Source organism: Staphylococcus sp. aM, from assembly GCF_052975125.1.
In genome coordinates, this window is sequence record NZ_CP121447.1 from 2,304,283 (window position 1) to 2,472,653 (window position 168,371).

Below are 168,371 nucleotides of genomic sequence, written 5' to 3' on the forward strand. Positions count from 1 at the left end.
GTCACTTTGTCCCCCGAAGGGGAAGACTCTATCTCTAGAGCGGTCAAAGGATGTCAAGATTTGGTAAGGTTCTTCGCGTTGCTTCGAATTAAACCACATGCTCCACCGCTTGTGCGGGTCCCCGTCAATTCCTTTGAGTTTCAACCTTGCGGTCGTACTCCCCAGGCGGAGTGCTTAATGCGTTAGCTGCAGCACTAAGGGGCGGAAACCCCCTAACACTTAGCACTCATCGTTTACGGCGTGGACTACCAGGGTATCTAATCCTGTTTGATCCCCACGCTTTCGCACATCAGCGTCAGTTACAGACCAGAAAGTCGCCTTCGCCACTGGTGTTCCTCCATATCTCTGCGCATTTCACCGCTACACATGGAATTCCACTTTCCTCTTCTGCACTCAAGTTTTCCAGTTTCCAATGACCCTCCACGGTTGAGCCGTGGGCTTTCACATCAGACTTAAAAAACCGCCTACGCGCGCTTTACGCCCAATAATTCCGGATAACGCTTGCCACCTACGTATTACCGCGGCTGCTGGCACGTAGTTAGCCGTGGCTTTCTGATCAGGTACCGTCAAGATGTGCACAGTTACTTACACATTTGTTCTTCCCTGATAACAGAGTTTTACGATCCGAAGACCTTCATCACTCACGCGGCGTTGCTCCGTCAGGCTTTCGCCCATTGCGGAAGATTCCCTACTGCTGCCTCCCGTAGGAGTCTGGACCGTGTCTCAGTTCCAGTGTGGCCGATCACCCTCTCAGGTCGGCTACGTATCGTTGCCTTGGTAAGCCGTTACCTTACCAACTAGCTAATACGGCGCGGATCCATCTATAAGTGACAGCAAAGCCGCCTTTCACTATTGAACCATGCGGTTCAATATGTTATCCGGTATTAGCTCCGGTTTCCCGAAGTTATCCCAGTCTTATAGGTAGGTTATCCACGTGTTACTCACCCGTCCGCCGCTAACGTCAAAGGAGCAAGCTCCTTATCTGTTCGCTCGACTTGCATGTATTAGGCACGCCGCCAGCGTTCATCCTGAGCCAGGATCAAACTCTCCATAAAAAATTATGATGTTTGATTAGCTCATAAAACTAAATTAATTGTTGTAACTTTCGTTACATTATTGGAATTAACGTTGACATATTGTCATTCAGTTTTCAATGTTCATTTCTTTTACCGTCAAGAATTAATTATACGCCTTATCAACTCGAAAGTCAATAACTTTTTATAAATAATTTTTGAAGTGATTTGTGTTGTTTTCGCTTTGTTTCGCTCAACAAATATATACTATACAGACATTCAAAACTTTTAACAACAGTAAAATTTACACTTTCTTAACTACCTAAATCTCTTGGTATCACTAATTTCGTATAATGTGATAAAGACTGTTATAAAAGTTCGGTTTTGAAATAAAAACTCCTTGGTTCTCATCGCAATATACTTCTTCACCCCGCCTATAACCAAACTTTAACTTTTTAATGATTTATTAAAGAAAATTAAAAAACACTGACACATTATGTATCAGTGCTAATTGCTACATTTCGGTTCTACCTGCAATCGCTTTGGATAACGTTACTTCATCTGCATATTCTAAATCTCCACCAACAGATAATCCTTGTGCTAAACGAGTGACTTTAATGCCTATTGGTTTGACGAGACGAGAAATATACATTGCTGTTGATTCACCTTCAAGATTTGGGTTCATTGCGAGTATTAACTCTTTAACTTCATCATTTTTCAAGCGTTCAACCAATGCTGGTATATTAATGTCCTCAGGGCCTATACCATCCATAGGTGATATCGAGCCATGTAAAACATGGTATAAACCTTTAAACTCTCTCATTTTTTCCATTGCAATAACATCTTTATCATCTTCAACGACGCAAATGACCGAGCGATCTCTTTGTTTATCTTCGCAAATATAACAAGGGTCTTTTTCAGTTATATGTCCGCACACACTACAATAGGTAAGTTCACGCTTTACATCTACGAGTGCTTTCGCAAATTGAACGACGTCATCTTCTTTCATATCTAATGTGTGAAATGCCAGACGTTGAGCGGTCTTAGGACCAATGCCTGGCAATTTCATAAAACTATCTATAAGTTTGGATATAGGTTCTGGATAATGCATGTTATCACATTCCAGGGATATTTAAGCCTTGAGTATGTTTACCTAAGCGTTCTTGTGTTAACTTGTCAGCTTTGTTCATCGCTTCATTAGTAGCTGCTAATACTAAGTCTTGTAACATTTCAACGTCATCTGGATCTACTGCATCTTCTTTGATTTGTACATCTATGACTTCTTTATGTCCAGTAACAGTTACAGTAACCATACCGCCACCAGCTGTACCTTCTACACGTTCTTCTTTTAATTTTTCCTGTTCTTGTTCCATTTTCTTTTGCATTTTTTGCATTTGTTTCATCATTTGTTGCATATTTCCGCCACCGCGCATAATCTATTTCCTCCTTGTAATTCCTAGAATTCTTTAAATACTAACTTTGTTTATATTATACATACGAATATTAGCCTTGTCATGTGTAGCTAATCATCTATCATATGTACTGTTTCTTCTCCGAATAAATCTTTTGCCTTTTGTGCCACATCTTCTTGTTCTGGCTCAGTTTCTATTTTTTCCGCTTCATTATGTTGATCATGCTTTCTGTTTTGAAGATATTCTGCTCTTACACGTAACCATTGATCTGAAGGAACACCTACTACTTTGACTGTTTTATTAACGATATTGCAAACTACACTTTCTATATTATTACGCTTTTCATCGTCTTTATTAACGATTTCGCAGTGTATCTCTTCTTCAAATTTCACTAACACATGATCTTCGCTTGCCGCTACTGGTTCTGAATTTTGAAGTAAACTTACTAAAGACTTTTTATCATTGTTTTTAGCATGATCAATGACCTCTTGCCAATGATCTTTGAGTAGTTTGATATCATCTTTATTGGCTTTATCTAGCACTTTAGCAATTTGTTGCATAGAAAATGCATTTTTTGAGCGTTGTTGACTTCTAATTGGTTTTTTCGGTGATTGCGTTTGTCCTGATGTAGCTATACCTTGAGATTTTAATACTTTCAATTCCTGCTCTAATTGTTCCATACGTTGTAATAAAACATCATTGTTAGGTTCTGTAGCAACTTGGGTCGTAGCAACATTTTGCACTGTTTCTGGTTTAGCTTTAATCATTTCAGCTAATTTTACCAACAACACTTCGAAATGAACACTTTGATTCACACTAAAACGTATAGATACTAAAGTATCATTGATAATATCGATCATGCGATATAAGGTGTCCAAGTCAAAATGAAGAAGTGCGTCATATTCAACGTCTTGATTAGACGTTTTATTCATAATTGTATCTCTGACGAAATAAATCATATCATTTATTAAACGATTGACTTCTTTCCCTTCAGTAACAAATTGATGATATCTCGTAAATGATGCCTTGACATCACCTTTAACTACATCTTTAAATAATTCATTTAAAGATGCTTCATCTACGCTACCCGTAACATTTAACGCATCTTGCAATGTTAAATGTTCATCTCCAAAAGCAATAGCTTGGTCCATAATACTTAGCGCATCTCGCATACCACCTTCTGAGGCCTTAGCAATAAATTCTAGTGCCTCATCATCGTAAGGTAATGACTGTGAATCAGCTACGTATTTCAAACGTTCGACAATTTGTTCTAAACTGATAGCTTTAAAATCAAATCTTTGCGCTCTTGAAATAATAGTTGGTGGAATTTTGTGCGGTTCAGTCGTAGCTAATATAAAAATTGCGTGTGCAGGTGGTTCTTCTAATGTTTTTAATAACGCGTTAAAAGCACCTGTCGTTAACATGTGCACTTCATCAATAATATAAACCTTGTATTCAGATTCACTTGGTGCGTATTTAACTTTATCTCTAATATTTCTGATCTCGTCAACACCATTGTTACTCGCAGCATCTATTTCAATCACATCAGAATTAGTACCTTGAGTGATACCTTTACAAATCGCACACTCGTTACATGGTTCTCCATCTGTACTATTTGTACAATTAATAGCTTTAGCAAACACCTTAGCAATACTTGTTTTTCCTGTTCCTCTAGGGCCACTAAATATATAGGCATGGGATTGTTTCCCTTTAGATATCGCATTTCGCAAAGTTTTAGTTACATGTTCTTGTCCAACGACATCATCAAAACTTTGAGGACGATACATACGATATAACGCTTGATAATTCACCTTAGCACCTCCGTTTGCAATTACTCTCTATTATATCATTTGTGCTAGCATGTTCATCAATAAAAATTCTTTAACGCATAATACTTGGATATTTTACTTGTCCAATTGGTTGGTCTGTTAAATTATCCCATAGAAACTTCACTAATAAAGGCTGTGTGACATCTTCATCTTCAGAATATAAATCATATTCATTTGCTAATTGATATCCTAATTGAGTAAAGTACGATGTTTCTCGATCAACTACAATTGTAGTATACCCTTCTGATTTCGCACGTTCTTCAACAGCTTGAACTAGTGCTTTACCTAATCCTTGATTTCTTAATTCCTTTTTTACTGATAATGAAGCAACTGTCAAAGCGGTATATGTTTTCTCTTCTGAAATGACACTGACTTCGACAAGCATGATATGTCCAATCACTTCATTTTGTTCGTTCTTCGCTATAACCTCTAGCTCATAATTATAGTCATCTGACTTTCTAAGTGTTTTAACAAGCGCTTTTTCCTGCCAACTTGCTTCCGGTTGTTCATCATAATTTGCTTCAATACTATTTAATGATTCTTCATAGTCCACTTCTGTTAAGGTACTCAAATAGATTTGCATCTTTACACCACCATATACGTCATTAGCTATTTCGTTTGTTTTTTCGTTATAACTTTATCAAATTATGTCACATTTATCTATTTATATAAAAAAGAGAGCGACTCATCTCATAAGTCGCTCAAATCTATATTCGATATTATTTATCAATTTAAAAACCGTGCACCTTTGTATCGAACGTATATCACAAACGTTACCGAAGTCGTTAGCTAAATCTCGGCTACCCTACGGCACATATGAGAGTCCACTTAATGCTGCTTCCGTCAGGACCTGACATGATTCATGGGTTCATATTGCATAGGACCGAAATCTTCAAACACTACGTGCTTCGGGCAGACTTCACAAAAATACGCCCTCAACAAAGGAATTAAGTCTCGCATAAAGCGGATTTCGAGTACAGGGAACCGCTACCTCCCCACCTAGCACGGTAAGATTTATAATACTATAATTCCTATTATGTTTGCAAGCTTAAAATCTTACAACTATAAATATCTATCATAAATTCGTTCCACTTCAACTTTATTGTAATAAATTTTCGAGACGTCTTGAAAACTCCTTAAATTTAAATTCAGTCGCAAGATGTTTAGATATATTATACTGAAACTGTGTCGTATCCTTTAAATATACTGTACTTCGCACTGTCGCTGTATAAGGAGGGTTTATATCACCAAACATCTCATAGTCTAATTTTGAAAATGGTTCAAAGGTAATAGATTTACTTGAATAACTAATATCTAATGCTAAATCATTTTCTAAATAGTCATATATAGACTTCTTGGCAACGCTAGCAGTAATAGATTTAACCACAGATTTCAAGAAAAAATCTTCATCTAAGATTTTCACCTTGCCTTTAATAGAACGCGTACGAATAACATGAATCAATCTTTCTTCAGCTTTTAATCCTAATGCTAACCTCACTCTTTCATAATCGCCCGCTCTAACTTCTTCATTAACAATAAGTTCGGTTTGGTGTTTCAAACCTAATTGATTTTGTACCTCTTTGAAACTAATCAACTCTGAAAACGGAAATTCAGTGATACCTTGGTATATAACAACAGACCCTTTTCCTCTAATCTTTTGAATCATGCCATCATTCGCTAACAACTCAAGTGCTTTACGAACCGTTTCTCTAGATGTTCCATAAGTAGATACCAATTCATTCTCTGACGGTATTTGATCACCATATTGGTATTGTTCTGATAAAATTTGATTTTTTAACTGTTCATAAATGGAAATGAATTTCTTTTGAGCCATGTTGATATCCTCTTTTTACTTAAAATTACTTCGCCGTTTCAACCACCATTGCACCAAACCCTGATATTTGACGTTGTTCTAACGTACCATTTTGAATAATCACATCACCTGAGACATTTAAATCTTCAGGTAGCATTACAGGTTCTTTAGAAAAATTAGCTATAATCAGCCAAGTTTGGTTGTGATAATGACGACGATATACAAATAATTGTTCGTGTTCCATATACATTGGTTCAATATTACCATAAGTTATTATATCGTGATGATGTCTTAACGAAATCAATGTTTTATATGTGTGTAAAATAGACTCAGAATCTTTCATTGCTTCTTCCACATTAATATGTTGATAGTTTTGAGGAATATTAATCCAAGGTTCACCAGTTGTAAAACCTGCATGATTCGATGCATTCCATTGCATTGGTGTACGGGAATTATCACGTGATTTTTGATCTAATATTTCTAAAATTTCTTGTTCTTTATATCCTTGATTTTTCAAATAATCATAAGCATTTAATGATTCTACATCTCTATATGCGTCTATTGAATTGAAATGAGGGTTAGTCATACCAATTTCTTCCCCTTGATAGATATATGGCGTTCCTTGTAACATGTGTAGCGCAATGGCTAATGTTTTAGAACTTGCTTGACGTAAAGATTCAGTACTATCATCCCCGAATCGTGAAACTACACGTGGTTGATCGTGATTACACCAGAATATCGCATTCCAGCCACCACCTTCATATATACCTAATTGCCAATCCATCAATATTTTTTTTAGCTGTTGGAAATCCATACTACCTTTAGCCCATTTTTCACCGTTAGGATAATCTACCTTTAAGTGATGGAAATTAAATACGCTGCTCAATTCGTTTCTTTCTGGATTAGAATATTTAATACAGTGATCAATGGTAGTAGATGACATTTCACCGACAGTCATCATATGCTTATCACCAAACGTATGTTGGTTCAATTCATGTAGATACTCATGCACTTTTGGTCCATCCGTATAAAACTCTTTTCCGATTTTATCAGAATCCCTAAATTCACCTTTGGAAATAAGATTAATTACATCAAAACGGAAACCGTCCACACCGAAATCAATCCAATAATTGACAATCTGATATAAGGCTTGTCTAACGTCTGGATTATCCCAATTCAAATCTGCTTGAGTAACATCAAATAAGTGCAAATAATATTCATCACTTTTTTCATCATATTGCCATGCATTTCCTCCGAATTTGGATTCCCAATTTGTGGGTGGCCCATCTTCAGAATGTCTAAAGAAATAATAATCTCGGTAAGGACTATCTTTAGATTGAATGGCTTCCTTAAACCATTGATGTTCTGTTGATGTATGGTTAATCACAATATCCATCATTACTTTAATATCTCGTTGGTGTGCTTCTTTCACTAAAATTTTAAAATCTTCTAAAGTACCAAATCGTTCATTAATAGTTAGATAATCACTAATGTCATAACCATTATCGTTCATAGGTGATTCATAAATAGGCGTTAACCATATATAATCTACACCTAAAAATTGCAAATAATCTAATTTCTCAATAATACCTCTTAAATCGCCCTCACCATTACCCGTCGTATCATTAAATGATTTGGGATATATTTGATAAACAACTGATTTTCTCCAGTCTTGTTCACTCATTGTTAAACCACCTTTATGTATTGTATGAAAATAAAAAGCGCTCAGAGGTTTATCAACTTGAACGCTTTACTTTTTTTATGAATTAGATGTGTCGACCATCTTTTTAGCTTTTTGATTACTAAATCTTGAAAATACTATTGTTAATACAGCTGGGACAACTGTCGCTATTAATGTAGCTGGAAGATAAATCCACCAAAATTCACTTTTGATTGAGATAAATGCAGGCCAACCACCTACACCAACACTACCTAATACTTTGTGAGCACCGATGAAAGCACCTAGTACACTTGAAGTCAGAATAGCTGCAACAAATGGATATTTCAATGGCAAGTTCACACCGAATAAAGCTGGTTCAGTTACACCTAACACACCTGAAATACCTGAAGTAAATGCTAGGCCTTCTTCTTTAACCATTTTCTTACGTTTATAGACAATCCATGCACCAAATGCCGCTGAACCTTGACAAATATTTGAAATCGCTAGAATTGGCCATAAATATGTGCCGCCTAAACTACTACCCATTAATTGGAAATCAACAGCTAAGAACATATGATGTAAACCTGTAATTACCAGTGGTGCATATAATAAGCCATATAACGCCCCACCTAACCATCCTGCATGTTCAAATACATAAGTCACACCATTTGTAATGCCTGTACCTAATATTAAAGCAATAGGTCCTATAACTATAAACGCTAGGAAACCAGTAATCAATAATGCTACTGGACCAACGACGAGCATCTTAATAGAATCATGTACAACTTTGTTTAGTGCTTTCTCTAATTGCGCTAATACATATGTTGCTAATAGGACTGGTAAAACTTGTCCTTGATAATTAAGTTGCTTAATTTCTAAGCCGAATATATTCCAAGTTGGTATATGGCCTTTACCTATATCATATTGTGAGACAAGTTGCGGATGCATCAAGATAAGCCCTAAAACCAATCCTAAAATTGGACTTCCTCCAAATACACGCATACTACTCCAACCAATTAATGCAGGTAAGAAAATGAAAGCGGTACTTGCGATGACATTAATAATATTTGAAATATCCGCAATTTGTGGGTACATTTCTATTAATTTTTTAGGTCCAAATAGACCTTCCATGGTTAAAATGTTATTAATCCCCATTAATAACCCAGCTGTTACAATTGCTGGTAAGATTGGTATAAATATATCCCCCAATAATTTAATCAATCTTTGAATTGGATTACCTTTTTTAGCTGCAGCTTGTTTAGCGTCGTCTTTAGAAGCTTCTTCTGCTCCTGTCTCTGCTACAAATTGTTTATAAACTTCATCTACCGTTCCCGGACCAATAACAATTTGATACTGATGATCTGCTTTAAATTGTCCTTTTACTAATGGATTATCGCTTAGCGCATCTTTGTCTACTTTATTATCATCTTTTAATACTAACCGTAGTCTTGTTACACAGTGTGTTGCCGTATCAAGGTTCTCTTTTCCTCCAATTGCATCTACAATGGCTTTTACATCTTGTTTTTTTACAGCCATAGCCTTCACTCCTTTGTTTTCTTACTCAGAGTATAACTTGTCTAGACAAGTTATGTAAAGGCTTTCAAGTAAATTGATATAATATTTCAGTTAAAAGACACAAATGAGTCACTTTTCAGTTTGGAACTATCACTTCATTAAGCTTATAGAACTATCAATATTACAGTATTCAACTCCGTCTTAAGGTAGTTATATAAAGAAAGGGATTTTCAAAAGCAAATAAAAAAGGCAAATACTCATTATACAATGAATACTTGCCTTTTATATCTATTAGTCTTGGATTTAAAATTCTAATGGCGGAGGAAGAGGGATTCGAACCCCCGCGGCCCGTTAAGGCCCTGTCGGTTTTCAAGACCGATCCCTTCAGCCGGACTTGGGTATTCCTCCATTGAACACAATAATTATCATATAATAGTGTTCATTAAAAGTCAATTCTTTTTTTACACTAGAATTTCTTGGTTTAAATACGTTTCAACTGCGTCAGCTACGGCTCTTCCTTCTTTAATAGCCCATACAACAAGACTAGGTCCTCTGCGTGCATCTCCAGCAGCAAAAATCTTCGAATGACTCGTTCTAAAGTCTTTGTCATTTGCCACAATTTTATTTCGTTCGGTTTTAATACCAAATGATTGTGGAATGGTGATTTCAGTTCCTACAAAGCCAATGGAAAGTATAACTAAATCCGCTGGCCAAAATCGCTCTGGTCCATCTTCCATCACCGTACCGTCTTCAGTCTCTCTTAATATTTGTGTATACAGGCCCCTCACTTTTCCAGAATCGTCCACATCATATCTCATTGTTTGAACACCGTATGCACGTGGCTCTTTGCCAAATTTCACTTCACATTCTTTATGTGCATAGTCCATTTTGAATACTGGTAAGGCAAGTGGCCATGACGTATTGGTTTCAAAAGTGATTTCTTCAGGAAGTTTCGTAAATTTATTGAACTGCACAATGGATTTACAATTTTCACGCAATGCTGTTGCTACGCAATCTGCACCAGTATCACCTGCACCAATAATAATGACATTCTTATCTTTAGCTGTGATTGTTACTTCGTCAATTTCACCAGTTAGAAACCGTGTTTGCTCTGTTAAATAATCCATTGCAAAATGAATGCCATAACCCATACGTCCCTCTAATGGTAAGTCTCTAGCATTTTGTGAACCGGTACATAAAATAATAGCATCATATGTTGCTTCTAAGTCTTCACGACTGATATCGACGCCAATTTCAATGCCAGTTTTAAACTGAACACCAGCTTCTTTCATTAATTTAATACGACGTCTTACCACATCTTTATCTAATTTCATGTTAGGAATACCATACATCAATAATCCACCAGGTTCTTTAGCTCGTTCATATACTGTGACTTTATAGCCTCTATGATTAAGTTCATCAGCTGCTGTCAACCCAGCTGGACCACTTCCTACGATGGCAACGCTTTTCCCTTTATCCGCTTCAGGATATTTTGGCTTAACCCATCCATTTTCATATGCTTCATCAATAATTGTACGCTCAATACCTTTAATAGCTACAGAATTTCGATTAATTTTCATTACACATGATTGCTCACATGGTGCTGGACATACACGTCCCGTAAATTCCGGAAAATTGTTTGTTTCACTCAGTCTCTCGTAGGCTGCTTTAAAATCACCTCGATAAACTAAATCGTTCCATTCCGGAATATAGTTACCTATGGGGCATCCTATCGTTTCAAAACCATAGGATAATCCACTTTGACAAAAAGGTGTACCACAGTCCATACATCTCGCCCCTTGAGTAGATGCATCTTCCTTAGTAAAACGTTGTTGAAATGCGTGATGATTTGAAAGACGATCAATCAAAGACAATTCTGATAATGCTTGCTTTTCATATTTCATAAACCCTTTAAATTCGCCCATGATAATCCCTCTTTCTTAATAAACCACTGCTGGTTTTAATGTCTCATCAACACTTGAACTATTATCATAAAATGCCGCTAACATAGCGTCGTCTTTTTTATTGTGTTGACGTAATTGAATATCAATTTTTTGCATCATTAATTTATAATCTTTTGGTATCACTTTGACAACTAGATTTTCAATTTCATCAAAATGTTGCAATATATTTTGTGCTTTTGAGCTATGTGTATATTTCACATGACTTTCAAGCATCTTTTTAATAAATTGCTTTTCTTCGTCATACATAACTTCACTAAATTCCAAAGTATTAAGTGCATGCTGTGTCTTAAATTGATTGATATCACTTGGGAATACATAACTTACGCCACCACTCATGCCTTGACCGAAGTTCTTTCCTACGTCGCCAAGTATTAAAACATGACCACCTGTCATATATTCAAGTCCATGATCACCAATACCTTCAACTACCACATCTGCACCACTATTTCTAATACAGAAACGTTCTCCAGCTTTACCATTAATAAAAGCTTTACCTTTTGATGCACCATAGAAGCATACGTTTCCTGCTATGATTTCATTTTCACGTGTTGTATTAGGCGACTGCACAATGACTGTACCACCTGACAAACCTTTACCTACATAGTCATTCGCATCACCATTATGATGTATCGTTAATCCTTTTGGCGCAAAAGCAGCCAAACTTTGACCAGCATGTCCATCGGTATGAACATAAATGGTATCTTCTGGTAAACCTTTTTCCCCATATCGTTTAGCAATCGCACTACCAGTAATCACACCAACATCACGTTGAACGTTCTTAATGGTATAACTTCCTGAAAATACATGACCTGCCTCTATACTTTGCTTGGCATCAGGATATAGATAATTCAAATCAAAACCTTCATCTAAATGATGATTTTGTTCTATTTCTTTAGTATTAGGACCATCCGCTTTGTTGATTAATCGTTCGATGTCAACAGAGGCTGCTTTTGTTCCTGGCTTAATATGAGAGGAACGTTGTAATAAGTCTGTTCGTCCTACTAATTCTTCAACTGTTCGCAATCCTAATGAGGCAAGTATTTCACGTAATTCTTCTGCAATAAAATACATAAAATGTACAACATGTTGTGCTTTTCCTTTAAATAAAGCACGTAAATCTTTGTTTTGAGTTGCAACACCTACTGGACATGTATCATTATGACAAACTCGCATCATGACACATCCCAACACCACTAATGGTGCTGTTGCAAATCCAAACTCTTCCGCTCCAAGCGCACATGCGTACGCTACATCTTTACCAGTGAGCAATTTACCATCTGTTTCTAACTTTACTCGACTTCGTAAATCATTTAATTTCAACGTTTGATGTGTTTCTGCCAAACCTATTTCCCAAGGCACACCCGCATGTTGAATACTAGTTTTAGGTGATGCACCTGTTCCACCGTCATAGCCACTGATGACGATTTTATCTGCAAACGCTTTTGCTACCCCTGATGCAATGGTTCCCACACCTGTTTTTGACACTAATTTAACAGCAATATCTGCTTCTTTATTCGCATTTTTCAAATCATGAATCAATTGTGCTAAGTCTTCGATAGAATATATATCATGATGCGGTGGTGGTGAAATGAGACCGATACCTGGTGTAGATCCTCTTGTTTCGGCAATCCACGGATATACTTTAGAACCCGGCAATTGACCACCCTCACCAGGTTTAGCACCTTGCGCTACTTTAATCTGTATTTCTTTTGCATGTTGTAAATAGTCACTCGTTACACCAAATCTTCCAGAGGCTACTTGTTTAATTGCACTAATTTTATTACTACCATCTTTCTGAGGTTGATAGCGCAAAGGATCTTCTCCTCCTTCACCGCTATTACTTTTACCTCCTAGACTGTTCATTGCTTGCGCCAATGTTTCATGTGCTTCAGCTGATATAGATCCATAACTCATTGCACCTGTGTTAAAACGTTTAACGATTTCAGAAGCAGGCTCAACTTTTGATATATCAATAGGTTTACAAGTCTTAAATTCTAATAAATGACGAATAAAATCTTGTCGCTGTTGGTTAACCGTATCGGAATATTGTTTGAATAATTCATAGTCATTATCGCGACAAGCATGTTGTAATAAGAAAATAGTCTTAGGATTATAAGCATGATGTTGTCCTTGTTGTCTCCATTGGAAAGTACTACCAGACGCTAAATAATCTGAATGGGATCCTTGTTTCGCTTTATTTTCCTCATCAATTTGTTGAATGCTAATACCAGAAATTTTAGATTGCGTTCCTGAAAAATACTGATCAATAACAGTTTGTGATATCCCAACAGCTTCAAATATTTGTGCACCTTGATAACTTTGAACTGTTGAAATTCCCATTTTAGCCATTACTTTAATAACACCTTCTGATAACACGTTTGTATATGTTTCGACATTAGATGTTACTGTGCCATGTAGTTTGCCATTATTTGTGAGTTGTTCAACCGTTCGTTGAGCTAAATATGGCACGATAGCATTTGCCCCATAACCTAATAAACATGCTACGTGATGTACTTCACGTGTTTCGCCAGATTTTGCTACTAAACTTGTTTCCATACGCAAACCTTCGCGTATCAAACATTGATGAACATGACTCATTGCCAATAGCATTGGCATGGCAAATCCTGATTCAGACGCTAATAAGCTATCGTCTAATACAATAATTTCAGAACCATTTTTGACATGCTGTATTACTTTATCAGATAAACGATTCAAGCTAGCTTCTAAATCATCATGATATATAGTTGAAACATAAGTCGTTTTAAAGATCTCTGTATCAATAGCTTCTAATTGGGCTTCTGTTAATACAGGTTTTTTAAGTTGAACACGATGAAGTACTGTTTTATCAGGTTTCAAAAGATTACCTTCGCCACCTAAATAAGACATTTCACTTGTGACAATTTTTTCTCTGTAAGCATCAATAGGTGGATTAGTAACTTGTGCAAATAACTGCTTAAAATAATTAAATAAGCTTTCAGGTCTATCATTTAAAACTGCAATAGGCGCGTCGTAGCCCATAGCACCAATAGGATCCTTCTTCTGCAATACTAAGTCAACAATATACTTATTCATTTCTTCTTTTGTATACGCAAATTGACGTTGTAGTTTAAATAGAGTCTTAGCATCATATTCATTTGGGCAGTATGTCACATTATCAATATTAGCTTCATATTTTTCTGTTTTTAGCCACTCTGCATATGGATGTTCACTAGCAATTTCATATTTCAATTCATTATTTTCAACGACTTTATTTTTATTAAAATCGACTAATAATAATTTTCCAGGATTTAATTGCCCTTTAAACGCAACCTCTGATTCATCAACATCTATTACGCCAACTTCAGAAGAGAAGACGATAAAATTATCTTTCGTAATAGTATATCTACCTGGACGTAAACCATTACGGTCTGTTAATGCACCAATCTTATCCCCGTTACAAAATGAAATCATTGTAGGCCCATCCCAAGGTTCCATTAAGTAACTATAGAATTCATAAAACGAACGTACATCTTTATTATTCGATTTGTTATAAAGCCATGGCTCTGGTATTAATAGCATTGCAGCTTTCTCCGGTTCCATTGCCAAAGATAAAAACTCTAACGCATTATCAACGATAGATGAATCACTACCATCTTCATCGACAATACGATGTATTTTATGTTGATCTTCACCAAAAAGTGTATGAACTAATTTATTTTGACGTGCACGCATCCAATTAACATTACCTTTAATTGTATTAATCTCGCCATTATGCATAAGTAGGCGATTAGGATGTGCACGTTTCCAACTTGGAAATGTATTAGTACTAAATCTTGAATGTACTAGACCAAGTTTCGATTGATAGGCTTCGTGTGTTAAATCTAAATATAACCCTTTAATTTGATCAGACCGTAGCCATCCTTTATAGACAATCGTTTTGTGAGATAAACTTGTAAAATATAATTCTATCCCTTTTCGTTCAGCGTAATACTCTATTTGTTTTCTAGCTAAATAAAGTTGTTTATTTATATTTTCAGCTTGACGAATATCGATAAACACTTGTTGAATAAAGGGCATAGTATTAGCTACATGTTGTGCTACTGCTTCTTTATTGACAGGTACATCACGATAACCTATGACACCAAGGCCTTCACTTTCAAAATATTGATTCAACACCGCTTCATGTTTACTTCCAATCACACGTTCTTTAGAGAAAAATAGTCCTACTGCATATTCACCTTCATTAGGTAGTGGTAAATCATGCAATTGTTCAAAGAATTTAAAGGGAATTTCAGTCATGATACCTGCACCATCACCAGTCATTCCATCAGCACCGATACCACCTCTATGATCTAATCTACATAACATTTCTAATGATTTTTCAATGACGTCGTGCGATCTAATGTTATCCATATTAGCGTAAAAACCAATACCACAAGCATCATGTTCCTCACGATAATCGTATAATCCCTTTTTTAGCTTCTCATTATACATGATGCACACTCCCTTTTAGAATTTTCTGACAATTAATATATAGTAATCATTAATATAATGTAATTGTTTCATCTGTTCAATATATAAATTAGATGATATTTATCTAAAAATTAGAACAATTGACGAATAAACTGTTATAATAAGTGTTAAAAGTAATGTTAGATAGACATAGAGTAAGCTAAAAGTGAGGATTGAAATGATGGAGATTAAACAACTTAAATATTTTGTAGAAGTAGCAAAACGAGAGCATATTTCTGAAGCTGCATTAGAATTAAATATCGCCCAATCCGCCATAAGTCGTCAAATGACTCAATTAGAAAAGGAATTAAATGTGACCTTGTTTAAAAGGCAAGGTCGGAATATCTTATTAACATCTGAAGGCAAACAACTATTAACTGAAGCCACTAAAATATTGGATCAATTAGACCAAACGGTACAATTATTTCAACATCAACAGACATTAAGTAATCAGAATATCTTTTTATCCTATAGTGATAGTGAAGCCTCTCATAAATTAGGCCGCCTCATTCAAATTTTTGAAGAACAATCAGAGAGTCAAGTTGTCCCTAATTTGAGTCAAGACAATGAAATATTAGATGATGTAATTAAAGGAGAAATAGATATAGGTATCATTGAACTGACTGATGAAATTAAACAACACTCTGAATTAAATATGACAACCTTATTCGAGGAACATTATCATTTATATACGAACAAGAGAGACCCTATCGCCTTAACACTGCAACCCCATTTATCTCAACTGCATTTGCAAAATGTCTTTTGTCTAACAGTGTTACCAAACTCAATTAAAGAAAAATTGCCTACCGACATACGTACGATATCAGATAAACAATTGGCTCAATATCTTTTAAAAAAGGAAAGAGGTGTTTTGATTACACCTCAAAATGTTTCGTTAGATAGTCATTCACATGAGTGGATTAAAATACCTCTTAGCCATACTGATATAAAACGTACAATTTGTGTAATTTCTAAAAAGGAAAATCATAAACCTGATTTACCTGTTGCTTTACATACAATACAAGTATTGTTTAATAAAACATCTACGTACCATTAAATATAAATTCAGTGGTAAACAATTAGGTCAATGATATGAATAACGGTAATTAAAAGGACCGCTTCTGTTTATTTTTGAAATCTAAATTAAATAAGCGTATAATCATTCTATTATTTCACAGAAGAATTGAGGTTTATTGAATGCAATTCAATACTTTTTTCAAAAATAAATTTTATTGGATCCTTATGGCATTTGTCTTCATATTTTTAGGTTTATTTATATTCACTTTTTTTAATGAAAAATGTTATCAAATGCCTATCGGTAAAATAACAGATGTTCAAAGATTGAGCACACAACATGTAACTGACGATCAACATAATAAGGATATCAAATACAAAGACCAACTTACCGTGAAGATTTTAAACGGTAAATTTGAAGGTAAATCAACAACAATTACTAACGAATTTGTTAAATCACAAGCTGATTCAGAACGTTTTACTAAAAACGATAAAGTTCTATTACATATTTCTAAAAAGCCAAGCGACGCTGATATCATTGAGAAAAAACGCGATGTTTTAATCGTTCTTATTACAGGCGTTTTCTTCATCACGATATTAATTGTTGGTAGACAAGTAGGCTTACAATCTATACTTTCACTCGTCTTGAATTCAATCGCAGTTTTAGGCGCTATTTATATTCATAATCAAATGACAAATACGAGTTTATTTGCATTGATGGTGATGGCAATGATTGTTTCAACGACATTGACTCTATTACTTGTTACAGGTTGGCGAATAAGAACATTGATTACCATTGTATCTACACTTGTTGGTACGTTCCTTTGTATAGGTATCGCTGAGTTAGTTATACGCTTCACTCATGGCAATGGTATTAAATATGAAACAATGAGTTTTTTAACCCTACCCCCAAAAGATGTGTTTTTAGCTTCGGTATTAATTGGGTCACTTGGTGCTGTTATGGATGTAGCCATCACTATCGCAAGTGGGATGAACGAAATATTGCAACGAACACCTCAAATTAGCATGAGAAGATGGGCATTAGCAGGTAGACATATCGGCCAAGATATTATGGGGACGATGACAAACATCTTATTATTCTCATATTTATCTGGTAGCTTACCTATGTTTCTCATATATTTAAAAAATGCCAACACCATCACTTATACCATTTCCATGAATTGGTCATTAGAAGTTGCTCGAGCATTGATAGGTGGTATCGGAATTGTTTTAACTATCCCTATCACTATCGTTTTAATGGAATTATGGCTTAAAATGCGAGGTGAAAATCGATGAGTGCAATAACAATATTAGGCATGATATTACTAGTGCTAATGATTATTTTTGGAGGTAAAAAAGGGCTCGTGTCATTTGCGACATTATTTTTAAACTTCATCATTTTAGTCATTAGTATTTTAATGATTATTTTTGGTGTACCGATATATATTACAACTATTATATTCTGTATCGTTGTCGCAGCTTGTAATCTTTTCGTATTAAATGGTTATGATGTTAAAACGCAAGCCGCATTTATAGGAACAGTTATAACAACACTTATATTAATTCTAGCTATATATATTTCGGTGAACGGAGGTCATTTACAAGGCTTCGCGACAGAACAACAAGATGAAACATATGTATACTCAATGAATATCGGTATCGATATGGTTCAATTCATGATATTTACTATTGTTCTTGCTGTTATCGCTGCCGTCATTGATTTAGCTATCACCATCAGTTCACCAATGTATGAATTAAATGATACCAACCCAAATTTAAGTCAACATCAATTATTTCAATCAGGTATGCGTGTAGGTAGAGAAATTCTTGCAACATCTGCAAACAATATATATTTGGCTTATTTCGGTGGTCAATTGACATTATTCTTTTGGTTCTTCAAATTAAATTATTCTTTTGGCCATATTATCAATTCGAAAATCTTTGCCCAAGAATTTATTTCAATTCTATTTGGAGGTATTGCTGTCGCTATTAGCATCCCAATCACAGCTTGGGTCACTGCGTTTTTAATCAAAAGAAAATCAACTGTTCTCAAATAAAATGAAGCAGCATATAGGAAGCATACTACCAACTTCCTACGTGCTGCTTTTTATAATGGATATGACATTACATATACAGGCTTCCCTATCATCGTAGACTTACCTATATGGAGGTATCCAGCTTGTTCATACAAATGGATAGCTCTTGGATTATCGATGTTAACAGTCAATAGAATTTCATTAATATGTGGATATGTATCCTTTATATAAGTACTCAGTTGATGGATGACACGTTTCCCTACACCTTTGCCCCTGTATCGTGCATCAACAGTAAATGATCTAAAGAAAATCGCTTTTGGATTAGTAGAATATGGTGCTGGTCCATCTCCTTCATGTAAAGTGAAGAACGCGACACACTTTCCCCCTTCCATAACAAATGTTGGATGTCTATTTTCATTCGCTTTTGCGGATTCCAAGTTTTCCAACGGTGTTTTTGTATAGCGCGCATCTTCTTCAGATAGTTGTATTGATTGAATAGCTTCCAAAAATTGTGGGTGATATATTTTAATTTCCATATTATCTCCTTTGATTAACCTGATATTTCTTTTATCCAAGTTAAGACAGCCGGTGCAATATATACTGAATCATTTTTATCAAACCATTTAATATCAGTAATTTCATTATCCGTATGTATATTATCCCAATAAATTGGTACGGTTGCTCGATAGCCATTTAACTCTGTTAACATATTTTCTTGAGGATATGCTTTTCCAACGACTGTCCCTATATAAGACAATTCTTCATCTGAAAGTTCTAGCTTTAATTCTTCTTTTAGCTCTCTTTTTAAAGCTTGTAATTGTGTTTCTCCTTCATCAATTTTACCACCCGGGAAATAATACTTTTCACGATGACGTACTTGTACAAGTAATATTTGGTCCTCTGTTTCTTCTACTAAGCAAACACATTTAATCATAACCTAACTCCTTTCGGCAGATACTTCTATAATCAAAATATATTTAGTTTTATGTTATCATAATTTCGCAAAATCTTTATCTACATTATTTTATCTATTTTAGTGTATAATCAATAAAATATGGGTAATCAATATTAATAACTACGTTTGAATTGGGATAAAAATAATACCCAAACGCATTGGAGGTAAAATCATGGCAAAAAAATCAAGCGCAACACGCTTATCAAATTTATTCGGAATCGCAGGATTTATTGTTGATGGCTATAATGGTATTAAATATGATGCTAAAAATAAGCAACTCGTATACCTATCATTGGGCCTAAGTACATTAGGTACATTATTAGATTTTTATGTATCTATTAAATCTCCTTATAAATTCCGTAAATTAGGTGCATTAGTATCATTCGCTATTAATGGAGCACGTTTATTTACAAGCTTTAGAAAAGTTAAAAATGAATACTAAAAATATGATATATAGATAAGATAGTTTTAGTCTGAGTTCTCATGTGAGGATTCAGACTTTTGTTTTTTACTTTTATCCTTAACTTACGATGCTAAAAATCACTGATTATTTCATATAATGTTTTTATTTTAAAAAATGAACTCTTCCGTTCTTCAAAATTTTAAATATCAAAATATTTGTAATTCTTATTCATAGACATTAACATGACAATAATTCAAAGTTATTATGTTTCATATTTCACAAAGTATAAATTAACGAATCGATGCGGTATTACTGAAAGGAGTTTACCAAATGATTTACACGATTACATCTACCTTACCTCCCTCACATGGCGGTAGAACCCAAGCTTTATTAAGAAGAATTAAATTGATAGATGAAGAATTTAATATACCCACTAAAATTTTGACGACAAATTATAATAGAAACTACCCAAATATTTATCAAACATTTTTAGAAGATCATAAAGTCACTAAAAACATAGAATTCGAAAACATTTATGAATGGTTAACAAATTATAAAATTTATGACGTTCCCAAAACAAAAGTCTTTAATAAACCAAAATACAATAAAATACCAAAACGTATTTCTGGGCTTAAAGCTAAAAAGAATACTCAAAATCACGAGATACATTATTATCAAGATAATCAATTAGTGCGTTATAGAAAATATTTCAATAATAATTCAATCGTACATTACGAAGATATCATTTCTCCTGAAACTGGTTTGAAGACAAAACGAAGTGAATATAATTCATATGGCTATTTGCATAGAATTATTTATTATTTTGAAAATTCTACAAAGAAAAGCCAAGAAATGATGTATTATCCAAATGGTGAAATGTACTGCGAACGTCATTTTAAAGACAATAAAAAAAATAGCGTCAATTTAGTTAAACTTTTAAAAGATGGCAATGTATATCAAACTTTCTCCAATGATAAAGCATTCGCACAATACTATTTCGAACATAAATTCAAAGATGGAGACATTGTTTTCAGTGATGCAAGACTCTTAGACGATCCATTACTGGCACAATCACATCAAACTCGCAATATACTAGTATTGCATAGTTCTCATTTATCTGGTACTCAAATAAAAAAATCTTTCAAATATGCATTTGAACATAAAGAACATGTTGAAAAGTTTATAGTCTTAACTCAACAACAAAAAGTGGATATTCAAGACATGTATCCTATACCAGATAAGCAATTTGCAGTTATTCCTCACTTTATTGAAACCAACAAATCTGTTGATAATGAAAATGTTGAAGATCGTTTTGTATTTATAGGTAGATTCAGCAAAGAAAAACAATTAGATCATCTATTAAAAGCGTATATAGAATTTTTAAAAAGTGGTCATCAGACAAAATTGGCATTATATGGCAGAGATGAAGATAACCAAAAAGCTATGATGCAAGACATTATCGACGCAAATCATTTAAATAATCAAGTTAGCATTCATAAATATACTTCTAGTCCATTAGCCGAATTTAAAAAATCAAAAGCATCATTATTAACAAGTAGCTATGAAGGATTTGGACTCACAATTATGGAAAGTATTTCTATGGGATGTCCTGTTATTTCATATGACGTTAGGTATGGCCCTAATGAAATTATCGATCATGCTAAAAACGGTTACTTAGTTGAAGCAAATAATATTAATCAATTAGCCAACTATATGACTCAAATCATCGAACAACCTCTCACTAATGTTGAAAATAATGAAAAACTATATTACTCAACAGCTGTTAAACATTATAAGCAATTACTCGAAGAGTTAAAGGCAATTTAAAAATATCCTCCTTACTTTGTTATTAAGACAAAGTAAGGAGGATATTTTATGATTGATATTCTAAATAAGATTGGATTCCTTTTTCAACAGAATATTGAGGGCTAAATCCTAAACTTTGAATTGGTGAAATATCTGCATATGAATGTTTAATATCTCCAACTCTTTCCTCATCATAAACGTATGGAATACTATAATTAAAATGCTGTTCAAATATGTTGACCATCTGCTTTAAAGTCGTTTGTTTCCCAGTTCCTAAATTATAAACATTGCCATTAACGTTGTCATTGTGCAATACTAACCAACATGCTTCAACTAAATCATCAATATAAATAAAATCGCGCGTTTGCAAACCATCTCCATAAAACGTGAATGTTTCTTTATGATTAAATTTGTGATTAAGAATTGAAATGACCCCTGAATAATCAGAATATGGATTTTGTCTTGGACCATATACATTGAAAAACCTTAGTGAAACGGTAGGTAAATGGTACAATTGATGATAAATTTTAGCGTAACTTTCTCCAGCATATTTTTGTACTGCATATGGAGACCTTGGATCAATACGTGAATGAATTGCTTTAGGCAATCCTTCTAATTGTCCGTAAACGGCTGCAGATGATGCAAACAAGAATTTTTTTATATTAGAATGCTGTAACCTGAGTGTTTCTAAAATATTCAACGTAGCATCGATATTCACTTGGTTAGATCGTCCCGGTTGTTGAACTGTTTCCACGACGCTCACCATAGCTGCTAAATGAATGACATAATCAAATCTTTCTTTTTTAATTAAGTCCGAGACAAATTTCAAATTATTGATATCTTCTTGATAGAAATACTCTTTTTTAACAAATGGTATATTTTCTATACGACCAGTTGATAAATTATCAATTACATGTACTTCAATATTATTTTGAATACATTTTTGTGCTATGTGTGAACCGATAAAACCCGCCCCACCCGTAATTAGTGCTTTCATGTTGTTGTCCTCCTAGGTGCCTGCACGGTATAAACCATGTAATTACTGTGTGATTATCTTCTAAAATATAATAATGATTGCTTGATCAATAAAAAAACTACCGAAAAAGTAATTAAACTTAATCAGTAGTTCTGTGTTCATATAAGATGATATTAATGAATATATCTATATGTATTCACTTGATATGAAGGAATTGTTCTATATGTCACAATACCTGGTGACGCTGCCCAGTTCATTTCTGAAACTAAAATACTACCATCACTATTAACTCGCTCTACAAAAGCGACATGGCCATAGTATCCTGAATCACTTTGCGCGATTGAACCTACTGTTGGTTTACCATCAATTGTGTAACCATCAGCTGCTGCTGCGTTATCCCAATTGTTTGCATTCCACCAATATGTGCTAATGCCTTTTCCAATTTGAGCACGACGGTTGAATACATGATATGTACATTGTCCCCATGTATATAAGTTTTGGTGATTAAATACTGGTGTATTGTAACCATTATTACTTGAGTTAGCTGTATTTGAACTACTGTTTGATGTAGAAGCAGTACCTGACACCTTTAATTTTTGCCCTGGATAAATAAAGAAATTAGATAATCCATTTAGGCTCATAATTTTTTGATAAGTTGTACCATATTTAGCAGCTATTGATGATAAAGAATCTCCCGCTTGTACAGTATATGTTGATGAGCTTCCTGTAGTTGATGCCGAACTACTTGGTTTACTAGTACTAACTGTACCTGATACTTTTAATTTTTGGCCTGGATGAATTAAAAAGCTATTTAAACCATTTAATTTCATTAATTTTTGATAACTCATGCCATATTTAGCAGCTATTGATGATACTGAGTCCCCTGCTTTTACTGTATATGTAGATGAACTCGTTCCTGTAGATGATGAACTAGTTGGTTTACTAGTACTAGTTGAACCTGATACCTTTAATACTTGGTTTGGAAATATTATATTAGAAGATAAATTATTCAAAGATTTTAATTTCGAAATAGATATTCCATATTTACTAGATATAGACCAAAGAGATTCGCCACTTTTTACTGTGTGTGTCGTTGCTGCGTCTGCTTGTGTTGCTGCAATAGCACTCACTGCACTTGTCCCAACGATTGCAGCAATAATTTTTTTATTCAATTACTTATTCCTCCTCAAATACTCTATTTATTTCTCGGATTTTTTATACAATATGTATTATACTCCCTTAATATGTATATGGTGTTTGTATTTCATGACATTATGATTACAAATATAATATTTTTATCGAATTGATTCATACATATAAACCATCTCTACTATATATATGTGATATTTTCTTTTCATTTTTAATATTTGCAAAAAACATCAATTTATAAATAATTTTAGCTTCTATTTTTATTTAGAAGTACTAATCTTGATATCTCTCAACCCTAATTTTGAATCATCAACATATTATTCCGGAGTATTCCTAGAACCTTCATTAAACCAATAATAATTGCAATCTAATTTATAAAATGAATGTTTAAAGTGTGATTAGCAATCATATAGACTATTCCAAATCTTTTAGCACCTATGTTTTATCAAGTTAATACTACTAAAACCAAAATTTATTTTATGCTAATATTGAATGGCTAAAACTTTATAATACTCTGTCATAACAGTCTTTATAGCTATTTTTAAATATTGTATTATATAAATAATTACTTAATCATAATTATTCTTCCTTTACTTATTGTGTTTTAGGGTGTATAGTTAATCTAACGTAATAAAAGGTCGTGAATTTGATTGAAGTTTATTTGTTTAGAATATACTCTTTTGATTTAATGAAATTTGTTACAAATATTTAGTGCAAAAGCACGCGGAGGTATTCTATATGAATAACGGTACAGTTAAATGGTTTAATTCAGAAAAAGGTTTTGGTTTCATCGAAAGAGAAGATGGAAGCGACGTATTCGTACATTTCTCAGCAATCGCTGAAGAAGGATACAAATCATTAGAAGAAGGACAAAAAGTTGAATTCGACATCGTTGAAGGCGATCGTGGAGAACAAGCAGCTAATGTCGTAAAAATGTAATAACATTTTCAAAGCAACCGTCATGGTTGCTTTTTTTATGCCTAAAATTACTTTTTTTATCTAATTATATTGTATTGTAATGAATATGTATTTACATTACTATTTGATTATAAATATAAAGAAAAAGGAATGATTTAAATTGAGTATACTCACTTCTATTTTAATAATACTTGTGGCAATAGAATTCTTATTAATCATGGTGTTACAAACATTACTAACCACATCTAACAAAACGAGTCAAACTTTTAAAATGAGCACTTCTGCATTAAAAGATAAAAATCTAAATACTTTAATGAAGAATCAAGGGCTTTACAATGGTTTACTTGGTATCTTCATTCTCTATGCCTATTTTTTGAGTAATCATCCTAAAGAAATGACTACATGTCTTCTTATATATATGATTATTGTTGCTATATATGGTGCGCTAACAAGTCAAAAAGCCATCATCATTAAACAAGGGCTTTTACCAATACTTGCACTTTTATCATTATTATTTTAATCCATTCCGTTAAGTCGATATTCGATTTAACGGTTTTTTTTATAAAAAATGACCCATTCCAGTATATTGGAATGGGCCTTTATTATATATATTTGTTCTTTTGACTTACTCTTTATTTTTCCTCTTCCTCTTCATCTTCTCTACGACGTTTGAAGAATAAGAATAACGCTCCTAATCCAGCTAATAATGTACCGAATAATGTTCCCTTATTTACACCATCTTGTCCAGTTTCAGGTAATTCACTTTGATCTTTTTCATGATTGTTACCTTTATTTGTTGATGCTGTCTCATGGTTACTTTGTTGTACAGTACCATTTGAAGTTACATTATTTCCAGATACATGACCTTGTGTTGGTTGTTCTGTTGGTTGACCTGGTTCTGTTACTTCACCTGGATTTGTTGGCTCTGTCGGTTGACTTGGATCCGTTGGTTCACCTGGATTTGTTGGCTCTGTCGGTTGACTTGGATCCGTTGGTTCACCTGGATTTGTTGGGTCTGTTGGGTGACTTGGATCCGTTGGTTTACCTGGGTCTGTTGGGTCTGTTGGGTGACTTGGATCCGTTGGTTTACCTGGGTCTGTTGGGTCTGTCGGTTGACTTGGATCTACAGGTTTACCATCATCAATCACTGTTCCATCAGTAGATGGAGACGTATTTCCATTAGCATCTGTTGCTGTAACGCCAATATGATCTCCACCTTTTAAATTTTCTCCAGCTGGGATGTCAATCACATAGTTACCGTTTTCATCTGTTTTACCTGTTGCTGTTGTACCATCTGGGAATGTTATTGTCACTGTTGAGCCTGGTTCCGCTTTACCTGTGATTGTTTTATCTCCCTTATGAACTGGATTAACAGTTGGCGCTTCTGGTGCTGTTGTGTCTGTTACTACTGTTGTTGCTGGTTCTGACGTATTGCCATCTTTGTCAGTCGCTGTGACTGGTAATGTTTCTCCGCCTTTTAGATCTTCGTTAGATGGAATATCGATCACATAGTTACCGTTTTCATCTGTTTTACCTGTTGCCGTTGTGCCATCTGGGAATGTTACTGTCACTGTTGAGCCTGGCTCTGCTTTACCTGTAATTTGTGTATCTTCACTTGTTACCGGATTGATTGTAGGTACAGATGGTGCTGTTGTGTCTGTCACTACTGTTTTTGCTGGCTCTGATTGATTACCATCTTTATCAGTAGACGTTACTGGTAATGTTTCTCCACCTTTTAAGTCTTCGTTAGATGGAATGTCAATCACATAATTACCATCTTGATCAGCTGTACCAGTAGCTGTTGTGCCATCTGGGAATGTTACCGTTACTGTTGAGCCTGGTTCTGCTTTACCTGTGATTTGTGTATCATCACTTGTTACCGGATTAACAGTTGGTACAGATGGTGCTGTTGTGTCTGTTACTACTGTTGATGCTGGTTCTGACGTATTACCATCTTTATCAGTAGACGTTACTGGTAATGTTTCTCCACCTTTTAAGTCTTCATTAGTTGGAATATTGATGACATAATTACCATTATTATCTGTTGTGCCAGTTGCCGTTGTACCATCTGGGAACGTCACTGTTACTGTTGAGCCTGGTTCCGCTTTACCTGTGATTGTTTTATCTTCACTTGTTACCGGATTGATTGTCGGTACAGTTGGCGCTGTTGTGTCTGTCACTACTGTTGTTGCTGGTTCTGACGTATTGCCATCTTTGTCAGTCGCTGTGACTGGTAATGTTTCGCCACCTTTTAGGTCTTCATTAGATGGAATATCGATCACATAGTTACCGTTTTCATCTGTTTTACCAGTCGCTGTTGTGCCATCTGGGAATGTTACCGTCACTGTTGAGTTTGGCTCTGCTTTACCTGTGATTTGTGTATCATCACTTGTTACTGGGTTGATTGTCGGTACAGACGGTGCTGTTGTGTCCGTTACTACTGTTGTTGTTGGTTGTGATTCATTACCGTCTTTATCTGTTGCAGTTACTGGTAATGTTTCGCCACCTTTTAGATCTTCGTTGGCAGGAATATCGATGACATAATTGCCGTTTTCATCTGTTTTACCTGTTGCCGTTGTGCCATCTGGGAACGTCACTGTTACTGTTGAACCTGGTTCCGCTTTACCTGTAATTGTTTTGTCTTCACTTGTTACCGGATTGATTGTCGGTACAGTTGGTGCTGTTGTGTCTGTTACTACTGTTGTTGTCTTATCTGATGTATTACCATCTTTATCTGTTGCAGTTACTGGTAATGTTTCGCCACCTTTTAGGTCTTCATTAGCTGGGATATCAATCACGTAATTGCCATCTGCATCAGTTGTACCACTAGCTGTTGTGCCATCTGGGAATGTTACTGTCACTGTTGAGTTTGGCTCTGCTTTACCTGTGATTTGTGTATCATCACTTGTTACTGGGTTAACTGTTGGCGCTTCTGGTGCTGTTGTATCTGTCACTACTGTTGTTGCTGGTTCTGACGTATTACCATCTTTATCAGTAGACGTTACTGGTAATGTTTCTCCGCCTTTTAGATCTTCGTTAGCTGGAATATCAATCACATAGTTGCCATCTTGATCAGCTTTGCCAGTAGAAGTACTTCCATCTGGGAACGTCACTGTTACTGTTGAGCCTGGTTCTGCTTTACCTGTAATCGTCTTATCATTGCTTGTTACTGGATTAACAGTCGGTACAGATGGTGCTGTTGTATCTGTCACTACTGTTGATGCTGGTTCTGATTGATTGCCATCTTTATCTGTAGACGTCACTGGTAATGTCTCTCCACCTTTTAAGTCTTCATTAGCTGGGATATCAATCACGTAATTGCCATCTGCATCAGTTGTACCAGTTGCTTTTGTGCCATCTGGGAACGTTACTGTTACCGTTGAACCTGGTTCCGCTTTACCTGTAATTTGTGTATCATCACTTGTCACTGGGTTCACTGTTGGTACAGATGGTGCTGTTGTGTCTGTCACTACTGTTGTTGACGGTTGTGATTCATTACCGTCTTTATCTGTAGCTGTTACTGGTAATGTTTCTCCGCCTTTTAGATCTTCGTTTGCAGGAATATTAATCACATAATTGCCATCTGCATCTGTTTTACCAGTTGCTTTTGTGCCATCTGGGAATGTCACTGTTACTGTTGAGCCTGGCTCTGCTTTACCTGTGATTTGTGTATCATCACTTGTTACTGGATTGATTGTCGGTACAGATGGTGCTGTTGTATCTGTCACTACTGTTGTTGCTGGTTCTGATTCGTTACCATCTTTATCTGTTGCAGTAACTGGTAATGTTTCGCCACCTTTTAGATCTTCGTTAGCAGGAATATTAATCACATAGTTACCGTCCGCATCTGTTGTGCCACTAGCTTTCGTGCCATCTGGGAACGTCACTGTTACCGTTGAACCTGGTTCCGCTTTACCTGTAACCGTTGTATCATCACTTGTTACCGGGTTAATCACTGGCGCATCTGGTGCTGTTGCATCTGTTACTGTTACTGTTGGTGAAACCGCACTTGTTTTACCATTTTTAGTTGCAGTTGATGTTAATTGAGTTCCAGCAGCTAAAGGTTTTGATAATGTTAACGTACCAGTTGTACTGTTTGCACCTAATGTAACTGTACCAATGACATTGTTATTACTATCTTTTACTGTCACTGTTGAACCAGCAGTACCATGTACGCCAATAGTCGTGTCGTTATCATCGACAGGATCCACTAATGGTGCTGGAACAATAGTATTATCTACAATATTAAATGTATTTGTTTCATCATTATCATAATTTGGTGCATCAATAGCAATTGTGTATTGACCAGCAACTGATTTTGGAATCGTTACAGTAAATGTACCATCACTATTAACAGTAGACGTACCAATAACTTGACCTGTTGAATTAATAACTTTGGCAGTTTGTGTACCTGCATTTGGTTTTAACGTTACTGAACCACTAACTTTAGTGTCATTAATCGTAATATCTGCAGCATTCGGCTGACCTACTAATGGTGACGTATGATATGTTTTCACTTCGTCTCCATCATTTTTAGTATCGCCATCTGTATCTGCATTATTTGGATCAGTTAATGATACTTCTCTTTCATATCGATCTAATAAGCCATCTTTATCATAGTCTTGTAATTCTAATGAAGATGTACCTAATGTATTATTAATTAATTTACCAGCATTATCAGTAAGGTATCCAGCAAATGTAAAGTCTTCAACTTGGTCAGTTGTAGAACTAATTAAATTACCTTTGGCATCATATTGTGCATCTTTAGTTAAAATATTATTTGGACTTTGATTTAATTTAATAACGATTCTCATACCTACTGTTTCAGGTAAACCATTATTAAATTCGATTAATTTATTTAAATCACTTGCTGTAATCGTACCATTACCGTTGGCATCGATAGATAAATCTGCCACTTTGTTAGCAGCATTATAAGTTTTATCAAAACCTTTTAATCCATCATAATCATATTTATCTAATTCAACACTTTGAATAAATGGAATTAAATCTTTATCAATTTGGTAATTATAACTCCATTGTTTATTTTGAGCGCCACCATATCCGAAGATACCATCTTTGATAACTTGTTGGTCAACGATAATTGCGCCATTATTGCCTACTTTAGTGTCTAAACTAGCTGTACCACTACTTGCTTTAAAATCATTTGCGTTTGCTGTTGATTTATTGTTGTTTAAAGAAACTAAATCTTTATCAGCATCTGTAAGGAAGTAACCACTACTTTCAGACGTACGAATAATTGTATTATTAGAAGAATCTCGAACATAAATTTGATAATTTAATTTATTATTAGATAAATCTCCAGCATTATTTAAAATATTTCCTACAGTATCATCTAATTCAATTTTACCGCCTGATGCAGTTTTAGATGCTAAAATTTCTGCACCACCAAATAATCCACCGCTAGCTCTAATATAATTGACTTCCCAAATATTAGAAGGTGTACCGTCATCGTTTTTTAATCTTGTAAATTGAACCGGCGTATTACTTCCAGCTGGGTTAACTGATATTTTCGTTACATGATCAGCAATTTTAGAGTCTAAGTTTAAGTCGATTTTATATCTTGTTCCTAAGTTAGCACCCGACATATAAGCATCAATATTAAATGGAATTGATGTACTATTTTTAACAGCATCTGAATCTAAAGCCTCCGGGTCAAAAACTAATGACGCAAATGTATAGTTATCTGATGTTGCTAAAGATTTTTGAACATTTTGATCTGTATTCGTAACAGCTGCTGCCAACATTCTAGGTGTAGCCATTGCACGCATAAACGTTCTAGTTCTAGGTGGTGTAGCTAATGTTTCTGTACTCTTCTGTTTGTTTGCCATTTCAGTTAAGGCTGCTTGTAAAACGGCTTGATTAATTTCTTCATCAGTTGCTTTATTGAAATCAACATCTGTATTATTTAAAATTTCTTTCGCTTCTGTTTTAGACACTTGATCATTTAAGAATGATTGAACAGCTTGTTCTTTATTTTTAGATTGAGCTAATTTTTTAGATAGTTCTGTTGTTTCAGCTTTAGTTGATTTCTTAGTTGTTGCTTTTGGTTGAGCCGTCGTCTTTTTGTTAGAAATCGCTTTCTTATTAGCCGATGGTTTATCTGTTGATTTTGTTGTCGCTTTGTCTGTCGATGTTTTGTCAGTTGCTTTTTGAGTAGTCTCTTTATCTGATTTTTTGTCAGTTACTTTTTTCGTAGTAGTTTTGTCAGTTGTTGGTGTTGTTTTGTTAGAAGTTGCTTTTACTGGAGTTTTATCTGTAGAAGTTTTATCTGAAGTTTGTTTATCTTGAGAAACTGAATTAGTTTGATTCTCTTTAGTATTGACTGTCTTATTATTAGTTGGTTGTTTATCTTAAGTCGTTGCTGTCTTATCAGTTGTTGATGGTTTATCATTTGTTTTATTAATTGTGTCTTGTTCTATATTAGAGGAGTCTTTTGTTGTTTGATTTGAAGAAGCTTTTTCTGTGTTTGCTTGTTCGGTACTTTGTGTCTCTTCCGCATTAGATTTTTCTGTTTGACTAGTATCTTGAGTCGTTGCTGTCGTTTGATCAGCATTACTAGCTTCTTCTGACGCATTTGTAGTTGCTTTGTCAGTTGCTTGATCCTCTGTACTAGCTGTTTCGTTAGTATTAGTCAGTTCGGTTATATCGACAGGTTCACTTTTATCTTTGTTTCCGTCGTTATTTTGTGACGATGCATTATCTAATTCATCTGCTCTCGCTACATTTCCTACGCCAAATACTAATGTCGCACCTATTAATAACGATGCAGTACCTACCGTAAATTTTCTGATTGCATATTTGTTTAATTTGTTTGGTAAAAAGCCTTGTTTATTCTTCATTCATGAATCACCTCATATATTTTGCACAACTTTAACATTGTATATACATATAATACTTAATTGATTGAAATTTTACAAATGTTGCAAAACCATATATAACCTTACTTTATATTCAAAGACGAATAGAATTATTTTCTCTTAAAAACGAAAAAATATTTATTATTCATCTTAAATAAAATTGTAAATTCCATCAAATTGATGCGAATAAAATATCTACCGATAAATTCTTTGGAGCTCAACTCAATTCGATCATTCATTTAATAAACGATACATATTTTAAAATATTTAATTTTATTATGTTACATGTATAAAATAATAAAGTTGCGCTTTCGTATATTTATATTAACCGAATTCATTAATGATAAACCCGAATATTCATATTTATTTTTTAATATCATTATTCGTTAATATAATATTCCATGATTTTTTTGTTTGTACACTTTACCGATCAACTCACAATTAAAAAACCCAGGACATTAATCCTGGGTTTCTGTATTAATATTTTCAGTCATTTTATTTTCTAATATCTTGAATATGTGACATTTGTTTCAATCGAGTTTCTGCAAAATGTTGTGACGCTTCTAATGGGGTTTTATGTTGTTCTTTGGCGATATCAAAGATATGTTTCACAATTTTATCTATATCTTCAATACTTTCCTTAGCACGCGTTTCATTATATCCATTCAACTCATCCGCAGTGTTGATTACGCCACCGCTATTCACAATATAATCTGGTGCATATAATATACCTTTTTCTTCTAGCATTTGACTATGTCTGTTTTCATCTTTTAATTGGTTGTTTGCTGAACCACAAATCGCTTTGACTTTTAATTGAGGAATTGTATCGTCATTTAATATACCACCGAGTGCACATGGCGCGAAAATATCCGCTTCTACTGAAAAGATGTCATCTGGTTCGACAAATGTCGCGTTAAACTCATCTACTGCACGTTGTGCATTATCTTTATTAATATCCGTAACAATCAACTTAACACCATCTTCATGTAATAGTCGACAAAGTTCATATGATACATGCCCCACACCTTGAACTGCTACGGTCTTACCTTCAAGAGATTCACCATTAAATTGTTCTAAAGCCGTACGCTTCATAGCAATATATATACCATAGGCTGTCATAGGACTTGGATTACCTGCTGAACCAAATGACTTACTTGTACCACAAACATAAGGCGTTTCTTTGTGGATAAGGTTCATTTCATGTTCTGATGTACCTACATCTTCAGCTGTATAATAACGTCCATTTAATGTATGAACATAACGTCCTAATGCTCTATAGAATGCTTCTTCATCTTCTTTATTAGGTGAGCCCAGCACTACTGTCTTACCTCCACCAAGGTCTAAGCCAGCTGCAGCATTTTTATATGTCATTCCACGTGCTAAATTCATCGCATCCTCAATTGCTTCTTCTTCTGATGCATAATCATTTCGCACACGACAACCACCTAATGCTGGTCCAAGCGTTGTATCATGAATACAAATAATTGCCTTTAAACCTGTTGATTGATCTTGGCAAAATACCATTTGTTCATAATCTTCTTGTTCCATAGTTTCAAAAATCATTAACATAACTCCTCTCTTAAAATTCATCTACATAATTCGCATACCCTGACAATATAGGAATAATCTCGATTTGAAACACGCACAATATTAGCTAAATTATGAATTATAAGAAAATTTTCCGTCTATATTTTTACATAAAAAAACTGAGACAATTCACCATGTCTCAGTTACTATCTATATTTTATATCTTCAAAATGCCAATATTTTACATTCTATTTATTGTAGTCTTCGAAATATGAGTGTACATATGTTTCTGTCTTTTCTTGTACTTCACAATAAACTTCTACTGTAAAATTACCTGGTGCCTTAAAGTAAAAAGTATATGTTGCATGTGCCATTTCAGGATCCCATACTTCATACCCGTCATTTTTTAAAATTTGGTGTATACGATCCACTTCTTCTTTACTTTCTTGCGGGAAACCAATATGGAATGTATCTGGGTAGTTAATATTTTCCCCTTCTATTAAATTGAATAGAAATCCATCTTCGTCATTCATAGCTGCAAACATATTGCCAGCGCTACCAATACAAACTAAATCAAAATACTTTTCAAAAAATGCTCGCGTTGTTTTTACGTCATTGACCGTTATATTAATATGATTAATTTTCATAATAAGACCTTCTTTTTCTTTATTTCTTACTTTCAATTTCATTATCTAAAATAGCTGTTGTTGCTTTTAGAAACGACTGAATGGTTTCCATTTGTTCTGCCGTATATTGATTTGTCATTTCAATCATATGTTGATTCAATGTTTCATAAGCATGTTGTACTTCTGATTTATCTTCATATTGTGGAACAATCATAATACTTCGACGATCTTTAGGATGACGCTCACGTTTAACATAGCCTGCACTTTCTAATCGATCGACCAGTGCTGTAACACTTCCCGTTGTAAGTCCAACTCTTCTACCTAATTCACCAGCAGTGATTGGCCCCGTCTCACTTAACATATCAATCGTAGTCCAATCATGGTTATACACATCTAATTGTTCGGCAATTTTATGTTGGTATAAAACAACTCGCCGTCCTAAATCTCTAAATGAAGTTACAATGTCCTCATGGCTAACATCATTTTGAATGTTATCATCATTCATTTTAAAACCACCTCAATTTATCTTGATAATCAAGATATTTGATTGTCTAACTACTTTAACACAATTCACATCCTAATGAAAGATAATTATCTTTATCAATGTAGTTGTTCATAAAAAAGGTCTAGGGACAACTCCCTAGACCTTAAAAAATAGTGATAGCATTAGTTTAATGTATCAAGTGCTTGTTTTAAATCATTGACTAAATCATCTGTATCTTCAATACCAATTGATAAACGGATTAATCCATCTGTGATACCTTCTTTAGCGCGTACATCTGCTGGAATAGATGCATGTGTCATTAATGCAGGAACTGAGATTAAACTTTCTACTGCCCCTAAACTTTCAGCTAGCGTAAAGTATTGCGTAGCATGAATCACTTGTTTAGCAGCCTCTGTGTCTTTCACTTCAAATGCAATAACGCCTGTATGTCCATCTGCTTGTGCAGCATGAATATCATAGTTTAAGTGACTTTTAATACTTGGATGGAATACTTTTTGTACGCTATCGTGAGACTGTAACATATCAATCACTGCTTCTACATTTCGATTAATTTGTTCCATACGTAAGCCTAACGTCTTGATGCCTCTTACTAATAAATAGCTATCTTGTGGTCCAAGCACACCACCTGTAGAATTAGAGATAAAGCCTATACGTTCTCCTAATTCATCATCTGCAGTCACTACTAATCCCGCAACTACATCACTATGTCCACCAATATATTTAGTAGCAGAATGTAAAACTATATCAATACCAAAATCTAATGGATTTTGATAATAAGGTGTCATAAATGTATTATCTACTACAGAAATAAGGTTATGCTTTTTAGCAATCGCTACAGCACCTTTAATATCTGTCACACGTAATAATGGATTAGAAGGCGTTTCGATATATAACATTTTTGTTTCTGGTTTAATATATTTCTCAACATTTTCAATATTAGTTGTATCTACAAAATCTACGTCTAATCCGAAGCGTGTAAATACTTTTGTTAAAGCGCGGTACGTACCACCATATACATCTGAATTTAAAATAAGGTGGTCTCCTTTATCTAATAACATAATCACTGCACTAATAGCTGCCATGCCTGAACCAAATGCGAAACCATGTTTACCATGTTCTAAGTCTGCAATAACACCTTCTAAAGATGCACGTGTTGGATTTGCAGTACGTGAATACTCATATCCTTGGCGTAAATCTCCGATATCGTCTTGTAAATAAGTACTTGTTTGGTAAATTGGAGTGGTTACAGCACCTGTATAATCATCTGTTGTATGTCCACCATGTATCATTTGTGTTTTTTTATTCATTATTCTCATTCTCCTTATAATTAAATATTTGTTTTGACATGTATCGGTCGCTACCATCTGGGAATATCGTCACGATAATACCCTTATTTATTTGGTTTTTTAATTCAAGTGCACCTTGTAGTGCAGCACCGGATGAGCTACCTACTAATAACCCCTCTTGTTTCGCGATGGCTTTTACATTGTCAAAGGCATGTTGATCACTAATTGTAAAAATGCCTTCTACTAATGATTTCTCTAGAAAATCTGGCCATTTTTCAGAACCAATACCTTCTGTGGCATGCGCATGACTTGGACCACCATTTAATATCGATCCCTCCGGTTCGACGATATAATTTTTAACACCCAATGGCTGTAAGTGTCTCGCAACGCCTGTAAATGTACCACCTGAACCAGCACCAGCAACAAAGTAATCAATATGATTCAATTCATCTGTTAACTCTTTACCTAATGTATTAGTATAGGCATCTGGATTATGTGCTGTTTCAAATTGATTCATATAAATTGATTGTGTGTCTTTAGCATATTGTCGAGCAACTTGTTGTGCACCTATCATACCTTCAGCTTTTACAGTTCTTTTAACATCAGCACCTAACGCACGCATAATTGATATTTTTTCTTCGGAAAAGCCTTCTGGTGCAAATATCACGCAATTAAGTTGGTAACGATTGGCAGCTATTGCGAAACCAATCCCTGTATTACCAGCTGTAGCTTCTACAATAGTATCACCACGATGTAGACGCCCCTCTTCAATTGCTTGTTCAACTAAATACTTGCCAAGTCGATCTTTGACACTTCCACCTGGATTGAATTGTTCGAGTTTAGCATAAATTTTTACATTTTCATCACTAAAGCTTTCTAACAACACGAGAGGTGTCTCTCCTATTAAGTCATATGCAATCATATTTTATATATTCAATTATCCTTAATTCATTCGATAATTGAACATTCCCTTCTTTCTCAAATGTAGTCATTAATTCTTATTTAACAGGTATGAATTATAAAGGATTGTGCTCAAATTTGCAATTTCATAGTTTATAAATATTTATATTTTTTACATCACTATTTTCAAATTCAATCAAATGTTCCATCGACTTTATTCTGTTATGATAATGGTAATACCGTTCATACATTTTCATGGATAATACAAGTAAAGGAGTTCGCAATAAGATGTCAAACAAAGACTTATCATTATCTGTATTTACTAAAGAAAACTATAAAAACTTAAACCATACAGCAACTAATTTTAGAAATTCTATGTACGATGAATTAGAAGTTAATAAAGGTCGTTTTAAAAATTGTAATTTTGATGAAGGTATTTTCAAAAATATTAATGCTATTTCTAATAGTAAAGTGGTTAATAGCAGTATGAATGATTGTATTTTTGAACAAGTGAATTTTTATAAAAACCTCTTCAAAAAAATTTCTTTTGAAAATACAACTTTTGATGAAACGACGATCAATAATACGACATTCCAAGATGTTGTATTCGATGGAAATACTTTTAGTGAAGTTAAAATCACAGACACTGTATTTAAAAATGTTGTTTTTAAAAAGACAGAAATTAGCAATTCAACATTTGAAAATATCAAATTAAAACATTGTGTCTTTGATCATGTAACATTTAAAAATTGTAGCCTGCCTAAAAACATTGAAGAAGAATTAAAAAAACAAAATGTTGTTTTCGAAAATATTCAATAAATCATTATAACTGTGTACTTTGACTCAACTATGATGTCTAAGTACACTTTTTTATTGATGATTCAGTATGATTAATGCGTTATTGAATGTTTAAGAAGCTATTTTCATGGATATAAGCATACAAACTTAGGAAAGAAGGAATATAAATGACTCAAGATTCTAGTCAATTAAGTAAAGCACCAACCCCTGACAAAGCGGAGGATAATGCATTTTTCCCTTCCCCATATTCATTAAGTCAATATACTGCGCCTAAAACAGACTTTAATGGTGTTAATCATAAAAATGCTTATACTGGTGGCAAATGGAAAGTATTAATGATTGCCGCTGAAGAACGTTATGTATTATTAGAGAACGGTAAAATGTTCTCAACAGGAAATCATCCAGTTGAAATGCTATTACCGTTACATCATTTAATGGAAGCAGGCTTCGATGTAGATGTTGCTACATTAACTGGTTACCCTGTCAAACTAGAGCACTGGGCAATGCCTACGGAAGATGAAGCTGTACAAGAAACATATAACAAGCTAAAAGAAAAGTTAAAACAACCTAAAGTATTATCTGAAGTTATCAAAAATGAACTTGGTCCTGATTCTGATTATATTTCACTCTTCATCCCTGGTGGACATGCTGCTGTTGTTGGTATTTCTGAAAGTGAAGATGTTCAACAAGCTTTAGATTGGGCATTAGATTATGATAAATTTGTTATCACATTATGTCACGGCCCTGCAGCATTATTATCTGCTGGATTAAATAGAGATAAATCTCCATTTGAAGGGTATTCTGTATGTGTCTTCCCAGATGCATTAGATGAAGGTGCAAATATCGATATCGGTTATTTACCTGGCAAACTCAAATGGTTAGTCGCTGACTTATTGACTAAACAAGGACTTAATGTTGTAAATAAAGAAATGAGTGGCCAAACTCACCAAGATCGTAAATTATTAACTGGTGATAGCCCACTTGCTTCTAATAAACTTGGACTTCTTGCAGCGGATGCATTACTAGAAGCCGTCCAACAATCATAAGTAATTAATTTATTTTCATGCCCTAGATACATTCGTAATGATGTACCTAGGGCTTTTTTATGACTAAACCATTCAATGTTGAAATTTATATATTGTTTTTGTATAATATTTTTAAATATTCTGACATTTGTTCTTTTACATAACTTCAAGTCAAAAGTGAGAGAGGTATTTTTTATGCAACCGATCATTCACGGTTTCTTATTAGCACTAGGTCTGATTCTACCTTTAGGTGCTCAAAATGTATTTGTATTTAACCAAGGTGCAAATCAAAAGAAATTAACTAAAGCATTACCAGTGATTGTCACAGCTGGCTTATGTGATACTACTTTAATTGTGTTAGCTATTTTAGGCGTGTCCTTAATCTTAATGTCTCTACCTATTTTACAGTTAGTCATTTATATCATTGGTCTCGCCTTTCTATTATATATGGCATGGTCATTATGGAATGAAAAACCTAGTCATTTAGAACATATGGAACCCATGAGCCCCAAAAAACAAATCGGCTTCGCGTTATCCGTATCATTACTTAATCCTCATGCGATAATGGATACAATTGGTGTCATTGGAACAAGTGCTTCTATGTATCATGGCACAGAAAAGATATTATTTGCTGGCGCTACTATTTTAGTCTCTTGGATTTGGTTTATCTTATTAGCGATTCTCGGTAAAATGTTAGGTTCAGTCGATAAAACAGGTAAATATATTATTATTCTAAATAAAGTTTCAAGTGTTATCGTACTCATCGTAAGTTGTATTATTATCAAAAATATCTGGCACATTTTGGCCAATTAATATAAACAGGGCTTATCGAAATTTAAATTTCAATAAGCCCTGCTTCATTTAATTACATTAGAATCATTGTAAATGATTAAAATAATTGAACAATAAACACTAAAATAATCACTACTGGCATTACAAATTTAATTAAATAATACCATGGTAAAAATAATTTGAATTTGTCTCTTCCAAAGTTTTCTTGTAGTAACTTTTTATCTAATAATTGCCCTACAACTAATGTTGTGCCAAGTGCACCTAGAGGCATTAATATATTCGAAACAACAAAATCCATATTATCGAATATTGTTCCTGCGCCAAATTTAACGCCACTCAAACTTCCAAATGATAGTGTAGCTGGAATGCTAATTAAAAAGACAAGTATACTTGCAATCAATGCGACTGGTTGACGTTTTGTATTATCATTTTTTGTAAAATTAGAAACGTTTAATTCCAACAATGAAATGGATGATGTCAACGCTGCAAACAAGAATAAAATTAAAAAGATTAGATAAAAGGCAATACCAAAGTGCATTTTATCAAATACAAGCGGTAGTACTTTGAATAATAGTCCTGGACCTTCTTGTGGTTGATAACCAAATGTTTTCAATGCAGGAAAAATAGCTAATCCCGCTAAAACTGAAACTAAAATATTCATCAATACAATGGAAATCGCTGATGATTTAATGGTCATTGTCTTTGGTGCATAACTTGCGTAAGTAATCATTCCAGTTGTTCCTAGAGATAATGTAAAGAATGATTGTCCTAACGCAAACAAGATACCTTCCATAGAAATATCTTCCACTCTAGGTTGTAACAGGTATCGTACACCTTCTATCGAACCGTCTAAAGTTAATGATTTCACCACTACAATAATTAAAAAGATAAATAACAGTGGCATCATGATTTTGGATGCTTTTTCCAAACCCTTTTCTACACCTAACATAACAATGATCATCGTTAAGAAAATAAAAATACCCTGTCCTAAAACAGTAAGCCATGGATTACTTATCATTGCTTCAAAATTGAGTTGTGTCAGATGAGAAGTATTCAAACTTAATATTTGCCAAATGACATTCCCCATGTAAATAATAATCCATCCGCCAATGACACTATAGAAACCAAATAATATAAAAACTGCTAAATTCCCGTTCCACCCAATCACATTGAGCCATTTTTTACCTGTGAGTTTACTATAAATTTGAGTTGTATACGTTCTCCCCATTTTCCCTACTGTAAATTCCATAATTAATAATGGTAGTCCTACAAAAATAGTAAAAATTAAAAACATTAATAAAAAGGCGCCACCACCATATATACCAGCCATATAAGGAAATTTCCACATTGCCCCTAATCCAATTGCGGAACCGGCACTTGCTAATATAAACCCAGTAGAGGTTTTCCATTCTGATTGCTTACTCATATTCACTCACTTCCTTTAATGCGTTAAAGCGTTTATGTACTTAAGTAACACTTTATCACTAGTTAGTGATAAGTGCAATATTCATGCAAATTGTCAGAATAATAAAAAAAGAATAGTTCATAACGTTGCCTTTCATTTAATACATTGATTAGCATCAGTTATGACTATTCTTTATATTTTAATCTTCGCTACTATAAGTAATCGTTTGGCCATCATTTACTTCTTCAATTTCTAAACTTTCAATATGATCGACATTAATATAATGTATTGAATCACCTTTTTCTAGATAAAGATAAGGTAATTCATCAAACTCATCTATAATTCTTCTAACACATTTGTCCTTATCGATGCCCTTATCAAAAGTCTTAAATTCTGTATATCTGTGGCCCGAAATCGTAATATAGGTTAATAAAAATGTTCTCGTCACAGTTGAACACCACCTTATTGCTAGTATTTATTTTTGAGTGAAAAACTCAACGATATCTTGTTCTAATGCATCTCTTCCTTCACCGTGGGTCATTAAATGTTGATTTAGTGGAAAATCTTGAATTGATTTATTATCGCTACTAATTTGATTAAAAATATAGTGCGCACTTTCCTCATAAGCCGCTTCATCTTGTCCACCATACAAAATTCTAGCAGTCGATTTAATATCATGTAAATTTGACATAATATCATTAATAACACCTTGAAATACTTTAATTTCATCTTGATATTGATTGATTTGGGCTAATGATTCAACACTCTCATCCTCAGACAGTCTCATTATCTGATTCATGCGTTTGCCATATTTTTCTAAGCGCCAAGCAATACCAGCTTCTGTTTTCTCGCTAGGTGCAGACATCACTACGATACGATTTAATTCAACATTTTCAGCTAATCGTAATGTAAATAATCCACCTAACGATACACCGGCTGCATTAATGACTTCGTACCCTTCTTCCTTTAAAAACTGATACGCTTCTTGCACACATGCCCACCAATCGTTAACATCATACTTAATAAACTGTGTAACCGGTAATCCATGACCAGGATAGTTAGGTACATAACACGTGAATCCTTGTTCATGCAGCGTTGTAGCAAGGTGCTTCACGTCTTTAACAGTACCTGTGAATGAATGTAATAATAGTATAGCTTGTTGACTTGTCCCTTTTAAATAAAGTGGACTTGGTGATTTAATATTCATCATAAAATAACTCCCCTAGTTTTAATTATCGTATAGACAACGAAACGTGCCTTTATATCAATTCTCATTTTAAAATTATCAATGTATCGCATCTTTGTTCTTTTTAAACTTGATTCGCTCAAACAGTGGGTAAACCATTAACCATAAAGCTATCCAAGTTAAACCTAATGTCACGCCGCCAACCACATCTGACAGATAATGCGCATGGAAATATAATCGACAAATCAAAACGCTTATCCATAATATTAATGCAAGACCGCTCAAAATAGCTTTCAAACCCGCTCTTTTGATTAAAGGTATCACCACAATCAATAAAGTCACAAAAAATAATGTACTCGCATTAGAGTGGCCACTTGGAAATGAAAACCCTGAATCAATAGGTAAATGATTATACGGTCTCATTCGTTCGATTGTCATTTTAATCAAAATATTAATCAATGTTCCACTTAATATTGTGCAAATGAACCATATAGCTAAACGTGGATATTTAAATAATAATACTATTGTAATGATTACTGACATCACAATAACACCACTAACATCTCCGATTGTGGCACAAAATGTCATATAGTAGTTCAACATGTCTCCTTCAAATTGTCGTTGTGGCGTACCAAATGTAGTAGTAAACCAATCTAATGAATGGCTATCTACAAATTTTAAAAATGGTACATCTTGTATAACGCCGACAGTCATTAAAATAAATATCATAATACTTATGATAAATAAAGGAATAGTAAACATACCTGTTGTTGTCCGTCTATTTTTCATACTTTCTCCTTTATCTCTTTCTCTAGTTCAAATTATTCTTCTCTTCTATTTTATAGAAAATAAAAGGAAATTCGCTCAGTCTCGTGCCCTATTTATATCTTGTAATCGAATACGTTGTTGACCGTCTTCATCAAAATTATTCGGACTTAACCACTGTTCGAAACGTTCGTTTAATACCGGCCACTCCTTATCAATCATTGAGTACCATGTTGTATCCCTATTACGTCCCTTATATATTACCGCCTGTCTAAACATACCTTCATACATAAATCCTAACCTCAATGCTGCCTTTCTAGAAGGTTCGTTTAAACTGTCACATTTCCATTCATATCTACGGTACCCTAATTGTTCAAACACATATTTAGCTAATAAATATTGAACTTCAGTGGCGACTTTCGTCTTTTTTAATTGATTTGAATAATGTACATTTCCAACCTCTATCTTGCCATTAATCGAATCGATATTCATTAGTGATAAGTAACCTAATGCTTTTTGACAGTTATGATCAATAATTGCAAAGTAATACGAGTTTACATTAGACATTAAACCTTTAATATAATCTGCAAAAACATCGTAATCATGGATGGGTTCGCTAAACAAATAAGTCCAATTTGCATCATTATCTTCATTGCATAATACGTTAAACAAATCATTAATGTGTGATTCACTTAATTTAACTAATGAACTATACCGTCCGTCTAATTGTTTAATATCTGGGAAATTTAGCGGTTCAAAATCTGTTACTGACTCACCTATTGGTTGATGATGTATATTCTTTTTCATAAACAACCATCCCTTCATTTTTGAAATCTTAAAATGTATTATAACTGATTCCGTTCTATTACGTGCTTTATAATAATCGATTATATAATATGAAATGAAATACTATAGTATTGTTTATTTCTAATACCTTTTGCATATAAAATATTGTATAATTGAAATAATTATAAATTTCAAATATATGACTATCACACATTAAACCTTGTACTACATACAATAATTCTATGTGCTTGATAGTAGGGAAGGCATTCGTTATGAGCAAAATAATTATGATTTATCTCGCATTATTAATTACATTATTTCGCTTTTTCTTACCTATCCATCCGTCATTCGAAACATTATTATATTGGCTATTTATTCTTTATATGATACCAATCATTTTATGCATCATTGGTTTCAAAGGTGACAAATTAATTGCCACTATGATTATGATTCCAAACTTATTAGGTATTATTTATCGACTGTATGTCTACGTTATGTACTTGATATATTTGAAATAAAAAAACAGTATGACCTCTTTCATTCTCGTAAGATCATACTGCTCTATATAATTTAACCTTGGTTAATCAGCTTCTCAAAATTATCTTCTAATTTAAATACAATTACTCTCTCTCCAGTAACTGTACTCAAATCACTATGAAAGCTACTTACTTTGACACCAGTAATTTCAAATATAAGATCATTGAGATCATCTTGCCCTGACTCCACTAATTCAGATCTTGTTCGTTTGATATTCAACAATCCTTCATTGGTTTCACACACACGATATTCTGCAGGTGTTAATATACCTTGTAAATTGATAATGACCATATCTCTTAATATATCTGTCTTAACCGATAATGAACCTCTACCTAAAAAATCTTTTTCCCATTGCGTGATGGCTTTACTGATTTCAGCTTCATATACACCTTTAGATTTTTTCATATAGACGACTCCTAAACATTGATTAATTATAGTTTAACATCTTATCTTTGATTCGGAAATAACATGATTATCTCTATAATCAACAATTACTTTTTTACATACCGCCTATATTTTACCAATCTTTCCAACTATTATGTTCATCTATACTTGCTAGTCTCACCCATCCATGGTCTACTTTTTGTGCAAATTTCTGATTTTCAGTAAGTAATCTTTGAATATGTGTGTCTGGTGCTTGAATAACCACTAATAAGCGTACTGGGGAATGATAAATCTCATTATCTTGTGCCATCACTGATTGCCATGGTAAACCATACATTAAATCACTAGAGTTACCTTGCATGACACCAAGTCCAGATGTTACAGATTGTGTTCTTTTATTACCACTGCCATAAAAATGAGGTGCCACAGTAGACGCGTAATATTGTAAGTTAATCCATTGTGCAACAAGCGCTGGTCCTGAAATAATTGTATTTAGAATATGGCCATCTTCATCTTGTGTCCAATCATAATTATGCAAGAATGCACGTGCTTCTAAATTACTGTTTTCAGTAATCGAACGTTTCCCAATAATGAATTCTGCGTTTTTAGCTAAGCCCCATTCAGGTCTGATTTCACTCCAGTCACTTGCATATTGATAGGCTTCAGCAACTGGATCTTTATGCACTTTATCTAAGTTAGGTAAATGTGCTAAACGCTCTAAATTAGACTTATAACTCACTTGAGGCATAACCGATTCTAATAAATCAAATGCCTGTTGTGCACTTTGCGTTAATTCTGGTACATAAATCCACTCTAATTCATCTACAGAGGTTTTATGTTCGGCTGCTACAAATACAGTTTCATCTGGTATGATGATACCGTCTTCTTTAAGTGCTGTTTTGACTGATGTTTGATTACATAATATCGCTAATAATTTAGCATTGAATCCGCTAGACGCGCCACCACAAGCACCACATTCTAGAGAAGAATGATATGGATTATTATGCGATTCACTACCGTGTCCACCTAAAACAACAAGCGGTGCAAAATCTTTAGTTAAATCCATTAATTGTAATGCTTGCTTACTAAATTGAATTTGTTCTTCTTCTGTTAATCCAATTGGTAATTCCGAATAAACATGATGTTCACGAGCAATTGATAATTTTGTCTCAGGTTTTTGAAGCCATTTCTTTTTAAATCGATGGACAAACTGCCTAGCTTGAGTAGGTATGAGTGTATTAGCAATCGTATTTATACTTAAGAACGGACCGCTTAATTCTGGTAATAATAAACTAGGCAATACATTATGTTTCATTAATTTAAATGTATAAAACATTGAAGTGATCGTATGTTGTTGTTGCTGATAACGTTCTAGTTGATGTCGTTCTGCATATTCTTGAATTTTATATGCTGGCGGCACCATCACTGGTAATGATTCATGCTCAAATTGTGCGTCAATCACTTCTTTTTTTATAGGTAAACCAAAGAATCCTGCAATACCAATCGTTTCAAATGGTCCTTCACCTTCAAGATGACGACGAAATGGTTCAGAACGGACATCGATACAAAATGCTAACTGTGCTTGTATCTTTTGAGACTCATTTTCAGATTGCGATTCATAAATTGTATTGACTAAGTCACGTTCATGCGTTTCTTCCCAAGCGTTAAGCCATAAATTTTGAAAATATTGGCGCTGAAATTGACGCGCAAAATTTAAATATCTCAACTTTAATTCATCTGACAAATCAATCCATTCTTCTAACGATAATTCCGCATAAAACATAAACGCACTCACTAATTCAATTTCTTTATGATGATGTAGCTCTGATAATTGAAATTGGTCTTTGGTAGTGGTTAATAATATCCATTCAGTAGCTAATCTGATTGCTACATAATCTGTTAACAATTGACGTTCTGATTCATTTTCTTCTGCTCTGTAATACATCATCCCTGCCCATCCAGGCAAAGCCAGTAACTGACCTTCTATATAAGATTGCCAATGATTTTTAGAAATATCTAACTTTGATAATACATGCTTAATTAATTCATGTGACTTTGATGGCAAATGACGAATCAATTGTCTAGCTGCTTTAGTTAAAGCAGGATCATGTTGTGCTAAATGTAACCATGCTGTATAAAAGCCTTCTTCTCGTTTAGGCATCGTCCAACTTGATTGAAATTGATCTAAGTACAATTTAGACCACTTGATGATATGTACATCTACCTCATCAATTAACATTTCATTTTGATGATTTACACGGTCCGCACTCTTAGGTCTATGTAAATTTGTTGGCTTATTCTTTTTAATTTGATTAGGTAATGAATTCAAAATATCATGGCGTATTTGATTTCCTAAAAAGCGATCTGGCACACGCTTAATATATTGGATGTTTTTGATATAGCGTTTTTCAAGGTCTGTTTCAATGTTGATTTCCGACGTTTGAAGCGCATCATTTAATAAAGATTCAAAAATATCTATATCTATTTCCCCATGTGCTTTAGCATCTTCGATAGCATTGTAATTAGGATACATATCAACATCTCTAATATCCTTCAACCATGTTGCCACTTCATTAAAAGTTTGATTTTCTAAACCTTCCCAAGGATTTCTTGCGGCGAAAATTGAAATCGGAGATAACGGTGTAATGACACGTTTCGCTTCTGAGACAATCATTTCTATATCATTCTGTTGTTGTGAATTAACCATAGTTTTCACCCTTTTATAAATACTTTTTCAAATAGTTCGGATGGCTTTCAATGGAAGCAGATTTTGCTTCACCCAATTTAACTAGCCATAAATACAACACAGCAAAGGTATGTGAATTCCGATGACGTGCTACCCAAATACTTAGAATGCTTCCAAATACAATGATACCAATGCTTAATATACTACTTAGTAATGGTGGATGTGTCACACTTATATGCACTGTGTTTAATAAATAATTAAAGAAATGATGTGTCACGATATAAACTAAAGCAACAATAACAATCATGCCGATACCAATCAGTTTGCCCATTGCAGATTTACTAAACGCAATGAGTTGATTCCATGACACCATTAATGACCATGCTAAAATTAATGCACTAATCAATTCATATGCGCTGTGATCGCTATTAAACCAAAAGACAAATGCAATCACTATCGCTAACAATCTGCCAAGTACAATCCAACTATATGATTGCTTAGCTGTAAGTGGTGTAGGAATATTAAACCTACCTACAACTGAACCAGATTGTAAAAATAATGTAGCCTTAAATACACCGTGCAACACTAGATGTATAATAGCTGCTGAATAAGCACCTAATGCACATTGTACTAACATAAAGCCCATTTGACTCATCGTCGATCCAACAAGTTGTCGTTTATAGTCAACATGAACTAGACTTATCCCTGAGCCTAACAATACAGACACACTCGCAATTAATAACAACACTGTAATAGCAATTGGGTTATCAAATACCGGGGAGAATCGAGTTAATATAATGCCACCAGCATTTACTATGCCTGCATGCATAATTGCTGATACAGGTGTAGGTGCCGCAACAGATTCTATCAACCAACTTTGGAAAGGAAACTGAGCTGCTGGGATAATCACTGCAAGCACAATAAATAAATCAATAATCAATTTCATACCAAAAGACAGGTGACTATAATCAACAGCTACTGCGTCGATATACCAATGACCTGTTGAAACAAATAACAATAGTACGGCAATTACTAATGATAACCATCCAACGACAAACAATTTAGCTGAAATTTTCGCTGCCTCATGTGGCACTTTCCAGAATCGATTGACTCTAATTAATAAAGTCAGACACAACAACGTTGCGCCCCAACTTAAAACCATTAGTCTTAGATCCCCACTTAACCAAGCTACAGACGCAAATACAGTAATGAGTGTAAACAGTGGAAAATATTGTCGATAGTTTTTATCACCAAGTAAATAACGCACACAAAACTTTTGAATAATAAAACCTAATATTAAAATAAAACTCCCCATTAACCACGCTAATTTATCCAACGTAAAAGGTCCAATGATCACTGAATTATTTACAGTAAATAATCCAATAAGACCTACTATGATTGGTAAAACAATAATATACATATGTATCTTGATATATTGCGTAGGAACTGAATCAGATAAAAATATTAAGCCACTTAACATCGCTAGCAACAGTGTAATAAGAAACAAAATTAAGAGTACACTCATACTTACTCTAGATACCTCCTTTATAAAGATTCGATCATTTGAATTTATGCATAATAAAAAGCCTACAATAGTCACTTCCCCAACTTTTACAAATGGGAAACTTGCTACTGTAGGCTTCATTTCAACTTGAAATATGATCATTAAGGTTTCAACATTAAACAAATATTAAGGCACACTTTCTAGCTAAAAAGTATGCGTATTAACGTACTGTCTATACATGTTAAACTCTTTCATTTATTAGATTGATTATATTTCCATTTAAAAAGCTACCTGTTTATCAACATATCCGTTCAAACGTCAATTACTCCTTTTCTTTCGATATACACTTAAAAATCATTAGCATATATCGCTAGCTAAGGCTTAATTCTACTTTTGAGCATAACAATATAAATATAGTTGATTATATTTATTATGTCAAACCTCATACAAATTAAATCTCTTTCCCCTAAAAACCCATTATATTACAACTATAAAACAGCTTTGTAAAGCTTGTGTAAACGATTCCAAAACAGTGCACACTTAGGCATGAGAGACTGTACTGTTTTCATATAAATGGGCCACTTATGACCTCTAACATACGAGTTAGGAAATTTCATCATATCTACTGAATATCCTCGTTACAATGTAATTAACAAATCAATCGAGGGAGGTAATTATCATGGGAATCATTTCAGGTATTATTTCTTTAGTTAAAACAATCATCGACCTTGTTAAAGGCAACAAATAATTCGTATTATTACTTGCTATACGAACTTAGATATCACTAAAAATTGAAATTGGAGGGATATAATCATGGGAATCATTTCAGGTATCATTTCTTTAGTTAAAACAATCATCGACCTTGTTAAAGGCAACAAATAATAAGATGACTTAAAAACTTGTACAAACCCAAAATAAACTACAATTGATAGAAATGGAGGACTAAATTATGGAAATCGTAACAAGCATCATTTCAATTATCAAAACAATCCTTGGCTTCTTCAAATAATAAATAATGATACATAAAAGAGGTGGGACCTATCGTCCTACCTCTTTTAGTTTGGCCATTAACATCTATTTCATAGTTAAAATATAAAATCAAACAATGTCTTTATCGTATCGTTTTCGATAATGATAAATATACCTAACCCTATATAAACAACTGCCATAATCCAACGATTAAATTTTTCAACGATTTCTCCAATATCCTTAATATCAGCTAACCGTTGTGCTGTATAAATAAGTACAAAAATAAGAATAACGAATACAATTAGCGTCACAATAAGCTGACTGAAATTTAAAGATACAAAGTAAGGTACAAACAGACCTATATTATCTGCACCACAACTTGCTATCGTTACCAGAGCAACAATTCCCACTAATTTTGACAAACCCTTATCATTTAAAGCGTCTTTTGCTCTTTTTTCTCCTTCACAATCATCAAAAATTGCAACTTTAATGCCTAAATAAATGGGTATTAAACCTAATAATCCTAGCATCCATTTTTCAGGAACATAGTGTAATACAAATGCGAAAAATAAACTAATGATAATTAACGTCATCGATCCTAAAAATTGTCCTATATAAATGTCTCTATATTCCTTTTTAGTATGAGCTCTAGCGAAATATATCAATAAAATGACTAATAAATCAATCGCCGTTGCTGTGTATAAAACTATTGCTGTAAATATAATTGAAAGCACTAATATCACACTCCATCTATACATAGCTATTGTACATCATCTAATTTCATTTCTTAACATCGGTCATAGATAACATAAAAAAAGAGATTAGAACATCATTAAGCTCCCCCACTTTAAAAGCAAAGTGTGACACCTCGATATCAGGAACTCTCAGATTAGGTTACAATACGTCAAAAATTAAGAAGCATCTGGTTTAAATGTAATATTTAACGCATCGATTAGATCCTAAAGAACTTTGTTCTAACCTCTTATTGGATAAAATGATTTTTCTTTATAATAAAAATTATCATATCTATATAAGAAAAGATATAGATATTTCGTGAAATTATTTGGTAATGCCATATTTTTGATATATAAACATGTTGCTGGTAACTATAGATGAAAGGATTAATATTTGAACCTTTATCCTAAAATTAACAAATGATCATTTTGTTAGTATCATTAAATAATTATAAAAAGATTTAAGTTTTCTATTGTAATGCAACTTATTTCGCATATAATTGGGGGTAACAAAGGTTAAAAAATGATAAACACACATTTCAAATGATTTTATACTAAACAAACACAAAGGGGATTTATATTTTGTCATATTTCAAACCAATTAAAACATTGATTTGTAGCACATTAATCGCTTCACTTGCAATGTCTGCAACAGCCACAATGTCACATCAAGCACATGCAGATACCGATTATTATTATCGTGATGGATTAAATTATCCTTCCGATCAACAAGCATATCAAAAAGCTAAAAAAATTAGTAAGCGTTCGATTAGCATTCAACATTACACGAAAGCGAATCAAAATAATTTAAAAGCCATTGGTCGAGTATCGAACATGAACGGTCACAAAGGGAAAGGGAAAGATTCGATGGGGACAGGCACTGTTATTGGTAATCATACTCTAATTACAAATGCACATGTCATTGATGATAAAAATGGAAAAGCCGCTTCCGCTAAATATATTACTTTCGCAATGAATCGTGATGGCAAACATATCCCATATAAGTTCCATGCATCTGATGTAAAAAAATTACCGCATTATGACATTGCTATTGTACACACTAAAGAAAAAATGTCTAAATATGCTAAGCCTATTCGTATCGCATCAGATAAAGAAATTAATAGTTTGAAATTTAATACACCACTATATTCATTAGGCTACCCTTGGCAAAATGGTGATAATACGAAAGCCTATTACAGTCAATTAAGATTTACACAATTTTCAGCCAATGGTACTGAAATTATGACTAAAGATATCTTTAGAGCAGGTGCCTCAGGTTCTCCAATGTTAGATAGCAAATATTCTAAGATTTATGGTCTGCGTACTTACGGTTATAATCTATGGAATAATTCTACTGACAAATACGCCAAACAAGAAATGGCAGGCGGTGAATCATTTAAAGGTAAAGCTGGTCAATTTGTAAAAGATAATATTAAATAATATCAAAAGGTACGCAAATCACTACAATTATCATCTAAAGTAGTGTCATTGCGTACCTTTATTTTTATATGTTTTTTTCACGTGAAACTTTTTTATTCATCAATTGTAATTATTGTTGTGTGATAGTCCAATGATATGGGTCTGAAAATTGTGACCAGTCTGCATCAATTTCACGACTATCTAATAAACACTGATCGAGTGATTTAACTATCTCTTCTTTCTCTATATCTGTTCCAATAATTACAAATTGTGTATGTCTATCTCCATATTCAATATCCCATTCTTTTGCAACATCTGGACGTTCTTCCAAAATACTTTCCTGTTGTGTTCTAGACATACTAGCTACCCAATACGTCACTGGATGAATGGAGCATGATGACCCTGCTTGTGATAACAGGCAAGCAACTTGATTATATTGTGCTAACCAGACAATACCTTTAGCCCTTACAATGTTATCTGGCATTTGTTCTAACCATGCATTAAATCTTTCAGCATGAAATGGAAGTCGACGGCGATACACAAATGAAGAAATCCCATACTCTTCTGTTTCAGGTGTATGTTCAGCATGACCACCTTCTGTTAATTCTTTAATCCATCCTGCAGACTCACTCGCCTTTTCAAAATCAAAACGTTGTGTATTCAACACTTCTTTTAAATCTACTTCTGAATTAACTGTTTTAATGATCTTAGCATCTGGTTGCAATGTAGTTAAGATTTGTTCTAAACGTCCTAATTCTTTTTCGGAAACTAAATCCGTTTTATTGATAATCATTACATCACAAAATTCTACTTGGTCAATCAATAAATCAGCAATTGTTCTTTCATCTTCATCACTTACACTTTGATCACGATCTATTAATAAATCCTCTGAATTAATATCATTAATAAATCGATTTGCATCAACAACTGTAACCATCGTATCTAATCTACAAATCGCTGTTAAATCAATACCTAATTCTTCATCTATATATGAAAATGTCTGAGCGACGGGTACAGGTTCAGAAATACCAGTAGATTCTATGACAATTTGATCGATGCCACCTTTTTTCACAATACGTTCAACTTCTTTGAGTAAGTCATCTCTTAATGTACAACAGATGCATCCATTAGATAGCTCTACTAATTTTTCATCCGTACGTGACAAGCCCCCGCCTTCTGCCACTAAGTCTTTATCAATATTAACTTCACTCATATCATTTACAATAACTGCGATACGTCGTCCTTCTCTGTTTTGTAAAATATGGTTTAATAATGTCGTCTTACCAGAACCTAAATACCCACTTAAGACAGTTACTGGAATTTTAGCCATAATATACGCCCTCTCTTATTTGTAAATAGTAATTATTACGTTTTACATTCTATAGGATTAATTCCGATTTATCAATAACGATTTTTAACTTAATAGGGCCATTCATCATATTATTTTTACAAATATAAAAAGGCATAGTCTTAAGCATCTAGGATTTTTACCTTCCCTAAATACTTTTAACTATACCTTTCAATACAAAGAATAATATATTAAATCAATTCATCTATGCGTTTAAAAAAGATTTTAATTGTTCATAATCTGTAGCACCTTGTTTAACGGCTGCTTGTGCTATTTCTTCTCTCATATCTGCATTCACAGTATTATATTGATATGCTTGTAAAATTGACACCACTTCGTCACTAGGTTTTACAACATAAACATCTTTCCCGTCAGCTTTCATTTGTTCTACGAGTTGATCAAGCGCATATGGTGTTTCAATTGGTAAGTTAGTAGTTAACACAATCACTTTAACTGCATCATCAACGACATCAGGATTTTCCATTGAATAAGACCCACCATCATAATAGTGGTATCCATTAATTGGAATCGGTTGCCATACACCTTGTAAGGCAGAACTCGCTGCTAGTGCATCTATTAATGCTACACCAGATTGTGCATTAAATACTTTACGTTCAGATGTCTCTAATTCTGTTGCGACAATATTTAGTTTGTCATTCCATTCTAACGGCACACTACCTAATCGATTTCTAATCATATCACGACGTGCGTCTAGTGATACATTGGGTTGAGTATTTTTAGAGATTTCTCCCATACCATCAACCCAAGCCTTAGTTGATTTACTTTCTTTCGCTAATTGATCAAATGCTTGGAATAATTCTCCCATTTCTTTATCAGAAATAGGTGTTGTTTCATTAACCTTTTCAATAATTTGCTCCTGCCAAATTGTATCCCAATCAATCATTGACGATATCGTTGTACTTACTTGAGACCCTGCAGATGTACCAATGATATAATCTACAGTTCTTAAATCGATCCCTTTATCAAACAATCCTTTTAAATATCCAATGTGAAATGCGATGCCATAATGACCGCCACCACTTAGTGCTAATGCTACTTTTGAATTCATATGAATTAACCTCTTTATCTTTTATATTCGTTTACAATTGTAACTGGTAATTACATGTAGGTAAATTTTTAAGCATTGTAGTATAAAAAAGTCCTCTAACCTATACGGTTGAGGACTATATCATAGTATCTTATTCCCATTCTATTGTGCTAGGTGGCTTAGAGGTAATGTCATAGACAACGCGGTTAACATGATCCACTTCATTAACGATTCGACTTGAAATCTTCTGTAAGACTTCCCAATCGATACGCGCAAAGTCACTTGTCATACCATCAATTGATGTTACAGCACGGATACCGACAGTGTGATCATATGTACGGTAGTCTCCCATAACACCTACAGATTGAATGCCTGGTAATACAGTGAAATATTGCCAAATGTCTCTTTCAAGACCTTCTTCTCGCACTACTTCTCTTAAAATCGCATCTGATTCTCGTACGATTTCTAATTTATCTTCCGTAATTTCACCAAGCACTCGGATACCTAAACCAGGGCCTGGGAATGGTTGTCTCCATACTAAATGCTCAGGAATACCTAATTCGATACCTAATGCACGTACTTCATCTTTGAATAACGTATTAATCGGTTCGATAAGTTCAAATTCCATATCTTCTGGTAAACCACCCACATTATGGTGAGATTTAATTGTTTGAGCTGTTTTTGTACCTGATTCAATCACATCTGTATAAAGCGTACCTTGGGCTAAGAAGTCTACACCCTTTAACTTAGATGCTTCGTCATCAAATACATAAACGAATTCATTACCAATAATTTTACGTTTCTGTTCTGGATCTGATACACCAGCTAATTTTTTCATGAAACGATCTTGTGCATTTACACGAATAATATTCATGTTAAAACCTTCACCGAATTGTTCCATAACCATGTCGCCTTCACCTTTACGAAGTAATCCATGGTCAACAAAGATACAAGTCAGTTGATCACCAATTGCTTTGTGTAGTAATACCGCTACTACAGATGAGTCAACGCCACCACTCATCGCACATAATACTTTACGATCTCCTACACGTTCACGAATTTTTTCGATTTCAATTTCGATAAAGTTTTCCATTGTCCATTCGCCTGTACAATTACAGACACGACGTACAAAGTTTCTTAAAAGGTCATTACCGTATTCCGTATGGCGTACTTCTGGATGGAATTGTACGCCATAGATACGACGTGATTTATCTTCAATTGCAGCATAGTTTGTGCTTGGACTATCTGCAATCACTTCAAAGCCTTCAGGAATTTCAATGACTTTATCTGAGTGACTCATCCATACAGTTTGTTCAGATGGTAAACCGAAGAATAACTCGTCAGATTTTGCATTAATAATTGCTTTACCATACTCACGCTCATTAGCACGTTCCACTTTTCCGCCTAATAATTTAGTCGTAAGTTGCATTCCGTAACAAATACCTAATACAGGGATGCCTAAATTATAAATTTCTGGATCAATAGTGAATGAACCTTCTTCATAAACTGAATTAGGCCCCCCAGATAATATAATACCTTTAGGGTTCATTCGTTTAATTTCTTCAATAGAAATTTCATGGTCGTGCAATTCGCTATATACACCCATTTCACGTATACGTCTTGTGATTAATTGGTTGTATTGGCTACCAAAGTCTAGGACAAGAATTAACTCTTGCTCTTTCGCCATTTCCATAATTGTCGTTCTCCTTTAAATCTATAGTTAGAATGAATAGTTTGGTGATTCTTTAGTAATTTGAACATTATGTGGGTGACTTTCTGCTAAACCAGCAGGTCCCATGCGTGTAAATTGCGCTTCTTCACGTAACGTTTCTAAATCTTTAGAACCAGTGTAACCCATACCTGATCTTACACCGCCCATAAGCTGATAAATTGTATCTTGTAAAGGACCTTTGTAAGCTGTACGTCCTTCAATACCTTCTGGTACAAATTTCTTAGGTGTTTTATCTTCTTGGAAGTAACGGTCATTTGAACCTCTTTCCATTGCACCTAATGAGCCCATGCCACGGTATACTTTGTATTGTCTACCTTGGAATACTTCAGTTGCGCCTGGGCTTTCTTCCGTACCTGCTAATAGACTACCTAACATAACAGCATGTCCACCAGCCGCTAATGCTTTAATAATGTCACCTGAGAATTTAATACCACCATCAGCAATAATTGCTTTACCATGTTTACGTGCTTCAGTTGCACAATCGTAAACAGCTGTAATCTGAGGTACACCTACACCTGCAACGACACGTGTTGTACAAATTGAACCTGGACCGATACCAACTTTAACAACATCTGCACCCGCTTCAAATAAATCTTTTGTCGCTTCTGCAGTGGCAACATTACCAGCTACTAAAGTAATTTCAGGGAATTTATTTTTAATATGTTTAACTTGTTCAATAACACCTTTTGAGTGACCATGTGCTGTATCGATAACAAGTGCGTCCACACCTGCTTCAACTAATTTTTCTGCTCTAATGTCAGTATCTTTAGAAATACCGATTGCTGCCGCTGCTAATAATCGGCCATTAGCATCTTTTGCTGCATATGGGAATTCAAGCACTTTTTCAATATCTTTAATAGTAATTAATCCTTCTAAACGACCATTTTCAACTAAAGGAAGTTTTTCAATTTTATGTTCTTGCAAAATTGCTTCTGCTTCGTCTAGAGTCGTACCTACTGGAGCTGTGATTAAATCTTCTTTTGTCATAACATCTGAGATTTTAATAGAAAAATCTTCAATAAAACGTAAGTCACGGTTAGTTAAAATACCTACTAACTCTCTGTCATCTAAATTATTTACGATTGGTACACCTGAAATACGATATTTACCCATTAAAGCTTCTGCTTCATATACACTTTCGTCAGGTGTTAAATAAAATGGATTACTAATAACACCATTCTCTGAACGTTTTACTTTTTGTACTTCGTCAGCTTGTTCTTCGATACCCATATTTTTATGGATAACGCCTAGTCCACCTTGTCTTGCCATCGCAATAGCCATTTTAGATTCTGTAACTGTATCCATACCCGCAGAAATGACTGGGATGTTTAATTTAATTTTATCTGATAAGCGAACACTCAAATCAACATCGCTTGGTAGTACGTCTGATTGAGCTGGAATTAATAATACATCATCGAATGTTAATGACTCTTTAGCAAACTTATTTTCCCACATTTAAAAACAGCCTCCAATATTATATAGTTTGTTCTATTATTTCACATTTTCTTCACTTTGTTTATAGTTTATACCATTAAAAAAGAAATTTAAGATAATTGCAGAGATGGCACCTAACACGATACCATTTTGTGTTAACCAAGCAAATTGTTCCCCTAACCCTTTAAACGCTTGAGGTACAGCACTAATACCGGTACCTAAACCTACAGACACTGCAATAATTAATAAGTTATTTTGGTTAGCAAAATTAATATTACCTAAAATACTAACACCGTATGCCATTACCATACCAAACATCGCTATCATCGCACCACCTAAAACTGGTAATGGAATAATATTAGCTAAGGCACCTAGCTTAGGAATGCAACCACATATAAGTAATAAAATAACCATGCCATAGATAACTTTATTTTTCTTAGCACCTGATAAAGATACTAAACCAACATTCTGTGAATATGCTGTATAAGGGAACGCATTAAATAATGACCCAATCACAATTGCAAGACCTTCCGCAGTGTAACCCTTACGAAAATCTTTTCGTTCTAATTTCTTCCCAGTAATCTCACTTAATGCGTGATAGACACCAGTAGATTCGATTAAACTCACCATAGCGACAATAAAGAACACTAAAGTTGCACCTAAATCAAAGCCAAAGCCTGAAAAACGAAATGGCATAGGAATACCTACCCAATGCGCTTCACCTACTTGCTTAACATCTACAAGACCAAAGATTGCTGCTAACACTGTTCCAATGATTAATCCAATTAAAATTGCAATTGATTTTAAAAATCCTGTCGTAAATCGTTGCAAAATCAGTATCACAATGAGTGTAACCCCACCTAATACTAAATTCTTTGGATCACCATAGTTTTTAGCACCTTCTCCACCAGCTAAATAATTCATTGCCACTGGCATTAAATTGATACCAATAATCGTCACAACACTTCCTGTCACGACAGGTGGGAAGAACTTAACTAAATGAGAGAAGAATGGTGCAATGATAATCACTAAAATACCTGATAAAAATAATGAACCATATAATACGCCTAGTCCTTTTGTCTGTCCAATTAAAATCATGGGTGCTACTGCTGTAAATGTACACCCTAATACAATTGGTAATCCTGTACCTGTGACTTTGTTCACTTGTAAGAATGTCGCTACACCACACATAAAAATATCGACTGTCACTAAATAAGCAATCTCTTCTGGTGTGAATTTCAAACTTGTTCCTACAATAATAGGAACTAAAATCGCGCCGGCATACATCGCTAATAAATGTTGAATACTAAGAATGAAATTTTTCATTAATTTTCACCCAATAACGTCACTTTATTACCTTTTAATGATGCTACTTTACATAAAGATGATACGTTTAGACCTTCTGCTTCAAGTCTTTGTCGTCCATTTTGGAAACTTTTCTCAACAACGATACCAACACCTGCTGTTTTAGCGTTAGCTTGTTTAACAATATCGTTTAATCCAAGAGAAGCATCACCATTTGCTAAGAAATCATCAATAATTAAAACAGTATCGTTTTCCCCAAGGAATTCTTCAGAAACAATAACCGTGCTTGTTTTATTCTTAGTAAAAGAATGAATATCTGTTTGATAAAATCCATCCTTCAAAGTACTTGGTTTAGCTTTTTTAGCAAATAAGCAAGGTACATCAAAATGGAATGCTGCCATTATTGCTGGCGCAATACCTGATGCTTCAATAGTTAATATTTTTGTAATTCCTTCATTCTTGAATTGTTCAAAGAATGTTTGCCCTACTTCATTCATTAACTTTGCATCAATTTGATGATTTAAAAAACCATCTACCTTAAGTATCTTTTCATCGATGACTACACCATCTTCTTTTACTTTACGTCCTAACGACTCCACCCAGAAAACCTCCTCAAAATTATGTAATCCATAGACTTGTTGATACAAAAAAATCCCCAAACTTTCAATAAGTTTCAGGATCTATGAGGGAACGTGCAATACATTGCGTATAATTGCAAATAAAGAAGTAGATACGCCAAATTAATCGATAATTAAAAATGTATACAATAAGATACAGAGGTTCCTTTGTATGCTATTTAAAGAAACTTATATCAACGACACATTACACTAGTCCTTCGTGTTGTTTGAACGATTTAAACTGCTCCTAAGTATTGAATTGTTACCCATAGTCATGTCGTTCAAGGCGACATGGTAGAAACTTCTAAAGCCATATTCTTCAGATTATATGAGTCATATAAATTATTTAATGATGATAGCAAATTTTAGCTACTTTTTCAATATCTATTAAATTACGATCATCGTTGAATTAACAGTATTTTTACTGAAAGCGTTTGATATATAATTCAAAATTAAATTTGGTAGATAAAGTAGTAAAATTATATATTTATATAAACAAAAGTTTTATAATTGAATGGTAAGGGTATAGATTTTGAAAGTAGAGAAAATATAAGGGGCGATAATCATGGCAGAAATTACAGTAGTAAAAGACAAATCAGAATTATACAACGTGATTAACCAAAAGAAATCTGAAGGCTATTTAGAAAGTGAATTAGCGGTTATTAGTCGTTCAAAATTACATTTAGATGATTTACACGACTCTCAAATTAGTTTAATTGCTACAAGCGGCTCATTCAGTGATCGCATGTCTAGATTACTTATCGGTGAAGATGGTGAACAAGCTGTTCTTACAAGATACGATTTAACTGATGAAGAAATCGAAAATCATAAACAAGATATTCTAGACAACAAAATTTTAGTTGTTGCAAGACGCGACCGTTCTTCTCATAACGAAGTAGAAGAAAATAATGCAGCTTACGAAGAACTTGATATCACACATTATGCTGCTGAATCTAAAGGCCCAAAAGCTTAAGACAATCTCGTGAAAATGAAATGGATATAAAAAGGACACCATAACTTGTACGCTAAGCCGTTTAAGTTGTGGTGTTTTACTTTATAAATTTATCCATTAACAGAAATAAACATATGCTATAATTTAAAAAATATATTTTTGGGGGTGCCATGATGGAATTTAAAACGATAACGTCTGTTAAAGATCCATATTTCAAAGAAGCATTACAAATTTACGACGCAAAGTTAGATATTAGCCTCACCGAAGACAGCCATATTTTTAAACAATCATTAGAAAACAATAAAACCGAAAAGGATTATGCCTTTATCGTTGGCATTGAAAATAATGAAGTAATAAGCATGGCAACAGCACATTATGAAGCGACTACTAATTCCGCCTTTCTTATATACCTTATTACCAAAAATAAAGACAATCATGATGAGGTAATGTCTATGACCTTGGATAAAATCGAGGAGCAACTCAATGTCTACGCTAATGAAATTCATGATCGAAACATTAATTTTATTATGATGGAAGTACCTAAAGAACCACTAACAACTGATGAAGAAACAAACAAAGTGCTTGAGCGTCGTCGACAGTTTCTCTATGAACATCAATTTGAAAAACAAAGTGAAATTGATTATATTCATCCCAATTATACAACCGACGAAAATCCGAAAGACATCGACTTATTTATCAAAGCCAATATTGTCTTATCCAAAGATATTTACGGTACAAGTGTGAAGTCTAATTATATTTTGAAATATGTCTTTGCTAATGGCATTTCAAGAGAGATTATATACCCTCTATTAGAAGAGATGAATTTAAGAAGCCCACTTTAACATTACTTGAAATCAACTATAATTAACGGTAAACTATCATATGAGGTAAGACTGACGTTTCACTAACCGAAGACAAACGTCAGTATACATAAACCATATATGAAAGGACTTTATTAATGTTAACTAAAGAATTCGCACAACGCGTCAAGCTAAGTGAAAAACAAGTCCGTAAAATCGTCCAACATTTAGAAGAACGTGGCTATCAACTTAGTAAGACAGAGTACCGTGGACGTGAAGCTACTGATTTTAAAGAAGAAGATATCGAATTATTTAAAGATATCGCAGATAAAGTAAAACAAACGAATAGCTATGACTTAGCATTTGAAGAACTTGAAAAAGAAAAAGACTTCCTTCAAGTATTAGTAAAAGAAGATAATAGTCAATTACCTACTGATCAGAATATTTCACAACTAGTTGAAGACTTACGTAGTGAAATACAAAAAATGCGTGAAGAACGTCAAATGTTAGGTCAAATGATTAGTCAAGTGCACCATCAACAACAGGAACTTAAAGAGTTACAAAATCAAATCACATCTAAAATTGATGCAAATACTGAATCATTAAAAGCTATTCAAACAACTCAAGATGCAATCCAGTCAACACAGCAATCTCACACTAAAAAATTAGATGAACAACAAGCTATTGCTTCTGAATCAAGTGCAAGTCATCAGTCAAGCCAAAGTCATCAACCTAAACAATCTACGTCACTTACATCAAGTGAAAGCAATTCAGTAGCAGCAACTTCCACTTCAACATCTCAACATTCAAATAGTTTGAGCAAAGCTAACGAAGTGACAAAAAGTGAGAGTACTTCATTAAGTACATCTGAGCAATCAACAGCTCAATCAGAATCAACATCATACACTACTTCAGAGTCTCAAGTTTCAAATACAAATAATCATACCGAGTCACAATCATCTCCTCTAGGCCACCCAGAACCTAAAGAAGAGAAAAAAGGCTTTTTCGCAAGATTATTTAACTTATAGTAAATATAAGGTGAAGATAAGTTAAGACAAAAGTGTGTCACTTTATGTCTCAACCAATGCTTCACCTCTTTTTTATGTCAATATCTTACTTATATTCTTATATTGATGTTATAATATATAATACTAAATATATATAAATAATGTTTTACGCTATATCACAACAAAGGACTGACACACTATGAGAAAAGCGACACAATCATTAATCAAAAATCAGTTTAAAAGAAAAACCTCCTTTTTAACTAAACCAATTAAAACATTTAATAAATCCCCATACTTCAAAAAAGTGATGACCTATGCACATTACTATGAAAAGAATAACGTTAATCCTTCCCACATACTTTATCAAGTGACCGATGGCAAAAGCATGACTGATAGTCCATACGCCATTTTTTTATATTTAACGCGTCACAAGGCCTACCAGCACTTACACCATACTTGGGTTGTAGATTCTGAAAGTACAGCTCAACATTACCGTAATCAATTTCAACATTTATCACATGTATCGTTTGTTATTAAAGAATCAAAATCATATTTAAAAGCATTAACCACTTGCAAATATCTTATTAATAACGCTACATTTCCAGCCTATTTTACAAAAAAAGAAAACCAAGTCTATATCAACACGTGGCACGGCACACCATTAAAGCATATGGGATTAGATATTCCTCATTCTTTAATCAAAACGCAAAATACAATGCGTAATTTTTTAATTTCTGATTACATCATATCGCCAAACAAACACACAACTACTATATTAGATCATGCTTTCAAGTTGTCACCAATTTATCAGGGTAATTTTTTAGAAATAGGTTATCCACGTCTTGATTTAACAATCAATTCAACAGAAGCAGATATTAGAAAAGTCTTAAGCTCATTTGTACATTTAAATCAGGAAAAAATAATATTATATTGTCCTACATGGCAAGGTACAGATGTAAATAAACCTATCATTGAAGAAGACAATATCTATAATGAAATTAAAGCATTAGAATCTATAACAGGTTATCAGGTGTTATTAAAAGTACATCCATTTGTATATAAAAAAATAGCTCATTCAGATAATTTAAAACCGTATCTTATACCTAATACTTTTGATACTAATCAATTATTATCAGTCGTTGATTTAATGATTACAGATTACTCTAGTATTTTCTTCGACTTTTTAGTCACTGATAAACCTATTATTTTTTATACAACAAATCATGATGAATACGCACGCACTCGTGGATTATATATTGATACAGAGCAACTTCCTGGTCCAATTTATACAAATATTAATGATGTCATTCAAGGTATTCAAAACGAAACCTATAAGCAATACGATAAAAATTATCAACAATTTAAAGCTCAATTCTGTTCATATGATGACGGTAACGCCTGTCAAAGATTAATTAAAGCAATCTTTAGTACAACATTAAAAACAACACCTTCACATGCAAATAGTGAAAAGCAAAAGACGAAGTTACTATTTTATCCTGGCGGTTTAAAGAACAACGGTATTACTACTTCGATGTTGAACTTACTTGAAAATATTGATTATGAAAAATACGACGTCACATTAATGGTGACAAATAGCAAAAACATTGAATTTAAAAATAATCTCAATCAAATAAACGGTAATGTCAGAGTATTATTTAGAAGTAGCCCTTTCCTTACTTCATTTAAAGACTTATATCGAGTAGAATTTATTAGACAACGTGGTGTATATCATCACTTTGAAGAGGTTATTCATCCAAAGCACCTCTATCGTCGTGAAATGAGAAAAGTATTCGGGGATATACAATTTGATTATGCTATTGATTTTAGTGGGTATGCATTTTTCTGGGGAAATTTGGTATTAGCTGCTAATGCGAAGAAAAAATATATTTATATGCATAGTGACATGCAAGATGATCAAAACAGAACAGTTAATGGAAAACGACCCCACTACCAAAATTTAAAAACATTGTTTAGTATTTATAAACGTTTTGATAAACTAATTAGCGTATCTGAAGCAACAATGAAAGTGAACCAACGCAAATTTTCATCAACAGTACCCAAAAATAAATTCAATGTCTGTCGAAATACAATCAATTACTCAGAAATCAAACGTCTAATGAATGATGATAGTGAAATTTATAATAAAGATGGCAAACAAGTTATCGTCTCTTATTCAGATGGAAACTTGTTTAACACGACATTTGATCAGAGTCACTTTAATATCGTCTTTATTGGTCGATTATCACCGGAAAAAGGTATTGATTTACTCATTAAAGCAGTTCATGAATTAAAGACGAAGCACCCACACATCCGACTTTATATTTTAGGTGATGGACCATTAAAAGAAACATTTGTAAACATGATTACTCATCTAAATCTAGAACACAATGTGTTTTTATTAGGCCATTAACGTAATCCATTTTATTTATTAAAACGTGCTAATTTATTTGCTTTGACTTCACATTATGAAGGACAATCAATGGTTATATTGGAAGCTTTATCTACTGGAACACCAGTATTAGCATCTGACATAATTGCAAATCGTTACGTTTTAGAAGATGGAAAATACGGTATGCTAGTTAAAAATGAGATCCAACATATAGCCAATGGTATTGAAACATTCATTAAAGGTACACAACCTAGCTATAGTAGATTTGATGTAGAATCTTATAACAAAGCAGTTATGGATGAATTTTATAGTTTATTAGATTAACTTAAATCATTACTTACCATCTTATTACTCCGTTACATATAAGTGTTACATTCCAATTCTTTTATTTGGAATGTAACACTTATTTTTATATCTATCTTATGATATCCCACAAATAAAATTATTTTTTCAATCAATTTAATACTTTGCACATTTTTAATTATAAAAAATATACCTTTGAAGTTTATAGCCTTGAATTATAAAAATATGAGTAATATTCTTAATACATAAATTTAGAACATAATAATTAAAAAGGAGTGTTATTCATTGGACTCATTTTTAACTGTGATTAATGTTATTGTGCTCATTGCCTTCATTATTATGCTAAATGTCATGGCTAAAAGACACATTTCATTTCCTAAACGTGTATTTACTGCCTTAGCTATAGGCATTATTTTAGGCATCGCAATGCATTTAATCTATGGAGTCGACTCAAAAGTAATCAAAACAACAAGTGATTGGTTTAGTATCGTAGGCGATGGTTATGTCGCACTATTACAAATGATTGTCATGCCGTTAATTTTTATTTCTATCGTTTCTGCATTCAGTAAAATACAAATTGGGGACAAATTTGCTAAAATCGGTAGTTATATCTTCATGTTTTTAATTGGGACTGTAGCTATAGCTGCCTTGGTTGGTATTGGATATGCGTTACTCTTCGGTTTAGATGCATCTTCCATTGATCTAGGTAGCGCTGAACATTCACGCGGTAGTGAAATCACTAAAGAGGCTAAAAATTTAACTGCGCATACGTTACCACAACAAATCTTAGAATTATTACCTAGCAATCCATTCTTAGACTTTACAGGTGAAAGAACAACATCTACGATTGCGGTCGTTATCTTCGCGTCATTTGTTGGATTTGCATATTTACGCGTTGCACGTAAAGAACCTGAACATGGTGACACACTTAAACGTGGTATTGAAGCGATTTATTCTATTGTCATGGCTATCGTAACCTTCGTATTACGATTAACACCTTATGGCATCTTAGCTATTATGGCTTCAACGATTGCTACCAGTGACTTTGCTGCTATCTGGACTCTAGGTAAATTTATGATAGCGTCTTATGCAGCATTAATCACAATGTATATCATTCACCTCGTCATTTTAACTATCCTTGGTATCAACCCAGTCAAATATATGAAGAAAACATTTGAAGTATTGGCCTTTGCCTTTACATCACGTTCAAGTGCTGGTTCTTTACCGTTAAATATTCAAACACAAACAACACGTCTTGGTGTACCTGAAGGTATCGCTAACTTTTCCGCAACATTCGGTTTATCTATTGGACAAAATGGTTGTGCAGGTATCTATCCTGCGATGCTTGCAATCATGGTTGCACCGGTTGCACATGTAAATATCGATTTACAATTTATCGTGACATTAGTAGCCGTGGTTATTATCAGTTCATTTGGTGTTGCTGGTGTAGGTGGCGGTGCTACATTCGCATCTATATTAGTCTTATCAACACTAAATTTACCGGTTGCATTAGCCGGCGTCTTAATTTCTATCGAACCTCTTATTGACATGGGTCGTACTGCTCTTAATGTTAATGATTCTATGTTAGCAGGCACAGGTACTGCCAAACTCACTAAAAATTGGGACAAAAAAGCATTCGAATCTAATGAATATGGTGAACTGACAACAGATTAAATATTTTAAAATAAAAGGGAGGAGACAATTAAATTGCCTCCTCCCTTTTTTAATACTATTTTATTAAATCTACAATTAAGAAGATGCTATTTCTGACACCAACAATTAACCCTGAAACCATAACATCACTATTGATTAAATAGCGCTATTACCTTTTGATTAATCCTGCATCATTAAGTTGATTTAGCATGTCTAATCTTGTTTTATTTCCTAGGAATGACTCGATTTGTTGTGACCAAGTTTCAGTTCTTTCTCCATCGGTACGCGCTTTATAATAATCACTCACTGTTTGATCATAGGACTGTAATTCACTGATTTGTTTTTCTTTATCTGAATTATATTGGTTTCTATGGAAAACATGTTCTAATGGTAATCGAGGTTTTGCAGAACCATTTTCATTCTCTGCTGGTTCACCAACAGCCATACCAAATAATGGGAAAGTATACTCAGGTAAGTCTAAAATCTCACGTACACGACCAACATCATTACGTAATGAGCCTAAGTAAACAATGCCGTACCCCATATCCTCAGCTGCAACAGCCATATTTTCAGCAACAAGAGCTACATCAATCGATCCCACTAATAGACCTTCAGCAGATTCAAAAGAAACTTCCATGTTTGATTCTACATTCTCATTAATTAAATTATGACGATAATAATCTAAAACAAAAACAAATAAGTAACCATTCTCAACAACATATGGTTGCCCAGATACTTCCTTTAAATCCTCTTTAATTTCAGGGTCATCAATACCGATAATTGAATAAGTTTGTAAATAACTAGATGTTGAAGCACTTTGACCTGCTTCCACTAATTTTTCAATTGTATCTTCACTTAAAGGCGTTGATTTAAAACGACGCACCGAGTGATGTTTTTTCATTAATTCATATACATAATCTGACACTATTCCCACTCCTACTCTCGAAAAGTAATATTTTCGTTAATAATCTTTAAATATTGTATACCCTTTTCAACTGGAAATTAAATTAATTGGATTTACAGGTGAATGATTAATCATATTTTATGTATTTATAATAATTTTGACTTACCCCTATAACAAACCTTCTTTTATGAAAGTTTTGATACAACATGTTAATATCAAAGTATAGTGGAATGTAATAAAATTACACTATATTATCAATAACAAGCCTTTAGTTGAGAATGTAATTGATTATTTAATGTGTGACAGTAGTAAATTATTTTATCAATATCACTTATTTCACTTAAGCGATCAATTTCATTTATAGGCTTATAATACTTGTATCATCAATTTCTCAACGTGCTATTAATTATATAAGTTGATGAAGTTGACTATTTAAATCCTAAATGTAATAATAATTAGTAAGAGATTAGAATTATTATAAACAAACAATGATTGTTATCTAATTCTAATAAAACATTTCAAATATCAGGAGGAATTTACCTATGTCTTTAATTAATAAAGAAATCTTACCATTCACAGCACAAGCTTACGATCCAAAGAAAGATGAATTCAAAGAAGTATCTCAAGAAGATTTAAAAGGTTCTTGGAGTGTAGTTTGCTTCTACCCAGCTGACTTCTCATTCGTTTGCCCAACTGAATTAGAAGATTTACAAAACCAATACGATAAATTACAAGAATTAGGCGTAAATGTATTCTCAGTTTCAACTGATACTCATTTCGTACACAAAGCTTGGCACGATCATTCAGATGCTATTAGCAAAATCCAATACAATATGATTGGTGACCCTTCACAAACTATTACTCGTAACTTCGACGTATTAGATGAAGAACTTGGTTTAGCTCAACGTGGTACTTTCATTATCGATCCTGATGGTGTTGTTCAAGCAGCTGAAATCAATGCTGACGGTATCGGCCGTGACGCAAGCACATTAGTTCACAAAATCAAAGCTGCTCAATATGTGCGTCAACATCCAGGTGAAGTTTGCCCTGCAAAATGGGAAGAAGGTTCTGAAACTTTACAACCAGGATTAGACTTAGTAGGTAAAATTTAAGGAGGCATTAATTGAAAATGCTTAATGCTGATTTAAAACAACAATTAAAACAATTACTTGAGCTTATGGAAGGCGACGTTGAATTCGTCGCTAGCCTTGGCTCTGACGATAAATCAAAAGAATTAAAAGAGTTATTAGATGAAGTAGCTGACATGTCTGCGCACATAACAGTTACTGAAAAATCTTTAAAACGTACACCTAGTTTTTCAGTGAATCGCCCAGGCGAAGAAACAGGTATTACATTCGCAGGTATTCCATTAGGTCATGAGTTCAACTCACTTGTATTAGCTATTTTACAAGTAAGTGGACGTGCACCTAAAGAACAACAATCCGTAATTGATCAAATTAAAGGATTAGAAGGTTCTTTCAATTTCGAAACTTACGTAAGTTTAACTTGTCAAAAATGTCCAGATGTCGTTCAAGCATTGAACTTAATGAGTGTAATTAACCCTAACATTACACATACAATGATTGATGGTGCTGTCTTCCGTGAAGAATCTGAAAATATTATGGCTGTACCAGCTGTTTTCCTAGACGGAGAAGAATTTGGTAATGGTCGCATGACAATTCAAGATATTCTTAACCAATTAGGAAGTACTGCAGATGCATCTGAATTCGAAGGCAAAGATCCTTATGATGTATTAGTTATCGGTGGTGGCCCTGCAAGTGGTAGTGCTGCGATTTACACAGCACGTAAAGGCTTACGCACTGGTATTGTTGCAGACCGTATCGGTGGTCAAGTTAATGATACTGCTGGCATTGAAAACTTCATCACTGTTAAAGAAACAACAGGTACTGAGTTTTCTTCTAATTTAGCAGATCATATCGCTCAATACGATATCGATACAATGACTGGTATTCGTGCAAAAAACATTAAAAAAACAGATAGCGCTATTCGCGTTACTTTAGAAAATGACGCTGTATTGGAAACTAAAACAGCCATCATTTCAACAGGTGCAAGTTGGCGTAAACTTAACATTCCTGGCGAAGATCGTTTAATCAATAAAGGTGTTGCTTTTTGCCCACACTGTGACGGTCCTCTATTCGAAAATAAAGACGTTGCAGTTATCGGTGGCGGTAACTCAGGTGTTGAAGCTGCAATCGATTTAGCTGGAATTGTTAAACATGTTACTGTATTTGAATATTCTGATGAGTTGAAAGCAGATAGTGTTCTACAAGATCGTTTACGTTCATTATCAAATGTTGACATTAAAACTAAAGCCAGAACTACTGAAGTTATTGGTGAAGATCATGTTACTGGTATCAAATATGAAGATATGAACACTGGCGAAGAACAAGTCGTTAATTTAGACGGTATCTTTGTACAAATCGGTTTAGTACCTAACACTTCATGGATTTCTGATGCAGTTGAACTTAACGGACGTGGTGAAGTTGTTATTGATCGTAATAATAGCACTAATGTTCCAGGTATCTTCGCTGCTGGTGATGTAACTGATCAGAAAAACAAACAGATCATTATCTCTATGGGCGCTGGCGCAAATGCCGCATTGAATGCTTTCGATTATATTATTAGAAACTAATTAAATGGATTCAACATTTCATTAATATATCTTCAAAACAGAATTCCCCTACGGAATTCTGTTTTTTTATTATTTAATTCTTTAAACATGTTATGATGGAATTAATGAAAAGTTTTAATCTTTAACATCGTTGGGTTTTTACATTATCAAGACACTGTTTTCTAGTCTAAATCCATCACATATCATAAATTTTAAAGGAGCTATTATGAACACCTTAAATCATATTACCAAAGTGAAAATCTATGAAATCCAATCATTTTTAGACATCCCTAGAAAACTTTCACCACTTGAGACATTACATATTGCTTTTAAATCACATCACATTAACTTCATTTATAACCAAATGAATAAAACCGAACAAGACTGTATTAAATCATTGCTAAACAGTAACGATAATCCCGTCACAGTTAATAAAGAAATTAAACATAAATGTCAATTATCACAACGTTTAGGCTTTATTTATAAGACATCTACAAATACATTTATGCTAGATACGCACTATTTAAATCAAATCAATACGCATGTTTTCGCTAATCATTACCAAAATAAAGTCCAAGACGAAGAAGGACAACTACTTATTCAACAATTAAATCAATTAGATAAAGAACTTTTCAATGCAATTCAACATACATCTTTGAAAGATTATTTATCAACTTTGAAATCGAAAAACTTACAAGACATTTTGAAATTTTATCAAATTAAAAGTCCGTCAAAAATTAAAAAATCAGACGCCGTCAATTTAATTAATGATACCTTTTTCAAAGATTATACATTGTTAGAAAATGTCTTTAATCATTTTAAACCGTCATCTTTGTTCATGTTACATCAAATCATTAAAAGTCATACCAATTATGACAATAGTATTGATTTGGCAGCCATAATAGCTAAACATCCAAAATTACATACTGTATCAGATGTGTTAGATCACTTATTTTTATTTAATTATAATGAGCGCTATAATATCGTATCTATTCCTTATGACGCTTTAGATTTCATCCAAAATTACATTCATGATAATGGTGGTATTGAGACATTCCTTAGCCACCAAGAGCAGCATATAGTTTCTGAGGATAATCAAGTACTCGAAGGTCTACGTCTAAATACTAAAAATACTGCGGGTAATGATGATATCTCTAGTGATTCTGTTAAAGAAGAACTGCAGGATCTAGAAACTGAAGTTCCAGAACTTGAAATCTATATGGATCCCGAAATTCGTCAAAATTTAGCTGAAGAACAACTAAACCAATTGAAAAATAATAAGAAAATGCAACAGTATGTAACACCTTTCAATATCTATTTTGCGATAACGAATTTATATGGATATGCATCATTAGAACGTGTGGTTCATTTAATGAAACACTTATACGACAGAGATATGACAGAAAAGGACATTAAAAATGAAATAGAAGCTATGAATATCAATGAATTAGTCATCGTCCAAAATGATATGTTATTACACCCAGTTATTCCTATGCTCGCAAATATTGATGAGATAGACGATCCACTAAAAGGATTTTATGAACCTAGCCATCTCGATGAATTATTAATATATGCAAATAATGAATTTTATACACGTAATACCAAGTTGAAACAATTCATCAAGTTTCTTAGAAATAACATAAAAGAAGATGATGATATCAAAAAGGAAAAAACCGTAAGATATATCTTATTCCACCTAAGAATAGCACCAGATGAAGCTCATGCAGTCGAGATGATGAATAACTTGATTAAACAAAATAAACTTTTACCAATACCAGATAAAAAGTTATCTAAACAAATTGAAAAAGGTTGGACACATCTACGTTTATGGAGTTTACGCGGTTATACTGTTAATGAAACAAAATCACTTTAATTATTTATACACAAAATGTTCATAGTTCATAAATAACTAAGTGCTTAAACATTCAAATCATTTTTGATAAGTGATACGCTATAATATGTAAGAATTTAAAATAATGAATATTGTATGAATAAAAGGAGTTCCAAACCTGATGAAAAAAAGAGTTCTACTCACGTTAATTTTATCTTTTGCACTTATCTTATCAGCCTGTGCAAATAAAAGTGAAGATGATAATGATCATGATTCACATAGTAGTGCCCATGCACCTAAAAATGCTAAGCAATTAAAGGAAAAAGATATTTTCACATCTAATAAAAACAATGCTACTATCAGTGAAGACGAAATGAATAAAGTATTAAAAAAATATCTACAAGTTAACAGTGATATTTTAGATAATAAGTACGTGATGCAACATAAATTAGACAGACAGAGTGATAGCAGCACTAAGATTACTAAAAAGCAATCCAAACAATTAAGTGAATTGTCTAATCTTGCAGTAAAAAACGACTTACACTTTAAAAAGTTTGTGAATAATAACAAGATTCCAAGTGAATATAAAGATCCAACTAATCGTATTATCAAATATTTTAAAGCACTTAATAGTACAATCGCTAACGTTGATGAAGACATTGAGCAATTGAATTATCAACCACAAAATTCAATCAATGTCGTAGACGTACCAACCAACTATGCAGGCGATGTAAACAAAAAGCAACAAGATAAAATCAAATCTTTCTTAGACAAGAAAAATATCAAAACTGATGTATTTGATAAATAAACTAAAAAGCTTCTAACCGTTATAAAATTTGCGGATTAGAAGCTTTTATTTATATCTTAAGCCAAATTGACATCACCCTACGTCTAAGTCACACTATAGATAGTTAAACTTTTTATTTACTCATTTAAAAAACATTTTGGAGAGTGACAAGATGAAGTTACGTGTATCTTTTGTAGTGCTCGCGATTTTATCAACAGTGTTAACTATTTTAACGTGTGCTAAATATCCCACTGGGTCTAATACAATCAGTTTGGATAAGCCTGTAGAACTTTGGTCTGCAATAGGTACTATGGTGGCAATGGCATTACCTGCACTCATATTATGTTTTTTCAACTATATGACAACCAGAATTATTTCAAGTATTCTTCAAATTATTGCGGTTCCAGTATGGGCATTATTGGCGCTTATCGCATTCTTTATGGAAAACTATTGGGTTGGCGTTACCGCTACTATATCTTCAATTTTAATTATAATAAGTGTTTTTGTAACGCTCATAGTGGATTCATCGAAACAAAAGAAAACGTCCACAAATTAAAATGTATCTATTTAGACTACTGGACGTCTTAAATTAAAAAAAGTGAAATGCCCCTATCATATAGGGGTATTTCACTCTTTTTTACATTTCAATAAGATAAGGTTTACAATTCTCGATTTTAGCAGTTAATGCTTCTTCTTTCGTTATTTGTTCTAAATACACAAAGATACATCTAATGACAACCTGATGGGCGACTATGACAATTTGATCTGCATTACGATCAACAATAGAATTGAAAAAAGTTGCTACTCTATCAAATACGTCTTGATAACTTTCTCCTTCTGGTGCTTTTTGAGTAAAGCTATGACGGAAATCTTTGAAGTTATCATCATTAAAATATTTATAAAAAGTTTCGTCCTGTGACACTTCTTTTTTATATTTCCCTTCAAAGACACCTAGCGATCTTTCTTTTAATAAATCAGTAAATGTTGTCGGTATATTATAAGGAAATATTGCTTCATACGTTTGTTGTGTTCTTAATAAGCTTGAAACGTATACATGATCAATGTTTTTATTCGTAAAATAATTCACCAATGCTTGTGCACTCTCCGTACCTTGTTCCGTTAATGGCACATTAAGTTGACCACAAAAATAAGGCTCCCCATACTTATTATCATAATTGGATTTAGATTCACCATGTCTTACTAAATATATTTTCATTTTGAATCTCCTCACTCATATTAACTTGTTTTACTTAATAATAAATTAATTGATAATCCAATTAAAATAATTCCTACCGCATAATCAAAAATAGCTTTAATTTTAGGATTACTGAACAGTAATTTAATATATTGAAATATAAAGACGCAGAATAGGAACCAACAACATGTTACAAGCACTACCGATAATGCTAAAACTGCAACTTGAGAGGTCATATGTATATTTCCTTGTGATAAGAATTGAGGTAATATACTCATGTAATAAAGTAATGCTTTAGGATTTAATATCGTACTTAAGAAACCTTGTCTATATGATGATAGATATGACACTTGATTTAAGTCTTGTTTTTTATCATTAAATGACATCGATTGACGTGCTGATAAGATAGAGCGTACGCCTAAATAGATTAAATAACATGCACCAAGTACTTTAATCAAAACAAAGACATAATATAAACTTGTTAATATGTATATAATTCCAAAAATAGCTAAACTAGCGTAAACTATATGACCCGTGGTAATACCTAATGCGGACATCATACCGTTTCTTTTTCCTGAATGGACCGTATTTTTCATTACAATTAGAAAATCAGGACCAGGTACAATGATGATTAAGAGTGAAATCAATATAAATGTTAATATACCTTCCAAAATGAATCCCTCCATAAAGCTATCGTATCAATCCATGCATAAACATACAACACTTCGAAAAATATTGAGAATTGACTAACTATTCATGCATATAAGATAAATAAAATTAAAAAATGAATGATATGATTGCATATTTATAATTAAATGTACACAACGAAAAATTTATTTTAGAATTAAGTTGTTTTAATTGGTATTTTAATATAATTCATGATATTATATACATGTAGTTAATAAGTAACTACAAAGTCTTTTATATTCATGAACATAATACTCCTGGATGGCGTTACCCAGCGTCATCCTCTTTTTTTTGTCTAAATTTAAATGATATATATTTTTATAATCACTTTTATCAACATATCTCTTCAATTATGATCAATCGATTAGGGTACGTAACCAATGAGGAGGTATATATGTTATGAAAATAGTGATTATTATTTTAGGTATACTCGTCATTTTGTCATGGTTTTATTTATTTTATACATATAGACAAAATGGTGATAAAAGTAATTCAATTAAAGTACAAAATATCATCCTTCTAGCATGTTTACTAACACTTTTAATGACCATTTTAGGTAGTATTTACGTCGAGTAATTGGGCTGGCTATTAAATAATTTAAAAAAAATAGAGATGTCCTTATCAATTAAGGTCATCTCTATTGCTATGTTACAATTATTTTTTTCGTAAAGCTTTTAAAATAAGTGATACCACGAAAATTAAAATAATTGAACCTAATAATGCTGGGAAGATATAAATTTTACCTAGTTCTGGTCCCCAATGTCCAAAGATCATTGAACCAACCCATGCACCTACGATACCAGCAATAATATTACCTAAAATACCGCCTGGGATATCTTTACCAAGAATTGCACCTGCAATCCAACCGATAAGACCACCTACGATGATCATTCCTATTAATCCGAACATGTGTCTTCACTCCTTTCAATACATAATAATCATTATGTCTACCTATGGTGTATACCCCATAATCACATCCCGAAACCATTTTAGTTAAAAATTTATTAAAACTAGTAAAAAAATAGATATTTATATATTGATAATTATTAACCATTCGTTTAAAATTTCTAATTGCAATTCATTCAATAACGTATGCACAATAAACAAATGGGATGGTACCGACTTATTATTTTCTAAGAATATGAAAGGTTGTATCATCTTGAACGCAAATAAAAATAAATTTTTCATTTTTAAAATAGGTTTCGACTTATTAAGTGCGATATCTATTATTTTAATTCTGACCATTATTACACTCAATTTTTATATTAATGGTCATTTACATGGTCAATTTGAGATGGGCTTTCATGTCGAAAGCAATCAAATTTATCTACTTTCTTTTCTTATTGTATTAATTATTTTAAGTAGTATAACTTCATTTTTATTAGGTCGTTTTAATAACAATAATTAAGAAAAGCTATGGCACTGACATTCAATCAGTTTCAGCCATAGCTTTTCTTTATTCGTGATTTATTTTTCGTTTATAGAGCGCTCAGTTTCATCCTCTTCATCATCCTCTAAAAATAATGTATCAATGACTTCATAAGCTGTTAACAATAGTCCTAGCGTCACTGCAGTATTCGCAGAATGATTGTCAAAGAACTTTACAACGCTAATTTTTTCTAAAAAATGAAAAAAGGCATTATCAATACCGTAATCAAAGTTAAAATAAGTAATTGCAATACCAATTGCAAACGTAAACATTAAATTAATACATACACCTTTAATTGCTTCATTCACCTTAGAATTGATTACCCATCACCCCATAAATATCAATAAATCATTATGTATACTTTAAGCTTAACAAAAATGACTAAGCAACTCCATACATGGAAAATTTCAAAGTCTTCAGATTCACATTGTTTATATATTAAATATCCCTCATGAAGTTTTTGAAAACAAAAAAGAACCTCATAGGCTAAGCCTACAAGGTTCCGACAATAAACTATATATTATTGTTCCTCTTTTATATATACATATTTTATAACATTCCATCAACAATCAAAACGCCTATAAATCAGTATATATAGCTATGTCATCATTAAATTAAAGTTCATACTCTTGCTCTTCGTTTCAAAATTATGCCCTTTTTTTGCCCTTAAAATTGTTTGATTCCACGTGGAATCATCAGAAAGTTCTTCACTAACTTTTATAAATTTAGTTACTTGAGTTCTGTTTAAATTTACTGACTTTAATCAATTTGATCACTCACCATGCCAAGATCATTTTCTTTAACATGCTTTAATCTTCTGCTATTTCATAATTAGATTTACTAATTATACTGATCTTGCATTTCATGACGCCAAATTCATTTACCATTAACACACATAGTATAGTTACGAAATAATATTTGCCACTGTAACACAGGACGTTTCTCAGAACATAAAAAGAATACCATACCTATTTAAATAGATATGGTATTCTTTAAAGATTGAAAAAATATTGAAGATCTTAAAAACGAGTGACCAGCTCTACAAACATTATAACCGATTTCTAATGATTTAAACATAAAAATACCACACCTTTTAAAAAAGATGTGGCATAGCCTGATTTAGCTAAGTATAAACAATGGAGTATCGAATGAAAAAAAGGGTTAATTAAACTCTAGTATGTTAATAACCGATTTTAAGTGATTTAAACATAAAAAAACACCACTAATTAAAGTGGTGTGGGGGTTTTCATGAATATTATACAAAGGGGTAGAGCCAACTGGCTCCATTGACTCTACCATTGTTTAACCGATTTCTTACATTTTAAACATAGTATTCACTAAATAAATTAAAATATCTGTTAAACTAAAAATATATGAATTTTTAGTGAGGTGATGGTGCATTGACCTTTGTCATAGTATGCCTATATATACTCTGTGTTATTTGTCTTTTGCTGTTCTCTTATTATCTATACATGTTATTTAATTTAATAGACCACCATCATAAGATAATTTACACATTATGGACTATTTTATATGCAATATGTACGACGGTTATTATTATACTATTATTTAAATTCAGTTGATTCGATCATTACAATTCTTATTCAATACAGAAAACCACACTCTTATTTGAGTGTGGCGAAAAGCTATTTAAATGCGTAAGCAATTATGGAGCTGGGGAGCCCCATGTACAATTATAACATTTTTACTAATAAAAAACCACGATCATAATGAACGTGGTTGGAAGAATATAAAAGTTATTTAATGAGTGCTTATTTCATGTGATATTTAAAATATAACATATTATCATACGTAAACACAAATTTTAATATACCGTTTAAATAAAAAAGGCAATCACTATGATTACCTTTTATACAAATAGAAACAAGAGGGAATAATTCAAAGCAAAACCACTACAATTCTTTTGTAGTATTTATATCCCTAATCTCAATGTATCATTTTTTTACTAACGACGGAACCAAATTAATTTACATTTTTTCGACAATCATTTCATAAAAAAACCGTATCATAACTGATACGGTCAATGACTCTTAGTTAAAAAGTATTGCGAATTTACCCAGTGACATGCATAAGTAAACTAGTCAGGGATTTTTTATAGCTTTCTACAAAGGGTTGCATGTATTGTATATAATACCATAAAAATAAGAACAGTTAAATAAACTGTTCTTAAATAGTAACGAATATATGAGGTTATCAATTACTAATATATATAATATAATATTGAACTCTAAAATGCAAAAATTTACTATTTTATTTACGTAACTTTAGTTTCAAACTAAAGTACTCAATTTTGAGTACTTTAGATGTAAAAAGTTTTGGTTTTAGACATAGATTATAACACACTTACAAAGATTTTCACAATACAAAAAGATAGCCACTAGGACTATCTTTCGAAAGAAAACTAATAATGATGATAGAATGCCTCGTGAGAACGTAATTAATATCTCACTAATATTAATCTAACATTAACTTCTTATAAATATAACCCCAAATGAAGCATTTTACAAAAATAAAAAACTACCTTATTAAGATATGGTTAACGAAAGCTTTTCTAATAACAAGAGATTGGGTGAAAATCTAAAGGAAAATAATTATTTAATAAATAGAAGATAAATACCATATCTTAAATAAGTGTAGTAAAAACTATAGTTTTTTGAGTGTTTCAAGTTATACAAATGCATAACTCTTACATTAATATAGCCATTTTTTTAAGTATTAAACATAGATAAGTAGATATATTCCTTCTTAAATCTCACTATTTAGATATTATTTTCCAATTCTTTTAAATCTCGCTCATTCTTTTCATCGTCTTGACCGATACTATCTATAAAAACTGGTGTCGCCACATTCATATCTACTATATCTATATATATTCGGTATTTATTCCACTTCTTCATCCCATTCGCCTATGTTAATTTCAAAATTACGATTTGTAATTTCTTGTTTATCTGTAAATAATTTATGATATTTACCCAACATATCACGAGCACGTAAGCGATCGCTAGGCTTAATAGGTACTTCTATTAGCTCAACATATTCATTATAAACTAACTGAACCTTACCATTCTGTGGATTCTCTTTATATTCACCACGTTTAACTACAACTTCCTTTGTTTCAGTCTCATCACCAACTGCTGAATTAGTTAATAGATGCAATAGCTCATTAGCGCTTAATACACTTTCATCTATAACTTTTTTCTTTTGCTCTTGGATATAATCATTAATATGTTTCTTCTTTAACAAGCGACACCCAGATACATGTGCCGTTTTAGGCGAATAACCAGCCGTTATAGCGCTCTGCGTAACATTTAATGTTCTAATATACTCATTCACAAAGCGCTCTTGTTTAGGTGTTAATTTGTCCATATACTCACTCCTTAATATAAAGATTGCCTACCCGTGAGGATAGGCGTTTAGTTTAGTTAACAACTCTATTCTTTCGAGCTATTTCTCGTAAGCTCATACCATCAATATTTTGCTGATGAATATTCTTAGATCTTTCAGAATTAGTTACACGATTCAAGCGTGCATATTCTTGAATAGATTGAGTGTCTCTCAATTTCTCTTTTCTATTCTCTTTTTCGACTTGAGCATTAATTTCTTCTCCAATACGGTCAACATTTTCCCAATCTTCATCAGTTATAATTACATTTCCATCTTCATCAGTACCAGCAATTAAACCAGCTATTACCTTTTTATATAATTCATCTTTTCTATCCATGTTGTCGCTCCTTTACAAACTTCATTTTTTGATTTGTACCTATAATTGGCAATTCACTATTAGAGACATAATACATTGGTGCATATTCTCTAAAATGAGGTCTTAGATCACTTCTTATTTGGGCATCTTCGTCGAAATTCTCGCGTCTATAAGGAATCGCATAACGTTCGAACTCCTCTGTGTATCGCTCGTTTAAATCATTAATTTCATCAATAATATCGTTGTATTGCTCAATGATTGGTTCAAATTTAGCTATTAGTTCTTGTTTTTCATCCTCATATAACTTGGGTAATTCAGATTGATGTTTAATCAATTCAATAGCTTTTTCTTTTCTAGTTTCATCAAATACTTCTTGTTTAGTAGTAAGACGTTTGTTAATAGCCTGTAATTGCTTTTCCTCTGTATCAGTTGTTTGATATAACTTATCTGCTTTATCATCTTCACCATTCGCTACTAACTGCTTATATTCCTCTTTATCTGCTTCGATTTTAGCTTGCAAGTCATTACGTTGTTGTTCTAATTCATTAATTGCTTTACGTTGATTAGTAATAAACTGGTTGTACTCTTCAAAATATGCTTCTGTTTTCATTTACACATTCTCCTTATACTAATTTAATTGTTTTTGTTGTCTTTCTCGTTTCAAGCGCTCTTTAATACGTTGCTTACGAGCTTTACCGTCTATCTTACGCTTTTCTTTTTCTAATTTGATTTCTTCTTGCATGGATTGACGTTTGTTATCTTTAGTTGAATTCACTAATTGTAAAATGTCATCACTAATTCGATTTAATAATTCATCATCAATCAAAATACTATCTTTTTGATACTTTTTAATTTGTCGTTGTTCATCATCAGAATATTGAGATAATAATTTATGAAATTGTTTTAAATCATTCCTTGAATGACGTTTATATTTGTGTAGCTTATCTCGTTCTTCAACAATAGATAATGCTAAATCTTCTATGTGATTCGACTCATAGGACAATTGCATAGTGTATGGATCAATAAACATTCTCGGATAGTGCAGTGCGTACATATCTTCTATTCGTTGTTCCCATTCATCAAATGCTTGTTTTAGGTATGCAGCATTATATTTTGTCTTTAGGTGCTTAACTGCAAATTTTTGTACTAATTCCAAATCACTACACCCTTTTATATTTCCATTTCTTCAATAGCATCAATACGTGCTTGACTGCCCTCTATTTGACGTTGAATACTATTGATAGCATTACGTCTATCAAGCTCATTCTCAATCATGTAATAGCCTCTGTGTGTCTTACTGTAGTTATATCCGATTGGATAATGATAGTTCAGTATTAAACTATTGATAGTTAAACGTAACCATCTTTCGTTTGTACGATTAACTGTCATACCTAATTGATTTAAAATATTTGTTTTAGTAATATATTTCTTAGACGTATTTCTTATCACATTGAGTACTTGGCGGTGTTCATCGGGTAAGTTGTACGTCTTTTCTTTTTCTGTTACTTTTTGCATCTTTTCCACCTCACTTTCATAATTACTTTATACCTTAATTATACTAAATTTACACGAAAAACACAAACTAATGTTCGTCATTTATGCCATTGTTACCTTTTCTTAACACACATTATTTTACCGTTAAATAAACTCTTAAAAGCATTTATGTAGTAAAATGTAGTATATCACCTAAAGAACTAATGTTCGTATTTGGAAAGATTCATACCCTAGTGTATTTCTACAACAATTAACATTTATTAGCTATATATAGGAGCCACACAACACATGTGACCCCTTATCAAGTTACTTATTCAAACTGTAATAAGATGACTTCAATTCACTTAACTTACGCTCTAACGCTTTGTAATCGTCTTGTGTAGCGTTCTCGTCTTGTACAAATTCAGTTACTAACTTCAATCCCTCAACTAACTCTGGTGCTGGTTCATTAATCCCTGTTGCTAACTGATACAACATTTCCATATTACCTATCACATCAGCATTACTAGACTGAACACCCTCAAGTTCTTCAACATTTAATCCACCCTCAATATAAGTGAACATATCAATGTTATTACTTTCTGCGAATGTTTGTAGTCCATACATGAAATATTCATTTTCGAATAATTGACTTGCCATCATATCACTTATAGATAGGTGCTTATCATCGTGTATTTCATAACCTGCATAATGCCCCTCAATACTTCTTATAAGCCCTTCAGTGTGCTTAGGAGACGCTAATTCAAACGCTTTTCTAACATTACAATCTTTAATGTAGATATGGCCGTACAAATTACCTTCCATGACCACATACACCATATCAAACGGATCGTTATATATTTTGAATCCAAACGGTGTCTTTCTACTACTTTCTAATAAACCTGTGTAATATCTTAATAACGTGCCTGCTCTTGTTTCAAATTGGGTCGCGATTATTTCTATGTTCATATTATTCCACTCCTTTATTGGTTACTCTTAATAACATAGGTAACCATGATGGTACTTCAGTTTGTTGCTCATATTCTGGATAACTAATTGCTAATGGTAAATTGGGTACTCGACCATCTAACAAATAACGCATTACATAACTACTTCTATACACAAGATCAAGATGTTCTTCCTTAACTAACTCAATCAACGCATACATTGTGAGCTTATTCCAACCACTCCAAAAAACGATATTCTTATCCTGATCATGTGTCACACTCGTTTTACCTTTATAGTCATGATCTAACTCTTTAAATAAATCTTCTAACTGATAAATAGGAATTTCTTTATGTTCTTTTACATAGTCGTACATATACTGTTTAAGTTGCTCTTTATCCATGTGATTCCTCCTTAACCAAATTAAATGTCACTGGTAACCAATGATACGTATTTATACACTCAGATTTCGCAATTGGAAAATTTAAACTTTTACCATCTACTATATAAATAAATGGCTCACACGTGTTCATTTCAATTAATCCTTCGTTAACTAAACTACTAACCACATTAAAAGCTTGTTCATTCCACCCATACCAAAATATAATGTTGTTGTTCTCTGCACTGGTATAAGCTCCGTTCCCTTTGTATTCAAAATGATACTCATCAAATATTTTTTCTATTTCTACAAACGATGTACCAGCATTTTCTGTTATATATTTAATAATCTTATTTTTTACATTGTTCATTTTAAAACCTCACACTATATAGTTTTTTCTCACACTAACCTGTAATCTAACGAATCCCTTTATATCAACATTCACACTACATTCCTTACACCTTACAGATAAAAAGCCTAGTTCATAATTTTATTTTTAAACACTTAATATTCTTATGGATTGTTATTTAAGTGTAAGGTGTAAGGTAGATGCAACAAATCAAGTTATATCAACAGTTTCAAGCCTTACACTACTCTGAGATTTCTTACACTTTACTGTAAGGTTTTTAAAATAGTTCCATTAGTATCGTAGATTTTATTAGTTGTTTCTTTCACATAGAATCTCTTAGTTTTTTCTTGAACTTTTGACCAGTAAGCCACAGATTTATAACCTAACTTTGATAACTCTTTAGAAAAATTCATTTTATTCATATGATGATAGCCGTTATTTGCACACCATATTTGATATATTTCATATGCTTTATCAGTATTACGCCCTTCTACTACTGGCAATTGTCTATAATCCTTGTCTGTCGCATCTTCTATGAACTGAAGAACTGGATTATTATCAAATTGATACTCCTCTTTTGTCTTTCTAGTAATTTTCGGTTCGATAATCTCGTTATTTTCTAATGTTCTTTTTAAACCTTTTAAAGCTAAATTAAGTAAGGCTGACATATTATGTGGCGTTATCAATTTGTTCAATAACATTGGATCTTTTTTCTGCCCACCTTTGCCGAACTTACGCAGCATAGGAATAATTACCATACGTCTATAAAAACCTTCACTCTTATCATTACTCATTGGTAACTCGTTACTTGCGAAGATGAGTTTTACATATGGCTTAAACTCAAAAGCGTCTTGCCCTTTAAATTCAAGTGTGATGTAGTTTCCTGTTACAATGATTTTGAAATTGCCCGTATCTTTAATACGATTAGGATCTATATCATCAGCTATATTTACTAGCTTTCCTTGTAAATTTGCAGGTTTAAATTTATCGTTTAAGTCATTAAAAGATAATGCTGTAGTATTTTCTGGATTATAGAAATGGTGCAATAATTTAAGTAAAGTAGTTTTGCCATTGCCTCCCGGACTATAGTAAAAGAATGCGACCTGTAAAAAGTTATCACGATATAAACCATAACCAATCATTTCGTAGATTAGTTGTTCTACTTCTTCATCGTCATTTGATATATCTTTAATAAACCGTTCTATTAAATCACTTTGTGCTTGTTCATTAAAATCAACATCAATAATATTGGTTATATAGTATTGAGGACTAAACGCCTTTAATTTTTCTTCAACAATATCGTATATGCCGTTTTTTAATCCTATATAGCGTGCTGAACATTGTTCTTGATAATTATTCATGCATAGAGTTTTTAACTTCTGATATACTTCCTTATTTTGTTGTTCTCGTAATGACGGGATATATTTGATAGTCATTTTACGCACAACATCTATATTAAGTGGCTCGTACTTCTTGCCTGTAAAAACATGGGGGCGATTGTCGATATAGCAACCGTGATATTCTTCATATAAAAATAATGCAAATTCATAAAACTTAAATCTATTCCCATCAAAGAAATCTTTTTCATCAAATATTGTTTTATTTTCCAAATAATCTGGAAATTTTGCCATAAAAAGCCTCCTTATCGATGTTCTCGTTTGTATATAGATTCAAATGTGGCGTTAAACTCTCTAGAACTCATTGGAGGGTTACAATTTTCATTCCACATATAGCAATATGCATATACTAATGGATCTGGCACACGTCTGTTTAGCAATACACCAATTAACGATGTTAACGTTTGGTTTCGGTTACCTGTAGATACACCAAAGGCGATAGACTTCCAAAATTCATTATCTCGACGTTTAGGATATTTGAATTTATTTGATTCATTATATTCGGATTTTAATTCTTTTAACCATTCTTCTAACTTTTGAGTCCCCAAAATTGGGGCGTCATTATATTGATGTAAGAACGGATATTTATCTTTTTGATATACGGGCAACGCCATCGCTCTGCTAGGTTGAAAACTCCCCTCGTCTACCCTATGACCTATCTTGCTTACTAACACTTTTGTATACTTGCGGTAATCATCTGCATTGACACGCTCATTTAATGGCACATACAAGCGTATTCTAGGGCTTTCTGTTTGATGATTAAACGTAGTATGCCAAAACCATGCAACGCCTTTTAAAGTGTCTGTAATTGCATCATGCAGTGGTCTCAAATTGGGTATATCATCATAATCCAACACTAGGACATCACGATAAATCACATTGTCATTGTTACGGTACTTTTTGTATTCTTTACCATCTTCATCAATACCATCTTTTATATCACCATATACAGCTACACCACGTGCATACTTATTAGTATTATTTTGTGGTATTGATAACCTATTAACTAACTCACTCCATTTAGGTTGCGAAAAATTTTTAAAGGAACGAGAATCTAGGTTGTTATACCAAATCACAGATATTTGGGTATCGTGTTCTAGCTTTATTTTGTTCAATTTCTTCACCTCTAGTGATTAACAGGACAGAAAATGATATAATATATAAAGAGTATTTTATTAACTGCTCTGTTAATTTATTAAATTTCTATGCGTTACTTTCGCTTTGGTCGGTTGGAAGTAACGCTTTTATTTTGTCTATTTCGTCTAATGCATTATGTCTATTTATTGCAACATCGCTATTTACGTGTTTAACATCATTTAATAATGATTTTATAACGCTAGATAACACATAATCGTGTTGTATTGCCTCTTTAACTATTTCAACTTGTATACGCTCATTATTGTTTAACAAGGATTCTCGAAATTTTTCATTTTTAGTCATATTATCCTCAACTAAATGCATCAAAGCATGTAATTTCATATTTAGATCCGTGTGTATAACATCATTCACCATTTCATTAATATAATATTGTAATTTTTCCATTTTATTCATTCTCCCATTCAAAATTATTTACTAATCTCTCAGAAACTACTTCACATATAAACTGAAGTTGCTTTTCTCGATTAATTGTTTCAGTCCATTCTTGGTTACCCTCACTTACTGTATGAGTATATTCAGTACGTTTATCATTTATAGCTGATTCTAAAATTTCATGTAATTCTTTGATTATTGCTAATTGTTCCTTATTCATCTTGGTTATCTCCTTTATATTCAAATTAATTTGCTACCGGTATACTTAAAACTTGTATCAAGAACGTAATCGCTAAACCATGTAAGAAATCTATGTTCATTGCATACAATGTGCCAATAGCAGTTGCTAGTATTGAAAGTAAAATATATAACTTCATTTGTTTCACTCCTTATAAATATTTTTTGTGTTTTTTCTGGAGAAATTGCTCAAATTTTTCTACATTCACCAGTGTTAATGTACTACTGATATCTACGTATAAATTATCAATCCCTAAATTATCTCCATCATATGAGATGAGTAATCTCCGGATAGTTGAATAACTACAATTAAATATTTCTCCTAGTAACTTGGGCTTAGCGTATTTTATAGGAAATACTATTTGTCCTTTCTCTAGAGCGATATTTTCCTTAGTTGGTAGATCTTGTAATTTTATTCTTGGCATTTATTACCCTCCTAAACATAGCAAAACATAGATATAAATTAAAAAAATATTTCATCAACAGTAATTTTTGGAAACAATTCTTGTCTTAACATATTTCTAAAATGTAGCATTTCTTTTTGATTAAAATTTACCTGTCCTATTTCTTTCATACGATATGCTTGAACAGATATATCAAATTCTTTAGCCATAGCTTTTTGAGATTTGCCTAACATTTTTCTGTAACCAACAATTTTATTCATTCAATCACCTCGCTTATACATAGTAAAACATAACATTATTTTAAAGTCAACATTTAACATAGAAAAACATAATGTTTTATTATATAATTATCATGAGGTGAAATAATGAATAAAAGTGAGATAGGTAAAAGAATTAAGCAAATTAGATTGAGTTTAGGATCTTCTATGATTAAATTCGGTGAACAAATAGACGAAATTTCACCTGTAAAATCTGGCGTAATATCTAACTGGGAGAATGGCAAACAGATTCCTAATAAAAAACGAATAAGTAAAATAGCAAAATTAGGAAATATATCTATAAATGAATTACTTTATGGTAACCCATCAACATTTTTATTTGACAATTTAAATATTTATGATGAATATGGTTTTGGTAATTTAGCAGACTTAAGTTTTCAAGGTCGAATGTATATTGTTCAAATGTGCATTCAAGAATATTTAAAATTCAAAGCAAAAACCACTGAAAAAAATTTAAAATCATTAAAAAATGATGGAATAAAAGATTACGGTGAGTTACTAAGTTTTTCAAATAATAATTTAGAATTAATTATCCAAAATATGATCTCAATATTTGATAACTCTCTTAAAAGTCTTGAGAATATAGATCCAGAAAAAATCAAAAAAGTAAGTGGCAATAACTTTATATATGAAAAATATCTAAATAATGAAGAAATCACTGTTTCAGAAAAATTGAATAACTTCGGTCGTATTAATGTATTTGAATTAAAAAATTTAATTTATAAACATGAGCATTCTGAAAACTATCCAATAATAAATATACTAAACGATTTAATTAAATATAGCATTTATATATCTAACAACAATCAAATTGATCAAGAAATTATAGATGAGATAGAAAATTTTCTAGCCTCAAATATTAGAGTTGATTTAGAAACTGAACTTTTTAAAAACACATTACTTGAAAACTCTTATTTATCTGATTATATAAAGAATCATCTTGTCGTCGACATGGAGGAATTAGAAAAAGGTTTAAATTCCGTTAATCCCGATAACAACTCACAATAATATTTAAGGAAGTTAATTCACATTTCGCATCATGAATTTGCTTGTAATAAGGAGATGTTCAACATAATCTCTTTTAACACATAACATAGACTTCAAAATACAAATAATTAGGAGGACATTATAAAATTTGGTAAATACAAAATTTGAAATGACAATTCAATAATTAAAGATAGTAATGAATAATTTTGTTCCAATTTAAAACAAAATAAAGACACCGTTACGGACCAAGGACCGGAACGGAAAGGAGAAACTCGAGATATTGTCGGTAAGACTTCTGGTTTTGGTAGTTTATACTTATTTGTTTATTGATAATGCTAATTACAGGATTAGAGAAAGAAGAATAATATAAATAAAGGAGAAATGTAGAATGTACTTCAATGATTGGAAAGTTACTATTAACGGAAAAGGATCACATGATGTTGTGACAAATGAAGATACTTTGTTAATTTTGCAAGATTATCAACATGTTGAAATAGCATTAAAATTAGTAAACGATACCATTCAAGTGAAATCATTAGGCTATGGAGAGGATGTAAGCATTAACCCTATAACAAAAGAAATCACAGTTAATGTAACAAACTTACTAGAAGATGATGAATAATTAAACAAAGGGGAAATGTTAGGTGAAAGAAAACTATTTAAAGATTGATATAATTCCTGACAATACAAACTATTGGCTAATACGGACAAATGGGGGAAGTTGGTACAATGATTTTAAATACAATGATCATGTATCTATAACTAACAACATTGTAGATTTAAACACTTTAAAAGAAATTAATAAGTTAGAAGACTACAAAAAAGTAATAACTTCAAAAAATGATAGTAAGCAGAAAGAGTTAAAACAAGCACTTTTAAACTTATCTGAAAATGAAAGAGAAAAAATATTAGAAAAAAGTAATTTAACCAAAAGAAATATCACTGATTTAAGTAAGCGACTATTTGAATTTATACATGAAATTAAAATAGGTGATTACATAGTTATCCCTAATTACAGATCTTTCGAATTCTCTATTGGGATAGTTATTAGCGATGCAATTGAGTATAACGATAAAGAAATCCAACAACTCAAAACAGATAGTAAGAAGCAAGATTATAAATATTCGAATAACAAACTTCATAGAAAGATAAAATGGTTAAAAGAAACGTCTCGTTACCGCATTGATCCTAAAATATTAAACAAGCTTCAAATGCACCAAACAATAATAAATTTATCTGAATATAAAGAAGCAATTAATTACTTAATAAATCCAATCTATATTCAAAACAATCATTTACACATAAATATAGATATAAAAAGAAAAGAAGATATTTCACCCCAACTTTGGTTTGAATTTAATAACTTAATAAAGTTATACACTGAAAGTACTTCGTTTCAATTTAAATCACAGAAAATAGACGTACAAAGTCCTGGCATAATCGAATTCATTTCATTCATTCCATTTGATTTTATTAAAAAGGCTTATTTCGATAATGAAGAAGCGTTTAGTATTACTAGTTGGATAGCCAATTTCATTCTTTTTTACCAAATATTTAAAGGTAAAGAAATAAAATCTATAAGTGGGATAGAGTTTCAAGAAAAGGTTCCAAATGATATTAAAGAATTAAGAAATGACGCTGAAAGAGAGAAACTAAAGACCGATATTGCAAAATATGAACTTGAAAGAATGCAAATAGAGGCATCACTACGTAAACTTGAACAAAAAAATAATGAGACTAATTCTAATATTTTAGAAGTTCCCGAAAAATTTGAAAGCGAAATTAAAAACGAAGATGAAAGCGTATCCCAAAACGATTCTGATAATAATTAATAACCTCTACTTTGATCAAAGTTATAAAAATTATATAAAATACTAAGAAACTTAAAGTAAAATTCAAATCAAATAACATAGAAATTTTAATTGACAAATTAAGAATCACTATAACAATAACAATGTGAGTCATCACAAATTTTATATAATTCAAGCTTTCACCTGCTTTTTCTTTTATTATAACATTTTTTGACACCTGGTACTAATTTATAAGGAGGGATAACAAATGTGGCATGAGAAATTCACTAACAAACATGGCGAAGTACAATATCGCTATTATGAGAAGTACAAAGACCCTCTCACAAACAAATGGCGGCGTGTTAGCGTGGTTCTTAATAAGAATGGTAAGCAGTCACAAAAAGAGGCTCAAAAGCGCTTAAATGAGCGTATAGAGGCGAAGTTAAATGATAAGACACCGACAACGTTAAAGTCACTAACTTTCCATGTCGCATGTGATGAGTGGTTAGAACATTATAAAAATCATTCTGGTTCAAAGGCTACAACAATCAAAGAAAAGGTAAGCAATTCAAACACAGTTAAAAATGCTATAGATAAAGAAGTGCTGATAAACAACATTACTCATACTTATCTACAAGATATAATTAACAACTGGGCTAGTATACATAGTAAAGGACACGTTCAGTCTCTTGTTATTATCATTCGTTCTGTTTTCAAATATGCGTTTAAATATTACGATCTACAAGATATAAGTGTACTAGATAAAATAGATATTCCTAAAAAGGCTAAAACTAGAGATGAACTACAAGCTAAACGTAATAACTATTTAGAAGATAGTGAAATTAAAGAGTTACTTAGTTGCTTTGATTACCTAATTAAGCACAAAAAACATTCAACAAGAAAGCGTAATTATAAAATGGTCAAAGCTATAGTACAGTTTCAAATTGCTAATGGTATGCGTATCGGTGAGCTACTTGCAATAAAGAGGGAAAATATAAACTATGAAGATAAAACGCTAGATATCGACGGTACAATTAATTGGGTAACTGATAAAGAGACGGGAGCATTCGGAGTAAAAGAGACGACTAAAACAAGTAAAAGCTATAGAACAATCGGACTCACTACCCAAAGTATTAACTTACTTAAAACACTTATTTTGGATAATAAGAAAGAAAACCAGTGGAATGAAGATTTTATTGATAGAGGATATGTATTCACTAATACAGCTGGTAGTCCTATAGACTTAAACAAAGTGAATAGCATTATTAAAGAGGCTACTGAGATTAGTTCAATAAAGAAACGTGTTACAACGCACACATTACGTCACACGCATATATCCACACTTGCACAATTAGGGATTAACTTAAAAGCTATACAAGAGCGTGTAGGACACTCAGACTATAAAACCACACTAGAGATATACACACATGTTACTGATCAAATGGCTAAAGATATGATGGATAAATTGGAAACTATCAATATTGTTTGAAATACGTCTATATCAAAGGCGTATTTTTTAGGTTTAAAAAGCAAAATCGTCATATAATGCCCTTTTTCTGCCCTTTTTCTATATTTAAAAACACAAAAATAACCCCATAAGCCTATGCTTACGGGGTTTTACAATAAACTATATATTATTGTTCTTCTTTAACATATGGTAATAAAGCCATATGACGTGCACGTTTGATAGCAGCTGTCAACATACGTTGATATTTAGCTGAAGTACCAGTTACACGACGTGGTAAAATTTTACCGCGTTCTGAGATAAAACGTTTTAATAATTCAGTGTCTTTATAATCGATATGTGTAATACCATTTGCTGTGAAATAGCATACTTTTTTACGACGACGTCCGCCTCTTCTTGGTCCACCTGCCATGATTAACTGCCTCCTTTTAATTGTATTTTTAAATTAGTTATTTTTTAGAATGGTAAATCATCATCACTAATATCAATAGGTCCGTTCGCATTCGCAAATGGATTATCTGATTGATTTGAATTAGGTTTTGATGAATTGTTGTTATACGAAGTATTTTGTCCTGATTGTTGACCACCGAATCCTTGACCATAGTCTTGGAATTCGTTGTTTTGTGAACGTTGGCCACCGCCATTTTGTGAATTCTTAGGTTCAAGGAATTGAACACTGTCACAAACGACTTCAGTAACAAAAATACGACGACCTTCTTGATTTTCATAACTACGTGACTGTATGCGACCATCAACGCCAGCTAAACTACCTTTAGATAAGTAGTTATTTACATTTTCTGCTTGTCTTCTGAAAACAACACAGTTAATGAAATCTGCTTCGCGTTCCCCTTGAGCATTCGTGAAAGTACGATTAACTGCTAGAGTAAATGTCGCTACACTTACGCCTGAGGGAGTGGTTCTGTATTCTGGATCTTTCGTTAAACGACCTACTAATACAACTCTATTTAACATTTAAACGCCCCCGTCAAATTATTACTTATCTTGGTCTTCACGGATAACGATGTAACGAATGATATCGTCATTGATTTTAGCTAAACGTTGGAATTCGTCAGTAGCTTTGTTGTTATCTGATTTGATACGTACGATGTTATAGAAACCTTCTTTGAAATCATTGATTTCATAAGCTAGGCGACGTTTACCCCAGTCTTTTTCTTCTAAAACTTCTGATCCTTCTGAAGCTAAGATACCGTTAAAGCGTTCAACAACTGCTTTTTTCGCATCTTCTTCAATGTTTGGACGTACGATGTACATAATTTCATATGTTCTCATTGTATATTTGCACCTCCTTGTGGTCTATACGGCTTATCATCATTTTGTGATAAGCAAGGAATAATTTTCATTACTCACAATCAAGAATTATAGCACAGAGTATTACTTTTTACAATCATATTTGAAATTATAATAAACGAAATGACAAACATATAGGCACTATATCCTCTTTTTGATATTCACTCGATATAGTAACTGATTTTAATATAATTTTTTCAACCAATTTTTATAACAATCAATATGAATATACATAATAAAATCATTCTTTATATTGTGTAAGTCGTATCATTGTAAATAAAAATTAATTGTAATAACATCATCATTGCGTTTTCAATTCAATTGCATTTAATTTTTTATAAATAAAGGAGAACTTTTATGTTAAAGAAACTATCTTACTCGATGTTTGCTGCAACAATGTTTACTACAATTTCAGGCATTAATTTATCATATGCAGATGAAAATTCAAATAATACAAACGATACTCAAAGTAAAAAAGGTACAATGGGCTACGGCTATCAACAATATATGAAAAAGCACCCAGAAAAAGCTAAAAACGATACACAAAATCGATCTACTTTTTCAACTAAATCGCGCGCTGCAACAACTAATAGTGGTGAACGTGTACTTGATATTTCCGAATGGCAAGGTAACTTAACCGATGCTCAAGTAAAACAATTGAAGAAAAATTATGATTTTATCATTATTCGTGGACAATATGGTTCTGAATATGTAGATAAATGTTTAGAACACAATTCTGCCTTGTTAGATAAAAACAATATGAAATTCGGTGTTTATTCATATAGTATGTACGAAAATGCTGACGATGCTCGTTATGAAGCGAGAATGTTATACAATCGTGCGCCAAAAGCAGAATTTTATATCAACGACTATGAACAACAAACGGTTACTTCTGGCGATGCGAACACTGCTACAGTAGCATGGGCTGATCAAATGAAAAAACTAGCTGGTAATAAGAAAGTATTATTCTATTCATACGAAAACTTTATGGTTAATAATGTGGCTAATGCAGTGAGTTCATATGACGGTTATTGGTTAGCTTCATATCAGGCTCAAGAGCCAACTCGAGAAAAAGTGTTATGGCAATATACAGATAGTTTCTATTCATCAGAACTAAATCAAAATGTAGATGCTAACTATGTTGATTCAAATGTAAGCACAAACTGGTTTACATCATAAATGTGTAAAAACACTTCACAAATACGAACGTTTGTTCTATAATGGGTGTGAGGTGTTTAACATGAACTTAAATTTAGATTGGAATAAAGACTTTCAAGAATTTCAAGATATTTTAAATTGTGGTTTGCACCCTGAATGGTTATACAATGCCAAAGCTAATATGATTTTAGTACCTGCTTATACTGGTGAAGGCAAACAATTTTTTAGAACTACAGATATTCTTAAAGCAAGTGAGGTTATTCCTTTCTTTTAATATAATAATGTTGTATTTAAGCAATGTAGTCTTGTCACTTAGTAACTCCGACCATGTACTACATTGCTTTTTCTATCTTAATCTGCAATTTCTCCCATAAAAAAACTACCCTAGTTACTCTAGAGTAGTTAAAATCTAATCAATTTTTGATAATCTTTATTATAATTAAACATTAAATCTGAAATGAACAATATCTCCATCTTGCATGATGTAATCTTTACCTTCTAAACGTTGTCTACCTGCTTCTTTAGCACCATTTTCGCCACCATGTTCAACATAATCACTATAACTTGTAACCTCAGCACGGATAAAGCCACGTTCAAAGTCTGTGTGGATAATTCCAGCACATTGTGGCGCTGTCATACCTTGTACGAATGTCCAAGCACGTACCTCTTGTACACCAGCAGTGAAATATGTTGATAAACCTAACAAGTCATATGTGGTACGAATTAAGCGATCTAAACCTGGTTCTTCAATTCCCAAGTCTTCTAAGAACATCTCTTTATCTTCATCGTCTAATGTTGCAATTTCTTCTTCAATTTTTGCACTGATGACAATAACTTCAGAGTCTTCTTGAGCAGCATAGTCACGAATTGCTTTCACTTTATCGTTTTCTTCATCACCAATTTCGTCTTCACCAACATTAGCAATATATAACATTTTTTTAGATGTTAATAATTGTGCTTGGTTAACCCATTTTTGATCTTCATCATTAAATTCGATACTACGTACTGGTTTACCTTCTTCTAATGTTTCTTTAATTTTAGATAAAATACGTAGTTCCATTTCAGCAGTTTTATCTTTTTGACGAGCCATTTTTTCAATCTTAGGTAAACGTTTTTCTACTGATTCTAAATCGGCTAATACTAATTCCATATTGATAACTTCAATATCGTCTAGAGGATTAACTCGACCAGACACATGCGTCACATTTTCATCGTCAAATGCACGGACAACTTGGCAAATAGCATCAACTTCTCGAATATGTGATAAGAATTTATTACCTAAACCTTCACCTTTTGATGCACCTTTAACAATACCTGCAATATCAGTAAATTCGAATGTTGTTGGAATCGTCTTTTTTGGTTGAACCATTTCTTCTAGTTTTAACAAACGTGAATCCGGTACTTCTACGATTCCTACGTTTGGATCGATTGTTGCGAATGGGTAGTTAGCTGCTAAAGCCCCCGCTTTAGTAATTGCATTAAAAAGTGTAGACTTCCCTACGTTTGGTAAACCTACAATACCTGCTGTTAAAGCCATTAATCATTCTCCTAACTTTCTGTATCTTCATTGGATACTAAAATTTTCTTTAATTTTTTATTAAACGTCTGACGTGGAATCATAATACTACGTTGACAATTTTCACATTTAATCCTAATGTCAGCGCCCATTCTTATGATTTTAAAACGATTTGTTCCACATGCATGTTGTTTTTTCATTTCTACTATATCATTTATTCCGTAATTTGACGTCATGAAATTACCTCCAATGATAATTAGCCACGTTTTTGCTCGTCATATGGAGCAAAAATGGGTTTAGGCATTTTAATATTTTCTCTAACAAATAATCGCTGTACTTCTTTTCTAATAATTCTACCACCAGCTGCACCTTCTCCAGGTATTGTTTCTGCAGAGATTCTGATAGTCACCTTATTATTATCAATAGAATCAATACCTTCTACAACAGGGTCACTCACAAATAAGTAGTATTTACTTCTAAGTGATGTGAATAATTTATTCAATTCTTTCTCAACATGATCTAAATTCTCTTCTATTGAGACTGGTATCGCAACAATCGAAGTTCCGTTAGTAATTGAGAAGTTAGTAATTTCACCCATACTACCGTTTGGAAGAATCGTTAATTCCCCTGAGATAGTATTAATACGTGTTGATCTAAGTCCAATTGATTTAACTGTTCCTTCAGCAACCGTCGTACCACCGCTATTGATTTTAACATAGTCGCCTACATCAAATTGATTTTCAAATATGATAAAGAAGCCAGTAATGATATCTTTAACAATTGTTTGTGCACCGAAACCTACGGCTAAACCAACTACGCCGGCACTCGCTATAATGCCTTCTACACTAATTCCAAATTTACTTAAGATGGTTGTGATAACGATAAACCAGACAATATACTTAACTACATTTTGTACAAGTGAAATTAATGTTTTTGAACGTTTTTTATTACCTTTTCTGCTCTTATTTTGAATTTTGAATGCTTGTTCAATCACTTTGTTTAAAATACTTATTACTATAATTGCTGCAATTATATAAATCAAAATCATGATAATCTTAATAGCCAACGTTTCGTACGTTTCAACTTTTGTAAGTGGCTCTATTAAGGAAGAAAGGATATGTTTGACTTGATTCATTATGCATTTACCTCCTCACTTTAAACTTTTCATAATTAAATCATTATAACTTAAAACCACTTATATTAAATCAGTCTTCAGATTTAAAAACTGATTAATATAGCAAACAACGCTTATTTTCAATATATTTCTATATGCCTTCTACACTTACATCTCATAATTTTGATTCAGTTTTTTTATTAATGACTTAAATTCTTCTTCTGATTTGAATTCAAAAGCAATTTTACCAATATTTTTATGTGTTGATATATCAACTTTAGAACCATATTGTTCTTTAAGTTGTCTTTCTTGCTTTTGAATAAATTTGGGTTTATTTAAAGTTTGTTCATTAACCGAAGTCTTTGGAGCATTTTTTTCTAAATAATCATTGATATAGCTCTCTAAATATCTTACACTCCACGATTCTTTCACAGCTTTTTTCGCTATTGATTTCATTTTCTGTGGAGATTTTAGACCTAGTAATGTGCGACCATGTGCACCTGAAAGCTCACCATCACGTACCATTTTAGCAACGTCTGATGGTAATTTTAATAAACGCAACATATTAGCAATATAAGGACGTGATTTAGAAAGTCTTTCTGCAACCTCTTGTTGTGTTATATTCAAATCTTCCATTAGCTTTTTATAGCTTTCTGCTTCTTCTATAGCATTCAAATCTTCACGTTGTAAATTCTCTATAATGGCTAATTCCATCATATCTTCATCAGACAATTCTTTGATGATTGCAGGAATTTCGGTTAAACCTGCTTTTTTGGATGCTCTAAAGCGTCGCTCTCCTACAACAATATAGTAACCTTGAACAGTTTTTCTTACTACAATCGGTTGCAAAATGCCATGTTGTTTAATTGATTGTGCCAAGTCATTTAGTCTATATTCATCAAATGTTTTTCTCGGTTGATAAGGATTTGCTTTAATTAAGTCTAACGAAACGGAATGTACTTGTTCATCTTTGTTTAATTGCAATCTTTGATCTTCTCGATGAGCCATTTTTTCACATCTTTCTCTATAAATTAATACCGTGATATTAATATAATTTGTATCTCTATTTTATTTTAAAAATTTGCCCCTTTTTTCACAAGTAGAAATCACAAGTTACGACAATTTCTTCAAAAAATTTTATTTTAAAATAACGCTATGATATCAACGATTCTATAAATCTGAATTGCAAGTTTAATCTAAATTTTCAGAAAAATTGTTGACAAATGATTCTTCTATCTGTAAGCTATGTATTAACAATTACAAAACGAAACATTTTACACACTGTAAAAAGGAAAGTAAAACTTACACTGCTTATACAGAGAATCTTCGTAGCTGAGAGAAGATATTGTAAGAAAGTTTGAAAATGGCCTTGGAGTGTTGATGCCAATATGAGGTGTCAACGGGTTCGCCCGTTATAGCGATACAGTATTAACATTTTGTTAAATGGCGTACTGGAATTAAAGACGCACATTTTATCGTTAATACTCATTTCTTCAATTTCTGAATGAATGAGTTTTTTTATGAACGATAATTTTGTGATTTCTTCATTTTATCAGTGCCTTTTACCAAAATGGTGTACTGATAGAGGTTACTTTAGTAATAAAGTAACAAACAAAGGTGGTACCACGAAATCAAAGCTTTCGTCCTTTACATCCGAAAGAATCGGGTTTAAAGGACGGAAGCTTTTTTTAATTTTAAGGAGGGTCTAGTAATGAAGGATACAGAATTAGCACAAATTTCTTTGACTAAAGATCATACAGGAGCTATTGCCAATCCAATATATTTATCAACTGCATATCAACATCCTCAACTAGGTCAGTCAACAGGTTATGACTATACAAGAACGAAGAATCCAACAAGGACAGCTTTTGAAGAATCATTCGCCAAACTAGAGAAAGGTGTAGCATCATTTGCAACTTCAAGTGGCATGGCTGCAATTCAACTTGTATGTAACCTTTTTAAACCTGGTGATGAAGTATTAGTTGCATTTGATTTATATGGTGGCACATTTAGACTATTTGATTTTTACGAACAGCAATACGGAGTGAAATTTAAGTACGTAGATTTCCTAAACTATGAAGAAGTTGAAAATCAAATTACATCACAAACAAAAGCACTGTTCATTGAACCCATTTCTAATCCGCAAATGATTGATATCGATGTGACACCTTATTACGTGCTCAGTAAAAAACATGATTTATTAACTATCATTGATAACACCTTTTTAACACCTTATCTTTCAACACCATTAGAAGAAGGTGCCGATATTGTTTTACATTCGGCTACAAAATATATCGGTGGTCATAATGATGTGCTAGCAGGTGTTGTTACAGTAAAAGACGACAAGTTAGCTGAACAATTGGGACAATTCCACAATATGATAGGCGCTACGCTATCACCGTTGGATAGCTATTTACTACAAAGAGGGCTAAAAACTTTGCATTTACGAATCGATCGTTCACAAGAAAATGCGCAAAAATTAGCAGTTAAATGCCAAGATTTAGAAGCAATTGATGAGGTTTTATATAGCGGTAGAACTGGCATGTTAAGTTTACGACTCAACAAGGCATATAGTGTTCCTAAATTTTTTGGAAAATTTAGAAACTTGTATATTTGCTGAGAGTTTAGGTGGTACAGAAACGTTTATTACATTTCCTTACACACAGACTCATGTGGATATGCCCGATGAAGAGAAAGATAAACGAGGTATCGATGAGTTTTTAATTCGCTTATCAATAGGAATCGAAAACTATTCTGATATTGAAGCAGACATTATTCAAGCATTAACGCATTCAAAAGTACGAGTGATTTCATGAATTTATCAATAGATACTGAAGTAATTTTCGATGAACGTCGAGGAAAGGATTATATCTCAGCCAATCCACCTTTTTATGATTCATCAACATTTCATCAAAACCAACTTGGTGGTAGTCCACTTTACGATTATGCACGTAGTGGTAATCCAAACAGAACAATTTTAGAAGAAAAATTAGCTCATCTAGAAAAAGGTAAATATGGTTTTGCATTTGCATCAGGAATTGCAGCTATTTCTGCAGTTTTACTTACATTGAAATCTGGCGATCATGTCATATTACCTGATGATGTTTATGGAGGCACATTCCGATTAACTGAAGATATTTTAAAAAGATTCAACATTGAATTTACAACTGTAGATGCGACTCAAGCAGAAAATATTAAAAATGCAATTCAATCTAATACGAAATTAATATATGTAGAGACACCTTCTAATCCGTGTTTTAAAGTGACAGATATTCAAGCAGTTGCAAGGATTGCCCAAGCTAACCAATTGTTATTAGCTGTAGATAATACTTTTATGACACCTTTAGGACAATCACCTTTAGCACTTGGTGCAGATATTGTTATTCACAGTGCCACTAAATTTTTAGGTGGGCATAGTGACCTACTAGCAGGTGCAGTTATTACAAATCGTGAAGATGTGGCAGATGCATTATATCTAATTCAAAACGGCACTGGTAACGCCCTATCTACCTATGATAGCTGGGCATTAGCTAAACATCTTAAGACTTTCCCTATTAGATTCAAACAATCTGTAGCGAATGCTGAAAAGCTTGTTTCATTCTTAAGTCAAAGAGATGAAATCGCAGAAGTGTATTACCCAGGAAATAACAAAACACACCTTAAACAAGCTAAAACAGGTGGTGCTGTCATTGGTTTCAGACTAAAAGATGAGACAAAGGCACAAGCGTTTGTAGATGCGTTAACTATTCCGTTGGTTTCAGTAAGTTTAGGTGGTGTAGAGACAATTTTATCTCATCCGGCAACGATGTCACATGCAGCGATACCAGAAGACATTAGAAATGCACGTGGTATTACCTTTGGATTATTCCGATTAAGTGTGGGATTAGAAAATCCAGACGAACTTATTGCAGACATCAACTACGCTTTAAAGGAGGCATTTAATGAGTCAATTCCTGAACAAATTACAGAACAACGTTTTAGTAGCTGATGGCGCAATTGGAACCATTTTTTATTCAGAAGGCTTAGATACATGCCCAGAAGCTTATAACTTAACTCACCCGGAAAAGGTCGAACATATTCATCGTTCATATATTGAAGCTGGTGCTGATGTTATACAAACAAATACGTACGGTGCCAATTTTGAAAAGTTAAAAGCCTTTGGTCTAGAACATAAAGTCAAAGAAATTCATAAAGCAGCTGTTCAAATTGCTAAAAAAGCTGCCAATGAAGATACTTTTATTTTAGGAACAGTTGGCGGCTTTAGAGGTGTAAAACAAGATGACCTAAGTCTTTCCTCCATCCAATATCATACTGAACATCAAATAGATACTTTAGTTGATGAAGGTGTAGATGCTTTATTGTTTGAAACCTATTATGACTTAGAAGAATTAAAAGGTATCGTCATTTCAACTAAAAGGAAACATCACATTCCAATAATCGCTCAGTTAACCGCTTCTAACACAAATTATCTTGTAGACGGTACACCAATCAATGATGCATTAAAACAATTAGTTGAATGTGGAGCAGATATTGTAGGACTTAATTGCCATCATGGCCCACATCATATGCAACGCTCATTTTCACATATCGAGTTACCAGATAAAGCATTTCTATCCTGTTATCCGAATGCAAGTTTGTTAGATATTGAAAATAGCGAATTCAAATATAGTGATAACGCACAATATTTTGGTGATGTGGCACAAGAGTTAATCAATGAAGGTGTCAGACTGATTGGTGGTTGTTGTGGTACTACACCTGAACATATTCGATACATTAAAACATCTGTAAAGAATTTAAGACCTGTTACCCATAAAAACGTCATACCAATTAATAAAAAAGTAAATCGCAAAAAAGACTTAAATTTCAAACAATCACTGACTTCCAAAGTCAAACAAGGTCCTACTGTCATTGTAGAACTAGATACACCTAAACATTTAGATACCGATCAGTTCTTCAACAATATTGGCAAGCTTGATGACGCAGATATTGATGCAGTGACATTAGCAGATAATTCCTTAGCAACTGTTCGCGTAAGTAACATTGCTGCAGCAAGTATTATCAAACAACGATTTAATATTGAACCCCTCGTTCATATTACCTGTCGTGATAGAAATCTCATAGGTCTACAATCTCACCTATTAGGTCTCTCACTCATTGGTGTTAATGAAATTTTAGCCATTACAGGTGACCCATCAAAAGTAGGTCATTTGCCTGGCGCAACCAATGTTTATGATGTTAATTCTAAAGGATTAACCGAAATCGCACTTCGCTTTAATCAAGGTATCAACACAGACGGTGATGCGCTGAAGAAACATACGAACTTTAACATCGCTGGTGCATTTGATCCAAATGTAAGAAAACTCGATGGAGCAGTCAAACGTCTTGAGAAGAAAGTAGCAAGTGGCATGAGTTATTTCATCACTCAACCTGTATATAGTAAAGAAAAAATTAAACAAGTGTATGAAGCGACAAAGCACTTAAACACACCTTTCTTCATAGGTATTATGCCCATCGCAAGTTATAACAATGCACTATTTTTACACAATGAAGTACCTGGCATCAAAATGTCAGAAGACGTACTTAATCAATTCAAAGCAGTTAAAGATGATAAAGAAAAAACTAAAGAACTTAGTCTTAGACTTTCAAAGGAACTCATCGATACGGTGCATGAATACTTTAATGGATTATACATTATTACACCTTTCCAAAAAGTCGATTATTCACTAGAACTTGCAGCGTATTCAAAATCTATTACCACTCATAAGGAGGCAATATTATGACAACAATTAAAACTTCAAACTTAGGATTCCCAAGATTAGGTAGAAAAAGAGAATGGAAAAAGGCTATCGAGAGCTATTGGGCTCAAAAAATTGATAAAAATGAACTAGATCAAACACTTACTGACTTACACAAAGAAAACCTATTACTACAAAAGAATTATAATCTAGACAGCGTTCCTGTAGGTGACTTCTCTTTATACGACCATATCTTAGATACATCACTACTATTCAATATTATTCCTGAACGTTTCCAAGGACGAGAAGTGAATGATGACTTGTTATTTGATATTGCACGTGGTAATAAACAACACGTCGCAAGTGCATTAATCAAATGGTTTAATACAAATTATCACTATATCGTGCCAGAATGGGATAATGTAGAACCTAAACTAAATCGTAATGTGTTATTAGACCGCTTTAAATATGCACAATCTATTAATGTCAATGCACACCCAGTCATTGTAGGCCCAATTACCTTTGTTAAATTATCAAAAGGTGGTAGCCAATCTTTCGAAGAAAAAGTAAAAACATTATTGCCATTATATAAAGAAGTATTACAATCACTTGTTGATGCAGGTGCAGAATATATTCAAATTGACGAGCCTGTATTAGTTACTGATGAAAGTGAAAGTTATGAAAATATTACTAAAGAAGCTTATGAAGAATTAACTAATACAGGATTAGGCAAACATTTAGTGATTCAAACTTATTTCGAACGTGTGAATCTTAAATTCTTAAGCTCATTACCAGTCGGCGGCTTAGGATTAGACTTCGTTCATGATCATGGATACAACTTAGAGCAAGTTAAAGCTGGTGATTTTGATTCAAGTAAAACATTATACGCAGGTATTATCGATGGACGTAATGTGTGGGCTGCTGATATTGAAGCTAAAAAGTCATTGATTGAAACATTACAACAATATGCTCAAAATATTGTCATTCAACCTTCGTCATCTTTACTACACGTGCCTGTATCATTAGATGATGAAACGTTAGATGAATCTATCGCTGAAGGTTTAAGCTTTGCCACTGAAAAATTAGACGAATTAGATGCTTTACGTCGTCTTTTCAATGATAACGATAGTGCGAAATATGACGACTTAAAATCTCGCTATGAGCGATTCCAAAGTCAATCATTCAAAAACTTAGACTATGATTTTGATAGTGTCCGTACACAACGTCAATCACCATTCTCTGAGCGCAAACAAGCACAATACCAAAGATTAAATTTACCGGATTTACCAACGACAACGATTGGCTCATTCCCTCAAACTAGAGAAGTTAGAAAATATCGTGCAGATTGGAAGAACCAACGTATTTCTGATGAAGCTTATAAAGAATTCTTAGAAAACGAAATTGCACGTTGGATTAAAATTCAAGAAGAAATTGGACTTGATGTGCTCGTACACGGTGAATTCGAACGAAATGACATGGTTGAATTCTTTGGAGAAAAACTACAAGGATTCCTAGTTACTAAGTTTGGTTGGGTTCAATCATATGGTTCTCGTGCTGTTAAACCACCAGTTATATACGGTGATGTTAAATGGACTGAACCATTAACAGTTAAGGAAACTGTCTACGCACAAAGTTTAACTGACAAACCAGTTAAAGGTATGCTAACTGGTCCAGTCACAATTCTTAACTGGTCATTTGAACGCGTTGATATTCCACGTACAACTGTACAAGATCAAATCGCGTTAGCAATTAATGCAGAAGTACTAGCATTAGAAGAAAATGGTATTAAAGTCATTCAAGTAGATGAGCCAGCACTTCGTGAAGGTTTACCATTACGTTCTGAGTACCATGAACAATATCTAAAAGATGCAGTGCATTCATTTAAACTAGCAACATCATCAGTCAAAGATGAAACACAAATTCATACGCATATGTGTTATTCTCAATTTGGTCAAATCATCCATGCGATTCACGATTTAGATGCAGATGTTATTTCAATTGAAACATCTCGTAGCCATGGTGACTTGATTAAAGACTTTGAAGATATTAACTATGACTTAGGTATTGGATTAGGGGTATATGATATCCATAGCCCTCGTATCCCTACAGAAGATGAAATTACTACTGCAATTAATCGTTCTTTACAACAAATTGATCGTTCATTATTCTGGGTAAATCCAGACTGCGGATTAAAAACTCGTAAAGAAGATGAAGTTAAAGAAGCATTAACTGTATTAGTTAACGCTGTTAGAAAGAAACGTGAAGAAAATAATGCTACAACAGCATAAAATAAATTGAGGATGATGCTTATGTCAAACTATCCTTTATGGGATCAATTAAATCAGTTAAAAGAGTCTAAATGGGTCGATTTAACACACACTTTCGACCCTGATATTCCAAGATTCAGTGATTTTGAAAAAGGCGAAGTTTCTACGTTATTCACAGTTCAAGAACATGGTTTTTATGTTCAACGATGGAATATCGTCACACAATATGGTACGCATATCGATGCCCCTATTCATTTCGTTGAAAATCAGAGATACCTTGAAGAATTAGATTTAAAGGAATTAGTATTACCACTGATTGTTTTAGACTTTTCACAAGAAGTCGCTCAAAACGCTGACTTTATTGTTACACGTGAACATTTAGAACAGTGGGAATCTAATAATGGAACTATCGAACCTGGCACATTTGTAGCTTTACGTACGGATTGGTCAAAACGTTGGCCGGACATTGAATCATTTGAAAACAAAGACGCTGAAGGTCAACAACACCTACCTGGTTGGGGATTAGATGCATTAAAGTTTTTAATTGAAGAACGTCATATCAAATCTATCGGTCATGAAACATTTGATACTGACGCATCTGTAGACATTGCAAAAAATGGTGATATCGTTGGTGAACGTTATGTCTTAGGCCAAGATACATTCCAAGTCGAACTGTTAACGAACCTAGATCAACTACCTACCCGAGGTGCGGTTATCTATGCGATAAGTCCTAAGCCTAAAGATGCCCCTGGTTTCCCAGTTCGAGCATTTGCAATTAAACCTTAATTTATTAAAAGGACATATGCATAGTGTTGATATTGAAATAAATACAACATGACTTAATCATCTTAATATAGACGAAAACTCTCTAATATATAAATAACTGCAACGGCAGCAACTTGTTTTGAATTACAAGCTTGCCGTTGCAGTTTTTATTTCTCATTTTCTTTAAAAAATTTACTTATACTAAATAGAATAAAAATGGTTACGAAGCCGCTTATAACCATAAGTACCAAAGTAATACCTCCTATAAAAAATTACTATGTAAATTAATCATTTTTCAATGAAGTAGTATCCACTTTGGTTATATTTCCATTTTCATCTAATAATGGTGTAATACCACCACCTGTACTCACCCAAGTAGCAAGATATTGGATGCCTGTTTCTTTATCAGTTAATACATAACAACGCATAGTAGAATCTTTTGAGACCTTTTCTACATCAAAGCGATCATCTGCTTTCTTGTTATTAAACATGTGCAAAGCCCTCCTCAAACATTCTCTAATTATATATTTCACTTAACTATTATCTAAAACATCTTATTACTCAATCATTATTTTATTGTGAATATTAATAATGATTGAGTGGTAAATTTATTGTATGGGGGTGGAGGATATGAGTTCTAACAATATCAATGACAAAAAGACAAATAGTACAAAAATATCCCGTTACTTAAAATTGGTTAGTATAGCGCTGATCATAATTGGCGTGCTCATTTTTATTCTTCGTATTATATTAGATAGTATTTATGGAGGAGCCCACTTAAAATCAGTAGATAATATTTTTATCCTTATTGGTCTATTACTCTCCGTGGGGGCATATACCATTGAGAAAAATTGGAAAGAAGTTACTTTCACTAGCATTTTTTCATCATCTTCATACTACTCACATTCTTTTAAATCAAACGGCACTCTTTAATGAGTGCTTTTTTACTTTTCAAATCAGAATATCGGCTCATTATCGTGTTTTTATAATAAATCGTCCTCCTACATTTATTACAATCATTTGTAACGTTCAAGCTAATTCAATAATTACAAAACATAAAATTAACATAGCAAACATCACAACTTCACGTTTTATTACACTAAGTAATATTGCCAACTCTATTATTACGGTGTTGTTCAGGTGAATTGAATTTCAATTACGAAATCGTAACATTGACCATCATTATCAATTGTTCTGTTAGAGTGTAGCTTATCGTTGTTCGCAACGAAATTTTTAAATAAAAAACGGTGATGTATGCTGCCTTTCGCTACTTCAATCTATGGTAGACATACAACTTTTGGGAGGACGTTTTATTATGAAAAAAATCGCTACAATTTCAACCCTAACTGCTGGTATTGGCGTGTCATTATTTGGGATAAATGACAATCATGCAGATGCTACAGAATATAATCATCATCAAGCACCTCAACAACAAGGGCCATTTCACCAACAAAGCCCCAGAGGATTTAATGGACAATTTAGCCATCAAGACAACCAAAATTATAATCAAATGAATGGGCAATGGCATCCACAATTTAATCATCAATCTAGTGGTTATAAACAGCCACAATTTAAACAACAATCATTCAAACAAAATAACAATACAACTACAAGTAATAGTTCAAGTAGCTTAAATTCTTCAAGTTCATCATCAAGTCATTCATCTACTACGCAATCTACGTCTAAAAAAACGACATCATCTACATCTGGTAACTTATACACTGCTGGGCAATGTACATGGTACGTTTACGATAGAGTCGGAGGCAAAATCAGTACTACGTGGGGTAATGCAAACAATTGGGCAAGTGCAGCACAATCAGATGGCTATACTGTGAATCATACGCCTGAAAAAGGTGCTATTTTACAAACATCTGAAGGTAGTTATGGTCATGTGGCATGTGTAGAAAGCGTCAGTAGTGATGGTTCAGTAACTGTTTCAGAAATGAACTATTCGGGAGGACCATTTGTAACAGACACTCGTACCATTTCAGCAAGCCAAGCTAAATCTTATAACTATATTCATTTATCATAATTGAGAGATGAAAAGATGTAATAAACACACCCTACTATCTAGTGGGGTGTGTATTTATGTTGTTATTCAACATAATACACATAAAAAAACCTATGTATACTGAACAGGTATACATAGGCTAAAAAAACAAGATTTTTTACCAAACAAACTATGGTGAGTATAACATTAAAATTATAAAATGTATATACGAATTCATTTTATTCTTAAAATAATTTCAATTTTAAATTTAGTGTTCTAAAATTGAAATTTTGCAAACAATGTTGTAAAAGTATAACTTACTGAACAATGATTGTCCAATTTCTAAATCGATATTCATTTTTTATAAGTACTTATTCCAATATAAGTATCTATTTATTTTTTATTTAAACTGGATTTTAAACATTATATTCATATCATTACTTTCATATTTTATTATTTACTTCTACCTTCCAAAAGATGTATGATTTCGAAAAAAACAACGTACAATTTGAAATTGTACGTTGTGATGCATATAAAAAATAATACTTTAATGATTTGCTATGATGCAATTCTAAAAACAATATTCATAATTTGTAACCTCAATCTATTGTTTATACTTTTTTACTAGAATACATAGCATGAACTTCTACTCTCATTGGCATATCCGCTAACAATTCGATGACTTTGTCATGTCCTTCGTCTATAACTGGATTATCAAAATGACGTTTAAATGAAGCATCGTCTTTATAAAATTCAAATGCCCATAATACATCTGGATCATCAACGGCTCTACACAATACCCAATCTATTGGGCCGTCTGGATCTCCGTTGTAGTGCATCTTATTTGTTAAATTAAATAACTCTTCACCTTTTCCTTCTTTGGCTGTCATCTTTAAAACTGTTCCAGGTTGTAGGGAATCAATCAATAAATCTGAATTTTTTTCGCTTTGCTTACCTGAATATTCTGGATATACTACAACTCTTGTTGGCACATCATCTAAAAGCTCAATAACTTTATCATGACCTTCATCTATAACTGGATTATCGAAATGACGTTTGAATGAGGCATCGTCTCTATAAAATTCGAATGCCCACAAAATATTGGGGTTATGATCATCTTTACACAATATCCAATCTATTGGGCCATCTGGATCTCCGTCGTAGTGCATCTTATTTGTTAGATTAAATAACTCTTCACCTTTACCTTCTTTGGCTGTCATCTTTAAAACTGTTCCAGGTTGTTGAGAATCGATTAATTTATTTATTTGTGTCATCTTATATCCTCCACTATTCGTTTTATTAATTGACAATTTCTAGGTCTCTTTTTCCCCTTACTCTTGATAACGTGTCACCGCTGTCGCAATACCTTGTCCGCCACCAATGCATAATGAGGCAATACCTGATTGCTTTTCTTCGTTTAATTGATGTAAAAGTGTCACTAATATACGTGCACCTGAGGCACCTATAGGATGACCTAAAGCAATGGCACCACCTTTAGTATTAACCTTTTCAGCAGGTAATTGTAATTCTTGATTTACTGCTAAAGCCTGTGATGCAAATGCTTCATTAAGTTCGAAGACATCGATATCTTCAATAGATTGGTTTGTACGTTGTAGTGCTTTTTTCACTGCGTCAACCGGACCAATCCCCATAATAGAAGGATCCACACCACTAGTACCAAAGCCGTCTAAAATAGCGATAGGTTTAATATTTAATTCTTTTGCCTTTTCTTCAGTCATTACTAACATCATTGATGCACCGTCATTAATACCTGACGCATTACCAGCTGTTACTGATCCGTCCTTTTTAAAGGCAGGTCTCAAGTGACTCAATTTATCAGCTGTTGTACCTTTTCTAATACCTTCGTCTTCTGATACGACAATAGGTTCTCCTTTGCGTTGTGGTACCTCGACTGGAACGATTTCCGCATCAAAAGCACCACTATTTTGAGCGGCTTCTGCTTTTTGTTGTGATTGTGCAGCAAATTCATCTTGTGCTTCACGGCTAATACTATATTTTTCAACTAAGTTTTCAGCCGTAATCCCCATATGATAATCATTAAATACATCTGTTAATCCATCTGCTACCATACTATCAACTAACGCTTGGTTACCCATTTTAAACCCGAAGCGTGCATTTTTCATAAGCATCGGTGATTGTGACATACTTTCCATGCCACCTGCTAATACGACGTCATTGTCACCTGCTAAAATAGATTGATACGCTAATTGAATAGATTTTAATCCTGAACCACAGACTTTATTTACTGTAAATGCTGGAACAGATTCAGGTAAACCACCCTTAATTGATGCTATGCGAGCTGGGTTTTGTCCTTGACCTGCTTGTAAAACGTTACCTAATATCACTTCATTAATTTCTTTTGGATCAATTTGAGTTGTTTTTAAAATGTGTTTAATTAAAGTAGCACCTAAATCATAGGCAGGAATATCTTTAAAAGCGCCTCCAAACACGCCAATTGGTGTACGATATGCTTCAGCTAATACGATACGAGACATAAGTTAGCTCATCTCCTTTTAATTTATATAAAGATATACTATGTCAATTTCATTAATGAATAACGCAACTTTTTTCATCACAAACATGCCTAGATAATTAATAAATGGTGATGAAATATAGTTATTAACACGCTTGTTCACTCATTATTCATATTTTACCAAAATTCTATTCAAATTTACCACAAAGACCATAACGAGAAACAGTCATAACTTATTTAAATATGTATATATATAAAACGAAGAGGTTAAGACATAAATTTTTGTGCTCTCGGAAACCGATTAACGGCGTCCGAAAAGCAGGTTTCTGTCCCGACCTCTTCCATACGTTATCTGATATTTACTTTTAGCTTACATTATAAACTATCTCAATATTAAGATTTATAACCAAAATGAGGTATATGTTGCCAACGTTCTTTAAAGTAATGGGCAATCGCTTTTGGCTTACGATCTCGTGTGAAGATACCTTTTTTATTACCTTGAACACGGATAATACCATTTGATGTTTCAAAGTCAGCAAAGTTCCATGTTTGCTCACCGATGAATTGTGGATATTTATCCATAATTTCATGATTGGCTTTATAATAATTCAGTTGATACTCTTCTGTAAACATTTGATCATCAATCGCATGTAGACCTGCAAGCGTATCCGCACCATACTCTGTAAACATGATAGGCTTATTTGGTTGTCGTTTCGACCATTCTGCCAACTCATTATCTAATGATTGTTTAGCGCTTTCTAAATCACCTGATTGTGTATACCAACCATAGTATCTATTGAGACAAAGCACATCGACTAAATCTTGAACTTCACATACATCTGGTTGTGCCGTTAAAATAGTCACGATAGTCACTGGGCGATGTTGTGGATCTTTTTCACGTGCTAAATTTACAAATGGCTCAAAGTACGCTTTAGCACCCGCTTCATTAGACGCTGGCTCATTGGCAATTGACCACATGACTACGCATGCATGATTCTTGTCTCTTGCAATCAAGTCTTCGATGACTTCTTGATGAGCTTGATGAGTATCAATTTCTTTCCATGTATCATGTGTCATTGCGCCACCTAAGGTAACCATAAAATTAAGATGTATACCGACACCTGTTGTCTCATCTATCACTACAATACCTTGTTCATCTGCTAAACGCATCATTTCTTCTGAATATGGGTAATGAGAGGTTCTAAATGAATTAGCACCTATCCATTTCATTAAGTTGATGTCCATGACGTTAGCTGATTCGTTTAAGCCTCGACCATTATAATACGTATCTTCATGTTTACCGAAACCTTTGAAATAAAATGGTTTGTCATTAATTAAAAACTGTCCATCCTTCACTTCAACAGATCGAATACCGAAACGTTCTGTATAAACATCTACACACTCATTATCGTTGAGTAATTCTACTTTCATATTGTATAAATAGGCATCTAAAGGTTGCCACAATTTAGGATTTTGAATAGTTACATCGCCTTTAGCGCCTTCGCTTTCGGCTACTGCATGATCATTTTCATCCAGAATCGTGATTTTAACGCTGTCTACTTTTTCGCCACCGTTCACCATCGATACTTCATAATGAACTATACTCTCATCAACCCCTTTTAATTCTGGGTTAATGGCTATATCACTAATAAATGTGTGAGGTGTCGTATAAATTTTCACAGGACGGTGAATACCTGCATAATTAAAGAAGTCAAAATTAGGCTCGTTGATAGGTATGACTGTCCCGTCTTCTCGTGTTTGCTCACTGTAATTACCCACTGGCAATGTGCTATGTGTTAATACATTGTTTACTTTCACAGTTAATCGATGGGTTCCTACTGTTGCAATATCGGAAATATCGGCTTCAAAAGGTAGAAAACCTCCAGAATGGGTAACGACTTCTTGGCCATCGATATACACTGTGGCATGATGTGTTACAGAACCAAATCGTAAGACAATACGTTCCCCGTTAAGATGTTTAGGAATGACAATTGTTCTTTCGTAGACGACCTCACCTACATGACGTCTAATGCTCTGAATCACACCTTGATCATTATACGAACCTGGAACCGCCATCACGTCCTCTGTGTCCAACGGATGACTAACATCTATTGCTTCTTGATGTTGGATTAATTTAAACTTCCATGTTCCTGACAAATCAACTAGCTGTCTTGTTTCAGTTAATATTGGATATAACAAAATGTTTCCCTCCTATCATTAGACACCGGAATATGCGTTAAATCCTCCATCGATTGGTAATACCACACCATTTACAAAACTAGATGCCTGTTCATTTACTAAGAATAATAATGCTCCAATTAATTCTTCCGGTTTACCGAAGCGCTCCATAGGGGTAGCATTGATGATTTTTCTAGAGCGTTCCGTGTAACTTCCGTCTTCGTTCAATAGTAATGCTTCATTCTGTTTTGTTAGTAGAAATCCTGGTGCAATGGCATTAACTCTAATATTTGTTTTAGAGAAATATACACTTAACCATTGTGTAAAGTTACTGATTGCCGCTTTAGCACCACTGTATCCTGGAATTTTAGTTAACGGTGTGAATGCATTCATAGATGAAATATTAATAATTGTAGCTTCATCTTTGTCTAACATATCTGTCGCAAACACTTGAGAAGGAATAAACGTACCTAAGAAGTTTAAATCCATCACAAAACCAACACTCTTTTCATCTAAATCAAAGAATGTCTTACCATCTTGCTCAAGTTCACCTTCAAAACGTTCATCATCTGTTGTGCCTTTAGGAGAGTTTCCACCAGCACCATTGATTAAAATATCTACACTGCCAAATGCATCATTAACTTCTTTTTTAACTCTTTCCATTTCGGCTTTTTTAGTTACATCGCCTAAAAACACACGTGCAGTGCCACCTGCTTTTTCTATTTTATCTACTAGACCATCTGCGTCTTCACTGATTCCAATCATTGCGACTTTAGCACCACTTTGTGCTAAAGCCATAGACATTGCACTACCAAGTACACCAGTACCTCCAGTAATCACAACGACTTTATTTGATAAATCGACATTGAAAGGCAATTCCATAAATTCCATCTCCCTTTAAAACTATTGTCTACTTTTACTTACTGCTTCATATAAGCCATTTAAATATGTTGCACCTAATGCACGATCATATAATCCATACCCTGGTTTACCAGTTTCGCCCCAAATCATTCGACCATGGTCAGGTCTAATTGGGCCTTCGTATCCAAAGTCATACATAGCTTTTACTACTTCATACATATCGATTGAACCTTTTTCTGATAAATGGGCAGATTCTTGGAATGACTTGTCACCTATTAATTTAACATTACGTGCATGTACAAAATGTACTCGTCCTTTTTCACCAAAGTAACGTAACATTTCAACAAAGTCATTTCGACGATCAGCGCCTAATGATCCAGAACACATTGTTAATCCATTATGCTTGGAATCATATAAGTTAATAAATCGTTCTAAATTATCTTTATTAGTAATGATACGTGGCAGACCAAAGATATTCCAAGGTGGATCGTCCGGATGGACTGCCATCAGAACATCTTCCTCTTCGGCTACTGGAATGACTTTTTGAATAAAGTAGTTTAAGTTTTCCCATAGTTTTTCTTCGTCTACTTGTTTATAATCTTCGAATAATTGATTTAAGTCTTCTTTCGTGTAGCTTGAATCCCAACCTGGAAGTGATAATTCACCACTTAATGGATTCATTTTTTCGACATCATTTTCATCGTAAATTAAACAAGTTGAACCGTCATCTAATCGATAATCTAACTGAGAACGCGTCCAGTCAAACACAGGCATAAAGTTATAACAAACAGTTTTAATACCCGCTTCACCTAAATTACGTAATGTTTGGCAATAGTTTTCAATGTATTGATCCCTTGTTGGTTTACCTAATTTAATATCTTCATGTACAGGTACACTTTCGATTACTGATATTTCCATACCTGCATCTTCAACTTCTTGTTTTAATGCTTTAATTTTATCTAATGGCCAAACTTCACCCACTGGCACATCATAAATCGCAGTAACAATCCCTTTCATCCCTGGGATTTGTTTAATATATTCTAAGCTAATGGGATCATCTTTCCCATACCATCTAAATGACATTTTCATCGTTTAGTCCTCCTTAATGAGCTTGAAATAGTGATATGCATTGTTGTAGCAAATGTTCTCAATCATTTTTTGTAATAAGCGGTCATCGTTCGGAATTTCACCTTTTTCTACTAAATCACCTATAAATGTAGATAAAATGCGTCTAAAGTAATCATGTCTTGAATATGAAATGAAACTTCTTGAATCTGTTAGCATACCTACAAAATGCATAAGTAAACCTTGATCTGCCAATGATGACATTTGTCTTAACATGCCCCGTTTCGTATCGTTAAACCACCAACCAGCACCGTGTTGGACTTTACTTTGAATACCTGGTTCAGTTTGGAAATTGGCAATTGTAGATCCAACAATATCGTTATAGATTGGATTTAAATTATATAAAATCGTTTTCGGTAAATGATTTTCTTTTTCCATCATATCTAATGTAGCATTTAAGTGATAAGCAAGATTATTTTGATCTCGAATAGAATCAAATCCTGCATCTCTACCTACTTGTTCAAACATTTTAGTATTATTGTTACGAATCGCACCGAAATGAATTTGCATTACCCAACCACGCTCATAATAAGCTTTACTTAACGCGTTCAACATAAATGTCTGGAATTGGAATTGTTCATGTGTAGATATGTCTTCTTTATTGAGCGCCTTAGTAAATATTGTTTCAATCTCTTGGGTTGTATAGTTTTCAAAATGGATTTCCTCTAAACCATGGTCAGCTAAACGGCCACCCTTGTCATGAAAATATTGAATACGTTGATTAAGCGCTTCTACAAATTGCGTTGCATTTTCAATATTGTGCGTTGTTCGTTCTAACTTTTGTACGAATTCAAGAAAAGCAGGTTCGCCTACTTTAAAAACATCGTCAGGTCGGAATGCTGGTAAAACCACCGTTTTGAAATCATCTTGTGCTTTAATCGCATCATGATAAGCTAAATCATCTGTTGGATTGTCAGTAGTACAAATCAAATTGACATTTGAATTACTAATAAGAGATTGAGTTGTAACCTGATGTTCTTTCAAATAATCATTCGCACGATGATATATTTCTTCTGCGTTATCACTAGTAAGTAAATCATCAATATTGAAATACATTTTTAATTCTAATTGTGACCAATGATATAAAGGATTCCCAATAGAATTTTCTAATGCTTCAGCCCATTTTTTGAATTTTTCAAGTGGCTCTGCATCACCAGTAATGTATTTTTCTTCTATACCTTGCGCTCGCATGGCACGCCACTTGTAATGGTCACCACTCAACCATAGTTCAGCGATATTATCGCATTTAACATTATCACTAATTTGTTTAGGATCTAGATGACAGTGATAATCGTAAATTGGCATATCTTTCGCAAAATCGTGATATAAATGTTTAGCTATTTCATTTTCCAACATAAAGTTTTCATTGATAAAAGCCATGTTATCTCCACTCCTCTATAGTTCTTCTCTTAGTGCAAGTTCTTTAACAATTTGTTTGTGTCGTTTGTCTGTTAATGGATACCAAATGAAGAAGACAATCAGTGCGATTAAGCTTGCTACTGCTGGTACAACAAAGAATAAAATTTTAAGTCCTGCAATCGTTCCTGGTGTTTGCTCTACATTTGGCGTGTAACCAATTAATGTTAACGCTAAACCAGGTACAAATCCTGCAAGTGCTTGAGATACTTTTCTTGTAAAGCTGTAGCTTGAATACGTAATACCTTCAGAACGTAAACCAAATTTCCATTGACCATATTCCACAACGTCGGCAATAAATGCCCAAATAACTGTATTAGGAATAACTAAGAAAAATTGTGCAATTGTATTGATAACTAAAAACATAATGTAGTTTTCACTAAAGAATAAGAAGTTTACACTTTCAAACACGATAAATCCTGCTACACCAATCATTGCAGTTGCTTTTTTGCCCATTTTTTTACTAATTAATGTCGTTGCATATAGAGATGGTAGTAAGACAACAAAGTTTAATGTACTTACGAGACCTACTAAATTAGGTTTATCTAAAACATATTTAAAATAATACAACTGACAAGATTGAATTAAGAACATAGACATAATTGTTAATAATGTAAAAATAGCCAATGTTGCAAATGCTTCATTCTTCACTAAATTAAAGAATGCTTTTTGGTTCACACCTTTTTCTTTTGGACGTTCAATAACGTGACGTTCTTTAACACCTTTGTAGCAAACTAAGTGGAAGATGACACCAAGTATCGCCATACCAGCAACGACTACTGGATATCCAATAGCATGATTATCAAATTGAGATACCATTGGCACAACCACAATACCTGCTATAAATAATGCACTTTGTGACCCTAAGTTTCTAAATACTGATAATTGTGTTCTATCATCCGCATTCAAAGTCATAGCTGCAGATAATGAACCATACGGAATATTAACTACAGAATACGCTGCGTTAAATAATAAATATGTTGCAAATGCCCAAATGACTTTATCTGTATAACTAAAATCAGGTGCTGTAAATGATAAAACCGTTACAATTGCTAAAGGAACTGTACCGTATAAGATAAACGGTTTAAACTTCCCTTTAGGACCGATATTTCGTCTTGAATCGATGATTGTCCCTACACCTGTATCTACAAAGGCATCAAATATCTTTGCCACTAAAAATACAAGACCACCGTAAAAAGCTGAAATACCAAGAATATCTGTAAAGAACATCATTAAATAAATCTGACCCATATCGAACATCATACCGTTACCTAAGTCACCAAATCCGTATGATAACTTTTCTTTAAAACTTAATGTAGCGTCTTCGATATGATTAAATTTATGCATTTTTCGTTTTTCTCTTTTTTCAACTGTATCTCCCATAATCCCGCCTTCTTTCTATCTATTGATATCTCGATTACTTTGAATAGATGCGTAAATATTTTCTAGACTTGCATAACTAAAATCACCAAATATATTGTGTTTATAGCTCATGTTATAAATACCGAATTCAACAATTTTTTCTAAATTCCATTTCTGCATAATCCCATAAATGACACCTACGCTAAATGCATCCCCAGTTCCTAATCTATCCAAAATATCAACATCCAAAGGCTCAGTTTTTGCTAATTGATCCTTTGTAGATAGAAATCCTTGTAAGCGGTTTCTTTTATGGTTAAAAATTTTTCTTTGTACAAACGCAATATATTGAACATTGTACTTCTTATGGATTTGAGTTAAATATGGTCGTATGACATCAATATCTGCCATTCTATCTAATCCATCTTTTTGGTCGTGACCTTTGTCATCTGGCAATGCTATCGGTTCATAACCAAAAACTAAATCCACATCATATAATATGTCTGACATTTCTTTTCTGGCCGTATCAAAGTCCCATAGTGCTGCTCTAAAATTCAAGTCACAACTTACAAATAGACCTAATTCTTTCGCAACTTTGACTGCTTTTTTCAAAAATAATAATAATTCTTGATTCAATCCTGCTGTGATACCAGTAATATGAAACCAATCATGACCTTTTAAAATTGATTTGATATCATCATCTCGATGATAAAATTGACTAAATGTACTCATTTGACGATCATAAATAAGTCGATTTGCACGCTGAGCATAACCGCTTTCGATATAATATAGGCCCAATCTGCCTTCCTTTTGACTCATATGCTCAGTATTGACATTATATCGCTTTAAATTTTGAATAATTTGATTACCTAAATCATTATCAGGTACAGCACTAATCATCGACGTTTTGACACCTAATCCTGATAATCCTATCGCCACATTCATCTCTGCGCCACCGTAATTAATATTAAAGGATTGTGCTTGATTAAACGTTTCGTGATTAGGTGTACTTAAACGCATTAGAATTTCGCCAAATGTGATGAATGACATACCATCACCCTCTTATTGTTTTGAATTTTCCGACAAATTTTTCTGTGTTCTCTTTAATTACTGAATCATTTCCATCTTTTGCATTTTTCATTAATGCACTACCGATACCGACCGCAAATGCACCTTTACGATACCAATCCTCTAAATTATCTAATGACACACCACCTGATGGCATGAGTTCAATTTGAGGAATAGGTCCATGCACATTTTTAATAAAGTTAGCACCTAATAAATCACCAGGGAATAACTTCACTAAATCTACACCTGTTTCCATGGCTTGAACAATTTCTGTTACCGAACCACATCCAGGTAAATAAGGTACGGCGTAACGATTACACATTTTTGCAATCTCTGGATCAAAATGAGGACTTACCACATATTCTGCGCCATTTAAAATAGCTAATCGGGCAGTCGTACTATCTAACACCGTTCCTGCACCAATGACCACGTTTTCGTCTATTACATATTGACTTAAATGTTGAATCACTTCTTCTGCTTGTGGTGTCGTAAAGGTAATTTCAATGTTATATATGCCGCCATCAATCATATGTTCTACAGCTGCAATTGCATCTGCTTTACTTTTGCCTCTGACAACAGCAACGAGATAATTATCATGTAAACGATTTAATGTCTGCATTTTTTTCATTTACTCAGCTCCTCGCTATTTTTAATTGTTTTCTTCGCCAACCCAACTTCATTATATTTCCAATTAAAAAAACGTCAATTCAGTGTAAAAAGGTCTGAATTGACAAAAAAATAAAACCCTTTCATACAATCTTTAATAAGAGTTGGTATCAAAGGGTTTCTAAAATCTATTCAATTTTGCAGTGTATCGCAGTAATACGTAAGTTATCATGTACCAAATTACACTTAAAAAGTATCATTTAACATGATTTTTTGTAATTTTTTAAACTCTTTTATAAAATTTTGACATCAATTTTCAAAATCAGGGCCATTTTCAAAATTTTCTATGACTTGAGCTAGTGAAATCTAAAAATGAGTGATAATTTTAAAATGTAATGTAAAGGTCATAGTAAATCGTAATCCATTATTTTAAGTCACCTTTTCATTACTATAAGATTTCTTATATTCTAAGGGCGACTGTTGGTACTGTATTTTAAAACATTTTGAAAAGTAACTTTGCTGCTTGAAACCTACATAACTGGATATTTCTTCTACAGTCATGGGCGTATTAAGTAGTAAATCTCGTCCCTTTTCAACACGTAGTTGCATAATATATTGAGATAAAGACTTTCCTGTTTCTTGTTTAAATAATCTTGAAAGATAGGATGGCGCCAACCCTACTAATTCAGCCAATTCTTCTAGATGTATAGGATGGTCCAAATTAATCTTAATATGTTGAATGACTGTGTTGATATTAGAACTATAATTTAATGATTTAACTTTTAATGCCGTTTGCGCATAATCAAATATCATCCGTTTCGTAATAATTTCTAAAGTTTCAACATCAGTAGCGTCATCAATTTCAGCTGCATAATTAGCAGATATTTCATTGATGATGAGTAAATTCACATCTGCTTTTTCAATACTTTTACGACACAGTGTGTTAAGTAGATATGCTTTATATTTATGGTTTAATAAATCATCTTTAACACGCCTAATTCCTGCAACTGAAACATTCATTACAGAAAATAAGTTGAGTGCTTCATCGACATTGCCATTTTGAATAGCAGTTAACATTTTATTCTCATTGTCATAACACATTTTAATCTTGTTAAATGTATACTCATATTGCTCTTTATCTTGCGCATGAGATTCTGTATTACGATGAAAGCTAAAATCAAGTGTCTCAACTTTATAATGTACGTTTCGATTTTTTAAATATCGTACAGTTAAATGTGCCATTTTCAATGCTTGACTGTACGGGCAAACAGGTATTTGTAATAAATATTGTTTTAATATCGATAATTTAGAATATTTAATTTGTACTTGTTGTAACATTTCGTGGCATCTTTTTTCATTTGGTCGTTGATGTAGAAATGGACCAAGTATGACTACCCGATTATATTTTCTGTATTTAAACAACAAAAAATTAACATCAAATTGATTCACATAATGATAAATACGATCGCTATTCATATTTTCTAAAAGTTTCTTTAACTCTACTTTGTATTTTTTACTTTTAGTATTTGTAAATGGCGACTTTAAGTGATTACTAATATTTTTTATATCTGATAAATCGTAATGATTTAAATCAATCATTAATAATTCAAAAGCATGTACTTTTAATACATCAAAGATTTGTTGATTTAACATAATGATCACCTTCACTTAAGACTATAAACCGAACAGAAAGGATTGAAAAACTTGAATTATTCATTAGAAAATTTTCAACCTCAACATGACTACCTTATTTGCGTAGATTCAGATGGTTGTGGCATGGATACAATGACAATCAAACATGAACGCGCATTTGGACCTGCCTTATTAGATATTTGGAATTTAGATGATATGAAAGAACAAGTTTTAGAGCGTTGGAACCAATTTAACCTATATGAAATCACACGTGGGATTAATCGATTTCAAGGTCTGGAAAAAATGCTCACAGAACTACATGAGCAAGGTCGCACTGTTGATGGCTATCATGATATTAAAGAGTGGGTCGATCATACTTCAACATTCTCAAATCCACAATTAGAACAAGATATGAAAGCGCATCCACAAAAGAAAGGACTTCGCTTAGCTTTAGACTGGTCAAACCGAGTTAACGAATTAATCGGTCGATTACCTAGTTTAGGCGCATTTGAGAATGTGCATTCAACTTTAAAACATGCACATCACGATGCTGATATTGTTATTGTATCATCTGCAAATTTAAAAGCGGTGGAAACTGAATGGACTGAACACCATCTAACACCATTTTTAACTAGTATCTTCGCACAAGAGGTAGGTACTAAAAAACATTGTATTCAACAACTTAAACAACACTATAAACCAGATCATATATTAGTTCTTGGAGATGCAAGAGGCGATTTACAAGCTGCCCAAGACAACCAAGTTTATTTCTATCCTATTTTGGCTGGAAATGAAGCAACATCTTGGTCTAACTTAGATCAAACCTACCTTAAACTATTTATCAATAATCAGTTTGATAATACTATTCAGGACCGAGTAATTCAACAATTTTATAATAATTTTGACTAAAGGAGCGTTGTTATAATGGTAAATGTAGACTTAAAAGCTAAACCCTATTATCTTGATGATCAACAAATTGAATGGGTAGAAAATACGTTATCTCAGCTCACTGACGAAGAAAAAATAGGACAATTATTTTTCAACTTATTTTCTCTAGAAGAAGATGGAGATTTTAATAATAATGACCTTACAAATAAAGATATTTTAAATCAGTATCATATAGGTGGTGCACGATACCAAGGCGGTAATAAGCATCAAGTTCAAAACCTTCTCAACGACTTACAACACAATAGTAAAGTACCGTTATTAATAGCAGCAAATTGTGATTCTGGTGGTAATGGTGCATGTAAAGATGGGACTTATATTGCCTCTGCAGCACAATGCGAAGCAGCTCAAGATACGAAAGTTGCTTATCATGCAGGCTATGTATCAGGTCGAGAATCACAAGCTTTAGGTGTTAATATCAACTTCGATCCTTGTGTAGACATTCTTCAAAACTGGCGTAATACTATCGTTAATACTCGCGCATACGGAACAACAGCTGACACTGTAATTAAATATACTAATGCTTTCATCGAAGGTTTTAATGAAACTAAAGATATGATTACTTGTATTAAACATTTCCCGGGTGATGGTACTGAAGAACGCGATCAACACCTTGTATTAGGTGTTAATGAAATGACACCTGAAGAATGGGATCAAAGTTTCCGTAAAGTGTATACCAACCATATCGATAATGGTGTAGAAATGATTATGTCTGGACATATTGCTTTGCCACATTATTCTAAAAAATTAAATCCAAAATTGCATGACGAAGATATTTTACCTGCATCATTATCTAAAGAACTTATCACAGATTTATTAAAACAAGATTTAAACTTTAATGGATTAGTTGTAACAGATGCAAGTCATATGTTAGGAATGACAGCTTCAATGAAACGTGAGGACTATGTACCGTTAGCTATCGCAGCTGGTTGTGATATGTTCTTATTCTTTAATGATATAGAAGAAGACTTCAATTTCATGCTTCAAGGTTACCGTAAAGGCGTCATTACAGAAGAACGACTTAACGATGCGGTTAAACGTATTTTAGGCCTCAAAGCTAAAATTCATTTACATGATAAACAAGCACAAAACACGTTAGAAAAAGAAGAGGCTGCATTAGATGTCATCGGTTGTGATGAACATATAGACATGCAAAAAGAAGCTGCCGATTTAGGTATTACATTAGTTAAAAACACGCTCAACCAGTTACCTATTCGTCCAGAAACACATAAAAACATCCAACTTTATGTCATTGAAGGCGAAAAAAATGGTATTTATAAATCTGATGACTCAGTGACTGATCATCTTGTAAGTATATTAGAAAATAAAGGCTTTAACGTTACAGTAAATGATGGTTCAACACGAATTAAAGGTAAAACATTAGATTACCGTGAAAGGGTAGATGCAGCATTAGTATTCGCTAATATCGTTGGATATGCTGCAGAAAATAATTACCGCATCCGTTGGTCAACTGCAATGAGTAATGAAATTCCATGGTATGTTCACGAAGTACCTACTGTTTTCACATCACTCAACTTCACTACGCATTTACACGATGCAACAATGGTAAAAGCGTATATTAATGCATATCATTCAAACAAAACAAGTTTAGAAACTGTTATAGACAAAATCATGGGTAACTCTGACTTCAAGGGTAAACCTAATGATTTAGTTTGGACTAATAAATGGCAAGCTAAGTTATAATAGCATATGATGAACCCCCATATAGCACATGTTATCTTCATGTCTATATGGGGATTTATACTTTAATAACTTACTTCAACGTTGTTACTATTACATAATTGACGATAATCGTCATATTGTATGTTTTTTCCAATTAACACGAGATAATTGGGGACTTCTTTTTCAAATGCTATTGGTGTTAATTCAAACTGATCTTGCATATATTGAACTAAATAAGTATGCGGTTCGTCTATAAATTGAATAAATCCTTTCATACGATAAATATTTGACGGTAAGGCGTCTAAATAATCTATAAACTGTAGTTTGTTACATTTCACTGGTACATCTATGTACTGATGATGAATGCCTTGATGTAGCGATTGGTGATTTGCTTTACTTTTTCTCGTCTGAATATTGTCATCGGTAGTTTGTGTAAACTTAGGCAAAGTGATTCGACCATACATCCCCACTTGAATATCCGCTTCAGGATTGATGATTTCTAATTCTTTTAATAATTGGCTCGTTACATTCACATGTGTTAAATCTATTTTATTCACAAATAAGTGAGAGCAATGGCTCAATTGTTCATAAAATAAGCCTTGGATATCTTTTGGATAAGATTTTAACGATTGATACATATGTGCATCTACAATGCCAACCATGTATGTAATCCTAGTAAATGGTGCTAAGATGGGGGTTAAACATGCATCTACAACTGCCAATGGTTCTGCTATCCCACTGCATTCAATAAAGACAATATCAGGTTGATAATCTAAATAGAGTTGATGCAATTGATCTGAAACATCTGCTTTCATTGCACAACAAATACAGCCTTCAGTGAGCTCATTTAAAGGGATCTCTTGATCGATTAATTGACCATCCACACTTTGTTTACCAAACTCATTCATAATTACTGCTGGTTGTAACCCTTGTGTCATCGCTTCGGACACGAGATGGTTCAATAATGTAGTTTTGCCACCGCCTAAAAACCCTCCTATGATTATAATCTCCATCCTAGCCACTCCTTTTAATTCATAACTGTTATAAGCTTAACAATCGTTGCAATAATGATAACCATACTTAGTGATGTCACCATTTGTTTTACTATCATTTTAAATCCTTCATTCAATCCAAGTTGTTTAAATACCATGGTCATTGTGACAGAGCATGCTGTATATGTGGAGCTCAAAAAGACTAATAACAATAGTTGTATGACAGATAATTGTTGAATGTAAGCACCTTGATGCATATTAAATAACAACATGCCATCTTTTCTAATCATGGAAAATAAGATACCTGGAGATAATTCATTTGGAATACCTAAATACATCAATATTGGCATAAATATATGTGAAATGAGCGATAAAACGGGTGTTAAGGAAATGATACTAACAATAAAACAGATTGTGATAAAGATAGGCATAGCTTGAATGACAAACATGCATATATTATTCCAAATTTGTTGACTCAATTGTCGCCCTGACGGTAAGTGAATGGTGGACTTTTTAACAGTTTGAATTGCAAAAGGGTGATGATTTGTCCTCATCCATAATCGATTATGTATGATGCCGCCCACCAATACTAATATTAAATAAGGTATAAAAAGCCAAGAATGCCCTGCTACGCTAAATATAGATAGCGTCGCTCCTATTTGGTAACTGCATGAACTTCCAAAACTAATCAAACTCATGCACTGTGTTTTGGTACAAGCATGACATTGATGGCCTGCTTGTGTAATAGCCGCAGCATTACATCCAAATCCTTCTAATAAAGGAATGATATCTTCTCCATTTAATCCAATGCGTATCATCGTCGGTTCAATTGCCCAAGTAATCCAATCCTTTAAATGGCTTTGTTCAACGATGGCTGAAGACAAACTGATTAACACCACTACAGGTAATGCCCATACAAATGAATATGTTCCTAGCGATAACACACCATAATCTCCAAAGAAAATGTGCTGCATGATACCATTTTGGAAATATTCGAATGAACCTAAAAAAGTAATGCAATGTTCGACATAATGACTTTGTAGCCAATCTGAAAAGTGATACGCCATGCCAATAGGCAATGCGAACATGAGTAATATAATCAACCAGCCAAGTACCATTTGTAAGATATTAGGTGTTTGATTTTTGCGCTCTTTCTGAAATTGCTCAAGTTGTTGAATAACGTAGTGACTATATTGAGAACTAGACACTACACTTTCCATTAAAGATATATCCAATTTATTCCTGATAATCGTTGATTTCAATAATGCCTTTTCTGCAGATGTCAGTCTTGATATATGCTGAAGTGTTAAAAGATGTGTGTCTTCTGGAATTGGATCATAATAACCCCGTTTTAAATCATATTTCACTTCTAACATGAACATGCCACATCACAACAAGTATAATCATCTAAGTACATTTGATTCATTTGATATGATTCTATCATTTGATGATTGACCGGTAAGCCTTCCCTCTGTGCAAGCTCATGTGCTAATACAGCAAATCGTGCTCTGAATTTATAGATATAACATAACTTGGCATGATTATTTTCAACTGTAGCACCTATTAAGAAAATATTAGGATAGCGTGTCGACTCATCTTGAAGCGTTAATTTCACATCTTGCTTTGTCGTTTCGAATAATTCTTGAACGATAGGGTTTTGTGTTACATCAAATCCGGTAGCAAGAATAGGTTCATTCACAGTTTGTACTTCATGACCATTTTCAAAATAAATAATGTACCTACCGTCTTGAAAGTTAATATCTGAAACACTATAATGCACATTCATTTCTATCAACGCACCTTGTTGAATTGCTTGGCTTAGGCGTTGGTGTGTATAAGGTGACAACCTTACACTAGGATCAGCGTCCTCATCATTAAGGCCCGTCGTACGTGTATACAACGAAATGGTAGATTGATTTTTAGCTAATTGAATCGCAGCATCAAATCCACTTTCATTACCACCAATCACAACATAGTCTCCCTTATCGAATTCGTTGAAGTCAGTCACCTCACTATAATGAATACCATACTTAAATGGTTTGTTAGGAAATTGAAAATCACCAGTCGCTACAAAAATATAATCTGCCGTGTAATCACCTTGAGTTGTCTTGATGAAATATAGACCCTCTTCCATAGAGACTTGCGTTACAGCAGTGTGAGTTTGAATACTGATACCATAGTGATAAGCCACAACTTCTAAATATTTCGCATACGTTTCCCCAGATACATGTTCCTGGTTAAAAGTGAACGCAGGTGACGTCTCTTTAGAAATAGCATTCATATCTGGCATACCAAATCCATTAGATGTAAACGATGGCGTAATGGTACGAGTTGACTTAGGCCATTGTTTAAATGATGAACCTATCTCTTCTTTTTCTAATATTAAACAATCATCTATACCAAAATCTTTCAATGTGATAGCCATGCCGATACCCGCAGCACCTGCGCCAATAATGACTACCTTTCGATGTTGTTGCATTATTAAACACTTCCTTGAGATATTTATCTTTAGGTTTTAAATCGAAATAATTACGATTTATAAATTATAGACCTATTCTATTAAAAATTCAATACGTCTCTCAATTCTTTTATGATTAATGAACATAAATAACCCAATACTAAATCCACTAGTAAAGTAAATTTAGTATTGGGTGATATTATTTGTAGACGTTTTTCAGTTATTTAATTCAAATGAATCATCGTATTAATATGAGATAATTGATTCTCCGTGTCACTATGACTTAAATTGATAAAATACATTTGTTGCCATTGTTGTGTTTTTAGAGCAGTTACATTTAAATCCGTTTCCCAATCTGGATAAACACGAAATGCCATTTTCCCTTTGTGATGATTATCAGTTAAAATGCCATGATTTAACAGTGTTTCTTTATCGAAAATAAATATGCCTTTACGTGTTTGATCGTTTACATAAATCATTAAATAATCACTCATTTTGTCAAAATGTAATGGGGTATTTTGATGATTAGCATCTTTTTCCCACAAAGTGACAAAGTAACCCTTTTTCTTTGGGGTCTTTTTAGCCAAACGGCTCTTGAAACGATATTCAAATAATTTAAATTCCAATGCTTCATATTCGTGGTTCCACGGTTCTCGTTCAACTGTATCCAAAATGGCGGTCTGATATATTCGTTCTAATTCATTTAATATCACTACAGATTGAAGTGATTTAAGATTTTTTACCATGTGATTGACCCTCATTCTGTTTATTCATTTCATTGCTTTTATAAAGTAAATACCCTCCGTTTATTATTGCCACAATAGCAAATGCAATAGCTAAAATTAAATGATTATCAATCACACCTAAAGCAACAAAAAACATTAACAATATATTTAGTAGATTAGAAATCATAAACCCTTTATTTTCCATTTTTAAAACCCCTTTGTTCTATTAATCATTCATAAATAATAATGCCCTTGTCAGTAGTTTCAATTTCTGAGTTTTTTGGAGTTTGAATCATTTTAAGAACCCAATAAAAGTCTCCAACACAACTACCAGCATGTAATGTAGCCAAAATAAAAAAGAAAAACTTTGGTAATATACCTAAATAAAGCGTAGTAATTAATATCACTGTTATAATTATAAATCGTGCGATAGCACTAATTAGAAAAGTCATAGGTGTAAATTGTCCACCAGGTATAGCACAATAAATCATTCCACTAGAATATCCAAAATGAACTTTGTGTCTAGGTGAAAATATTTTGAAAAAAACACCGTGAATACATTCGTGAATTGTAAAAATTAAGAAATATAAAATAATAAAAAGTACAATATTACCTATAATTGATTGAAATATATATACAGTATTAGTACTTCTCTCTATAATCCAAAAAATAATACCAAAACCAATAAATAATAAAATCATGTATTGAGAAAACTGTTTCATTAATTTAGGATTATCTAAAATATCAATGCGTTGCATGAAACCACCTCTTTTGAATATATTTATATTTCGTTGATATATGTAATATACAATATATATGTCATTTTGACAAATATACTTGTCAAAATGACGTTTATCATATACATTAATGTTAAGGAGTTGATCAACTTGAGAAATCGACTTAAAGAATTACGAGCAAGAGATGGATATAATCAAACTCAATTAGCTAAGAAAGCTGGTATATCAAGACAAACCGTCTCTTTGATAGAACGTAATGACTTCACACCTTCTATACTTACAGCTATGAAAATCGCTCGTATATTTAATGAACCCGTAGAAAGTATCTTTATCATCGAGGAGGAAGATTTATGAAAGTAGGACGCTATCTATTACTTATGATTATAGGTGGAATTATAGGTGGATTAATCGTTGAACTTTTTGACATTATTAATCAATACAACTTATTCTCTAAGTTTCATTTTAAAAGTAGCATGTTAATTATTAGTATTACCTTAATAACAACATTTTTTAATATCTTTCTTACGTTATTATTATTAAAATACCAAAAAGATTCACTTCGTTTGAAATCAAAATCGATAGAATTTGAGGATGAAGACATTGCTGATACATATGAGCGTAAAGCAAATTTAAAATATCTATCTGTCAGTTTTATATTCTATCTAGAAATACTAATAAGTTTTTTAACAATCTTTATACTAGCACTAGGCAATATTTCAGATAAATACTTATTTCTATCTATTCTTCCATTTATAGTTACAGCCATTCCTGCTATTATGATAGGATTATTTGTTAGAAAATTTGATGATCGTTACCCAAAAATGGGGGAAGAAAAATATACAGAAAAAATAATTGAAATTATGGACGAAGGTGAACGCCATATCAACTTTCTTACCATTTACAAACAATTTTTTATGAATATCGGACTACTCCTTATTAGTGTGATGTTTTTAGGTATATACTCAATCATTTCTAAATCAAATCAATCTGTAGGAATAATTATTCTTATCATTTTATTTATCTATAATGCCTTTGGTTATCTATCAAAAGTTCGTAAATTTTATAAATCTTAAATCCATAATTTTATACCTATCATATATAGAAAGAGAGGATGTAAAATGACTTCACTTTTAAATGTTCAATCACTTAATAAATCTTATAAAGACTCAGATTTCCATCTACACGATATTAACTTTTCAATTTATTCTAATGAGGTAGTGGGCTTAATCGGAAAAAATGGGTCTGGAAAATCTACACTGATTAACACCTTAGTAGGTAACCGTCATTTAGACTCTGGAGAAGTAACATTCTTCAATAAAGCAAGTTCAAATGAAGAAGAATACAAAGAGCATATTGGCGTAGTCTTTGATGATTTACGTGTACCTAATAAATTATCTTTAAAAGAAATTGATAAAATATTTTCAAATATCTATCAATCTTGGGATAGTAAGACATTTCATTCAATCATAAATTATTTTGAATTACCTTTTACTAATGCAATTAAAACATTTTCAAGAGGAATGAGAATGAAAACTGCATTATCTATTGCATTAGCTCATGACACTCGATTATTAATTCTAGATGAAGCAACAGCAGGTATGGATGCATCAGGACGTGAAGAAGTGATAGAATTACTTGAAGATTTTACAGCTAAAGGGAATGCTATTTTACTAGCCTCACATATATCTGATGATATGGAAAAGCTTGCTTCAAAGCTTATATTTATGAAAGATGGCAAAATTATACTAGAAGAAAACAAAGATAATTTACTTAATAATTACGGCATTGTTGAAGTTCCTCAAGTTGATTTTAATGTTCCCACAGAGATGATTATAGCTTCACGTGTTCGTCAAAATAAAATCATTGCTTTAATCAACAATTATCATCAAATTAAAGACGCTCACCCCTTAACAAATATAGACGATGCAACAAAAATTATTATGCGAGGTGAACAGTAATGAAGGGATTTTTATTAAGTATATTTTATACTTCAAAAAAGACACTTATTAGCTATTTTATAGTATCTATTGTAGTAACTGTCATTTTTTCATTTCTTAATCCTTTAATGACTTGTTTTATGCCAATGGTATTTTTGCTTTCTCCAATCACTGACAATATTAAACACGAAAAAGATTCTAAATGGATGTACTATGTTTCTGTTTTCCCAAAAGGAAGAAATATATATGTTAATAGCTATTATGTTGCTTTCTTATCTTTAATACTTACCGGATTATTGGTAGGCCTTATATTTACAGCAATTTTCACACAAAATATAAGTATGATGTTATTATCTGCCTGTATAGGCATAGGCGCAGTAGGAACCTATTCTATTGTTTTTCCACTAACATTTAAATTTGGATCTGAAAATTCTAATGTCATTTTAACAACATCATCAATTATATTAATATTAAGCTTTTTTGTTGTATTGTATGGCCTTTTAATGCCAAACATGATGGATTCTGACTCATTCGCAACTGCCATTGCAACTTTTCATAACGTGATAGTTGGCATTGGTTATGCGCTATTTGGATTAATTATTCTGGCTATAACCTACTTTCTTTCTATGAAAACATTTAAAAAGCAAGATTTATAATTCATATTATTTCCCCGGTGATTAATTTAAAATCGCCGGGAATTTTATTTCCATAATATCGTCTGTCATTTGATAAACAAGTTGATTTATCCCTCTTATTATTAATACTTTTTAGATTATTTATACCTGTAGATTCATTAGTTAAATAATTTTATATTTAATGAAATAACTTTTAATTGTTAAAACTTAAATATTTTTGAAAATGAAGAATAATTTTAAGGAAAATAATTATTTTTTATTAGGTATGGTGTATAATGGAATTTTACATGTAAAATAACTATTATATAGGAATAATAAAATTTGGGGGCTTCAAATGAAAAATCATTTATTTAAGGTAAATCAACGTCAGCGCTATGCTATTCGAAAATTCTCTGTAGGAATTGGGTCAACACTTATTGGCGTCACTCTATTTTTAGGTATGCAAAATCACGCACACGCTGCTGAGAATTCAGAATCAAAAACACAACAAAATACTGAAGAAAACAATGCATCTTCTACACCTAATCAACAAGCGACATCGCCCGATGCTAAATTAAACACAAACAACACTTCAACGGTATTGAAACACGACCAAAATCAAAGTCAGACTAAACCTGCTCAAACTAATGATTCACATATCACATCTGATATGCAAAACCAACCAACAAGTCAGATGACTAAATCAACACAACAGTTGAATTCAACTCAAGATCAAAATCAAAACAACCAAACAATTAATAAAAAGCAAACACAAAATGAAGCTAAATTTAACGCCACAGAAGCACTTTCTAAACAAACTTCACAACAAGCCAACAATCATGTAGAACCATCACAAGCTCAAACTTCTATACCTCAATCAAAGACATTCAATACTCAATCAACACAATCACAAACACAACGACATATCGTTCAACGTCAATTTGTTAAACCTGTTTCTAGAGCTTATGTAGCAAATAATGGCATTGTAAATGTTGATGATGACTCATTTACATTTACTGATTTAAAAAATGCTTTTAATGATGCTAATGTGAGCCAAATTAATTTTAATTCTGATCATCAATTTGAGTTTACTGAAGGTTTAAAATTGAATCGCGGACTCATCATTAATGTCGCAAACGGTAAAAAAGTAGATTTTAATGCTGCACCTGGACAAGCACAGAAACTTATCGATATTGATGCATCTCTTGGTAATGGTCAAGCGCTAACAATTAACAACGATGGTCAGTTAAATTTCAATAACTTCAATAAAGGTATCGCTGTTCATGGCGGAGATTCAACTACTCAACTTAACATTAACGGTGGCGAAACAAACTTTAATAACTTTAATCAGTCTGGTATTGATGCTAGTAAGAAATTTGCTGGTCAGATTTCAATTCAAGATGCTCATATTAATACCAATTCCACAAGAGATTCTACGGGATCAACTTTACTTTTAGGAGATAGTTTTGATTCAAAATTAAATGTAAATCATTCAACTCTCAATTTGGTTAACAATGGCGATAGCCCTACGAGTAATGCGATTGAATCTAATTCTGGTATAGTGAATTTTAATGATAGTAACATTTACTCTTCTTCTCGAGCACATTACAATTTCAATATTTTTAATCCAGATCATCGACGTGGGGATCAACAAGTTAATTTCTCAAATACTGATTTAAAAGTGAATACCCCTACAGATGCTAATCCATACAAATCTATATGGATATTCAAAGTGCCAGTAGACGCAGTAGGTATTAACTCTGAATTTACACATTTTAATGTAACGAATAATAGTACTATTTCACAAAATATAAATGGATTCACAGGTGATGAAAAAGGTATCGAATTAGAACATTCAACGTTAACTGTTGAAAACGGTACACTTGATTTACGTAGTGTTGGATTTGATAAAGGCTCATCGTTAAATAGCAGTCTAGCATGGCCTTCATTAATCGATATCAAAGATGATTCCAAAGTCACAATTGATAAATTTCATGATTTACCAAGTAATTCAAATGTTTCTACTGATTTCCCTAAAATAATAATTAGCGGTGGATCTGTTAGCCTACCTTTAGATGAAAAAGGTAATGCTCAAGTTCCTACTGGGACTCAAATTGTTAATGAAAATGGTGAAGTTTTAACTCATTTCGCAATTGATAAATCGAATTTAGACAAAAATGTAAACAATAAATATGATTTAACCATTACGAGTGACCCTAATGATCCAATCAATCACCCTGAATATAACTATGGATTAAATGAAAATAAATTACATGATCAAACGGCACATGTATGGGCACCAGCTGTGACAGTTGATTTCTTTAAAGATAAAAATGATGCACAAAATAATCAAAATAGTATAACTGAAGACCACGTCATTACACCTAGAGGGAATACAATTGGTTTAGTAGATAAATCAGCTCCAACTACATTGGATGGTAATCCGGTCAAATGGTTCTATTCAGATAATGATCAACCATATAGCGATGGTGATAAAATTTTAAAAGATACAAAATTATATCCAGTCATTCAAATGATGCCATTAAACGAGGCCCCAACCATTACAACATCTCCACAAGTCATTCATGAAGGTGATCATAATTTTGAAGTGATAAAAGTAGTTACAAGTGCTACTGATAAAGAAGACGGAGATTTAACTAACAAAGTTGAAATTATTGATAACGGTGGTTTTAATGCTGATGTACCAGGACAATATACGATCACAGTTAAAGTAACAGATAGCGAAGGGGCTTCATATATTACTACTGAAACAGTAACCGTGATTCCAGTCGATAGTGATTCTGACAGTGACTCGGATTCTGACAGTGACTCGGACTCTGACAGCGATTCTGACTCTGACAGTGACTCGGATTCCGATAGTGACTCGGACTCTGACAGCGATTCCGATTCGGACAGCGATTCTGATTCGGACAGTGACTCGGACAGTGACTCGGATTCCGATAGTGACTCGGATTCCGATAGCGACTCAGACTCTGATAGCGATTCCGATTCCGATAGTGACTCGGATTCCGATAGCGACTCGGATTCCGATAGTGACTCGGATTCTGACAGCGACTCGGACTCTGATAGTGACTCGGATTCTGACAGTGACTCGGATTCCGATAGTGACTCGGATTCCGATAGCGACTCAGACTCTGATAGCGATTCCGATTCTGACAGTGACTCTGACTCTGATAGCGACTCGGATTCGGATAGCGACTCGGATTCCGACAGCGATTCCGATTCTGACAGTGACTCGGATTCTGACAGTGACTCTGACTCTGATAGCGATTCCGATAGTGACTCTGATTCCGACAGTGATTCCGATTCCGACAGCGACTCCGAAACTCATAAGGATGTAGAACATCATTCTGCATTACATGCCGATTCACATCATCACACAGATAAACTGCCTGAAACTGGTCAACAAAATGAAGCTTCAACTACGACCTTAATGGGAGGTATCTTGGCAGGTATTGCAAGTTTACTCTTATTAGGTAGAAGACGAAAAAATCAAAAATAGTCATCGCGTACTAATTAAATAAAAATAAGACTAGGTAATTATTTATGGCTTATGCATATATATTCACAAACTAACACTGAATATATAATGTATAACCAATAATTATCTAGTCTTTTTCTATTTATGATTGCCATTCTGATTTTAATAAACTATAAACAAAACTATCTTTAAATTGACCTTGTACTTTTTCTTCGCTTCTCAGTCGACCTTCTCTTGTAAAACCTAATCGTTCTGGTATCGCTTGGCTTTTTTTATTTTCAACTGATGCTCTAATTTCCACACGATTTAACTTTAATTCATTGAACGCATAATCAATCAATGCTTTAGTACACTGTGTCATGATTCCTTTTTTCTGATGATTTTCACCTAAATAATACCCAATTGATGTTTTCTTGTTTACATTGTCAATATAGTGTAATCCAATCACACCAACCAATTGGTCTTCTATCCATATGCCGCAATGAAAACCATTACCGGAGGCAAATTGGCGTAACGCTGCTTGAATAAATTTTCGACTATCTTCAACTTGGTTAGTATAAGCTACAAATGGTAACCATTCTGCTAAATATGACCTCGATTGATCAACAAGATTAAATAACTTATCCGCTTCTCTCTCTTCTAATATCTTTAAAGTTACGTCTTCATTTACTTTAAATCCAAACATGCTTTACACCCCATTTACATTATTGTCACACAATTCTGTTAATTATCAACATAATAACACACGTTGTGGATAACTTACAATCAACCCCCAACCCTTGATATGCATCGTTTTATCAAATTGTTAATTCAAAATTATCCACAACATCTAAACTTATCCACGAAAAAAGTCTCTATCATTGACTCACCTTTTTTACAAAGTTTTAATCAACGATAGAGACCCTTTATTGATACTTAATTGGGAAATGTCCCTGGATTAAATCCACTTTTCCATTTATCGAAAGGCCAATACCTAAACATCACTTTACCGACAATTTGCTTTTTATCAATCAGACCAACATCTTTATATCGGCTATCATTACTATTTTGTCTATTATCACCTAATACAAGATATTTATCTTCAGGTATTTTAGCCTTCCCATTCGCACCATTAAGTGTTTTGGAATTAAAATCTTCTGTTAAATACTTACCATTTTTATACTTTTTATTTTCACTCAAATAGGGTTCTTTAACTTTTTTATCATTAATATACAATTGATCTTTCTTATATTTAACCGTATCTCCTGGTTTACCAATCAATCGTTTAATATAATCGCTTTTAGAATTAGCATGAAAAATAATGACATCACCGGAATCAATATGATTCAATGTCTTAGATATTTTACTAACTATCACTTTATCTTTATCTTCAAAAGTAGGATGCATCGATTCTCCTGAAACAGTATAAGAAGTACCGATAAATACTGTGAGAATGATAGCGATAATAATACCTATTGCTAATGCAACAATCCACTCGATCATTTCTTTTCCCATAGAAACTCCTTAACTACAAATGATTATTTATTGAACAACACCATTTTTAATTTTGACGTGTTGCCCTTTTTGAATTTTGTCGTATTGCTTTTTGGGTACAACTACAACACGTTTACCTTGTTTCGTATCAACTGTTACTGTGTATAATTTTTCATGGTCTTTCATTTGATGTTTCAACATGTTCATTTGATATTGAACATTATTTTTCTTTTCCTGACTGGCTTGAGATGCCGAAGAAAAGAGATACAAATATAGCCAGTTATTATAAAATGACGTCGACATAAATTGAGTTTGATATGCTGCACTTGAACTATAAGGACGTCTTGGACTTACTAATGATTTGGTACTCGAGTTAGTTTTATATTGTTTGCTTTGTGCTGACTTAGATTGGCTTGATTTAGCTGCTTGTTGAGACGCTCGTTGACTTGATTGTTGAGCTGCTCGTGATGCATTAGCTGCACTTGAACGGCTCATAGAGGAACTTGATGATGTTGATGAAGCACCTCTTGATGAAGCTGATGACGAACTAGATGATGCGCTACTAGAACTACTAGAGCTAGAACCACCTGAAGTACTTGCCGCATCTAGTTGAGTAGACAAAGCAATTGTTGTGATAGTTACAAACGTAATGGTTATTAAACTAAATTTACATAATAAACGCTTCATAAACTCACCTCTATTTATTTAGATACTTCATCCTTAGATACTGCTTTACCTTCTGTTTCATCATCGCCGTACATCATATATGGTGGACGATAAACATGAATCTTTTTACCATCTTTAATAATATATGGTTTCTTATTGCCATCACTTAAGATATGTTCGTAAACATGATCTAAAGTTGTTTTTTCCAAATGGGATTTCCCTTTACTATCTTTATATTTGATTTCAACATTTGGCGTATCTTCATCACCATCATTTAATACTTCGTAGTATTCGTATTCATATTTATCAGATTTTTTACTTTCTTTGGAAGGCTCTTTTTGTTCACCATTACCTCCACACGCAGCTAAAGTTAAACATAATAAACATGTGCTCAATAATAACAAAATCTTTTTCATGAACAGATACTCCTTTCAAATTATAAATATGTAAAACCAATTAATTATATGATTACATAACTTAATTAAATATTTCAATTACATTTACAAAAATTAAATGATTAATTCTAATTTTTTATACGTATTTTTGAATATCACAAATGATTCCCATCAACCACTTTAACCTTTCAAAGCTGTAAGTTTAGGGCGATGATTTGTAAGATTAGATAAAGGCTAGAATGACAGATCACTTCTAAAATAAAGATATAAGCAAATAAGGAGTGATAACATGTCAATCTTACAGGTCAATCAATTATCAAAAATTTATGGCAAGAAGAAGCAATATCAAGCACTTAAAGATATTAATTTTTCAGTTGAAAAGGGTGAATTTATTGCCATTATGGGGCCATCAGGATCCGGTAAAACAACCCTTCTAAATGTCTTAAGTTCAATTGATACTATTTCGAGTGGTTCTGTGATTGTTGACGGTCACAATATAACTCAATTAAAAAATAAACAACTTGCACAATTTCGCAAGACGTCATTAGGCTTTATCTTTCAAGATTATAGTGTTCTACCAACGTTAACAGTTAAGGAAAATATTATGTTGCCTTTATCTGTTCAACAACATAGTAAGAAGGAAATGGAGCAACATTATAAAGAGGTTACTGATGCGTTAGGCATTTATGATTTAAGCCAAAAATATCCAAATGAAATATCTGGTGGTCAACAACAACGTACTGCAGCTGCACGTGCATTCGTACATCAACCTAAAATCATTTTCGCCGATGAACCTACTGGTGCGCTAGACTCTAAAAGTGCACAAGATTTATTAAATCGTCTTGAAGAAATGAATCGAAAATTTCAATCCACTATCATAATGGTCACACATGATCCAGTTGCAGCTAGCTTTGCAAAGCGTGTCATTATGTTAAAAGATGGCAATATTCATTCTGAAATTAACCAAGGAGAAGATAGTAAACAAGCCTTTTATGAAAATATCATTCAACTTCAATCTTCTTTAGGTGGTGTGACTCATGTCATTTAATCAAATCACACTTAAAAATTTGCGAATGAATATCAAACATTATGGTATTTATTTATTTTCATTGCTTTTAAGTATCATCTTGTATTTTAGCTTTACCACTTTGCAATTCACACACAGTATTAATAATAATAATGCTTTGGCAATTATTAAAAAAGGCGCCTCTGTGGGGTCAGTATTTCTATTTATCATTATCGTGATTTTCTTGATGTACGCGAATCATTTATTTATTAAAAGGCGTACACAAGAGTTTGCCTTATTTCAACTTATAGGCTTAACACGTAGTAATATTTTAAGAATGCTATGTATTGAACAACTAACAATATTTCTAATCACTGGTGTACTAGGTGTGATGATAGGCATATTTGGTTCTCAACTTTTATTGTATATCGCATCAAAATTAATGCATTTAACAATCAAATTGACTATTAGTTTCGAACCTATGGCTTTATCTTTAACATTATTGCTATTAATCATTGCTTTTACACTTATCTTATTCCAAAGCTATATATTCTTAAAAAAGCGTAGTATTTTAGCATTAATGAAAGACCGCCGTCAGACTGAGGCCACTAAAGTTAAAATTACCTTTTTAGAATTAATCAGTGGATTGTTAGGTATTGGGATGATTGCTTTAGGTTATTACATGGCTACAGAAATGTTCGGTACTTTTAAACAATTAACATTATCTATGACATCACCGTTTATTATATTATTTCTAACTGTCGTAGGTACTTATTTATTTTTCCGAAGTACTGTATCACTGATTTTTAAATCAATTAAACATTTTAAACATGGCCATGTCACTATTACAGATGTCGTATTCACCGCTTCAATTATGCATAGAATGAAGAAAAATGCGATGTCTCTAACTATTATTGCAGTTATTTCTGCTGTTACCGTTTCTGTACTTTGTTTCGCTACAATTACACAAGAAAATAGTAACAATACTTTTAAATCTATAGCACCTCAAGATTTTAACTTATCAACTGAAAAGCAAGCTCAATTATTTAAAAAACAATTGGAGAAAAATCATATCAACTATCATACCAAAACGTATGAATCTATATCTCCTAAATCAGTAAAAGATAAGGTTTTGACATTAAAAAATGATAGTAAAAGTATGGCAATACACAACGTACTTGTACCAAACGACAATCTGAAGGGTACTGACGCAATTATTACAAATACGAAAAATACACCTGGTATTATGGAGATTCATATTAATCAAACGGTAACTGTAAAAGGTAAGCAACAACAAACTTTTAAAGTGACTAAAGAGGATAAAAATAAAATACTGCCACTTGATCTCACATCTAATATGCCAGCTATTGAAGTCAGTCGTGCCGAATTTAATAAATTAAAGACAGCTGATATCACACACAATATATACGGTATTAGTCTTGACCATCATCAAGATATGAAACAAGCCACACACATTGCAAGATCAATTGATCCTAATATTCAATCACAAAATGAAATTAAAAAGGACTTAGATGCGACCAATGGTATTTTAGTATTTGTTACATCATTCCTCGGTTTATCATTTTTAATTGCTGCGGGTTGTATTATTTATATTAAACAGATAGATGAAACTGAAGATGAAATTGATCATTTCCGTATATTAAATCGCATAGGCTTTACTCATCGTGACATGTTAAAAGGGCTAACTTTAAAAATCATTTTCAACTTTGGCCTACCACTCATTATCGCATTATTACATGCTTTATTTGCTGCAATTGCTTTTATGAAATTAATGGGAAACGTGTCATACACTACCATCATTATCGTGATGATTGTGTACACGATTGTCTACTTTGCATTCGCACTAATAGGATTCTTACATTCTAGTCGAGTTATTAAAAAAGCCATTTAGTCATTATTTAAATAAAAAATATAAGGAGAAATTTATCATGAAATTTAAAGATTTAATTAAACAATCATACGAGGATTTGAAAAATTTAAACGTTAATGTTTTCAACGTCATTATGTTAACGTTAATCGTTATAGTATTAAGTAGCGCCTTAACACCGATAGCCGGTATCCCAATCGGATTACTTGGTGGCGCCTATGTCTTAAAACGTCGTGATGAAAAACAATAAATAAAGTAGAACAGTGTGTGCCCAATATTGAGCACACACTGTTTTTTTAATGTTTTATACCATCTATGTCTTCAATTCTAATTAAATTATTGATAATTCCTAAATAAAATTGACTTAATTCTTCACCTATACGCTTATAATCTGTTGCATCTAATCCCACAAAATCTAAATGATCCCAACCATTCATCACTGGTTTGACCTGCCAAATACCTTTATCTGTAGTTGGGGAAGTCATCCCTACCGTCTTAGCGGCTTGATTTGTAGGGAATAATGAAGATGACACTGGCACAATACCGTCATTTTTTCTTACATTTACATTATCATCTCTACCAATTAACCTACTTGTTAAATCAAATAAGAAAAATTGTCTAATATTAGGATTCTCATTACCTAATGGTCCTGTATGTGTATCTAGTCCCGTATAAGATGTATAAACAATATTAGGATTAATTGATGTCATCTGATTTAGCTTCTCAGAACCTTCAGTCGTCAAATCATAGACTGCACTATCTTGAGTCTTCCAAATCTTACTATTTGCAACTCGTTTCACATAATCAATGTAACTTTCATCTGGACGTTGTTTGAATCCCCATTGTGAAAATCCGAGATCAATATGAGAATATTTATTTCCACTTAAGCGACCTATTCTATTAAATACACCTTTTACAAAATCAGTATTACCAAGTTTATCTGCAGCTGGTGTGCCATTATGTGGGGTCGCTAAAGTTGTGATTGATGAAATCATATTATCTTTCCCACCTGTAAATAAAGGAGAAATCTCACCACCATGTGCTTTTTGATAATCTATTTCTTCTTGATTACCATGTCTTAAAAAATGCTCAAGCAGACGTATCGTTTGACCGCCCATACTATGACCTATTAAATGAATCTTTTTACCTGGCTCCCAATCTGGCATAATCCCTTGATAAAATTTACCATATCTATCATGTCCCGTTTTAGCAGCATGTGCTGCACCATAATCTACTTTTCCACCTTTAATATAATGATACAGTTCTACAGCGCGGTCATAGTTACTACTAAAAGCACCGACACTCGCTTCATGCACGTCATAACCTAGTTTCTCTAATCGTTTCTTAACTGGGAATTTCGTACCACCCCAATAATTAGGATACAAAGCTGGTGCATTGTCACCCACTAAACCTAAAAATCCATGTACTAGCACTACCGGATATTTGTTTTTATATTGATTACTTTTGATAGTAGCTTCATCTGTATTTTTAGGTTTAATATTCTGATTTGTAGTTTGTTGTTGTGTTGGGTTAGTAGAAATATTTGTGTTAACTTTTTGACCTGGAGTTAAATGGGATTGGGTCTTTAATGAATGCGGTTTATGTTGTTGGCTGTGTGACTTTACAGAAGTTGTGTTGTCTTTGCTTTTATTGTTACTTTGCAGCTTGGTATCTTTTTACTCAATTGGCTGGTTATCTAATTTTTCTTTTACATCATTTCGAGATTGTAATTGTTGGTTATCGTTTTGTGGTTTAACATCTAGACGTTGCTTTTGTTGTTTATTATTTGATGAATTGGGATGTTCTTTTTGGTTTAATTGCGAATTGTTAGATTGATTATTATCAACCTGCTTGTTTTTATCTTGATACTGATCTTGAATACGCTTATGATTATCTACTTTTTCAATTTTTTCTGGTTTGATATTAGGTGTTTTGTCATCACTAGGTTGCTGTTTGTTATGACTTTCCTGATTATTAATGGAGGACTCTTTTGAAGAGTGATTAGCCGTCTGATTAGAAGCAGGTTGTTCCTGTTTTTCAACTTGTTCTGCTTGTGTTGAATTCTGTATTTCCTTATTTTCGGCTTTTGAGGATTGTTGCTCATTTTGTTGAGAATAAGACTGCGCGTCGTCTACTTTATTAATATTTTTGTCGATTTCCGATTCTTTTGAAGACACATTAGCATCTTGGTCGGAAGGCTTTGAGTGAGAAAGAACTGATTCTTGTGATAAGTGGGAGGATTGTTGCTCAGCAGCTTGAACGTCATGTTCTGAAACAAAAAATGTAATACCAGCTACAATTGATACAACACCTATTGTAAATTTTCGAATACTAAACTGTCTTTTAGAATTATTATTTTTCAAAAAAATCACCTCTATAAGTATTTCCCTCACTTATAGATTCAAAAAAATAACTGTTAATTAATTTTATCATATAATCCTTAAACATCTTTAATTTTTTATTTACATTTTGGTAAAGTTTTTTATTAATTTTATACTATATAGATTGATAAATTAGATAACTAATGGTTATGTTTGTTATATTGAAAATATCTTTCTAATTTAAGGAGTTCCTTTCATGGATCAATATCAAGAGTTATTCAATAATCCAAGTGGTTTTATATTTATACTTTTTATCTTCTATTTAATAGCAAGTTTATTTTTCTTTACCTTAACTGTATTTATTGGATTGAAACCTGTATCGTTTAAAGAAAAAATCTTAACAATCGTTATTTTAACTACTGTATTGACCCTTACTTTAACAGGTCTTTCATATGTCATTATTAGTTAATAAAAAGGGGCACCGATATGATGGTGTCCCTTTATTTGAATATTTTAAATGGCATCAATCTTAATAAAATTTTACCATTATGATTATGGTTGTCTGTTAATACTTTCACTATGGATTGCGCGCCTTCATTTACTGAACGCATTAAAAATCCTTTTTGATGATTATTCAGGTCTGTCGTAATACCTCCAGGCATTACACCAAATATTTCAACCGGTATTTTATTTTTCTTAAAATGTCTACCGAATAATTTAATCATCGAATTTAATGGAGATTTAGTTGCAATATAACTAAATGGATGGAAAAAGCTATTAGGATTCAAAGGTATCGTTAAATTTAATATTCTTCCGTGATTTTTAGCTAAAATAGGTGTAAATGTCTTAATCATTTCGAAATTACCAAAGAAATTGACCTCTGCCAGTTCCCTTAATTCATCAAGTTCAACATCCAGTGGTGATGCGTTCATATTGCCTGAAATACCCGCATTATTAATCAATGCTTTCAAATCAGAATGTTGTGTTGCTATATAATCAGCGGCTGCATGTATGGTATCAATATTATTTAAATCAATTTGTATCCATTCAGCTGTTATACCTTTATTTTCGAGTGTCTTAACGGCAGCACGACCTCTTTCTTCATTACGTGCACCTAATAATATCGTCCAACCTTTGTCACCTAGTTGTTTTGCCGTTTCAAAACCAATCCCCTTATTTGCGCCAGTTATTAATACTTTTTGTCTCATATATATACTCCTATTAATATGTCTTATTGTTAATCCCACTATACAATATTGATACTTTTAAATCACATTATTTCCTTTTATTCATAAATTTACAATTGGTGATTAAAGTAATTAATTGAAATAAATCAATTTATTAGGTTCTCTCATTAGTAATTGCTAAAATGCTAAAAAAGGAGGTAATAATTATGGAAGATAAAAGACTATTTTATAACCAACCTGGTGTTGTTATTAAAATGAAAGCTAAGGAAGGTAGAGGTCAGGAATTGTTCGATTTATGTTTAAAAGCTAAACATTTAGAAGAATTGGGCATCGATGATCCTACTGATTGGGTTTTATGTCGTTCAGATGAAGATAATGATGTTTTATTAGCCTTTGAATTTTTCAGAAGTGATGAAGCTAAAGACAATCACTACTCTAAACCTAGTACTGAAGACGAAACAAATGAGATTATGGAATTATTAGCAGATATTCCTCAACGTATAGACACACACATTGTATATTCTAGCGAAACTGAAAAATAACTCATTTTAACAATAAAATTTTCTAACTGACATAAAAAGGTGATTTCTATGGATTTAATATAGAGGTCGCCTTTTTGTCTAATATCTTCTGTTTATAGTAATATCCTCATATCTATATAAACAGACAACGCTCATACTCTCAAATTGCATTCTTTTATGATACATTCCAATATGGTTCCTTTCACCACACATTATTAGCTTATTTTAATCTCCGTTTCTTATATATCATTTTGGATTGGGTTTTTACCTTAAAAATCCATAAAAATTTGTATTTCATCATCTCTTATTCCAGTTTATCTTGATGTTTTTTTGTAATTCATTCTTTTTAACGAAGATTAATACTTTATAGCGTCATATTCTGTCAGTATAAATATTTGTATCGATTTTATTAAAGAGATTTAGAACGTTATCAATACAATGATTAAAATAATTATTAAAAATAAATCTGATGACATATTATTGCATTTTCTTTATTTATACTCTAAATGTAATTATAAAATTGAGGAGTGATTTCATTGAAAAAATTAAGCATTTTAGCAACTACTACACTAGCAGGCACATTACTATTTGCAGGAGCTGGTTCAGCAAATGCAGCAGAAAATAATTCATCAAACTCACAGCTACAAAACACAGCTAAAGACTATCTAAATTCTCATCATGTCCAAATTAATAAAAATTCAGAGTTAGTGGTTGAAGATAATGATAGAGTTAGTGGAAACGTACCAAAGGGATATAAACCAGTAATGTTTGGAGAGCAAGGAAACAATGGACCATCTTATATTTTAGTAAATGCTAATGGTGATATTATTGATCCACAACACCGTCAAACTACTTCAGAACAAAACCAAAACACAAATAATACAGAAAATACAACAAACCAACATCAAACAGATAATAGACAAGCAAACAATAATTCCCAAAACAAAGTAGCATCACTACCAACGACAGGACAAGAAACTAACACAACATTTATCTCTTCTGTAGCAGCTATATTATTAGGACTAGGATCAATATTAACATTCAAACGTTTTACAAAAGAAAAATAATAACTTCACTAAGTCGTTCAATTATAATGTGAACCAATCCCTCCACTATTAAAAATAGTGAAGGGATTTTTAAATAACGACAAATATCTACATGATTTTCTTATTATTACATGTCCCCCCCTTAGACACCTCCAACACAAATGTAAAAACCTCAAATATTCATTAAATTTCCAGTACTTATTTATCCTAATTGAAACATTAAGTGCACTGAGTTTTTCAAACTCAGCGCACTTAATGTTCTTATTAAACTACTTGCTTTATAGACATCTTACATATGTTTTTTCACCTCTAACAATAGTTTTTATCAACCCTTAAATTCAAAGGCAAAAGAAACAATTTTCAATTGTTTCTTAGGTCAAAACTTGAATAAAAAGAAGGAGGTAAGAATCATGTTTTATAACAGAAGTAATGAACTATTTTCAAAAGTTAATTACACACCTATAAATAAAATAGTCATGTATCAACATTTCATTTTATATAAGTATTTTGTCCTGCACTTATGGAAGAATCACCGACATTTTTTGTCAGTGATTCTTCTTTTTTAATGTTTATAAAATTCAATGCAACCACTGTTAACACTATATTTGAAGCCAAATAGACAAAATGAAACGAACGACATTTTTATACAAATCATTTCCATATAATGTATTTGGGGAGGGCGCAATACAATGGGGCACAAAACAAAAAGAATTCTGTATATTTATAAAAAATTATTATCAAATCATCACGTCAACGTAAAACATATGGCGCAATTTTTCAATACAAATGCACGTACGATACAACGAGATATTCAAGATATTAAATCATTCTTAAACGAACAAAATCAGACTATTTTATATGAAAAAACAACATGTAACTATTACATTGCTTATAAAAATGCATTTGATGACGACTATATACAGACCAATGTCACTTATGAAATGACTTATCAAGTATATCGTCAAATAAACAAACAGTATGATACTTATATCATTCAAAAAAATCGTCAGACCATCAAAGTTGTGCTTGCTATCCCTAAAGCTGATGCAATTAATCTCTGTTTTATGTATCGTAAATCGCTACGTATGATTTCACCTGAAATATTAGTTAAAAACTTTAGTCAAGAACTATCCCAATTACAAAATAACTATATATTAAAAACTATATAAAGGAGCATATTGAAATGAAGAAAATTTTAATTTTACTGTCTATATTACTTGTTGTCGGAACCGCTTGTTCAAGCGGTCCGACTAAACAAGCGCAAGGTAAATGGCAAAACGATAACGGAGATATTATCAATGTCAAAGGTGAGAAATTTAAAGTCACGATGAAAGGCTCTACCATCGAAGGTGATATTAAAGATGATAAAGATCATAAAGAATTATCGAAAGTGAAATTTGTTGGTGAAACAGCTTATATCAAAGTCGATGATGATACATTATCAATTATCGAATCACCTGGTGATACACCTAACGACGAAGCACAATTTAAAAAAGTAAAATAATCAATAAAGGACTGTTGAAAGATGCAAAAAATCATCGTTGTTTTATTAGGTACAACACTACTCTTAACAGCTTGCAGCACCAAAGACAATCATCATGAATCAAATAAGTAACATAAAATGAATACAACTCAGCAAGAAACAAAGCGTGATGATCATGCAACGCATAAGTTACCTTTACATCAATTATTAAGTGACCATAATGCCAGATTAGTAATCACTCTTAAAAAAGGGGTCACCACTAGCGAAGTATCAAATACGGACTTAATCAAAGACTCCAAAGAGAGTTTAAAAAAATACGAGATTTCAAATATTGGTTATATCAAAAATGGCAAAGGTTATAACTACAATGACAAAATGAATAATAAAGTCACTTTTGATCAATTAATTGAAACCCCTGTTCCAGATGTTGATCGTAAACTAACAAAGTTAACAGAACATGAAATGAATTCAGGGATTAATGACTCACAAAACAAAGTTGATATTAACTATCAACCTTCTCCAATAAAAACAATTCTTTACACAAAAGACCATACGCAAATGAAAGAAGAGGTACAACTCGCTGATTTCCAACGAGAAATGGATATGAGTGGTGATATTGGTGAAGAAAAAACAAATTGGATATCGAATCACAATAAAATCAATGACGATGACTTAGCCAACAATTTCCCAAAAGTTAAATCCTTCGATATTGAACCTTTTGAATATAAAGGAAAAACGTTTGCGGGATTCGCGACACCAGATGGTGATGCGCAAAGTTCAGATAACAATGTTGAGGATCAAAATATTTTAGAACTAACTTTATTTGAAGTGCCTAAAGATACCAAAATTATTAAAGATAAAAATAATGATGCTGATCATATCATAGACTATCAAAATACTAATGATGGCAAACAAGAAAAAGACCAAAAAGACCATTCATTCGACAATTTATAAATATCAATAAGGAGACAGTATATGGAAACCAAACAGTACCACATTGTTAATCATTATATTGACTTTTGGGCTAATTCATTTAATTATCAAGAAGAAACCAGTCGACAAGGTTTTTGGATACCTACTATTATCAATACACTCATACTGATTCTTGAATACACTTTTGTAACGATATCGTATGACAATTTCGGTTTATTAGAAGACTTTAGTGTATTCACGAAAATCATATTGATGTTAATCCCGTTGATCATGGGTATTGCTCAAATTGCCTTAACACAACGACGATTTAATAATCTAAATAGCAACAATGTCTGTCCTAAAATATGTGGTATTGCATTTGTCATCACATTTTTAGCCTTTGTCATTGATATCAAAATCATTGCGATATTCACACTCTTAATATATTTAATAACTGCACTAATCAACGTAATTATTGCCTCTCGACCTACAAAATAAATAACAATAAAGTACCGTATAATCTGAGTTAATTCATTTTATACGGTACAATTTATATTAATAATAAAATTTATTATCTAGCCTTGTATTTATATATTTTTTCTCATAATCAAAGTTTCCAACATCTATATTAGGATTATAATTATAATGTTTTGTTAATTAAAAGTTCAATATATAAAGAAAATGTAAATTTTAGAATTTTATTTATAAAATCACTAGATATTATTATTACGTTTATGTTACGTTAAGATTACGAAATAAAAACAAACAAAGAGGAGATGGATTTTTATGAAACGTAAAGTCTTAACAAGTTTATCAATTTTAGCTTTAACTGGATCTATCGTATCATTTGCACCTGCTCATGCTTCAACAACACAAGCTCAAGACAAAGCACCAGCAACACAAAAGGCACAATCAAAGGATGCTAAAAAACTGATTAATGATGCTTATAATGTTGCTGCTAAAAAATTCGACTTCGATACAAAACATTTAACAACAACTGGTCATATTACTGATAAAGGATCTTATTATGAAATTCCTTACTATAACAGTCGTGGTGTAGGTGGTTTAAATATTATTGCTGTATACAAAAATAGTAATAAAGTGACAGTTTTCGATAACAACACACCTCAAAACCAAGAATATGCAGGTAAAATTGACCTAAGCAAATACGATCTTAAAGATGTACCTAAAGAATAAGAAAATCTATAAAAATGGTGAATCATTTAATCTATGATTCACCATTTTTATAGATAGTCAGCAAACTTTTCTCTATATTTAATATGTAAATAAGCCCCTATTATATAAATAACTAACAATAATGCCAAATTATATATTATCAACTTCCAATGATCAGAAAAAAACCACTTATGATATAAAATTGAATATCTATAACCTTCAACAATAAAGTATATAGGATTCAATTTGATTACATTTAATACAATTTGGTTTGTAGGCAAATATAATATTGATGAAACAAAAAATATTATTCTCATAGATGCTTGAATAACCATCTGTGTATCTCTAATAATAATCCCTAAAGTAGATGTTAATAATGAAATAACCATTGTAAAAATCAACGTATACGGTACAAAAATTAAAAGTTGAATAGTATACATAGTTGGTAGATATCCACCTATTGCACACAATAACATAATTATAAATAGTAGCATTAAGTGAGTATAGAATTTACTTACCACTAAATAACTAGGTAAAATGGATAACGGAAAATTCATTTTCGCAACTTGATTATACTTAGCAGTAATTGCTTTTGTTCCTTCTAAAATACCTTGATTAATAAAAAACCACATACAAATACCAACAATTAACCAATAAATGAATGGTGTGCCTTCTATTATTCTATTACTTCTAAATCCTAATCCAAAAACAAACCAATAAATCATGATTTTATTGTTGGATTAATCAATTCCCATGCTACTCCTAAATAATTATTCTTATTTGTAATCTTAATTTGAAATTCAGCCAATCTTCTTATTAGATATATATTTATAATGTGCTCTTTTAATATAATCCATGGTGCATTCATTCAAGAAACTTACCTTTCTATTTATACAATAATTCTAAAAAATAACTTGAGATAGTTTAAAACTACCTCAAGTTAAAATTCAATTTATATAAATTACAATTCACTAGAAGAAATGCTAACATATTTATATAAAATATCAAAACAATATATAATTAATTATAATAAAATCAATACACTCTATACGTTTGCCCTGTTTGTGCACCTTCTACACTTTTAATAAATGCATTAGCTACTTTATCGGCAGGTACTGCTGTATATCCTTTAAAGAATTCTCCATACTTATCTAATGCTTCTTCAACTACATTAGGACTAACATTATTAATTCTTAAACCATGTTTTAATTCTACAGCAGCTGAAGTCACAAAACCTGCGATACCGCCATTAGCCATTGCTGCTGAAGATCCTAGTTTTATAGGATCGTCCATCATAATACCTGATGTTAACGTAAAACTGCCATTTTCATTTAAATAATGTTGACCAATTAATACTAAATTGATTTGGCCCAATAACTTACTTTGAATCGCTACATTATTTTCTTCTAAGCTAATCTCAGAAAACGCTTTGAATGTAGCACCGCCTGTTGCACTGACAATTGCATCAATATTATCAATATCTTTATACATTTTTTCGATTTGTTCTGGAGACGTAATATCCAACTGATAGTCACCAGATTGACTTCCTACTTCAATCACTTCATGATGATTTTCTTTTAGTTTTTCTGCTACTTTACTACCAATAGTTCCACTTGCGCCAATAACAATAACCTTCATGAGATACCTCCTGTATATTTTAACGTTTTCATGAATCACAGTATCACACGCAATATTTAATTAAAGTAAGACGCTCAATTATAAGGTCTGAAAAAGCAAATAATCCACCATTTATTCATCATCTGCTTCGATCATATTTTTTATTAATTTTTTGTCCTTCTAATTTCGAAGAGACAAATCCCATTTTAGCGTTACCTTTCATTTTGGTACTATCTAGAGAAACATTAAATTTTAAGTTGAGTTTCATTGGTTTTTTTACACTTTGTTGCCAAGTGACATTATTTTGATTGATTTGAATATTGTTAAGTTCAGAAATATTATCTTTATCACTTTGATCAATAGCAATTCCATATATTTGTTGGTCTTTTTCATAGAAATGATATTCAATATTTAATTCTGCGATTGGCGTCTTAATAGTTACATTCCAATAGCCAAGTAAATGATGATAATCCGCTTCTTCTCCATCAATTTGTTGAGCTTGACCACTAACATCTTCTTCTGTTGCCGTAGATTGATCTACAGATAACTTAGGTGCCTGCCCGACATTTTTCCACACCGTGCCACGTTTTTCATATTGAAACAAACGTTCAATTTCGTAAGCGATTTGTGGTCCTAATTCTCTTTCAACTAAATAAAATGCTAAATCTAATCCTGACGTTACACCTGCACCTGAAACAATGTCGCCATCATCTACTACACGTGCATTAACTACATGTGCACCAGCCCCTTCAAGCAAATCTAGTCCCATAAAGTGTGCTGTAACATGTCTGTCCTTAATAATATCTGCCATGGCTAATAATACGCCACCACCACATACACTAGCAATTGTCATATTCGGGTTACGATGGACCTCTTTAATTTTATCTGTCACACCTTGATTTGCTATTTTATTCAATTTAAATGGTATAGAGGTCTCACTTTCCATATTTATTGAACCAGAAGCCCCTGGTATTAAGACTAATCCAGTTGTTTGAGTATCAAGTGTTGTTTCAGCTTGTAATTCATAATTACTAATACCGTTTTTAAATGTTCGTCTTTCATCGATACTCACAAATCTCACATCTATCGTTTCATCCGTATATTCAGTGGCAGCTAATAATACCTCATATGGTGCCATTACATCTAAAATATCTACCTCATCAAATAATAAAATCTGAACTTTCATCTCTATCTCTCCTCAAATCTATTTATCAATGCATATTTCATACTAACCGATATTAATTTGCATTTACTATTATAATGACCTCAATTAAACAAATCTTAAAAAGTTAAAAGCCATCAAATGGCTTTAACTAATACCATTTGATGGCCTATATCATTCAAATTTCTATTTTTTTATAACATTTATGATTTAAAATCCAATACCACTATGTGTAATATTTATATTTGTCACTTTATTATTTTTTATACTAAATATCACGCCGGGTCCTTGATTTGTTGGTTTATAACTTAATACTGATTTCTCCTTAGATGACGTTTGATAAGGATCCATTCTTTTTTAATTCATTACTCTTTTTTTAATATCATTTGAACATTATAGATAAATACCCCACTAAAATGGCTATTCCAATAATACTATTATGAATCATATGAACCATCATACTATCTTTGATATTACCTCTACGTGAGTAGGCAAGATAAAACACCATACCCATTGATGTATACATAATAAATGAAATGATATTATTAATACCGTGTTGTGAACCAAAAACGATTGAAAAAATAATGAACGGTAACCAAAATGAAGTCTTTTTAAATAAAGTCTCTTTGAATATACCTCGATATATTAGTTCTTCAAGATATGGTGCAATAAAACTGATGGTAATTACAAAAATGATAAAAGGAAATACTTGTGCAAGTTGGCTTGCATTTGTTGCTTGTTGATTCATATCACCAAACAATAGCTTATCGTTACTTGTTTGAGCAGACCCTGTGACTTTGTATAAAAGGAACAAAAATGCATAGACAATAATACGAAGTAAGACTGCCCACCCTATATTAATACCAATATCTTTCGTCGTAAATTTGCCCGTATGTTCATAAGTATGCCGTCTATAGTACCGTCTAATTAACCAAACCACTACTGATACAACAATGAGATATAAAACGGTGGACATTGTAGCTTTCAAAGTGTCCATTTTAACCGATAAATTTGTAATCGTAAGTATGATAATAATAGGTAATTGCCCTAGAATCATCCAACCTATAAAAATGAGGATATTTAATGCTATATTTCCTTTCGGTAAAACATCGCTTTGATTTTTTGATAAATCTTCATTCTGATTTTCCTTATGTTGTTCATTCATTTCATCATGATTAGTCATATTAAATACCACCTTTTTTCATCATATTATTCATTTAACAATCGAAAAACTTTATACAATAATGGGTGGATAGGCTTAATGAAATCTCCAATTAATTCTTCAATGTGGGTTCCGAATCCTTTTTTAAACTGTTGTACGCCTAAATCATCTGCTGTCTTGCTAAAATCTCCAGTAATACCATAAAAATTATATTTAGGAATCTCATGTTTTATAGCAAACTTAATCATATGCCATTGCAAAGCATACGCACCTTTATATTGATAGTAATGTGGATTTGAACCACTGGATAAATAATAAACTTCATCTTTTGTAGCTATATATAAGGCTGCTGCTAAATCAATTACATGTCCATCTGTTTGAATGATGTCTTGTGTTTCTGTAATTTTCTTTTCGTTACTATTCCATTGCTGTTCTAACTGTTTTAACTTGTTCTTACTCTTTTTAGAATTAGGATGCCCACTTAACTTATCTCTTGTGTTTTCTATATCTTTAGCTATTTCAGATGATTTTTTAATTAATTGATTTTTATAATCATCTAAATTAATATATGAAAGCTTAATCATTGCCTCATTCGGATACATTAACAGTACTTCTTTAAAAAATTGATATGGATTTGCCCTATATTTAAAATGATGTCGTTCTTCAGCCATTTTAAATAATTGATAAAAGCGATCAATTTCTGATATGTCTAACGTTATTGTCTTAACACCCATTTCAATCGCATGTTGAACATGACGCCTGGTTTTATATTCCATATTTTTTAAGACATCTTCTTCTTTTTGTCCTTCCATATCTAGTACAGATAGCCATCTAATTTGACTCTTTTGAGAATAGCCAATCGTTAAACCTTGGTGCTGATAACCTAATTGATGTAATGTATGAATTAATTCTTTATTATTAATCGGTGTCACAATATCTCCTGCAGTATTCCGAACATTTTCTAAAATATACGGATCTATAGAAGCAAATAGTGCTCGTTTTTTTTGTAGATATGTTGTTAAGCCTTTAAAGAAGCATTTTACTAATTCAAGATTATTAAAATCTAATATCGGGCCTTTTTGAGAATAAAAATACTTAAAAAATTTTAACGCTCTAGATTCCGTTAATAAACAAGCTGCTATGACCTCATTTTCATTATTTTTGACACCAACTAAGTGTGCTTCTTCGCCATTTGTTTTTCTATATTTAAATTGATCAATACATTGAGTAAAATGGACCTTATTATTTTGAATAAAATTGTCATATTCTGTCTCTGTTAGTCGCGTAAAATACATAATTTAATCCCCTTATTCACTTTATATAAAATAAACGGCTGATGACCTGTCTCACCAACCGTTTGCGATTACTCAATTTTTCTCAACTTTGCTATAAATAGGCTAGTAAAATTGTAAAAAATGAATTCCATATAAAATTTTTATTTTATCACTTAACTTTTTCCGTTATGGATACCGACTTCAGTAATATAACCATTATTCTCTAAAAAGCGTAATTGTTTTTCATTAAATTGATATAAATATTCATTTCCATGGGCTGTTCCAGATGGCTTATTTAAGGGCTTACCATAAGTTTTCACTAATTCAGCTTTAGAAACTACACCCGGTTTTAATTGGAACCACACACCATCCGCTTTCCCTTTGCTAGGTAAATAAAATTGTTGATCAAATTTTTCAATTGTATCATTATCATTACCTTTACTGTTTTCAGTAATTTTATATCCATTAATTGTGAAATTGTCATTTTTAATGGCATTAATAAAATTTTTATCTAAAATAAAATCACTTTGTGATGATGTATAACCATGATAGTTATAATATGGTTGCGTAGCCGCATGAGCTTCATTGATGTGAAAGATCCTCAACGCCAACACCCAAAGCCACCCCAACTGCTAAAGTACCTGTTAACAAACTCTTTGATAAAGTATTCATTATTAACACTCCTTTAATAGTTAAATGTCTTTCTAAAGTAATATTACAATATATTACAGAATATTACAAATTATTACAAATTTTATTATTTGTATAATCTTGTTTATTGTAAAGTCGCTTTAAATCTTATTATTATAAACAAAATAATGACATTATATTCATAACAGTAAATAATCATGAACCGAAAGTAATTAAGTTAGTTATTTATACAATACATATTAATTTTAAAGATGTTTCAAAAATGATATGGAAGAGCCCTAGCATAACCTACAACCATTGATTTTCACCTCTAAATTAATATTTATTCAATTAACAAACATAATATTTAATAATGAAAATGATATAGGTAAAACTAATAATTATAAAAAAACTAGTAGAAGGAGAATCTCTAATTTGAAGATTCTCCTTCTACTAGTTTTATAGTCTATATTATAATTTAACTAAAATTTTTGCTTGAGATTTATCATTTACAAGTTGTTCAAATCCTGATTCTACGATATTTTCTAACTCAATTTCATCAGTAACTACATCTTTAACGTTTAAATTACCTTCGTTGATTAAGTCAATTGTTTGTTGGAATGTAGTAGGTGTGTATGCAATTGTAGAAGTAAGTTTTACTCCTGTATTAGTTAATTGCATTGGATTCCACTCGATAGGATGACCAAAAATAGAAACGATAACAACTGTACCTCTTGCTTTTGTAACATCTATAGAAGATTTAAGTGTTGGTGCTACACCAGCCACTTCAAAAGATACATCTACACCATTTTCTGTATACTTATTAATAACATCAACTGGATCTGTCTTACCAGAGTTTATAGCATGAGTTGCGCCTAGTGCTTTAGCTTTACTTAGTCTTTCTTCTGATAAATCGAAAACAAATATTTTACTTGCACCAGCTGCTTTGGCTGCTACGACTGTTAATAATCCAATTGGTCCTGCACCAAAAATAGCTACAGTATCACCAAATAGAACTTCACCTTCTTTAATTGCTTGAACTGCAACGGCTGTTGGTTCGACAAGCGCACCTTCTTTATCAGAAACATTATCTGGTAGTTTATAAACATTTTCTTCCGGCGCATTTGTAAACTCTGCAAATCCACCATCAGAACCTAAGCCTATAAATGAATAACCATCATAAAGGTCAATATTTTCTTCTTTTTCACGTTTTGAAACTGTAGGGTTAACTACAACTCGATTGCCTTTATTAAATTTTGTAACTTTGGAACCAGTTTCTTCTACCACACCTGCAAATTCATGACCCAATGTAACTGGAGCTTTTTGGCCTAAGAATAGATCTGGCTTTTCTGTTGAAATAAATATAGGACCTTCTAAGTATTCATGTAAATCTGTACCACAAATGCCAGCCCAAGATACTTTAACCTTAACTTCATTGTCCTGTAATTCTTTAGGTTCACGTTCTTCAACTCTTACGTCTTTTTGACCATACCAAACTGCTGCTTTCATAGCTAACACTCCTTAGTTTAGTTACTTCTAAATCAACTAACCTTTTAATACAATGTTCTAAATTACTTTACAATTAGAGTTTACTCTAAAAGTTCATTTATTTATAGTCTTTCAAATTAAAAAACTAATATTTGTAATTTTTCACTATATGTTTCTTCTAAATACAAAACCTTCATATTTAAATAGGACTATAGTTATTTTAAAAAAAAGATTATTGTTCGAAGTTCTATAATATACCCTCTTTTGGTTAAATCTTAGTTTTGTATTCCTCTATTAACGAGTGTTATAATGAATGTAATAAGAGCTTCGTGTATTGTATGCACCAATCCCCTCACTATTGCGTGTAGTGAGGGGATTTTTTGTACTGGCTATTATCGCCTATTTTGTCTTATTATTACGTGTATGTAGCCACTACGTATATAGTGCAACAATACAACTACTAATAACTGTGATTATGATGTGAACAAGAGCTTCGATCATATGATATGCACTTCCTCTCTACGTCTGATTTGACGCCTGAGAGTTAGACGACTTTTATATTATAGTACCTATATTATATGAACTACAGACAACTTCTGATTAATAAAATTGGATTAATATCTTAATAATGATAAAAAGCACTCGTACTTCAATAGGTACGAGTGCTTTATGATGTTTACTATTTAATAATATCAATCAATTCTTTTTTAGAAGCTGCTCTAGCTGGGATCCAACCGAAGACTATACCAATTAATGTGGATACGCCCACTGCTAAGATGACTGACCCGAGACTGACGGAACTCTTAACCATATCTGGTGTTGCTAAGTCGACAAGTGTGGCAATAATAATACCGAGTATCAGTCCGATAATACCACCGAGTAGACACAACACAACACTTTCTACTAAGAATTGGATTTCGATATCTCGACCTTTGGCACCAAAGGCACGTCGTATCGCAATTTCCTCTGTCCGTTCGGTTACAGAAATATACATCACATTCATAACACCGATTCCGGCAATAAATAATGAGATACCCGCCACAGCTGCGACGAAGTAGGTGATCATATCTAATACTTTGCCAATACCTTTCATCATATCTTCATTATCCGCAAAACTATATTGGCCATCAGATACGCCTGTCCCTTTTTTGTTCAGCTCTTTTTCAACTTTTTTACCCACATCTTTCTTATTTTCACCATCATTAACAGTTACTAATAGTTGTGGCGTACCTTGAGATAAGTTGCTCATATAGTGATTCGCTGTTTTAGTTGGCATTTGGACCACGGATTCAAGTGGCATACCACTCGCGTCTTGACCACTTGCATCACCAACACCAACCACTTTAAATCCTTCACCATTAATATAAATGGATTTGCCAACAGCTGCTTTCGCATTGTGGAATACCTTTTTCGCCACTTTACTATCAATCACAACGACTTTCTCCTGTGTATCATTATCATCTTTCGTAAAACCATGGCCTTCATCGACCCCTGACACATGAGAAGCCTTTTTTAAACTGATTTCACCACTACCATGTGTATTCGTTACTTTGGCAGAGTATGTACTATCTTCGCTTTCTTTAATTTTTGCACTTTTGACACCCTTAACTTGTTCTACAACGCTAATATCTTCTTGTTTAAATGGATTGTCTTTCGGTGCGCTCATGTCTTGTGTCATATACGATATCGATGCCTGATTTTTACCTGCACCGGCATCGTCAAACTGTTCTGTTGTTGTTTTTTTAAAACCATTACCTAAGGCCATAATCGTGATCACGGCCGCTATACCGATAATAATACCAATCATCGTAAAGATATTACGACGCTTATTTTTTAAAATAGAGCGAAAGGCGACGGATAAAATATTAGAAAAATTATTCATGCGTCAGCACCTCTTCCTCTTTCACACGACCATCTAAAATATGAATAATACGATCAGCTTTATTCGCTACCTCACGATCGTGCGTTACCATGATCATAGTTGTTCCTTTTTCTTTATTTAACGACACAAACAAATCCATAATATCTTTTGATGTCTTAGAATCTAATGCCCCTGTTGGCTCATCGGCAATGATAAATTTAGGTTCATTAATAATCGCTCTCGCAATCGCGACACGTTGTTGTTGTCCACCTGATAATTTATTAGGAAGTAAGTCTTCCTTCTGATGTAGACCAACATCTTCCAATCCTTTTAACACTTTGGCTTTACGGTCTTTACTACTCATTCCATTATAAATAAGTGGAATACTGACATTTTCAAGAATGGTATTATTTTGAATTAATTTAAAGTTTTGAAACACAAATCCTACCGTATGATTTCGTATCGTTGCGAGACGATTATCTGATGCTTTTTTATAATTGTCACCGTTAAAAAGGTAATCGCCTTCATAACCACGGTCAATAAAGCCTAGAATATTAATTAATGTACTTTTACCTGACCCTGATGGCCCCATAATGGCGATAAATTCACCTTCATCAATATGAATATCAATATCTTTTAAAATATGATTCGTTTCGTCTCCATTTTTGAAATGTCGATTGATTTTTTTCAATTCAATCATGATGACACCTCAACTTTTTCTCCATCATTTAAATTACCTTTAGGATTTTTGATGACTTTATCACCAGCTTTAAGTCCTTTTTTCACAATAATTTGGCCATTGTTGCGGTCGATTTTAATATCACGTTTGTGAACTTTATTATTTTTATCTAATACAAAGACATCGTTATCTTTTGTTAAAACATCGTTAGGTAGTTTTAAAGATTTTAATGGAATTTTCGCGTCCATTGAGAACCCTGAACGTACTGGAATATCTAAATCACCAATAATGACATTGTATTTAGATGTATCGCCTTCTTTGCCACCAGACGGATTATTTACCGTTGGATTTGAAGCTTGTGCGGCACTACCACCATCTTGACCTTCGTCACCTTGGCTACCTGCACTTGCTTGTGCACCACTTGCTTCACCACTAGCGCTATCATCATAACTGGTTGGTAATTCATCTATTTTAAGAATCTTACCTTTACCTTTTTTGCCATTACTATTAACTGTGACATCGACTTTGTCACCTTCTTTGATTTTCTCAACATCAAACTCCGTGACGGTTGATTTGATTTGTGGATTGTCTGAAATAAGCTGTAAGACAGGTTGACCGTCGCCAGCATCTTCGCCATTTTTAATATTGACCTTACCATCAAATGCTGCATAAATACTATCATTCATTTGTTTGTCATGTTGTGCCAGTTGTTGTTGGGCTTCGTTAAGTGAACTTTGATCTTGTGTCAGTTTAGATTGAAGCTCATTATTGTTAGGACTTTGGTTGATTTTTTGATAATCATCATTCACTTGGTTTTGCGCTTGATCCACTTTGTTTGCGAGTTGTTGACGCTTACTATTGTTCGTATCATAACTTAGGAGACGATCCCCTTGTTTGACCTTTTGACCGTCATCAACGGCTGGACTCTGGAATGTGCCAATTTGACTATTGTTATTATATGTTTTGACCGATTTCGGAGATGCCTTCCCCTCTAGACTAATCGGTGTTTCTTTCTTAACTGTATATGTATCGTAACCTTTACTATCTTTATTACCAGAGCCTGTTGTCTGTTTCACGATGAACGCTGCAATAACTAGAAGTAGAATGATTGCCACGCCGATAATACTCCATAATATGTTTTTCTTCATGTCCTATGCTCCTTAAAATGTATTATATTTTGCATGATAACATACTTTAATTATTATATATATTTAATTTAAGGAGATTTAAGCTTATTTTAAGTTTGATAATAATGAAAAAGTTTTTGTATTTCTTTTACTTACTCTATTTTTTATACTTATTTAAAATAAAAATTGATATTTTAAAAATTATTTAACAATGTTATTCTGTTATTAAAATAACAATAAGGGGAGATACATATATGGAACAAACGAATACAACACAACCTGAAGCATCACAATCTAACTTACCTTTTGTAGACCATTTTAGAAAGATACGACAAAATCCAAAATGGCTTGTAAAGTTAATCATATTTATTGTTTTAGCAATTATTATGAGTTTCATGTTAAGTAAACTCCAATTGACACCTGATACTATGAAGGAGAATGGCATCAATAACTCGAATAAAACAACCGTAATGACTATTACAATAATATCTGGTATATTTGGAATTTTATTTAGTTCAGTGATTGCATTCTTAATTTTCTTAGTCATTTCAAAAATATTTAAATCTGATGTTAAAACAAGTAGCCTTATTTCTGCTACTTTATCCTATTCAATCATTATTAATATTTGGACTTTAATTGTATCCGCTATCCATTTATTATTTGGCATTGATTTCTTTGATTATAAATTAGACAGTTTAAATATATTTAATAAAGGTAATGCCTATTTAGCAAATTTCAATTTAACTAACTTATTAAAAGCATTCTTAACCGGTGTACTTTATTACGCTACTAGCCATCTCTCAAAGAAAGCATCTATTATTCTTGCAGTAGTTGCCTTAGTATTAATTATTGGCTCTGGCTTAATTGGTGCAGGTATGCAGGATTCTATGCAAGGTTTATCTGGCATGTAATCAATATTAAAAATTCCCAGAACCGCTTCGGAACTGGGAATTTTATTGATTATATTGAATTACTTTTCAAATGCTTTTGTTTCAATATCTTTATCTTTTAAGAACTTTTCTACTTTCTTCTGTTGTTTACCATTCACTTTATCTTTATATTTTGAATTTAATTTATCGATTTCTTTTGTATCTTTTTTATCTAACTCTTGTAATTTTGAAGTTAATTGATTTAAATATTCATTGGTTTCCTTGATATATTTTCCTGTTAATTCAGTGCCCTTTTTATATCCTTTTGGTAACTCATTTTTTCTAATATAATCTTCAAAGTTTTGGTCATTTTCTTTAGACATATGTTGTAATTTATTTAGTTTCTTTTTATCTTTTTTATTGAGTTTAGTTTCTGAGCCTAAATCAGTAATATTGTCTGCTAAATCCTTATTCGTATTTAAGTATGTCTTAATACTATTCTTTAATTCCTTTTCAGATAATTGCTTATTCGATTGTTGATCTACAAACACTTTCTTAGGTATAGGTGGTAACTTTTCATCGTCATTTTTATTTATCTTTTCATGATCATCGTGTCCGGAACATGCTCCTAATATCAAAAATGACGTAAGTAATATCGCTGTTAGCTTTTTATAACGCATGCAACCATCCTTTATATTATATTTATTATTAAAATATATGCTATCAAAGGGTTTTTAAAATGTAAAAATATTTTCTATTTCACTTATAAAAATTTAAAAGCTAAATAAATACTTAGCATTCCTATTACTCCATAGCCACCACTTACTAAAATAAAGATGATAATATCAGTTATGACTGCTCTTCGTTTACTAACATTTACTTCATTAGGATCTTTTCCATTCATAAAAGCAACAATTCTATCATAATTATCCATGCCATTTTTATATTTAATTTTATCAACATTTCCACCTGCAAATATCCCGACCAAATACAATAATAAAAATATAGCAAAGCCCCACCAACTTAAAAAAACAATTAAGGGTCCTAATAATATAAGTGAACCTATCAGAAGTATTAACATTATATACGTCCAAAAATCAAACTTCTTTTTTACTAACTCTCTTTGCTCCATATGAATTTCTCCTTGAACTAGATCATCCAGTGACACATTGAATAACTCACACATCATTATTAAATTATGGACATCAGGATAACTACGTTCATTTTCCCAATTCGAAATAGTTTGTCTAGATACATATAGTTTCTCAGCTAAATATTCTTGAGAATATCCTTTATTTTCACGGCATAATTTAATTTGATGGCTTATATTCATGCTTCTGTCTCCTTAATTTTCTAGTTAAAAAGTATTTCACTTTTCTTTAAAGTGATACTCATATAGAAACGTTTTCTTTAAAATAAAACTACCAAATTTGATTTACATTTTCATTAATTGTTCTGTCAAAATGTTTTTACACCTTGTCATAACAGTATTTGAAAGACTTACCTTAGACTACCTTTATATATTATTTCAAAATAAAAACGCTCCTTCTTCAGGAACGCTATCGAACTTTAACTATACTTCATATGCTTTTAATATCATTTTTAACATTTTCTCAATATATGCTTCTGTCAGAGACTGCGGTTTGATTAATATATTGAAGTAGATAGGAGAGAATATGATATCAATGAATAAATCTTGATTGTCTTCTTCGATATGTTGACTAATGATGGATTTTAAAATCGTTCTATTATGTTCAAAGTAATCTCTCATAAATTTTTCTCGTGCTTCTGTCTGTTGATTACTTATCAATATTTCAATAACAGCACTTCCTAATGGGGTCTTATAGATTTTCATAACTTTAATTAGGAAATCATATAGATTATCAAACAGATTATCATATTCTGGTTCAATGATTCGTGATTGATCTACAAACATATCTACAATCATTGACTCTTTGTCTTTCCAACGACGATATATCGTTGCCTTAGAAACACTTGTATTCTCTGCAATTTGATCTATCGTCATATTTTTAAAATGTGTTGTTTCTAATAAACGATTAATTTCTTCATAAATTTTTTTATTTACTGTTGGGTCTTTCGGTCTTCCAGCCATATTTTTCCCTTCTTTTACGTGCTACGTACTCCACGATTTCAAATATTATAAATGCACTTACAAACCATACTATAAATCCAACAATAATGCTAAGCAACCACATATGTGTTACGTTGAGCATTGCCCATGTTGCTAATATACTAAACAGAACGCCAGTCATACCAAAGACTGCTCCTCGACTCACATGCATTGCCACTTTGTTACCATATTGCATTCCAGAAATGCACATAGATACTAAAAATACTGCCGGGAAAGTAGCAAATATTCCTCCGAATTCTTTCCAAGGAAGTACCACTGAGACGATATAACTAATTAATACTGCTAATCCACCAACTAAAAATTTAATAATTGTTAATTTCATTAAAATGTACCTCCTTTTATATATGTCTTACTACAAAAATCGCCACAGAAATCACAAGCCAACACAATATGGCAAATACTGTACCACTTTTATAGTCTTTCTTATAAATAAAAATTGAGGTAAAAAATACAGTTAAAATACACGATATAATGCCTACTATCGCGCCTGTACTTAAATGCATAGACATTTTAATGAGTTCATCGCCCTCATGATCTATGGTTAATGCTATCACTGCTGCTAAGTAGACTGCGGGCATTGTAGCTATAATACCACCTAGTTTACCGCCAACTTTCTCTGCCATAATTGATGCTAAAGCAACCGCAAATCCACCGATTACAAAATGAAGTATCGCACTTGATATAGATATTCCGAACACAATAATCCTTCTTTTCTAATTATTAAACGAAACGTTTCGTTTACTTTTAGTGTAAAACGCACTTTATCAATTGTAAACAATAAAATCAATAGACCTAATTTTCTAATTATTACTTAGCTAGTTTGAACTCTCTATAAATATTAAATCATAATAAAAACTCCTTTCATCTCAATGACAAAAGGAGTGCTACTTACTTCTTATAAATTCTGATTTTAATTTCATAATAATCATCGTGATCTCTATCTTTTTGTTCAACGTGTAAGCCAGATTGTTGTATTGCTTCGATACTTTTACCTACTTCATCTCTTGCTTGCGTTACATCTTGTGAGAATTGGAATGACTGTGCTTTAATTTTTTCAGGTCCTGTCTTTTGACGTACTTTATCTTCTGTTTGTTTCACATTAAGCTTTTGAGCTATGACCTGTTCAATTAATGCTTCTTGATCCTCCTCGGATAATACGAGTACAGCACGTGCATGTCGTTCAGTAATCTTACCTTCTCTTAATCTTGTAATGACTTTAGGTGCTAATTTTAGTAAACGTAGCTTGTTAGCAATGAAACTTTGGCTTTTACCTAAACTTTTCGCCAACTCACTCTGTGTCACATCACCAAGTTCAAGTAGCTTTTTATATGCTTCCGCTTCTTCTACTACAGATAAGTTTTCACGTTGAATATTTTCAATTAATGCAACCACTGCAGTTTCTTCATCATCCATATCTCTGATAATGACATCTGCTTGAGACATATTTAAAGATTGCATTGCTCTAAATCTGCGTTCACCTGCAATGATTTCAAACATATCTTCTTCAATAGGTCTTACTACAATAGGTTGTAATAATCCATGCTCTTTAATTGATTCTGCAAGCTCATGTATTTTACTTGGTTCAAATACTTGTCTAGGTTGATAACGATTAGGTACGATACGTTCAATATGAATGGACTCAACATTATTATTTCGGTCTTCTTCAATAGAACCCATGATGTCATCTTTGTTTTTTAAACCAAATAATTTTGAAAAAGGTTTCTTCATAATCCATTCGCTCCCTCTCATTCATTTCTATATCATCATATCTTACTTCTCAAGTAAAGGAGATTTATTGGGTGTACCTGGTTTTCTTGGGTATTTCTTAGATGTTTGTCGTCGTTTATCAATGACAATCATTTGTCTTTCTCCCGCTTCTTCTGGCAATTCAAAGTTAAAGGTTTCTTTAACATTACCACCTAATACATTAATTGCAAATTGAGCTTCGTCTAACTCTTCTTCACCTTTAGATGATTTTAAAGCTATGAATTGGCCACCTTTTTTAACTAAAGGTAGACACAATTCACTTAGTACAGTTAGACGCGCAACAGCGCGGGCAGTAACGATATCGTAAGACTCCCTGTAGTCTCCCTTACCAAAGGTTTCTGCACGATCATGCACAAAACTCACATCTTGGAGACCTAAAGCGTCCGCCAAATGATTTAAAAATTGGATACGCTTATTTAATGAATCGACTATTGTCACTTTCAACTCAGGGAAGATGATTTTCAATGGAATACTTGGGAAACCTGCACCTGCACCCACATCACATATTGATAATGAACCCTTAAAGTCATAATAGAAACTTGGTGTGATTGAATCATAAAAATGCTTTAAATACACTTCATGTTCATCCGTAATACTTGTCAAATTCATCTTTTCATTCCATTCAACAAGTAACTGATAGTATGTTTGAAATTGTTCTTTTTGAGTGTTCGATAATTCGATGTTGTTTTCTTTTAGTTTCTCAGATAGCCATTCTATACTCATTATTGATTCACCCTTTGAAGTTTTCCTTGTTCTAAATATACAAGTAAAATTGAAATATCAGCTGGGTTAACACCAGAAATTCTTGAAGCTTGCGCAATATTTAGTGGTTTAACTTCTGCTAGTTTTTCTCTAGCTTCTGAAGCTAAACTATCAACTTTACTATAGTCTAAGTCTTCAGGAATTTTCTTTTGTTCCATACGTTTTACTTTTTCAACTTTTTGTAATGATTTATTGATATAACCTTCATATTTTGTTTGAATTTCAACTTGTTCTTCAACTTCTGAAGGTAATTGATGATCTTCTTCCAAGATTTCTAATATCGTATCATATGTCATTTCAGGTCTACGTAATAAATCGATAGCTAATATACCATCTTTAAGTTTAGAACCACCATTTGCTTCGATCACTGATTGTGTATGGTCATTTGGTTTGATACGGATATCTGTTAATCTTTGGATTTCATCTTTAATTTGTTGACGCTTATGATTAAACTGCGCATAACGTTCATCTGAAATTAAACCTAGCTCATGTCCTAAATCTGTAAGACGTAAGTCAGCATTATCATGACGTAATAATAAACGGTATTCTGCACGTGATGTTAATAAACGATATGGTTCATTTGTACCTTTTGTCACTAAATCATCGATTAGTACACCAATATATGCATCGGAACGACTTAAGATTTTCTCTTCTTTACCTAATACTTTACCTGCTGCATTAATACCAGCCATAATACCTTGGCCAGCCGCTTCTTCATAACCTGACGTACCGTTAATTTGGCCAGCAGTATATAAATTCTTAATCATTTTAGTTTCTAGCGTCGGCCATAATTGAGTTGGAACAATTGCATCATATTCAATGGCATAACCTGCACGCATCATGTCCGCTTTTTCTAATCCAGGTATCGTCTCTAACATTTGTCTTTGAACGTGTTCAGGTAGACTTGTTGATAATCCTTGAACGTATACTTCATTAGTATTACGTCCTTCTGGTTCTAAGAATAATTGATGACGTGGTTTATCATTGAAACGTACAAATTTGTCTTCGATTGATGGACAATATCTTGGCCCTGTACCTTTAATCATTCCAGAGTACATTGCAGATAAATGTAAGTTGTCGTCAATCACTTGATGTGTTTTGTCGTTAGTATAAGTTAACCAACATGGTAATTGGTCTAAAATATATTCTGTTGTTTCATAACTGAAAGCACGTCCTACATCATCGCCAGGTTGGATTTCAGTTTTTGAGTAATCGATTGTTTTAGAGTTAACACGTGGTGGTGTTCCTGTTTTAAAACGTACCACCTCGAAACCTAATCCTCTTAAATTATCTGCTAATGTGACAGATGGTAATTGGTGGTTTGGACCACTGGAGTACTTCATGTTACCTAAGATGATTTCACCACGTAAAAATGTACCAGTCGTAATAACCACTGCTTTAGAGCGATACTCTGTACCGATATTTGTACGTACGCCTTTAACTTCGTCATCTTCAATAATTAATTCATCTACCATACCTTGCATAATATCTAAGTTATCTTCATCCTCGATAACATTCTTCATCTCTTGTTGGTATAGCACTTTATCAGCTTGTGCACGTAATGCTCTAACAGCTGGTCCTTTACCTGTATTTAACATACGCATTTGGATATGCGTTTTATCTATTGTCTTAGCCATTTGGCCACCTAATGCATCAATTTCACGCACAACAATCCCTTTAGCCGGGCCACCTACTGATGGATTACATGGCATAAAGGCAATATTATCTAAATTGATTGTTAACATTAATGTTTTAGCGCCACGTCTTGCTGATGCTAAACCTGCTTCAATTCCAGCATGGCCTGCACCAATTACAATTACATCATATTCTTGAACCAATTGTTGAACCTCCTTATTAAACATTCATCTATTTGTCTGAGAAATATACCCCTACTGGATTAACTTCCCTATTTATATTCGCTATTTACCTAAACAGAATTGACTAAATAACTGATCAATTAATTCATCACTTGCAGATTCGCCAATAATTTCACCTAAAATCTCCCAAGTGCGTGTTAAATCGATTTGTACCATATCCATTGGTATACCTGATTCGGCTGCATCAATCGCATCTTGGATTGATTGTCTCGCTTGTTTAAGTAATGAAATATGGCGCGAGTTAGATACATAAGTCATGTCTTGGTTTTGAACATCTCCACCAAAGAATAAATCTCTGATTTGTATTTCTAATTCATCGATACCTTCTTGTTTTAACATAGAAGTTTGGATTAGTGGTGTGTCACCAATCATTTCTTTAACTTCATTAATGTCTAGATGTGTTTCTAAATCTGTTTTATTGATAATTACAATTACATCTTCATTTTTAACAACATCATATAACGTTTGGTCATCTTCCGTGAGTGCTTCATTATTATTCAACACAAATAAGATTAAGTCAGCTTGACTCAGTGCTTTACGTGAACGTTCAACACCTATTTTCTCTACTATGTCTTCAGTATCTCGAATACCTGCTGTATCTACTAAACGAAGTGGTACACCTCTGACATTAACATATTCTTCTAATACATCTCTTGTAGTACCGGCTACTTCCGTTACAATCGCTTTATTATCTTGAATAAGGTTATTTAGCATTGAAGACTTACCTACGTTTGGTCGGCCTACAATAACAGTGGAGAGACCTTCTCTCATTATTTTACCCTGTGCACCTGTTTCTAATAGTTGATTAATTTCTTGTTTGATATTTTTAGATTGTTGTAATAAGAACTCTGTGGTCGCATCTTCTACATCGTCATACTCTGGATAATCGATATTTACCTCAACCTGAGCAAGTATCTCCAATATTGACTGACGTTGACGTTTAATTAAATCACTTAAACGCCCCTCTATTTGATTCATCGCTACTTTTGAAGCACGATCTGTCTTAGAACGAATAAAGTCCATTACTGCTTCTGCTTGAGATAAATCAATTCTTCCATTTAAGAATGCACGTTTTGTATATTCACCTGGTTCAGCCATTCGAGCGCCATGCGTCATTGTTAATTCTAATATGCGATTGATAGTTAAAATACCGCCATGACAATTGATTTCAATGATATCTTCTCTAGTAAATGTTTTAGGTGCTCTTAAGACGGAAATCATGACCTCTTCAACTGTCTCATTTGTTTCTGGGTCAATAATATGACCGTAATTTATTGTATGTGAATCAACTTCTGCTAATGGTTTCTTACCTTTATATAGTTTATCTCCAATTTCAACTGCTTGTGGACCAGAAAGTCTCACAATACCAATCGCACCTTCGCCCATTGGCGTTGAAATACTAGTAATTGTATCAAAGTCCATTTTTAGGCTGGCCTCCTTATTCAAGTAAATTTTCAATATTATATTGTAAATTGTTTCATTTCAAAAAGCTATTATCTTGTTCGAAATACATAGGTTAGACTTCGGGTTGTATGAAGTTAGACTTACGTACGTCTAAAACTAGCTCCCCTACCCTATTGAATTTTCTTATTAAATACTTTAGCTATTTTAAGTACATGTTCTAAACTACCTTGAATTTCTAAAGTGGACATTTTTTTAGCTGGTTGTCTTGCAATCACAATAATATCTTTCGTTATAATATCTTGTTTATGAACTTTAAAGTTTTCTCTTATCGCTCTCTTAATTTTATTTCTAGTAACAGCGTTACCTAATTTTTTTGAAACGCTAATTCCTAAGCGAAAATGTTCTTGTTCTTTATTATCATAGGTATATACTACGAATTGTCTATTTGCGACAGACTTTCCACTTTTATATATTTTTTGAAAATCTGCATTCTTCTTTATACGGTACGCTTTTTCCACCAAACATCACTCGCTTATCAAATTCTCTTACCTTAGTATTATAAACCATCTAAAATTTAACTAAAAATAAACCAGCATTTATATTGAAAACGCTGATTTCAGTCAAAAGTTTTTCTCTATCATCTATCAATTAACCCATTCAACAATACGTTTGATCGTTAATGTTTGAATAAAATTACTGTATTCAAAACGAAAAAAAAGACCACTGATGAGTCAGTGATCTTATGCAGATAAAACTTTACGGCCTTTACGACGACGGCGCGCTAAGACTTTACGGCCATTTTTAGTGCTCATGCGTTTTCTGAAACCATGAACTTTACTATGTTTACGTTTATTTGGTTGATAAGTACGTTTTACCATGTAAAAACACCTCCATCTTTATTAAGTTATCTAACATCTCCAGGATCAAAGCCCTGTTAAATTTATAGATAGATAATTGTTAAAGTGTGTAACTATTAATATAATAGCAACAAACTTATACATAAGAGATTCCTCTTATTAACTGACTGCTATAAGAAATTCTTGGTTTAATATACTTATTATCTAGTCATATTTCAAGCAACTACTACAATATAACAAATTACTACTTATAAAGCAAGCTCATTTTAAATTGATTCTTCCATATTACTATCAAACCAACCATCCCCATTTTACCTATCGTTATATTATATATTCATTTTTCATACAGCTTTATAAATTATTTCCCAAACTGTTATACTCCCCGTTTTTAAACGATTATGAATATTGTGCGAAGTTATCCACTTATCAACAAAGAATCTTATTTAATTTGTGGACAATTACGTTGATATTCACAAGTTTCCACAGCTTTTACGAACATATTCACAGTCATTTGACATCTATATTACTGAAAAAGTATAATTGTGTGGATAAGTCGTTTAATCATTGATTTTATAAGGATTTATTTATTAGATTTATATACAAATTGGCTGTGCATAAATCATAGTGTGCTTTAAGTTATCCACTGTCTGTGATTAACTTGTGGATAATTATTAACATGCTGTGATTATTTTTATCCACGGGTGTTATTTTTGTGTATAACTAAAAAATTTTGAGAAAGATGGAGTTATT

The 168,371-nt window shown here is 32.7% G+C and carries 160 protein-coding genes, 1 tRNA gene, 1 rRNA gene, 1 other RNA gene, 6 pseudogenes, 1 riboswitch and 1 other annotated feature (1 of these 171 running past the window's edge); of the genes and pseudogenes, 58 read left to right on the forward strand and 111 right to left on the reverse strand.

Annotated elements, in window-relative coordinates:
* From P7F85_RS11360 to gltB, 12 genes are all read right to left on the reverse strand, one after another.
* Window positions 1–1,055: ribosomal RNA gene (locus P7F85_RS11360) — 16S ribosomal RNA — on the reverse strand; it reaches 498 nt to the left of the window's first position.
* Window positions 1,056–1,527: 472 nt separating this feature from the next.
* Entirely contained in the window at window positions 1,528–2,124 is a 597-nt protein-coding gene (gene recR / locus P7F85_RS11365) for a recombination mediator RecR (protein WP_002466890.1), read from the reverse strand.
* 4 nt (window positions 2,125–2,128) lie between these two features.
* Complete coding sequence (locus P7F85_RS11370) at window positions 2,129–2,446, reverse strand: YbaB/EbfC family nucleoid-associated protein (protein ID WP_002466877.1); 318 nt, start codon at window positions 2,444–2,446, stop codon at window positions 2,129–2,131.
* An 89-nt stretch (window positions 2,447–2,535) separates the two neighbouring features.
* Complete coding sequence (dnaX, locus tag P7F85_RS11375; RefSeq protein ID WP_002466882.1) at window positions 2,536–4,236, reverse strand: DNA polymerase III subunit gamma/tau; 1,701 nt, start codon at window positions 4,234–4,236, stop codon at window positions 2,536–2,538.
* A gap of 70 nt (window positions 4,237–4,306) precedes the next feature.
* On the reverse strand, window positions 4,307–4,837 hold the full coding sequence (locus P7F85_RS11380; RefSeq protein WP_002466880.1) for a GNAT family N-acetyltransferase: 531 nt from the start codon (window positions 4,835–4,837) through the stop codon (window positions 4,307–4,309).
* Between the two features lie 155 nt (window positions 4,838–4,992).
* Window positions 4,993–5,262: signal recognition particle sRNA large type (ffs, locus tag P7F85_RS11385), an RNA gene on the reverse strand.
* A gap of 91 nt (window positions 5,263–5,353) precedes the next feature.
* Window positions 5,354–6,088, reverse strand: a complete 735-nt coding sequence (gene treR, locus P7F85_RS11390) for a trehalose operon repressor (RefSeq protein ID WP_002466885.1) — start codon at window positions 6,086–6,088, stop codon at window positions 5,354–5,356.
* Window positions 6,089–6,113: 25 nt separating this feature from the next.
* Window positions 6,114–7,751 (reverse strand): alpha,alpha-phosphotrehalase, encoded by a 1,638-nt coding sequence (gene treC / locus P7F85_RS11395; protein ID WP_002466878.1) that lies wholly within the window; start codon window positions 7,749–7,751, stop codon window positions 6,114–6,116.
* Between the two features lie 75 nt (window positions 7,752–7,826).
* Window positions 7,827–9,263, reverse strand: coding sequence for a PTS system trehalose-specific EIIBC component (treP, locus tag P7F85_RS11400; RefSeq protein ID WP_002466879.1), 1,437 nt, complete (start codon window positions 9,261–9,263; stop codon window positions 7,827–7,829).
* A gap of 294 nt (window positions 9,264–9,557) precedes the next feature.
* Window positions 9,558–9,650, reverse strand: a tRNA-Ser gene (locus P7F85_RS11405).
* 53 nt (window positions 9,651–9,703) lie between these two features.
* A complete protein-coding gene (locus P7F85_RS11410; RefSeq protein ID WP_002466873.1) occupies window positions 9,704–11,167 on the reverse strand; it encodes a glutamate synthase subunit beta in 1,464 nt (487 codons plus the stop codon).
* A gap of 15 nt (window positions 11,168–11,182) precedes the next feature.
* Window positions 11,183–15,679, reverse strand: a complete 4,497-nt coding sequence (gltB, locus tag P7F85_RS11415) for a glutamate synthase large subunit (RefSeq protein WP_002466881.1) — start codon at window positions 15,677–15,679, stop codon at window positions 11,183–11,185.
* A gap of 199 nt (window positions 15,680–15,878) precedes the next feature.
* On the opposite strand from gltB, the gene gltC reads away from it, so the two are divergent.
* From gltC to P7F85_RS11430, 3 genes are all read left to right on the forward strand, one after another.
* Window positions 15,879–16,754, forward strand: coding sequence for a glutamate biosynthesis transcriptional regulator GltC (gene gltC / locus P7F85_RS11420; RefSeq protein ID WP_002466887.1), 876 nt, complete (start codon window positions 15,879–15,881; stop codon window positions 16,752–16,754).
* A gap of 140 nt (window positions 16,755–16,894) precedes the next feature.
* Entirely contained in the window at window positions 16,895–18,007 is a 1,113-nt protein-coding gene (locus P7F85_RS11425; protein WP_002466884.1) for a YibE/F family protein, read from the forward strand.
* Window positions 18,004–18,768 (forward strand): YibE/F family protein, encoded by a 765-nt coding sequence (locus P7F85_RS11430; protein ID WP_002466886.1) that lies wholly within the window; start codon window positions 18,004–18,006, stop codon window positions 18,766–18,768. The genes P7F85_RS11425 and P7F85_RS11430 overlap by 4 nt, the downstream gene beginning before the upstream one ends.
* 50 nt (window positions 18,769–18,818) lie before the next feature.
* Here P7F85_RS11430 and P7F85_RS11435 read toward each other — a convergent pair whose 3' ends face one another.
* Entirely contained in the window at window positions 18,819–19,283 is a 465-nt protein-coding gene (locus tag P7F85_RS11435; protein ID WP_002466876.1) for a GNAT family N-acetyltransferase, read from the reverse strand.
* Window positions 19,284–19,297: 14 nt separating this feature from the next.
* Window positions 19,298–19,681, reverse strand: coding sequence for an NUDIX domain-containing protein (locus P7F85_RS11440; protein ID WP_002466888.1), 384 nt, complete (start codon window positions 19,679–19,681; stop codon window positions 19,298–19,300).
* Window positions 19,682–19,874: 193 nt separating this feature from the next.
* Between P7F85_RS11440 and P7F85_RS11445 the strand changes: the two genes are divergently transcribed.
* Window positions 19,875–20,144 (forward strand): hypothetical protein, encoded by a 270-nt coding sequence (locus P7F85_RS11445; RefSeq protein ID WP_002451933.1) that lies wholly within the window; start codon window positions 19,875–19,877, stop codon window positions 20,142–20,144.
* A 291-nt stretch (window positions 20,145–20,435) separates the two neighbouring features.
* The gene (locus P7F85_RS11450; protein ID WP_002466872.1) at window positions 20,436–21,932 is read left to right on the forward strand and encodes a glycosyltransferase; all 1,497 of its coding nucleotides are present in this window, start codon (window positions 20,436–20,438) and stop codon (window positions 21,930–21,932) included.
* Between the two features lie 46 nt (window positions 21,933–21,978).
* Here P7F85_RS11450 and P7F85_RS11455 read toward each other — a convergent pair whose 3' ends face one another.
* Window positions 21,979–22,908 (reverse strand): NAD-dependent epimerase/dehydratase family protein, encoded by a 930-nt coding sequence (locus P7F85_RS11455; RefSeq protein ID WP_002466889.1) that lies wholly within the window; start codon window positions 22,906–22,908, stop codon window positions 21,979–21,981.
* Window positions 22,909–23,060: 152 nt separating this feature from the next.
* A complete protein-coding gene (locus P7F85_RS11460) occupies window positions 23,061–24,059 on the reverse strand; it encodes a LysM peptidoglycan-binding domain-containing protein (RefSeq protein ID WP_002466875.1) in 999 nt (332 codons plus the stop codon).
* Window positions 24,060–24,774: 715 nt separating this feature from the next.
* Between P7F85_RS11460 and P7F85_RS11465 the strand changes: the two genes are divergently transcribed.
* On the forward strand, window positions 24,775–24,975 hold the full coding sequence (locus tag P7F85_RS11465) for a cold-shock protein (RefSeq protein ID WP_002450876.1): 201 nt from the start codon (window positions 24,775–24,777) through the stop codon (window positions 24,973–24,975).
* A 139-nt stretch (window positions 24,976–25,114) separates the two neighbouring features.
* Window positions 25,115–25,474, forward strand: a complete 360-nt coding sequence (locus P7F85_RS11470) for a DUF1304 domain-containing protein (RefSeq protein ID WP_002466883.1) — start codon at window positions 25,115–25,117, stop codon at window positions 25,472–25,474.
* Between the two features lie 112 nt (window positions 25,475–25,586).
* On the opposite strand, the gene P7F85_RS11475 is transcribed toward P7F85_RS11470, so the two are convergent.
* The 7 genes and pseudogenes from P7F85_RS11475 to P7F85_RS11505 all read right to left on the reverse strand — a co-directional run bounded on the left by P7F85_RS11475 (window position 25,587) and on the right by P7F85_RS11505 (window position 36,698).
* A complete protein-coding gene (locus tag P7F85_RS11475) occupies window positions 25,587–30,911 on the reverse strand; it encodes an Ig-like domain-containing protein (protein WP_447158546.1) in 5,325 nt (1,774 codons plus the stop codon).
* 414 nt (window positions 30,912–31,325) lie between these two features.
* On the reverse strand, window positions 31,326–31,814 hold the full coding sequence (locus P7F85_RS11480) for a YSIRK-type signal peptide-containing protein (protein WP_002466434.1): 489 nt from the start codon (window positions 31,812–31,814) through the stop codon (window positions 31,326–31,328).
* Between the two features lie 513 nt (window positions 31,815–32,327).
* Entirely contained in the window at window positions 32,328–33,395 is a 1,068-nt protein-coding gene (locus P7F85_RS11485; RefSeq protein ID WP_002466438.1) for a Leu/Phe/Val dehydrogenase, read from the reverse strand.
* 272 nt (window positions 33,396–33,667) lie between these two features.
* Window positions 33,668–34,006 (reverse strand): annotated as a pseudogene (locus P7F85_RS11490) (VOC family protein); the annotation flags it as partial.
* Window positions 34,007–34,025: 19 nt separating this feature from the next.
* On the reverse strand, window positions 34,026–34,490 hold the full coding sequence (locus P7F85_RS11495) for a MarR family winged helix-turn-helix transcriptional regulator (protein ID WP_002466429.1): 465 nt from the start codon (window positions 34,488–34,490) through the stop codon (window positions 34,026–34,028).
* Between the two features lie 161 nt (window positions 34,491–34,651).
* Window positions 34,652–35,797, reverse strand: coding sequence for a bifunctional cystathionine gamma-lyase/homocysteine desulfhydrase (locus tag P7F85_RS11500; protein ID WP_046464479.1), 1,146 nt, complete (start codon window positions 35,795–35,797; stop codon window positions 34,652–34,654).
* Entirely contained in the window at window positions 35,790–36,698 is a 909-nt protein-coding gene (locus P7F85_RS11505; RefSeq protein WP_002466437.1) for a PLP-dependent cysteine synthase family protein, read from the reverse strand. The genes P7F85_RS11500 and P7F85_RS11505 overlap by 8 nt, the downstream gene beginning before the upstream one ends.
* A gap of 266 nt (window positions 36,699–36,964) precedes the next feature.
* On the opposite strand from P7F85_RS11505, the gene P7F85_RS11510 reads away from it, so the two are divergent.
* The 3 genes from P7F85_RS11510 to P7F85_RS11520 all read left to right on the forward strand — a co-directional run bounded on the left by P7F85_RS11510 (window position 36,965) and on the right by P7F85_RS11520 (window position 39,312).
* Window positions 36,965–37,495 carry a pentapeptide repeat-containing protein gene (locus P7F85_RS11510; RefSeq protein WP_002466428.1) on the forward strand — a complete coding sequence of 177 codons (531 nt, stop codon included), beginning with the start codon at window positions 36,965–36,967 and terminating at the stop codon, window positions 37,493–37,495.
* A gap of 146 nt (window positions 37,496–37,641) precedes the next feature.
* On the forward strand, window positions 37,642–38,520 hold the full coding sequence (gene hchA, locus P7F85_RS11515) for a glyoxalase III HchA (RefSeq protein ID WP_447158547.1): 879 nt from the start codon (window positions 37,642–37,644) through the stop codon (window positions 38,518–38,520).
* 174 nt (window positions 38,521–38,694) lie between these two features.
* On the forward strand, window positions 38,695–39,312 hold the full coding sequence (locus P7F85_RS11520; protein WP_002466431.1) for a LysE/ArgO family amino acid transporter: 618 nt from the start codon (window positions 38,695–38,697) through the stop codon (window positions 39,310–39,312).
* Window positions 39,313–39,388: 76 nt separating this feature from the next.
* On the opposite strand, the gene P7F85_RS11525 is transcribed toward P7F85_RS11520, so the two are convergent.
* The 5 genes from P7F85_RS11525 to P7F85_RS11545 form a co-directional block, all read right to left on the reverse strand.
* Window positions 39,389–40,717 carry a sodium-dependent transporter gene (locus P7F85_RS11525; protein WP_002466450.1) on the reverse strand — a complete coding sequence of 443 codons (1,329 nt, stop codon included), beginning with the start codon at window positions 40,715–40,717 and terminating at the stop codon, window positions 39,389–39,391.
* A 178-nt stretch (window positions 40,718–40,895) separates the two neighbouring features.
* Complete coding sequence (locus P7F85_RS11530) at window positions 40,896–41,144, reverse strand: hypothetical protein (RefSeq protein ID WP_002451464.1); 249 nt, start codon at window positions 41,142–41,144, stop codon at window positions 40,896–40,898.
* 27 nt (window positions 41,145–41,171) lie between these two features.
* On the reverse strand, window positions 41,172–41,903 hold the full coding sequence (locus P7F85_RS11535) for an alpha/beta hydrolase (RefSeq protein ID WP_026088886.1): 732 nt from the start codon (window positions 41,901–41,903) through the stop codon (window positions 41,172–41,174).
* Between the two features lie 78 nt (window positions 41,904–41,981).
* Entirely contained in the window at window positions 41,982–42,671 is a 690-nt protein-coding gene (locus tag P7F85_RS11540; RefSeq protein WP_002466446.1) for a phosphatase PAP2 family protein, read from the reverse strand.
* A gap of 75 nt (window positions 42,672–42,746) precedes the next feature.
* Window positions 42,747–43,454: a GNAT family N-acetyltransferase gene (locus tag P7F85_RS11545; protein WP_002466444.1), complete on the reverse strand. Its 708-nt coding sequence runs from the start codon at window positions 43,452–43,454 to the stop codon at window positions 42,747–42,749.
* A 251-nt stretch (window positions 43,455–43,705) separates the two neighbouring features.
* On the opposite strand from P7F85_RS11545, the gene P7F85_RS11550 reads away from it, so the two are divergent.
* Window positions 43,706–43,951: a hypothetical protein gene (locus P7F85_RS11550; RefSeq protein WP_015365379.1), complete on the forward strand. Its 246-nt coding sequence runs from the start codon at window positions 43,706–43,708 to the stop codon at window positions 43,949–43,951.
* Between the two features lie 52 nt (window positions 43,952–44,003).
* Here the strand turns inward: P7F85_RS11550 and P7F85_RS11555 are convergent, their stop codons facing one another.
* The 3 genes from P7F85_RS11555 to P7F85_RS11565 all read right to left on the reverse strand — a co-directional run bounded on the left by P7F85_RS11555 (window position 44,004) and on the right by P7F85_RS11565 (window position 48,565).
* The gene (locus P7F85_RS11555) at window positions 44,004–44,375 is read right to left on the reverse strand and encodes a DUF2294 domain-containing protein (protein WP_002466421.1); all 372 of its coding nucleotides are present in this window, start codon (window positions 44,373–44,375) and stop codon (window positions 44,004–44,006) included.
* 112 nt (window positions 44,376–44,487) lie between these two features.
* Window positions 44,488–47,061: a DUF2309 domain-containing protein gene (locus tag P7F85_RS11560; RefSeq protein ID WP_002466423.1), complete on the reverse strand. Its 2,574-nt coding sequence runs from the start codon at window positions 47,059–47,061 to the stop codon at window positions 44,488–44,490.
* A gap of 13 nt (window positions 47,062–47,074) precedes the next feature.
* Window positions 47,075–48,565: an NADH dehydrogenase subunit 5 gene (locus P7F85_RS11565; protein WP_031464133.1), complete on the reverse strand. Its 1,491-nt coding sequence runs from the start codon at window positions 48,563–48,565 to the stop codon at window positions 47,075–47,077.
* 658 nt (window positions 48,566–49,223) lie between these two features.
* On the opposite strand from P7F85_RS11565, the gene P7F85_RS11570 reads away from it, so the two are divergent.
* Together P7F85_RS11570 and P7F85_RS11575 are read left to right on the forward strand one after the other, a co-directional pair.
* Window positions 49,224–49,292 carry a hypothetical protein gene (locus P7F85_RS11570; protein ID WP_219350386.1) on the forward strand — a complete coding sequence of 23 codons (69 nt, stop codon included), beginning with the start codon at window positions 49,224–49,226 and terminating at the stop codon, window positions 49,290–49,292.
* A gap of 65 nt (window positions 49,293–49,357) precedes the next feature.
* On the forward strand, window positions 49,358–49,426 hold the full coding sequence (locus tag P7F85_RS11575) for a hypothetical protein (protein ID WP_219350386.1): 69 nt from the start codon (window positions 49,358–49,360) through the stop codon (window positions 49,424–49,426).
* Window positions 49,427–49,629: 203 nt separating this feature from the next.
* Here P7F85_RS11575 and P7F85_RS11580 read toward each other — a convergent pair whose 3' ends face one another.
* Window positions 49,630–50,247, reverse strand: coding sequence for a CadD family cadmium resistance transporter (locus tag P7F85_RS11580; protein WP_002466443.1), 618 nt, complete (start codon window positions 50,245–50,247; stop codon window positions 49,630–49,632).
* A gap of 582 nt (window positions 50,248–50,829) precedes the next feature.
* Between P7F85_RS11580 and P7F85_RS11585 the strand changes: the two genes are divergently transcribed.
* A complete protein-coding gene (locus P7F85_RS11585; RefSeq protein WP_002466435.1) occupies window positions 50,830–51,687 on the forward strand; it encodes a trypsin-like serine peptidase in 858 nt (285 codons plus the stop codon).
* 109 nt (window positions 51,688–51,796) lie between these two features.
* On the opposite strand, the gene P7F85_RS11590 is transcribed toward P7F85_RS11585, so the two are convergent.
* The 6 genes from P7F85_RS11590 to xpt all read right to left on the reverse strand — a co-directional run bounded on the left by P7F85_RS11590 (window position 51,797) and on the right by xpt (window position 59,132).
* Complete coding sequence (locus tag P7F85_RS11590; protein WP_002466424.1) at window positions 51,797–52,996, reverse strand: GTP-binding protein; 1,200 nt, start codon at window positions 52,994–52,996, stop codon at window positions 51,797–51,799.
* A gap of 223 nt (window positions 52,997–53,219) precedes the next feature.
* Complete coding sequence (locus P7F85_RS11595) at window positions 53,220–54,083, reverse strand: patatin-like phospholipase family protein (protein WP_002466451.1); 864 nt, start codon at window positions 54,081–54,083, stop codon at window positions 53,220–53,222.
* A 130-nt stretch (window positions 54,084–54,213) separates the two neighbouring features.
* Window positions 54,214–55,755 carry a glutamine-hydrolyzing GMP synthase gene (gene guaA / locus P7F85_RS11600; protein ID WP_002466433.1) on the reverse strand — a complete coding sequence of 514 codons (1,542 nt, stop codon included), beginning with the start codon at window positions 55,753–55,755 and terminating at the stop codon, window positions 54,214–54,216.
* A gap of 27 nt (window positions 55,756–55,782) precedes the next feature.
* Window positions 55,783–57,249 carry an IMP dehydrogenase gene (gene guaB / locus P7F85_RS11605; RefSeq protein ID WP_002466427.1) on the reverse strand — a complete coding sequence of 489 codons (1,467 nt, stop codon included), beginning with the start codon at window positions 57,247–57,249 and terminating at the stop codon, window positions 55,783–55,785.
* A gap of 36 nt (window positions 57,250–57,285) precedes the next feature.
* Window positions 57,286–58,554 (reverse strand): xanthine permease PbuX, encoded by a 1,269-nt coding sequence (gene pbuX / locus P7F85_RS11610; RefSeq protein WP_002466441.1) that lies wholly within the window; start codon window positions 58,552–58,554, stop codon window positions 57,286–57,288.
* A complete protein-coding gene (xpt, locus tag P7F85_RS11615) occupies window positions 58,554–59,132 on the reverse strand; it encodes a xanthine phosphoribosyltransferase (protein ID WP_002466419.1) in 579 nt (192 codons plus the stop codon). Before xpt ends, pbuX begins: the two co-directional genes overlap by 1 nt.
* A gap of 267 nt (window positions 59,133–59,399) precedes the next feature.
* A riboswitch (purine riboswitch) is annotated at window positions 59,400–59,502 on the reverse strand.
* Window positions 59,503–59,715: 213 nt separating this feature from the next.
* On the opposite strand from xpt, the gene P7F85_RS11620 reads away from it, so the two are divergent.
* From P7F85_RS11620 to P7F85_RS11640, 5 genes and pseudogenes are all read left to right on the forward strand, one after another.
* Window positions 59,716–60,123: a general stress protein gene (locus P7F85_RS11620; RefSeq protein ID WP_002466426.1), complete on the forward strand. Its 408-nt coding sequence runs from the start codon at window positions 59,716–59,718 to the stop codon at window positions 60,121–60,123.
* A 152-nt stretch (window positions 60,124–60,275) separates the two neighbouring features.
* Window positions 60,276–60,944: a hypothetical protein gene (locus P7F85_RS11625; protein WP_002466432.1), complete on the forward strand. Its 669-nt coding sequence runs from the start codon at window positions 60,276–60,278 to the stop codon at window positions 60,942–60,944.
* A gap of 116 nt (window positions 60,945–61,060) precedes the next feature.
* Window positions 61,061–61,930, forward strand: a complete 870-nt coding sequence (locus P7F85_RS11630; protein ID WP_002466420.1) for a hypothetical protein — start codon at window positions 61,061–61,063, stop codon at window positions 61,928–61,930.
* A gap of 178 nt (window positions 61,931–62,108) precedes the next feature.
* Window positions 62,109–64,622 (forward strand): annotated as a pseudogene (locus P7F85_RS11635) (CDP-glycerol glycerophosphotransferase family protein).
* Between the two features lie 264 nt (window positions 64,623–64,886).
* On the forward strand, window positions 64,887–66,275 hold the full coding sequence (locus P7F85_RS11640) for an L-cystine transporter (RefSeq protein ID WP_002466442.1): 1,389 nt from the start codon (window positions 64,887–64,889) through the stop codon (window positions 66,273–66,275).
* A gap of 148 nt (window positions 66,276–66,423) precedes the next feature.
* Here P7F85_RS11640 and P7F85_RS11645 read toward each other — a convergent pair whose 3' ends face one another.
* Window positions 66,424–67,179 (reverse strand): NADPH-dependent oxidoreductase, encoded by a 756-nt coding sequence (locus P7F85_RS11645; protein WP_002466447.1) that lies wholly within the window; start codon window positions 67,177–67,179, stop codon window positions 66,424–66,426.
* Between the two features lie 521 nt (window positions 67,180–67,700).
* Between P7F85_RS11645 and ahpC the strand changes: the two genes are divergently transcribed.
* The 5 genes from ahpC (at window position 67,701) to P7F85_RS11670 (ending at window position 72,964) form a co-directional block, all read left to right on the forward strand.
* A complete protein-coding gene (gene ahpC, locus P7F85_RS11650) occupies window positions 67,701–68,270 on the forward strand; it encodes an alkyl hydroperoxide reductase subunit C (RefSeq protein ID WP_002451489.1) in 570 nt (189 codons plus the stop codon).
* A 17-nt stretch (window positions 68,271–68,287) separates the two neighbouring features.
* A complete protein-coding gene (gene ahpF, locus P7F85_RS11655) occupies window positions 68,288–69,811 on the forward strand; it encodes an alkyl hydroperoxide reductase subunit F (protein ID WP_015365385.1) in 1,524 nt (507 codons plus the stop codon).
* 205 nt (window positions 69,812–70,016) lie between these two features.
* Complete coding sequence (locus tag P7F85_RS11660; protein ID WP_002467108.1) at window positions 70,017–71,663, forward strand: hypothetical protein; 1,647 nt, start codon at window positions 70,017–70,019, stop codon at window positions 71,661–71,663.
* A gap of 139 nt (window positions 71,664–71,802) precedes the next feature.
* On the forward strand, window positions 71,803–72,429 hold the full coding sequence (locus P7F85_RS11665) for an NDxxF motif lipoprotein (protein WP_002467102.1): 627 nt from the start codon (window positions 71,803–71,805) through the stop codon (window positions 72,427–72,429).
* A 151-nt stretch (window positions 72,430–72,580) separates the two neighbouring features.
* Window positions 72,581–72,964: a hypothetical protein gene (locus P7F85_RS11670; RefSeq protein WP_002467114.1), complete on the forward strand. Its 384-nt coding sequence runs from the start codon at window positions 72,581–72,583 to the stop codon at window positions 72,962–72,964.
* An 81-nt stretch (window positions 72,965–73,045) separates the two neighbouring features.
* Here P7F85_RS11670 and P7F85_RS11675 read toward each other — a convergent pair whose 3' ends face one another.
* Both P7F85_RS11675 and P7F85_RS11680 read right to left on the reverse strand, forming a co-directional pair.
* Window positions 73,046–73,624, reverse strand: coding sequence for a histidine phosphatase family protein (locus P7F85_RS11675; protein ID WP_002467117.1), 579 nt, complete (start codon window positions 73,622–73,624; stop codon window positions 73,046–73,048).
* A 20-nt stretch (window positions 73,625–73,644) separates the two neighbouring features.
* A complete protein-coding gene (locus tag P7F85_RS11680) occupies window positions 73,645–74,274 on the reverse strand; it encodes a LysE family translocator (RefSeq protein WP_002451495.1) in 630 nt (209 codons plus the stop codon).
* A 415-nt stretch (window positions 74,275–74,689) separates the two neighbouring features.
* On the opposite strand from P7F85_RS11680, the gene P7F85_RS11685 reads away from it, so the two are divergent.
* Window positions 74,690–74,866, forward strand: a complete 177-nt coding sequence (locus tag P7F85_RS11685) for a hypothetical protein (RefSeq protein WP_002467100.1) — start codon at window positions 74,690–74,692, stop codon at window positions 74,864–74,866.
* Window positions 74,867–74,944: 78 nt separating this feature from the next.
* On the opposite strand, the gene P7F85_RS11690 is transcribed toward P7F85_RS11685, so the two are convergent.
* A complete protein-coding gene (locus P7F85_RS11690; protein ID WP_002451497.1) occupies window positions 74,945–75,199 on the reverse strand; it encodes a GlsB/YeaQ/YmgE family stress response membrane protein in 255 nt (84 codons plus the stop codon).
* 250 nt (window positions 75,200–75,449) lie between these two features.
* Here P7F85_RS11690 and P7F85_RS11695 point away from each other — a divergent pair, with 250 nt between their 5' ends.
* Complete coding sequence (locus P7F85_RS11695) at window positions 75,450–75,698, forward strand: hypothetical protein (protein WP_002467107.1); 249 nt, start codon at window positions 75,450–75,452, stop codon at window positions 75,696–75,698.
* Between the two features lie 59 nt (window positions 75,699–75,757).
* On the opposite strand, the gene P7F85_RS11700 is transcribed toward P7F85_RS11695, so the two are convergent.
* The 17 genes and pseudogenes from P7F85_RS11700 to P7F85_RS11780 form a co-directional block, all read right to left on the reverse strand.
* Window positions 75,758–76,027, reverse strand: a complete 270-nt coding sequence (locus P7F85_RS11700) for a hypothetical protein (RefSeq protein ID WP_002467118.1) — start codon at window positions 76,025–76,027, stop codon at window positions 75,758–75,760.
* A gap of 2,472 nt (window positions 76,028–78,499) precedes the next feature.
* Complete coding sequence (locus P7F85_RS11705) at window positions 78,500–78,637, reverse strand: hypothetical protein (RefSeq protein WP_002467112.1); 138 nt, start codon at window positions 78,635–78,637, stop codon at window positions 78,500–78,502.
* Window positions 78,636–79,106, reverse strand: a pseudogene (locus P7F85_RS11710) (terminase small subunit); the annotation flags it as partial. The pseudogene P7F85_RS11710 and the gene P7F85_RS11705, both read right to left, overlap by 2 nt.
* Before the next feature lie 52 nt (window positions 79,107–79,158).
* Window positions 79,159–79,461, reverse strand: a complete 303-nt coding sequence (locus tag P7F85_RS11715) for a hypothetical protein (RefSeq protein ID WP_002467101.1) — start codon at window positions 79,459–79,461, stop codon at window positions 79,159–79,161.
* The gene (locus P7F85_RS11720; RefSeq protein WP_002467104.1) at window positions 79,454–80,050 is read right to left on the reverse strand and encodes a hypothetical protein; all 597 of its coding nucleotides are present in this window, start codon (window positions 80,048–80,050) and stop codon (window positions 79,454–79,456) included. The genes P7F85_RS11715 and P7F85_RS11720 overlap by 8 nt, the downstream gene beginning before the upstream one ends.
* 18 nt (window positions 80,051–80,068) lie before the next feature.
* Window positions 80,069–80,596 (reverse strand): hypothetical protein, encoded by a 528-nt coding sequence (locus P7F85_RS11725; protein ID WP_031464129.1) that lies wholly within the window; start codon window positions 80,594–80,596, stop codon window positions 80,069–80,071.
* Window positions 80,597–80,610: 14 nt separating this feature from the next.
* Window positions 80,611–80,955, reverse strand: a complete 345-nt coding sequence (locus tag P7F85_RS11730; protein ID WP_002467111.1) for a hypothetical protein — start codon at window positions 80,953–80,955, stop codon at window positions 80,611–80,613.
* A 285-nt stretch (window positions 80,956–81,240) separates the two neighbouring features.
* The gene (locus tag P7F85_RS11735; protein ID WP_002467115.1) at window positions 81,241–81,882 is read right to left on the reverse strand and encodes a pathogenicity island protein; all 642 of its coding nucleotides are present in this window, start codon (window positions 81,880–81,882) and stop codon (window positions 81,241–81,243) included.
* A gap of 1 nt (window position 81,883) precedes the next feature.
* Window positions 81,884–82,261, reverse strand: coding sequence for a hypothetical protein (locus tag P7F85_RS11740; protein WP_002467110.1), 378 nt, complete (start codon window positions 82,259–82,261; stop codon window positions 81,884–81,886).
* Window positions 82,254–82,607, reverse strand: coding sequence for a hypothetical protein (locus tag P7F85_RS11745; RefSeq protein ID WP_002467109.1), 354 nt, complete (start codon window positions 82,605–82,607; stop codon window positions 82,254–82,256). Before P7F85_RS11745 ends, P7F85_RS11740 begins: the two co-directional genes overlap by 8 nt.
* Window positions 82,608–82,849: 242 nt before the next feature.
* Window positions 82,850–84,217 carry a DNA primase family protein gene (locus tag P7F85_RS11750; RefSeq protein WP_002467121.1) on the reverse strand — a complete coding sequence of 456 codons (1,368 nt, stop codon included), beginning with the start codon at window positions 84,215–84,217 and terminating at the stop codon, window positions 82,850–82,852.
* Window positions 84,218–84,228: 11 nt separating this feature from the next.
* Window positions 84,229–85,098 (reverse strand): primase alpha helix C-terminal domain-containing protein, encoded by an 870-nt coding sequence (locus tag P7F85_RS11755; protein ID WP_002467116.1) that lies wholly within the window; start codon window positions 85,096–85,098, stop codon window positions 84,229–84,231.
* Between the two features lie 88 nt (window positions 85,099–85,186).
* Window positions 85,187–85,525, reverse strand: coding sequence for a hypothetical protein (locus P7F85_RS11760; protein ID WP_002467122.1), 339 nt, complete (start codon window positions 85,523–85,525; stop codon window positions 85,187–85,189).
* Window position 85,526: 1 nt separating this feature from the next.
* Window positions 85,527–85,733 (reverse strand): TscA family type II toxin-antitoxin system antitoxin, encoded by a 207-nt coding sequence (locus P7F85_RS11765; protein ID WP_002467105.1) that lies wholly within the window; start codon window positions 85,731–85,733, stop codon window positions 85,527–85,529.
* Window positions 85,734–85,758: 25 nt separating this feature from the next.
* Window positions 85,759–85,890 (reverse strand): hypothetical protein, encoded by a 132-nt coding sequence (locus P7F85_RS11770; RefSeq protein WP_002467113.1) that lies wholly within the window; start codon window positions 85,888–85,890, stop codon window positions 85,759–85,761.
* 12 nt (window positions 85,891–85,902) lie between these two features.
* Window positions 85,903–86,175: a hypothetical protein gene (locus tag P7F85_RS11775; protein ID WP_046464477.1), complete on the reverse strand. Its 273-nt coding sequence runs from the start codon at window positions 86,173–86,175 to the stop codon at window positions 85,903–85,905.
* A 38-nt stretch (window positions 86,176–86,213) separates the two neighbouring features.
* Complete coding sequence (locus P7F85_RS11780; protein WP_002467106.1) at window positions 86,214–86,414, reverse strand: hypothetical protein; 201 nt, start codon at window positions 86,412–86,414, stop codon at window positions 86,214–86,216.
* 105 nt (window positions 86,415–86,519) lie between these two features.
* On the opposite strand from P7F85_RS11780, the gene P7F85_RS11785 reads away from it, so the two are divergent.
* The 4 genes from P7F85_RS11785 (at window position 86,520) to P7F85_RS11800 (ending at window position 90,698) form a co-directional block, all read left to right on the forward strand.
* Window positions 86,520–87,440, forward strand: coding sequence for a helix-turn-helix domain-containing protein (locus P7F85_RS11785; protein ID WP_050969315.1), 921 nt, complete (start codon window positions 86,520–86,522; stop codon window positions 87,438–87,440).
* Between the two features lie 367 nt (window positions 87,441–87,807).
* A complete protein-coding gene (locus P7F85_RS11790) occupies window positions 87,808–88,041 on the forward strand; it encodes a hypothetical protein (RefSeq protein WP_002466547.1) in 234 nt (77 codons plus the stop codon).
* A 22-nt stretch (window positions 88,042–88,063) separates the two neighbouring features.
* Complete coding sequence (locus P7F85_RS11795) at window positions 88,064–89,251, forward strand: hypothetical protein (RefSeq protein ID WP_002466544.1); 1,188 nt, start codon at window positions 88,064–88,066, stop codon at window positions 89,249–89,251.
* A 226-nt stretch (window positions 89,252–89,477) separates the two neighbouring features.
* Window positions 89,478–90,698 carry a tyrosine-type recombinase/integrase gene (locus P7F85_RS11800; protein ID WP_002466541.1) on the forward strand — a complete coding sequence of 407 codons (1,221 nt, stop codon included), beginning with the start codon at window positions 89,478–89,480 and terminating at the stop codon, window positions 90,696–90,698.
* A gap of 145 nt (window positions 90,699–90,843) precedes the next feature.
* Here the strand turns inward: P7F85_RS11800 and rpsR are convergent, their stop codons facing one another.
* From rpsR to rpsF, 3 genes are read right to left on the reverse strand one after another with little or no spacing between them, the layout of a single operon-like run.
* Entirely contained in the window at window positions 90,844–91,086 is a 243-nt protein-coding gene (gene rpsR / locus P7F85_RS11805) for a 30S ribosomal protein S18 (RefSeq protein ID WP_002451519.1), read from the reverse strand.
* A gap of 44 nt (window positions 91,087–91,130) precedes the next feature.
* Complete coding sequence (ssb, locus tag P7F85_RS11810) at window positions 91,131–91,646, reverse strand: single-stranded DNA-binding protein (protein WP_002466536.1); 516 nt, start codon at window positions 91,644–91,646, stop codon at window positions 91,131–91,133.
* Between the two features lie 21 nt (window positions 91,647–91,667).
* On the reverse strand, window positions 91,668–91,964 hold the full coding sequence (rpsF, locus tag P7F85_RS11815; protein ID WP_002451521.1) for a 30S ribosomal protein S6: 297 nt from the start codon (window positions 91,962–91,964) through the stop codon (window positions 91,668–91,670).
* Window positions 91,965–92,339: 375 nt separating this feature from the next.
* Here rpsF and P7F85_RS11820 point away from each other — a divergent pair, with 375 nt between their 5' ends.
* Window positions 92,340–93,161, forward strand: a complete 822-nt coding sequence (locus P7F85_RS11820) for a GH25 family lysozyme (protein WP_002466546.1) — start codon at window positions 92,340–92,342, stop codon at window positions 93,159–93,161.
* 61 nt (window positions 93,162–93,222) lie between these two features.
* The gene (locus tag P7F85_RS11825; protein ID WP_002451523.1) at window positions 93,223–93,414 is read left to right on the forward strand and encodes a hypothetical protein; all 192 of its coding nucleotides are present in this window, start codon (window positions 93,223–93,225) and stop codon (window positions 93,412–93,414) included.
* A 165-nt stretch (window positions 93,415–93,579) separates the two neighbouring features.
* On the opposite strand, the gene ychF is transcribed toward P7F85_RS11825, so the two are convergent.
* The 4 genes from ychF to P7F85_RS11845 all read right to left on the reverse strand — a co-directional run bounded on the left by ychF (window position 93,580) and on the right by P7F85_RS11845 (window position 96,778).
* The gene (gene ychF, locus P7F85_RS11830; RefSeq protein ID WP_002451524.1) at window positions 93,580–94,677 is read right to left on the reverse strand and encodes a redox-regulated ATPase YchF; all 1,098 of its coding nucleotides are present in this window, start codon (window positions 94,675–94,677) and stop codon (window positions 93,580–93,582) included.
* Between the two features lie 11 nt (window positions 94,678–94,688).
* Entirely contained in the window at window positions 94,689–94,892 is a 204-nt protein-coding gene (locus tag P7F85_RS11835) for a DUF951 domain-containing protein (protein ID WP_002451525.1), read from the reverse strand.
* Between the two features lie 20 nt (window positions 94,893–94,912).
* Window positions 94,913–95,791, reverse strand: coding sequence for a mechanosensitive ion channel family protein (locus P7F85_RS11840; RefSeq protein ID WP_002466537.1), 879 nt, complete (start codon window positions 95,789–95,791; stop codon window positions 94,913–94,915).
* Between the two features lie 147 nt (window positions 95,792–95,938).
* Window positions 95,939–96,778: a ParB/RepB/Spo0J family partition protein gene (locus P7F85_RS11845; RefSeq protein ID WP_002466534.1), complete on the reverse strand. Its 840-nt coding sequence runs from the start codon at window positions 96,776–96,778 to the stop codon at window positions 95,939–95,941.
* Between the two features lie 266 nt (window positions 96,779–97,044).
* Window positions 97,045–97,421 (forward strand) — a binding site (T-box leader).
* A 60-nt stretch (window positions 97,422–97,481) separates the two neighbouring features.
* On the opposite strand from P7F85_RS11845, the pseudogene P7F85_RS11850 reads away from it, so the two are divergent.
* From P7F85_RS11850 to P7F85_RS11870, 5 genes and pseudogenes are all read left to right on the forward strand, one after another.
* Window positions 97,482–98,586: pseudogene (locus P7F85_RS11850) on the forward strand (PLP-dependent transferase).
* The gene (gene metC / locus P7F85_RS11855; RefSeq protein WP_046464476.1) at window positions 98,583–99,758 is read left to right on the forward strand and encodes a cystathionine beta-lyase MetC; all 1,176 of its coding nucleotides are present in this window, start codon (window positions 98,583–98,585) and stop codon (window positions 99,756–99,758) included. The pseudogene P7F85_RS11850 and the gene metC overlap by 4 nt, the downstream one beginning before the upstream one ends.
* On the forward strand, window positions 99,712–101,550 hold the full coding sequence (locus P7F85_RS11860; protein WP_002466543.1) for a bifunctional homocysteine S-methyltransferase/methylenetetrahydrofolate reductase: 1,839 nt from the start codon (window positions 99,712–99,714) through the stop codon (window positions 101,548–101,550). The genes metC and P7F85_RS11860 overlap by 47 nt, the downstream gene beginning before the upstream one ends.
* The gene (gene metE / locus P7F85_RS11865; protein WP_002466545.1) at window positions 101,547–103,793 is read left to right on the forward strand and encodes a 5-methyltetrahydropteroyltriglutamate--homocysteine S-methyltransferase; all 2,247 of its coding nucleotides are present in this window, start codon (window positions 101,547–101,549) and stop codon (window positions 103,791–103,793) included. The genes P7F85_RS11860 and metE overlap by 4 nt, the downstream gene beginning before the upstream one ends.
* Window positions 103,794–103,814: 21 nt before the next feature.
* Window positions 103,815–104,558: a cyclase family protein gene (locus P7F85_RS11870; protein WP_002466542.1), complete on the forward strand. Its 744-nt coding sequence runs from the start codon at window positions 103,815–103,817 to the stop codon at window positions 104,556–104,558.
* A gap of 263 nt (window positions 104,559–104,821) precedes the next feature.
* Here P7F85_RS11870 and P7F85_RS11875 read toward each other — a convergent pair whose 3' ends face one another.
* Window positions 104,822–105,028, reverse strand: coding sequence for a DUF6440 family protein (locus tag P7F85_RS11875; protein WP_002466538.1), 207 nt, complete (start codon window positions 105,026–105,028; stop codon window positions 104,822–104,824).
* Between the two features lie 139 nt (window positions 105,029–105,167).
* Between P7F85_RS11875 and P7F85_RS11880 the strand changes: the two genes are divergently transcribed.
* Window positions 105,168–105,470, forward strand: a complete 303-nt coding sequence (locus P7F85_RS11880; protein ID WP_015365406.1) for a hypothetical protein — start codon at window positions 105,168–105,170, stop codon at window positions 105,468–105,470.
* Window positions 105,471–105,852: 382 nt separating this feature from the next.
* Window positions 105,853–106,569, forward strand: a complete 717-nt coding sequence (locus P7F85_RS11885; protein ID WP_002466540.1) for a CHAP domain-containing protein — start codon at window positions 105,853–105,855, stop codon at window positions 106,567–106,569.
* Between the two features lie 569 nt (window positions 106,570–107,138).
* On the opposite strand, the gene P7F85_RS11890 is transcribed toward P7F85_RS11885, so the two are convergent.
* From P7F85_RS11890 to P7F85_RS11935, 10 genes are all read right to left on the reverse strand, one after another.
* On the reverse strand, window positions 107,139–107,801 hold the full coding sequence (locus P7F85_RS11890; protein WP_019235755.1) for a putative quinol monooxygenase: 663 nt from the start codon (window positions 107,799–107,801) through the stop codon (window positions 107,139–107,141).
* A 57-nt stretch (window positions 107,802–107,858) separates the two neighbouring features.
* Window positions 107,859–109,043 carry an acetyl-CoA C-acetyltransferase gene (locus tag P7F85_RS11895; RefSeq protein WP_002466316.1) on the reverse strand — a complete coding sequence of 395 codons (1,185 nt, stop codon included), beginning with the start codon at window positions 109,041–109,043 and terminating at the stop codon, window positions 107,859–107,861.
* A 371-nt stretch (window positions 109,044–109,414) separates the two neighbouring features.
* Window positions 109,415–111,220, reverse strand: coding sequence for a beta-glucuronidase (gene uidA, locus P7F85_RS11900; RefSeq protein WP_015365409.1), 1,806 nt, complete (start codon window positions 111,218–111,220; stop codon window positions 109,415–109,417).
* Between the two features lie 18 nt (window positions 111,221–111,238).
* Window positions 111,239–112,081, reverse strand: a complete 843-nt coding sequence (locus tag P7F85_RS11905) for an SDR family oxidoreductase (protein WP_002466329.1) — start codon at window positions 112,079–112,081, stop codon at window positions 111,239–111,241.
* A gap of 21 nt (window positions 112,082–112,102) precedes the next feature.
* Window positions 112,103–113,149, reverse strand: coding sequence for a mannonate dehydratase (gene uxuA / locus P7F85_RS11910; RefSeq protein WP_002466344.1), 1,047 nt, complete (start codon window positions 113,147–113,149; stop codon window positions 112,103–112,105).
* A gap of 3 nt (window positions 113,150–113,152) precedes the next feature.
* Window positions 113,153–114,565 (reverse strand): glucuronate isomerase, encoded by a 1,413-nt coding sequence (uxaC, locus tag P7F85_RS11915; protein ID WP_002466319.1) that lies wholly within the window; start codon window positions 114,563–114,565, stop codon window positions 113,153–113,155.
* Between the two features lie 15 nt (window positions 114,566–114,580).
* Window positions 114,581–115,984, reverse strand: a complete 1,404-nt coding sequence (locus P7F85_RS11920) for a glycoside-pentoside-hexuronide (GPH):cation symporter (protein ID WP_046464474.1) — start codon at window positions 115,982–115,984, stop codon at window positions 114,581–114,583.
* A gap of 15 nt (window positions 115,985–115,999) precedes the next feature.
* Window positions 116,000–117,010, reverse strand: coding sequence for a sugar kinase (locus P7F85_RS11925; RefSeq protein ID WP_002466324.1), 1,011 nt, complete (start codon window positions 117,008–117,010; stop codon window positions 116,000–116,002).
* Between the two features lie 4 nt (window positions 117,011–117,014).
* Window positions 117,015–117,656, reverse strand: coding sequence for a bifunctional 2-keto-4-hydroxyglutarate aldolase/2-keto-3-deoxy-6-phosphogluconate aldolase (locus P7F85_RS11930; protein ID WP_002466311.1), 642 nt, complete (start codon window positions 117,654–117,656; stop codon window positions 117,015–117,017).
* Between the two features lie 407 nt (window positions 117,657–118,063).
* On the reverse strand, window positions 118,064–119,287 hold the full coding sequence (locus tag P7F85_RS11935; RefSeq protein ID WP_002466334.1) for an AraC family transcriptional regulator: 1,224 nt from the start codon (window positions 119,285–119,287) through the stop codon (window positions 118,064–118,066).
* 51 nt (window positions 119,288–119,338) lie between these two features.
* On the opposite strand from P7F85_RS11935, the gene P7F85_RS11940 reads away from it, so the two are divergent.
* A complete protein-coding gene (locus tag P7F85_RS11940; protein WP_015365412.1) occupies window positions 119,339–120,175 on the forward strand; it encodes an HAD family hydrolase in 837 nt (278 codons plus the stop codon).
* A gap of 15 nt (window positions 120,176–120,190) precedes the next feature.
* Window positions 120,191–121,915: a glycoside hydrolase family 3 N-terminal domain-containing protein gene (locus tag P7F85_RS11945; RefSeq protein ID WP_002466326.1), complete on the forward strand. Its 1,725-nt coding sequence runs from the start codon at window positions 120,191–120,193 to the stop codon at window positions 121,913–121,915.
* A gap of 62 nt (window positions 121,916–121,977) precedes the next feature.
* On the opposite strand, the gene P7F85_RS11950 is transcribed toward P7F85_RS11945, so the two are convergent.
* From P7F85_RS11950 to P7F85_RS11975, 6 genes are all read right to left on the reverse strand, one after another.
* On the reverse strand, window positions 121,978–122,907 hold the full coding sequence (locus P7F85_RS11950) for a CobW family GTP-binding protein (RefSeq protein ID WP_015365414.1): 930 nt from the start codon (window positions 122,905–122,907) through the stop codon (window positions 121,978–121,980).
* A 14-nt stretch (window positions 122,908–122,921) separates the two neighbouring features.
* A complete protein-coding gene (locus P7F85_RS11955) occupies window positions 122,922–124,262 on the reverse strand; it encodes a nucleoside recognition domain-containing protein (protein WP_002466338.1) in 1,341 nt (446 codons plus the stop codon).
* The gene (locus P7F85_RS11960; protein WP_002466314.1) at window positions 124,256–125,365 is read right to left on the reverse strand and encodes an NAD(P)/FAD-dependent oxidoreductase; all 1,110 of its coding nucleotides are present in this window, start codon (window positions 125,363–125,365) and stop codon (window positions 124,256–124,258) included. The genes P7F85_RS11955 and P7F85_RS11960 overlap by 7 nt, the downstream gene beginning before the upstream one ends.
* Before the next feature lie 203 nt (window positions 125,366–125,568).
* On the reverse strand, window positions 125,569–126,090 hold the full coding sequence (locus tag P7F85_RS11965; RefSeq protein ID WP_002466336.1) for a MepB family protein: 522 nt from the start codon (window positions 126,088–126,090) through the stop codon (window positions 125,569–125,571).
* Complete coding sequence (locus tag P7F85_RS11970) at window positions 126,074–126,274, reverse strand: hypothetical protein (protein ID WP_002466325.1); 201 nt, start codon at window positions 126,272–126,274, stop codon at window positions 126,074–126,076. Before P7F85_RS11970 ends, P7F85_RS11965 begins: the two co-directional genes overlap by 17 nt.
* 25 nt (window positions 126,275–126,299) lie before the next feature.
* Complete coding sequence (locus tag P7F85_RS11975) at window positions 126,300–126,827, reverse strand: DUF3267 domain-containing protein (RefSeq protein ID WP_002466340.1); 528 nt, start codon at window positions 126,825–126,827, stop codon at window positions 126,300–126,302.
* A 129-nt stretch (window positions 126,828–126,956) separates the two neighbouring features.
* Between P7F85_RS11975 and P7F85_RS11980 the strand changes: the two genes are divergently transcribed.
* The 5 genes from P7F85_RS11980 to P7F85_RS12000 all read left to right on the forward strand — a co-directional run bounded on the left by P7F85_RS11980 (window position 126,957) and on the right by P7F85_RS12000 (window position 132,880).
* Complete coding sequence (locus P7F85_RS11980; protein WP_002466337.1) at window positions 126,957–127,160, forward strand: helix-turn-helix transcriptional regulator; 204 nt, start codon at window positions 126,957–126,959, stop codon at window positions 127,158–127,160.
* A complete protein-coding gene (locus P7F85_RS11985) occupies window positions 127,157–127,879 on the forward strand; it encodes a DUF3169 family protein (RefSeq protein WP_002466345.1) in 723 nt (240 codons plus the stop codon). Before P7F85_RS11980 ends, P7F85_RS11985 begins: the two co-directional genes overlap by 4 nt.
* A gap of 45 nt (window positions 127,880–127,924) precedes the next feature.
* Window positions 127,925–128,764: an ABC transporter ATP-binding protein gene (locus tag P7F85_RS11990; protein ID WP_002466312.1), complete on the forward strand. Its 840-nt coding sequence runs from the start codon at window positions 127,925–127,927 to the stop codon at window positions 128,762–128,764.
* Window positions 128,764–129,399, forward strand: a complete 636-nt coding sequence (locus P7F85_RS11995) for an ABC-2 transporter permease (RefSeq protein WP_002466347.1) — start codon at window positions 128,764–128,766, stop codon at window positions 129,397–129,399. The genes P7F85_RS11990 and P7F85_RS11995 overlap by 1 nt, the downstream gene beginning before the upstream one ends.
* A 313-nt stretch (window positions 129,400–129,712) precedes the next feature.
* Window positions 129,713–132,880 (forward strand): YSIRK-type signal peptide-containing protein, encoded by a 3,168-nt coding sequence (locus P7F85_RS12000; RefSeq protein ID WP_058660093.1) that lies wholly within the window; start codon window positions 129,713–129,715, stop codon window positions 132,878–132,880.
* Window positions 132,881–133,001: 121 nt separating this feature from the next.
* Here P7F85_RS12000 and P7F85_RS12005 read toward each other — a convergent pair whose 3' ends face one another.
* The 4 genes from P7F85_RS12005 to P7F85_RS12020 all read right to left on the reverse strand — a co-directional run bounded on the left by P7F85_RS12005 (window position 133,002) and on the right by P7F85_RS12020 (window position 135,414).
* Window positions 133,002–133,544 (reverse strand): GNAT family N-acetyltransferase, encoded by a 543-nt coding sequence (locus tag P7F85_RS12005; protein ID WP_002466317.1) that lies wholly within the window; start codon window positions 133,542–133,544, stop codon window positions 133,002–133,004.
* Between the two features lie 230 nt (window positions 133,545–133,774).
* A complete protein-coding gene (lepB, locus tag P7F85_RS12010; RefSeq protein WP_002466332.1) occupies window positions 133,775–134,353 on the reverse strand; it encodes a signal peptidase I in 579 nt (192 codons plus the stop codon).
* A gap of 27 nt (window positions 134,354–134,380) precedes the next feature.
* On the reverse strand, window positions 134,381–135,019 hold the full coding sequence (locus tag P7F85_RS12015) for a hypothetical protein (RefSeq protein WP_002466318.1): 639 nt from the start codon (window positions 135,017–135,019) through the stop codon (window positions 134,381–134,383).
* Between the two features lie 14 nt (window positions 135,020–135,033).
* Window positions 135,034–135,414: a hypothetical protein gene (locus P7F85_RS12020; RefSeq protein WP_002466315.1), complete on the reverse strand. Its 381-nt coding sequence runs from the start codon at window positions 135,412–135,414 to the stop codon at window positions 135,034–135,036.
* A 268-nt stretch (window positions 135,415–135,682) separates the two neighbouring features.
* Between P7F85_RS12020 and P7F85_RS12025 the strand changes: the two genes are divergently transcribed.
* Genes P7F85_RS12025 through P7F85_RS12035 form a run of 3 tightly spaced genes read left to right on the forward strand, consistent with a single transcriptional unit; the run spans window position 135,683 to window position 138,537 of the window.
* Window positions 135,683–136,441 (forward strand): ABC transporter ATP-binding protein, encoded by a 759-nt coding sequence (locus P7F85_RS12025; protein ID WP_002466310.1) that lies wholly within the window; start codon window positions 135,683–135,685, stop codon window positions 136,439–136,441.
* The gene (locus P7F85_RS12030; RefSeq protein ID WP_046464471.1) at window positions 136,431–138,311 is read left to right on the forward strand and encodes an FtsX-like permease family protein; all 1,881 of its coding nucleotides are present in this window, start codon (window positions 136,431–136,433) and stop codon (window positions 138,309–138,311) included. Before P7F85_RS12025 ends, P7F85_RS12030 begins: the two co-directional genes overlap by 11 nt.
* A gap of 37 nt (window positions 138,312–138,348) precedes the next feature.
* Window positions 138,349–138,537: a VraH family peptide resistance protein gene (locus P7F85_RS12035; RefSeq protein WP_002451605.1), complete on the forward strand. Its 189-nt coding sequence runs from the start codon at window positions 138,349–138,351 to the stop codon at window positions 138,535–138,537.
* Between the two features lie 46 nt (window positions 138,538–138,583).
* On the opposite strand, the pseudogene lip reads toward P7F85_RS12035, so the two are convergent.
* Window positions 138,584–140,650: pseudogene (gene lip / locus P7F85_RS12040) on the reverse strand (YSIRK-targeted triacylglycerol lipase).
* 214 nt (window positions 140,651–140,864) lie between these two features.
* Here lip and P7F85_RS12045 point away from each other — a divergent pair.
* Window positions 140,865–141,077 (forward strand): hypothetical protein, encoded by a 213-nt coding sequence (locus P7F85_RS12045; RefSeq protein WP_002466341.1) that lies wholly within the window; start codon window positions 140,865–140,867, stop codon window positions 141,075–141,077.
* A 31-nt stretch (window positions 141,078–141,108) separates the two neighbouring features.
* Here the strand turns inward: P7F85_RS12045 and P7F85_RS12050 are convergent, their stop codons facing one another.
* Window positions 141,109–141,816: an SDR family NAD(P)-dependent oxidoreductase gene (locus tag P7F85_RS12050; protein WP_002466342.1), complete on the reverse strand. Its 708-nt coding sequence runs from the start codon at window positions 141,814–141,816 to the stop codon at window positions 141,109–141,111.
* Between the two features lie 185 nt (window positions 141,817–142,001).
* On the opposite strand from P7F85_RS12050, the gene P7F85_RS12055 reads away from it, so the two are divergent.
* From P7F85_RS12055 to P7F85_RS12085, 7 genes are all read left to right on the forward strand, one after another.
* Window positions 142,002–142,337 (forward strand): hypothetical protein, encoded by a 336-nt coding sequence (locus P7F85_RS12055; protein ID WP_002466328.1) that lies wholly within the window; start codon window positions 142,002–142,004, stop codon window positions 142,335–142,337.
* A gap of 506 nt (window positions 142,338–142,843) precedes the next feature.
* On the forward strand, window positions 142,844–143,383 hold the full coding sequence (locus P7F85_RS12060) for an LPXTG cell wall anchor domain-containing protein (RefSeq protein WP_227701697.1): 540 nt from the start codon (window positions 142,844–142,846) through the stop codon (window positions 143,381–143,383).
* A gap of 668 nt (window positions 143,384–144,051) precedes the next feature.
* A complete protein-coding gene (locus P7F85_RS12065) occupies window positions 144,052–144,531 on the forward strand; it encodes an HTH domain-containing protein (RefSeq protein ID WP_002466327.1) in 480 nt (159 codons plus the stop codon).
* A 14-nt stretch (window positions 144,532–144,545) separates the two neighbouring features.
* Complete coding sequence (locus P7F85_RS12070; RefSeq protein WP_002466321.1) at window positions 144,546–144,866, forward strand: hypothetical protein; 321 nt, start codon at window positions 144,546–144,548, stop codon at window positions 144,864–144,866.
* Between the two features lie 117 nt (window positions 144,867–144,983).
* Window positions 144,984–145,799 (forward strand): hypothetical protein, encoded by an 816-nt coding sequence (locus tag P7F85_RS12075; protein ID WP_230623124.1) that lies wholly within the window; start codon window positions 144,984–144,986, stop codon window positions 145,797–145,799.
* Window positions 145,800–145,820: 21 nt separating this feature from the next.
* The gene (locus tag P7F85_RS12080) at window positions 145,821–146,255 is read left to right on the forward strand and encodes a hypothetical protein (RefSeq protein WP_002466335.1); all 435 of its coding nucleotides are present in this window, start codon (window positions 145,821–145,823) and stop codon (window positions 146,253–146,255) included.
* A gap of 288 nt (window positions 146,256–146,543) precedes the next feature.
* A complete protein-coding gene (locus P7F85_RS12085; RefSeq protein WP_015365420.1) occupies window positions 146,544–146,954 on the forward strand; it encodes a hypothetical protein in 411 nt (136 codons plus the stop codon).
* Window positions 146,955–147,001: 47 nt separating this feature from the next.
* Here the strand turns inward: P7F85_RS12085 and P7F85_RS12090 are convergent.
* The 11 genes and pseudogenes from P7F85_RS12090 to P7F85_RS12140 form a co-directional block, all read right to left on the reverse strand.
* Window positions 147,002–147,801, reverse strand: a pseudogene (locus P7F85_RS12090) (ABC transporter permease).
* A 167-nt stretch (window positions 147,802–147,968) separates the two neighbouring features.
* Complete coding sequence (locus P7F85_RS12095; RefSeq protein WP_002465917.1) at window positions 147,969–148,571, reverse strand: short chain dehydrogenase; 603 nt, start codon at window positions 148,569–148,571, stop codon at window positions 147,969–147,971.
* A 118-nt stretch (window positions 148,572–148,689) separates the two neighbouring features.
* The gene (locus tag P7F85_RS12100) at window positions 148,690–149,736 is read right to left on the reverse strand and encodes a DJ-1/PfpI family protein (protein WP_002465916.1); all 1,047 of its coding nucleotides are present in this window, start codon (window positions 149,734–149,736) and stop codon (window positions 148,690–148,692) included.
* A 358-nt stretch (window positions 149,737–150,094) separates the two neighbouring features.
* The gene (locus tag P7F85_RS12105; RefSeq protein ID WP_046464470.1) at window positions 150,095–150,895 is read right to left on the reverse strand and encodes a CPBP family intramembrane glutamic endopeptidase; all 801 of its coding nucleotides are present in this window, start codon (window positions 150,893–150,895) and stop codon (window positions 150,095–150,097) included.
* A 26-nt stretch (window positions 150,896–150,921) separates the two neighbouring features.
* Entirely contained in the window at window positions 150,922–152,169 is a 1,248-nt protein-coding gene (locus P7F85_RS12110; RefSeq protein WP_002465919.1) for an aminoacyltransferase, read from the reverse strand.
* Between the two features lie 152 nt (window positions 152,170–152,321).
* Window positions 152,322–152,759: an immunodominant staphylococcal antigen IsaB family protein gene (gene isaB, locus P7F85_RS12115; RefSeq protein ID WP_002465914.1), complete on the reverse strand. Its 438-nt coding sequence runs from the start codon at window positions 152,757–152,759 to the stop codon at window positions 152,322–152,324.
* A gap of 490 nt (window positions 152,760–153,249) precedes the next feature.
* Window positions 153,250–154,287, reverse strand: coding sequence for a 2,3-butanediol dehydrogenase (locus tag P7F85_RS12120; protein ID WP_046464469.1), 1,038 nt, complete (start codon window positions 154,285–154,287; stop codon window positions 153,250–153,252).
* 411 nt (window positions 154,288–154,698) lie between these two features.
* Entirely contained in the window at window positions 154,699–154,767 is a 69-nt protein-coding gene (locus P7F85_RS12125; protein WP_424556447.1) for a type I toxin-antitoxin system Fst family toxin, read from the reverse strand.
* 178 nt (window positions 154,768–154,945) lie between these two features.
* The gene (locus tag P7F85_RS12130) at window positions 154,946–156,148 is read right to left on the reverse strand and encodes an ABC transporter permease (RefSeq protein WP_002466377.1); all 1,203 of its coding nucleotides are present in this window, start codon (window positions 156,146–156,148) and stop codon (window positions 154,946–154,948) included.
* On the reverse strand, window positions 156,141–156,827 hold the full coding sequence (locus P7F85_RS12135) for an ABC transporter ATP-binding protein (RefSeq protein ID WP_002466413.1): 687 nt from the start codon (window positions 156,825–156,827) through the stop codon (window positions 156,141–156,143). Before P7F85_RS12135 ends, P7F85_RS12130 begins: the two co-directional genes overlap by 8 nt.
* Window positions 156,824–157,954 carry an efflux RND transporter periplasmic adaptor subunit gene (locus P7F85_RS12140; RefSeq protein WP_015365424.1) on the reverse strand — a complete coding sequence of 377 codons (1,131 nt, stop codon included), beginning with the start codon at window positions 157,952–157,954 and terminating at the stop codon, window positions 156,824–156,826. Before P7F85_RS12140 ends, P7F85_RS12135 begins: the two co-directional genes overlap by 4 nt.
* A gap of 233 nt (window positions 157,955–158,187) precedes the next feature.
* Here P7F85_RS12140 and P7F85_RS12145 point away from each other — a divergent pair, with 233 nt between their 5' ends.
* Window positions 158,188–158,844 (forward strand): YIP1 family protein, encoded by a 657-nt coding sequence (locus P7F85_RS12145; protein ID WP_002466386.1) that lies wholly within the window; start codon window positions 158,188–158,190, stop codon window positions 158,842–158,844.
* Between the two features lie 59 nt (window positions 158,845–158,903).
* Here the strand turns inward: P7F85_RS12145 and P7F85_RS12150 are convergent, their stop codons facing one another.
* From P7F85_RS12150 to rpmH, 11 genes are all read right to left on the reverse strand, one after another.
* Window positions 158,904–159,482: an NDxxF motif lipoprotein gene (locus P7F85_RS12150; RefSeq protein WP_046464468.1), complete on the reverse strand. Its 579-nt coding sequence runs from the start codon at window positions 159,480–159,482 to the stop codon at window positions 158,904–158,906.
* Between the two features lie 83 nt (window positions 159,483–159,565).
* The gene (locus tag P7F85_RS12155; protein ID WP_002466381.1) at window positions 159,566–160,135 is read right to left on the reverse strand and encodes a helix-turn-helix transcriptional regulator; all 570 of its coding nucleotides are present in this window, start codon (window positions 160,133–160,135) and stop codon (window positions 159,566–159,568) included.
* Between the two features lie 240 nt (window positions 160,136–160,375).
* Window positions 160,376–160,915: a TetR/AcrR family transcriptional regulator gene (locus P7F85_RS12160; protein ID WP_002466380.1), complete on the reverse strand. Its 540-nt coding sequence runs from the start codon at window positions 160,913–160,915 to the stop codon at window positions 160,376–160,378.
* On the reverse strand, window positions 160,881–161,276 hold the full coding sequence (locus P7F85_RS12165; RefSeq protein ID WP_002466371.1) for a DUF3147 family protein: 396 nt from the start codon (window positions 161,274–161,276) through the stop codon (window positions 160,881–160,883). The genes P7F85_RS12160 and P7F85_RS12165 overlap by 35 nt, the downstream gene beginning before the upstream one ends.
* Window positions 161,277–161,292: 16 nt before the next feature.
* Window positions 161,293–161,652, reverse strand: coding sequence for a DUF3147 family protein (locus tag P7F85_RS12170; protein ID WP_002451542.1), 360 nt, complete (start codon window positions 161,650–161,652; stop codon window positions 161,293–161,295).
* Between the two features lie 190 nt (window positions 161,653–161,842).
* Entirely contained in the window at window positions 161,843–162,682 is an 840-nt protein-coding gene (noc, locus tag P7F85_RS12175; protein ID WP_002451543.1) for a nucleoid occlusion protein, read from the reverse strand.
* 42 nt (window positions 162,683–162,724) lie between these two features.
* Window positions 162,725–163,444, reverse strand: a complete 720-nt coding sequence (rsmG, locus tag P7F85_RS12180) for a 16S rRNA (guanine(527)-N(7))-methyltransferase RsmG (RefSeq protein ID WP_002466393.1) — start codon at window positions 163,442–163,444, stop codon at window positions 162,725–162,727.
* Window positions 163,444–165,321 carry a tRNA uridine-5-carboxymethylaminomethyl(34) synthesis enzyme MnmG gene (mnmG, locus tag P7F85_RS12185; RefSeq protein WP_002466384.1) on the reverse strand — a complete coding sequence of 626 codons (1,878 nt, stop codon included), beginning with the start codon at window positions 165,319–165,321 and terminating at the stop codon, window positions 163,444–163,446. Before mnmG ends, rsmG begins: the two co-directional genes overlap by 1 nt.
* Window positions 165,322–165,402: 81 nt before the next feature.
* A complete protein-coding gene (gene mnmE, locus P7F85_RS12190) occupies window positions 165,403–166,782 on the reverse strand; it encodes a tRNA uridine-5-carboxymethylaminomethyl(34) synthesis GTPase MnmE (protein ID WP_002466383.1) in 1,380 nt (459 codons plus the stop codon).
* Window positions 166,783–166,934: 152 nt separating this feature from the next.
* On the reverse strand, window positions 166,935–167,282 hold the full coding sequence (gene rnpA, locus P7F85_RS12195; protein ID WP_002466372.1) for a ribonuclease P protein component: 348 nt from the start codon (window positions 167,280–167,282) through the stop codon (window positions 166,935–166,937).
* A gap of 222 nt (window positions 167,283–167,504) precedes the next feature.
* On the reverse strand, window positions 167,505–167,642 hold the full coding sequence (gene rpmH, locus P7F85_RS12200; RefSeq protein WP_000240855.1) for a 50S ribosomal protein L34: 138 nt from the start codon (window positions 167,640–167,642) through the stop codon (window positions 167,505–167,507).
* Window positions 167,643–168,371: the final 729 nt, after the last annotated feature.

Coding starts and splice junctions, on each gene's coding strand:
- recR (WP_002466890.1), bottom strand. CDS start 2,124: ATGCATTATCCAGAACCTATATCCAAACTTATAGATAGTTTTATGAAA.
- P7F85_RS11370 (WP_002466877.1), bottom strand. CDS start 2,446: ATGCGCGGTGGCGGAAATATGCAACAAATGATGAAACAAATGCAAAAA.
- P7F85_RS11380 (WP_002466880.1), bottom strand. CDS start 4,837: ATGCAAATCTATTTGAGTACCTTAACAGAAGTGGACTATGAAGAATCA.
- treR (WP_002466885.1), bottom strand. CDS start 6,088: ATGGCTCAAAAGAAATTCATTTCCATTTATGAACAGTTAAAAAATCAA.
- treC (WP_002466878.1), bottom strand. CDS start 7,751: ATGAGTGAACAAGACTGGAGAAAATCAGTTGTTTATCAAATATATCCC.
- treP (WP_002466879.1), bottom strand. CDS start 9,263: ATGGCTGTAAAAAAACAAGATGTAAAAGCCATTGTAGATGCAATTGGA.
- P7F85_RS11410 (WP_002466873.1), bottom strand. CDS start 11,167: ATGGGCGAATTTAAAGGGTTTATGAAATATGAAAAGCAAGCATTATCA.
- gltB (WP_002466881.1), bottom strand. CDS start 15,679: ATGTATAATGAGAAGCTAAAAAAGGGATTATACGATTATCGTGAGGAA.
- gltC (WP_002466887.1), top strand. CDS start 15,879: ATGGAGATTAAACAACTTAAATATTTTGTAGAAGTAGCAAAACGAGAG.
- P7F85_RS11425 (WP_002466884.1), top strand. CDS start 16,895: ATGCAATTCAATACTTTTTTCAAAAATAAATTTTATTGGATCCTTATG.
- P7F85_RS11430 (WP_002466886.1), top strand. CDS start 18,004: ATGAGTGCAATAACAATATTAGGCATGATATTACTAGTGCTAATGATT.
- P7F85_RS11435 (WP_002466876.1), bottom strand. CDS start 19,283: ATGGAAATTAAAATATATCACCCACAATTTTTGGAAGCTATTCAATCA.
- P7F85_RS11440 (WP_002466888.1), bottom strand. CDS start 19,681: ATGATTAAATGTGTTTGCTTAGTAGAAGAAACAGAGGACCAAATATTA.
- P7F85_RS11445 (WP_002451933.1), top strand. CDS start 19,875: ATGGCAAAAAAATCAAGCGCAACACGCTTATCAAATTTATTCGGAATC.
- P7F85_RS11450 (WP_002466872.1), top strand. CDS start 20,436: ATGATTTACACGATTACATCTACCTTACCTCCCTCACATGGCGGTAGA.
- P7F85_RS11455 (WP_002466889.1), bottom strand. CDS start 22,908: ATGAAAGCACTAATTACGGGTGGGGCGGGTTTTATCGGTTCACACATA.
- P7F85_RS11465 (WP_002450876.1), top strand. CDS start 24,775: ATGAATAACGGTACAGTTAAATGGTTTAATTCAGAAAAAGGTTTTGGT.
- P7F85_RS11480 (WP_002466434.1), bottom strand. CDS start 31,814: ATGAAGAATAAACAAGGCTTTTTACCAAACAAATTAAACAAATATGCA.
- P7F85_RS11485 (WP_002466438.1), bottom strand. CDS start 33,395: ATGATTTTTGAAACTATGGAACAAGAAGATTATGAACAAATGGTATTT.
- P7F85_RS11495 (WP_002466429.1), bottom strand. CDS start 34,490: ATGAATGATGATAACATTCAAAATGATGTTAGCCATGAGGACATTGTA.
- P7F85_RS11500 (WP_046464479.1), bottom strand. CDS start 35,797: ATGAATAAAAAAACACAAATGATACATGGTGGACATACAACAGATGAT.
- P7F85_RS11505 (WP_002466437.1), bottom strand. CDS start 36,698: ATGATTGCATATGACTTAATAGGAGAGACACCTCTCGTGTTGTTAGAA.
- P7F85_RS11510 (WP_002466428.1), top strand. CDS start 36,965: ATGTCAAACAAAGACTTATCATTATCTGTATTTACTAAAGAAAACTAT.
- hchA (WP_447158547.1), top strand. CDS start 37,642: ATGACTCAAGATTCTAGTCAATTAAGTAAAGCACCAACCCCTGACAAA.
- P7F85_RS11520 (WP_002466431.1), top strand. CDS start 38,695: ATGCAACCGATCATTCACGGTTTCTTATTAGCACTAGGTCTGATTCTA.
- P7F85_RS11525 (WP_002466450.1), bottom strand. CDS start 40,717: ATGAGTAAGCAATCAGAATGGAAAACCTCTACTGGGTTTATATTAGCA.
- P7F85_RS11535 (WP_026088886.1), bottom strand. CDS start 41,903: ATGAATATTAAATCACCAAGTCCACTTTATTTAAAAGGGACAAGTCAA.
- P7F85_RS11540 (WP_002466446.1), bottom strand. CDS start 42,671: ATGAAAAATAGACGGACAACAACAGGTATGTTTACTATTCCTTTATTT.
- P7F85_RS11545 (WP_002466444.1), bottom strand. CDS start 43,454: ATGAAAAAGAATATACATCATCAACCAATAGGTGAGTCAGTAACAGAT.
- P7F85_RS11550 (WP_015365379.1), top strand. CDS start 43,706: ATGAGCAAAATAATTATGATTTATCTCGCATTATTAATTACATTATTT.
- P7F85_RS11555 (WP_002466421.1), bottom strand. CDS start 44,375: ATGAAAAAATCTAAAGGTGTATATGAAGCTGAAATCAGTAAAGCCATC.
- P7F85_RS11560 (WP_002466423.1), bottom strand. CDS start 47,061: ATGGTTAATTCACAACAACAGAATGATATAGAAATGATTGTCTCAGAA.
- P7F85_RS11565 (WP_031464133.1), bottom strand. CDS start 48,565: ATGAGTGTACTCTTAATTTTGTTTCTTATTACACTGTTGCTAGCGATG.
- P7F85_RS11590 (WP_002466424.1), bottom strand. CDS start 52,996: ATGGCTAAAATTCCAGTAACTGTCTTAAGTGGGTATTTAGGTTCTGGT.
- P7F85_RS11595 (WP_002466451.1), bottom strand. CDS start 54,083: ATGAATTCAAAAGTAGCATTAGCACTAAGTGGTGGCGGTCATTATGGC.
- guaA (WP_002466433.1), bottom strand. CDS start 55,755: ATGGAAATGGCGAAAGAGCAAGAGTTAATTCTTGTCCTAGACTTTGGT.
- guaB (WP_002466427.1), bottom strand. CDS start 57,249: ATGTGGGAAAATAAGTTTGCTAAAGAGTCATTAACATTCGATGATGTA.
- pbuX (WP_002466441.1), bottom strand. CDS start 58,554: ATGAAAAATTTCATTCTTAGTATTCAACATTTATTAGCGATGTATGCC.
- P7F85_RS11620 (WP_002466426.1), top strand. CDS start 59,716: ATGGCAGAAATTACAGTAGTAAAAGACAAATCAGAATTATACAACGTG.
- P7F85_RS11625 (WP_002466432.1), top strand. CDS start 60,276: ATGGAATTTAAAACGATAACGTCTGTTAAAGATCCATATTTCAAAGAA.
- P7F85_RS11630 (WP_002466420.1), top strand. CDS start 61,061: ATGTTAACTAAAGAATTCGCACAACGCGTCAAGCTAAGTGAAAAACAA.
- ahpC (WP_002451489.1), top strand. CDS start 67,701: ATGTCTTTAATTAATAAAGAAATCTTACCATTCACAGCACAAGCTTAC.
- ahpF (WP_015365385.1), top strand. CDS start 68,288: ATGCTTAATGCTGATTTAAAACAACAATTAAAACAATTACTTGAGCTT.
- P7F85_RS11660 (WP_002467108.1), top strand. CDS start 70,017: ATGAACACCTTAAATCATATTACCAAAGTGAAAATCTATGAAATCCAA.
- P7F85_RS11665 (WP_002467102.1), top strand. CDS start 71,803: ATGAAAAAAAGAGTTCTACTCACGTTAATTTTATCTTTTGCACTTATC.
- P7F85_RS11670 (WP_002467114.1), top strand. CDS start 72,581: ATGAAGTTACGTGTATCTTTTGTAGTGCTCGCGATTTTATCAACAGTG.
- P7F85_RS11675 (WP_002467117.1), bottom strand. CDS start 73,624: ATGAAAATATATTTAGTAAGACATGGTGAATCTAAATCCAATTATGAT.
- P7F85_RS11685 (WP_002467100.1), top strand. CDS start 74,690: ATGAAAATAGTGATTATTATTTTAGGTATACTCGTCATTTTGTCATGG.
- P7F85_RS11690 (WP_002451497.1), bottom strand. CDS start 75,199: ATGTTCGGATTAATAGGAATGATCATCGTAGGTGGTCTTATCGGTTGG.
- P7F85_RS11705 (WP_002467112.1), bottom strand. CDS start 78,637: ATGAAGAAGTGGAATAAATACCGAATATATATAGATATAGTAGATATG.
- P7F85_RS11715 (WP_002467101.1), bottom strand. CDS start 79,461: ATGGATAGAAAAGATGAATTATATAAAAAGGTAATAGCTGGTTTAATT.
- P7F85_RS11720 (WP_002467104.1), bottom strand. CDS start 80,050: ATGAAAACAGAAGCATATTTTGAAGAGTACAACCAGTTTATTACTAAT.
- P7F85_RS11730 (WP_002467111.1), bottom strand. CDS start 80,955: ATGCAAAAAGTAACAGAAAAAGAAAAGACGTACAACTTACCCGATGAA.
- P7F85_RS11735 (WP_002467115.1), bottom strand. CDS start 81,882: ATGAACATAGAAATAATCGCGACCCAATTTGAAACAAGAGCAGGCACG.
- P7F85_RS11740 (WP_002467110.1), bottom strand. CDS start 82,261: ATGGATAAAGAGCAACTTAAACAGTATATGTACGACTATGTAAAAGAA.
- P7F85_RS11745 (WP_002467109.1), bottom strand. CDS start 82,607: ATGAACAATGTAAAAAATAAGATTATTAAATATATAACAGAAAATGCT.
- P7F85_RS11750 (WP_002467121.1), bottom strand. CDS start 84,217: ATGGCAAAATTTCCAGATTATTTGGAAAATAAAACAATATTTGATGAA.
- P7F85_RS11760 (WP_002467122.1), bottom strand. CDS start 85,525: ATGGAAAAATTACAATATTATATTAATGAAATGGTGAATGATGTTATA.
- P7F85_RS11765 (WP_002467105.1), bottom strand. CDS start 85,733: ATGAATAAGGAACAATTAGCAATAATCAAAGAATTACATGAAATTTTA.
- P7F85_RS11770 (WP_002467113.1), bottom strand. CDS start 85,890: ATGAAGTTATATATTTTACTTTCAATACTAGCAACTGCTATTGGCACA.
- P7F85_RS11775 (WP_046464477.1), bottom strand. CDS start 86,175: ATGCCAAGAATAAAATTACAAGATCTACCAACTAAGGAAAATATCGCT.
- P7F85_RS11780 (WP_002467106.1), bottom strand. CDS start 86,414: ATGAATAAAATTGTTGGTTACAGAAAAATGTTAGGCAAATCTCAAAAA.
- P7F85_RS11785 (WP_050969315.1), top strand. CDS start 86,520: ATGAATAAAAGTGAGATAGGTAAAAGAATTAAGCAAATTAGATTGAGT.
- P7F85_RS11790 (WP_002466547.1), top strand. CDS start 87,808: ATGTACTTCAATGATTGGAAAGTTACTATTAACGGAAAAGGATCACAT.
- P7F85_RS11800 (WP_002466541.1), top strand. CDS start 89,478: ATGTGGCATGAGAAATTCACTAACAAACATGGCGAAGTACAATATCGC.
- rpsR (WP_002451519.1), bottom strand. CDS start 91,086: ATGGCAGGTGGACCAAGAAGAGGCGGACGTCGTCGTAAAAAAGTATGC.
- ssb (WP_002466536.1), bottom strand. CDS start 91,646: ATGTTAAATAGAGTTGTATTAGTAGGTCGTTTAACGAAAGATCCAGAA.
- rpsF (WP_002451521.1), bottom strand. CDS start 91,964: ATGAGAACATATGAAATTATGTACATCGTACGTCCAAACATTGAAGAA.
- P7F85_RS11820 (WP_002466546.1), top strand. CDS start 92,340: ATGTTAAAGAAACTATCTTACTCGATGTTTGCTGCAACAATGTTTACT.
- P7F85_RS11825 (WP_002451523.1), top strand. CDS start 93,223: ATGAACTTAAATTTAGATTGGAATAAAGACTTTCAAGAATTTCAAGAT.
- ychF (WP_002451524.1), bottom strand. CDS start 94,677: ATGGCTTTAACAGCAGGTATTGTAGGTTTACCAAACGTAGGGAAGTCT.
- P7F85_RS11835 (WP_002451525.1), bottom strand. CDS start 94,892: ATGACGTCAAATTACGGAATAAATGATATAGTAGAAATGAAAAAACAA.
- P7F85_RS11840 (WP_002466537.1), bottom strand. CDS start 95,791: ATGAATCAAGTCAAACATATCCTTTCTTCCTTAATAGAGCCACTTACA.
- P7F85_RS11845 (WP_002466534.1), bottom strand. CDS start 96,778: ATGGCTCATCGAGAAGATCAAAGATTGCAATTAAACAAAGATGAACAA.
- metC (WP_046464476.1), top strand. CDS start 98,583: ATGAATTTATCAATAGATACTGAAGTAATTTTCGATGAACGTCGAGGA.
- P7F85_RS11860 (WP_002466543.1), top strand. CDS start 99,712: ATGAGTCAATTCCTGAACAAATTACAGAACAACGTTTTAGTAGCTGAT.
- metE (WP_002466545.1), top strand. CDS start 101,547: ATGACAACAATTAAAACTTCAAACTTAGGATTCCCAAGATTAGGTAGA.
- P7F85_RS11870 (WP_002466542.1), top strand. CDS start 103,815: ATGTCAAACTATCCTTTATGGGATCAATTAAATCAGTTAAAAGAGTCT.
- P7F85_RS11875 (WP_002466538.1), bottom strand. CDS start 105,028: ATGTTTAATAACAAGAAAGCAGATGATCGCTTTGATGTAGAAAAGGTC.
- P7F85_RS11880 (WP_015365406.1), top strand. CDS start 105,168: ATGAGTTCTAACAATATCAATGACAAAAAGACAAATAGTACAAAAATA.
- P7F85_RS11885 (WP_002466540.1), top strand. CDS start 105,853: ATGAAAAAAATCGCTACAATTTCAACCCTAACTGCTGGTATTGGCGTG.
- P7F85_RS11890 (WP_019235755.1), bottom strand. CDS start 107,801: ATGACACAAATAAATAAATTAATCGATTCTCAACAACCTGGAACAGTT.
- P7F85_RS11895 (WP_002466316.1), bottom strand. CDS start 109,043: ATGTCTCGTATCGTATTAGCTGAAGCATATCGTACACCAATTGGCGTG.
- P7F85_RS11905 (WP_002466329.1), bottom strand. CDS start 112,081: ATGGAATTGCCTTTCAATGTCGATTTATCAAATAAAGTCGTTGTGATT.
- uxuA (WP_002466344.1), bottom strand. CDS start 113,149: ATGAAAATGTCATTTAGATGGTATGGGAAAGATGATCCCATTAGCTTA.
- uxaC (WP_002466319.1), bottom strand. CDS start 114,565: ATGGCTTTTATCAATGAAAACTTTATGTTGGAAAATGAAATAGCTAAA.
- P7F85_RS11920 (WP_046464474.1), bottom strand. CDS start 115,984: ATGGGAGATACAGTTGAAAAAAGAGAAAAACGAAAAATGCATAAATTT.
- P7F85_RS11925 (WP_002466324.1), bottom strand. CDS start 117,010: ATGTCATTCATCACATTTGGCGAAATTCTAATGCGTTTAAGTACACCT.
- P7F85_RS11930 (WP_002466311.1), bottom strand. CDS start 117,656: ATGAAAAAAATGCAGACATTAAATCGTTTACATGATAATTATCTCGTT.
- P7F85_RS11935 (WP_002466334.1), bottom strand. CDS start 119,287: ATGTTAAATCAACAAATCTTTGATGTATTAAAAGTACATGCTTTTGAA.
- P7F85_RS11945 (WP_002466326.1), top strand. CDS start 120,191: ATGGTAAATGTAGACTTAAAAGCTAAACCCTATTATCTTGATGATCAA.
- P7F85_RS11950 (WP_015365414.1), bottom strand. CDS start 122,907: ATGGAGATTATAATCATAGGAGGGTTTTTAGGCGGTGGCAAAACTACA.
- P7F85_RS11955 (WP_002466338.1), bottom strand. CDS start 124,262: ATGTTAGAAGTGAAATATGATTTAAAACGGGGTTATTATGATCCAATT.
- P7F85_RS11960 (WP_002466314.1), bottom strand. CDS start 125,365: ATGCAACAACATCGAAAGGTAGTCATTATTGGCGCAGGTGCTGCGGGT.
- P7F85_RS11965 (WP_002466336.1), bottom strand. CDS start 126,090: ATGGTAAAAAATCTTAAATCACTTCAATCTGTAGTGATATTAAATGAA.
- P7F85_RS11970 (WP_002466325.1), bottom strand. CDS start 126,274: ATGGAAAATAAAGGGTTTATGATTTCTAATCTACTAAATATATTGTTA.
- P7F85_RS11975 (WP_002466340.1), bottom strand. CDS start 126,827: ATGCAACGCATTGATATTTTAGATAATCCTAAATTAATGAAACAGTTT.
- P7F85_RS11985 (WP_002466345.1), top strand. CDS start 127,157: ATGAAAGTAGGACGCTATCTATTACTTATGATTATAGGTGGAATTATA.
- P7F85_RS11990 (WP_002466312.1), top strand. CDS start 127,925: ATGACTTCACTTTTAAATGTTCAATCACTTAATAAATCTTATAAAGAC.
- P7F85_RS11995 (WP_002466347.1), top strand. CDS start 128,764: ATGAAGGGATTTTTATTAAGTATATTTTATACTTCAAAAAAGACACTT.
- P7F85_RS12000 (WP_058660093.1), top strand. CDS start 129,713: ATGAAAAATCATTTATTTAAGGTAAATCAACGTCAGCGCTATGCTATT.
- P7F85_RS12005 (WP_002466317.1), bottom strand. CDS start 133,544: ATGTTTGGATTTAAAGTAAATGAAGACGTAACTTTAAAGATATTAGAA.
- lepB (WP_002466332.1), bottom strand. CDS start 134,353: ATGGGAAAAGAAATGATCGAGTGGATTGTTGCATTAGCAATAGGTATT.
- P7F85_RS12015 (WP_002466318.1), bottom strand. CDS start 135,019: ATGAAGCGTTTATTATGTAAATTTAGTTTAATAACCATTACGTTTGTA.
- P7F85_RS12020 (WP_002466315.1), bottom strand. CDS start 135,414: ATGAAAAAGATTTTGTTATTATTGAGCACATGTTTATTATGTTTAACT.
- P7F85_RS12025 (WP_002466310.1), top strand. CDS start 135,683: ATGTCAATCTTACAGGTCAATCAATTATCAAAAATTTATGGCAAGAAG.
- P7F85_RS12030 (WP_046464471.1), top strand. CDS start 136,431: ATGTCATTTAATCAAATCACACTTAAAAATTTGCGAATGAATATCAAA.
- P7F85_RS12035 (WP_002451605.1), top strand. CDS start 138,349: ATGAAATTTAAAGATTTAATTAAACAATCATACGAGGATTTGAAAAAT.
- P7F85_RS12045 (WP_002466341.1), top strand. CDS start 140,865: ATGGATCAATATCAAGAGTTATTCAATAATCCAAGTGGTTTTATATTT.
- P7F85_RS12050 (WP_002466342.1), bottom strand. CDS start 141,816: ATGAGACAAAAAGTATTAATAACTGGCGCAAATAAGGGGATTGGTTTT.
- P7F85_RS12055 (WP_002466328.1), top strand. CDS start 142,002: ATGGAAGATAAAAGACTATTTTATAACCAACCTGGTGTTGTTATTAAA.
- P7F85_RS12065 (WP_002466327.1), top strand. CDS start 144,052: ATGGGGCACAAAACAAAAAGAATTCTGTATATTTATAAAAAATTATTA.
- P7F85_RS12070 (WP_002466321.1), top strand. CDS start 144,546: ATGAAGAAAATTTTAATTTTACTGTCTATATTACTTGTTGTCGGAACC.
- P7F85_RS12075 (WP_230623124.1), top strand. CDS start 144,984: ATGAATACAACTCAGCAAGAAACAAAGCGTGATGATCATGCAACGCAT.
- P7F85_RS12080 (WP_002466335.1), top strand. CDS start 145,821: ATGGAAACCAAACAGTACCACATTGTTAATCATTATATTGACTTTTGG.
- P7F85_RS12085 (WP_015365420.1), top strand. CDS start 146,544: ATGAAACGTAAAGTCTTAACAAGTTTATCAATTTTAGCTTTAACTGGA.
- P7F85_RS12095 (WP_002465917.1), bottom strand. CDS start 148,571: ATGAAGGTTATTGTTATTGGCGCAAGTGGAACTATTGGTAGTAAAGTA.
- P7F85_RS12100 (WP_002465916.1), bottom strand. CDS start 149,736: ATGAAAGTTCAGATTTTATTATTTGATGAGGTAGATATTTTAGATGTA.
- P7F85_RS12105 (WP_046464470.1), bottom strand. CDS start 150,895: ATGACTAATCATGATGAAATGAATGAACAACATAAGGAAAATCAGAAT.
- P7F85_RS12110 (WP_002465919.1), bottom strand. CDS start 152,169: ATGTATTTTACGCGACTAACAGAGACAGAATATGACAATTTTATTCAA.
- P7F85_RS12120 (WP_046464469.1), bottom strand. CDS start 154,287: ATGAAAGCAGCAGTTTGGTATGGTCAAAAAGACGTAAGAGTTGAAGAA.
- P7F85_RS12130 (WP_002466377.1), bottom strand. CDS start 156,148: ATGAATAATTTTTCTAATATTTTATCCGTCGCCTTTCGCTCTATTTTA.
- P7F85_RS12135 (WP_002466413.1), bottom strand. CDS start 156,827: ATGATTGAATTGAAAAAAATCAATCGACATTTCAAAAATGGAGACGAA.
- P7F85_RS12140 (WP_015365424.1), bottom strand. CDS start 157,954: ATGAAGAAAAACATATTATGGAGTATTATCGGCGTGGCAATCATTCTA.
- P7F85_RS12145 (WP_002466386.1), top strand. CDS start 158,188: ATGGAACAAACGAATACAACACAACCTGAAGCATCACAATCTAACTTA.
- P7F85_RS12150 (WP_046464468.1), bottom strand. CDS start 159,482: ATGCGTTATAAAAAGCTAACAGCGATATTACTTACGTCATTTTTGATA.
- P7F85_RS12155 (WP_002466381.1), bottom strand. CDS start 160,135: ATGAATATAAGCCATCAAATTAAATTATGCCGTGAAAATAAAGGATAT.
- P7F85_RS12160 (WP_002466380.1), bottom strand. CDS start 160,915: ATGGCTGGAAGACCGAAAGACCCAACAGTAAATAAAAAAATTTATGAA.
- P7F85_RS12165 (WP_002466371.1), bottom strand. CDS start 161,276: ATGAAATTAACAATTATTAAATTTTTAGTTGGTGGATTAGCAGTATTA.
- noc (WP_002451543.1), bottom strand. CDS start 162,682: ATGAAGAAACCTTTTTCAAAATTATTTGGTTTAAAAAACAAAGATGAC.
- rsmG (WP_002466393.1), bottom strand. CDS start 163,444: ATGAGTATAGAATGGCTATCTGAGAAACTAAAAGAAAACAACATCGAA.
- mnmE (WP_002466383.1), bottom strand. CDS start 166,782: ATGGACTTTGATACAATTACTAGTATTTCAACGCCAATGGGCGAAGGT.
- rpmH (WP_000240855.1), bottom strand. CDS start 167,642: ATGGTAAAACGTACTTATCAACCAAATAAACGTAAACATAGTAAAGTT.